The 221944-nt window shown below is 67.5% G+C and carries 219 protein-coding genes and 5 pseudogenes (2 of these 224 only partly in view); 126 read left to right on the top strand and 98 right to left on the bottom strand.

The annotated features are described in order from the left end of the window. Together tcuB and ACM6JT_RS24205 are read left to right on the top strand one after the other, a co-directional pair. Positions 1-150 carry the 3' portion of a tricarballylate utilization 4Fe-4S protein TcuB gene (tcuB, locus tag ACM6JT_RS24210; protein WP_034180605.1) on the top strand. 1065 nt of this gene lie to the left of the window's left edge, so the window shows 150 of its 1215 coding nt (coding positions 1066-1215); its start codon lies off the left edge, out of view; the stop codon is at positions 148-150. 56 nt (positions 151-206) lie between these two features. Further along, a pseudogene (locus ACM6JT_RS24205) lies at positions 207-1525 on the top strand (MFS transporter). Between the two features lie 63 nt (positions 1526-1588). Here the strand turns inward: ACM6JT_RS24205 and ACM6JT_RS24200 are convergent. Beyond that, positions 1589-1681 (bottom strand): annotated as a pseudogene (locus ACM6JT_RS24200) (class II aldolase/adducin family protein); the annotation flags it as partial. Positions 1682-2003: 322 nt separating this feature from the next. After that, positions 2004-2918, bottom strand: coding sequence for a glutaminase (locus tag ACM6JT_RS24195; RefSeq protein ID WP_034180602.1), 915 nt, complete (start codon positions 2916-2918; stop codon positions 2004-2006). Positions 2919-3138: 220 nt separating this feature from the next. On the opposite strand from ACM6JT_RS24195, the gene ACM6JT_RS24190 reads away from it, so the two are divergent. Both ACM6JT_RS24190 and ACM6JT_RS24185 read left to right on the top strand, forming a co-directional pair. Next, positions 3139-3849 carry a response regulator gene (locus ACM6JT_RS24190; RefSeq protein ID WP_034180997.1) on the top strand — a complete coding sequence of 237 codons (711 nt, stop codon included), beginning with the start codon at positions 3139-3141 and terminating at the stop codon, positions 3847-3849. Between the two features lie 64 nt (positions 3850-3913). Next, entirely contained in the window at positions 3914-5077 is a 1164-nt protein-coding gene (locus ACM6JT_RS24185) for an ATP-binding protein (RefSeq protein WP_051983677.1), read from the top strand. Positions 5078-5116: 39 nt separating this feature from the next. On the opposite strand, the gene ACM6JT_RS24180 is transcribed toward ACM6JT_RS24185, so the two are convergent. After that, the gene (locus ACM6JT_RS24180; RefSeq protein WP_414857456.1) at positions 5117-7519 is read right to left on the bottom strand and encodes a patatin-like phospholipase family protein; all 2403 of its coding nucleotides are present in this window, start codon (positions 7517-7519) and stop codon (positions 5117-5119) included. A gap of 268 nt (positions 7520-7787) precedes the next feature. On the opposite strand from ACM6JT_RS24180, the gene ACM6JT_RS24175 reads away from it, so the two are divergent. The 3 genes from ACM6JT_RS24175 to ACM6JT_RS24165 all read left to right on the top strand — a co-directional run bounded on the left by ACM6JT_RS24175 (position 7788) and on the right by ACM6JT_RS24165 (position 10138). Further along, positions 7788-8822, top strand: a complete 1035-nt coding sequence (locus tag ACM6JT_RS24175; RefSeq protein WP_034180600.1) for a rod shape-determining protein — start codon at positions 7788-7790, stop codon at positions 8820-8822. 240 nt (positions 8823-9062) lie between these two features. Further along, complete coding sequence (locus ACM6JT_RS24170; protein ID WP_407972078.1) at positions 9063-9722, top strand: YdcF family protein; 660 nt, start codon at positions 9063-9065, stop codon at positions 9720-9722. Between the two features lie 197 nt (positions 9723-9919). Beyond that, complete coding sequence (locus ACM6JT_RS24165; protein ID WP_414857455.1) at positions 9920-10138, top strand: hypothetical protein; 219 nt, start codon at positions 9920-9922, stop codon at positions 10136-10138. 195 nt (positions 10139-10333) lie between these two features. On the opposite strand, the gene ACM6JT_RS24160 is transcribed toward ACM6JT_RS24165, so the two are convergent. Next, a complete protein-coding gene (locus ACM6JT_RS24160) occupies positions 10334-10567 on the bottom strand; it encodes a hypothetical protein (protein ID WP_235212471.1) in 234 nt (77 codons plus the stop codon). Between the two features lie 13 nt (positions 10568-10580). On the opposite strand from ACM6JT_RS24160, the gene ACM6JT_RS24155 reads away from it, so the two are divergent. The 3 genes from ACM6JT_RS24155 (at position 10581) to ACM6JT_RS24145 (ending at position 18800) form a co-directional block, all read left to right on the top strand. Further along, positions 10581-16049 (top strand): autotransporter domain-containing protein, encoded by a 5469-nt coding sequence (locus ACM6JT_RS24155; RefSeq protein WP_414857454.1) that lies wholly within the window; start codon positions 10581-10583, stop codon positions 16047-16049. Between the two features lie 180 nt (positions 16050-16229). Then, a complete protein-coding gene (locus tag ACM6JT_RS24150; RefSeq protein ID WP_407972080.1) occupies positions 16230-18452 on the top strand; it encodes a glycogen debranching N-terminal domain-containing protein in 2223 nt (740 codons plus the stop codon). A 96-nt stretch (positions 18453-18548) separates the two neighbouring features. After that, on the top strand, positions 18549-18800 hold the full coding sequence (locus tag ACM6JT_RS24145; protein ID WP_034180596.1) for a hypothetical protein: 252 nt from the start codon (positions 18549-18551) through the stop codon (positions 18798-18800). Positions 18801-19296: 496 nt separating this feature from the next. Here ACM6JT_RS24145 and penR read toward each other — a convergent pair whose 3' ends face one another. After that, positions 19297-20187 (bottom strand): beta-lactamase transcriptional regulator PenR, encoded by an 891-nt coding sequence (gene penR, locus ACM6JT_RS24140; RefSeq protein WP_034180595.1) that lies wholly within the window; start codon positions 20185-20187, stop codon positions 19297-19299. 128 nt (positions 20188-20315) lie between these two features. On the opposite strand from penR, the gene blaPEN-bcc reads away from it, so the two are divergent. Further along, positions 20316-21236 carry a PEN family class A beta-lactamase, Bcc-type gene (blaPEN-bcc, locus tag ACM6JT_RS24135; RefSeq protein WP_034180594.1) on the top strand — a complete coding sequence of 307 codons (921 nt, stop codon included), beginning with the start codon at positions 20316-20318 and terminating at the stop codon, positions 21234-21236. 480 nt (positions 21237-21716) lie between these two features. Here the strand turns inward: blaPEN-bcc and ACM6JT_RS24130 are convergent, their stop codons facing one another. The 5 genes from ACM6JT_RS24130 to ACM6JT_RS24110 form a co-directional block, all read right to left on the bottom strand. Beyond that, entirely contained in the window at positions 21717-21917 is a 201-nt protein-coding gene (locus tag ACM6JT_RS24130; RefSeq protein ID WP_034180593.1) for a membrane protein, read from the bottom strand. A gap of 572 nt (positions 21918-22489) precedes the next feature. Next, positions 22490-22858 carry an antibiotic biosynthesis monooxygenase family protein gene (locus tag ACM6JT_RS24125; RefSeq protein ID WP_034180591.1) on the bottom strand — a complete coding sequence of 123 codons (369 nt, stop codon included), beginning with the start codon at positions 22856-22858 and terminating at the stop codon, positions 22490-22492. Positions 22859-22892: 34 nt separating this feature from the next. Beyond that, positions 22893-23339, bottom strand: a complete 447-nt coding sequence (locus ACM6JT_RS24120; RefSeq protein WP_034180590.1) for a MarR family winged helix-turn-helix transcriptional regulator — start codon at positions 23337-23339, stop codon at positions 22893-22895. A 201-nt stretch (positions 23340-23540) separates the two neighbouring features. Continuing rightward, complete coding sequence (locus ACM6JT_RS24115) at positions 23541-24917, bottom strand: ATP-binding protein (protein WP_034180589.1); 1377 nt, start codon at positions 24915-24917, stop codon at positions 23541-23543. Further along, the gene (locus ACM6JT_RS24110; protein WP_105392178.1) at positions 24914-25576 is read right to left on the bottom strand and encodes a response regulator; all 663 of its coding nucleotides are present in this window, start codon (positions 25574-25576) and stop codon (positions 24914-24916) included. Before ACM6JT_RS24110 ends, ACM6JT_RS24115 begins: the two co-directional genes overlap by 4 nt. 232 nt (positions 25577-25808) lie before the next feature. Here ACM6JT_RS24110 and ACM6JT_RS24105 point away from each other — a divergent pair, with 232 nt between their 5' ends. The 6 genes from ACM6JT_RS24105 (at position 25809) to ACM6JT_RS24080 (ending at position 30482) form a co-directional block, all read left to right on the top strand. Then, complete coding sequence (locus ACM6JT_RS24105; RefSeq protein ID WP_034180587.1) at positions 25809-26162, top strand: NirD/YgiW/YdeI family stress tolerance protein; 354 nt, start codon at positions 25809-25811, stop codon at positions 26160-26162. A 55-nt stretch (positions 26163-26217) separates the two neighbouring features. Then, complete coding sequence (locus ACM6JT_RS24100) at positions 26218-27078, top strand: MurR/RpiR family transcriptional regulator (protein WP_217587915.1); 861 nt, start codon at positions 26218-26220, stop codon at positions 27076-27078. A 66-nt stretch (positions 27079-27144) separates the two neighbouring features. Beyond that, on the top strand, positions 27145-27570 hold the full coding sequence (locus tag ACM6JT_RS24095) for a GNAT family N-acetyltransferase (protein ID WP_105392177.1): 426 nt from the start codon (positions 27145-27147) through the stop codon (positions 27568-27570). 149 nt (positions 27571-27719) lie between these two features. Continuing rightward, entirely contained in the window at positions 27720-28580 is an 861-nt protein-coding gene (locus ACM6JT_RS24090; protein ID WP_414857453.1) for an isocitrate lyase/PEP mutase family protein, read from the top strand. A gap of 345 nt (positions 28581-28925) precedes the next feature. Next, a complete protein-coding gene (locus ACM6JT_RS24085) occupies positions 28926-29192 on the top strand; it encodes a YodC family protein (RefSeq protein ID WP_105391210.1) in 267 nt (88 codons plus the stop codon). A gap of 114 nt (positions 29193-29306) precedes the next feature. Next, positions 29307-30482 (top strand): cytochrome P450, encoded by a 1176-nt coding sequence (locus ACM6JT_RS24080; protein WP_414857452.1) that lies wholly within the window; start codon positions 29307-29309, stop codon positions 30480-30482. Positions 30483-30497: 15 nt separating this feature from the next. Here the strand turns inward: ACM6JT_RS24080 and ACM6JT_RS24075 are convergent, their stop codons facing one another. Beyond that, entirely contained in the window at positions 30498-30824 is a 327-nt protein-coding gene (locus ACM6JT_RS24075; protein WP_034180582.1) for a superinfection immunity protein, read from the bottom strand. Between the two features lie 90 nt (positions 30825-30914). Then, on the bottom strand, positions 30915-31334 hold the full coding sequence (locus tag ACM6JT_RS24070; protein WP_034180581.1) for a rhodanese-like domain-containing protein: 420 nt from the start codon (positions 31332-31334) through the stop codon (positions 30915-30917). A gap of 114 nt (positions 31335-31448) precedes the next feature. Between ACM6JT_RS24070 and ftrA the strand changes: the two genes are divergently transcribed. Next, the gene (gene ftrA, locus ACM6JT_RS24065) at positions 31449-32411 is read left to right on the top strand and encodes a transcriptional regulator FtrA (protein ID WP_414857451.1); all 963 of its coding nucleotides are present in this window, start codon (positions 31449-31451) and stop codon (positions 32409-32411) included. Positions 32412-32435: 24 nt separating this feature from the next. Here ftrA and ACM6JT_RS24060 read toward each other — a convergent pair whose 3' ends face one another. After that, complete coding sequence (locus ACM6JT_RS24060; RefSeq protein WP_414857450.1) at positions 32436-33176, bottom strand: DUF1460 domain-containing protein; 741 nt, start codon at positions 33174-33176, stop codon at positions 32436-32438. A gap of 365 nt (positions 33177-33541) precedes the next feature. On the opposite strand from ACM6JT_RS24060, the gene ACM6JT_RS24055 reads away from it, so the two are divergent. From ACM6JT_RS24055 to ACM6JT_RS24035, 5 genes are all read left to right on the top strand, one after another. Further along, positions 33542-34660 (top strand): NAD(P)H-dependent flavin oxidoreductase, encoded by a 1119-nt coding sequence (locus tag ACM6JT_RS24055; protein ID WP_414857449.1) that lies wholly within the window; start codon positions 33542-33544, stop codon positions 34658-34660. Between the two features lie 79 nt (positions 34661-34739). Continuing rightward, on the top strand, positions 34740-36194 hold the full coding sequence (locus tag ACM6JT_RS24050; RefSeq protein WP_034180578.1) for a M20 family metallopeptidase: 1455 nt from the start codon (positions 34740-34742) through the stop codon (positions 36192-36194). Positions 36195-36255: 61 nt separating this feature from the next. Beyond that, the gene (locus ACM6JT_RS24045) at positions 36256-37365 is read left to right on the top strand and encodes a malate/lactate/ureidoglycolate dehydrogenase (RefSeq protein WP_034180577.1); all 1110 of its coding nucleotides are present in this window, start codon (positions 36256-36258) and stop codon (positions 37363-37365) included. A gap of 16 nt (positions 37366-37381) precedes the next feature. Beyond that, positions 37382-37921: a TfoX/Sxy family protein gene (locus tag ACM6JT_RS24040; RefSeq protein WP_414857448.1), complete on the top strand. Its 540-nt coding sequence runs from the start codon at positions 37382-37384 to the stop codon at positions 37919-37921. Positions 37922-38314: 393 nt separating this feature from the next. Further along, positions 38315-38893, top strand: a complete 579-nt coding sequence (locus ACM6JT_RS24035) for an NnrU family protein (protein WP_414857447.1) — start codon at positions 38315-38317, stop codon at positions 38891-38893. Positions 38894-39026: 133 nt separating this feature from the next. Here the strand turns inward: ACM6JT_RS24035 and ACM6JT_RS24030 are convergent, their stop codons facing one another. Further along, complete coding sequence (locus ACM6JT_RS24030; RefSeq protein WP_105391201.1) at positions 39027-39764, bottom strand: sulfite exporter TauE/SafE family protein; 738 nt, start codon at positions 39762-39764, stop codon at positions 39027-39029. 294 nt (positions 39765-40058) lie between these two features. Here ACM6JT_RS24030 and ACM6JT_RS24025 point away from each other — a divergent pair, with 294 nt between their 5' ends. Further along, the gene (locus ACM6JT_RS24025; RefSeq protein WP_034180573.1) at positions 40059-40496 is read left to right on the top strand and encodes a hypothetical protein; all 438 of its coding nucleotides are present in this window, start codon (positions 40059-40061) and stop codon (positions 40494-40496) included. Between the two features lie 216 nt (positions 40497-40712). On the opposite strand, the gene ACM6JT_RS24020 is transcribed toward ACM6JT_RS24025, so the two are convergent. The 3 genes from ACM6JT_RS24020 to codB are packed head-to-tail and all read right to left on the bottom strand — an operon-like array spanning position 40713 to position 44028. After that, positions 40713-41387: a TetR/AcrR family transcriptional regulator gene (locus tag ACM6JT_RS24020; protein WP_105391199.1), complete on the bottom strand. Its 675-nt coding sequence runs from the start codon at positions 41385-41387 to the stop codon at positions 40713-40715. 46 nt (positions 41388-41433) lie between these two features. Then, positions 41434-42687, bottom strand: coding sequence for a cytosine deaminase (codA, locus tag ACM6JT_RS24015; protein ID WP_217587895.1), 1254 nt, complete (start codon positions 42685-42687; stop codon positions 41434-41436). Between the two features lie 45 nt (positions 42688-42732). Beyond that, positions 42733-44028, bottom strand: coding sequence for a cytosine permease (gene codB, locus ACM6JT_RS24010; protein ID WP_414857446.1), 1296 nt, complete (start codon positions 44026-44028; stop codon positions 42733-42735). 782 nt (positions 44029-44810) lie between these two features. Here codB and ACM6JT_RS24005 point away from each other — a divergent pair. After that, positions 44811-45725 carry a LysR family transcriptional regulator gene (locus ACM6JT_RS24005; RefSeq protein ID WP_105391196.1) on the top strand — a complete coding sequence of 305 codons (915 nt, stop codon included), beginning with the start codon at positions 44811-44813 and terminating at the stop codon, positions 45723-45725. 322 nt (positions 45726-46047) lie between these two features. Beyond that, positions 46048-46254, top strand: a pseudogene (locus ACM6JT_RS24000) (LuxR C-terminal-related transcriptional regulator); the annotation flags it as partial. Positions 46255-46295: 41 nt separating this feature from the next. On the opposite strand, the gene ACM6JT_RS23995 reads toward ACM6JT_RS24000, so the two are convergent. Then, positions 46296-46736 carry an acyl-CoA thioesterase gene (locus ACM6JT_RS23995; RefSeq protein WP_034180568.1) on the bottom strand — a complete coding sequence of 147 codons (441 nt, stop codon included), beginning with the start codon at positions 46734-46736 and terminating at the stop codon, positions 46296-46298. Between the two features lie 207 nt (positions 46737-46943). Between ACM6JT_RS23995 and ACM6JT_RS23990 the strand changes: the two genes are divergently transcribed. From ACM6JT_RS23990 to ACM6JT_RS23970, 5 genes are read left to right on the top strand one after another with little or no spacing between them, the layout of a single operon-like run. After that, complete coding sequence (locus ACM6JT_RS23990) at positions 46944-48050, top strand: 3-deoxy-7-phosphoheptulonate synthase (protein ID WP_414857445.1); 1107 nt, start codon at positions 46944-46946, stop codon at positions 48048-48050. Positions 48051-48061: 11 nt separating this feature from the next. Then, the gene (locus ACM6JT_RS23985; RefSeq protein ID WP_034180567.1) at positions 48062-49321 is read left to right on the top strand and encodes an aromatic ring-hydroxylating oxygenase subunit alpha; all 1260 of its coding nucleotides are present in this window, start codon (positions 48062-48064) and stop codon (positions 49319-49321) included. Continuing rightward, on the top strand, positions 49322-49849 hold the full coding sequence (locus ACM6JT_RS23980) for an aromatic-ring-hydroxylating dioxygenase subunit beta (protein WP_131948459.1): 528 nt from the start codon (positions 49322-49324) through the stop codon (positions 49847-49849). It begins immediately after the preceding gene. Positions 49850-49863: 14 nt separating this feature from the next. Continuing rightward, positions 49864-50214 carry a non-heme iron oxygenase ferredoxin subunit gene (locus ACM6JT_RS23975; protein ID WP_131948458.1) on the top strand — a complete coding sequence of 117 codons (351 nt, stop codon included), beginning with the start codon at positions 49864-49866 and terminating at the stop codon, positions 50212-50214. After that, positions 50211-50522 (top strand): DUF1330 domain-containing protein, encoded by a 312-nt coding sequence (locus ACM6JT_RS23970; RefSeq protein ID WP_034180566.1) that lies wholly within the window; start codon positions 50211-50213, stop codon positions 50520-50522. Before ACM6JT_RS23975 ends, ACM6JT_RS23970 begins: the two co-directional genes overlap by 4 nt. A gap of 280 nt (positions 50523-50802) precedes the next feature. Here the strand turns inward: ACM6JT_RS23970 and ACM6JT_RS23965 are convergent, their stop codons facing one another. From ACM6JT_RS23965 to ACM6JT_RS23925, 9 genes are all read right to left on the bottom strand, one after another. Further along, positions 50803-52341, bottom strand: coding sequence for a DHA2 family efflux MFS transporter permease subunit (locus ACM6JT_RS23965; RefSeq protein WP_034180565.1), 1539 nt, complete (start codon positions 52339-52341; stop codon positions 50803-50805). 2 nt (positions 52342-52343) lie between these two features. Next, entirely contained in the window at positions 52344-53543 is a 1200-nt protein-coding gene (locus ACM6JT_RS23960; RefSeq protein ID WP_414857444.1) for an efflux RND transporter periplasmic adaptor subunit, read from the bottom strand. Then, positions 53540-54985, bottom strand: coding sequence for an efflux transporter outer membrane subunit (locus tag ACM6JT_RS23955; protein WP_414857443.1), 1446 nt, complete (start codon positions 54983-54985; stop codon positions 53540-53542). The genes ACM6JT_RS23960 and ACM6JT_RS23955 overlap by 4 nt, the downstream gene beginning before the upstream one ends. Positions 54986-55137: 152 nt before the next feature. Then, positions 55138-55662: a shikimate kinase gene (locus ACM6JT_RS23950; protein WP_175747286.1), complete on the bottom strand. Its 525-nt coding sequence runs from the start codon at positions 55660-55662 to the stop codon at positions 55138-55140. Further along, positions 55659-56333 (bottom strand): hypothetical protein, encoded by a 675-nt coding sequence (locus ACM6JT_RS23945; protein WP_034180563.1) that lies wholly within the window; start codon positions 56331-56333, stop codon positions 55659-55661. The genes ACM6JT_RS23950 and ACM6JT_RS23945 overlap by 4 nt, the downstream gene beginning before the upstream one ends. Next, positions 56330-57469: a prephenate dehydratase gene (gene pheA / locus ACM6JT_RS23940; protein ID WP_414857442.1), complete on the bottom strand. Its 1140-nt coding sequence runs from the start codon at positions 57467-57469 to the stop codon at positions 56330-56332. The genes ACM6JT_RS23945 and pheA overlap by 4 nt, the downstream gene beginning before the upstream one ends. Continuing rightward, positions 57466-58485, bottom strand: coding sequence for an NAD(P)H-dependent flavin oxidoreductase (locus tag ACM6JT_RS23935; RefSeq protein WP_131948454.1), 1020 nt, complete (start codon positions 58483-58485; stop codon positions 57466-57468). Before ACM6JT_RS23935 ends, pheA begins: the two co-directional genes overlap by 4 nt. A gap of 17 nt (positions 58486-58502) precedes the next feature. Beyond that, positions 58503-58907: a thioesterase family protein gene (locus tag ACM6JT_RS23930; RefSeq protein WP_034180561.1), complete on the bottom strand. Its 405-nt coding sequence runs from the start codon at positions 58905-58907 to the stop codon at positions 58503-58505. A 36-nt stretch (positions 58908-58943) separates the two neighbouring features. Then, complete coding sequence (locus ACM6JT_RS23925; RefSeq protein WP_131948453.1) at positions 58944-60092, bottom strand: acyl-CoA dehydrogenase family protein; 1149 nt, start codon at positions 60090-60092, stop codon at positions 58944-58946. Positions 60093-60694: 602 nt separating this feature from the next. On the opposite strand from ACM6JT_RS23925, the gene ACM6JT_RS23920 reads away from it, so the two are divergent. From ACM6JT_RS23920 to ACM6JT_RS23910, 3 genes are all read left to right on the top strand, one after another. Beyond that, positions 60695-61984 carry an NAD(P)/FAD-dependent oxidoreductase gene (locus ACM6JT_RS23920; protein WP_414857441.1) on the top strand — a complete coding sequence of 430 codons (1290 nt, stop codon included), beginning with the start codon at positions 60695-60697 and terminating at the stop codon, positions 61982-61984. A gap of 17 nt (positions 61985-62001) precedes the next feature. Further along, positions 62002-62559, top strand: a complete 558-nt coding sequence (locus ACM6JT_RS23915; RefSeq protein ID WP_034180557.1) for a helix-turn-helix domain-containing protein — start codon at positions 62002-62004, stop codon at positions 62557-62559. 151 nt (positions 62560-62710) lie between these two features. Beyond that, positions 62711-64057, top strand: a complete 1347-nt coding sequence (locus tag ACM6JT_RS23910) for a glutamine synthetase family protein (protein ID WP_414857440.1) — start codon at positions 62711-62713, stop codon at positions 64055-64057. A 25-nt stretch (positions 64058-64082) separates the two neighbouring features. Here the strand turns inward: ACM6JT_RS23910 and ACM6JT_RS23905 are convergent, their stop codons facing one another. From ACM6JT_RS23905 to ACM6JT_RS23885, 5 genes are all read right to left on the bottom strand, one after another. Beyond that, positions 64083-64610: a GNAT family N-acetyltransferase gene (locus ACM6JT_RS23905; RefSeq protein ID WP_131948450.1), complete on the bottom strand. Its 528-nt coding sequence runs from the start codon at positions 64608-64610 to the stop codon at positions 64083-64085. 85 nt (positions 64611-64695) lie between these two features. After that, positions 64696-65085, bottom strand: a complete 390-nt coding sequence (locus tag ACM6JT_RS23900; RefSeq protein WP_034180554.1) for a lysozyme inhibitor LprI family protein — start codon at positions 65083-65085, stop codon at positions 64696-64698. Positions 65086-65135: 50 nt separating this feature from the next. After that, positions 65136-65891: an N-acetylmuramoyl-L-alanine amidase family protein gene (locus ACM6JT_RS23895; protein WP_414857439.1), complete on the bottom strand. Its 756-nt coding sequence runs from the start codon at positions 65889-65891 to the stop codon at positions 65136-65138. Between the two features lie 124 nt (positions 65892-66015). Further along, complete coding sequence (locus tag ACM6JT_RS23890) at positions 66016-67635, bottom strand: NAD(P)-binding protein (protein WP_414857438.1); 1620 nt, start codon at positions 67633-67635, stop codon at positions 66016-66018. Further along, positions 67635-69149 (bottom strand): polyamine aminopropyltransferase, encoded by a 1515-nt coding sequence (locus ACM6JT_RS23885; RefSeq protein ID WP_414857437.1) that lies wholly within the window; start codon positions 69147-69149, stop codon positions 67635-67637. The genes ACM6JT_RS23890 and ACM6JT_RS23885 overlap by 1 nt, the downstream gene beginning before the upstream one ends. A 121-nt stretch (positions 69150-69270) precedes the next feature. On the opposite strand from ACM6JT_RS23885, the gene ACM6JT_RS23880 reads away from it, so the two are divergent. From ACM6JT_RS23880 to speD, 5 genes are read left to right on the top strand one after another with little or no spacing between them, the layout of a single operon-like run. Then, positions 69271-69657: a DUF350 domain-containing protein gene (locus ACM6JT_RS23880; RefSeq protein WP_034180550.1), complete on the top strand. Its 387-nt coding sequence runs from the start codon at positions 69271-69273 to the stop codon at positions 69655-69657. A gap of 26 nt (positions 69658-69683) precedes the next feature. Further along, positions 69684-70736, top strand: coding sequence for an SPFH domain-containing protein (locus ACM6JT_RS23875; RefSeq protein WP_034180549.1), 1053 nt, complete (start codon positions 69684-69686; stop codon positions 70734-70736). Positions 70737-70745: 9 nt separating this feature from the next. Next, positions 70746-72257, top strand: a complete 1512-nt coding sequence (locus ACM6JT_RS23870; protein WP_407972098.1) for a DUF4178 domain-containing protein — start codon at positions 70746-70748, stop codon at positions 72255-72257. Beyond that, positions 72254-72403, top strand: a complete 150-nt coding sequence (locus tag ACM6JT_RS23865; protein ID WP_153489189.1) for a hypothetical protein — start codon at positions 72254-72256, stop codon at positions 72401-72403. Before ACM6JT_RS23870 ends, ACM6JT_RS23865 begins: the two co-directional genes overlap by 4 nt. Beyond that, a complete protein-coding gene (speD, locus tag ACM6JT_RS23860) occupies positions 72400-72783 on the top strand; it encodes an adenosylmethionine decarboxylase (RefSeq protein WP_414857436.1) in 384 nt (127 codons plus the stop codon). The genes ACM6JT_RS23865 and speD overlap by 4 nt, the downstream gene beginning before the upstream one ends. Before the next feature lie 127 nt (positions 72784-72910). Here the strand turns inward: speD and ACM6JT_RS23855 are convergent, their stop codons facing one another. Together ACM6JT_RS23855 and ACM6JT_RS23850 are read right to left on the bottom strand one after the other, a co-directional pair. Beyond that, positions 72911-73798: a DUF4261 domain-containing protein gene (locus tag ACM6JT_RS23855; RefSeq protein ID WP_414857435.1), complete on the bottom strand. Its 888-nt coding sequence runs from the start codon at positions 73796-73798 to the stop codon at positions 72911-72913. A 198-nt stretch (positions 73799-73996) separates the two neighbouring features. Then, positions 73997-74449, bottom strand: coding sequence for a type II toxin-antitoxin system RatA family toxin (locus ACM6JT_RS23850; protein WP_414857434.1), 453 nt, complete (start codon positions 74447-74449; stop codon positions 73997-73999). 181 nt (positions 74450-74630) lie between these two features. Here ACM6JT_RS23850 and ACM6JT_RS23845 point away from each other — a divergent pair, with 181 nt between their 5' ends. Next, positions 74631-75671 (top strand): bifunctional nicotinamide-nucleotide adenylyltransferase/Nudix hydroxylase, encoded by a 1041-nt coding sequence (locus ACM6JT_RS23845; protein ID WP_034180544.1) that lies wholly within the window; start codon positions 74631-74633, stop codon positions 75669-75671. A gap of 74 nt (positions 75672-75745) precedes the next feature. Further along, positions 75746-77179, top strand: coding sequence for a nicotinate phosphoribosyltransferase (locus ACM6JT_RS23840; RefSeq protein ID WP_414857433.1), 1434 nt, complete (start codon positions 75746-75748; stop codon positions 77177-77179). Positions 77180-77256: 77 nt separating this feature from the next. Here ACM6JT_RS23840 and ACM6JT_RS23835 read toward each other — a convergent pair whose 3' ends face one another. The 3 genes from ACM6JT_RS23835 to ACM6JT_RS23825 form a co-directional block, all read right to left on the bottom strand. Beyond that, positions 77257-77742 carry a hypothetical protein gene (locus ACM6JT_RS23835; RefSeq protein ID WP_131948443.1) on the bottom strand — a complete coding sequence of 162 codons (486 nt, stop codon included), beginning with the start codon at positions 77740-77742 and terminating at the stop codon, positions 77257-77259. Then, a complete protein-coding gene (locus ACM6JT_RS23830; RefSeq protein ID WP_414857432.1) occupies positions 77736-78437 on the bottom strand; it encodes a M35 family metallo-endopeptidase in 702 nt (233 codons plus the stop codon). The genes ACM6JT_RS23835 and ACM6JT_RS23830 overlap by 7 nt, the downstream gene beginning before the upstream one ends. A 175-nt stretch (positions 78438-78612) precedes the next feature. Further along, the gene (locus tag ACM6JT_RS23825; RefSeq protein WP_414857431.1) at positions 78613-80091 is read right to left on the bottom strand and encodes a PLP-dependent aminotransferase family protein; all 1479 of its coding nucleotides are present in this window, start codon (positions 80089-80091) and stop codon (positions 78613-78615) included. Positions 80092-80218: 127 nt separating this feature from the next. On the opposite strand from ACM6JT_RS23825, the gene ACM6JT_RS23820 reads away from it, so the two are divergent. After that, positions 80219-81106 carry a DMT family transporter gene (locus ACM6JT_RS23820; RefSeq protein WP_217587859.1) on the top strand — a complete coding sequence of 296 codons (888 nt, stop codon included), beginning with the start codon at positions 80219-80221 and terminating at the stop codon, positions 81104-81106. 47 nt (positions 81107-81153) lie between these two features. Here the strand turns inward: ACM6JT_RS23820 and ACM6JT_RS23815 are convergent, their stop codons facing one another. The 6 genes from ACM6JT_RS23815 to lysA all read right to left on the bottom strand — a co-directional run bounded on the left by ACM6JT_RS23815 (position 81154) and on the right by lysA (position 86994). After that, the gene (locus tag ACM6JT_RS23815) at positions 81154-81498 is read right to left on the bottom strand and encodes a DUF3088 domain-containing protein (protein ID WP_105391143.1); all 345 of its coding nucleotides are present in this window, start codon (positions 81496-81498) and stop codon (positions 81154-81156) included. Positions 81499-81559: 61 nt separating this feature from the next. Beyond that, complete coding sequence (gene metC / locus ACM6JT_RS23810) at positions 81560-82756, bottom strand: cystathionine beta-lyase (RefSeq protein ID WP_414857430.1); 1197 nt, start codon at positions 82754-82756, stop codon at positions 81560-81562. 64 nt (positions 82757-82820) lie between these two features. Continuing rightward, positions 82821-83546 carry an amino acid ABC transporter ATP-binding protein gene (locus ACM6JT_RS23805; RefSeq protein WP_034180538.1) on the bottom strand — a complete coding sequence of 242 codons (726 nt, stop codon included), beginning with the start codon at positions 83544-83546 and terminating at the stop codon, positions 82821-82823. A gap of 44 nt (positions 83547-83590) precedes the next feature. Then, the gene (locus tag ACM6JT_RS23800; RefSeq protein ID WP_034180537.1) at positions 83591-84250 is read right to left on the bottom strand and encodes an amino acid ABC transporter permease; all 660 of its coding nucleotides are present in this window, start codon (positions 84248-84250) and stop codon (positions 83591-83593) included. 67 nt (positions 84251-84317) lie between these two features. Beyond that, the gene (locus ACM6JT_RS23795) at positions 84318-85118 is read right to left on the bottom strand and encodes a transporter substrate-binding domain-containing protein (protein ID WP_414857429.1); all 801 of its coding nucleotides are present in this window, start codon (positions 85116-85118) and stop codon (positions 84318-84320) included. A gap of 637 nt (positions 85119-85755) precedes the next feature. Beyond that, positions 85756-86994 carry a diaminopimelate decarboxylase gene (gene lysA, locus ACM6JT_RS23790; RefSeq protein WP_175747350.1) on the bottom strand — a complete coding sequence of 413 codons (1239 nt, stop codon included), beginning with the start codon at positions 86992-86994 and terminating at the stop codon, positions 85756-85758. Between the two features lie 107 nt (positions 86995-87101). Between lysA and ACM6JT_RS23785 the strand changes: the two genes are divergently transcribed. Continuing rightward, positions 87102-88016 (top strand): LysR family transcriptional regulator, encoded by a 915-nt coding sequence (locus ACM6JT_RS23785; protein ID WP_034180534.1) that lies wholly within the window; start codon positions 87102-87104, stop codon positions 88014-88016. A gap of 56 nt (positions 88017-88072) precedes the next feature. Further along, positions 88073-88672 (top strand): GNAT family N-acetyltransferase, encoded by a 600-nt coding sequence (locus ACM6JT_RS23780; RefSeq protein WP_414857428.1) that lies wholly within the window; start codon positions 88073-88075, stop codon positions 88670-88672. A gap of 134 nt (positions 88673-88806) precedes the next feature. On the opposite strand, the gene ACM6JT_RS23775 is transcribed toward ACM6JT_RS23780, so the two are convergent. From ACM6JT_RS23775 to ACM6JT_RS23760, 4 genes are all read right to left on the bottom strand, one after another. Beyond that, on the bottom strand, positions 88807-89385 hold the full coding sequence (locus ACM6JT_RS23775) for a DUF4142 domain-containing protein (protein WP_131948434.1): 579 nt from the start codon (positions 89383-89385) through the stop codon (positions 88807-88809). 391 nt (positions 89386-89776) lie between these two features. Beyond that, on the bottom strand, positions 89777-90400 hold the full coding sequence (locus ACM6JT_RS23770; RefSeq protein ID WP_105391137.1) for an HAD hydrolase-like protein: 624 nt from the start codon (positions 90398-90400) through the stop codon (positions 89777-89779). Between the two features lie 303 nt (positions 90401-90703). Next, entirely contained in the window at positions 90704-90970 is a 267-nt protein-coding gene (locus ACM6JT_RS23765) for a Txe/YoeB family addiction module toxin (protein ID WP_131948433.1), read from the bottom strand. Continuing rightward, positions 90967-91227, bottom strand: a complete 261-nt coding sequence (locus ACM6JT_RS23760; RefSeq protein WP_069748763.1) for a type II toxin-antitoxin system Phd/YefM family antitoxin — start codon at positions 91225-91227, stop codon at positions 90967-90969. The genes ACM6JT_RS23765 and ACM6JT_RS23760 overlap by 4 nt, the downstream gene beginning before the upstream one ends. Positions 91228-91451: 224 nt before the next feature. On the opposite strand from ACM6JT_RS23760, the gene ACM6JT_RS23755 reads away from it, so the two are divergent. Next, positions 91452-91895, top strand: coding sequence for a GNAT family N-acetyltransferase (locus ACM6JT_RS23755; RefSeq protein ID WP_034180528.1), 444 nt, complete (start codon positions 91452-91454; stop codon positions 91893-91895). A gap of 57 nt (positions 91896-91952) precedes the next feature. Then, positions 91953-92171 (top strand): DUF1653 domain-containing protein, encoded by a 219-nt coding sequence (locus tag ACM6JT_RS23750; RefSeq protein WP_006480837.1) that lies wholly within the window; start codon positions 91953-91955, stop codon positions 92169-92171. A gap of 23 nt (positions 92172-92194) precedes the next feature. On the opposite strand, the gene atpC is transcribed toward ACM6JT_RS23750, so the two are convergent. Next, positions 92195-92653 carry an ATP synthase F1 subunit epsilon gene (gene atpC / locus ACM6JT_RS23745; RefSeq protein ID WP_034180527.1) on the bottom strand — a complete coding sequence of 153 codons (459 nt, stop codon included), beginning with the start codon at positions 92651-92653 and terminating at the stop codon, positions 92195-92197. Positions 92654-92664: 11 nt separating this feature from the next. Continuing rightward, positions 92665-93534, bottom strand: a complete 870-nt coding sequence (atpG, locus tag ACM6JT_RS23740; protein WP_034180526.1) for an ATP synthase F1 subunit gamma — start codon at positions 93532-93534, stop codon at positions 92665-92667. 145 nt (positions 93535-93679) lie between these two features. Between atpG and ACM6JT_RS23735 the strand changes: the two genes are divergently transcribed. From ACM6JT_RS23735 to fabI, 4 genes are read left to right on the top strand one after another with little or no spacing between them, the layout of a single operon-like run. Continuing rightward, positions 93680-94651 (top strand): phosphate acetyltransferase, encoded by a 972-nt coding sequence (locus ACM6JT_RS23735; RefSeq protein ID WP_131948431.1) that lies wholly within the window; start codon positions 93680-93682, stop codon positions 94649-94651. A gap of 10 nt (positions 94652-94661) precedes the next feature. Continuing rightward, entirely contained in the window at positions 94662-95870 is a 1209-nt protein-coding gene (locus ACM6JT_RS23730) for an acetate/propionate family kinase (RefSeq protein WP_414857427.1), read from the top strand. Positions 95871-95878: 8 nt separating this feature from the next. Beyond that, positions 95879-97000, top strand: coding sequence for an alpha/beta fold hydrolase (locus ACM6JT_RS23725; RefSeq protein ID WP_407972106.1), 1122 nt, complete (start codon positions 95879-95881; stop codon positions 96998-97000). Positions 97001-97028: 28 nt separating this feature from the next. Further along, positions 97029-97790, top strand: coding sequence for an enoyl-ACP reductase FabI (gene fabI, locus ACM6JT_RS23720; protein WP_034180522.1), 762 nt, complete (start codon positions 97029-97031; stop codon positions 97788-97790). A 20-nt stretch (positions 97791-97810) separates the two neighbouring features. Here the strand turns inward: fabI and ACM6JT_RS23715 are convergent, their stop codons facing one another. Both ACM6JT_RS23715 and ACM6JT_RS23710 read right to left on the bottom strand, forming a co-directional pair. Continuing rightward, a complete protein-coding gene (locus ACM6JT_RS23715) occupies positions 97811-99022 on the bottom strand; it encodes a winged helix-turn-helix domain-containing protein (RefSeq protein WP_105391134.1) in 1212 nt (403 codons plus the stop codon). Between the two features lie 431 nt (positions 99023-99453). After that, positions 99454-100842 (bottom strand): MFS transporter, encoded by a 1389-nt coding sequence (locus ACM6JT_RS23710; RefSeq protein WP_051983669.1) that lies wholly within the window; start codon positions 100840-100842, stop codon positions 99454-99456. Here ACM6JT_RS23710 and ACM6JT_RS23705 point away from each other — a divergent pair. Both ACM6JT_RS23705 and treA read left to right on the top strand, forming a co-directional pair. Then, complete coding sequence (locus ACM6JT_RS23705) at positions 100793-101086, top strand: hypothetical protein (RefSeq protein ID WP_414857498.1); 294 nt, start codon at positions 100793-100795, stop codon at positions 101084-101086. The two genes, ACM6JT_RS23710 and ACM6JT_RS23705, sit on opposite strands and share 50 nt — an antisense overlap. Before the next feature lie 89 nt (positions 101087-101175). Continuing rightward, a complete protein-coding gene (gene treA, locus ACM6JT_RS23700) occupies positions 101176-102900 on the top strand; it encodes an alpha,alpha-trehalase TreA (protein ID WP_414857426.1) in 1725 nt (574 codons plus the stop codon). Positions 102901-103013: 113 nt separating this feature from the next. Here the strand turns inward: treA and ACM6JT_RS23695 are convergent, their stop codons facing one another. Beyond that, positions 103014-104501 carry a carbohydrate porin gene (locus ACM6JT_RS23695; protein WP_414857425.1) on the bottom strand — a complete coding sequence of 496 codons (1488 nt, stop codon included), beginning with the start codon at positions 104499-104501 and terminating at the stop codon, positions 103014-103016. Between the two features lie 118 nt (positions 104502-104619). Further along, positions 104620-104889: a hypothetical protein gene (locus ACM6JT_RS23690; protein WP_243566708.1), complete on the bottom strand. Its 270-nt coding sequence runs from the start codon at positions 104887-104889 to the stop codon at positions 104620-104622. Positions 104890-105948: 1059 nt separating this feature from the next. On the opposite strand from ACM6JT_RS23690, the gene ACM6JT_RS23685 reads away from it, so the two are divergent. Further along, complete coding sequence (locus tag ACM6JT_RS23685) at positions 105949-106089, top strand: hypothetical protein (RefSeq protein WP_165948028.1); 141 nt, start codon at positions 105949-105951, stop codon at positions 106087-106089. Positions 106090-106204: 115 nt separating this feature from the next. Continuing rightward, positions 106205-107851 (top strand): Nramp family divalent metal transporter, encoded by a 1647-nt coding sequence (locus tag ACM6JT_RS23680; RefSeq protein WP_131945986.1) that lies wholly within the window; start codon positions 106205-106207, stop codon positions 107849-107851. A gap of 103 nt (positions 107852-107954) precedes the next feature. On the opposite strand, the gene ACM6JT_RS23675 is transcribed toward ACM6JT_RS23680, so the two are convergent. After that, positions 107955-108860: a helix-turn-helix transcriptional regulator gene (locus tag ACM6JT_RS23675; protein WP_131945985.1), complete on the bottom strand. Its 906-nt coding sequence runs from the start codon at positions 108858-108860 to the stop codon at positions 107955-107957. A 285-nt stretch (positions 108861-109145) separates the two neighbouring features. Between ACM6JT_RS23675 and ACM6JT_RS23670 the strand changes: the two genes are divergently transcribed. The 15 genes from ACM6JT_RS23670 (at position 109146) to asnB (ending at position 125538) form a co-directional block, all read left to right on the top strand. After that, positions 109146-109979, top strand: a complete 834-nt coding sequence (locus ACM6JT_RS23670) for a helix-turn-helix transcriptional regulator (RefSeq protein WP_034180515.1) — start codon at positions 109146-109148, stop codon at positions 109977-109979. Positions 109980-110221: 242 nt separating this feature from the next. After that, on the top strand, positions 110222-112429 hold the full coding sequence (sctV, locus tag ACM6JT_RS23665) for a type III secretion system export apparatus subunit SctV (protein WP_034180514.1): 2208 nt from the start codon (positions 110222-110224) through the stop codon (positions 112427-112429). Further along, a complete protein-coding gene (gene sctS / locus ACM6JT_RS23660; protein ID WP_006480854.1) occupies positions 112426-112704 on the top strand; it encodes a type III secretion system export apparatus subunit SctS in 279 nt (92 codons plus the stop codon). Before sctV ends, sctS begins: the two co-directional genes overlap by 4 nt. Next, on the top strand, positions 112704-114758 hold the full coding sequence (sctC, locus tag ACM6JT_RS23655; protein WP_407972110.1) for a type III secretion system outer membrane ring subunit SctC: 2055 nt from the start codon (positions 112704-112706) through the stop codon (positions 114756-114758). Before sctS ends, sctC begins: the two co-directional genes overlap by 1 nt. Continuing rightward, a complete protein-coding gene (gene sctD / locus ACM6JT_RS23650; protein WP_414857424.1) occupies positions 114739-116097 on the top strand; it encodes a type III secretion system inner membrane ring subunit SctD in 1359 nt (452 codons plus the stop codon). Before sctC ends, sctD begins: the two co-directional genes overlap by 20 nt. 141 nt (positions 116098-116238) lie before the next feature. Further along, the gene (locus tag ACM6JT_RS23645) at positions 116239-116451 is read left to right on the top strand and encodes a hypothetical protein (protein ID WP_034180511.1); all 213 of its coding nucleotides are present in this window, start codon (positions 116239-116241) and stop codon (positions 116449-116451) included. Between the two features lie 148 nt (positions 116452-116599). After that, complete coding sequence (locus ACM6JT_RS23640) at positions 116600-117073, top strand: hypothetical protein (protein WP_034180983.1); 474 nt, start codon at positions 116600-116602, stop codon at positions 117071-117073. A 52-nt stretch (positions 117074-117125) separates the two neighbouring features. Then, positions 117126-118022 (top strand): type III secretion system inner membrane ring lipoprotein SctJ, encoded by an 897-nt coding sequence (gene sctJ, locus ACM6JT_RS23635; RefSeq protein ID WP_034180510.1) that lies wholly within the window; start codon positions 117126-117128, stop codon positions 118020-118022. Next, entirely contained in the window at positions 118019-118765 is a 747-nt protein-coding gene (locus tag ACM6JT_RS23630) for a SctK family type III secretion system sorting platform protein (protein ID WP_131945978.1), read from the top strand. Before sctJ ends, ACM6JT_RS23630 begins: the two co-directional genes overlap by 4 nt. After that, the gene (gene sctL, locus ACM6JT_RS23625) at positions 118747-119376 is read left to right on the top strand and encodes a type III secretion system stator protein SctL (RefSeq protein WP_034180508.1); all 630 of its coding nucleotides are present in this window, start codon (positions 118747-118749) and stop codon (positions 119374-119376) included. Before ACM6JT_RS23630 ends, sctL begins: the two co-directional genes overlap by 19 nt. Next, positions 119373-120755, top strand: coding sequence for a type III secretion system ATPase SctN (gene sctN, locus ACM6JT_RS23620; RefSeq protein WP_105391125.1), 1383 nt, complete (start codon positions 119373-119375; stop codon positions 120753-120755). The genes sctL and sctN overlap by 4 nt, the downstream gene beginning before the upstream one ends. Further along, a complete protein-coding gene (locus ACM6JT_RS23615) occupies positions 120748-121449 on the top strand; it encodes a hypothetical protein (protein WP_414857423.1) in 702 nt (233 codons plus the stop codon). Before sctN ends, ACM6JT_RS23615 begins: the two co-directional genes overlap by 8 nt. After that, positions 121443-122252 (top strand): type III secretion system export apparatus subunit SctT, encoded by an 810-nt coding sequence (gene sctT, locus ACM6JT_RS23610; RefSeq protein ID WP_034180505.1) that lies wholly within the window; start codon positions 121443-121445, stop codon positions 122250-122252. Before ACM6JT_RS23615 ends, sctT begins: the two co-directional genes overlap by 7 nt. 18 nt (positions 122253-122270) lie before the next feature. Beyond that, the gene (locus ACM6JT_RS23605) at positions 122271-123302 is read left to right on the top strand and encodes an EscU/YscU/HrcU family type III secretion system export apparatus switch protein (RefSeq protein WP_131946948.1); all 1032 of its coding nucleotides are present in this window, start codon (positions 122271-122273) and stop codon (positions 123300-123302) included. Between the two features lie 268 nt (positions 123303-123570). Further along, positions 123571-125538: an asparagine synthase (glutamine-hydrolyzing) gene (gene asnB, locus ACM6JT_RS23600; protein ID WP_034180503.1), complete on the top strand. Its 1968-nt coding sequence runs from the start codon at positions 123571-123573 to the stop codon at positions 125536-125538. Between the two features lie 54 nt (positions 125539-125592). On the opposite strand, the gene ACM6JT_RS23595 is transcribed toward asnB, so the two are convergent. The 4 genes from ACM6JT_RS23595 to ACM6JT_RS23580 form a co-directional block, all read right to left on the bottom strand. Beyond that, complete coding sequence (locus ACM6JT_RS23595; RefSeq protein WP_414857422.1) at positions 125593-126387, bottom strand: lytic transglycosylase domain-containing protein; 795 nt, start codon at positions 126385-126387, stop codon at positions 125593-125595. Then, the gene (sctR, locus tag ACM6JT_RS23590) at positions 126384-127058 is read right to left on the bottom strand and encodes a type III secretion system export apparatus subunit SctR (RefSeq protein WP_034180501.1); all 675 of its coding nucleotides are present in this window, start codon (positions 127056-127058) and stop codon (positions 126384-126386) included. Before sctR ends, ACM6JT_RS23595 begins: the two co-directional genes overlap by 4 nt. 3 nt (positions 127059-127061) lie before the next feature. Beyond that, complete coding sequence (gene sctQ / locus ACM6JT_RS23585) at positions 127062-128216, bottom strand: type III secretion system cytoplasmic ring protein SctQ (RefSeq protein ID WP_034180500.1); 1155 nt, start codon at positions 128214-128216, stop codon at positions 127062-127064. A gap of 392 nt (positions 128217-128608) precedes the next feature. After that, positions 128609-129007 (bottom strand): winged helix-turn-helix domain-containing protein, encoded by a 399-nt coding sequence (locus tag ACM6JT_RS23580; RefSeq protein ID WP_105391120.1) that lies wholly within the window; start codon positions 129005-129007, stop codon positions 128609-128611. Positions 129008-129491: 484 nt separating this feature from the next. On the opposite strand from ACM6JT_RS23580, the gene ACM6JT_RS23575 reads away from it, so the two are divergent. Then, positions 129492-130694: a Fic family protein gene (locus ACM6JT_RS23575; RefSeq protein WP_414857421.1), complete on the top strand. Its 1203-nt coding sequence runs from the start codon at positions 129492-129494 to the stop codon at positions 130692-130694. A 123-nt stretch (positions 130695-130817) separates the two neighbouring features. Here the strand turns inward: ACM6JT_RS23575 and ACM6JT_RS23570 are convergent, their stop codons facing one another. Together ACM6JT_RS23570 and ACM6JT_RS23565 are read right to left on the bottom strand one after the other, a co-directional pair. After that, positions 130818-133028, bottom strand: coding sequence for a xanthine dehydrogenase family protein molybdopterin-binding subunit (locus ACM6JT_RS23570; RefSeq protein ID WP_175747378.1), 2211 nt, complete (start codon positions 133026-133028; stop codon positions 130818-130820). Positions 133029-133030: 2 nt separating this feature from the next. Continuing rightward, positions 133031-133492 (bottom strand): (2Fe-2S)-binding protein, encoded by a 462-nt coding sequence (locus tag ACM6JT_RS23565; RefSeq protein WP_034180497.1) that lies wholly within the window; start codon positions 133490-133492, stop codon positions 133031-133033. A 181-nt stretch (positions 133493-133673) separates the two neighbouring features. Between ACM6JT_RS23565 and ACM6JT_RS23560 the strand changes: the two genes are divergently transcribed. The 6 genes from ACM6JT_RS23560 (at position 133674) to ACM6JT_RS23535 (ending at position 138013) form a co-directional block, all read left to right on the top strand. Then, positions 133674-134597, top strand: a complete 924-nt coding sequence (locus ACM6JT_RS23560; protein WP_414857420.1) for an AraC family transcriptional regulator N-terminal domain-containing protein — start codon at positions 133674-133676, stop codon at positions 134595-134597. A gap of 309 nt (positions 134598-134906) precedes the next feature. After that, a complete protein-coding gene (locus tag ACM6JT_RS23555; protein ID WP_152603905.1) occupies positions 134907-135104 on the top strand; it encodes a hypothetical protein in 198 nt (65 codons plus the stop codon). Between the two features lie 1094 nt (positions 135105-136198). Then, on the top strand, positions 136199-136393 hold the full coding sequence (locus tag ACM6JT_RS23550; RefSeq protein ID WP_414857419.1) for a hypothetical protein: 195 nt from the start codon (positions 136199-136201) through the stop codon (positions 136391-136393). 238 nt (positions 136394-136631) lie between these two features. Further along, positions 136632-136955 carry a hypothetical protein gene (locus ACM6JT_RS23545; RefSeq protein ID WP_034180982.1) on the top strand — a complete coding sequence of 108 codons (324 nt, stop codon included), beginning with the start codon at positions 136632-136634 and terminating at the stop codon, positions 136953-136955. A 111-nt stretch (positions 136956-137066) separates the two neighbouring features. Beyond that, positions 137067-137657, top strand: coding sequence for a hypothetical protein (locus tag ACM6JT_RS23540; protein ID WP_034180495.1), 591 nt, complete (start codon positions 137067-137069; stop codon positions 137655-137657). A gap of 74 nt (positions 137658-137731) precedes the next feature. After that, positions 137732-138013, top strand: coding sequence for a hypothetical protein (locus ACM6JT_RS23535; RefSeq protein ID WP_034180494.1), 282 nt, complete (start codon positions 137732-137734; stop codon positions 138011-138013). Here ACM6JT_RS23535 and ACM6JT_RS23530 read toward each other — a convergent pair. Beyond that, positions 138010-138312, bottom strand: a complete 303-nt coding sequence (locus ACM6JT_RS23530; protein WP_233344627.1) for a hypothetical protein — start codon at positions 138310-138312, stop codon at positions 138010-138012. The two genes, ACM6JT_RS23535 and ACM6JT_RS23530, sit on opposite strands and share 4 nt — an antisense overlap. On the opposite strand from ACM6JT_RS23530, the gene ACM6JT_RS23525 reads away from it, so the two are divergent. From ACM6JT_RS23525 to ACM6JT_RS23510, 4 genes are all read left to right on the top strand, one after another. Beyond that, positions 138299-139741, top strand: coding sequence for a chemotaxis protein CheA (locus ACM6JT_RS23525; protein ID WP_414857496.1), 1443 nt, complete (start codon positions 138299-138301; stop codon positions 139739-139741). The two genes, ACM6JT_RS23530 and ACM6JT_RS23525, sit on opposite strands and share 14 nt — an antisense overlap. Positions 139742-139897: 156 nt before the next feature. Next, positions 139898-140482, top strand: a complete 585-nt coding sequence (locus ACM6JT_RS23520; RefSeq protein WP_034180492.1) for a hypothetical protein — start codon at positions 139898-139900, stop codon at positions 140480-140482. Between the two features lie 112 nt (positions 140483-140594). Further along, on the top strand, positions 140595-142016 hold the full coding sequence (locus ACM6JT_RS23515) for a sigma 54-interacting transcriptional regulator (protein WP_414857418.1): 1422 nt from the start codon (positions 140595-140597) through the stop codon (positions 142014-142016). 132 nt (positions 142017-142148) lie between these two features. Continuing rightward, positions 142149-142655, top strand: a complete 507-nt coding sequence (locus ACM6JT_RS23510) for a hypothetical protein (protein WP_105393903.1) — start codon at positions 142149-142151, stop codon at positions 142653-142655. 18 nt (positions 142656-142673) lie between these two features. On the opposite strand, the gene ACM6JT_RS23505 is transcribed toward ACM6JT_RS23510, so the two are convergent. Beyond that, entirely contained in the window at positions 142674-143165 is a 492-nt protein-coding gene (locus tag ACM6JT_RS23505; protein WP_105393902.1) for a hypothetical protein, read from the bottom strand. Between the two features lie 369 nt (positions 143166-143534). Here ACM6JT_RS23505 and ACM6JT_RS23500 point away from each other — a divergent pair, with 369 nt between their 5' ends. From ACM6JT_RS23500 to ACM6JT_RS23480, 5 genes are all read left to right on the top strand, one after another. Continuing rightward, the gene (locus tag ACM6JT_RS23500) at positions 143535-144212 is read left to right on the top strand and encodes a response regulator transcription factor (RefSeq protein WP_034180981.1); all 678 of its coding nucleotides are present in this window, start codon (positions 143535-143537) and stop codon (positions 144210-144212) included. A 407-nt stretch (positions 144213-144619) separates the two neighbouring features. Then, positions 144620-144763: a hypothetical protein gene (locus ACM6JT_RS23495; protein ID WP_181152350.1), complete on the top strand. Its 144-nt coding sequence runs from the start codon at positions 144620-144622 to the stop codon at positions 144761-144763. Beyond that, positions 144720-145307 (top strand): PAAR domain-containing protein, encoded by a 588-nt coding sequence (locus ACM6JT_RS23490; protein WP_306795563.1) that lies wholly within the window; start codon positions 144720-144722, stop codon positions 145305-145307. The genes ACM6JT_RS23495 and ACM6JT_RS23490 overlap by 44 nt, the downstream gene beginning before the upstream one ends. Positions 145308-145311: 4 nt before the next feature. Further along, positions 145312-145980, top strand: coding sequence for a M35 family metallo-endopeptidase (locus tag ACM6JT_RS23485; RefSeq protein ID WP_414857417.1), 669 nt, complete (start codon positions 145312-145314; stop codon positions 145978-145980). Next, the gene (locus ACM6JT_RS23480; RefSeq protein WP_105392613.1) at positions 145973-146383 is read left to right on the top strand and encodes a hypothetical protein; all 411 of its coding nucleotides are present in this window, start codon (positions 145973-145975) and stop codon (positions 146381-146383) included. Before ACM6JT_RS23485 ends, ACM6JT_RS23480 begins: the two co-directional genes overlap by 8 nt. Before the next feature lie 203 nt (positions 146384-146586). Here the strand turns inward: ACM6JT_RS23480 and ACM6JT_RS23475 are convergent, their stop codons facing one another. Further along, on the bottom strand, positions 146587-148140 hold the full coding sequence (locus ACM6JT_RS23475; RefSeq protein WP_034180488.1) for a methyl-accepting chemotaxis protein: 1554 nt from the start codon (positions 148138-148140) through the stop codon (positions 146587-146589). Between the two features lie 275 nt (positions 148141-148415). On the opposite strand from ACM6JT_RS23475, the gene panE reads away from it, so the two are divergent. The 8 genes from panE (at position 148416) to ACM6JT_RS23435 (ending at position 157710) form a co-directional block, all read left to right on the top strand. Further along, positions 148416-149363 (top strand): 2-dehydropantoate 2-reductase, encoded by a 948-nt coding sequence (gene panE, locus ACM6JT_RS23470; protein WP_034180487.1) that lies wholly within the window; start codon positions 148416-148418, stop codon positions 149361-149363. A 274-nt stretch (positions 149364-149637) separates the two neighbouring features. Further along, the gene (locus ACM6JT_RS23465; protein WP_034180486.1) at positions 149638-150597 is read left to right on the top strand and encodes an AraC family transcriptional regulator; all 960 of its coding nucleotides are present in this window, start codon (positions 149638-149640) and stop codon (positions 150595-150597) included. Between the two features lie 118 nt (positions 150598-150715). Further along, positions 150716-151654, top strand: coding sequence for a substrate-binding domain-containing protein (locus tag ACM6JT_RS23460; RefSeq protein ID WP_034180485.1), 939 nt, complete (start codon positions 150716-150718; stop codon positions 151652-151654). Positions 151655-151716: 62 nt separating this feature from the next. Beyond that, complete coding sequence (locus ACM6JT_RS23455; RefSeq protein WP_414857416.1) at positions 151717-153237, top strand: sugar ABC transporter ATP-binding protein; 1521 nt, start codon at positions 151717-151719, stop codon at positions 153235-153237. Continuing rightward, positions 153224-154237, top strand: coding sequence for an ABC transporter permease (locus ACM6JT_RS23450; protein ID WP_027789502.1), 1014 nt, complete (start codon positions 153224-153226; stop codon positions 154235-154237). Before ACM6JT_RS23455 ends, ACM6JT_RS23450 begins: the two co-directional genes overlap by 14 nt. 46 nt (positions 154238-154283) lie before the next feature. Next, positions 154284-155372, top strand: coding sequence for an alcohol dehydrogenase catalytic domain-containing protein (locus ACM6JT_RS23445; RefSeq protein ID WP_414857415.1), 1089 nt, complete (start codon positions 154284-154286; stop codon positions 155370-155372). A 29-nt stretch (positions 155373-155401) separates the two neighbouring features. After that, positions 155402-156949 (top strand): FGGY-family carbohydrate kinase, encoded by a 1548-nt coding sequence (locus tag ACM6JT_RS23440; RefSeq protein ID WP_105392617.1) that lies wholly within the window; start codon positions 155402-155404, stop codon positions 156947-156949. Beyond that, the gene (locus tag ACM6JT_RS23435; protein ID WP_243566693.1) at positions 156946-157710 is read left to right on the top strand and encodes an SDR family oxidoreductase; all 765 of its coding nucleotides are present in this window, start codon (positions 156946-156948) and stop codon (positions 157708-157710) included. Before ACM6JT_RS23440 ends, ACM6JT_RS23435 begins: the two co-directional genes overlap by 4 nt. An 81-nt stretch (positions 157711-157791) precedes the next feature. Here ACM6JT_RS23435 and ACM6JT_RS23430 read toward each other — a convergent pair whose 3' ends face one another. From ACM6JT_RS23430 to ACM6JT_RS23410, 5 genes are all read right to left on the bottom strand, one after another. Continuing rightward, positions 157792-157935: a hypothetical protein gene (locus ACM6JT_RS23430; protein WP_165948077.1), complete on the bottom strand. Its 144-nt coding sequence runs from the start codon at positions 157933-157935 to the stop codon at positions 157792-157794. Between the two features lie 195 nt (positions 157936-158130). Next, positions 158131-158715: an NTP transferase domain-containing protein gene (locus tag ACM6JT_RS23425; RefSeq protein ID WP_034180482.1), complete on the bottom strand. Its 585-nt coding sequence runs from the start codon at positions 158713-158715 to the stop codon at positions 158131-158133. Positions 158716-158817: 102 nt separating this feature from the next. Then, positions 158818-159006 (bottom strand): M15 family metallopeptidase, encoded by a 189-nt coding sequence (locus ACM6JT_RS23420; protein ID WP_105392661.1) that lies wholly within the window; start codon positions 159004-159006, stop codon positions 158818-158820. A 107-nt stretch (positions 159007-159113) separates the two neighbouring features. Next, the gene (locus tag ACM6JT_RS23415; protein ID WP_217587950.1) at positions 159114-159509 is read right to left on the bottom strand and encodes a type II toxin-antitoxin system VapC family toxin; all 396 of its coding nucleotides are present in this window, start codon (positions 159507-159509) and stop codon (positions 159114-159116) included. Continuing rightward, positions 159506-159745 (bottom strand): type II toxin-antitoxin system Phd/YefM family antitoxin, encoded by a 240-nt coding sequence (locus tag ACM6JT_RS23410; RefSeq protein WP_034180481.1) that lies wholly within the window; start codon positions 159743-159745, stop codon positions 159506-159508. Before ACM6JT_RS23410 ends, ACM6JT_RS23415 begins: the two co-directional genes overlap by 4 nt. A 204-nt stretch (positions 159746-159949) precedes the next feature. On the opposite strand from ACM6JT_RS23410, the gene ACM6JT_RS23405 reads away from it, so the two are divergent. After that, on the top strand, positions 159950-160372 hold the full coding sequence (locus tag ACM6JT_RS23405) for an amino acid-binding protein (RefSeq protein ID WP_034180480.1): 423 nt from the start codon (positions 159950-159952) through the stop codon (positions 160370-160372). Positions 160373-160453: 81 nt separating this feature from the next. On the opposite strand, the gene ACM6JT_RS23400 is transcribed toward ACM6JT_RS23405, so the two are convergent. Genes ACM6JT_RS23400 through ACM6JT_RS23390 form a run of 3 tightly spaced genes read right to left on the bottom strand, consistent with a single transcriptional unit; the run spans position 160454 to position 164133 of the window. After that, the gene (locus tag ACM6JT_RS23400; RefSeq protein WP_131946933.1) at positions 160454-161137 is read right to left on the bottom strand and encodes a Fe2+-dependent dioxygenase; all 684 of its coding nucleotides are present in this window, start codon (positions 161135-161137) and stop codon (positions 160454-160456) included. Next, the gene (locus ACM6JT_RS23395; RefSeq protein ID WP_414857414.1) at positions 161134-161889 is read right to left on the bottom strand and encodes a tetratricopeptide repeat protein; all 756 of its coding nucleotides are present in this window, start codon (positions 161887-161889) and stop codon (positions 161134-161136) included. The genes ACM6JT_RS23400 and ACM6JT_RS23395 overlap by 4 nt, the downstream gene beginning before the upstream one ends. A 3-nt stretch (positions 161890-161892) precedes the next feature. After that, a complete protein-coding gene (locus ACM6JT_RS23390; protein WP_414857413.1) occupies positions 161893-164133 on the bottom strand; it encodes a TonB-dependent receptor in 2241 nt (746 codons plus the stop codon). A gap of 310 nt (positions 164134-164443) precedes the next feature. On the opposite strand from ACM6JT_RS23390, the gene ACM6JT_RS23385 reads away from it, so the two are divergent. Together ACM6JT_RS23385 and ACM6JT_RS23380 are read left to right on the top strand one after the other, a co-directional pair. Next, positions 164444-164683 carry a FitA-like ribbon-helix-helix domain-containing protein gene (locus ACM6JT_RS23385; protein ID WP_034180974.1) on the top strand — a complete coding sequence of 80 codons (240 nt, stop codon included), beginning with the start codon at positions 164444-164446 and terminating at the stop codon, positions 164681-164683. After that, positions 164680-165099 (top strand): type II toxin-antitoxin system VapC family toxin, encoded by a 420-nt coding sequence (locus ACM6JT_RS23380; RefSeq protein ID WP_175747399.1) that lies wholly within the window; start codon positions 164680-164682, stop codon positions 165097-165099. The genes ACM6JT_RS23385 and ACM6JT_RS23380 overlap by 4 nt, the downstream gene beginning before the upstream one ends. A 131-nt stretch (positions 165100-165230) precedes the next feature. On the opposite strand, the gene ACM6JT_RS23375 is transcribed toward ACM6JT_RS23380, so the two are convergent. Beyond that, positions 165231-166526 carry an aspartate carbamoyltransferase gene (locus tag ACM6JT_RS23375; RefSeq protein ID WP_414857412.1) on the bottom strand — a complete coding sequence of 432 codons (1296 nt, stop codon included), beginning with the start codon at positions 166524-166526 and terminating at the stop codon, positions 165231-165233. Positions 166527-166759: 233 nt separating this feature from the next. Between ACM6JT_RS23375 and ACM6JT_RS23370 the strand changes: the two genes are divergently transcribed. Next, positions 166760-166894, top strand: coding sequence for an entericidin A/B family lipoprotein (locus ACM6JT_RS23370; protein ID WP_021158165.1), 135 nt, complete (start codon positions 166760-166762; stop codon positions 166892-166894). Between the two features lie 101 nt (positions 166895-166995). On the opposite strand, the gene ACM6JT_RS23365 is transcribed toward ACM6JT_RS23370, so the two are convergent. The 4 genes from ACM6JT_RS23365 to ACM6JT_RS23350 form a co-directional block, all read right to left on the bottom strand. Further along, a complete protein-coding gene (locus ACM6JT_RS23365) occupies positions 166996-167568 on the bottom strand; it encodes a permease (RefSeq protein WP_105392625.1) in 573 nt (190 codons plus the stop codon). Between the two features lie 197 nt (positions 167569-167765). Next, entirely contained in the window at positions 167766-168740 is a 975-nt protein-coding gene (locus ACM6JT_RS23360) for a DMT family transporter (RefSeq protein WP_414857411.1), read from the bottom strand. 108 nt (positions 168741-168848) lie between these two features. Next, positions 168849-169046 carry a hypothetical protein gene (locus ACM6JT_RS23355; RefSeq protein WP_414857410.1) on the bottom strand — a complete coding sequence of 66 codons (198 nt, stop codon included), beginning with the start codon at positions 169044-169046 and terminating at the stop codon, positions 168849-168851. Beyond that, entirely contained in the window at positions 169043-169837 is a 795-nt protein-coding gene (locus ACM6JT_RS23350; RefSeq protein ID WP_414857409.1) for an AraC family transcriptional regulator, read from the bottom strand. The genes ACM6JT_RS23355 and ACM6JT_RS23350 overlap by 4 nt, the downstream gene beginning before the upstream one ends. Before the next feature lie 119 nt (positions 169838-169956). On the opposite strand from ACM6JT_RS23350, the gene ACM6JT_RS23345 reads away from it, so the two are divergent. After that, complete coding sequence (locus ACM6JT_RS23345; RefSeq protein WP_414857408.1) at positions 169957-170841, top strand: MoaF C-terminal domain-containing protein; 885 nt, start codon at positions 169957-169959, stop codon at positions 170839-170841. Further along, positions 170838-171647: an SDR family oxidoreductase gene (locus tag ACM6JT_RS23340; protein WP_414857407.1), complete on the top strand. Its 810-nt coding sequence runs from the start codon at positions 170838-170840 to the stop codon at positions 171645-171647. Before ACM6JT_RS23345 ends, ACM6JT_RS23340 begins: the two co-directional genes overlap by 4 nt. A gap of 98 nt (positions 171648-171745) precedes the next feature. Here ACM6JT_RS23340 and ACM6JT_RS23335 read toward each other — a convergent pair whose 3' ends face one another. Beyond that, a complete protein-coding gene (locus ACM6JT_RS23335; protein ID WP_414857406.1) occupies positions 171746-172438 on the bottom strand; it encodes a dihydrodipicolinate reductase in 693 nt (230 codons plus the stop codon). A gap of 392 nt (positions 172439-172830) precedes the next feature. Here ACM6JT_RS23335 and ACM6JT_RS23330 point away from each other — a divergent pair, with 392 nt between their 5' ends. The 4 genes from ACM6JT_RS23330 to creD all read left to right on the top strand — a co-directional run bounded on the left by ACM6JT_RS23330 (position 172831) and on the right by creD (position 177310). After that, positions 172831-173544: an SDR family NAD(P)-dependent oxidoreductase gene (locus ACM6JT_RS23330; RefSeq protein ID WP_034180467.1), complete on the top strand. Its 714-nt coding sequence runs from the start codon at positions 172831-172833 to the stop codon at positions 173542-173544. 94 nt (positions 173545-173638) lie between these two features. Next, on the top strand, positions 173639-174349 hold the full coding sequence (creB, locus tag ACM6JT_RS23325; protein ID WP_217587796.1) for a two-component system response regulator CreB: 711 nt from the start codon (positions 173639-173641) through the stop codon (positions 174347-174349). Positions 174350-174363: 14 nt separating this feature from the next. After that, a complete protein-coding gene (creC, locus tag ACM6JT_RS23320) occupies positions 174364-175815 on the top strand; it encodes a two-component system sensor histidine kinase CreC (RefSeq protein ID WP_414857405.1) in 1452 nt (483 codons plus the stop codon). Between the two features lie 103 nt (positions 175816-175918). Continuing rightward, positions 175919-177310, top strand: a complete 1392-nt coding sequence (gene creD / locus ACM6JT_RS23315) for a cell envelope integrity protein CreD (protein WP_414857404.1) — start codon at positions 175919-175921, stop codon at positions 177308-177310. A gap of 72 nt (positions 177311-177382) precedes the next feature. On the opposite strand, the pseudogene ACM6JT_RS23310 reads toward creD, so the two are convergent. After that, positions 177383-177603 (bottom strand): annotated as a pseudogene (locus ACM6JT_RS23310) (Rid family hydrolase); the annotation flags it as partial. Between the two features lie 76 nt (positions 177604-177679). On the opposite strand from ACM6JT_RS23310, the gene ACM6JT_RS23305 reads away from it, so the two are divergent. Continuing rightward, entirely contained in the window at positions 177680-177886 is a 207-nt protein-coding gene (locus ACM6JT_RS23305; protein WP_034180463.1) for an oxidoreductase-like domain-containing protein, read from the top strand. A 75-nt stretch (positions 177887-177961) separates the two neighbouring features. Here the strand turns inward: ACM6JT_RS23305 and ACM6JT_RS23300 are convergent, their stop codons facing one another. Further along, entirely contained in the window at positions 177962-179422 is a 1461-nt protein-coding gene (locus ACM6JT_RS23300) for an MFS transporter (RefSeq protein WP_414857403.1), read from the bottom strand. Between the two features lie 147 nt (positions 179423-179569). Between ACM6JT_RS23300 and ACM6JT_RS23295 the strand changes: the two genes are divergently transcribed. Together ACM6JT_RS23295 and ACM6JT_RS23290 are read left to right on the top strand one after the other, a co-directional pair. Continuing rightward, positions 179570-180442 carry a LysR family transcriptional regulator gene (locus ACM6JT_RS23295; RefSeq protein WP_414857402.1) on the top strand — a complete coding sequence of 291 codons (873 nt, stop codon included), beginning with the start codon at positions 179570-179572 and terminating at the stop codon, positions 180440-180442. A gap of 65 nt (positions 180443-180507) precedes the next feature. Continuing rightward, positions 180508-180828: a hypothetical protein gene (locus ACM6JT_RS23290; RefSeq protein ID WP_414857495.1), complete on the top strand. Its 321-nt coding sequence runs from the start codon at positions 180508-180510 to the stop codon at positions 180826-180828. Positions 180829-180852: 24 nt separating this feature from the next. Here ACM6JT_RS23290 and ACM6JT_RS23285 read toward each other — a convergent pair whose 3' ends face one another. Continuing rightward, a complete protein-coding gene (locus tag ACM6JT_RS23285; RefSeq protein WP_414857401.1) occupies positions 180853-181755 on the bottom strand; it encodes a LysR family transcriptional regulator in 903 nt (300 codons plus the stop codon). Positions 181756-181853: 98 nt separating this feature from the next. Between ACM6JT_RS23285 and ACM6JT_RS23280 the strand changes: the two genes are divergently transcribed. Beyond that, complete coding sequence (locus ACM6JT_RS23280; RefSeq protein WP_414857400.1) at positions 181854-182834, top strand: NAD-dependent epimerase/dehydratase family protein; 981 nt, start codon at positions 181854-181856, stop codon at positions 182832-182834. Between the two features lie 180 nt (positions 182835-183014). Here ACM6JT_RS23280 and ACM6JT_RS23275 read toward each other — a convergent pair whose 3' ends face one another. The 5 genes from ACM6JT_RS23275 to ACM6JT_RS23255 all read right to left on the bottom strand — a co-directional run bounded on the left by ACM6JT_RS23275 (position 183015) and on the right by ACM6JT_RS23255 (position 187985). Then, positions 183015-183716, bottom strand: a complete 702-nt coding sequence (locus ACM6JT_RS23275; RefSeq protein WP_414857399.1) for a DUF2848 domain-containing protein — start codon at positions 183714-183716, stop codon at positions 183015-183017. Positions 183717-183765: 49 nt separating this feature from the next. Further along, on the bottom strand, positions 183766-185073 hold the full coding sequence (locus tag ACM6JT_RS23270; RefSeq protein ID WP_414857398.1) for an MFS transporter: 1308 nt from the start codon (positions 185071-185073) through the stop codon (positions 183766-183768). A gap of 95 nt (positions 185074-185168) precedes the next feature. Next, on the bottom strand, positions 185169-185861 hold the full coding sequence (locus ACM6JT_RS23265; protein ID WP_414857397.1) for a hypothetical protein: 693 nt from the start codon (positions 185859-185861) through the stop codon (positions 185169-185171). 100 nt (positions 185862-185961) lie between these two features. Then, on the bottom strand, positions 185962-187008 hold the full coding sequence (locus tag ACM6JT_RS23260; protein ID WP_175747420.1) for a LysR family transcriptional regulator: 1047 nt from the start codon (positions 187006-187008) through the stop codon (positions 185962-185964). Positions 187009-187193: 185 nt separating this feature from the next. Beyond that, complete coding sequence (locus ACM6JT_RS23255) at positions 187194-187985, bottom strand: SDR family NAD(P)-dependent oxidoreductase (RefSeq protein ID WP_414857396.1); 792 nt, start codon at positions 187983-187985, stop codon at positions 187194-187196. Between the two features lie 432 nt (positions 187986-188417). On the opposite strand from ACM6JT_RS23255, the gene ACM6JT_RS23250 reads away from it, so the two are divergent. The 15 genes and pseudogenes from ACM6JT_RS23250 (at position 188418) to ACM6JT_RS23180 (ending at position 208945) form a co-directional block, all read left to right on the top strand. After that, positions 188418-190562: a hydantoinase/oxoprolinase family protein gene (locus ACM6JT_RS23250; protein WP_200882397.1), complete on the top strand. Its 2145-nt coding sequence runs from the start codon at positions 188418-188420 to the stop codon at positions 190560-190562. 11 nt (positions 190563-190573) lie between these two features. Beyond that, the gene (locus tag ACM6JT_RS23245) at positions 190574-192898 is read left to right on the top strand and encodes a hydantoinase B/oxoprolinase family protein (RefSeq protein WP_414857395.1); all 2325 of its coding nucleotides are present in this window, start codon (positions 190574-190576) and stop codon (positions 192896-192898) included. Between the two features lie 40 nt (positions 192899-192938). Next, positions 192939-193445 carry an acetone carboxylase subunit gamma gene (locus tag ACM6JT_RS23240; protein ID WP_414857394.1) on the top strand — a complete coding sequence of 169 codons (507 nt, stop codon included), beginning with the start codon at positions 192939-192941 and terminating at the stop codon, positions 193443-193445. 347 nt (positions 193446-193792) lie between these two features. Continuing rightward, complete coding sequence (locus ACM6JT_RS23235) at positions 193793-195820, top strand: sigma-54-dependent Fis family transcriptional regulator (RefSeq protein ID WP_414857393.1); 2028 nt, start codon at positions 193793-193795, stop codon at positions 195818-195820. Positions 195821-196173: 353 nt separating this feature from the next. Further along, the gene (locus ACM6JT_RS23230; protein ID WP_034180453.1) at positions 196174-197055 is read left to right on the top strand and encodes a neutral zinc metallopeptidase; all 882 of its coding nucleotides are present in this window, start codon (positions 196174-196176) and stop codon (positions 197053-197055) included. A 166-nt stretch (positions 197056-197221) separates the two neighbouring features. Next, the gene (locus tag ACM6JT_RS23225) at positions 197222-197962 is read left to right on the top strand and encodes a response regulator transcription factor (protein ID WP_414857392.1); all 741 of its coding nucleotides are present in this window, start codon (positions 197222-197224) and stop codon (positions 197960-197962) included. Positions 197963-198126: 164 nt separating this feature from the next. Next, on the top strand, positions 198127-199629 hold the full coding sequence (locus ACM6JT_RS23220) for an aldehyde dehydrogenase family protein (RefSeq protein ID WP_414857391.1): 1503 nt from the start codon (positions 198127-198129) through the stop codon (positions 199627-199629). Between the two features lie 69 nt (positions 199630-199698). After that, positions 199699-201039: an aspartate aminotransferase family protein gene (locus ACM6JT_RS23215; RefSeq protein WP_217587776.1), complete on the top strand. Its 1341-nt coding sequence runs from the start codon at positions 199699-199701 to the stop codon at positions 201037-201039. A gap of 252 nt (positions 201040-201291) precedes the next feature. Beyond that, on the top strand, positions 201292-202794 hold the full coding sequence (locus ACM6JT_RS23210; protein WP_414857390.1) for an APC family permease: 1503 nt from the start codon (positions 201292-201294) through the stop codon (positions 202792-202794). After that, on the top strand, positions 202791-203378 hold the full coding sequence (locus ACM6JT_RS23205; RefSeq protein WP_414857389.1) for a DUF3156 family protein: 588 nt from the start codon (positions 202791-202793) through the stop codon (positions 203376-203378). Before ACM6JT_RS23210 ends, ACM6JT_RS23205 begins: the two co-directional genes overlap by 4 nt. A 68-nt stretch (positions 203379-203446) precedes the next feature. Then, the gene (locus ACM6JT_RS23200; protein ID WP_414857388.1) at positions 203447-204385 is read left to right on the top strand and encodes a helix-turn-helix domain-containing protein; all 939 of its coding nucleotides are present in this window, start codon (positions 203447-203449) and stop codon (positions 204383-204385) included. A gap of 156 nt (positions 204386-204541) precedes the next feature. Next, positions 204542-205750 carry a porin gene (locus ACM6JT_RS23195; RefSeq protein WP_414857387.1) on the top strand — a complete coding sequence of 403 codons (1209 nt, stop codon included), beginning with the start codon at positions 204542-204544 and terminating at the stop codon, positions 205748-205750. A gap of 195 nt (positions 205751-205945) precedes the next feature. Then, on the top strand, positions 205946-207184 hold the full coding sequence (locus ACM6JT_RS23190; RefSeq protein WP_414857386.1) for an ABC transporter substrate-binding protein: 1239 nt from the start codon (positions 205946-205948) through the stop codon (positions 207182-207184). Positions 207185-207218: 34 nt separating this feature from the next. Continuing rightward, positions 207219-208085: pseudogene (locus tag ACM6JT_RS23185) on the top strand (carbohydrate ABC transporter permease); the annotation flags it as partial. Further along, positions 208085-208945 carry a carbohydrate ABC transporter permease gene (locus ACM6JT_RS23180; RefSeq protein WP_414857385.1) on the top strand — a complete coding sequence of 287 codons (861 nt, stop codon included), beginning with the start codon at positions 208085-208087 and terminating at the stop codon, positions 208943-208945. The pseudogene ACM6JT_RS23185 and the gene ACM6JT_RS23180, both read left to right, overlap by 1 nt. A gap of 32 nt (positions 208946-208977) precedes the next feature. Here the strand turns inward: ACM6JT_RS23180 and ACM6JT_RS23175 are convergent, their stop codons facing one another. Continuing rightward, the gene (locus ACM6JT_RS23175; RefSeq protein ID WP_414857384.1) at positions 208978-210000 is read right to left on the bottom strand and encodes a LacI family DNA-binding transcriptional regulator; all 1023 of its coding nucleotides are present in this window, start codon (positions 209998-210000) and stop codon (positions 208978-208980) included. Positions 210001-210006: 6 nt separating this feature from the next. On the opposite strand from ACM6JT_RS23175, the gene ACM6JT_RS23170 reads away from it, so the two are divergent. Then, a complete protein-coding gene (locus ACM6JT_RS23170; RefSeq protein WP_414857383.1) occupies positions 210007-211005 on the top strand; it encodes a phosphatidylinositol-specific phospholipase C in 999 nt (332 codons plus the stop codon). Here ACM6JT_RS23170 and ACM6JT_RS23165 read toward each other — a convergent pair. Beyond that, entirely contained in the window at positions 210983-211321 is a 339-nt protein-coding gene (locus ACM6JT_RS23165; protein ID WP_414857382.1) for a hypothetical protein, read from the bottom strand. The two genes, ACM6JT_RS23170 and ACM6JT_RS23165, sit on opposite strands and share 23 nt — an antisense overlap. Before the next feature lie 39 nt (positions 211322-211360). Next, the gene (locus ACM6JT_RS23160; protein ID WP_414857381.1) at positions 211361-211972 is read right to left on the bottom strand and encodes a LysE family translocator; all 612 of its coding nucleotides are present in this window, start codon (positions 211970-211972) and stop codon (positions 211361-211363) included. A gap of 87 nt (positions 211973-212059) precedes the next feature. On the opposite strand from ACM6JT_RS23160, the gene ACM6JT_RS23155 reads away from it, so the two are divergent. Beyond that, positions 212060-212587: a GNAT family N-acetyltransferase gene (locus ACM6JT_RS23155; protein ID WP_414857380.1), complete on the top strand. Its 528-nt coding sequence runs from the start codon at positions 212060-212062 to the stop codon at positions 212585-212587. Positions 212588-212604: 17 nt separating this feature from the next. On the opposite strand, the gene ACM6JT_RS23150 is transcribed toward ACM6JT_RS23155, so the two are convergent. The 6 genes from ACM6JT_RS23150 to ACM6JT_RS23125 all read right to left on the bottom strand — a co-directional run bounded on the left by ACM6JT_RS23150 (position 212605) and on the right by ACM6JT_RS23125 (position 217694). Further along, a complete protein-coding gene (locus ACM6JT_RS23150) occupies positions 212605-213666 on the bottom strand; it encodes an alkene reductase (protein ID WP_034180437.1) in 1062 nt (353 codons plus the stop codon). Positions 213667-213748: 82 nt separating this feature from the next. Then, a complete protein-coding gene (locus ACM6JT_RS23145; RefSeq protein WP_034180436.1) occupies positions 213749-214057 on the bottom strand; it encodes an ArsR/SmtB family transcription factor in 309 nt (102 codons plus the stop codon). Between the two features lie 301 nt (positions 214058-214358). Beyond that, complete coding sequence (locus ACM6JT_RS23140; protein WP_414857379.1) at positions 214359-214817, bottom strand: MEKHLA domain-containing protein; 459 nt, start codon at positions 214815-214817, stop codon at positions 214359-214361. A 130-nt stretch (positions 214818-214947) separates the two neighbouring features. After that, the gene (locus ACM6JT_RS23135) at positions 214948-216483 is read right to left on the bottom strand and encodes a phytoene desaturase family protein (RefSeq protein WP_414857494.1); all 1536 of its coding nucleotides are present in this window, start codon (positions 216481-216483) and stop codon (positions 214948-214950) included. 131 nt (positions 216484-216614) lie between these two features. Then, positions 216615-217124: a pyridoxamine 5'-phosphate oxidase family protein gene (locus tag ACM6JT_RS23130; RefSeq protein WP_414857378.1), complete on the bottom strand. Its 510-nt coding sequence runs from the start codon at positions 217122-217124 to the stop codon at positions 216615-216617. A 120-nt stretch (positions 217125-217244) separates the two neighbouring features. After that, positions 217245-217694, bottom strand: coding sequence for a hypothetical protein (locus ACM6JT_RS23125; RefSeq protein WP_414857377.1), 450 nt, complete (start codon positions 217692-217694; stop codon positions 217245-217247). Positions 217695-217766: 72 nt separating this feature from the next. Between ACM6JT_RS23125 and ACM6JT_RS23120 the strand changes: the two genes are divergently transcribed. Both ACM6JT_RS23120 and ACM6JT_RS23115 read left to right on the top strand, forming a co-directional pair. Continuing rightward, on the top strand, positions 217767-218429 hold the full coding sequence (locus tag ACM6JT_RS23120) for an HAD family hydrolase (protein ID WP_414857376.1): 663 nt from the start codon (positions 217767-217769) through the stop codon (positions 218427-218429). 133 nt (positions 218430-218562) lie between these two features. Next, positions 218563-219717, top strand: a complete 1155-nt coding sequence (locus ACM6JT_RS23115) for an alpha/beta fold hydrolase (protein ID WP_414857375.1) — start codon at positions 218563-218565, stop codon at positions 219715-219717. Positions 219718-219756: 39 nt separating this feature from the next. On the opposite strand, the gene ACM6JT_RS23110 is transcribed toward ACM6JT_RS23115, so the two are convergent. The 4 genes from ACM6JT_RS23110 to ACM6JT_RS23095 form a co-directional block, all read right to left on the bottom strand. Further along, positions 219757-220896 carry a patatin-like phospholipase family protein gene (locus ACM6JT_RS23110; RefSeq protein ID WP_414857374.1) on the bottom strand — a complete coding sequence of 380 codons (1140 nt, stop codon included), beginning with the start codon at positions 220894-220896 and terminating at the stop codon, positions 219757-219759. Between the two features lie 120 nt (positions 220897-221016). Then, positions 221017-221478, bottom strand: coding sequence for a cupin domain-containing protein (locus ACM6JT_RS23105; RefSeq protein WP_414857373.1), 462 nt, complete (start codon positions 221476-221478; stop codon positions 221017-221019). Positions 221479-221572: 94 nt separating this feature from the next. Then, positions 221573-221911: a cupredoxin family copper-binding protein gene (locus tag ACM6JT_RS23100; protein ID WP_414857372.1), complete on the bottom strand. Its 339-nt coding sequence runs from the start codon at positions 221909-221911 to the stop codon at positions 221573-221575. A 19-nt stretch (positions 221912-221930) separates the two neighbouring features. Next, on the bottom strand, positions 221931-221944 hold the end of the coding sequence (locus tag ACM6JT_RS23095) for a metallophosphoesterase family protein (RefSeq protein ID WP_034180429.1). The gene runs 931 nt beyond the window's last position; the window shows 14 of its 945 coding nt (coding positions 932-945); its start codon lies beyond the right edge, outside the window; it ends in the stop codon at positions 221931-221933.

The following is a 221944-nucleotide window of genomic DNA, read 5'->3' as shown; positions in this document are numbered from 1 at the left end:
CTGCTCGCGATTCATCTCGGCATCGTGATGGCGCTGTTCGCCACGCTGCCTTACGGCAAGTTCGCGCATGGCATCTTTCGCTCGGCGGCGTTGCTCAAATCGTCGATAGAAAAGCGGCAACGCAACACACTGAGCCTCAGTTCGGATTAGCAGTCACTAGGGCGCCTTGGGGCGCCCATCACTATAGACAAGAACCAGGAGACGAAATGAACCGCACAGAATCGATCGCCGCTACGCCCGGCGTTTCGCCCATGACGAGGGCCGCCGCCGTGTTGCGCGTGACCAGCGGCAATTTCATCGAACAGTTCGATTTCTTTCTGTTCGGCTTCTACGCGACATCGATCTCGAAGATCTTTTTCCCGTCCACCAGCGAGTTCGCCTCGCTGATGCTCACCTTCGCCGTGTTCGGCGCGGGCTTTCTGATGCGTCCGCTCGGCGCAGTCTTTCTCGGCGCGTATATCGACAAGGTCGGACGGCGCACCGGGCTGATCGTTACGCTGTCGATCATGGCGAGCGGCACTATTCTGATTGCCTGCGTGCCGGGGTACGCGACCATCGGCCTGCTCGCGCCAGCGCTCGTGCTGCTCGGGCGTCTGTTGCAGGGCTTCTCGGCGGGCGCGGAACTTGGCGGCGTGTCTGTCTATCTCGCGGAAATGGCGACGCCCGATAACAAGGGCTTTTACACGAGTTGGCAGTCGGCGAGCCAGCAGGTCGCTATCGTCGTAGCGGCGGCCATCGGTTACGCGCTGAATCAGTGGCTGTCCGCGCAGCAGATCAATGCATGGGGCTGGCGCGTGCCGTTTTCATCGGCTGCGCGATCGTGCCGTTCCTGTTCATGCTGCGCCGTTCGCTGCAGGAGACCGCAGCGTTCGAAGCGCGGCGGCATCATCCGCAGGCGCGCGAGATTTTTGCGATGTTGCTCGGCAACTGGCGCACCGTCATCGGCGGCATGCTGCTGACGGCGATGACCACCACCACCTTCTATCTCATCACCGTCTATACGCCGACCTTCGGGAAGTCGGTGCTGAAGCTGTCCACCTCCGACAGCCTGATGGTGACGCTGCTCGTGGCTGCATCGAATTTCGTCTGGCTGCCGATCGGCGGCACGATCTCCGACCGCATCGGCCGCAAGCCGCTGCTGCTCGCCATTTCCGTGCTGGCGATCTTTACGGCTTATCCGGCGCTGTCCTGGCTCGCCGATGCACCGAGCTTCGCGCGCATGCTGATCGTTCTGCTGTGGTTCTCGTTCTTCTTCGGCATGTATAACGGCGCGATGGTCGCCGCACTCACCGAAGTGATGCCGGTCGAAGTGCGCGTCGCGGGCTTCTCGCTGGCGTTCAGTCTCGCGACGGCGCTGTTCGGCGGCTTTACGCCTGCGGTATCGACGTATCTGATTCAGGTCCTGCATGACAAGGCCGCACCAGGCTACTGGCTGAGCTTCGCTGCGCTCTGCGGCTTGTGCGCGACGCTCAGGCTGTACCGTCGCCGCGCGGGCAGCAACGCGTCGTCGGCATCGTCGGCCTGATAGCGATTGCTTCGGCGCGTTTACGTAACCCCGGCTTCGCACAGGGCTTTCGCATTTCCAGCGGCGACAAGAAGGGTCGATGCGGTCCAGCTTGCGCAGCAACGCAGGCCACTCCATCTTGCCGTAAGAGCGGCGCGTCTGCGGCTGATAGCTCATGTGCCCGGCGCGCAGATTATGGGTTGAAGGCCTATTCGACTGACCGACGAGTGGGCTTGCCGGGAATTTTTCATCTGCATGTCGGCAAACGATCATCGGAACGTGCGGCTGGCATTGGCCGCATTTATCGATCACCTGTTGACGGGCTGATTTTACCGGCTCACATGCCAATGGCTGAGCGCTTTCATCAATTCGTTGCATCGACGGGTTGAATCCGCAGTCGATTGCTGCCGATGGCCGAATTCCCCATTGAGCGCGCCGGCGCGCGCCGATATTCACCAGCCGCCGTTGCGCCAGATGAGTCGCGCTTAACTTCGCCCCTTCAAAAAATCGACCTCCCCGTATAAGTCGTCAACCACTCCAGCGCCAACGTCCCCGCCAGCGAATTCCCATTAGCATCGAGCCCCGGCGCCCACACGCACACGGCCATCTCCCCAGGCAGCACCGCCACGATCCCGCCGCCGACGCCGCTTTTCGCGGGCAGCCCGACGCGATACACGAAATCGCCGGCCGCATCGTAGGTGCCGCAGGTCAGCATCAGCGCCGACAGCCGCTTCGCGGAACTCGAATCGACGATCCGCTCGCCGGTCACCGGCGCGACGCCGCCGTTCGCGAGGAACAGCGCGGCGCGCGCCAGCTCGACGCAGTTCATCGTGATCGCGCACTGGCGGCAATACGCGTCGATCACCGTGTCGGGCGGCATCTGCATGTTGCCGAAGCTCGCCATGAAGTGCGCCATCGCGCGGTTGCGCTCCGCGTGCTGCAGCTCGGACAGCGCGACGCGCGAATCGTAGTCGATATCGGTCGCGCCGATCAGCCGCCGCACGAATTCGACGAGCGCCGTCTCGGCCTTCACGAAGCGGCGGCACAGCACGTCGGTGACGACCAGCGCGCCGGCATTGATGAACGGATTGCGCGGCTTGCCGCGCTCGCTTTCGAGCTGCACCAGCGAATTGAACGCGGTGCCGGACGGCTCGCGGCCGACCCGCTCCCACAGCGCATCGCCCAGCAACTGGAACGCGAGCGTGCAGGCGAACAGCTTCGAGATACTTTGGATCGAGAAGCGCTCGTGCGCGTCGCCGACCGTGTAAACGTTTCCGTCGAGCGTCACGACGGCCATCCCGAACTTGTCGGCAGGGATTTTCGCGAGTTCGGGAATATAGTCGGCAACCCGCCCCTGGCCGATCCAGGGGGCGAGTTCGGTGTGGATGCGATCGAGGATGGTCTGGTAATTCATCACGTCAGGCAGGGTAGATGCGTGGCCCGGATTCCGGCGAGCCCGTATGGAACCGTCCCGGCGCCGATTCGTCAAGCGTGGCCGGCATCGCGCCCTTATTTTCAAGACCGGCAAACGGGCAAGCGGCGGGCGCAGTATCATGCGGTACGTTTCGGCCGATGGCCGGCGTCCGGCATCGGCCGGCGCCGCCGCGGCTACCCCGATGACCCGACCGCTGCCCATGTCTTTTCGCATCCTGCTCGTCGAAGACGACACCCGCCTGTCCACGCTGATCGCCGGCTACCTGCGCAAGAACGACTATGAAGTCGACACTGTGCTGCATGGTGACGCCGCGGTGCCGGCGATCCTGTCCGTTCGCCCCGATCTCGTGATTCTCGACGTGAACCTGCCGGGCAAGGACGGCTTCGAGATCTGCCGCGAGGCGCGCAAGCAGTACGACGGCGTGATCATCATGGTGACGGCGCGCGACGAGCCGTTCGACGAGCTGCTCGGCCTGGAATTCGGCGCGGACGACTACGTGCACAAGCCGGTCGAGCCGCGCATCCTGCTCGCGCGGATCAAGGCGCAGCTTCGCCGCGCGCCCGCGCGTACGGTCGAGAGCGCCGCGTCGCAGCCCGAACGCTATGCATTCGGCAAGTTCTCGATCGACCGCACCGACCGCAGTGTCGTGCTGCCCGACGGCAGCACGCCCGATCTGACGTCGGCCGAATTCGACCTGCTGTGGGCGCTCGTGTGCCATGCGGGCGAGGTCGTCAGCCGCGACGACCTGATGCTGCAGTTGCGCGGCGTCGAATTCGACGGCCTTGATCGTACGATCGACGGGCGCATCTCGAAGCTGCGCCGCAAGCTGCGCGACGACGCGAGCAACCCGCAGCGGATCAAGACGATTCGCAGCAAGGGTTACCAATTCAGCAAGCACGCGTGGGAATGACGCCGCCGTCAGGCGACGCCGTCACGTTCCGCGCCAGCAATCCGCCCGCCAGCCGGGAGCCGCGATGATCCGACGAACCCGTTCGCACCCCGATGCACTGCCGTTGTCGACGCTGCGCTATGTCAAATGGCGCTGGCTGCATTTCCGTCGCGCGTGGACCGATACGCGCGCCGACCGCATTCCGAGCTGGTCGCGCCTTTACGTGCGCACCTACCTGCATCTGCTCGGCCTCGTGCTGCTGACCGCGCTCGTGCCGGCGCTCGCGCTGTGCGTCGAATTGTCGCCGCAGGTGGTGTGGCATGCGTTCGACGCGCTGCCGGGCGATATCTGGATCGTGCTCGCGTTCGTGTTCGCGGCGCCCGCGCTCGCCGCGTACCGGTGGATGCGGCCGGTCTGGTCGGATCTCGTGATGGTGCGCGAACGCGCGATCGACTTCACCGGCGGGCGCTTCAACACGCGTGCGCGCGAATCGCACAGCGTGATCATCGGCCCGCTCGCGCGGACGCTGAACGCGCTCGCGATGCGGATGGAGCGGCTGATCGCCGCGCAGCGCGATCTCACGAACGGCATCTCGCACGAGCTGCGCACGCCGCTCGCACGCGTGCGCTTCGCGCTGGAGATGCTGCGCGAGCCCGCTTCTGCCGCGGAATACCAGGGCGCGCTCGAGAGCATCGCGCAGGACGTGACCGAGCTCGAGGAATTGATCGACATGAGCCTCACGTTCGCGCGGCTCGAATACAGCTCGCTGCAGTCGAACCTCGAGATGACCGCGCCCGTCGCATGGTTCGAGCACCAGGTCAACGACGCGCAGCTGCTGTATCCGGAGTGCACGATCGAGTCGCGCGTCGCGCTCGAGTCGAATCTGCGCGTGAAGATGGACCGGCGGCTGATGTCGTACGCGATGCGTAACCTGCTGCGCAACGCGAGCAAGTATGCGCAGTCGCGGATCGTCGTCGGCATCGCGATGGAGCACGGCAACATCGGGATCTTCGTCGAGGACGACGGCCCCGGCGTGCCGGAGCAGGAGCGCGAACGGATCTTCGACGCGTTCGTGCGCCTCGACCGCCGCACGGGCGGCTACGGGCTCGGCCTGTCGATCACGCGGCAGGTGCTCCATGCGCACAACGGCCGGATCGCGGTCGTCGATCCGGTGGAGCTCGGCGGCGCGCGCTTCGAGATCAGCTGGCCGATCGGCACGGCGCGCGCCGCGGCCGGCCCGTCGTCCTGACGGCAGGCGCGACAGGCCGTTTCGCGCGGCGCCGGCGCATCAGTAAGTGCGGCCGAGCTGCAGATAGAAGTTGCGGCGGCCGCCGGGCGCGAGCGCAACGCCGATGTAGACGGGCCCGAACGCGGTCGACAGGCTCGTGAAGAACGTATAGCTCTGCTTGAGCGCGCCGCCGCCGATCTGCTGGCCGCTCGACCAGACGTTGCCGACTTCCGCGCTGGCGCCCACCGACAGCGCCTTGACCGGCGACGCGTTGAACGTCATCAACTGATTCATGTAGGTGATCTGGCCGTACGCGAGCTCGTTGCCGTTCAACTGGTCGGCCGCATAGGCGGACAAATGCTGGAAGCCGCCGAGCGTGAAGTTGAAGGCATTGATCAGGTTGGTGCCGCCGATGCTCTTGCCGCCTTCGATCGTCGCGCTGACGCTGTGCCGGCCGAACTGCTGCGCAATCATCGCCTTGCCGTAGATCTCGGTGTAAGGCGCGTCATTGATCCCGTCGTCGAACTCCTGTGCCGATCCTCCGTTGCGCGATACCAGCGAGCGTTCGACGCGCAGTTCGGTGAAATAGCCCTTGCGCGGGAACATCGGATCGTCGAGCTGGTCGATGACGAGCCGCGCACGCGCGGTCAGCGCCCGCGACGTGAAGCTCGGCCACAGCAGCGCCTGGCTGTTGCCGTCGTCGAACGGCAGGTTGTAGGTCGGCGAGCCGTGCCCGGTCACGTAACCGAGACCGATCCGGAAATCGCCGAGCCGCGCGATCGGCAGGCCGAGATCGAGCCCGGCGCGCGCGGTCTGCATCAGGTACTGCGTGACCTTCACGTCGCCGGTGTTGTCGTACAGGTTCGCGTAGCGGCGCTGGTATTCGGCGTAGGGCGCGACATAGACGCCGTACGCCATCGGCAGCGGCTGGCGCAATTCGACGCGCGCCGACTGCAGGTCGCTGCCGATCGTCGTATCCGCGCGGAACTCGAGGCCCGATTCGGTGAGCCAGGGCCGCCGGTAGCCGACATGCAGGCGGAAGCCGCCCTCGTCGGTCGAGCTGCTCGACATGCCCAGGCCGAACAGCAGGAAATTCGGCCCCCAGTATTTCTCGCGCGCATTGATCTCGAGCACGTTGTCGTTGCCGTGGCTCACGACCTGCTGGGTGACGCTCTCGAAATTGCCGCCCGTCGTCAGCCCGAGCAGATCCTGGCTGACGGACTGCGGATCGTAGAGGTCGCCGGGCTTCACGTGCAGCGCGTCGCTGACGACGCGCTTCGGCACGCCGCCGCTCGTCTTGATCTCGATGCGCGTGATCCGGACCGGCGGCGGCAGCGGCTGCGCATGCGCGGAGCGGTAGGCGGCGTATTCGTCGGGGGGCAGCGCGTAGCGCTTCAGACGCGGCAGCGCGGCGGTGGCCGCCGCTTCGCCGGCGGAGATGGCCTGGCGCGCGTTCTGGAAATCGGTGAAGCCGAGCGAGCCGAGCTCGGGCGTGAGCAGCACGTCGTTCGCGGTGATCTGCCGGCGCTGGGCCGACACGTTCTGGCGAATCAGGATACCGACCATCTGCTGCATCACGTCGGCGGGCGACGCGAGCGCGTCGAGCGGGCGCAGCTGCGAGCCGATGTCGACGGCGATCACGACGTTCGCGCCCATCTGCCGTGCGGTGTCGACCGGCAGGTTGCTGACGAGGCCGCCGTCCACCAGTGCGCGGCCGTTGATCTCGGCCGGCGCGAACAGGCCGGGCATCGCCATGCTCGCGCGGATCGCGAGCGGCAGCGAGCCGTGGTCGAGCACGACCATCTGGCCCGTCTGCAGGTCGGTCGCGACCGCGCGGTACGGAATCGGCAGCCGGTCGAACGGCTGGTTGGTCGGCACGGAGGCGGTCCAGTCGGCGAGCAGCGCCTGCAGCCGGTTGCCCTGCACGAGGCCGACCGGCGCCTTCACGCCGCTCTTGCCGAAGCCGAGCGTCAGGCCGTTGATGTACAGGCGTTCGTCTTCCCGGCTGGTTTGCGGCAGGTCCGCGCGGTCCGTCACGTCGAACGCGATATCCGCGAGGTTGACCTCCGACAGGCGCTTCTGCATGTCGTCGGCGGCCATCCCGCTCGCGTACAGGCCGCCGACCACCGCGCCCATGCTGGTGCCCGCGATGCAGTCGACCGGGATGCGGTTTTCCTCGAGCACCTTCAGCACGCCGAGGTGCGCGTAGCCGCGCGCGCCGCCGCCGGACAGCACGAGGCCGATCGACGGGCGGCCGGCCGGGCCGCCGTCGGCCGTGCAGTCGTGCGTGGCAGCGGGCGTCGCGGCGGAGGCAGCGGCCACCGGCGTGCCGGCCGCAGCGGGGGCGGGCGCGGTGGCGGTGGCCGGCAGCGGCTGCGCGGCCACCGTGCAGCACCAGAAGGCGACGAGCGTCGTGCAGAGCGGGCGCACCCGCGCCCAGCGGGAGGAAACGTTCGCTGTCATTGAGGAAATACCTGGCGTGATCGGGCGTCTGAAGCCTGCCGGGAGCAGGCAAGACCGAGAGATTACCGTGTTTTACAGGCGCAACGCGAGAGACCGTTTCGGAGTCCGACACCCTCGAAGTACTGGTTTCGGCAATTTCGTCGCGAAATAATCATCGGAATTGGCTAAAGTATCGGCACGATTTGCCGCTAACTTCATGATGGGGCGGCAGGCGCGCCGCGGGGATGCGGCGGGGCCGTCCCGGCCCGATCGTTCAAAAAGGCTTGATATGTCGACACCGCTGTTCGGAAAGTTGTTTGCGCAACCCGTTGCGATCGACCCTGGGACGGCGAGTACGCAGATCTATACGCACGAGCGCGGCGTGGTGCTGAACCAGCCGTCGGTCATCTGTTTCCGCAAGGCCGGTGCGAACGACGCGCGGCCGACGCTCGAGGCCGTCGGCGAGCGTGCGAAGGCGCTGCTTGGCCGCGAACCGGGGCATCTCGAAGCCGTGCGGCCGATGCGGCACGGCGTGATCGCCGACGCGCACGCGGCCGAACAGATGATCCGCAGCTTCATCGACATGTCGCGCACGCGTTCGCGCTTCGGCCGCCGCGTCGAGGTCACGCTGTGCGTGCCGTCCGATGCGACGGCCGTCGAGCGCCGCGCGATCCGCGAGGCCGCATTCGCGGCCGGCGTATCGGAGGTCGAACTGATCGAGGAATCGCTGGCTGCCGGGCTCGGCGCGGGCCTGCCGGTGACCGAGCCGGTCGGCTCGATGGTCATCGACATCGGCGGCGGGACGACCGAAGTCGCGGTGATCGCGCTCGGCGGCATCGTCTACCGCGAAGCGATCCGCGTCGGCGGCAGCCAGTTCGACGCGGCGATCGTGAACCATGTCCGCAACCTGTACGGCGTGCTGCTCGGCGAGCAGACGGCCGAGCACGTGAAGAAGACGATCGGCTCGGCCACCAGCGCGGTGCCGCGCACGACGACGCGCGCGGTCGGGCGCAGCATCAGCGACGGCCTGCCGCGCTCGGTCGAGCTGTCCAACCACGACGTCGCGGACGCGCTGGCCGCGCCGCTCAAGCAGGTGATCGGCGCGGTGAAGTCGGTGCTGGAAAACGCGCCGGCCGAGCTCGTGACCGACATCGCGAATCGCGGCGTGGTGCTGACGGGCGGCGGCGCGCTGCTCGCGGATCTCGAACGCCTGCTGTACGACGAGACGGGGGTGATCGCACGGATCGCCGATGAGCCGGCCACCTGCGCGGTGCGTGGCGCAGGCGAGGCGATGGGGCGGCTGGCGATGTGTCCGGCCGATTGACGCGGTTCGATTCGGGCCGGGCCGGGCATCGCTGCGCAACGCAGCCATTCACATTCTTTCGATCTCCGTAGCGCCGGCCCGCCCGCCAGCGCAAAGCGGGTCGGTCTTCTTTCCAGCAGGTCGGTAACGGCCCGGCATCGGCCGGCCGCGTGGACACGCGCGAGCGCGCCGTGCTAGCGTTACGCGCCCATGCCGGGCCGGGCCAGCCGATACGCCCGACGACCTGAGAGACCGAAAACCTTGAATTACCAAACCAAACGGGGCTTTGCGGCCCGGGCGGGCCGCCTGCTGGCCGTCGTCGCATGCATCTGGGTTGCCGCGGCCGTCGCGCTCGTCGCGTACGGGATGCGGATGCCGAGCGAGCCGGCCGACGTCGCCGTGATCTTCGGCAACGCGCTCGACGACACGGGCGCGCCGAAGCCCGTGCTCGCGGCCCGGCTCGACGTCGGCGTGCGCTGCTACCGCACGGGGCAGTGCCCGGCGTTTCTGGTCAGCGGCGCGATCGACGGCCCCGGGCTGAACGAGGCGACGGCCATGCGCGACTATCTCGTGGCGCGCGGCGTGCCGGCCGACCGGATCGCCGTCGACGACCAGGGCGACAACACGCTCGCGACCGCGCAGCACACGCTTGCGTACCTGCAGGCGCACCGCCTGTCGCGCGTGCTGATCGTCAGTCAGTATTACCACCTTGCGCGGGCGCGCCTTGCGTTCGAGCGCGTCGGCATCGCGCGGGCGAACATCTCCGCCGCGTATCCGCGCCGCTTCCAGTTGCGCGACGTCTATTCGAGCTGGCGCGAGGTGCCGGCCTACGCGGTATATGCAGTGCGTCTGTCGGCGAATCCCGACGCGCGGCCGGTCTCGTTCCGGCCGATGCTTTACCTGATGAGCCTGTTTTCATAAGACGGCGCACGGGGGCAAACGCGTCCGGCGCCTGATTTTCTCCTTCCTTCGGGCTTCCTGCCGTTTCACGCCGGATGCGGCGTTGTTTCCATTGGTTTCTCGCCGGCCGCACGGATGTCATCGGTGCCGGACAGGCGATAACGATTCGCGTTTCAGCTTTGATGCAAGACGGAAATCGAAACGATTTGGCCGATTGCATGCAAGTCCGTTTTTTATCTGTTGTTAAACGGATGCTGATTATCGGTATCGGCGATTCGCCGGCATGGAAATACTGCGCCGCAAAATTCGTACGCGTTGAATTGAAGCCGCGTATTAGCGTTTTTACGGATGCCGCGATTCCGGTGTTTTTGCGAAAAATCAAAATAAACAGGCGAAAAACATGCGGAGAACCGCAGAAAGCATGTGGCGGCGGGTAAAAAATACATCCATCTTGGCCCTGATCCGATGGGTAAACATCGACTGGAAAATGGCGTGAGTTTGATATAGCCTTGTCTGACAAAAAGCAGGGAAGTAATCAAATCAACCAAAAATTCGCTGCAGAGAAACAGGGGCCACCATCATGTCATTCGACTAGTTTCGCGTCCGCAACCCGGGGCTGATTAAAAACTTATTCATGAATATGCCGACGTCGCATTGCGACCGCCGGTGTGCACGCCTTTATTCGCGATTTTCTGCTGCGTGCCGTCAGGTGCAGGCGCAATACCAAAACCAATATTGAGGGAAAGCATGAATCTTGCGCGTTCGAAAAAAGCCGGCGAGCCGTTTCCGAGACTGCTGTTGCCGACGGGTGTTTTCCTGGCGCTGTCCGGCGCCGGCGTCGTTCCCGCCCATGCGACCTGCAGCACGGCAGGCACCACGGTGACCTGTTCCGGCGTTGCGAACCCGCTGGCTCCCAGTTACGCGAACAGCGCGAACAACCTGAACGCGACGGTCAACCCCGGCGCGAGCGTCGGCGTGCTGCTCGGCGTCGGCGGCACGGCGATGTCGCTGACCGGCAACAACAACACGCTGACCAACAACGGCACGATCGATCCTTCCGTGCTCGGCTCGGGGCTCGGCGTGCTGTCGAGCGGCGCGGTGGTCGGCAATGCATCGGCGAGCGCGAACACCACCGTCGTCAACAACGGCACGATGAACGGCTCGACGGGGGTGGCGATCAGCGGCGTGACGGGCATGGCGCTGTCGGTCCAGAACGGCACCGGCGGCACGTCGAACATCACGAATACCGGCACGATCGGGTCCAACCCGCTGGTCGGCGCGACCCTCGTCGGCGCGGACGCGCCCGTGGTTGCCGCATATGGCGGCGGCACGGTCAACATGAGCAATAGCGGAACGATCAACGGCCGCGTGTCGTTCGGCACGAACGGCACGCCCGGGCAGGGCAATACGTTCACCAACTCCGGCACGATCAACGGCGGCGTGTCGATGGGCGCGAACAGCACCAACACGTTCAATGCCGTGACCGGCTCGTCGGTCAACACGGCGGGCGGCACCGGCGGCGCGTTCAACATCACGGTCGGTCCGAACACGCTCAACGTGGCGGCGACCGGTATCGTCGACGGCGGCGCGGGCGGCAACAACACGCTCAATCTGCAGCAGGGCGCCACCCCGAACGGTACGATCGCGGTCAACAACTACATCAACTTCAACCACCTCGACGTCAACAGCGGCAACTGGGCGATCAACGGTGCATCCACCGCGCAGGATGCGACGCTGAACGGCGGTGTCGCGATCATCGGCGACAACGCGTCGCTCGGCACCGGCACCATCACGGCCAATGGCGGCGCGCTGCAGGCGGGCACGGCAGGGCTCAACGTCGCCAACGGCGTGACGCTCAATGCCGGCGGGCTGACGGTGCAGGGCGCGACCGGGCTCACGCTGTCGGGTACGGTGACGGGCACCGGCGCGCTGACGAAGAACGACGGCGGCACGCTGACGCTGTCCGGTGCGAGCACGTACTCGGGCGGCACGAACCTGAACGGCGGCGGTTTGGTCGTCGGCAACAATACGTCGCTGGGCACGGGCGCGCTGAACGTCAACACGAACGCGTCGCTCGACACGAGCGCAAACGTGACGCTCGACAACGTGGTCAATCTCGCCACCGGCACGACGCTGACGATCGGCGGCAGCAACGATCTCGGGCTGGCCGGCACGATCGGCGGAGCCGGCGGCCTCGTGAAGAACGGCGCGGCGATCACCACGCTGACCGGCGCGAATACGTATACCGGCGGCACGACGATCAACAGCGGAACGCTCGCGCTGGGCGCGGGCGGTAGCCTGGCGGCGACGGGCACGGTCAACCTGGCCGGCGCGGGCGCGACGTTCGACGTGAGCAGCGCATCGGGCGCGCAGACGATCGGCTCGCTGGCCGGCGCGGCCGGCACGAACGTGAACCTCGGCGGCAATTCGCTGACGCTCAACGGCAGCGCCAATGCGACCTATGCCGGCACGATCGGCGGGGCGGGCAGCGTGACGCTGTCAGGCGCCGGCACGCAAACGCTGACGGGCACGAACACGTATACGGGCGGCACGAACCTGAATGGCGGCAACCTCGCCGTCGGCAGCAATACGTCGCTCGGCATCGGCGCGGTGAACGTGAACGGTTCGTCGACGCTCGATGCGGCCACCAACGTGTCGCTCGCGAACGACGTCAATATCGCGACGGGCACGACGCTGACGCTCGTCGGCAACACCGGTCTCGGCCTGAGCGGCGTGATCGCCGGCGGCGGCGGTCTCGTGAAGAACGGTGCGGCGGCGGTCACGCTGTCCGGCGCGAACACCTATACGGGGGGCACGACGCTGAACGCCGGCGGCCTGGTGCTCGGCAACGGCTCGGCGCTCGGCACCGGCGCGCTGACCGTCGGCGGCGCGGCGACGCTCGATACGACCACGAGCCTGACGGTCGGCAACGCAATCGATCTCGGAACGGCCACTACGCTGACGCTGGGCGGCAGCAACGCCCTCGGGTTGAGCGGTGCGATTTCCGGTGCGGGCAGCCTCGTGAAGGACGGCGCGGCGACCACCACGCTGACGGGCGCGAACACGTATACAGGCGGCACGACGATCAACGCGGGCACGCTGGCGCTCGGCGCGGGCGGCAGTCTCGCGGCAACGGGCACGGTGAATCTCGCCAACGCCGGTGCGGCGCTCGACATCAGCACGGGCGGCGCGCAGGCGATCGGTGCGCTGTCGGGCGTGGCGGGCACGAACGTGAGCCTCGGCGGCAACGTGCTGACGCTCGGCGGCACGGCCAGCGGCACCTTCAGCGGCGCGATCTCCGGCACCGGCGGCCTGACGCTGGCCGGCACCGGCACGCAGACGCTGAACGGCGCGAGCACCTATACGGGCGGCACGAACCTGAACAGCGGCGGCCTCGTGCTCGGCAACGCAGCGGCGCTCGGCACCGGCGCGCTGAACGTCGGCGGCGCGGCGACGCTCGATACGACCACGAACCTGACGCTCGCCAACGCCGTCAATCTCGCCGGCACCGGCTCGACGCTGACACTCGGCGGCAGCAACGCTCTCGGGCTGGCCGGCTCGATCGGCGGCGCCGGCAGCCTCGTGAAGAACGGCACGACGACGACGACGCTGACCGGCGCAAACACGTACTCGGGCATCACGACGATCAACAGCGGCACGCTCGCGCTCGGCGCGGGCGGCAGCTTCGCGTCGACCGGCGCGGTGAACCTGGCCGGCGCGGGCGCCGCGCTCGACCTGAGCGGTGCAACGGGTGCGCAGTCGCTCGGCGCGTTGTCGGGCGTCGCGGGAACGAACATCAGCCTTGGCGGCAACGCACTGACGCTCGGCGGGACCGCCAGCGGCACGTTCAGCGGGACGATCGGCGGCGCGGGCAGCGTGACGCTGGCCGGCACCGGCACGCAGACGCTGAACAGTGCGAATACCTATACCGGCGGCACGAACCTGAACAGCGGCAGCGTCGTGCTCGGCAACGCCGCGGCACTCGGCACCGGCGCGCTGAACGTCGGCGGCGCGGCGACGCTCGATACGAACGCGAGCCTGACGGTGAGCAACGGGGTCAATCTCGGCACGGGTGCGGCGCTCACGCTGGGCGGCAGCAACGCGCTCGGGCTGAGCGGTGCGATTTCCGGCGCGGGCGCACTTGCGAAGAACGGCGCGGCGACCACGACGCTGACCGCTGCGAACACCTACACCGGCGGCACGACGATCAACGCGGGCACGCTGGCGCTCGGCGCGGGCGGCAGCCTCGCGTCGACGGGCGCGGTGAACCTCGCCGGCGCGGGCGCGACGTTCGACGTGAGCGGTGCGGCGGGCGCGCAGACGATCGGCGCGCTGGCCGGCGCGGCCGGCACGAACGTGAATCTCGGCGCGAATGCGCTGACGCTGAACGGTGCCGGCACCGCATTCGGCGGCACGATCGGCGGCACGGGCGGCGTCACGGTGGCGAGCGGCACGCAGGTGCTGACCGGCAGCAACACGTACACGGGCGGCACCACGATCGCGGCCGGCGGCACGCTGCAACTCGGCAACGGCGGCACGTCGGGCAGCATCGCCGGCAACGTCGTCGACAACGGCGCGCTGGTGTTCAATCAGTCCGGCAGCGTGACGGTTGCAAGCGTGCTGTCCGGCACCGGTTCGCTGACGCAGGCCGGTAGCGGGCAACTGACGCTGACGGGCACGAATACGCTGAGCGGCCCGACCACCGTCAGCGCCGGCACGCTCGCCGTCAACGGTTCGCTCGCCCAATCGGCCGTGACCGTGCAGAACGGCGCGACGCTGACGGGCACCGGCACGATCGGCGGCCTCGTGGTGCAGGGCGGCGCGACGGCCGCCGCGTCGCAGCCGGGCGCGGCACTGAACGTGGCCGGCAACGTCACGTTCCAGCCGGGTTCGACGTTCCAGGTCGCGGCCACGCCGCAGCAAAGCGGCAGCGTCGCCGCGACGGGCACGGCGACGCTGAACGGCGGCACCGTGCAGGTGCTCGCGAACCAGACCGGCTATCAGCCGGGCACCACCTACACGATCCTCACCGCCTCGTCGGGCGTGCAGGGCGCATTCAGCCAGGTGACTGCGAACTACGCGTTCCTGATGCCGACGCTCAGCTACGATCCGGATCACGTGTACCTGCAACTGGTCGGGAACGGCACCGCGCTGCCCGACGTCGCGACGACGCCGAACCAGCGCGCGGTCGCGACCGCGCTCGGCGGGCTCGGCGCCGGCAACCCGCTGTACGACGCGGTCCTGACGACCGACGCGGGCACCGCGCGCCGTGCATACGGGCTGCTCGACGGCGAACTGCACGCGAGCCTGAAGAGCATGCTGCTGCTCGACAGCCGTTATGTGCGCGATGCCGTGACCGATCGCGTCCGCCAGGGTCTCGCGCCCGGATCGGGCCCGCTCGCGGCGCTGTCGTCGGGCGGTGCCGCGCTGTGCGGCGACAACACGGCCGGCGCGGTCGACCCGACGCTGCCGCCGGAACGCCGGATCGGTTCGCGCGACGGCTGCTACGGCGGTACGCCATACCAGCCGGTCGTCTGGGGGCAGGCGTTCGGCGGCCGCAGCCGGCTTGCCGGCGACGGCAACGCATCGACGATCAAGCGCAGCATGACGGGCTTCATCGCCGGTGCCGACATGGCGTTCAACGACAAGTGGCGCGCGGGCCTGGCCGCGGGCGTCACGCACGGTTCGCTCGACAACGACTTGAGTTCGTCGGCGTCGGTGAACAGCTACTACCTGTCGCTGTACGGCGGTGCGCAGTACGGTGCGCTCGGCGTGCGCGGCGGCGCGTCGTACACGTGGTACCGGATCAACAGCGACCGTAATCCGGGCTTCGCGGGCTTCTCCGATCACGACTCGGCCGGCTACAACGCGAATTCGGCACAGGTGTTCGGCGAAGTCGGCTACGCGCTGCCGGTCGGGCCCGTCGCGATCGAACCGTTCGCGGGCATCGCGTACGTGAACCTGCATACCGACGGCTATACGGAAAGCGGCGGCGCGGCAGCGCTGCGCGCCGGCGGCGAGACGACCCACGTCGGCTTCTCGACGCTCGGCCTGCGCGCGGCGTCGCAGCTCGGCTCGATCGCGAGCGGCACGTTCACCGCGCGCGGGACGGTCGGCTGGCGCCACGCGTTCGGCAACGTGCGGCCGTCGTCGACGTTCGCGTTCGCGAACGGCGGCACGTCGTTCCAGGTGTCGGGCGTGCCGATTGCTCGCGACAGCGCAGTGCTCGAGGCCGGCATCGACGCGAACATCACGAAGCGCCTGACGCTCGGCCTCACGTACAGCGGCCAGTACGGCAGCGGCGTGCGCGACAACGCGGTGCTCGGCAACATCCTGTGGAAGTTCTGACCGGCGCGTAATACGCCCACGTCGGCGCCGGCCTCGGCGCTAGCCCGCGACGCCATGCGGCGACGGAAACGTCGCATGGCGTCGCGGCCGTTTCGTCGCTGCGCGCGTCCCCCGTTCTGGCCTATCCTGTGCGAAACACGCGACGCGCGCCGCGCGTTGCGCCTCGACACAGGAGCATCGATGCCGAATCACGCCGAAGCCACGACGACGCAGGCGCCGCAAGTCGCGCCTGTTGCCCCGACCCCAGCGTCAGGCCCTGCATTCATCGCACCCGAAGCCGATCCGCAGGCGCTCGCGCGCGGCAACCAGTACGTGCTGAAATCCGGCGACGCATTCGTGGTCGGCGATGCGCTCGGCGACATCGGCGGCCACGACGACGGCCTGTTCGTCGACGACATGCGCGTGCTGTCGAAATGGCGCCTGACGTTCGGCGGCCGCGCGCCGTCGCTGCTGTCGGGCGCGACGAGCGCCGACAACGCATCGTTTACCGCACACCTGACCAACCGCCCGCTGCCGCCGCTCGGCGGCAAGGAGACGCCGGAGGGCGTGATCCATATCGAACGGATGCGCGTGCTCGCGGGCGACATACTGTACGAAGCGCTGACGCTGACGAACTACGGCGCGAGCGAAGCCGAGGTGCCGCTGTCGCTGTCGTTCGCGGCCGATTTCAAGGACATGTTCGAGGTGCGCGGCACGCAGCGCCCGAAGCGCGGCACGGTGGCTGCGCCGCGCGTCGACGCGGGCGCGGTGCGGCTGCGCTACGACGGCCTCGACGGCGTCGAGCGCAACGTGACCGTGCATTTCTCGCCGGCGCCCGACGCACTGTCGGTCGATCGCGCCGACTACACGCTGACGATCGCCGCGCAGGCGTGCGTGTCGATCTACCTGACCGTCGACGCGACGCTCGGCCCGGCGCACATCGAAGGGCCCGGGTGCGGCCGCGTCGCGCTGCGCACCGCGCTGGTCGGCGTGCACCGCGAGATGCGCGCGCGGCGCGAGTCGATGGCACGCGTGAACACCGGCAATCCGCTGTTCGACGCATGGCTCGACCGTTCGCTCGCGGATCTCGGGCTGCTCACGACGCAGCTCGACACGGGGCCGTACCCGTATGCGGGCATTCCGTGGTTCTCGACGCCGTTCGGCCGCGATGCGGTGATCACGTCGCTGCAGATGCTGTGGCTGCAGCCGTCGCTCGCACGCGGCGTGCTGCGTTTCCTGGCCGAGCATCAGGCGCGCGAAACGTCCGCGTTCCGCGACGCGGAGCCCGGCAAGATCATGCACGAGTTCCGCCGCAGCGAGATGGCCGCGACGGGCGAGGTGCCGTTCGCGCTGTACTACGGCGGCGTCGACACGACTCCGCTGTTCATCGTGCTGGCCGGCGCGTATGTCGAACGCACCGGCGACGATGCGCTGATCGACGAGCTGTGGCCCGCGCTCGAGCGCGCCGCGCAATGGGTGATCGACAAGTGCGACCGCAATCCCTACGGACTGCTCGATTATCAGCGCACGTCGGAGCGCGGCCTCGCGAACCAGGGCTGGAAGGACAGTCACGATTCGGTGTTTCATGAGGACGGCCGCTTCCCGGACGGGCCGATCGCGCTCGTCGAAGTGCAGGCCTATGCGTGCGCGGCGCTCGATGCGATGTCGGCATGCTCGCACCGGCGCGGCCACGCGGCCGACGCCACGCGCTACGCGCTGCGCGCGAAGGCGCTGCGCGAGCAGGTCGACGCGCTGTTCTGGATGCCGGAAGGCGATTTCTACGGGATCGCGCTCGACGGTCATGGCGACCTGTGCCGCGTGTTCGCATCGAACGCGGGCCACCTGCTCGCGTTCGGCCTGCCCGACGCCCAGCGCGGGGCGGCGGTCGCCGGCGTGCTCGGCTCGACGCTGTTCCAGACGGGCTGGGGCATCCGCACGCTGGCGGCCGGCCAGCCGCGCTTCAACCCGATGGCGTATCACAACGGCTCGGTGTGGCCGCACGACAATGCGCTGATCGCACGCGGCCTCGCGCGCTACGGCGACAAGACGGCTGCGGTGAACCTGCTGCGCGCGCTGTTCGAGGCGGCGGTGAGCTTCGAGATGCGGCTGCCCGAGCTGTTCTGCGGGTTCCCGCGCCGGCGCGGCGAACCGCCGACCGCGTATCCGGTTGCGTGCCTGCCGCAGGCGTGGGCGGCCGGTGCGCCGTTCATGATGCTGCAGGCGTGCCTCGGCGTGAGCATCGATGCATCGCGCCACGAGGTGCGCGTCGAGCGCCCGACGCTGCCGGAAGGTGTCGACTGGCTGCGGATCGATGCGCTGCGCGTCGGCGACGAAACCGTGTCGCTGACGTTCCGCCGCGTCGACGGCCATGTTGTCGCGTCGGCCGAGCAGCCGGGCCGCGTGAAGGTGGTCGCGGTGCTGTAGTGCGGCGACGTGCAAACGTTGCGCGATGTCGCGCCACGTTTGCACGCAGCGGCATAGAATCGTGACATGACCCTTGAACGATGGCGGAGGTAAACGATGACGACCGACAACCGGCCCGACGACGGTGAACAGAAGCTCGAGAATCTGGAGGCGGCGGTCGACCACCTGCACAAGTCGATCGAATCGCAGAGCATCGCGGTCGGCGCGGCGAAGGGCATCCTGTTCAGCCTGATCGAAACGCTCGGCGCACTGATCGGCGATCCCGACCTGCCCGAGCATGCGCGTTCGGGTTACGAGGCGCTGCGCGACAAGGCGAGCGAATTGCGCGGCGGGCTCGACCGGCATTGACGCGCGGATTGCGCCGGCGCCCGCCGCACGGGCGGCGCCGGCGCTGCCCGATTCTGCAGACGAAGCACAAATTCCCTTGCGCTCAATGAGTTAGGCGGCCGATGCGCAGGATATCCACAAGCTTGCCAACACAATCTGTGGAGAACCGGCCGAGGGCACGGCACGCGCCCGGCGTGCGGTTCGAATGACCTTGCGCTGCCGCATCATTGACCCGTCAAGGTCCGTAAATCGAATCCCCTTGTGTATCAATGTGTTACGCGTCCGGTCTGGCGGATATCCACAGGCTTGCCAACAAAATCTGTGGACAACTCGCAATCGATTGCGTCGCAATGGTTGAGGATCCGGCCTGAACGCGATCGGCTTGCCAGGCCCGTGCGCACGGGCTGCCCGATGTCTGCGTCGCGGCGGTAATTCGTGCGCGATCAAGGGCTTAGGTCCCGGGTACCCAGGATATCCACATCCTTGCCAACACTTTCTGTGGACAAGCGCAGCCGCGTTACGCGGCCGGTGCCGTGTCGGCCGCTTCGGCCGCGATCCAGTCGCGAAAGAGCGTCATCGCGGGCGTGAGCGGTTTCGACTTCAGCGACGTGAGCCAGTAGCCGCCCGCGCGCACGTCGATGTCGAGCGGCCGCGCGAGCAGGCCGAGCTGCAGTTCGCGCGCGAACATGCAGGCCGGCGCGAGCGCGACGCCCGCGCCCTGCATCGCGGCCTCGACCATCAGCCGCGACGAATCGAACACCGGCCCGTTGACCGCCCACGGTTCGAGCTGCGCGGCGTCGAACCAGCCGAGCCATTCGTCGGTGCGGTACGAGCGCAGCAGCGTTTCATTCGCGAGATCGGCCGGCTGCGCGAGGCGCCGCGCGATTTCCGGCGCGCACAGCGCGGTGAGCGGCGCATCGAGCAGGCGCTCGTTGCGCGTCGCCGGCCAGTTGCCTTCACCGAAACGGATCGCGAAGTCGAGACCCTCGGCGGCGAGGTCGACGACGTTGTTGTTGGTCCGCAGCCGCAGCTCGACGAACGGGTGCGTATCGCCGAACTGCTTCAGCCGTGGCATTAGCCAGCCTATGGCAAAGGTGCCGACGACACCGAGCGTCAGCACCTCGTGGAAACGCCCGCCGTCGAACTGCTTGAGCACCGTCTCGATGCGGCTGAACGCATCGCTCAGCACGGGCAGTAGAGCGCGCCCCTCGTCGGTGAGCCCGAGGCCGCGCGGCAGCCGCGTGAACAGCGTGCAGCCGAGCCGTTCCTCGAGCGAACGCACCTGCTGGCTGACCGCGGCCTGGGTCACGCTCAGCTCGAGGCCGGCGCGCGTGAAGTTCAGGTGGCGCGCGGACGATTCGAACGCGCGCAGCGCATTGAGCGGAAGATGAGGGCGGAGCTTAGTCATAAGATTTTCTTTTGTCAGCGCTCAATTATCGTTGCTTGTCAGGCAACCGTAAAGTCCCGATAGTGCTGTCTCGGCGGCCGGCCGTTTTCAACACCATTTCGCGTCCATTCCATCACGAGACAACCGACATGACCTACTCATCGAAACGTCGAACCCTGTTGCTGGCCGCCGCGACGGCGCCGCTCGCCCTGACCGTCGCGGCGTGCGCGTCGTCGCAGGCCGCTGCGCCGAACGAGGCTGCGACGCCGGACGTCGCAGCCGCTGCCGCCGCGGCGGCGCTTGCCCATCTCGAACGCGACGCGGGCGGCCGTCTCGGCGTGTGCGCGATCGACACCGCGAGCGGCCGGCGCGTGGCGCATCGCGCCGCCGAACGCTTCCCGTTCTGCAGCACGTTCAAGGCGATGCTGAGTGCGGCGGTGCTTGCGCAGAGCGTTGCGCGTCCGGGATTGCTGCAACAACGCGTGACGTACGGAAAGGCCGATCTCGTCAACTATTCGCCGGTGACGGAGAAGCATGTCGGCGCGGGTATGACGGTTGCCGAACTGTGCGAGGCCACGATCCAGTACAGCGACAACTCGGCCGCGAACCTGCTGATGAAGCTGATCGGCGGCCCGTCGGCGGTGACCGCATATGCGCGCTCGATCGGCGACGACACGTTCCGGCTCGATCGATGGGAGACCGAACTGAATACTGCGCTGCCGGGCGACCTGCGCGACACGACGACGCCGGCCGCGATGGCCGCGAGCATGCGCGTGCTGACGCTCGGCGATGCGCTGCCGGCCGCGCAGCGTGCGCAGCTCGTTACGTGGCTGCGCGGCAACAAGGTCGGCGACAAGCGGATCCGCGCGGGCGTGCCGGCCGGGTGGACGGTCGGCGACAAGACGGGCACCGGCGACTACGGGACGACGAATGATGCGGGCGTCGTGTGGGCGCCGTCGCGTGCGCCGATCGTGCTGGCCGTGTACTACACGCAGGCGCGTGCCGATGCGCGGGCGAAGGACGATGTGATCGCCGACGTCGCGCGCGTCGTGGTTGCGGCATTCGGTTGAGCAGGGCGGTGCGGCGTGCGCGACGGGATGCGCATGCACGCCGTGCCGCAGTCGTGATCCGTGCGACCAAACGTTGCGCGATCAACGACTTAGGTCGCGCATGCTCAGGATATCCACATGCTTGCCAACAAAAATTGTGGACAAGCTCGCGGGCGGTCGCGTTCGTCGTGACGCGCGCCGTCGTGCCGCGTTTGAAGCGGCGCGGACAAAGTCTTACGGATCAAGCGGTTGGCCTCGGTATGCGCAGGCTATCCACACGCTTGCCAACAAAATCTGTGGACAAGCGGGTACGCCGGCGCGGCAGGCTGCCCGTCACGCGTCGAGGCGATGCGCGAGCGGCGATTTGCCGGCCGCGTGCCGTATTCGAAGCGGCGCGGACAAAGTCTTACGGATCAAGCGCTTGGTCGCGGTATGCGCAGGCTATCCACATGCTTGCCAACAAAATCTGTGGACAAGCCCGAGCGTCCGCCGTCGCGGTGTTCAGCCTTGCCGATCGTCGACGGCGGGCCAGCGCGCGAACGCGAACACCCACAACATGATGAAGTTCAGGACCGGGACGAACATCGCCAGGATCCACCAGCCCGAATGCCCGGTGCGCCGGACGATGCGGACATACGGATAGACGACGACAGCGACGAGCACGAGCGAGACGAGCAACTGCCACGCGGTGAAGTGTTCCATGGCCTTCCTCGGAGTGATGTGTCGTGGTGTGCGCCGGCGGAACGGCCGGCACGTTGCGCCGACGCGCGAAGCCGGCGATGCGCGGCCGCGTGCGGCTCGCGTGATAGTGACGCGCGGCGGGCGCGAGCGTCAAGGCGCGGGTGGTGCGCTGGTGTCGCGCCGGATCATTCCGTATTCGGGCATGCTCGCGCCGCATGTTGCCGAAACGCTGACGCGGCGCATGAACCTGAGGCGGATCAACGGGTTAGCGCGCGCGTGCGCAAGATATCCACAAGCTTGCCAACAAAATCTGTGGGTAAGTGGCGCGGCGCATGGCCGGCACGCGTGTGGCGATCGCGACGTGCATCGCCGTGGCGTCGTGATGCGAAGTATGGCGATGCGATGCGCGCGAAGGTCATTGCACGCGCCTCGTCTGCATCACGCGTGCCAAAGTCCATCGGATCAAGGGTTTAGCGCTGCGGTGCGCAGGATATCCACAAGCTTGCCAACATTTTCTGTGGAGAACTGCGCGTTCGCGATCGGCGGGCACGACACCAACCTGTGCCACGTGTTGCCTCGATTCGCGCGGGAACTCACGCAGTGCAAATACCGGCCACGCCGACTTTCTGGAACAGGTGCGGGCTGGCGACGGCGGACGACGGATAGGCCGAGAGCTTGGCGACGAACTCGGGATGCGTGAAGGCCGCACGAAACGCGTGCGTCGATTCCCAGATCGCGTAGTTCAGGTAAGTCGGACTGTCGCCGAGCGCGCGATGAAGCTGGGTCGAGATGAATCCCGGCTGCCGCTTCATGAATTCGGCGTCGTCCTTCCACACGGCCAGAAAGTCCGCTTCGTCTGCGGGATCCAGCGTGAACACGTTGACGAGGACGACGGGCTCCGCGTCGATGGCGATCTGTTGCTGGATCGGAAAGGCCGGATCCATCGGCTTGAACTGAGGCATGGGAACTCCTGAGGGGCGTGCGGCAATCGTGCGGTTACGCTTGGCCATCCTGGTCATGCGCGACGGACATCGCCGACAGCACGCGAATCGCCGCATCCAGGTCAGTTGAACTGAAGTCGCCGGCAATGTCGCGAACGTGCTGTTGCCATTGCCCGACCACGGCCTGATAGGCCGCGTCGCCGCGAGGGGTCAGCGCATACAGCGGCGAGCGCTTGTGCGCCGGGTTCGGCAGCGACCGGACCAGCCCTTCGTCGACCAGCACGTTGATCTGTTTCAGCACGGCCTGCCGGGTGATACCCATCGCGTCGGCGATCTGCGGGATGTTCGGGGCTTCCGGCGCCATCGAGATCGCGCCGAGCACTTGCCAGCGCGCACTGGTCAAGCCGTGCGGCCCGGCAAAGGCGTTGCCCCATTCGATCAGCAGACCGTTCAAGCGGAATACGGACAGCGCGACGGCGGTCAACTTTTCGGATTTCGTCATATTCGATCCGCGTGATGAATTGACAACTACTTTACGTAAACGACAACTGGTTGTCAAATGTGCGTGTATTTGCAACCGCATGGCGCATTTGCCGCGCACGCGTGACAAACCCTTTCCGATCAATGGCTTGGTGCCGTTAATGGAAGGTTGTCCACAAGCTTGCCAACATAATCTGTGGAAAAGCCGCCTGTCACGCACGCATCAGACTGGTGCAGGGAAGCGCACCGTAACAGTCAGCCCGCGCCCGCCGCGCGTGGTACCGAGCGCGACCGTCGCGCGATGCTGTTCGGCGATCCGCTTGACGATCGACAGCCCGAGCCCGCTGCCCGACGACGTGACGGCCTGCGCACCCTCGCCGCGATAGAAACGTTCCCACACGTCGGTGCGCTCGGCTTCCGGGATCCCGGGGCCGTCGTCGGCGACTTCGAGCACGGGCGTCGTGCCGTCGATGCGCGCGGAAACGTCGACGCGCGCGCCGTCGCCCGCATAGCGGATCGCATTGTCGACGAGGTTGTTCAGCAGCACGCGCAGCGTGTCGATATTGCCCGCGGCCATCACGGGCGTTGCGACGATCGCGCCGAGATCGATCCGGTGCGCGTCGGCGACGCGCGCGCGGTCCGCGACCACCGACCGGCACAACGCGGCGAGATCGACGGGCGCTGACGCGGACGTGGCCGCTTGCGCATCGGGTTCGAGGCGCGCGAGCGTCAGCAGCTGTTCGGCGAGGTGGCCGAGGCGCGTCGTGCCCGCATGGATCTGCGCGAGAATGCGCTCGCGCTCGTCGTCGGTCGCCGCGCGCCGCAGCAATTGCGACTGAATCGACAGCCCCATGATCGGCGTGCGCAACTCGTGCGCGGCATCGGCGATGAAGTGCCGCTGCAGCGTGAACGAGCGGTCGAGCCGCGCGAGCAGGTCGTTGATCGCTTCGGCGAGCGGCCGGACCTCGTTCGGCATCGATGCGACATCGACGGGTTCGAGATTGTTCGCATTCCTGCGTTTAAGGCCGGATGCGATCGTGCGCAGCGGCCGCAGCCCCGCGCCGATGCCGAACCACAGGCCGATCGCCAGCACCGGCAGCATCGAGAACACCGGCCACAGCAGGTGCACGGCGATGCCTGCGATCGCTTCCCACCGCGCATGACGCGCCTGCGCGAGCCGGATCGTCGTGCCGCCGCGCTCGGTCACATAGGTGCGCCACGGCTGGCCGCCGACGTCGATGCTCGCGATGCCCGTCTGCGCGGGCGGCGGCAGCTTCGAATCGCGGTCGGTCGAATACATGAGCGTGCCGTTGCGCCAGACCTGCAGCAGCACGGCATCGGGATCGCTGGCCTCGAAGCCGTGCTTGCCGTTGGCGCGGTTGCTGAACGACAGCTCGCCGTTCGGGCCGACGACGATCTGCTTCGACATGCTGCGCATCTGGTCGTCGAGCAGGTCGTCGAGTTCGCGCAGCGCGCCCCAGTAGGTGCCCGCGCTCGCGACCAGGCCGATCACGCACGCGGCCGGCAGCAGCCACATCAGCAGGCGCCGCCGCAGCGACGCGCTGCGCCAGCGCTCGATCGCGCGTTGCACGCGCATCATGCGCCGTCACCGATCCGGTAGCCGACGCCGCGCACCGTGCGGATCATGTCGTGGCCGAGCTTCTTGCGCAGGTTGTGGATGTGCACCTGCACCGCGTTGCTTTCGATTTCCTCGCCCCAGCTGTACAGCCGCTCCTCGAACTGCTCGCGCGAAATCACCGCGCCCGGCTCGCGCATCAGCTCGTGCAGCAGCACGAACTCCTTCGGCGACAGCGACACTTCTTCGTCGTCGAGCCAGACGAGGTGCTTGACGGGATCGAGCCGCAGCGGGCCGATTGCGAGCGTCGTCTGCGCACGGCCCGCATGGCGGCGGTTGACCGCGCGGATGCGGGCGAGCAGTTCGTCGAGCGCGAACGGCTTGACGAGATAGTCGTCCGCGCCGCTGTCGAGGCCGGCGATGCGGTCCGGCACGCCGTCGCGTGCGGTGATGATGATCGCGGGCAGGGTTTCGTCGCGGCGGCGCAGCGCGGCGAGCACCGACAGGCCGTCGCGGTTCGGCAGCCCGAGATCGAGCAGCAGCAGGCCGTAGCCGGTCGAGCGCAGCGCGAGCGACGCGGCGTCGCCGTCCTTCACCCAGTCGACCGCGAAGCCTTCCTGTTTGAGGCCCTGTTCGAGCCCGCTGCCGATCAGCGGATCGTCCTCGACGAGCAGTACGCGCATGAATTCGTGTCTCTTCAGCAGGGCGCCGCGGCGCCCGGGGTTCCCATGATAAGCGCACGCATCTTAGGCCGAGCTTAAATGCGGGCGGCGTGCGTCGGGCTTTCGACCCCGCCCGATGCGGCACCGTGTCGCCTCGGCGCGACCTTCAGGTTTGCTTAATCTTACGGTCCGTAATCTGGTGCCGTCGCGTTCAACGGGGCGCGGCATCACATCGAAGAAGAGGACCGACATCATGAAACAACTGGCCAGAATCCTGACGGTCGCGCTCGCCACGCTGCCTGCCGCCGTCTACGCGCAATACACGGGACCGTCCGCGCTGACCACGACGACCGTGAAGGAACTGCTTGCGAACGGCAAGGACGATCAGCACGTGCAATTGCAGGGCCGTATCGTCAAGCATGCCGGCGGCGAGGATTACGAGTTCGCCGACGCGACCGGCACGATCCGCGTCGAGATCGACAACAAGCTGTGGGCGGCCGGGCAGCCCGTCAGCGACAAGAGCGAAGTGAAGCTGACCGGCGAATTCGAGCGCAAGTGGTCGGGCAAGGTGAAGGTCGACGCCGACCACGTCGAAGTGCTGCGCTGACCGGTGCGCGCGGGGCCGGTGATACCATGAACGACCGGTTCCCGTTCCCACCAAGATGGCCGCCAATTTCGACGAACTCGCGTCCCGGATCCGGGCGCAATTTTCCGAGCTGAGCCCGCAATTCCAGGCGGGCGCCGCATTCCTGCTCGATCATCCCGACGAGGTCGCCACCGCGTCGATGCGCAAGGTCGCGCAGCGTGCGCAGGTGCAGCCTGCGTCGCTCGTGCGGCTCGCGCAGCAATTCGGTTTCCCCGGCTGGAACGAGTTGCGCGACCTGTGCGTCGCGCGCGTGCGCACGCGCCCCGAGCCGCTCACGCAGCGTGCGCGCTCGCTCGTGCGGCCCGACGCGAAGGCATCGCTCGCGCACGACCTGCTCGCCGCGCAGCAGCACAACCTGTCGGCCACCGCCGCGCAGAACGAGCACGCGCTCGCGGATGCGGCCAAACTGATCCGCAAGGCGTCGCACGTGCATGTCGCGGGGTTCCGCTCGTGTTATCCGGTCGCGTTCGGGTTCGTGTACGGCTACCGGCTGTTTCGTCCGACCGTGTCGCTGCTCAACGGCGTCGCCGGTTCGCTCGAAATGGAGCTGCGGACGATCGCGAAGCAGAGCGTGACCGTGGTCGTCAGCTTCGCGCCGTATTCGGCGGAAGCGACGCGCGTCGCGCAGGCCGCGAAGGCGCAGGGCAGCCGGATCGTCGCGATCACCGACAGCGCGGTGTCGCCGATCGCGCTGCATGCGGACGCGCAACTGATCTTCACGCACGACAGCCCGTCGTTCTTCCCGTCGCTGGTGGCCGCGCATGCGATGGCCGAGGCGCTGGTCGCGCAGTTGCTCGCGCTCGAAGGCAGCGATGCGATCGCCGCGCTCGAGCGCACCGAAGCGGAGTTGCATGCGAAGGGCGCTTACGTCGTCTGACGCGGCACGTGCGGCTTCGGCCGTCCGTCATTCACGATTCAACCCGACTTCAACCCGACGCAACCGATGACGTTCACATACGAGGTGACCGACGCGGGCGATGCGAACGCGCGCAAGCAGATCGTCGCGCCGCTCGTCCGATTCAACGAAAGCCAGGCCGGCCCGGCCGACTTCCGTCCGCTGGCCGTGCTCGTGACCGATGTGCAAGGCGCGGTGGTCGGCGGCCTGTGGGGTGGCACGGCGTTCGGCTGGCTGCACGTCGACCTGCTCGTGGTGCCCGAGGAAGCGCGCGGCCAGGGCGCCGGCACGCGCATCATGGACCTGGCCGAAGCGGAGGCCGTCGCGCGCGGATGTCACAGTGCATGGCTCGATACGTTCGACTTCCAGGCGCGGCCTTTCTACGAGAAGCGCGGCTATGTCCGCTTCGGCGAACTGCCGGATTATCCGGTCGGGCACACGCGCGTTTTCCTGACGAAGAAGCTCGCGGGCTGAACGGTGGTACCTGCCCGTTTGCTGCCAGTTGCCGGATACCGGCACGCCCCCGACTTTTCCCTGTCGCACGGCGACATTTCGGCCATCGCTGAAACGTCGCGCGCACGGCCGGCGTAAGCTCACCCGTCAACACCTTCCGGGAGTCCGCGATGACCCGTTCCGACCTGCAAGCCCGCCAAGCCGAAATTTTCCGCGCGCTGCATACGCGCCCCGGCGCCTTCATCATCCCGAACCCGTGGGACGCCGGCACCGCCCGCCTGCTCGCGATGGCCGGTTTCGAGGCGCTCGCCACCACGAGTGCCGGCTACGCGTTTTCGAAAGGGCAGCCCGACAACGCGATCGACCGCGACGCGATGCTCGATCACATCGCCGATCTCGTCGCCGCGGGCGGTCTGCCGGTGAGCGCCGATCTCGAGAACGGTTTTGGCGACGCGCCCGACACGGTGGCCGAAACGATCCGGCTGGCGGCCGAGGCCGGCGCGGTCGGCGGCTCGATCGAGGATGCGACGGGCCGCGCCGATGCGCCGATCTACGCGCACGACGCGGCAGTCGAGCGCATCGCGGCGGCCGTCGACGCGGCGCGCGCGCTGCCGTTCCCGTTCACGCTGACCGCGCGTTGCGAAAACTACCTGCACGGCCGTCGCGACCTCGCCGACACGATCGCGCGGCTCGTCGCCTATCGCGACGCGGGCGCCGACGTGCTGTATGCGCCGGGCATCACCGACGCCGCCGAGATCGCGGCGGTGACGCAGGCGGTCGGCGCGCCCGTCAACGTCGTGATGGGGCTGCAGGGCGGGTTGCTGAGCCTCAATGAGCTGGCGGCGCTCGGCGTGAAGCGCGTCAGCGTCGGCGGCGCGCTGGCGCGGGCCGCGCTCGGCGCGTTCCTGCGCGCCGCGACGGAAATGGCGCGCGACGGCACGTTCACGTTCACCCAGGCGGCCGTGCCGGGGCGCGATATCAATCGCTGGTTTGCGGCGCCCGATAATTCGCCGGTTTCATTCGGGGAATGATCGCCAATAAAACGTGGGATCGTTTCCAGTCGAAGCATTGATTGACAATAATCAACCGATTTCGCGTCGGGTTTAAACGCCGATGACGACGCGAAAACCATCGTTTATTCTCCGCATTCCGCCGGTTCGACCGGATTCGGCGCGCAAGCCGCGCCGAATCTGGCGGTCAGCCTTCCGCCGCGCGCGCCGATGCCGCGCATTGTTGCATTTTTCCGATCAGCGAATTTTCGTACGCGGGAGTTGCCGGTTATTTTTTTGATTGTTAATCTGCGGCATATTCAAATGACCGGTTGTGCGGGCCGCCGGGAATATCAATATATTCAATATATAAAAATCGAGAGAGCGATGACGATCCGAGAAAATCAGCGCGTCAGGTTTCGCGTCGGCGATGTCGTGACGCTGAAAACGGGCGGGCCGCGCATGACCGTCACTTATGCCGGGCCGGTCGTGTTCGACGACGCCGACTGGGTCATCTGCCAGTGGTTCGACGAACACGGCGAGTTCCGGCAGGAAATGTTCCATCACGACACGGTGGTGCTGGAGCCGCGCGCGATTTCGGCCGGGCGCGTCCGGATGCGCATGCAGTCGCAACGCTACCGGTCGGCTGCCTGACTGGAGCCGGCCTGTCGTTGCGATGCTGCAATGCATGCGATACGCAGCGCCGGCGCGACGACATTTCACGCGAACCCGAAACATGCGGCAGCGCGCTGCGCCGATACTGCTCGCATGAACCCGAACCCGACCGATCCCATTGCCGCGGTGACGCACCGCGATCCCTATCCCTACTATGCGGTGCTCGTCGACGGGCCGCCGCTCGCGTTCGACGCCGCGCTCGGCCTGTGGGTCGCGAGCCGCGCGGCGGCCGTGACGGCCGTGCTCGGCCATCCGGCCTGCCGCGTGCGTCCGCTGGACGCGCCCGTACCGCCTGCGTTGCGCGGCACGACGGCCGGCGCGCTGTTCGGCGAGCTGGTGCGCATGAACGACGGCGCGTTGCGGCACGACGTGCCGAAGCAGGCGCTGCGCACGGCGTTCGCGCCGATCGACACCGGCGCGCTGCGCGCCCGCGCCGCGCAGCTTGCCGCGCGGCGGCTGCCGGCGCCGGGCGATGCCGACGCGCTGAATGCGTGGTGCATGACGGTGCCCGTCTGCGCGGTTGCCGATCTGCTCGGCTTCGACGAGACGCAGCTCGACGACATCGCGGCGCGGGTCGTCGACTTCGTCGCGGCGCTGTCGCCGCTGTCGGACGCGGCCGCGCTGGCCCGTGCGAGCGACGGCGCGCGGCAACTGCTCGAGCGGATGACCGAGCGCGTCGCGCAGACGCACGCGCACGACGGCACGCTCGTCGCTGCGGTGCAGCAGGCGGCCCGCGCGTCGGGCTGGCAGGCGAGCGGCGCGCTGGTCGCGAATCTGGTCGGGTTGCTGTCGCAGACCTGCGAGGCGACGGCCGCGTGGCTCGGCAACACGCTGGCGGCATGGAACGGGGAAGCGGAAACCGCGCGCGACGCGCCGGACGACGCCGCGCTCGACGCTTTCGTTGCAGAAGTCGGGCGCTTCGATGCGCCGGTGCAGAACACGCGCCGCTTCGTCGCGTCGCGCACGACGATCGAAGGCGTGACCGTCGAAGCCGGCGACGCGATCCTCGTCGTGCTCGCCGCGGCGAACCGCGACCCGGCCGCGCATCGCGACCCGCACCGGCTGATGCCGGGCCGCGCCGCCGGGCCGAATTTCGGCTTCGGCACGGGGCCGCATGGGTGTCCGGGCGAGCGGATCGCACGGGCGGTGACGGCGGGGGCGTTCGCGGCGTGGTTGCGCGCGGGCGGCTGGCCGCCGCGCGACGGGCTGACGTGGAATTACCGCGCGTCGACCAACGTCAGAATGCCGATGTTCGACGCGGCACGGTGAAGGGGAAAGAGGGACTTAACGGCAGCCTTGCTTCTCCGCCCATTGCTCCTGGGCGGCGACGCGGCGCTGCACGCGTTCGACGAGGCCGGTCGAGAAGGTCCGCATGCTGATGCCGCGGCGCTTCGCGAGGATCGTTTGCGCGACATCGGTGCGCGGGTTCGGCTGGCACGCCCAGTACAGCGTCATCAGCCAGCCGATGCCGGTCCACCCGAACAGCGCGTTGAACATCGCGATCGTCAGCTTGTCGTGCCGGCCGCGCCGGTCGGCAATGACGGCCGGCAGGAAATAGAGCGCGATCGCAACGACCGAACCGGCCACTTGAATCAGGACTGCATCATTCATTGTGCTGCTCCGTCCGAACTGCAATGGCGCCGATTGTCGCGCTTTTTCCGTTTGTGTGCCGGCAATTGATTGTTGCGTTTTTAATAACGGTCAGCGGGCTTCGGCGTCCGCCGGCTGCAGTTCGTTGCTCAACGCGAAACCTTCGTCGAGCCAGCCCGTCACGCCGCCGATCATCAGCTTGACGGGGCGGCCGAGGCGCGCGAGTTCGATCGCCGCGCGCGCGGCGCCGTTGCAGTGCGGGCCCGCGCAGTAGACGACGAACAGCGTGTCGGCCGGATAGCCGGCGAGCTTGCCCGCGACGATCTTGCGACGCGGCAGGTTGCGCGCGCCGGGCACGTGGCCGGCGGCGAACTGGTCGGGGCCGCGCACGTCGAGCAGCACGAAATCGGGCGCGCCGGACGCGAGCGCGTCGTGCACGTCCCAGCAATCGGTCTCGAATCGCAGCGATGCCTCGAAATGCGCGAGGGCGGCGGGGCTGTCGGCGGCGGGCACGTCGGTGACGAAGGACATGGGCAGGCTCTCCTGGATGAACGGGCGCGGAATGCGCCGGGATGGAGGGCAGTATCGCGGTTCGGCGCGGTTCGCGGCAGTGGCGCGATCGACAAGTTCCGGTAACATCGCGCCATGCACAATCATCTCGTCGTCGCGCTCGCCTACGATCGCCTCTGCACGTTCGAATTCGGCTGCGTGGTCGAACTGTTCGCGCTCGAACGCCCCGAACTCGGGGTCGACTGGTATCGCTTCGCGGTGTGCGCGAGCGAGCCGGGGCCGGTGCGCGCGGCGGGCGGCATCACGGTCGCCGCGCCGTACCGGCTCGCGACACTCGATCGCGCGGATACCATCGTGATTCCCGGCTGGCGCGATTCCGAAGAACTGCCGCCGGAGCCGCTGCTGAAGAAGCTGCGGGCCGCGCATCGGCGCGGCGCGCGGCTCTGTTCGATCTGTTCGGGCGTGTTCGTGCTGGCGGCGGCCGGCGTGCTCGACGGGCTCACCGTGACGACGCACTGGCGTTACGCGCCGCGCCTGCAGGCGCGTTACCCGGCGCTGCGCGTGAATCCCGATGCGCTGTACGTCGACGAAGGGCAGATCGTCACGTCGGCTGGGTCGGCGGCCGGGCTCGACATGCTGCTGCATCTGGTGCGCCGCGATCACGGCGGCGCCATCGCGAACCGTGTCGCGCAACGCCTCGTGCTGCCGCCGCATCGCGACGGCGGGCAGGCGCAGTTCGTGCCGCGTCCGGTCGCGCCGGGCGGCAGCGACCGGCTCGCGAAGCTGATCGACTGGATGCGCGCGCACGCGGCCGAGCCGCATACGCTCGCGTCGCTTGCCGCGCAGGCTGCGATGAGCACGCGCACGCTGCAGCGTCAGTTCGCGGACGCGACGGGGATGTCGCCGCTCGCGTGGCTGATCCGCGAACGCGTGAACGTCGCGAAGGACATGCTCGAAGCGCAACCCGCGCTGCCGCTCGCGCAGGTCGCGGCGCGCGCGGGGTTCGGCTCCGAGGAATCGTTGCGCCGGCATTTCCGGCGCGTCGCGGCGACGAGCCCGGCCGCGTACCGGCGCGGGATGGATCGCGGCGGAAGATAGCAGGCGCCGGGTCGATGCCGTCGCTCACGCGCGCGGCCTGAGCACGACGATGCCGGGCGTGTTCTTCACATACTCGACAAAAGGCGAATCGACGACTTTCATGTTGGCCTTTTTCGACGACGCATTGCGCAGCATCGGCCCGTCGGGCGTGTCGATGAAGAAGCCGACGTGCGTGACGTCGAGGCCATCGGCCTTCGCGTAGATGCCGATGTAGTCGCCGGTCCGGAGCCGGCTGACGACATAGTCGTCGACGAATTCGCTCGGGATATGGACGATGTCCCGGCTGACGACCGGCAACCCCGGCAGGTATGCGCCGCCGTCGGCTTTCCTGTTGAGCTGCTTCGTGACCGTGACGGCATGCACGCTGATCGTGGCGGTCACGTCGTCGGCCAGCACCTGCGGCCGGTAGGCCCAGTCGGTGAAGAAATGGCGGCGATGCGTGAAGCTGATGTCGCCGTTCACGTAGCGCGTCGGCACGAGGCGGCTCGCGTAGTCGGCTTTCGTCGTCGCCTTTCTCGCGGCTTCGACGTAGTCGAGGTAGGTATAGCAATCGAGCCCGCTGAAGTCGATCACCAGTTGTTCCGGCATCGTCGACGAGCCCTTCAGCATGTCGCCTCGATAAGGCATGCCAAGAAATTCGCGCGACAAGGCTTCGATGAGCGGGCCGGTGCCGCTGTCCGGCTGCGCGGCGCGTATCGCCAGCAACGCGTCGAGCTTGCCGGAGGTCTCCGGATTCAGGTTCGCCAGCGCGGCTTGTTGCTGCACCGTCGTTGCATCCGGCGGCGGTGACGACGAGACGGACCCACCGCCGTCGCAGCCGGCCAATGCAAGTGCGACGACGAGCGGCAAGCATTTTCTGAAGTTCGTTTCAATCGACATAAGCGGGTTCGGGTTGGAAGTTTCAATCCATCGTCAAAGGTGGGTGAAGATCGATCCGGCCGGCTCGTCAGGCATTCGATGACGGACAGACATCGCGGGACGTGGCTTGCGGTGGACGATATTGAATAGACGAGCGAACCTCAAGAAATCTCAACGAAATCTGAATCAACGAGATGGCGATGGCGGCGCATCGCGTTCATGGTCGTTCGCGTATCATCGTTGCTTCCGTTACTCCCGTTCCGGTTCCCGCCATGACTTCTGCCGCCGCCGTTGCCGGCCACGACACACGCGTCGCATCGGGTGCGCCGCTGCCTTCCCGCCTGCCGTTAATTCAGGCGCCGATGGTCGGGTCCTTCAGCCCGCTCGCGATCGCGGTGTGCGAAGCCGGCGGGCTCGGTTCGCTGGCATGCGCGGCGCTCGGCCCGCAGCAGTTGCGCGAGGAGATCGCGGCGATCCGGGCGCGCACGCCCGCGCCGTTCAACGTGAACTTCTTCTGCCATACGCCGCCGGCGCCCGACGCGGAGGTCGACGCGCGCTGGCGCGCATCGCTCGCCGGCTACTACGCGGAAGCCGGGCTCGATCCGGCCGACGTGAAGGGCGGCCCCGGCCGCGCGCCGTTCGACGATGCGATGTGCGCGGTCGTCGAGGAGTTGCGGCCGGCCGTCGTGAGCTTCCATTTCGGGCTGCCGGACGACATGCTGCTCGACCGCGTGCGGCGCACCGGCGCGCGGGTCGTTTCGTCCGCAACGACCGTCGAGGAAGCGCGCTGGCTCGATGCGCGCGGCGTCGACGCGATCGTCGCGCAGGGTGCGGAGGCCGGCGGCCATCGCGGGATGTTCCTGACCGACGACATCCACGCGCAACCGGGCCTGTTCGCGTTGCTGCCGCAGATCGTCGACGCGGTGCGCGCGCCGGTGATCGCGGCCGGCGCGATCGCCGACGGGCGCGGCATCGCGGCCGCGTTCGCGCTCGGCGCGCGTGCGGTGCAGATCGGCACCGGCTACCTGCTGACACCGCAGGCCGGCCGCTCGGCGCAGCATCGCGCGGCGGTGCGTGCGGCGCGCGACGACGGCACGCGCGTGACCAACCTGTATACGGGCCGTCCGGCGCGCGGGCTGCTGACGCGCTTCATGCGCGAGCAGGGGCCGATGAGCGCGGTCGCACCCGCGTTCCCGCTCGCGACGGCCGCGGTCGATCCGCTGCGCGGTGCGTTCGAGCGGCAGGGCCGCGACGATTTCTCGCTGCTGTGGTCGGGCGAGGCCGCGGCGCTCGCGCGCGAAGAGGATGCCGGCGAACTGACGCGGCGCCTGTGGGATGACGCGCTGGCCTGCGCGGCGGGGCTGCGCGACGCGTTCCCGCAGGCGGTCTGAACGCACGCGGAAGGGGCGCGGACGGCGGATCAACGGCGTATGATCTGGATTTTCGTCAGCCCGATCCAGGCCCCCCACCATGACCTCCGTCGACACTACCCCCGTCCTCGACCATGACAAGCTCGTTACCTTCATCGAGCGCAAGTGGAACGATGAAATCCTCCACGCACTGACCGACTACATCGCGATCCCCGCGAAGAGCCCCGCGTTCGATCCCGACTGGGAGAAGCGCGGTTATCTCGAGCGCGTCGTCACCGATGCCGCGCAGTGGGCCGAACGCCAGCCCGTGAAGGGCCTGAAGCTCGAAATCGTGCGCCTGCCCGGCCGCACGCCGGTGATCTTCTTCGAATCGCCGGCCACGCGCCCGGGCAGCACCGACACGATCCTGCTGTACGGCCATCTCGACAAGCAGCCCGAATTCGACGGCTGGCGCGCGGACCTCGGCCCGTGGACGCCGAAGTTCGAGAACGGCAAGCTGTACGGCCGCGGCGGCGCGGACGACGGTTATGCGATCTACGCGAGCCTCGCGGCGCTCGGCGCGCTCGACGAGCAGGGCATCGAACGGCCGCGCTGCGTCGGCCTGATCGAGACCTGCGAGGAATCGGGCAGCTACGACCTGCTGCCGTACGTCGACGCGCTGCGCGACCGGCTCGGCCAGGTGTCGCTCGTGGTGTGTCTCGATTCGGGCGCCGGCAACTACGACCAGATGTGGCTCACCACGTCGCTGCGCGGGCTCGTGTCCGGCGACCTGCAGGTCGAGGTGCTGGAAGAAGGCATCCATTCGGGCGTCTACGGCGGCATCGCGCCGTCGAGCTTCCGCGTGATGCGCCAGTTGTTCGAGCGTCTCGAGGACGCGAAGAACGGCAACCTGCTGCCGGGCGTGTTCCATTGCGAGATCCCGTCGAGCCGCGTGCGCGAAGCCGACGCGGCCGCCGCGATCCTCGGCGATGCAGTATGGAAGGGACTGCCGTGGGCGTGCGGCGCGGACGGCAAGCCGGTGCTGCCCACCACGACCGATCCGCGCGAGGCGCTGCTGAATTCGACGTGGCGTCCGTCGCTGTCGGTGACGGGCGCGGCCGGCATGCCGGCGCTTGCCGATGCGGGCAACGTGCTGCGTCCGCGCACCGCGTTCAAGCTGTCGCTGCGCCTGCCGCCGCTCGTCGATGCCGCGCAGGCCGTGCAGCAGCTGAAGGAACTGCTCGAACTCGATCCGCCGTACAACGCGAAGGTCACGTTCAAGCCGGACGCGGGCGCCGCGACGGGCTGGAGCGCGCCGGATCTCGCGCCGTGGCTCGCGTCGTCGCTCGACGCCGCGTCGCGCCGCCATTTCGGCGCGGACTGCGCGTACATGGGCCTCGGCGGCACGATCCCGCTGATGAACGTGCTGCAGGAAGGCTTCCCGTCCGCGCAGTTCATGGTGTGCGGCGTGCTCGGGCCGAAGTCGAACGCGCACGGGCCGAACGAGTTCCTGCACGTGCCGTACGCGAAGAAGCTGACCGCGGCGGTTGCCGACGTGATCGCGACCGCGCGCTGATCGTCGCGACCGTTCGACGTCCCGATTGCCCAACCCGATCCGACCTGACGGAGCCTTGCCGATGACCGCACTGCCGACGCCCGACACCGAACCGCTGCGCATGCGCGCCGAACCGCTGCACGCATTCGTCGCGGCACTCTGGGAACGGGCCGGCAGCAGCGAGCGCGAAGCGCGGCTCGTCGCCGATCACCTGATCGGCGCGAATCTCGCGGGCCACGATTCGCACGGGATCGGGATGATCCCGAACTACGTCGCGTCGTGGCGGGAAGGGCAGTTGCAGTTGAACGGGCACGCGTCGATCGTCCGCGACGGCGGCGCGGTGCTGACGATCGACGGTGGGCGCGGGTTCGGCCAGGTGATCGCGTTCGAGGCGATGGTCGAGGGGATCGAGCGCGCGCGGCGCATGGGCATCTGCGCGATCGGGCTGCGCGACGTGCATCACCTCGGCCGCATCGGGCACTGGGCCGAGCAGTGCGCGCGCTCGGGGCTCGTGTCGTTTCATTTCGTCAACGTGCCGGGCGACCTGCTGGTCGCGCCGCTGCACGGCACCGATCCGCGCTTCGGCACGAACCCGTTCTGCGCCGCGTATCCGCGTGCGGGCCGGCCGCCGCTGCTGCTCGATTTCGCGACGAGCGCGATCGCGTACGGCAAGACGCGCGTCGCGCACAACCAGGGCAAGCGCGTGCCGGCCGGGTCGCTGATCGACCATCGCGGCCAGCCGACCGACGATCCGGCCGTGATGCACGAGCAGCCGTTCGGCGCGCTGCTGCCGTTCGGGCTGCACAAGGGCTATGCGCTCGCGGCGATGTGCGAGATCTTCGGCGGCGCGCTCGTCGGCGGGCATACGACGTACGGCGACACGCTGCAGAAGACGAGCGCGATCGTGAACGGGATGCTGTCGGTGCTGATCGATCCGAAAGCGTTCGACGCAGCCGATGCCGAGCGCGAAGCCGATGCGTTCGTCGCATGGGCGAAGGCGTCGCCGCAGACGGGCGATGTGCCGGTGCAGGTGCCCGGCGAGCCGGAGGAAGCGAGCCGCGCCGCGCGCGGCGCCGGCGGCATTCCGGTCGATCGGGCGACGTGGCGGCAGATTCGCAGCAGTGCGGCGGCCGTCGGTTTCGACGACGCGGCGCTCGACGCATGGACGCAGCGCTGTATCGGCGCTGCTTGACCGACAAGGGCGGCCGATGAGCTGGCAGGCGGACAAGGCGCACGGCGAGGAGATCGCGTACCAGATCGCGAGCCTCGGCCATATCGACGTCACGCGGTTTTTCAGCGGTGCCGCGCTGCGGCTCGACGGCGTGATGTTCGGCTTCCTGGCGCGCGGGTCGCTGTTCCTGCGTGTGGACGACGTGAACCGTCCGGCGTTCGTCGCGGCGGGAATGGGGCCGTTCTCGTATTCGGGACGCACGCGCACCATCGCGCTCGAGGGCTACTACGAAACGCCGGCCGACGTGCTCGAGGATGCGGGCGCGCTGTTCGACTGGTGTCGCGGCGCGTATCGCGCGGCGCTGCTGGCGGGGCCGCCGAAGCGCAAGGCGAGGGCGGCGCAGAAGACAGCGCCGAAACCGGCATCGAAGGCGGCGCCGAAAGCGTCGCCGAAACCCGCGCCAAAATCGACGACGGGGCAGAAATCGAAGCCGGCATCGAAACGGACTGCAAAGCCGTCTCTCGAAACGGCGCCCAAATTGGCTTCGAAATCGTCATCGACACGTAAGAAATCCTAGTGCCGACCACGCGAAGCAACGGCTTCGTGATTTCTGTTCTCCTTTCTTTCTCACCACTCGGTCGCCGGGCGATTCGCGCGTCGCGCAGCGGCTGCCGTACGCTCGCCTGCATCGTCGCCTCCGCGCCAATGCGTCGAATATCGACGCAGCAGGGGGCACCGACGGCAAACGTGAGGGTACCGGGGCGACCGCGGATCGAACGCACAAAAGCGTAAGGCTTGCCGCACCGCACATTCTGCATGCTTCACAACGGCGGCCCCGGCGTTTATGATCGGCGCGGATCGCGCTCATGCCCGGCGCGACCCGCGCCGGCCTCGCCGCCGGCTCCGCGAACGGCGCATCGTACGCCGCGCGGCACGCTCCCCCACTCATCATTCCAGACGGAGACAGCCGATGCTCGTCCTGATTCTCGGTTTAGCGATCTTCCTCGGTGTGCACTCGATCCGGATCGTCGCCGCCGGCTGGCGCTCCGCGATGATCGCGCGAATCGGCGAGAAAGGCTGGAAGGCCGGCTATGCGGTCGCGTCGATCGTCGGCTTCGTGCTGATCGTCCGCGGTTACGGAATCGCGCGCGAGGGCGCGGCGCTGCTGTGGGTGTCGCCCGTCGGCGTGCGCCACCTCACCGGCATGCTGACCGCAGTCGCGTTCGTGCTGATCGCTGCGTCGTATGTGCCTGCGAACCGCATCAAGACGCTCGTCGGGCATCCGATGCTGGCCGGCGTGATGGTCTGGGCGGTTGCGCACCTGCTCATGAACGGCACGGTGCACGCGGTCGTGCTGTTCGGCGCGTTCTTCGTGTGGGCGCTCGTCGATTTCGTCGTGTCGCGTACGCGCGATCGCCGCGACGGCGTTCGTTATCCGGCCGGCAAGCTGTCGGGCGACGCGGTGGCGATCGTGGCCGGGCTCGTCGTGTGGGCCGTGTTCGCGCTGTTCCTGCATGGCCCGCTGATCGGCGTGCGGCCGTTCGGCTGAACGCTCGCGCCGGCCCGGACCGGCAGCCACGGCAGGAAATCATGGAGGATCGCGCCGAGCAGCATCGCTTGGTGCCGGGCCGCCGGCGTTGAACCGGAATGACTGCCGCAGCGGCGGCAACGGTGTGCGTGTATCAGATCGGCTTGACGAACAACCCGACGGTGAGCAACGCGCCGATGCAGACGATCCCGATCCGCAGCACGCGTTCGTTCACGCGATGCAGCGCCCACGTGCCGAGCAGCCCGCCGACGATCGCGCCGCCGCCGAGCGCGAGTGCCGCGCCCCAGTGCAGCTGCGGCGACGTCACGAACAGCACGACGGCCGATGCGTTCATCACACCCGCGAGCGCGTTTTTCGTCGACATCGCGTGACGCGGCGACAGGCCGGCCATCGTCAGCGTGGCCATCATCAGGAAGCCGAGGCCGCCGCCGAAGTAGCCGCCGTAGATCGCGATCATGAACTGCGAGATCGCGGCGGGGACGGTGCCGAGGTGTGCGGTGCCTTCGCTCGGCTTGCGGAAAAAGCTGCCCCACGCGAACACGATCGTCGCGAACAGCACGAGCCACGGCACGAGGCGCGAGAAGATCGACGAAGGCGTCTTCAGCAACAGCAGCCCACCGAGCGCGCCGCCGACCACGCTGATCGCGAACAGCGCGCGAAACGACAGCTTGCCGGCGCCGCGCACCATGTTTCGGCTCGCCCAGCCCGTCGTGACCTGCGCGGGAAACAGCGCGACCGTCGACGTGATGTTTGCCGCGAGCGGCGACATGCCCGATACGATCAGCGCGGGCAGCGTGATGAACGAGCCGCCGCCCGCGAGGGTGTTCTGCAGGCCGGCCCAGAGGCCGGCGAGGATGACGAGGGCGAGCATCGGTGCAGGAACGGGGAGGTGGCTGGGCTCGCTTGCCGGAAGCAGGCAGGCGCGACGGACGCACGATGGTAATGCAGGATCGCGGGCGCGGGAAGGAAGAGCGCGCCGGGATAATCCGGGGAGCCGATGCGGAACGTCCGTCGCGTCGTGGCGCGGGCGAACGTGCCGGCCGGATTCGGCTCGGCGGCGGTTCCTGCCAGGCGAACGCCCGATTTAACGCTTTATCACGATGGGCCTACCTGAAAGATGCTAAATTCGCCCACCGATATCTCAGAAATTGGAAAGGGCAGACAGATGCTGAAGAAATTGGCCGGGATGGCAGTGGTGGTCGGTGTGACGGCGGTGGCGTCGCTGCCTGCCGTGGCAGGCGACACGAACAATGCACTGGGCGGCGCGCTGGGTGGCGTCGCGGGCGCGGCGGTCGGCAACGCGGTCGGCGGGAGCACGGGTGCCATCATCGGCGGCGCCGTGGGCGGCGGCGCAGGCGGTGCGGTGACGTCGAACAAACGCGAACGCACGGGCGCCGTCGTCGGCGGCGCGCTGGGTGGCGGCGCAGGTGCCGCCGCGGGCAACGCGATGGGCGGCACGGCCGGCAGCCTCGTCGGCGCCGCGGTGGGCGGCGGCGCGGGTGCGGCGCTGGGCGGCCACGTGTCGCGCAACAACTCGCGTTCCAACGACTACTACCGCGGCAACAAGCACAAGAACAAGAAGCGCTACAAGCACGACGACTGATCGGCGGGTCTCCGTCGAGCAGCAGTGGGGCGAGCGCACGACGGCGAAGCGCACATCGTCGCGACGTCGTCCCGCGCTTCCCCGGCAAGCGCACGACGGCGAAGCGCATATCGTCGCGATGTCGTCCCGCACCTCCCCGGCGAATGCTGATCCTGCCGGGTAGCCGGGCACGCCTCCGTGATCGCCGCGCATGTGGCGACGGAGGCGGTCAAGCGGTCATTCCTTCGTTCCGTCTTCGGTTATCAGCGCGTTGAGCACCAGGCCCGAGATGGTGCGATAAGCCGCGTCGAAATCGTCGCTTCCCAGCGTGCGCTTGCCGAGCACCAGCAGCATCTGGGGAGCGAAATCCGCATACGCCTGCGTGGCGGCCCAGATCAGGAAGAACAGGTGCTCCGTTTCGACCTGCCTGACCTTGCCTGCGTCGATCCAGCGTTCGAGCACCCGGATGTCGTCGCGCAACACCGGAATCAGTTGCTTGCGGATTTCCTTTCCGTAGGTCTTTGCGCCGCCGATGATCTCCAGCGCAAAAACCCGCGATCCATGCGGGCGATTTCTGGAGAATTCCAGTTTGGCCCGGATATAGGCCGACATCGCTTCCGCGGGCTCGCGATCGGGCGCCGCAAACTCCCGCATCCTGCCCAGCCAGTCGCGCAATACGTCGTCCAGCACGCGTTTGTAGAGCGCCAGTTTGGTGGGGAAGTAGTACATCAGGTTCTGCTTCGACAAGCCGGCGGCCGCCGCGATCGTCGCAACGGAACTCCCGTCGAAGCCGTACGTGGAAAACGATTCCTCGGCAGCGGCGAGAATGGCCGCCTCGAGCGTGTCGCGCAGCGCTTCCCGCCGGCCGTGGGGCCGGACGGGCGTTCCTGCAGTCGGCCCGGACGGGTTCATCGCTTTTCTTCGACCAGCTTGTCGGACCGGCGTCGTCGTTGCCCGCTCAACGCGTGCCCGCTTCAGGATAGGTGATGCGTTCAGGCGCGCGCTGCATGATGACCTTCCCGGCGCGGAGCGACATTCGCACCTTTGCCTGTTTGCGTATCACTTCATAGTCGCAATCCGCGTCGAGGATCAGCAGATTGGCCGGCCGCCCGACGGCGATGCCATAACGATCGCCCAGCGACATCGCATGTGCGCTGTGCTCGGTGACGAAGTCGAGGCATCGCTGCAGGTCGTCATAACCGAGCATGTGACACACGTGCAGGCCGACGTCGAGGATGCGCAGGATGTTGCCGTTGCCGACGGGATACCACGGATCCTTGATCGAATCCTGTCCGAAGCACACGTTGATGCCGGCGCGATCGAGTTCCGCCACCCGCGTAATGCCGCGTCGTTTCGGGTAGGTGTCGAAACGCCCCTGCAGGTGGATGCTTTCGGTCGGACACGAAACAAAATGGATCCCCGACCGCTTCAGCAAGCGGAACAGCTTCGAGCAATAAGCGTTGTCGTAGGAACCCATCGCGGTCGTGTGGCTGGCGGTGACGCGCGCGCCCATCCCGCGAACCCGCGCTTCCTCGGCGAGCACCTCCAGGAAGCGCGAATGCGGATCGTCGGTCTCGTCGCAATGGACATCGACCAGGCAGCCCTTGCGTTCCGCGAGATCCATCAGGAACTTGATGGAACTCACGCCCTGATCGCGGGTGTTCTCGAAATGCGGAATGCCGCCGACGACGTCGGCGCCCATTTCGATCGCGCGCTCCATCAGCGCACGTCCGTTCTCGAACGATTCGATGCCTTCCTGGGGGAACGCGACGATCTGCAGGTCGATCAGATCGCGCGCCTCGTCCCTGACCTCGAGCATTGCCTTCAATGCGGCAAGCGTGTGATCGGTGACGTCCACATGCGTGCGCACGTGCTGGATGCCGTTGTCGCGCAGCATTCCGATCGTGGTGTGGGCGCGGGCTTTCGTATCGTCATGCGTAATGGTGGCCTTGCGCTGGCCCCACCGCTCGATGCCTTCGAACAGCGTGCCGCTCATGTTCCACTCGGGCTCGCCGGCGGTCAGCGTCGCATCCAGATGGATATGCGGCTCGACCAGCGGCGGGATGACGAGATTGCTGCCTGCATCGATGACGTCGTCTCCTTGCGGCGTCAGCGGCGACGGCTGGAGGTCGATGCCGCGAACCGTGCCTGCATCGATGTCTATCGTGAAGAGGCCGCTATGGCCGCGCAATCTGGCGTTGACGATTTTCATGAGGATTCCTTTTGTTCGTGGGGGCCGGGCGGGCGTGAAGCGAAATCATTCACCCTGGACGGACGGTTCGCGGGAGAACGCACGGGAAATCTGCAGCAGCGCGATGTAGGCGGCGGCGGACGCCGCGATGCCGACGATCGGCGCGATCCACGGCGACGTATAGGCGAGTATGGCGCCGATCGCATACGCGGCCAGACCGACCAGATTGAAGCGCGGCAGGCGGGCGGCGGCAAGCGACGGGTATTGCCCGCGATGGCGGTACCAGTAGTCCGCCATGATCACGCCGCCGACGGGAGGAATGATCGAGCCGAGCAGCACCAGGAACGGAATCAGCAACTCGTACATCCCGCCGACCGCGAGCACGATGCCGATCGCCGCGCCCACCAGTACGAGCGTGCGGCGCCGTTCGGTGCGCAGCAGATGGCATCCGGCGGCCGCCACGTTGTACATCGTCGGCCCCTGGATGGTCCAGAGATTGAGGCACAGCATCACGACCGCTGCGACCGACAGGCCTTGCAGCATCATCACCTCGACGATGTCGGCTTGCTGATAGACGATGGCACAGTATGCGCCCGCGACGATCATCAGGCCGTTGCCCGCGAAGAACCCGATCATGCTTGCCCACACGGCGCTGCGCGCGCTGCGTGCGAGGCGCGTCCAGTTGGTTGCCTGGGTGGCGCCGCTGGCAAAGGTGCCGATGACCATCGTCACGGCAGCCGAGAACTGCATCGGATGAGACGGCACGACGTGCGTGAGGCCGGCCCAGCCGCCGATATCGCGGGTGGCGATCCACATCGACGTCATCAGAAGCACGAACATCAACGGCACGGAGACGCGCGACAGCACGTCCATGCCGCGATATCCGATGATGGCCGTGATGGAAAATCCGAATCCGAAGAGGATCATCAACGGCGTGGTAACGAAGGCCGGCCACCCGAGCAGCTTGACCAATACGATGGCCACCGTTGCGGTTCCCCATGCGTACCAGCCGAGTTCCGCGAAACCCAGCAGAAAATCGGACAGCTTGCTGCCCACCTCCCCGAAGCAGAATCGCCCCATCAGCACGGCATTCAGGCCGCTGCGGGCGGCAATCAGCGCGAGCGACGCCGCATAGGCGGCGAGCAACAGGTTTCCGATCACGGCGATCTGGATCATGCCGACGGCGTCGAAGGCGACGCCGATCTTGCCGCCGGCAAACATCGTTCCGGTGAAGAACGTGAAACTCAACAACACCATCGTGATGGACAGGAATCCGGTGCGTTTCTCGGGCGGGACTTCGCTTAGCGAGAATTCTCCGTGATCCGATTCGTCCGTCGGGCGTGAATCCTGGTTCGTGGGCATCTGGGCTCCCGTCAGCGATTGGGTTGGGTCCGAAAGGGTTTGCGAGGGCGATGTGTGGACAGGCGACGCTCTGTTTCAGCGCGTCATTCTCTCCGGCCAAAATTTTTACGAGCGTAAAAATTTGGGACGGGCGGATGGGGCGAAACATCACCGGACTGAGTGAAATGCCGATCGAGTCGCGAAAGGGGCATGCCGGACAATCAAGCGGGTTTTCTCGGATCGCGGGAAGACCTGCACGAATCGCCCGATCGCGATTTGTTTTGTGAAACGTATGCGCGCCAAAACGGAATGTCGGTGTGAAAGTCAATAGAAGAGTCTAAAAGTTCTGTAATTCGATCCCGATGCGCGGAAGCCGTGCCGGCGGGCCCGGCCGCGCAGCGCCCGGTGAGGCTCTCGCGGGCTTTGCTGCGGCGGGCTTTGCTTCACCGGCCGGCTTGCGTGCGCGATGCGCGGGTCGACGCAATCGAATCGGTTTGTTTTATTGTTCATTCGCGTGCATCGTTTCATTTAAACCGGATGTGCCGTGCATCCAGTTGCGATTTATTGCAGCGCGGTGCACAATCGTTCACAAGTGCAATAAATCCGCAGCGGATTTTCTCAGCGGCACGAATACTCCCCGCCATTCACTGCACGCCATTTCGGCGGGCGCACGATCGTGCGTCAGGCTCGGCGGCGCGACTGCCGATTTCCGGTACATCGCGAATCACGGAGCACATACGCCCGAGGCACGATGCCGTTGGCCCATCGGCCGGCCGGTCCCGACAGTACAGCATGGGCGCAACATGGCGACTTCCATCGACCTCAATCTTCTCGTCGTTCTGGACGCGTTGCTGTCCGAGAACAGCGTCGTGGGCGCGGCCAACGCGCTCGGCCTGAGTCCGTCCGCACTCAGCCGCTCGCTTGCGCGGCTGCGGGTGATGACGGGCGACCCGTTGCTGGTGCGGGCAGGGCGCGATCTCGTCCCGACCCCGCGCGCGCTCGAGTTGCGCGACAGGGTGCATGCGCTCGTCATGGAGGCGCATTCGGTCATGTGCCCGTGCGAACGGGTCGACATGAGTACGCTCAAGCGCACGTTCTCGATTCGCGCGAACGAGGCGTTCGTCGAGACGTTCGCGCCGGCGCTGCTCGAACACGCGTCGCGCACCGCGCCCGACGTGCGGCTGCGCTTCGCGCCCAAACCCAACAAGCATGTCGATGCGCTGCGCAACGGCGACATCGATCTCGAAGTCGGCGTGATCGGCCAGGCCGGCCCGGAGCTGCGCGTGCAGGCGCTGTTTCGCGACCGCTTCATCGGCGTGGTCCGCGCGGATCATCCGCTGGCGACCGGCGAAATCACGCCGCAACGCTTCGCGTCGTTTCCTCAAGTGGGCGTGTCGCGCCGCGGGCAGTTCAACGGCCCGATCGATACGCTGCTCGATTCCCTCGGCATCGCACGCTCGGTGACCACCGTCGTGTCGAGCTTCCCGACCGCGCTGTCGCTCGCGCGCAGCTCGGACTTCGTCGCCAGCGTGCCGGAGCGGCAGACCGAGCGGTCCCGCGTCGGCATGTACAGCTTTACGCTGCCGCTGCCGATCGCGGACCTGACCGTCTCGCAGATCTGGCACCCGCGTTTCGATCGCGACCCCGCGCATCGCTGGCTGCGCGATTGCGTGCGCAGTATCTGCGCGCCGCGTGTTGCCGATGCGATCGCCCGCTAGCCGCGCGGTCGCTTCGATATGACGCGCCATGCAACCCTGGTGGCGTGCGTCAACGTCATTGATATATTGCGTTTCGTGCATCTTCCGAAGCGTAAATCGATTCGGTATGCTCGATTCCGTTCGGACAACACTGGAGATAATGGGCAGGGCAATTTTCGCTTTTGAATTCGCCGAACATTCGTGACGCCTTTAAATAATAAATATCCAATCCGAGGGGTATGTGAATTGAGGTGAACATTGGAAATCGTGAATCTGACATATTGGCGTCTTATTCTGGATGGGGATACGAATGGTTCAGTTTGCAGCGAATATAGCGACTCCCGCGGATGTCACGTTGAGTATGCGCGAATGCGAGGTATTGCGATGGGCGGCGGAAGGGAAGACCGCGTATGAGATCGGCGTCATTCTCGGCTTGACCGAGCGCACGATCAATTTCCATATTTCGAGATCGATTGTGAAGCTCAACGCGTCCAACAAGACCAATGCGGTCGTGAAAGCCGTGTTGATGGGCCTGATCGTGTTTGCATGAACGGCACCGGGGCGTCCGTCCGTGGACCCCCGGTTGCGGCATCAGATCGCGCCCTGGAACGACAGCACGCGCGTCCTGAACTCTTCCGGCACCGGCACCGTGGTCTTGCTGCCGTAGTCGAACATCACGTGCGTGGACAAGGCCCGCGCAACCACCGCATGATCGTCGGCCGAATCCCCGGCGTCCGCCTGCCCGTCGCGCACCATCAGGTATTCCAGTTCGAAGCTCTTCGAGCCGAAGCGCGTGACGCTGCTGCGGACCGTGATCGTATCGCCGTACTGCGCGGGCTTCAGATATTCGCACGAGGTCTTGACCATGATGTGCGGCAGCTTTTCCGAATAGGGCAGCTCGAGCAGATCGTGCATGTAGGTCAGGTACGCGTGCTGCAGATAATCGTAATAGACGGGGCTGCTCACATGGCCCATCGCGTCCGTTTCCCGATACTTCACGTCGATTCGGGTTTCAAAATATTTTCTTGTCATTACCAGGCTCCTTGGCAGAACGGCGGGTGAGAACGGGTTTGTGCAGGAGTTAAGTTAGACGCGATCCGCATATCGGAATACTGTCGGAAATCACAGATATCCACTATGTGAAATGCTTCTGAGATAAATGACAGTATCACCGGGGATTTGACCGCGCTCTAATTGCCTCCGTAAATCGGCATCCGATCAGCGAGAGTGGAGCGTTAAATGGAAAAATCCGTTGGGGCAGCGTTGACGCAAGGCGTGGCGGTGATCAGTGCGCAGCGGTTGCGCGCCGAATTGCCGTGCGATCCCGGCCTGGCACGGTCGATCGGCGATGCGCGGCGCGCATTGGCGCGCATCATCGCGGGCGAGGACGACCGGCTTGCGCTGATCGTCGGCCCGTGTTCGATCCATGACGCGGAGGCCGCGCTGGCGTTCGCGCGCCGGCTCGCGCCGCTGCGCGAGCGGTACGCCGATGTGCTCGAGATCGTGATGCGCGTCTATTTCGAAAAGCCGCGCACCACGGTCGGCTGGAAAGGGCTCCTGAACGACCCGTATCTCGACGGCAGTTTCCGGATCGAGGACGGCCTGCGCGTCGCGCGCAAGGTGCTGCTCGGCGTCAATGCGCTGGGCCTGCCGGCCGCGACCGAATTTCTCGATCCGATGACCGCGCCGTATCTCGACGACCTCGTGTCCTGGGGCGCGATCGGCGCGCGGACGACCGAATCGCAGATCCATCGCCAGGCGGCATCGGGGCTCGACCTGCCGGTCGGCTTCAAGAACGGCACCGACGGCAACGTGAAGGTCGCGATCGACGCGATCCGCGCGTCGCGCGTGTCGCATAGTTACCTGAGGTCGTCCGTCTCCGGCAGCGTGGAAATCGCGACCACGCGCGGCAATCCCGACACGCATATCGTGCTGCGCGGCGGCAAGACCCCGAACTACGACGCCGCCAGCGTCGCGGCCGCCTGCGCCGCGCTGCGCGATGCGCATCTTCCCCCGTATGTCGTGATCGACGCGAGCCATGGCAACAGCGGCAAGCAGACGCGCGCGCAGATCGACGTGTGCGGCAACCTCGCCGCGCAACTGCATCGCGGGGAGCGCGCGATCGTGGGCGTGATGATCGAGTCGTTCCTCGTCGAGGGGCGGCAGGACCTGGTGCCGGGCACGCCGCCGGTGTTCGGCCAAAGCATTACCGACGCATGTCTCGGCTGGGATCACACGGCCGAGCTCGTCGAGCAGTTGGCTGCCGCGGCGGTTGCGCGGCGGCGTTCGCCAGCCGGCTTCATCGCGCACGGCGCCGCCGTCGCGATGCAGGCCGCTTCTTACTGAAAGGAGCTCTCTTGAACTCACCCATCGACATCGCCCGCGCGCTCGACTGGAAAGGCGACGGCGCCAGCCGCACGCCATACGAGGCGTACACGAGTGAAGCGCTGTACCAGCGCGAACTCGAGCGCCTGTTCTACGCGAATCACTGGTGCTACATCGGCCTCGAAGCCGAAGTGCCGTCTCCCGGCGATTTCCAGCGCACGGAAGTCGGCGAGCGATCCGTCGTGATGACGCGCACGGAGGACGGCGAAATCGTCGTCTTCGAAAACGCGTGCGCGCACCGCGGCATGCAGTTCTGCCGCGAGCGCTCGGGGACAGCGAAGGATTTCCACTGCCCGTATCACCAGTGGAACTACGACCTGAAGGGCAACCTGATCGGTGTGCCGTTCCGGCGCGGCGTGCGTCAGGGCGGCACGATCAACGGCGGCATGCCGGCGGATTTCGATCCGGGCAAGCACGCGCTGCGGCGCCTGCGCGTGTCGACGCGCGGCGGTGCCGTGTTCGCGTCGTTCGACGAGAACGTCGAATCGTTCGAGGATTTCCTCGGCCCGCGCATCCTGCCTTACTACGATCGCCTGTTCCACGGCCCGAAGCTGACCGTGCTCGGCTACACGCGGCAGCGCGTGCCGAGCAACTGGAAGCTGATGGTCGAGAACATCAAGGATCCGTATCACGCGGGGCTGCTGCATACCTGGTTCGTCAACTTCGGCCTGTGGCGCGCGGACAATCCCGCCAGGCTCGTGACCGATGCGCATCACCGGCACGGCGCGATGGTGTCGATCCGCAGCGGCGGCGGCGGCGGCGAGGTGACCCACAACGTGACGAGCTTCAAGGAGCGCATGACGCTGCACGACGACCGCTTCCTCGATGTCGTGCACGAACCGTGGTGGGGCGATCCGACCGTCGTGATGCTGACGCTGATGCCGAGCGTCATCATCCAGCAGCAGGTCAATGCGCTGTCGACGCGTCGCATCCGGCCGATCGGCCCGGGCGTGTTCGACTACGTGTGGACGCATTTCGGTTTCGAGACCGACACCGAGGAGATGACGCGGCGGCGTCTGCGCCAGGCCAATCTGTTCGGACCGGCCGGTTTCGTGTCGGCGGACGACGGCGAGGTCATCGAATGCGTGCAGCAGAGCTTCGAGCAGATCCAGCACGGCAACGTCTACAACGAACTCGGCGGCCGGCAGATCGACGAGCAAACCGACCATATGGTCAGCGAAACGCTGGTGCGCGGCATGTACCAGTACTGGCGCCAAGTGATGGAGGCCTGAATGAGCACGATCACGACACGAACGGACCGGCTGGCCGCCGTGCCCCACGCGAGCGGCGCGAGCTTCGAGGATTTCTACGCGCTCGTCCAGCTCAACGCGCGGTATGCGGCCGTGCTCGACGGCGGCGACTGGGATGCGTGGCCGGAATTCTTCATCGAGCAATGCAGGTACACGGTGGTGCCGCGCGAGAACCACGAGCGCAGCCTGCCGCTCGCGGTGATGGATTTCGAGAGCAAGGGCATGCTGAAGGACCGCGTCTACGGGATCAAGGAGACGCTGTTTTTCGACCCGTACTACCAGCGCCACGTGATCGGGCTGCCGCTCGTCACGTATCTCGACGACACGGCGATCGAGGCGGAGACGAACTATGCGGTGCTGCGCACGAAGACCGAGCAGATGAGCGACGTATACAACACGGGGCGCTATCTGGACCGGATCGTGCGCACGCCGCAGGGGCTGCGTTTCGAGTCGCGCATCTGCGTCTACGACAGCGAGATGATTCCGAACTCGCTGATTTATCCGATCTGAACGAGGTGCCGAAAGTGACTACGGAATGGATCGACGCGGTCGCGCCGGAAGCGGTGCGCACCGACGGAATACTCGGCGTCCGGGTGGGCGGCCGCGACATCGCGCTGTATGCGGTCGGCGACGAGATCTTCGCGACCGAGAACCAGTGCACGCACGGCGACGCACGCCTGAGCGACGGTTTCCTGCTCGACGACGAGATCGAGTGCCCGCTGCATCAGGGGCGCTTCAGCGTGCGGACCGGCATCGCGCTGTGCGCGCCGCTGACGACGTGCGTGCGCACCTATCCGGTGAAGATCGAGAACGGCCGCGTGTTCGTGCAGCTCGCGCCGGCCGATGCGGCGGCACAGGCGGAGGTGCGGTCATGAGCGCGTACGTGGTGTTCGATATCGACGTGCACGACGTCGACGCATACCAGGCGTACCGCCGGCTCGGCGCGCCGACGGTGGCCGCGTACGGCGGGCGCTTCCTGGTGCGCGGCGCCGAAGTCGAGACGCTGGAAGGAGACTGGGCGCCGAAGCGCGTCGTCGTGCTCGAATTCGAGTCGGCGGAGCGTGCCCGCGAGTGGTATCGGTCGGAGGGCTATCAGGCCGCGAAGCGGTTGCGCGAGCCGGCCGCGCGGACGCTCGGCATCCTCGCCGACGGATACGTGCCGGCCGCCGGCGATCCACGTTAAGCGGTGCAGGCGAAGGGGCTCCGCGCCGTTTCGATCGGCGCGGAGCCCCTTTTTCATTTGGGGTGCCGTCGAGCGCGACCGGCACAATCGATTCATCGGCGATGGCGATGCGATCCGGCAGATGTTTTCGCCGCCTTTCGGCGGCCCGGTTACCCGGTCGGTCGCGCCCGTCGGGCGAGGCGGGTTCCGGATATTTCCCCTCGCACGTTTTCACACATGCCGTTGCCCGGCGCACGCAGCGGCTGTGCATGCGCGGGCGTGCTTTGCCGTCAGGAACGCATCACGCATGGCGGTAGCGGATCGACCAGACCGTCAGCAGCGTCGCGCCGAACAGCAGCAGGCAGCCGAACGAGAAGTCGTTCAGCGCGAGCATGTGCGCTTCGACGTCGATCGCATGCGAGACAGACGCGAGCGCGCCGGACGGCGACAGCCCCGCGTGATCGAGCCGCGCGAACCAGTCGCCGGACGCGAAATCGTACGGCGTGATGTGGTCGACGAGATAGGTGTTGTGTACGCGGGAGCGGCGCTCGAAGTAGGTCGGCGCAACCGATGTCGCGACGCTGGTGCCGATCCGCCGCAGCGCGTTCTGCAGCCCGGATGCCGCGGGCAGCCGCTCGCGGGGCAGCCCGGCGAGCGACAGCGACACGAGCGGCGTGATGAAGAACGCGGTGGCGGCGCCCATCAGCAGCGAATTGGCGGCGATGTCGCCGACCGTCACGTCGCTGTTGAAGTGCATGCGCCAGAACGAGGCGGCGCCCCAGCCGACGAGCGCGACGGTCGCGAGCAGGCGCGGGTCGGTGCGGCCCTGGAAGCGGCCGAGCAGCGGCGCGATCACGATCCCCGCGAGACCGAGCGGCGCGGTGGCGATGCCGGCCCAGGTGGCCGTGTATCCCTGCTGCGTCTGCAGCCACAGCGGCACGAGCACCAGCGCGCCGAAGTAGAGCCCGAAGCCGACCGTGATCGCGAGCGTGCTCGTCGTGAAGTTGCGGTCCGCGAACAGCCGCAGGTCGACGATCGGATGGCTGTCGGTCAGCTCCCAGAGGATCAGCGCGACGAACGACACGACGCCGACGACCGCCAGCATGCGGATTTCGTCGGAGGCGAACCAGTCGAGGTTCTGGCCGCGATCGAGCAGCAGCTGGAACGAACCGAACGCGGCGGTGAGCAGCAGCAGCCCGACGACGTCGACCGGCAGCCGTCGCGTCGCGTTGTCGCGTCCCGCCAGCAGCCGCGCGAGCACGCCCAGCACGAGCACGCCCGGCGGCACGTTCACGTAGAAGATGTACGGCCAGCTCAGGTTGTCGGTGATCCAGCCGCCGGCGATCGGCCCGAGCACCGGCGCGACGAACGTCGTGGTCTGCCACACGGCCAGTGCAACGTGGCGGCGCGTCGACGGGAACACCGCGAGCAGCAGCGCCTGGGACAGCGCGGTGATCGGGCCCGACGCGGCGCCCTGAAGCGCGCGAAACAGCAGCAGCGACTCGAAGTTCGGCGCCATCCCGCACAGGATCGACGTGAGCACGAACAGCAGCACCGACACGCGGAACAGCCGCACCTGGCCGAAGCGCTGCGTGAGCCAGCCGGTGAGCGGCAGCGTGATCGCGAGCGGCGTCGCGAACGAGGTCAGCATCCACGTGCCCATGTCCGGTGCGACGCCGAGATCGCCCGCGATGGTCGGGACGGCGACGTTCGCGATCGTCAGGTCGAGCGTCTGCATGAAATTCGCGACGCTGACCGCGATCGCGACGAGCGCCAGCGGCATGCCGGCGAGCGGCTCCAGCGGCAGTTTCGGCGCCGCGTTCCGGGCGAAGAAGCGCATCGTCAGGCTCCCGGTGCGAGCGGGCGCGCGCCGCTGTTCGCGCGAATCGTCTCGGCGACGAGCGCATCGCCCGCTGCGTCGTCGTCGCGATAGATCGACGTGGCGTCGATCGACCGGCGCGCTTCGGGCGCACGGGCGGGCGGCGACGCCGATGCGGTGCCGGGGCCGTGATCGACCGGCACCGATGCCGTCATCGACAGGCCGATGCGCAGCGGGTGCGCGCGCAGCTCGGCGGGATCGAGCGCGATCCGGACCGGCACGCGCTGGACCACCTTGATCCAGTTGCCGGTCGCGTTCTGCGCGGGCACGGCCGCGAAGGCGGCGCCGGTGCCGGCTTCGAGCCCGACGACGCGCCCGTGGAACACCACGTCGCTGCCGTACAGGTCCGAGAACAGGTCGACCGGCTGCCCGGCGCGCATGCCGCGCAGTTGCGATTCCTTGAAGTTGGCTTCGACCCACACGTGATCGAGCGGCACGAGCGCCAGCGACGGCGTGCCGGGCGAGACGTGCTGGCCGACCTGCACGACCCGGCGCGTGACGAGCCCGCCGAGCGGCGCGCGTATTTCGGTGCGGCGCAGCGCGAGCGCCGCGCTGCGGACCCGGGACGCCGCCGCGCGCACGAGCGGATTCGTGTCGATCGACGTGCCGTCGGTGCGCGCGAGCGTCGCGTCGTACGCGGCCTGCTGCGCGTTCAGCGCGGCTGCCGCGCCGTCCATCGCATCCCGCGCATGGCGAAGATCCTCGCGCGACACGCCGCCGTCTTGCGCGAGGCTCAGCCGGCGCTGCAGGTCGTCGTTCGCCTTGGACCATTCGGTGCGCCGCACCCGGATCTGCGCTTCTTCGCGCACCGCGTCCGCATGCGCGGTGCGGTATTGGCGCACCGCGTGCGCGAGTTGCGCGACCGCTTCGTCCAGCGCGAGCCGGGCATCGGTCTTGTCGACGCTGAACAGCAGGTCGCCCGGACGGACCCAGTCGGCGTTCTGCACGCGCACCGCGTCGACGGTGCCGCCGATCTGCGGCGAGATCTGCACGACGTCGCCGGACACGTACGCATCGTCGGTCGTCTCGGTGCCGCGCGTGGTGGCCCACGCGACGGCGGCGAGGCCGGCCGCGCCGGCGAGCGCGATGAAGAACCAGCGGAAGTAGCGCCGTCGCGCGCGTTGCAGCGACGGCTCGGCGACGGGGGATTCAGGACGGTTCATTTCGTGACTCCAGTGGAAGTGGTGCCGCCGAGCGCGGCGATCAGGCGGGCATGCTCGATCGCGAACGACGCGTCCGCACGCGCGACCGACGCGCGATCGTCGAGCAGCCGGCCTTGCGCGAGCAGGACGTCGAGGTAGCCGGAAATGCCTTTCCGGTAGCGCTGCGTCTCGATGTCGTAGGTCTGTTGCGCACGCGCCAGCGCTTCGCGCTGAAGCGCGCGCTGCCGGCCGAGCGTATCGATCTGGACGAGGGTGTCGCTGACCTGCGCGAGCGCGTTGACGACCGTGTCGTCGTACACCGCGACGGCGGCGTTGTAGGCGGCGGTTTGCGCGCGCAGGCCGGCGCGCAGGCGGCCGCCCTCGAAAATCGGCAGCGTGATCGCGGGGCCCGCGCCGAACGTGCCGCTGTTGCCGTGGAACAGCGCGCGGAAGCCGAAGCTCTGCACGCCGGCGAAGGCCAGCAGGTTGACGTCCGGATAGAACGCGGCGCGCGCCGCGTCGATGTTCGCCGCTTCGGCCTCGACCCGGTAGCGCGCGGCCAGCACGTCCGGCCGGCGGCCGATCAGCGCCGCGGGCAGGACGGCCGGCATCGGCAGCCCGGCCGCCGGCGGCGCGACAGGCTTCAACGCATCGGCGTAACCGGGCCCCCGGCCGACGAGCGCGGCGAGCCGGTGGCGCAGTCGGGCCGACTCGGCCGCATGCGTGTTGATGTCGGCCTGCGCGTGCGGGATGGGTTCGCTCGCCCTGAGCACGGCGACCTGCATGTCGAGACCGGCATCGGCGCGTTGCGACGTGAGGCGGAGCAGATAGCTGTGCTGCTGCAGCGTATCGCGCGTGATCGCGAGCAGTTGCTGTTCGAGCGCGAGCTGCAGATAGGTTTCGACGATCGCCGCCTGCAGCGACACGGTGGCCGCGTGCTCGAGCGCGCGCTGCTGGTCCGCGCGCAGCGCGGCGGCGCGCGCCAGCGCGTGCTGCCGGCCGGCGATGTCGAGATCCCACGACGCGCCGAGGAGCGCCTGCGCGTCGACCTGCCAGTGCCCGGCCGCGGGCGGTGGCGTCCGGTAGCTGCCCGGCAGGCGGGTCGGCACTGCGCTGGCCGTCGCGCCCAGCTGCGGCAGCAGCGCGGCGCTTTCGACGTCGGTGTCGGCCAGCGCCTGCGCGACGCGTTCGCGCTGTGCCTGCAGCGTCGGTGCGCCGGCCAGCGCATCGTCGACGAGACGATCCAGCTGGGCATCGCCGAACGCGCTCCACCAACGTTCGGCGATCGTCGGCGCGCCGGCGCCGGCGGAGCGGATCGCGGCACCCGCATCGAGCTGCTCGACGGGGGTGATCCGGGCCGCCGGGCGTTGCGGGCCGAACGGGGCGCAGCCGGCGAGCGCGAGCGCGGCGAGCGCGGGAACCAGGCGGCGGGCGCCGCGCGCTCGGTCGATGAGGAAGGGCATGGTCGGTTTCCTGTGACGCGATGGCGAACGATTTATATCTAAAAATATATCTTTAGATATTATTTGACGATCGGCAACTGTCAGAAATGGCAGTCGGCCGAATCGGCCGGCACCGTTGAAACCGCTGAAGGGGACGGATAAGGTCGCGCGGGTTACGCCATCGCGAGCGCGTCGAGCGCTGCCGCGAGCGTTTGGGCGACGGACTGGCCCGACGTGTCGATGCGGCAGTGCGCGCAGGCGTGGTACAGCGATTCGCGCGCGTCGTGCAGCGCGGCGAGCGCCGCGCGCGGGTCGGCGACGTTCAGCAGCGGGCGGGACGCGTCGTCGCGCGTGCGGTGCCACAGGGTGTCGAGATCGCTCGCGAGATGGATCACGAAACAGCGCTGGCCGAGCCGGTCGCGCGTATCGGCTCGCAGCACGGCGCCGCCGCCGGTCGCGAGCACGAGCGCCGGCCCGCGCGTCAGCGCGTCGATGACGTCGGCTTCGCGCGCGCGGAAGTCGCCTGCATGGAATTGCGCTGCGACGGTCGCGCCGAAGCGGCGTTCGAGTTCGCGGTCGGCGTCGACGAACGGTAGCGCGAGCGCGCGGGCCAGTGCGCTGCCGAGGGTCGTTTTGCCGGCGCCGGGCATGCCGACGAGCGCGATGCGCGTCGGGCCAGCCTGCGGGCGCGGGCTCACAGGCGGCTCCGCAGCGACGGGGCACGGCGCGTCACGGCGGCGATGCGCTGCATCCGGACGTAATTGGCGAGCGGGTCCAGCGCATCGGTGACGAAGGTGTGAGGCGCGCCTGGGGCCGTGTCCAGCGCGATGCCGGCGACCACGAGCGAGCCGTCGCACAGTGCGTCGGTGAATGCGCCGATCCGGGCGCCAAGCGCCGGCGACGCAGCGCCGAGATCGGCAACGACGCGGCGCGAGCGCGGCCAGTCGACCGGCTCGGCCGCGCGTGCCGGCCAGCGCGCCAGCAGGCCGCCGGGCAGCGGCGTCGCGGCCCGTGCAGCGGACGTTTCGAGTACCCGCCAGGTCAGCGGCGCGACGGGCAGGCACGCGCGCCAGCGGCTATAGGCGGACGCCGCGGTGTCGCCGATCGCCACCGCCGGAAGCTGGAGCCGCGCGCAGCGCCGCAGCAGGCACGCGGTGTCGGCGGCATCCGGCGTGCCGCGCACGAACGGCAGCAACTCCAGTTCGTCGTCGTATTCGGCGCGCAGCGCGCGCAGCCATCGCCCGGCGGCGAGTGGCAGGCAGCCCGCCGCGGCGATGCCGCACAGCACGAGCAGGCGATCGTCGCGACCGTCGCGAATCGCGCGCAGCCGGGCGGCGACGCGGGACGAAGCCGGCGCCGTCGTCATCATGCGGCCGGGTCGTCGGCGTGCCCGTCCGTCTCGCCCGCGGCACGCGGATAGGCGCCGAGGACGCGCAGTTCGGAAGCGGCGAGCGCGATTTCGTCGAGCGCCGCGCGCACGTTCGGATCGAGCGGGTGTCCGCCGAAGTCGATGCAGTACCGGTACGCATGGCCGGCCGCCCGTGCCGGGCGCACATCGACCCACAGCAGCGGTGCGCGGTGGTGGGCGAGCGCATCGAATATGCGCGCGAGCGCGTCGGGTGCATCGGTCGGCCGCAGCACGATGCTCGTGCGGTCCTGGCCGGTCGGGGCGGGCGTCTGGCCGCCGACGATCACGAAGCGCGTGCGGTTGTCCGGGTGATCCTGGATCGCGCGGGATACGATTCGCAGTCCGTAAAGAGCGGCTGCCGGTTCGCCGGCGATCGCCGCGCAGTCATACAGGTGCGCGGCCTCGCGCGCGGCCACCGCGTTGCTGGATACCGGGATGCGGCGCAGGCCGGGCGCATGCGCGTCGAGCCACGCGCGGCATTGCGCGAGCGCCTGCGGATGGCCGACCACGCTGTCGACGCCGGCGAGCGATCCGCTGGCGCTCAGCAGGCAGTGCGAGACCGGCAGTTCGATCTCGCCCGTGACGGGCGCCGCTTGCGCGATCAGCAGGTCGAGCGTGCGGGTCACGCTGCCTTCGGAGGAATTCTCGACCGGCACGACCGCACATTCCGCGTCGCCGCGCGCGAGCGCTTCGAATACCGCGTCGATCGTTTCGTGCGCCTGCCCGCGGGCGAATTCGCCGAAGTGGCGCAGCATTGCGGCTTCGGTGTAGGTGCCCGACGGGCCGAGGAACGCGACCGACGGCAGCGACTGCGCATCGCGGCTCGCGCGGAACAGCGTTTGCCAGATGGCTCTCAGGTCGCGGTCGCGCAGCCCCCACGGCGCGCGCGTGCACAGCTCGGCGACGATCGACGCTTCGCGGGCCGGCTGCCGCACCGCGAGCCCCGCATGCCGCTTGAGATGGCCGATTTCGGTCGCGTGAACGATGCGCTGGCCGATCAGCGCGAGAAGTTCGTCGTCGATCACGTCGATCTGCGCGCGGCGGCGCGCGATCGCATCGTCGACGGACGGCGGGGCGGCAAGCTCGGAAGGCGTCATGGCGTTTCGATCCGTGAAGTCGAGGAAACGGACGGGCGGCGTGCGGCGACGTGCGCGGCAGCGCCCGGCTGCACACGCGCGACGGCGCGGTCGTATTCGGCTTCGAGCCGCTCGACGATCTCGGCGACGCTGAGCACCGCGTCCATCGCGCCGACGCCCTGGCCGGCCCCCCAGATGTCGCGCCACTGCTTCGCGCCGCCATCCGGCGAGAAATCGAGCTGCGCGCCGTCGACCCGCGCGAGACGGCGCACGTCGAGCCCGGCCGCTTCGATGCTCTGGCGCAGGTAGTTGCCATGGACGCCGGTGAACGCATCGGTGTAGATGATGTCGGCCGCGTTGGCTTCGACGATCGTGTCCTTGTATCGCTGCACCACGTTCGCTTCGTGCGACGCCAGGAAGCGCGTACCGATATACGCGAAGTCGGCGCCGAGCGCGCGCGCGGCGGCTATCGCGTCGCCCGTCGCGATCGCGCCGGACAGCGCGAGGAAGCCGTCGTAGAAGCGCCGCACTTCGGCGACCAGTGCGAACGGCGACAGCGTGCCGGCATGGCCGCCCGCACCCGCCGCGACGAGAACGAGGCCGTCGACGCCGGCCTCCAGCGCCTTCTGCGCGTGCCGCACCGTCGTGACGTCGTGCAGTACGATCCCGCCGTACGCGTGGATCGCATCGACGACGTCGCGCGACGGCGCGCGCAGGCTCGTGATCATCAGCGGCACGCGCCGGTCGATGCAGATGCGCAGATCCTGTTCGACGCGCGGATTCGACGGATGGCAGATGTGATTGACCGCATACGGGCCGACCGGCGCGTCGGGATGGGCGTCCCGGTACGCGCGCAGCGTGCCGTCGATGGTGTCGATCCAGTCGCCGAGCTGCGCGCTGGGCCGCGCGTTGAGCGCCGGAAATGCGCCGACGATCCCGCTCTTGCACTGGGCGAGCACCATCTCGGGATAGCTCGCGATCAGCATCGGAGACGCAATCACCGGCAGCCGGAGACCCTGCAGAGGAAGCGGAATCATGGTCGGGCTCCGGCTCGTCAGCGCGCGAGCGCCGCGCTGTCGCGCCGCTCGTCGAGGCGGCGGTGGAAGCCGTCGCGGCTGACGGCGCAGCGCGTATGCACGCCTTCGCCGACGACGCCCACCGCGTCGCGCACCTCGACCCGGTACGTCATCATGCGGCCGTCGACCTCGATCAGTTCGGCGTCGATCGTCACGTCCCATTCGGGCGGCGTCGGCGCGAGATGCTTGATCTCGAAGTTGTAGCCCACCGTCATCTGCCCGGCCGGCAGCAGATGGTCGGTCGCCTGCATGCAGGTCTGTTCGATGAAGATGATCATGATCGGGCTCGCGAGCGCGTGCGCTTCGCCTCCCCATTGATCGGCGAGCGAAATCGTGTCGACGCGGTGGGTGGCGCGGGCACGCAGGCCAGTCTGGATAGTCAAGGGCAGCTCCTGAAGGGGTGATGGAGGGGTGAGCGGTTACGCCGTGCGCGCCGTGGCGGCCGCGCGTCGTTGCATCTGGCTGAAGATGTTCCGGTAATGCATTTCCTCGGTGCCGCCGGCCGAGCCCATCGCGAGCGCGTCGGCGACGAAGGTGGCGAGCGGGCCGCGCCGGTAGCCGTCGCTGCCGTGAATCGCAAGCAGGTGCAGCGCGGCCTGCGCGAGATCGCGCGCGCCTGCGAGCTTCGCGATCGAGCAGTTCGCGAGCGCCTCGGGACGTTGCCCGACGAGTTGATCGAGCGCTGCGCGCGCCGTCCAGCGCGTGCGTTCGATGCCGACCTGGACGTCGACCAGCCGGCGCTGCACGTGCTGGTGGGTGTCCAGCGCGACACCGAGCGTCTTGCGGGCGCCGGCGCGCGCGAGCGCGTCGGCGAGGAACGGCTGGGTGACGTTCGCGCACAGCAGGCCGAACAGCGCGCGATTCATCGACGCGATGTCCATCAGCAGGCGCAGCCCATCGCCGGGCGCGCCGAGCAGTTCGTCGGCATCGACGCGCACGCCGGACAGCGCGAGATCGCCGATCGGAAGATCCGCGACGCCGAGCGTCGCCTGCGGGGCGCTGCGCCGCACGCCCGCGCGTTCGGGATCGATCAGCACCAGCGCGGTGGCCGGCTTGCCGTCGCCGGTCAGGGTCGCGACGATCATCATCAGGCGCGCTTCGGGTGCGTGGCTGATGTTGTACTTGTGGCCGTCGAGCCGGTAGTGGTCGCCGTCGCGCACGAGGCTGGTTTCGAGCGCGCGCACTTCGGTGCCGGTGCCTTTCTCCGAGATCGCCGTGGCGCCGATCGCGCCGGACAGCAGCGGCGGCAGATGCCGCGCGCGCTGCGCGTCGGAACCGTACGCGACGATTGCGCGAATCAGCGTCGCCTGATTGGCGAGCGCCATCGCGAAGCCGACGGAGCGCTGCGCTGCGGCGACTGCTTCGAATGCGTCGACGAAGTCGTGCCACGTGCGCCCTGCGCCGCCGAGTTCGCGCGGTACGGGCAGGCGCCACAGTCCCGCGTCGGACAATGCATCCCATGCATCGCGATGGAACGCACCGGAAGGGGCGGACCGCGCATGGCGTTCGGCGATGTCCCGGTACGTGGCTGTCGTCGTGGGCTGTGCTTCGCTGGCAGTGAGAGTCATGTCGGTGAGCGAGACCTTGCATGGATCGTGTCGCCAATCTAATGAAAAGCCCCCGGACGAGAAACTGTCAGTTATTGCACTTCGAGACGGCGCGCAGCGGCGGATGATTCGAGCGTAATCGGCGATGCGACGGGCGGCGGGGGCGCGATTGCCGAACGTGATCGTGACGCCCGTCGCGCACGGCGGCGCGAGCGATTGCTGTCGGACGACAACCGGACGACAACCGGACGATGGCGGTCACGCCGTGCCGTCGGCGGTGGCGTCATGGCGCTTCGATGACGGGAGATGATCGCGCGCCGGTCGGTGAAAGATCTGCCGCGCGTCGATCGTGATGACGACACGATGTCGGGTTGCCGACGCTTCGTCGTTCAGGTCGAGTCGATTGATTTCGCATTGCAGATCATTCGGATGACGTGCGATGAGATCGCATCGAATTTCCGGTGCTCGTCGGTGGAGCGTGCGACAAATGATTGGTCATACGATTCGGAAGGCCCGATCCCGTCGCTCCGACGATCGGCGAAATCATGTTCCGCCTTGCTCCCATGAAATTGTCGTGCTAGTTTTTCATGAAATTTATCGGCGAAAATTTCACGGGAGTCCGCATGTTCGTGCAGTCCGACCGTCACGTCGCAAGCTACTACGCCGGCACCTACCCGGCGCCGATTCCGCGTCGTCCGGAACTGGACGAGCGTATCGACGCCGACGTGCTCGTCGTCGGCGCGGGCTTCAGCGGGCTGCATACGGCGTTGCGCCTTGCGCTCGCCGGCAAGCGCGTCGTCGTGCTCGAAGCGAGCCGTGTCGCGTGGGCCGCGTCGGGCCGCAACGGCGGGCAGGCGCTGCTCGGCTGGTCGTGCGACATGCAGCCGCTCGAGGATTCGCTCGGCCGCGACGGCGCGCGCCTGCTGTGGGACAGCATGCGCTGGGCCGCGGCCGAGGTGCGCGAACTGCCGGAGCGGCACGGTTTCGACATCGACTACCGGCCCGGCAGCCTGTGGGCCGCGGTGCGGCCGCGTCGCGTCGCGATGCTCGCGCAGGCCCGCGACGAAGCGGCCGAGCGCTGGGGCTATGACCGGCTGCGCGTGATCGGGCGTGACGAGATGCCCGAATGGATCGGCGGCACGCGTTATCTCGCCGCGCTCCACGATCCGGAGGCTGGCCACCTGAATCCGCTGAAATTCGCGCTCGGCCTCGCGCAGACGATCGAGCGCGCGGGCGGCCGCATCTTCGAGCAGAGCCGCGTGCTCGACTGCCGCGAGACGGCCGGCGGCCACATCGCCCGCACGGTGCGCGGCGAAGTGCGCGCGGACGTGCTCGTGCTTGCCTGTAATGCATACGTCGACCGGCTCGATCGCGATCTGGCGCGCCGGCTGCTGCCGGTCGGCACGTACCAGGTCGCGACCGCGCCGCTCGCGGCCGACGTCGCGCGTTCGCTGCTGCCGCAGAACAGTTGCGTGATCGACAACCAGTTCGTGCCCGACTACTTCCGGCTGAGCCCCGACAACCGGCTGCTGTTCGGCGGCGGCTGCACGTATCTCGGCGGCATCCCGGCCGATATCGCGGCGGCGACGCGTCCGCACCTCGAACGCGTGTTTCCGCAACTGGCCGGCGTGCCGCTCGATTACGCGTGGGGCGGCCACATCGACATCAGCATGCGCCGCACGCCGGACATCGGCCGCGACGGGCAGCGTTTCTGGCTGCAGGGCTTCTCGGGGCACGGAGTGCTGCCGACGCTCGCGGGTGCGCGCGCGGTCGCCGACGCCGTGCTCGGCGACGAGCGCCTGCTCGCGCAATACCAGCGCATTCGCAACCCGCGCTTCCCCGGCGGCGACCGGCTCGCCGCGCCGCTGGAGGCGCTCGGCAAGGCCTGGTACCGTTTGCGCGACACCGTCTGACCGTTTCGGAACTCATCATGAACGAACAGGAAGAGATAGAAAGTCTGGCGATCCTGATCCGCGACCTGCGCAAGCATCGCAAGGTCACGCTGAACGACCTCGCCGAGCGGATCGGCCGCTCGGTCGGCTTTCTGTCGCAGGTCGAGCGCGGGCTGTCGCGTCCGACGGTCGCGGATCTGACCGCGATCGGCGAGGCGCTCGGCGTGCCGACCACGTATTTCTACAGCCTGAGCAAGCCGCGCAGCGTGCCGTGGGTCACGCGGCCCGACGAGCGGCGTACCGTGTATTACGCGGCCGGCATTACCGACATCCTGGTGTCGCCGAACATGCGCTCGCGCTTTTCGGTTCTCGAAAGCCATCTCGCGCCGGGCGCGAGCAGCGGCGAGCGGCCCGTCGACGACAGTGACGAGCAGGGTGGCTTCGTGCTCGAAGGAGAACTGACGATCTGGATCGACGGCGACGACACGCCCGTCACGCTCGGCCCGAACGATGCGTTCCAGCTGCCCGCGCACAAGCGGTTCCGTTATGCCAACCTGACCGACGCGCCGACGCGCGTGATCTGGGTGTTCACCTGAGTTGTCGGCGGGGCGGGCGGTGTCGCAGGCCGCCGCGCCTCGCAGCATGTTTGCAGTACTGATTTAAAGCGGCATGCGTTGTCCCGTGTGTCGCATGAATCCGGTTCGCCGCGCCGCGGCACCGCCATACAAGACATGGAAAGGATGAGACATGGATGACGTCGTTCCCGCGCTGGTCGGTGAAGTCCGCGCATTCCGGCAGGCGCACCCCGAGATTCGTTATGTCGACCTGATCTGCCTCGACCTGCCCGGGCACTTCTATGGCAAGCGCTACCCGATCGATGCGCTCGAGAAGGTCGCGTCGGGCTCGCTGCTGAAGCTGCCGCAGAACTGCGTGCTGCTCGGCACGCAAGGCGGCCTCTACAAGATCGGCGACTACTGCTTCAACGACGGCGACCCCGACGCGCCGCGCCGCCTGATCCCCGGCACGCTGAAGCCCGTGCGCTGGGAGCGGCAGCCGCTCGCGCAGATGCTGATCAGCTCCGACGGCACCGATGCGCCGATCGAGTTCGAGCCGCGCGAGGTGCTCGCGCGCGTGCTGCGGCGCTTCGCGGCGCGCGGCATCCGGCCGGTCGTCGCGTTCGAGCTCGAGTTCTACCTGTTCGCCGCGCAGCTCGCGGAAGGGATGCCGCAGTACCCGCGCGATCGCCTGAGCGACGACCGCGACGATCAGCCGAACATGCATATCGAGCGGCTGTCGCGCTTCTCCGACGTGCTGCACGAGATGGTCGAGGCCGCGTGCGAACAGGGCGTCGATGCGACGGTGATCACCGCCGAGCTCGGGCCGGGCCAGTTCGAGATCAATTTCGGTCATACCGACGACGGGCTGCGCGCGGCCGACTGGTCGGCGCTGTTCTGCCGCAGCACGCGCGGCGTCGCGTTGCAGCACGGCTATCGCGCGAGCTTCATGGGCAAGCCCTACCTGCATGCGCCGGGCAGCGGGATGCACGTTCACGTGAGCCTGTACGACGACGCGGGGCGCAACCTGCTCGCGGCGGACGGGCAGCGGCCGCTGCGGCATGCGGTGGCCGGATGCCTCGCGCTGTTGCCGCATTGCATGCCCGTGTTCGCGCCGAATCACAACGCGTTCCGGCGCTACGGATCGATGGTGAACGCGGCGAGCCGCGCAAGCTGGGGTTTCGAGGATCGCGATGCGTGCATCCGGATTCCCGAGTCGGATGCGCGCAACCTGCGGATCGAACACCGGCTCGCGAGCGCGGATGCGAACCCGTATCTGGTGCTCGCGGCGATCCTCGCCGGGATGGAGCACGGGCTCGATGCACGAATCGAACCGATCACGCCGCTCAACGAGGATCGCGGCAGCGGGATCGATTTTCCGAAGGAGATGCTGTCGGCCGTCGCGGCGATGCAGGATCATCCGGCCGTGCGCGAACGGCTCGGCGGCGAGTTCGTGATGGTGTACTGCGAGAACAAGCGGCAGGAGGAGCTGGATTTTCGTAACGAGATCGGCGCGCGGGAGTATCGGTGGTTTTTGTGATTGCCGCGCGCGTTGACGAAGCAAACTACGGAAGTGCGCGCCAGTAGCGCACTTCCTCGATCGGCATACCGTCGATCTCGAAGGTCTTGATGTCGTGTTCGGCGACGAAGCCCTCGCGTTCATAGAACGCTCTTGCACGACGGTTTTCGACGAGTACCCAGAGCGACACCCATGCATGGCCCGCGTCATGCAGCGATCGGCATGCATGCTCGACCAGCGCCGCGCCGATGCCTTGCCCGCAATGCGACGGGTGCAGATAGATCGCTTCGATTTCTCCCCACGCGCGATCCTTGTCGGTGTCGCGCGTCGGACCATAGGCGATCCAGCCTGCCGCGTCATTGCCCGTGAATGCGAGCGCGACGCGTGGGCGGCCGGCGTCGAGCGCACAGCGCCAGAAGGTCGTGCGTTTTTCGACCGAGAGGCCGGCGAGGAACGGGGCCGGCATGATGTCCGTGTAGGTCGCCTGCCAAGACGCGACGTGGATGTCGGCAATGGTTGCGGCATCGGCGGACGTGGCAGCGCGGATGTCGATCGTTGTCGTATTCGGTGTCATGCGTGCTCCGCCTGATCGAACGATTCTCGATGCGCAGCGCATGCCGTGCCGCGAACCGCTTCGCGACACGGCACTTGCGAAGCGCTTACTCGCCGAGCTTCGACGCCACGCACCCCGTGCTCGTGCATTCACGCTCGCGCTCGCGCAGGAACGACAGTCGCGACTGCGTCATGTCGTTCGCGCACTGGATATCCACGAGGTAGCTGTTGTTGCGCGTCTCGCTGCACTGGGCATCGCGTTGCTTGAGCCACGCGAGCTGGCCGGCCTTCAGCGTGGCCTGCTGGTCGCCGCTCAGTTGCTTGCGCAGACGGCCGTACTCGTCATTCAGATCGCGATCGGACTGCGAGAACTGCGTGCTGGTGCAGTACACCTGGTCGAACGCGCTGCGCGGCTTCCCGCAGCCGGCCGCGTGCGCGGCGAACGGAACGGCGAGCGCGAGCAGCGCGCAGGATGCGAACAGATTCTTCTTTTTCATTGTGATGCTCCTGACTGGGTGAAAACCGTTGAGCCCGATGGGCGATATCGTCACTTCGGCGCCGTGCACGCGTCGATCCCGCCCGCGATCGCGGCGGACAGGCGCTGGATCGTCCCGCGTTGCGCGAGCCGCGCTTCCTCGTCGGGATTGACGATCACGCCGGCCTCGACGAGCACCGCCGGAATCGGCGCGGTGCGCAGCACGACGAGATCGTCGAAGCGGTGGATGCCGAGTTGCGGGTCGATCAGCGGGCGATTCTCGCCGCGGATCGGCTGAGCGTGATACAGCGACGGCCGTTCGCCTGCCGCGACCAGCCGTTCGCCGATCGCCTTCGCGCAGCGCAGGCTTTCCGCGTAGTGCGGATTGCGCTCCGACACGAACACCGAGAAGCCGCGGAATTCGCGCTGCCGGCCGGCGTCGATGAATTGCTGCTGCATCGAGTCGTGATGGATCGACACGAACAGGTTCGCGTCGGGCGCCTGCGTCGAACGCTGGTCGAGCGCGATCTCGCGGCCGTCGGCCGACGTGCGCCGCACGCGGTCGCCGAGCGCGGCGAGCTTTTCCGCAACTGCGGCGGACAGATCGAGGTTGTACAGGTATTCGACTCGGCCGCTCGCGCCGGTGGAACCCGGGTGAGCCGGCGTATGGCCGGTGTCGACGACGATGTAGCGCGAGGATGCGGGTTCGGTGCCTGCGGTGTCGGCCGCATGCAGCGCCGGCGGCGCGCCGAGCAGCGGGGTGCACGCGAGTACGCGCGCGGCGGCACGCACGAACCGGCGAAGGCGTCGAATGGTTCGGTTCGTCATTGTTGTTGTCGAGGAGGGCATGCGGCGCGTCGCACGGCGCGGCACCGTCGGCCTGCTCAATGCAGTCGGAATGTCGCGCGATTATAGCGGGTGATGGCGGCGCCGCAATGACGAATGGCGACCGTCAGGCAAGCACGCGCCGGGCCGCGAGCACGCCCCAGTACGACGCTTCCTCGAACAGCGATAGCCCGGACAGGTCAGCGTGCGCGAACACGACGGGGCCGTCGGCGTCGCGCAGCGCGAGCAGCCCCGGCCGGCTCAGGAAGCCGACGTCGGGTGTCGCCATCGCATGGCCGCGCACGGTGATCTCGAGCGCCGTCGCGTGTTTCCACAGCTCGCGCCCGTAGACGGCCTGCAGGTCGATCGCCGCCTGTTCGCGCAACGCGTCGGGCTTCGCCTGCGCGAGCCAGCGGCGCGTATCGTCCGGCGCTTGCGTGCTCAACGCCTGATATGCGGAGAACACCGAGCGCGTCGGCGGCGACATCCGGATCAACTGGTGCGTCGACACGACATAACCGAGCCCCGTGCCGTCGTAGACGACGTTGTCCCACGCGAGCGGCACGCCCGCTTCCTCGGCCGGCATGCCGTCGAGCAGGAAGTTGGACACGAGCCACGGCGCGCGCGGCGGCAGGTCGCGCGCGGGTTCGAAACCGTACGCGGAAAGCTGCGGAAACACGCGCGCGGCGACGAACAGCGGCATCGCGCATACGACGCGCCGCGCCTTCAGCGTGAACGTCGACAGCGCGCCGTCGTCGCCGATGCGCGCGCACAGCACGTCGACGCCGCCCGCGCGTTCGGTCGCGCGCACCGCGAAGCCGTCCCGCGACCACGCATTCGAGGCGGTGCGCGCGGTGATCGAGTCGGTCAGCTTCGTCACCATCGTGTGCAGCCCGTCGGGCCAGGTCAGCACCGCGCCGTCGCTCGCATCGCCTGCGTGGCCGCCGCGCGACGAGAAGTAGTGCAGCCCCGCCCATGCGGACACGTGCTCGTATCCCGCGCCGTAGTCGTCGCGGCAGCAATAGTTCAGGTACCAGTGCAGCGCCTTCGCGGTGTAGCCCTCGTCGAGCAGCCATTGGCGGAACGAGCGCCGATCGAGCGCGCGCCAGCGCGGGTCGCGCGACGATTCCGCGATCGGGATGCAGAACACCTTGCGGCCGTCGGCACCGCGCGCACTGCGCAGCCCGTCCGTGTACGCGAAGAAGCGCGCCTGCTGCGCGAGTTCGTCGGCGCCGAGGCCGGCCGTCGGCACGATGCCGTCCTGCCACTGCCCGGCGATGAAGAGCCGTTCGTCGGGCGCGTGCACGAGCGCACGCTCGTCGTACACGGGGCGCGCGGACAGCGGTGCGGATTCGATCACGCCGAGATCGGCGAGCATGTCGCGCAGATGCGCGGATTCGAGCGACGGCAGCGGCAGGTAGTGCGCGCCTTTCGGATAACCGAGATCGCCGAAGCGGCCGCCGGCCGCATTGCCGCCGAATTCGGGGCCCGCGAGCACCGCGAAGCGCTTGTGGCCCGCGCGTGCGAGCTGCCATGCGCACGACAGCCCGGCCGCGCCGGCGCCGAGGATCGCGACGTCGGTTTCGAGCGTGCCGGATGGTGGCGGCAGGGTTGCATGGTCGCGCAGCGCATGGCCTTCGCGCATGCCGGGATAGCCGACGCGCGGCGTCGTCTCGATCCAGCCGGTGCGGCCGCATGCGGCGAGCGACGCGGCCGCCGACGCGACCAGGAACGTGCGGCGGTCCATCAGCGCAGCACGTGCTTCCAGTCGTCGTCGAAGCGGCGCACGAGCGGCTGGTCGTTGAGTTCGTTCGGCGACATCGGCAGCGCCGGCATGTCGGCCGGGAAGTGGAACATCTCGGCGGCCGTCTGCGCGTCGAGCCAGCGCGTCGGCACCGAGTAGTGCGTCGGCACCGTGAAATCGCGGCGCTTGCCGGCGATCACGAAACCCCAGTCGCCGAACGACGGCACGTAGCAGTGGTACGGCCACGTGTTGAGCCCGGCTTCGTGCAGCGTCGCGATGATGGTCCAGTACGCGTGCGGCGCGAAATACGGCGACGTCGACTGGATCACCGCGTAGCCGTTCTCCGACAGGTGGCGCGCGAGCAGCCGGAACACCGGCACCGAATACAGGCGGCCGAGCCCGAAGTTGGTCGGATCGGGAAAGTCGACGACGATCGCGTCGTACACGTCGGCGTTCGATTCGAGCCAGCGCACTGCGTCGTCGTTGATCACCTGCACGCGCGGATCCTTCAGCGAGCCCTGGTTCAGCTTGACGAGCGGCGCGGACGTCGAGAACAGCTTCGTCATCGCGGGATCGAGATCGACGAGCGTGATTCGTTCGAGGTTGCGGTGCTTGAGCAGTTCGCGCACCGCGAGGCCGTCGCCGCCGCCGAGCACGAGCACGCGCTTCGCCCATGGCAGCGCTTCGATCGTCGGGTGGATCAGCGCCTCGTGATAGCGGTGCTCGTCGCGCGACGAGAACTGCAGGTTGCCGTTCAGGTACAGCCGCATGTCGTCGTGCCATTGCGTGAGCACGATGCGCTGGTAGGGCGTCGTTTCCGAATAGATCGTCTCGTCGCCGTACACGCCGTGTTCGGCCCAGTGCGTGATGCGGTCAGACAGCGCGAAGCCGGCGACGAGCAGCCCGATCACGAGCGCCGCGCGCATCAGCTTGCCGCGCACGTTGCGGATCTCGTCGCGGAACAGATGCGTCGTCCACAGTGCGACGAATGCGTTCAGGATCCCGAACAGGAAGCTCGTGCGCAGCAGGCCGAGACGCGGCGCGAGCACGAGCGGGAAGATCAGCGACACGGCGAGCGAGCCGAGATAGTCGAAGGTCAGCACTTCGCTGACGGTATGGCGGAACGCCTGGCGCCGCTGCTGGAATGCGCGCATCACGAGCGGGATCTCCATCCCGATCAGCAGGCCGAGCGCGAGCACCAGCGCATAGAGCGCCGCGCGGAACGGCGCGGCGAGCCACGCGAACACCGCGAACAGCAGCGCGGCCGACACGCCGCCGAGCAGGCCGACGAGCAGCTCGATGTCGACGAAGCGGTCGAGCACGTCGTCGTCCTCGACGAACTTCGCGAGCCACGAGCCGATCCCCATCGCGAACAGGTAGCAGCCGATCACCGACGAGAACTGCAGGATCGAATCGCCGAGCAGGTAGCTCGACAGCGCGCTGCTGATCAGTTCGTAGCCGAGCCCGCACGACGCGAGCACCAGGATCGACAGGACGAGCGCACGCTTATGCAGCATGGTGCATCCGTTGTGCAGCGGTCGGCAATGTGGATATACTGGCGCGGATTTTCGTGGGTCGGCCATTGACGGGCCGGCCGGCGACGGGGCGGCGAACCGAGCACAAAATCCGAGGGAAAGAATGAATAGTGCCTATCTTTATGCGGTTCATTTACTGTCGGCGTTCGTGCTGCTTCTCGTGTTCGCGGCAGTGTACCTGAAGGTCACCCCGTTCGACGAACTGGCGCTGATCCGCGACGGCAACGCCGCCGCGACGCTGTCGTTCGGCGGCGCGCTGATCGGTTTCTGCCTGACGCTCGCGTCCAGCATCGCGCACAACTCGACGCTCGGCGCAGTCGTGATCTGGGCCGTCGGCGCGATGATCGTGCAACTGATCACCTATGCGGCGCTGACGCGCCTGATACCCGGCATGAATCATGCGATCGAGGATCGCAACGTCGCGATGGGCGGCCTGATGGGCACCGCGTCGCTCGTCGTCGGCATCATCAATGCCGCCTGCCTGACCTGACGCGCCACGCGTCCGAGGAGACCGACATGAGTCTGGGTTCATTCATCCGCAAGCAGTTCATCGACGTCCTGCAATGGACGGAAGACACCGACGGCGTGCTGGCCTGGCGCTATCCGATGGAAGACCAGGAAATCCAGTACGGCGGCAAGCTGACCGTGCGCGAAACGCAGGTCGCGATCTTCGTGAACGAAGGCAAGATCGCCGACGTGTTCCAGCCGGGGCTGTACACGCTGGAAACGAACACGCTGCCGGTGCTCACGTACCTGAAGAACTGGGACAAATTCTTTCAGTCGCCTTTCAAGTCGGACGTCTATTTCTTCAGCACGCGCTTGCAGCTCGGCCGGCGCTGGGGCACCGCGCAGCCGGTGACGATCCGCGACCGCGAATTCGGCTTCGTGCAGGTGCGCGCGTTCGGCATCTACTCGTACCGGATCGTCGACGCAGCCGCGTTCCACCGCGAGGTCAGCGGCACGCGCGCGCAGTACACGGTCGACGATCTCGAACAGCAACTGCGCAACCTGGTCGTGACCGCGATGAGCACGACGTTCGGCTCGGCCGACGTGCCGTTCGTCGACATGGCCGCGAACCAGTCGCTGCTGTCGCAGCGCATCGCCGACGCGCTGGTGCCGGTGTTTACGCGCTACGGCCTGGCGCTCGATGCGTTCGCGGTCGAGAGCGTGTCGCTGCCGGCCGAGCTGCAGAAGGCGCTCGACCTGCGGATCGGCGCGGGGATGGCCGGCGATCTCGCGCGCGCCACGCAATACCAGACCGCGCAGGCGATTCCGCTGGCCGCGCAGAATCCGGGCGGCATCGCCGGTATCGGCGCGGGGCTCGCCGCGGGCGCGGCGATCGGGCAGGCGATGGCCGGCCAGATCGCGGGCGCAGCGCAACCGGCGCCGGCCGCACCGCCTGCTCCCGTCGCAGCGCCGGTGGCTGCCGCTCAGCCGGCCGCGCCGGCCGACGGCACCGATTACGTGCAGCGGCTCGAACAGTTGAAGGCGCTGTTCGACAAGGGCCTCGTGACCGAAGACGAATATTCGCGCGCGAAGGCCGAGATCCTCGCGAAGCTCACGCGGTAAGCGTCGCGCATGTTCAGTACTTCGTGCCCCCAGTGCGGCGCGCCGGTCGAGTTTCGCTCGGCGGCGGCGGTGATGGCCGTCTGCGCGTTCTGCCGCAGCACGCTGCTCAAGCGCGGCACCGACGTCGAGCGCATCGGCGAGCTTGCCACGGTGCTCGACGATGCGTCGCCGATCCAGATCGGCACGGCCGGCCGCTACGGCAAGCGCATGTTCACGGTGCTCGGGCGCATCCAGATGACCTACGACGCCGGTGCGTGGAGCGAATGGTATGTCGTGTTCGACGACGGCGCATTCGGCTGGTTGTCGGATGCGTCGGGCCAGTACGCGGTCACGGTGCGCGAGCCCGACGATGCGTCCGGCGGCGCGTGGCCCGCATTCGGCACGCTCGAACCGGGCATGCGGATCGACCACGGCGGCCGCGCGTATCTCGTGTCCGACGTGCGCACCGCGCGCTGCACGGGCGGCGACGGCGAGCTGCCGTTCCGCGTCGATGCCGGCTGGGAGGCGCGCGTCGTCGATCTGCGGACCGGCAACGCGTTCGCGACCTACGATTATTCGGATGCCGATTCGAACGGCGGGAGCCCGGCCGTCTATTCGGGCGAGGCGCTGGAATTCGATGCGCTCGCGTTCACGGGGCTGCGCGATACGGAAGCCGATACGCGCGAGAAGCGCGGCGCGGAGATGGTGCCGTTCGCGTGCCCGAGCTGCGGCGCACCGCTGTCGTATGCGCCGAACGTGGCCGATTACGTGGTGTGCGGCAGTTGTCACGCGGGCGTGCAGTGCACGGCCGAGCAGCAGACCGTGTTCGCGGCGCAGCGCAAGCTCGAATCGGTGAAGGGCGCACTGGAGCTCGGCGCGATCGGCACGTTCGACGGCGTGAAGTACACGGTGATCGGCATGATGCGCTGCCGCGTGCCGGGCGACGACGAGACGTGGGACGAATACCTGCTGCTGAACCCGAAGCGCGGTTTCCTGTGGCTCGTGCAGAGCGAAGGGCGCTGGGAGCGCGTGCAGGTGCTCGATCATTGGCCGACGATCGGCAGCGAGTCCGACGTGACCGACGGCGGCAAGACCTACCGCCTGCGCGAGGAATATGAATCGGAGGTCGTCTACGTGGTCGGTGCGTTCAACTGGCGCGTGCAGGTAGGCGATCGCACGTCGATCATCGACTACGGCTGGCAGAAGGACAAGCTGACGCGCGAGCGCAGCGCTGCGGAGATCGTGTGGTCGCGTGCGCGGCCGCTGTCGGGCAGCGCGCTCGCCGAACGCTTCGGCACGCCGGCGCTCGCGACGGCCGCGGCCGCAACGGGCGCCGCCGCGTCGACGGGCCTGTTCGGCGGCAAAGGCCCGCACAGTTTCGCGCCGCTGCCGTGGGTGTTCAGCGCGCTGCTCGTGATCTTCAACATGGGCTCGCTGTTCTCGTTCAGCAGCCGCTCCGTCTACGTGCTGGTCGGCCTGATGGTGCTGTGGCTGCCTGAATGGCTGTGGAAGGGCTTTGCATCGGACGGGGGCAACTCGTGATCCGGTACATCCTCTACGGCGTCTATGGCCTGATCGTCGTCACGCTGTTCAGTTGCGCGTCGATCGGCGGCAGCGGTTCGGGCGGTGGCGGCTGGGGCAGTTCGTCGGCGCGCAGCGGCTACTCGTCGTACGGGTCGCACAAATGACCGCACGCGACGCGATTGCACCGCCGAGCGCGACGCTCGGCTCGCATGTGCTGGCCGACCTGGCCGGTATCGATGCGGCGCTGCTGCGCGACGCCGCACGGCTCGAAGCGATCCTCACCGAAGCGGCGCAACAGGCAGGCGCGCGCGTGATCGGCGCGCACTTCCATCATTTCGGCGGCGAGCATGGCGTGACGGGCGTCGTGCTGCTCGCCGAATCGCACATCACGATCCATACGTGGCCCGAGCATCGCTTCGCGGCCGTCGATGCGTTCATGTGCGGCGCGGCGCGTGCGGCCGATGCGGTCGATGCGATCGCCGCCGCGCTCGGCGCGCAGGCGCAGGCCCGGCAGCAGGTGGCGCGCGGCGCTGCATCGACCTGAGCGGGCATTTAACGAGGACGCGTCCTCATCGGGTTGGAGCAGTGGCTGCTATGCAGCCGTCACGTAGTGCCGCGGCGCGCGCGGTTCGAGAAGCTTCGAGCCCGCGCGCCGCACGATCGCGTCGCAATCAGCGATTGATCTGGTCCGCCGAGATCAGTTCGGCCACCAGCACTTGCGCCGGCCCCTGCAGGTAATACTCGTGTTCGAGCGGTTCCCGCAGCTTCATGAACGTTTCCGAACCGACCTGCATCGTTTCGCCCGCATGCATGCGCGCACCGCTTTCCAGCAGGTAGTGCATCACGTTGTTGAAGATGCCCGAATAGCGTTCGCCTTCGTGATGGCCTTCCGTGAGCGCCGCAAAATCGGGCAGGCCGAACACGTCGGCGCCATAGGTGCGCATCCACACGCCTTCGACGCCTTCGACCTCGTATTTCACGAAGCCGCAGAAGAACAGGTTCAACGGGATCTCGCGCAGCACTTCGAGGCTTTCGGCACCGAGCTCCTTCGCATCGAAGACACCGGCCGGCAGCGACGTGCGCGCGTGTTCGTTCAGCACCGCGAGGCCGTTCTGTTCGGCCAGCGCGCCGGCGACGGCCGCCAGCGCGACATACTGGTCGAGCGGATCGGGTTCATGTCCGGCGTAGTAGAGGATCACGTGGCTGCGGCTCGCGCGCACCTGCTGCTTCAGGTCCTGCCCGTAGTGGGCGGGCGCGACGCATGCTTCCAGCGCGTCGGACGGATAGGGCGCATCGAAGCCGACCAGCCGGACGACGTGGTTGCCCCAGCCGGCGAGCCCGAATACCTGCTCCAGCGTGGGCTCGGTTTCGACACGCGCGTGCTTCATGCTCGGATGGTACGCACGCAGCGCGGCCGTCAGCGAAGCGATATCGACCTGCAGCGGCCCGTCGAAGACGACCGTCACGCTCAGCGGATGCTCGACGTCGGACGCAGCGACCAGTGCGGCGGGGTTTTCGGGTTCTTCCTTGCGGCCAAAGAATCGGGATATCAGGCTCATGGGATTGTGTTTGTATCGACGCCGTTTCAGGGAGGAGTGCCCTGTTCTCTCGGTCAGGGCTCGCCGTCAGGGTGACGGCCGCCCGTAGTTTCCCCGGGTTCGGCGGATCTGGCAAATGCCCGATGAAGCGGCCATGGCGGGTTCGAACGTATCCGGAGGGAGACGGCGCAGACACGCCGGACCGCACGGCAGTGCGTATCAGCGCGGCAGCGCTTCCGCTTCGGCCCAGCGCTTGAACGAATCGAGACGCCGGCGCGTCTGCACGAGATAGAACGCGCCGATCAGCGGTTCGAGCAGCCAGCGCAGCCAGGACGGCTGAGCGCGGAAGTTGTACGTGAACTTCACTTCGGTCGAACCCGGTGTGTGTTCGGTGAAGTTCCAGCTGCCGCTGAAGCGTTCGAGCACCTTCGGCCCGTCGACCATTTCGACGGCAGCGACCTGCGGCGGGCGGTACGAGATGTAGCGCGACACCATCGTCGCGCCCGACTGGCTGCGGCAGAACGCGTCGACGCCGACGTCGGCCGTCGTTTCGTCGAGCAGATAGGCGTCGACGAGGAAGCTGTCCCACACGAGCCGCCGCGCGTAATCCTGCGACCACGTGAAGAGGCGTTTGCGATCGACGCCGACGGTCCGGCTGACTGAGATCCTCATGATGGCGGGCGCAATGGTGCGGATTGGGATGAAATCGAGTGTACCCCGCCAATACCGCGCATTTCGTCAGACTTGGTCAAGTCGAGCGTGTGCTCGATTGACGCACTCCGGGATTTCACCTAGGATTCATTCCAACCCTTCGGGAAAGACCCGAAGCGTTTCAATCTCTTGAGGGAGCCTCATGAGTACGCAACAGAACCGGCGCTTCGACGCGCTCGTTTTCATTGGTCGTTTCCAGCCTCCGCATCGTGGTCACCTGAACGTGCTGAAGTCGGCACTGAGCCGGGCCGAGCGCGTGTGCGTGCTGATCGGGTCGACCGACAAGCCCCGCACCATCAAGGATCCGTTCTCGTTCGACGAGCGCCGCCAGATGCTGGCTTCGCTGTTCGACGCGTCCGAGCGCGACCGCGTGACGATCGCGCCGTTGCAGGATTCGACGTACAACGACGGCGACTGGGTGCGCTGGGTGCAGGACGCCGTCGCGTCCGCGCTCGGCGAAGTCGCGCAGCGCAAGGTCGGGCTGATCGGCCATGAGAAGGACGCCACGTCGTATTACCTGCGGATGTTCCCGCAATGGGAGCTCGTCGACGTCGATGCGACCGAAGACATTTCCGCCACCGAGATCCGCGACCAGTATTTCGCAGAACGCACCAACAGCTTCGTGCAGTGGGCCGTGCCGGAACCCGTGTTCGGCTGGCTCGAGCGTTTTCGAACGCAGCCGGAATTCGCGCAACTGAAGTCGGAAGCCGAATTCATCGCCGCGTATCGCAAGGCATGGGCAGCCGCGCCTTATCCCGTCACGTTCGTGACGGTCGACGCGGTGGTCGTGCACTCGGGTCATATCCTGCTCGTGCGCCGCCGCAGCGAACCGGGCCGCGGCCTGTGGGCACTGCCGGGCGGGTTCGTGAACCAGGACGAGCGGCTCGATGCGGCTTGCATCCGCGAGCTGCGCGAGGAGACCGGCCTGAAGCTGCCGGAGCCCGTGCTGCGCGGCTCGATCAAGGATCGGCAGGTGTTCGATCACCCGACCCGCTCGCTGCGCGGCCGCACGATCACGCACGCGTGCCTGTTCAATTTCCCGACCGGCGAGCTGCCGCGCGTGAAGGGCAGCGACGACGCCGACAAGGCACGCTGGGTGCCGCTCAACGAATTCGCGCAGATGCGCAACGTGATGTTCGAGGATCACTTCGACATCGCGTATCACTTCCTGGGGAAGCTGTGATCCGCTGATTCCCCGCATTCCGGTCCGCCGCGACAGACGCGGCGGCACTTCAACGGCCTAGAGGAGCTCTAGCCATGCAAAACGATCCCGGCGGCTTTGCCGCGGTTCTCGCCAATCCGATCCTCAACACGGATTCGTACAAGGCTTCCCACTTCCTGCAATATCCGCCCGACGCGTCGGCGATGTTCTCGTACGTCGAATCGCGCGGCGGCCGCTACGACCGCACGCTGTTCTTCGGCCTGCAGATGCTGCTGAAGGAATATCTGTGCAAGCCGGTCACGCACGCGATGATCGACGATGCGCGCGATTTCTTCACGGTGCACGGCGTGCCGTTCAACGAAGCAGGGTGGCGCTACATCGTCGAACGCTACGACGGCTATCTGCCCGTGAAGATCCGCGCGGTGCCGGAGGGTTCGGTCGTGCCGGTGCACAACGTGCTGATGACCGTCGAATGCGACGATCCGCAGGTGTTCTGGCTCGCGTCGTATCTCGAGACGATGCTGTTGCGCGTCTGGTATCCGGTGACGGTCGCGACGCGAAGCTGGCACCTGCGGCAGACGATCCGCCGTTTCCTCGAAAGGACCGACGACGATCTCGCGCAACTGCCGTTCAAGCTGCACGACTTCGGCGCGCGCGGCGTGTCGAGCGCAGAGTCGGCCGCGATCGGCGGCGCGGCGCACCTCGTGAATTTCATGGGCTCGGATACGGTGCTCGGCGTGCTGGCCGCGAACCGCTTCTATCGCGAGCCGATGGCGGCGTACTCGGTGCCGGCGGCCGAGCACAGCACGATCACGTCGTGGGGGAGGGAAGGCGAGGCCGATGCGTACCGGAACATGATCCGCCGCTTCGGGCTGCCCGGCGCGATCGTGTCGGTCGTGTCGGACTCCTACGATCTGTTCGCCGCGCTCGATCTGTGGGGCGGCGAACTGCGGCAGGCCGTGATCGATTCTGGCGCGACGCTCGTCGTGCGTCCCGATTCGGGCGACCCGGTGAAGATCGTGATGCAGACCGTGCGCGCGCTCGACGCGTCGTTCGGCTCGACCTTGAACGGCAAGGGGCGGCGCGTGCTGAACCGCGTGCGCGTGATCCAGGGCGATGGTGTCGACGAGTTGTCGATCGACGCGATTCTTTCCGCACTCGACGACGCGGGTTATGCGGCCGGCAATGTCGTGTTCGGCATGGGCGGCGCATTGCTGCAGCAGGTGAACCGCGATACGCAGCGCTTTGCGATGAAGTGCTCGGCGATCCGGCGCGGTGGCGTGTGGCACGACGTCCGCAAGGATCCCGTCACCGATCAGGGCAAGCGCTCGAAGAAGGGGCGGCTCACGCTGCTGCGCAATCGCCGCACCGGAGAGTATCGGACGACGACACTGCCCGTTGCGTGGGACGATCGGGCGCTGGAAGGCGAATGGGACGAGGCGCTCGAAACGGTGTTCGATACGGGGCGGCTGCTGGTCGATACGACGTTTGCCGAGGTGCGGGCGAGGGCGCACGCGGGGGAGGTTTGAGGTAGAGAGCGGGGTGGCGCGAGGCGTTCGTGTCACCCTGACGCTGGCGAGATCGGTGGCGGCTTCGTCGAAGGCGGTCAGGGTCGACGGATTGCCCGGGATGTCGGTGTGATGCGAGGATCGTCGCAAAGATGCCGGCATCCGTCTTTACACAGCGGAACCAGTGTCAGTCCGATCTGAAGATAACCCTCGTAGCCGGCGCTGTCTTTCGGATACGGTTTCGAGATCATGTGTGTGTCCGACCATATGTTCTCGTCCTTGATGCCGAGCTGGACGAGATATTCCCTCAGATTGGCCGCTCGATGCAGCGCAAGCGCTTGTGGGTCCCTTTCACCGACATACGCGCCGGCTGAGATGATGCCGCGGATGTCGGCATCGGGCCACTGACGGGCGCGGATAACCATGTCCGCAATCTTGACTCGATCCTCATTTGGAATGTCGGAAGAGTTGAGCGGGACACTGTCCAGCATGTCTTCGGAAACGGTACATGCCGCGAGCGGCGGCGAAAATGCCAGGCATAACCCGAGCGCGATGCTCGTCAGATGCGCGAGAGATCTCACCACAGGACCCTGTCGTCAAAGAATGAAATATAGCAAGCGAGGCTGTCGGCGTTATTGATCGCCAGATCCCGATGATCTCGTGCCCAGTATTTAAGGCCGGTCCCGAATCCGTAGATTTCGTCGTTCGAGTCGAAGGTGTCGACGTAGTGCGTACACTCGTGAATCAGGACCTTCAACTTGCAATTGGAAGAGAGTCGAGCGTCGGGAAGCGTGCAGAAGTGTGGATAGATTGCGATGATTCGCTTGTCCGAATCGGGTTTGCATACGGCGGCATCGGCGATTCCGTTGTCGGGAAACACGGTACACGTGATGTTTCGCTGTTTCTGCTCGTCCCACCGGATGACATTTTCCGGTTTCAATTCCTGCATGACGCGCAGAAGCTTCGGTAGCCCGGTCCGTAGGTGGTGTCGAATTGCCTCATCGGATCGCCCGAACCAGGTCTGGACGCGTTCCTGTTCTCCTTGATCCCAATGTGCAATCCCGTGAATCCGATCCTGAATCAATGAAATCGCCGCGTCACGCAACCGCACGATCAGTTTCCGGAATGCCTTGTTCGACATGTTCTCGCAGATCGGTGTCAGGTCGAGGTCGATAACATGAACGGATCCTGGCGTCGTGTTCGTGTAGGTGGTTCCAACGAAAACCCATTCGTCGTCTTCGTCTTCGGCAGCGTCGTGTGAATTCAGAATCCCGCTCATTGGCTCGATAGATCCCGGCAAAAAAGTTGGGAAACTATCGGTTGTCGGGAGCGTGCTCGTCTATGGGACGAGTACGATTTTTCGTCCCGTCGACCAAGAGCCAGAGTGACGTTACGGATGCCGAAAGAGGCCGATCACCGCACCGCTCAATTACCGTCTGCGCATCCGCCCGCCATCACGGCTCTCCGGGCAGCAAGCGTCCGCCCGCATCCGCCTGCACGCGCGCGTGCTCCGCCGCCCGAGCCGCCTCCATCGCCCGCGCAAGCGCATCGAACACCGCCGGCCCCTTGCAGCGCGACACGTTGAAGCGCAGGTACGACGTCGCGCTGCGCGACACGCTGAACACGTTGCCCGGCGCCAGCACGACGTCGTGGTCAAGCGCGTGGCGCGCGACGCGCGCGGCGTCGAGCCCGTCGGGCAGTTGCGCCCACACGAACAGGCCGCCGCGCGGCTCCGTCCAGATTCCGAGCCCCGCGCGCGCGAGGCGCCGGATCGTCTCGCCCATCGCGTCAGCAAGACGCGCGCGCAGGCTGTCGAGGTGACGCCGGTACGTGCCGTCGATCAGCAGCCGGTGCACGATGTTCGCGCCGATCTGCGCGTTGCCGAACGACGTCGCGAGCTTCAGGTCGACGAGCGCCTCGATCCATTCCGGGCGCGCGGCGACGTAGCCGCAGCGGATCGCGGCCGACAGCGTCTTCGAGAAGCTGCCGATCGACACGACGCGCGACAGCCCGTCGAATGCCGCAAGGCGCGGCGCGGGCGCGCTCTCGAAATCCGCGAAGATGTCGTCCTCGACGATCAGCAAGTCGTGCTCGGCCGCGAGCGTCAGCAGCCGGTGCGCAACGGGCGGTGCGAGCGTCGCACCGGTCGGGTTGTGCAGCGCAGCATTGGTGATGTACAGGCGCGGTCGGTGCTCGGCGAGCACCTGTTCGAAGCGCACGAGATCGGGACCGTTCGGCGTGTACGGGACGCTGACGATCCGCGCGCGATGCGCGCGCAGCAGCGCCTGGAAGTTGAAGTAGCACGGATCGTCGAGCACGACCGTGTCGCCCGGCTCCAGCAGCAGGCGACATACGAGGTCGAGCGCATGCGTGCCGCCGTCGGTCAGCATGATCTGCGCGGGTTCCGCGTGAACGCCGTGCTGCGCGAGCCGCCACGCGAGCTGCTGGCGCAGCGCGGGCAGGCCGAGCGGCGTCGCGTAGTCGGTCAGCGCGTCGGATTCGTCGCGCGACACGGCGCGCAGCGCGCGGCGCAGGCTCTCGTCGGGCAGCCACGACGACGGCAGCCAGCCGCAGCCGGGTTTCACCGTCGTCGGCGCCGCCTCCAGCGACTGGCGCGACAGCCACAGCGGATCGAGTTCGCGGTCGAGGCGCGGGCCGAGATCGGCGAGCGCGAGCGGCGGTGCGTGGCCCGACACGTAGAAGCCCGAGCCGCGCCGCGCGACGAGCACGCCTTCGCTCGCGAGCCGCTCGTATGCATCGACGACCGTCGATTTCGACACGCCGAGCGCGTCGGCCATCATCCGGATCGACGGCACGCGCGCGCCGGGCATCAGCGCGCGGCTCGCGATCCGCGCGCGCAACGTATCCATCACGGTTTCGACGCGCGTGCGCGACGGCGCGGGCGGAACGGGAATCGGGGCGGAATGGTTCATGGCGAAGAGTGAACTGTACGGCCGGTTGTCCAGTACAGTTTGTCCGGATTGTATTGGGGTGTAGCTTACGCGTTTTTCGCGGGCGGCGGATCATCGTTCATCCACCTTTCCCCGTTCAGGATTTCCCGTGCAAAAGACAACCGACGGATGGCTCAGCGGCCTGCTGGGCGTGATCATCTTCAGTGGCTCGCTGCCTGCGACGCGTGTCGCGGTGCAGGGGCTCGACCCGCTGTTCCTCACGTTCGCGCGCGCGACGATCGCCGGCGCGCTCGGCCTGCTGCTGCTCGTCGTGCTGAAGCAGAAGCGGCCGTCGCGGGCCGAGGCCGTGTCGCTGGCGATCGTCGCACTCGGGGTCGTGGTCGGTTTCCCGTTGCTGACGGCGCTTGCGCTGAAGCACGTGACGTCGGCGCACGCGATCGTGTTCGTCGGGCTGCTGCCGCTCGCGACCGCGCTGTTCGGCGTGTGGCGCGGCGGCGAACGGCCGCGGCTGCCGTTCTGGATCTTCTCGATCGTCGGCAGCGGCGCGGTGGCCGCGTTTGCGCTGCGCAACGGCGGCCAGGCGTCGGTGGTCGGCGATGCGCTGATGCTGGCCGCGATCGTCGCGTGCGGGCTCGGCTACGCGGAAGGCGCGCGCCTGTCGCGCGATCTCGGCGGCTGGCAGGTGATCTCGTGGGCGCTCGTGCTGTCGCTGCCGCTGATGCTGCCGCTCACGTGGCTTACGTGGCCCGCGTCGTTCGACGGTGTCGATGCCGCCGCGCTGTGGGGGCTCGCGTATGTGTCGCTGTTCAGCATGCTGATCGGCTTCGTGTTCTGGTATCGCGGGCTCGCGCTCGGCGGGATCGCGGGCGTCGGCCAGTTGCAGCTGCTGCAGCCGTTCTTCGGTTTCCTGCTGGCCGCCGGGCTGCTGCACGAGACGGTGCCGCCGGCGATGGTCGTCGTGACGGTCGTCGTGGTCGGCTGCGTGGCCGGCGCGAAGTACTTCTCGAAAATAGCGCCGGTGCAGCGCGCGGGGTGACGCGCATGCCGTTCCATGCCGTCGCTCGACGGCACGGAGCGGCATGCTTACGCGACGTGCGCTACGCCATACTGCGAAGACAGATACCGACGGATATCGGCCGGCGAATCGATGAAGCGCCGGCCGCTGTGCTCGCGAATCGCGAGTGCGCCGTCCTTCGGCGCTTGCCCGTCGCCGAGCACGAGCACGGGGGCCGACTGGTTGTCTGCGCCGATCAGCGCGACGATAGGCTGGCGCGGCCGCGGCGCGTCGATGTATTCGACATCGACGGCGTCGCGAAGCTGCGGGTAGAAGCTCAGCAACCCTTCGACGGAAACGGAATCGCCGCAGTAGAACGGACCTTCGGAGTCCTTGAAAAAACCGGGGCGAAGAATGAACAGCGTGTCTTTCATGATTGTCTCGCTATGAGAGAGGGACGAACGTTGAAGAAAACGTAAATCTGAGTGGCGTGTACTACGTCGCGGAATTGCACGCTTCCGTGAGCGCGGCGGCGCGCATCCTCGCGAAACCGGCAGCGAGGTCGGCGATCATGTCGTCGGGATGCTCGAGCCCCGCGTGAATCCGCAGCAGCGGGCCGGCCGCCGCCCATTGCGTGGCGGTGCGATGGCGCGACGGATTGGACGGGACGATCAGGCTTTCGAAGCCGCCCCAGCTATACCCCATGCCGAAGCACGTCATTCCGTCGAGCAGCGCGCGCACCGCATCGTCGGGCTGCGGATGCAGCACGATGCCGAACAGCCCGCACGCGCCGGTGAAGTCGCGCTGCCACAGCGCATGGCCGGGGTCGCCGGGCCGCGCCGGATACAGGATTTGCGCGACCTCCGGCTGTTTCGCGAGCCATTCGGTGAGCGCGTGCGCGTTGCGCTGGTGCCGCTCGAGCCGGACCGACAGCGTGCGCAAGCCGCGCAGCGCGAGATACGCGTCGTCGCCGCTGACGGTCATCCCGAGTTGCCGGTAGAAGCGCGTCACTTTCGGCGCGAGCGCCTCGGTCGTCAGGATCGCACCCATCAGCACGTCGGAGTGTCCGGCAATGTATTTCGTGGCGGCATGAATCGACACGTCGACGCCATGCGAAAACGACCGGAAATTCAGCGGCGTGCCCCAGGTGTTGTCGAGCAGCACGACCGCGCCGTGCCGGTGCGCGACGCGGCTGATGGCCGGGATGTCCTGCACTTCGAAGGTCAGCGAACCCGGCGATTCGGCAAATACCGCGCGCGTGTTCGGCCGCATCAGCGATGCGATGCCGGCGCCGATCGCCGGATCGTAGTACGTCGTCTCGATGCCGAGGCGCGCGAGCGTCTCGTCGCAGAACGAGCGGGTCGGGTCGTACACGGAATCGGCCATCAGCAGATGGTCGCCGGGGTTCAGCACGGCGAGCAGCGCGGTCGTGATCGCGCTGAGGCCGCTCGGCGTCAGCAGCGCGGCGTGCGCGCCTTCGAGGCGCGCGAGCGCTTTCTCGAGCGCGCGCGTGGTCGGGCTGCCGTGACGCCCATACGCGAGCGGCGTGCCGCGCACCGCGTCGAGCGCGTCGGTGTCGTGAAAGAGCAGCGTCGACTGGCGGTACACGGGCGGGTTCACGGGCGAACCGGGCTGGCCGTGCGAGCGGCCTTCGTGGGCGAGTACGGTTTCGGTCGAATGCAGGTGGTTCAAGGTGTCGTCCTTTGAGGGGCAATCAATCAGTCAATCGAAGCGGTGCGAGGCAGTCGCCGCGCGGTCAATGCAGGATCTTGTCGAGGAAGTCGCGTGCGCGTTCGGAGCGCGGCGCGGCGAAGAACCTGTCGCTGGCCGCATCCTCGACCACCGCGCCCTGGTCCATGAAGATCACGCGATGCGCGACCTTCCGCGCGAAGCCCATTTCATGTGTGACGCATACCATCGTCATGCCGTCGCGCGCGAGCTCGACCATCACGTCGAGCACTTCGTTGATCATCTCGGGGTCGAGCGCCGAGGTCGGTTCGTCGAACAGCATCGCGACCGGGTTCATCGACAGTGCGCGCGCGATCGCGACGCGCTGCTGCTGCCCGCCTGACAACTGCCCCGGATACTTGTGCGCATGCGCCTTAAGGCCGACGCGATCAAGCAGCTTCATGCCGTTCTCGACGGCCTCGTCCTTGCGGCGGCCGAGCACCTTGATCTGCGCGAGCGTCAGGTTCTCGGTGATCGACAGGTGCGGAAACAGCTCGAAGTGCTGGAACACCATGCCGACGCGGGCGCGCAATTGCGCGAGTTTCGCGCCGGGATCGCCGAGCCGCGTGCCGTCGACGGTGATGCTGCCTTTCTGGAACGGCTCGAGACCGTTGATCGTCTTGATCAGTGTCGACTTGCCGGAGCCCGACGGCCCGCACACGACGACCACTTCGCCTTTCGAGACCGCCGCGCTGCATGCCGAGAGGACCTGATGCTTGCCATACCATTTCGATACGTTGTCGAGCGTAATCATGTTCTGTCCGTCGTTGAGGTTCGGGATGAAGGTCCGGCACGCGCTCAATGCGCGGACGGCAGCGCGAGGCGCGTCTCGACGCGGCCCTGAAGCCGCGTGAGCAGCGTGCTCAGCACCCAGTAGATCGCGGCGGCGGCGAGATAGAGCGGCAGCGGCTGGAACGTCGCGGCGATCACTTCCTGCGTCGAGCGCAGCAATTCGGTGACGGTGATCACCGAGACCAGCGACGTGTCCTTGATCAGGCTGATCAGCGTGTTGCCGAGGCTCGGAACCGCGAGGCGCAGCGCTTGCGGGCAGACGATGTAGCGCAGCGTCTGCACGTGCGTGAGGCCGAGGCTGTGCGCGGCCGCCCATTGCCCGCGGCCGATGCCGAGGATCGCGCCGCGCATGCTCTCCGACAGATAGGCGCCCGCGTTGAGCGTCAGCGTGAAGATGCCGGCCGTCGTCGGATCGAGCGTGATGCCGAGATCGGGCAGCCCGTAGTAGACGACGAACATCTGCACGAGCAGCGGCGTGCCGCGCATCAGGCTGACGTAGCCCTGCGCAAGCCCCGCTGCGAGCCGGTTGCTGCCGATGCGCATGATCGCGATCACGAGCCCGACGACGAGGCCGAGCGCCATTGACGCCACCGCGAACTTCAGCGTGAGCACGGCGCCCTTGACCATCACGGGCAGCGTATGAACGACCAGATCGAGTGCTTCCATCACGTGTCTCCTGATTGTGTGCCGGACGGCCCGCGCGTTCGTGCGCGCGGGCTCGGGGCGGGCTGCGTTATTGCGTCACCGGCTTGGTCGTGTCCGTGCCGAACCACTGCATCGAGATCTTCTTCAGCGTGCCGTCCTGTTGCAGCGACGCGACCGCATCGTCGATCGCCTTCGCGAATTTCGGATTGCCCTTGCGGAACGGGATGCCCATCCGGTCCTCGCCGCCCGCGAGCACGGAGCCGGGGCGCAGCGGCAGGTGCGAGTTCTTGATCAGGTAGCCGAGCATCAGGCGATCGTTGACCGCCGCGTCGATTCGACCGGCCGCGAGGTCGCGCAGGTTTTCCGGCGTGCCCGGATACACCTGCAGGTCGATCGCGGGCACGGTCTTGACGAGATCGACGTAGTTGCTGCCCATCGTCACGCCGACCTTCTTGCCCTTCAGTTCGTCGAGCGACTTGAACGCGCGCGTGTCGTTCTGCCGTTGCAGCAGTTGCGCGGACGAATACACGTACGGTGCGCTGAAGTCGAGCGCCTGCTGGCGCGACGGCGTGATCGCGACCTGGTTGACGATCACGTCGAACTTGCCGGCCTGCAGGCCGGCGAGAATCCCGCTCCATTCGGTCGTGACGAATTGCGGCTTCACGCCGAGGCGTGCGGCGACGGCCTTCGCGACGTCGACGTCGAAGCCTTCGAGCTGGCCGTCGGCATTGCGGTAGTCGAACGGCGGGTAGGTGCCTTCCAGCGCGATCTTCAGGACTCCGGCCTGCTTGACGGTGTCGAGCAGGTCCGCCGCGTGCGACGTCGCGGTCGCGATGCAGAGGAGGGCGGCGGCGATGCCTTGCTTGAGCGTCGGGGTGAAGTGCTTCATGGTTGTCTCCGTGGTTGTTGTCGAAAATTCAGGGTGTGCGAAGCCGCGGCGACGGGCGGTGTCGCCGGGGGCGGGAAATCGGTGGAGCGCGCGGCGGCGTGTGTCGTTAGCCGCCGTGCGTGATGCCGTGCGTTACGGCATGCGTTCGCGCGCGCTGGTGGATCGGCGCGAATGCGGATGAAGGCGCGAGAAGCGCGAGCGGTCGCAGCGTGACGCGTGAGCGGGCCGCGCGGCACACATGTCGAACGTGTTCCGGTGTGCGGCGAAGAGTTCAAGCATGCGGATCATGATTGCCCGTGCAGCGTTGCGAGAGTGGTAGGCCGGTGCATCGTCGATGCGTATCCGGCGACAAGAATGCTGAGCGACTGAGGGCAATCTTAGGTTTGTCAAAAAGGAAAGTGTTTCCAAAGATGCCCGCACTTTCTACGCGCCGTGGAATGTTTTTCTCCGCATGCGAAAGGTGGCGCAAGCGATCTGCTGCGGTTGCGCGTGATGCGAGGCATCAGGTGCTACGGTGCGGTCGTGCGGTTGCTCCGGGCCGCGACCGGGCGAACCTGCAGCACGCCGAAAAGCAAAACGGCCAGGCTTGCCGGTAGCGGCAAGCCTGGCCGTTGGCCTTCGTCACGCCGAAAGCGCGTTACTCGAACGTCTCGAGCGCGAGCAGTTCGCCGATCGTCTGCCGGCGGCGGATCAGCCGCGGCGCGCCGCGATCGACGAGCACTTCCGGCGCGAGCGGCCGGCTGTTGTAGTTCGAGGACATCGACGCGCCGTACGCGCCTGCGTCGTGCAGGAACAGCAGGTCGCCGATCTGCGGCTGCGCCAGCTTGCGGTGCGTGACCACGCCGCCCGCGTCCTGCGTGAACACGTCGCCCGATTCGCACAGCGGCCCCGCGATCGCGAGGTCGACGAGCGGCCGGCCGGCCGGCAGCGCGCCGTCGTGCGTGTGCACGGATACCGCGTGGTAGCTGCCGTACATCGACGGGCGCATCAGGTCGTTGAAGCCCGCGTCGATCAGCACGAAATCGTGCTTCGGCCGGCGGTTGACGGCCTGCACTTCGGTGACGAGCGTGCCGGCTTCGGCGACGAGGAAGCGGCCCGGTTCGATCTCGATGCGCACCGCGTGGCCGAGATGCCGTTCGATCCGCTTGCGCGCGGCGTCCCACTGGCTGAAGTAGTGACCGACGTCGACACGCGGCTCGCCGTCGCGATACGGAATCGACAGGCCGCCGCCGGCCGAGATCGCGTCGATGTCATGGCCGAGCGACGTGACGAGATCGACCATCGCATCGCACACCTGCGACAGGTGGCCGTAGTCGACGCCCGAGCCGATGTGCATGTGGATGCCGACGAGCTTGAGCCCGTACTGGCGCACGATCTCGATCGCGCGCGGCACGTCGTCGATCCAGATGCCGTGCTTGCTTTGCGGGCCGCCGGTGTTGGTCTTGTTGCTGTGGCCGTGGCCGAAACCGGGGTTGACGCGCAGCCACACGCGGTGGCCCGGCGCGTGCTCGCCGATGCGCGCGAGCATGTCGAGCGAACCCGCGTTCACGGTCACGCCGTGCTTCAGTACGGCCGCGAGCGTCGGGCGGTCGATCAGGTCGGCCGTGAACACGACGCCTTCCGGCTCTCCGGCCGGACTGAACCCGGCCGCAAGGCTGCGCTCGATCTCGCCGAGCGACACGGCATCGACGCACGCGCCTTCCTCGCGCATCAGCTTCAGGATATGGACGTTCGAATTCGCCTTCTGTGCGTAGCGGATCACGTCGAACTGGCGCAGTTGGGCGATGCGGTTGCGGATGACGTCGGCGTCGTACACCCACAGCGGGGTGCCGTATTGCTGCGCGAGCGTCGCGAGCTGGCGGGAATCGAGGGACATGGCGGATGAATCGTGTCGAATGAACGGATAGCGTGGATGATGCGCCTGTTCGGCTATACAGTAAAATGCCTGTTTATCGATATTCGATTCATTCCTGATATAGAACCATGCTCACGCACCGTCATATCGAGGTCTTTCGCGCGCTGATGGTCACCGGCAGCACGACGCGCGCGGCCGAGATGCTCTATACGTCGCAACCGACGATCAGCCGCGAGCTCGCGCGGATGGAGCAGGTCGTCGGCTTCGCGCTGTTCGAGCGCGCGCACGGCCGGCTGCGGCCGACGATGGCCGCGCTCACGCTGTTCGACGACGTGCGGCTTGCGTATGTGGGGCTCGAGCGCGTCGCGGCGACGGCCGCGCGCCTGCGCGAGTTTCGCGACGGCCAGCTTTCGGTGATCGCGCTGCCGGCGTTCTCGCACGCGATCCTGCCCGGCGCATGCCGGCGCTTTCACGCGGATCATGCGGGCGTCAGCGTGTCGGTCGCGACGCAGGAGTCGCCGGTGCTCGAGGAGTGGCTGACCGCGCAGCGGTACGACCTCGGGCTGACCGAGCACGACGTCGCGCCGGCCGGCACGCTGCTTACGCCGCTGCTCGAAGTCGACGAAGTGTGCGTGCTGCCCGACGGCCATCCGCTGCTCGCGCAGGACGCGATCGATCTGCTGGATCTCGCCGATCGCCCGTTCGTGAGCCTGTCGCTGAACGATCCTTATCGCATCCTGATCGACGAGGCGTTTGCGCAGTTGGGCGTCGCGCCGCGCTCGGTGGTCGACACGCCGTCGGCCGTGTCGGTGTGCGCGTTCGTGCGGCAGGGGCTCGGCGCCGCGATCGTCAATCCGCTGACTGCGCTCGATTTCGTCGGGCGCGACCTGCACGTGCGGCCGCTCACGCGGTCGTTTCCGTATCGGGTCAGCATGATCGTGCCCGAGCACCGGCCGAAGAACCTGCTCGTCGATGCGTTTGCCGACGCGTTGCGCGGCGAGGCGAAGGCGATCCGTCGCCGGCTTGCCGCGCTTCTCGGCTAGCGGCGCCGTATGATGGCCGTTTCGCCGCCATCGTCCTCACTTTCCGGAACCTTGTCATGACCGACGCTTCGCTTTCCATCGAACCACCGACCCTCACTGGCGAGCGCGTCGAACTGCGGCCGCTCGAAGCATCCGACCGGCAGGTGCTGCTCGATGCCGCCGCGGACGGCCGGTTGTGGAACCTGAAGGTCACGGTCGTGCCGGGCGCGGAGACGATCGACGCGTATATCGACACGGCATTGCAGGGGCGCGCGGCCGGCACCGTGATGCCGTTTGCGATCGTCGATCGCGCATCGGGCCGCGTGATCGGCAGCACGCGCTTCTGGAAGATCGATCGCAAGAATCGCAAGCTCGAGATCGGCCATACGTGGCTGAGCGAATCGGCGCAGCGCACGCGCGCGAATACCGAAGCGAAGTGGCTGTTGCTGACCTACGCGTTCGACACGCTGCACTGCGTGCGCGTGCAGTTCACGACCGACGAGCTGAACGAAAAATCGCGCGCGGCGATTCTGCGGCTCGGCGCGAAGCAGGAAGGGATCGTGCGTCACGAACGAATCATGCCGGACGGCCGCAAGCGCAATTCGGTGCGCTTCAGCATCATCGACGAAGAATGGCCGGACGTGCGCGCGCGGTTGATGGCGAAGCTCGCGACGTAACGCATAACGCGTGACGTGCAGCGCGCGCGTTCGCGGATCGTCTGGTCAGACGTGCATCGCGCAGCCGGCAGGGGAGGCGGCTGCGCGATGACAGGGGAAGCGGTGCGCCGCGCACGACGCGCGGCGCTGCATCGTTACTGCGCCGATGCGAGGTGGTGACGCTCCGCGAGTTTCTGCGCGTCCGCGTAGTGCTTCTGCAGAATCGGCAGCGACTGGCGTGCGACTTCCTTCAGCTTCGTGTCGCGGCCCGACGCGATTTCGGCCTGGAAGGCCGAGATCGTCTTCTGCTGGCCGGCGAGCGCGACCTGCTCGATATACGCCTTGTCGAACTCGGCGCCGCGCAGGGTCTTGATGCTGTTCAGCACGGTCGTGTCGGGGTCGTTGGCCGGCACGTCGACGCCGCGCGGGCTTGCCGCGCGCATCGCCTGGATGATCTTTTCATCGTCGGCCGACACGCGTTGCGCGAAAGCCTTGACCTGGCTGTCCGACGTGCGCGCATCGGCGATGCGTGCCGCGTCGTGCTGCGTCGACACGGTTTTCGTGCCATCCGTGATGAAGGCCTGGTCGGCTTCGTGGATGCGCGTCGCGGCAGCGGCCGGCGCGGCGGGCGCTGCGGGTGCCGGTTGCGCGGTTTGCGCGGTCGCCGTCACGGCGACGAGAAGCAGGCCAGCGGCAGACAAGGCAAGGCGCGAGATGTGGGGAAAGCGGTTCATGGGACCTCCTTTCGATCGGGGCTCTGGTTAAAAATACGGATGACGTGATCCGTAGCTGTGCGAGAGACCGGGCGCGCCCGGGCCGGATTCGACCGCCGCTCTGCCGCGGCGCCGGTCGAAGTGTTTCCCGGCCCGACTGATTCTAGGAGAGCGGTCGGGTAGCAGGTGCAACCGCGCTGTGGTTTGTGTAACGGTTGGTAAGACCCATCGATTGGCAGGTGCGCGTACCGGTATTGCGTACCTGGTGCACGCGTGGCGGCGGCAATTTTTGCGCGTGTGCGGCGTGCGGGATGCACGTGCGTGTCATCTGCATTTCATCGTCGTGCTGCTGTTGCCTTGTCGTGTGCATCGAGCGACGTGACGACTTGCGCGTGCGATGCGCTTGAACGTGTCACACGCGATCGAGCAGTGCATCGAGGCGCGGCAGCAACGGCGTCGCGCAATGCGCCTGCAATGCGTCGGGTGCGGTGTAGCCCCACGCGACACCCTGGAATGCGATGTGCGCGCGTCGTGCGGCGTCGGCATCGCGGATTTCGTCGCCGACATACAGCACTTCGTCGGCGCGCACGCCGGCCTCGCGAACGAGCGCGCGCAGACGCCGCGCCTTGCCGAACAGCGGAATGCCGCACGCGAAGGTGTCGACGCGGCTGCTGGCACGCGGGCCGAGCCGGTCACGCACGATTTCCTCGGTATTCGACGTGGCGATCGCGATGCGGATGCCGCGCGCGGCGAGCGCGTCGAACGTGTCGTCGACGCCGGGAAACAGCATCACTTGCGCGACGCGCGGCTTCATCAGGCGGCGCATGTCGATCGTCACGCGCGGCACTTTCCACATCGGCACGTCGAGCGCACGGATGATGTCGCGCGCCGACATGCCGCGCAGCGCCGGGCGCAGCTCGGGCGTGGCGTCGCGAAAGCCGTGCAGGCGCGACGCTTCCGACAGCGCCGCGAGAAAGCTGTCGAGCGAATCGGCGAGCGTGCCGTCGAAGTCGAATGCGATGAGGCGGTAGGACATGACGCGATGTGACGGGTTTATTGAGCAGGCGACATTGTCACCGAATCGAGGCCCGTCGCCTGCACGGTCGCGCATCTGGTGTCGCCTTCCGGTCGGTCGTCGGGAGCATGCGCGGTTGTAGAAGGCCGGCACGGGCTACATCATCCACCGAAATGCGTGTGCGGGTAAGCGGGCGAGTGCCGCAAGCGTTGCCGGCCGGCGCGCGCGCCGCACGAAAACCCGGCCGCTTCCGCTGAAGCGTTGCAAGGCCTGCCGGGCGCTGCCGGCGCCGTGAGGCGGAGAGGGTAGTGCTCCGGAGGGGAGCTACTCGTAGTGATAGCGACAGGACACGATGCTGATCTGAAGGTCGTCAGCCTCGTAGACCAGGCGGTTCGTGTCGTCGATACGGCGCGACCAGAAGCCGGAGAGATTGGCCTTCAAAGGCTCGGGTTTGCCGATGCCTTCGAACGGCGTTCGCTGGGCTTCGCGAATGAGCTGGTTGATGCGCTTGAGCGTCTTGCGATCCTGGCCCTGCCAATAGACATAGTCGTCCCACGCGTCGGAAGTAAAGAGCACGCGGCGTATGCTCATTCATCATCCTCGGCGAGCTTGCGTTCTTTCGCCTTGCCCTTGCGCAGTTGCGCGATCGAACGTTCGAGATGGGCGACGTTGGCCGGCGAGCGCAGCAAGTGAACCGTCTCCATCAGGCTGTCGTAGTAGTCCTGCGACATGATGACGGCGTTCGGTGCATCGCGGCGCGTGATGAGCGTCACGTCCGCATCGTCGACAACCTGGTCGATGACGGTCTTCAGGTTGCCGCGGGCATCCGAAAAATGAATCGTGCGCATGATTTGCCTCACTTGTACACATAACCGTACAAGTATAGCACGATTGATAAATATGTACGGGTTGCTGTACAAGTTTCCCGGTGAGTGTATGTGGTTGCGCGCCACAGTCCGGCAAGAGGATTCTCACCTGTCGTGCCGCAGCGGTGTGGTGGTGCCGCTTGTAGCCCGCCGCACAGCGCGGTATCGTCGATGCTCCGCCTCCCGCCCCCCACCGGAGAACAGACGTGCCCGCAGCCACCCCCGCCACGCTGAGATTTTCCACCGACAAGCGCGAACTCGACATAGACGCGATCTTCGACTTCCTGCATCGCGACGCGTACTGGTCGCAGGGCATTCCGCGCGACGTGGTCGAGCGTGCGATCGAGGGTTCGCTGTGTTTCGGTGCGTATGTCGGCGACCGGCTTGTCGGGTTCGCGCGGCTCGTCACCGATCACGCGACGTTCGCGTATCTGTGCGACGTGTTCGTGCTGCCGGCCGAACGCGGCAACGGCTACGGCCGCGCGCTGATCGATCACGTATTCGCGCAGGAGATGGTGCAGCGCCTGCGTCGCATCATGCTCGTGACGACCGACGCGCACGAACTGTACCGGCCGGTCGGCTTCGGGCCGTCCGCGAATCCCGAGCGGCTGATGGAGATCCGCCGTCCCGACATCTATACGAAACGCTGACGCGCGGCGCAGCGCATACAATACGCGCTTTCCGTTTTTGCCGAAGAGAAGCCCATCATGACCGAACAGGAAGCCGAACAACTCGCGACGCATCGCCACTACAAGGGTGGTTTGTACCGTTATATCGGCGTCGCCCGCCATTCCGAAACCGAGGAATCGGTGGTCGTGTACGAGCATCTGTGGCCGCATGCGCGCGGCCTGTGGGTGCGGCCGGAAGCGATGTTCAACGGCAATCTCGAAGACGGCACGCCGCGTTTTCGCAAGCTGCGCGACTGAGCGGGCAACACCGGCGCCGGCACCTAGCCTGCGCCGCCCGGGTTGTCGTGCGACGCCTGTTGCCGCAGCGCCATCGTGAAGAAGCGCCGGATTTCATCCATCAGTTCCGCGCGGGCCGACGCGAAATCGAACGCGCGCCGGTTTTCGTGCGCGTAGCGCCGGCGCCAGTCGTCGGCCGCATGCCGCGCCTCGCGTGCGCGCAGATCGTCGAGTTCGGGCGTGCGCAGCGCGTGATCGGCGATCAGCGTCACGCCGTCGCGGCCGACCTCCAGCACGCCGCCCGCGACGAGCAGGCGACGATGCTCGCCGGTCGGCGCGTCGACGAGCGTCACGACGCCGGGCCGGATCCGCGTGAGCAGCGGCGCGTGGTGCGGATAGATCCCCAGTTCCCCGCTTTCGCCCGGGACGACGACGAAATGTGCGTCGCCGGCATACAGCACCGCTTCCACGCTCAGGATGTCGAGCCTCATCGACGTCGTCATGCGCGCCCCCTTCAGACCGCCGCCGCGCCGGCGACGATTTCGCACAGCTCGGTGGTGATCTGCGCCTGCCGCGTCTTCTGGTACAGGTGCCGCAGTTCGCGCAGCACGCGGTCGGCGTTGTCCGTCGCGGTCTGCATGCTGAACATCCGCGCGCATTGTTCGCACGCATAGTTCTCGACGACCGCCTGATAGAGCGTTGCCTCGACGTAGCGCAGCAGCAAGGTATCCACGACCGGTTTGGGCGCGGGCTCGTAAAGATAGTCGGATGCCGCCGCGCCGTCGGCCGGCGCGCCGGTGTCGATCTTCGCGATCGGCAGCATCGCATCGATACGCGGCTCGTACGCGAGCGGGCTCGTCAGCCGGTTGTAGGCGACGTGCACTTCGTCGAGCTCGCCGTTGACGAACGCGGTCAGCGGCACGAGCAGCGCGCCGAGCAACTGGTCGAAGTGCGGCTCGGCGGCCAGGCCGCTCGCGCGCGCCGTGATGGTCGCGCCGTGGCGCATCAGCGGCGCGATGCCGCGCGCACCGATCACGCTCAGTTCGCACGCGACGCCGGCCCGGTCCCAGCGTTCGAGCGCATCCACGCATGCGACGAGCAACCGCGCATTGAGCGGGCCGCACAGCCCGCGATCGGTGCTGACGACGATCAGGCCGACGCGGCGTACGGGATCGCGCCGCGCCATCAGCGCCGACACGTGGTCGGGCCGGTCGCGCAGCACGCGTTCGGCCATCGCCCCGATGCGCGCCGCATACGGGCGGAACTCGCGGGCGCGTCGCTGCGCGTTCGCCATCTTGGTGCGCGCCATCATTTCCATCGCCTTGGTGATCGTGCGCGTGGACGACGTACTGGCGATCTTCGAGCGGATTTCGCGTATGTGCATGTCAGGGGGGCGCCGCGGCCATCCGGATGTCATCGTGTGGTTTCATGCTATCGGGACTTCACCTGAAACGATTGACAAGGGTCAAACGATTTCGCCCGGTCTCGCACCAGAATTCTTTTACGTAATCCTCGCGAAGGGGTATTCGATGACCGATTTCCGCCAGCACCAGAAGTACGACGCGCTGATTGCGCGTTGCCGCTCGCTACGCCCGGTGACGGTCGCGGTTGCGCATCCTTGCGACGAGGTATCGCTGCGCGCGGCCGTCGCCGCCGCTCGGGCCGGTATCGTCGTGCCCATCCTGGTCGGACCGGCGGCGCGCATCACGGCGCTTGCCGCGACGCTCGGCGTCGACCTGTCCGGCTACCGGCTCGTCGATGCGCCGCACAGCCACGCGTCGGCCGCGCGCGCCGTCGAGCTGGTGCGCTCGGGCGACGCGCAGGCGCTGATGAAGGGCAGCCTGCACACCGACGAGTTGCTGGAGGAGGTGGTGCGCGCCGATACGGGGCTGCGCACCGGGCGGCGCCTGAGCCACGTGTTCATCATGGACGTGCCGACTTACCACAAGCCGTTGTTCATCACCGACGCGGCGGTCAACATCCGTCCGACGCTCGAGCAGAAGGCCGACATCGTGCAAAACGCGATCGATCTCGCGCACGCGCTCGGCATCGGTCAGCCGAAGGTCGCGATCCTGTCGGCGATCGAGACGGTCAGCTCGAAGCTGCCGTCGACGCTCGACGCGGCCGCGCTGTGCAAGATGGCCGAGCGCGGCCAGATCACCGGCGCGCTGCTCGACGGGCCGCTCGCGCTCGACAATGCGATCAGCCCCGAAGCCGCGCGGCTCAAGCATCTCGGTTCGGCGGTCGCGGGCGACGCGGACATCCTTCTCGCGCCCGACCTCGAGGCGGGCAACATGCTCGCGAAGGAGCTGACGTTCCTGGCGAACGCCGATGCAGCCGGCATCGTGCTCGGCGCGCGCGTGCCGGTGATCCTGACGAGTCGCGCGGACAGCGAACGCACGCGCCTGGCGAGCTGCGCGGTCGCGGCGCTCGTCGCGGAGGCGGCGCGCACCACGGCGGCGCTCGCTGCCGCGCCGGCCGTTGCGGCCGACGCACACTGACGGGGCCGCGATGCGACATCCCGTTCTGGTACTCAATGCCGGCTCGTCGAGCCTCAAGTTCTCGGTCTACGACACGCGCGAGGATCGCTCGCTCGATGCGGGCCTGCACGGGCAGGTCGAGAACCTGCATGGCACCCCGCATCTGTTCGTGTCCGACGCGCACGGCGCGACGCTCGCCGACAGCCCCGTCGCGCGACCGGGGCACCAAGGTGCGATCGAAGCGCTGCACGCGTGGTTCGCAGCTCACGTCGGGCGGGAGGCCGCGTTCGACGGCGTCGGGCACCGGGTCGTGCACGGCGGCCCGTATTTCACCGCGCCGGTGCGGATCGACACGCGCGTGCTCGATGCAATAGCGTCGCTTTCGCCGCTCGCGCCGCTGCACCAGCCGCATCACGTCGACGCGATCCGCGCGGTCGCCGCGGTCGCGCCGAACCTGCCGCAGGTCGCGTGCTTCGACACGGCGTTCCATTCGACGATGCCGGCGCTCGAACGGGAGTTCGCGTTGCCGCGCGCGCTGACCGAACAGGGGATCGTGCGCTACGGTTTCCACGGGCTGTCGTACGAATACATCACGACGGCACTCCCGGCGCTCGATCCGTCTTGGGCGCAGCGCCGGACCGTCGTCGCGCACCTCGGCAACGGCGCGAGCCTGTGCGCGCTCGCGAACGGCCGCAGCGTGGCGACGACGATGGGGTTCACGGCCGTGGACGGGCTGCCGATGGGCACGCGCACAGGCGCGCTGGACCCGGGCGTGATCCTTTACCTGCAGCGTCACGAGGGCCGGTCGCTCGACGAGGTCGAGCATCTGATCTATACGGAATCGGGTTTGCTCGGCGTGTCCGGCGTATCGAGCGACATGCGCACGCTGCTCGCGAGCGACGCGCCGTCGGCCGCGCACGCGGTCGAGCTGTTCGCGTACCGCGCGGCTCGCGAACTCGCCGCGCTGGCCGGCGTGCTCGGCGGTCTCGACATGCTCGTGTTCACGGCGGGCATCGGCGAGCACGCGCCGCGCGTGCGTGAACGGATCTGCAGCCGCGCGGCGTGGCTCGGCATCGCGCTCGACGACGCGGCGAACGGCGCCGGCCTGCCGGTGATTTCGAGCGACGCGTCGCGCGTGACGGTGCGCGTGATCCCGACCGACGAGAACCTGATGATCGCGCGGCACACGCGCCGCGTGCTGGACGACGCGATCCCTTCCACGCCGTATCCGACTCGGTGAAACCTTCCATGACAGCACGCGACACGTCTTCCCCTGCCGTCAGCGCCCCCGCGCTGCCGATGTTCTGGCCGATGGCCGCCGCCACGGCGATGTTCGCGGCCGGTTCCGAGATCGCCGCGCGCAATCTCCGCTTCCTCGCGGAAGAGGAGAAGCTGCATTTCGAAGTGCATCCTGCGCTGGCATCGACGAACCGGCCGTTGCTGGAGCTGCGGACGATGACGTTTCGCGATTATTCGGCCGCGCCGGCGCACGGGCTGCCGACGATCGTCGATGCGCCGTACGCGGGGCACAGCGCGATGATCGCCGACTACCAGCCGGGGCAGAGCCTGATGCAGACGCTGCGCGAGCACGGCGTGACGCGCCTGTACCTGACCGATTGGCGCTCGGCCACCGAGGACATGAAGGACCTCGAGATCGACCAGTATCTGGCCGAGCTGAACGTGTGCGTCGACGAGCTCGGCGGCCGCGTGAATCTCGTCGGGCTGTGCCAGGGCGGCTGGATGTCCGCGATGTACGCGGCGCGTTTCCCGCACAAGGTCGCGAGCCTCGTGCTGGCTGGCTCGCCGATCGACACCGACGCGGGCGACGGCCCGATCAAGCGGATGGTGCATACGTATCCGACGTCGTTCTACGAGGAACTCGTTGCGATGGGCGGCGGGCTGATGCGCGGGCGCTTCATGCTGCGCGGCTGGAAGAACATGCATCCCGACCAGCACTATCTCGCCGAGCACGTCGACCTGTACGAGCATCTCGACGATCCCGAATACCTGCGCAAGCGCGAGGTGTTCGCGAACTGGTACGAAAGCCCGATCGACCTGCCGGGACGCTGGTACCTGCAGGCGATCGTGCAGATCTTCAAGGAGAACCGGCTCGCGAAGGGCACGTTCGTCGCGCTCGGGCGCACGCTCGACCTGAAGGACGTCGCGTGCCCGGTCTATCTGCTCGCCGGCGAGGCCGACGACATTACGACGCCGGAGCAGGTGTTCGGGGCACGCGAGCGTCTCGGGACGCCCGCTTCGCGGATCGAGAGCCGGCTCGTGCCGGGCGGTCATATCGGCCTGTTCATGGGGTCGCGCACGCTGAAGACGGTGTGGCCGGAGATCGCACGATGGATTGCGGCGCAGCGCTAGGCCGGCGCGGATCGACACGGGGGGCGGCATGACGCTGCGACACAAGCGGGGGCTCGTCGTCGGCATCGCGAACGAGCAGAGCATCGCGTGGGGATGCGCGCGTGCGTTCTGCCGGGCGGGCGCCACGCTCGCGGTGACCTGGCAGTCGGAGAAGACCTTGCCGCACGTCGAGCCGCTGTTCGCGCAACTCGACGCGCCGATCCGGATGCCGCTCGACGTCGGGCGGCCCGACCAGATGGCGGCGGTGTTCGACGCGATCGCGATGCAATGGGGCGCGATCGACTTCGTGCTGCATTCGGTTGCGTATGCACCGAAGGCCGATCTCCAAGGCCGCGTCGTCGACAGCTCGCCGGAAGGCTTCTCGTTGGCGATGGATACCTCGTGCCATTCGTTCATCCGGATGGCGAGGCTTGCCGAGCCGCTGATGACGCAGGGCGGGAGCCTGATGGCGATGAGCTATCTCGGTGCGGAGCAGGTCGTCGCGAACTACGGGGTGATGGGGCCGGTCAAGGCCGCGCTCGAATCGAGCGTGCGGTACCTGGCGGCCGAACTCGGCGGCACGGGCATTCGCGTCAACGCGATTTCGCCGGGCGCGCTGCCGACGCGCGCGGCATCGGGCCTGCCGGACTTCGACCGCCTGCTCGACGACACCGCGCGCCGGGCGCCGCTGCATCACGCGCTGGACATCGACGACGTCGGCGCATTCTGCGCGTTCCTTGCGAGCGACGGCGCACGGGCGATCACGGGCGGCACGCACTATATCGACGCCGGCATGCACATGCTCGGCTAGCGTGCCGGCGGCATGCGGCGTCAGGTGCGCGCGAATGCCTGCACGAGGGCGGGGGGCGCGTGTGCGACCGCGACCTCCGGCGTGCCGTGCCACGCCGCGAGCTTCTTCACGGCCTTCGCGACGTCGGCCGCGAGCCCCGTACCGAACCGCACGCCCGGCTCGACATGCACGGCCTTCAGTTCGAACGTGCCGAGCGAGCGATGCGCTTTCGCGTCGACGCGGCCGACCAGCCGGCCGCGATGCAGCACGGGCAGGCAGAAATAGCCGTAGCGCCGCTTGTGCCCGGGCGTATAGCACTCGATCGTGTAGTCGAAACCGAACAGCGTCGACGCGCGCCGCCGGTCCCATACGACGGGATCGAACGGCGACAGCAGCGTCGTGACCGTCGAGCGCAGCGTGTCGGCCGCGGCGGCCGGCAGCAATGCGTCGAGCGAGCGATGCACGTAGGCTGGCTCCTTCCAGTCGTCGATCTGCACCGGAATCAGGTCGCCCGCATCCGCGAGCCGTTCCAGCTCGTCGCGATACGAACGGCGCGGCAGCCGATAGTAGTCGGCCACCCAGTCCGCGCGCACGACGCCGAGCGCGCGGCACGTGTAGTCGAGCAGCGCGGGCAGCACGGCTTCGCGCGGCGGCAGGTCGCGCGTGTCGTCCCAGCCGGGCAGCACGCGCTCGCGCACGTCGTACACGCGCTGGAAATTGCGGCGTTCCGACACCATCAGGTCGCCCGTCGTGAACAGCACTTCCAGGTGACGCTTCTCGGGCTTGCGATCCCACCAGCCGTTGCCCTTCACGCCATCTTCGCGGACGAAATCGGCTGATCGCACCGGGCCGTCGTCACGGATCCGCGCGAGCAGCCGCTCGATCTCGTCGCGATTCTGCGCGTGCCACTCGGCCGCGTATTTCCAGCCCATCCCCGACGGATCGAGCATCTTGTAGCGCATCAGGCCGAACTGCTCGATCGGCAGGAAACACGCTTCGTGCGACCAGTATTCGAACAGGCGCGCCTCGGCGAGATGTTCGTCGAGCCACTGCGGCGAGAAATCGCCGAGACGGCTGAACAGCACGAGATACGGGCTGCGCGCGACGACGTGAATGGTGTCGATCTGCAACTGCGCCATCCGGCGGATCGTGTCGAGCACGTCGGCCTTGGTCGCCTTGCGGCGGGGCGGCGTCAGCAGACCTTGTGCGGCGAGATGCAGCGCGCGGGCGGCGGCGGGCGAGAGCGTAAGCATCGGAATGGCGGCTGAGGGTGGCGGTCGGCGATCACTTTAGCGCGAAAGCGGCGCGCGTGTGCGACGCGCCGATGCAACGCGTCTGACAATGCTTGACAGATGCGTTTCGCAAGTTTCCCTATAGTGCAGAGCATGGCGCGACGACAAGTGCGCGCAACGATTCCGCTTCCGACGCACATATGTCCATGGCACGCAGGAAGCGAATCCGGGATTCTCAACCCCCATCGGGAGACCCGGAGCCCTGAGCGGACATCCATGCGGCTGTGCACCGGCCCCGTGTGGATGTCCGCTGATTTTTTTGTTTTTCCGGTTTTTCGCAGGCTGCCGCGCGACGTGTGATGCCGCGGCGCGCGTTTCCCCAGGCCGTAGCGTGCGGAACAGGCCGTCGTGTCTTGCCGCGCCGCAACGCGGCGAACCGAAGTGCTTCCCGCTTATTGCCGCTTGCCGCGCGCGACTTCGTCGCCGGCGCCGGGCGGCAGCCGCCGCGTGATCGGAATCGACGCGAACGAGCACAGCCCGACCACGACGAACGCGGGCCAGAAATCCGACCAGACCATCGTCTGGTGGCCCTGCAGCCAGTGCGACACGTGCAGCACGATGCCGGCCACCGTCACGCCGAGCCCGAGCGACATCTGCTGCACGACGCTGCCGAGGCTCGTGGCACGGCCCGCGTCGCGCGGTGAGATGTCCGCGTAGATCATCGAGTTCAGGCTCGTGAACTGCAGCGCGGGGAAGATGCCGCCGACGAGCACGATCAGCCAGATCGCCCAGGTCGCCATGCCGGGATGGAACACGCCGTACGCGGCGATCGCGAGCCCCGCGAATGCCGCGTTGTAGATCAGCACCGTGCGAAAGCCGAAGCGGCGCAGCGTATGCGTGGCCGTCGAGCGGCTCATTGCGCCGCCGAGCGCGGACGCGCACGTGATGAGCCCCGAATGGAACGCGCTCATGCCGAGCCCTTCCTGCAGCGCGAGCGGCAGCAGGAACGGCACCGCGCCGAGGCCGATGCGGAACAGCGACCCGCCGACGACGCTCGCGTGGTAGGTCGGGATCTTCAGGAAACTGAGGTCGAGCACCGGGCGCTCCTTGCGGCGCGCGTACGGCACGTAGAGCGCGAGCAGCACGGTGCCGGCCACGCACATCACGATCGCGTTCGAGCGCGAGGTGAGCGAGCCGTCGAGCAGCGTGAGGCCCATCAGCAGCAATGCGGCGCCGCTTGCCGACAGCAGGAAGCCGAACCAGTCGAGCGGACCCGGATCGGGCTCGTGCGTGTTCGCGATGTGCTTGCTCGCGAGATAGATCCCGTAGATGCCGATCGGCACGTTGATGAAGAAGATCATCCGCCAGTGCAGGTAGGTCGTGATGAAGCCGCCGACGAGCGGCCCGACCGTGGGCCCGAACAGCGCGGGAATCGCGAGGTAGTTCATCGCGCGCACGAGATCCGAGCGCGGCACCGCGCGGAAGATGATGATGCGGCCGACGGGCACCATCATCGCGCCGCCGACGCCTTGGATGAAGCGTGCGAACGTGAGCACGCCGAGGGAACTGGAGGCCGCGCACATCAGCGAGCCGACGACGAAGATGCCGATTGCCGTACGGAAGACGGAACGTGCGCTGAAGCGGTCGGCGAGCCAGCCGCAGATCGGGATGAACACGCCGAGCCCGACCACGTAGGCCGTGATCGCAACGTTCAGCGTGACGGGGTTGTGCCCGAAGTCCCTCGCCATCGCGGGCAGCGCGGTGACGATGATGTTCGCGTCGACGCTTTCCATGAACAACGCACAGGCAACGATGAGCGGTGCTAGAAAGACGGGCGACATGGGCTGGGCGCGCGGTAAAGACGCCATTATGCCCATAATGTTGCCGATGCGTCACGCGCGACAACACTTGTTCCGCATGTTGCAACAGTCGTTCCTGCTGCCGCGCGCGAAAGAAGAGACGACCGCCGCGCCGGCTGCGGCGCATGACACGACACATGACATTACCCCGCCGCAGCGACTGCGAAACTTGCGTGCGGCGCACGTTTCATGCGACAGTCGGACCCACTCGCAACACAACATATGACGCGCATCGATCGAGGGCCATCGAGACGAGCGCGCGCGCGAACGAGACCTCGTGCCGAGCCACTCACCATCGAAAGGAGGGGACACGCCATGACGTCACGTCGTGCCGCATCGATTGCATCTCGCTTCTCACGTCATCACGCACTGCCCGCACCGCCCGCGCCGCGTCTGCGCTGGGCCGCCGCACTGGCCGTCGCGTATCTCGCCGTCGCCGGCTGCGCCGCGCAGGCCGACAATGCGAACCAGGCCGCCGTTCAGGCGGCCAGCCAGTCGGCCGTGCCGACCGCGGCCGCGATTGCCGGCCCCGCGTCGGGCACGCTGCTGCCGCCGCCGAGCCAGCTCTACGGCGACCTGTTCGTCGCGGTGCAGACCGCACAGATCTATCCCGACCAGAAGACCTTCGTCGACGCGACGCCCGATACCGATCCCGCGACGATCGTGCAGTTGTATCAGCAACAGAAATCGCAGTCGGGCTTCTCGCTGAAGACGTTCGTCGGCCAGCACTTCACGCCGCCCCCGGAAGGCGGCGTGACGCCGCCGCCGAACCAGACGCTGCGCCAGCACATCGACTGGCTGTGGCCGCAGCTCACGCGCACCAGCGCAACGGTGCCGCAGTACAGTTCGCTGATTCCGATGCCGAAGCCATACGTCGTGCCCGGCGGCCGCTTCCGCGAAGGCTACTACTGGGATACCTATTTCACGATGCTCGGGCTGCAGGTGTCGGGGCGCGAGGATCTCGTCGACGACATGCTCGACAACTTCGCGCACCTGATCGACACGATCGGGCACATCCCGAACGGCAACCGCACGTACTACGCGAGCCGCTCGCAGCCGCCGTTCTTCGCGTATATGGTCACGCTCGCCGCGCAGGCCGAAGGCGACAAGGTCTACCAGAAATACCTGCCCCAACTGCGCAAGGAACATGCGTACTGGATGCAGGGCGAAACCACGACGCCGCGCGGGCAGGCCGCGCGCCACGTGGTCGCGATGCCCGACGGCGCGGTGCTGAACCGCTACTGGGATGCGAGCGACACGCCGCGCGACGAGTCGTATCTGGAGGACGTGACGACCGCGAAGTCGGCGCCCGGCCGTCCGGCGAACGACGTGTACCGCGACCTGCGCGCGGGCGCCGAAAGCGGCTGGGACTACAGCTCGCGCTGGTTCGGCGACGGCAAGACGCTCGCGACGATCCGCACGACGTCGATCGTGCCGGTCGACCTGAACAGTCTGATGTTCCATCTCGAGACGACGATCGTGAAGGGCTGCGCGGTCACGCGCGACGTCGCATGCGTGACCGATTTCGCGGGGCGCGCGGCGCGGCGTGCGGCCGCGATCAACCACTATTTGTGGAACCGCCGCGGCTACTACGGCGACTACGACTGGCAGTTGCGCAAGCCGCGCGACGCCGTGACGGCGGCCGCGCTGTATCCGCTGTTCGCGGGCGTCGCATGGCCCGAACGTGCGAAGGCGACCGCGCGCGAGGTGCGCAAGACGCTGCTGAAACCGGGCGGCCTCGCGACGACGACCGAGAATACCGGCCAGCAGTGGGACGCGCCGAACGGCTGGGCGCCGCTGCAGTGGATCGCGATCGACGGGCTGCGTCGTTATGGCGAACCGGCGCTCGCGAAGGACATCGGCACGCGTTTCCTGTCCGACGTGAAGCATGTGTATGCAACCGAAGGCAAGCTCGTCGAGAAGTACGTGGTCGAAGGCGCGGGCACGGGCGGCGGCGGTGGCGGCGAATATCCGCTGCAGGACGGCTTCGGCTGGACCAACGGCGTCACGCTGAAACTGCTCGGGCTGTACGGGGAGTGATGCGCGGAGAGTGATGCACCGCGACGCACCGCGCGCGGCAAACGCACGGGCCGGACTGTCGCGCAAGCGGCCGTCCGGCCCGTTTTCGTTTCCGCTTCCGTATGCGGCTTGCGTCAGAACGTGATCGTCGTGCGCACGCCGACCACGGTTTCGTCGCCGATGCGCGCACCCGCCGCGTTCGGGTTCGGGATGCCGCCGCCCGGACGGAAGAAGTGCTGCAGGTCGGCCTGCAATTGCCACCACGGTGCGACCTGGTACTGGTAGGTCGCCTCGACGACCGTCTCCGCCCGGCGCACCGGATAACCGGGCGTCGTGTAGGTGCCGGTGTCGCCGTCCAGGCCGCGCGCATGCGAGCCGATCTTCGCGTAGCCGACCGCGATGCCCGCGACGTCGTTGTCGCGCCCCTTGAACGGCGCCTTCAGCGTCACGCCTGCATTGGCGGCGAAATCGACGATATTGCGATCGCCCGGCGCGCCCATCACGCGCGCGAACACGCCGACCGAGCGCGGGCTGTCGTCCGACGGCCGCCAGACCATCTGGTCCGCGACCGCATAGAACCCGTAGTTGCCGCGATGCGTGGCGGGAATGCCGTTGCTCGCCGGATTCGCGAGCGACAGGCCGTCGGTGCCGTAGCGCGGATCGTTCGCATGCTGCGACTGATACCAGAAGCCGAGCTTGTAGGTGCCCGGCAGGCCGGCCGGTTGCGGCGCCTTCGGGTCGTCCGGCGGCGCGTTCAGCGCGTACTGCACTTCGCCGATCACGAACGCGCCGCTGCGCAGGTTGAAGTTGGTGCCGTGCGCGTTCAGCACCTGCGCGTCGCCGTCGGTGCGGCCGGCCGGGTTGCCGTCGAATACGCCGACCATCGCGGTCCATGCATCGGCCGGCTTCACGCGCAGCCGCACGCCGAGCGACGACAGCGGATACGCGGGGCCGCCGGACGGCAGATCGGTGGAAGGCAGCACGGGCCAGCCGAACGTGGCGTTCATGAACGTCGCCGCGTTCTGGCTCACCATGAACTCCTGGTCGACGCTCTGCTGGCCGACCTTCACGTCGACCTTGCCGTCGAGCAACGACTGCTGGTACCAGAGCTCCCACAGGCGCGTGGTCGAATTCGCTTCGATGCCGGTCGCGGTCTGCAGCGTCTGCAGGTAGCGCTGCGTGGCGTTGGTGCCGTGGATCTGTAGCGCCGACACGTTGAAGGTGCCGCCCGGCAGGCCGATCGCCTTGCCGGTGTCGACGTTGAAGCCGAATTGCGTGAGCCCCTGGTAGGCGCCGCCGCGCTTCGTGCCGCCGGACGTGTTGTACAGGTACTCGCTGGTTTCCTGCAGGCTCAGCGTGACGCCGTGGTCGCCGAGCAGGTCGCGCAGGCCGCCCATGTTGCCGAACAGGTTCGAACGCTCCCACAGGCCGGTGGGGGCGGGCGCGGCAGCATCGGCGGCCTGTCGTGCGGGCGCGGCGGCGTCGCTCGCGCCGGCCGCCGGTTCGGCCGCGGCCGGCAGCGCCGATTGCGCGAGCGCGGGCGCGGCGGCGAGCGACAGCAGCAGTGCGGCGAGCGCATTGACGCGCGGCTTGCGCGGAACGGGTTCGAGATGGTTCTTCATGCGGATTCCGTTGGCGATTCGATTAGTTAGACTGAAGAAAAGAATACGTGATGCGGGAAGCGTGGCGAGGCGGTCGCGCGGCGGCACATGGCGCGTGGCGCCCCCGCGCGTCGAGGGCTTACGGCAGCCAGCCGCCGACGCGCCACACTTGCGCGAAGCCGAGGCGCGACGCAGCCGAGCATAGCAGCGCGGCGAGCGCGACCGCGGCCGCCATCGCGGCGACCAGCATGCAGTCGAGCGGGCGCGGTGCCGCCGGCACGTGGGCGAGTGCCGCGCCGCGCCAGTTGCCGAACGCATGGGCGAGCGGCGAGAGGCCGGCAACGAACGAGCGGTCGCACGCGACGTGCACGATGCGCTTGAGTTTCACCGCGAACGATTGAATGAACATGACGCTGCCTCCGTCTGGTCCGGCGGATGCCGGACGACGTGATCGAGCGCGGGCGCATGACATGGCCTGCGATCGGAGGTTGGAACATAACGGAGCGTGCGACTGACGAACCGGCGATGGCCGGCCCGGGAGGAAGCGCGCTAACCCGACGAATGCGAGCTAGCGGCGAAAGACATGCGTCTGGCTGCTATCTCGCGATGGCTTGGCCGGCCTGGACCGGCATCGAACTGCAACTAGAGCATGTGTCCACGGAGGGACTCCCTTGATGAATTGGGGCGGATTGTAGTCGCGACTTTTGCTGCGGTGCAAGTGAAAAACGCAGAAAAGACGACGTGTGTGGCGTGCGAGTCGCGGCGGCACACGATCGGCAAGCAGAGGGCGCTGCCGGGCGCCTGCCGTTGTTCGCACGCATCGACGCGTGACCGCATCGTGACGTGCTGAAAGGTTTCGGCACGTCATTTCAAGGGCAAATCTTTCAGCGTCGCAAGGCGGGAAGTTTATTTCGGGAAATGGGGTTTGGAGGGGTTGACTTCACTTTCGGGCGGTTCATAGAATTCGGCATCTTCACTCTTGGGGCCGCCGCCTTGGACGCCTGCAGTAGTCGATCTTCGAACGAAATTTCCGCCTGAGCGACCGACGTCCGCGCCTCATCGAAGCCGCCGTTTGTCCCCCGGGCAAACGGTGCGCGCAGCAGTATTCCGCAGTATCTCCCTACGTGCACCCTGATTCGCGCCGGTTAGCGTGATGCGTTTTCGCATGCGTTGTCCGGCTTCATCGCCGCCTGGCAGGCGGCCGCGTTCGCGCATGCCTCGTTCAGGCATCGCGAATGCCGGCCCGCAAGCCGGACGGCGGTCAACCGTGTTCCCCGGAACACCGCACAGGAGCCGCCGTGAACGACAGTGACAGTTGTCCCATATGCCCGTTGCACGCACCGACCCTTTTGAACCCGGGTCGCAGGGACACTCCGGCCGACTAGCCTGACACGTCGTTCAGGCCCCGGACTGGCCCCGCGCCCACCACGCGGCCGGCACGCCTGCCGTCGCCGCACGGAGCCTGACCATGAACTTCGGCCTTCTGCTGTCGAACCTGCCGCACGTCGCGGAATCGCGCAACCAATACGATGCGATGCTGACGCTCGATGCCCGTCCGCGGGTGTTCTCCCGCCTGCTGAACCAGCTGAAATCGTTGATCCGCCACTGAAGAAGCGCCGAGCGCGCCTCGGCATGCGCACGCGCGGCTGCCTGCGGGCAGGCCCCGCGTACGCATCCCAAGGTCACACGCTCATCGGATAACCATTAGCCGTACGGAACAAATCATGTCCACGCCATCCAACGTCTCTCCACCGATCGCCGCGGAACGCAGCGCCGTGCTCGACGAAGCCCATGTCGGCGACATCCGCGGCGCGCTCGGCACGATCGCGCATCACGACACCGCCGCGCGCGGCACATGGTGGGCGCGGCTGCGCACGCTGCTCGCGATCATCGGCCCGGGCCTCATCGTGATGGTCGGCGACAACGATGCCGGCGCATTCGGCACCTACACGCAGGCCGGCCAGAACTACGGCACGACGCTGCTGTGGACGCTGCTGCTGCTCGTGCCCGTGCTGTACGTGAACCAGGAAATGGTGCTGCGCCTCGGCGCGGTCACGGGCGTCGGCCATGCACGCCTGATCTTCGAGCGCTTCGGCAAGTTCTGGGGCGCGTTCAGCGTGATCGACCTGTTCCTGCTCAATGCGCTGACGATCGTCACCGAGTTCATCGGCATCACGTTCGTGCTGGATTTCTTCGGATTGCCGAAGGTGGCCGGCGTGTGCGTGGCCGCCGCGCTGACGATGGCCGCGGTGAGTACCGGCGATTTCAGGCGCTTCGAGCGGTTTGCGATCGGGCTGTGCGTACTGAGCCTGCTGCTGGTGCCGGTGCTCGTGTCGATCCATCCGCCCGTCGCGCAGATGACGCGCGATTTCCTCGTGCCGAACTGGCCCGTGCACGCGAAGCTGTCGGACGTGATGCTGCTCGTGATCGGCATCGTCGGCACGACCGTCGCGCCGTGGCAGCTGTTCTTCCAGCAGAGCTACGTGATCGACAAGCGCATCACGCCGCGCTTCATGAAGTATGAAAAGGTCGACCTGTGGATCGGCATCGCATTCGTGCTGATCGGCGCGGTCGCGATGATCGGTTTCAGCGCCGCGCTGTTCGGCGGGCATCCGGAAGCCGGCAACTTCACCGATGCGGGCGGCATCATCGCGGGCCTCGAGAAGTATGCGGGCCGCACGGGCGCGACGCTGTTCGCGGTGGCGCTGCTCGACGCGTGCATCATCGGCGCGGCGGCCGTGTCGCTGTCGACCGCGTATGCGATCGGCGACGTGTTCAAGATCCGCCATTCGCTGCACCGCGGCGTGTCCGACGCGAAGGGCTTCTATCTCGTGTACTTCGGCATCGTCGCGGCCGCGGCCACGCTCGTGCTGATCCCGGGCAGCCCGCTCGGCCTGCTGACCGAAGCCGTGCAGACGCTCGCGGGCGTGCTGCTGCCGAGCGCGACGGTGTTCCTGCTCGTGCTGTGCAACGACCGCCAGGTGCTGGGGCCCTGGGTCAACTCGACGAAGCTCAACGTGTTCACGGGCGCGGTGATCTGGGTGCTCGTGCTGCTGTCGATCATCCTGACCGCATCGGTGATGTATCCGGACATCAGCGGCGAAGCGATCGTCGACGTGCTGGTGGGCGGCACCGTGCTCGCGATTGCCGGCTATCTCGCGACGGTGCTGATTCGCCGCCACAAGCGCGTCGTCGAACCGGCGCTCGATCGCTCGCTGCGCGACACGTGGCGCATGCCGCCGCTCGACACGCTCGAGCCGCAGAACATGACGCTCGCGACGCGGATCTGGATGGCCGTGCTGCGCGGCTACCTGGTGATCGCGGTCGGTCTCGTGATCGTCAAGGTCGTGCAGATGACGCTGCTGAAGTAACGCGGATCGTCTGCCAGGAAGCGGCGCCGGACCCGGCACCGCGCCGCAACCCGTGCAAGCCGGCCCGTCGAGGCCGGCTTGTGCGTTTACGCGCGCGCCGCCGTCAGATCAGCTCGAGCTTCGACGTCAGGTACGTGAGCTGGATCCGGTTCGCGACGCCGAAGCGCTTGCGCAGTTTGCGCAGGTGATAGTCGACGTTGTGCGCGCTGGTGTCGAGGCGCCGGCCGATCTCCTTGTCGGATGCGCCTTCGGCGATGCCGAGCAGCAGTTCCTGCTCGAACGGCGTGAGCCCGTTTACCGTACGCTCGCGCGACGTCGCGATCAGTTGCGGCGACGCGAACTTGTGCACCGACAGCCCGATCGACAGCGCCTGCTCGATCGTCGCCGGCGTGATCCATTCGCGCGTGCGGCGCGGCGCGGTGAAGCTCATGAACGCATGCAGCCGCGTGCCGGGCACGGCCATCGAATACATGATGCCGCTGCACATCCCGTCGTCCTGCATCGTCTGCAGGAAACCGTCGAGCGCGGCCGGCGTCACGCACGGGCCGGCGTCGCGCTCGCGGTGTTCGCGGCGCAGCTGCTGCAGGTCCCACACGATCGGCATGTTGCACACGCGCGCGCCGAGCGTGCGCGGATCGACGTCGTGATGGTTGTGCCGCACGTAGTCGCCGCGATAGGTGGCCGGCGTGAACGCTTCGTGCAGGTAGAGACTTTCGACACGCTCGCGCGCGAATTCGAGCGCGAAGTACGCGAACGTCGAGAAGCCTGTCAGGTGCAGCAGGCTCGTGACGATCCGGTTGCGCTCGGCGGTGCTCTGCGCATGCGCGAGCGTATCGGCGACGCCGAGCGTCGGCGCGTGCGGCTGCGCGACTTCGCTGCGCTTGACGTCGTCGCACCAGACGACCTGCACGGTACGCTCCCGCAGCGCGTCCGCGCATGCGCTCGACCCGCGCGACGGGCGGGAAAAGGTCGGGGCGACCGCTTCTTCATGCAATGCAATATCGGACATGAGCCATCCCTCGGAATCGACGCGCATCGCCTGGCGGCGGCCGTATCGTGTACGGCATTCGCGGCGGTGCGATCGAGCATCGTTTTTGATCTGCGCCGATCGTCATCCCTGACGAAACGCGGGGGCATTGTACAAAAAATGCCTGTGTGCGCGTAATATGCCGTAATACTAATTGCGGCGAAAGGTTCATATTCGCACGCATATAACGACGACCAGAAAATCATAAAGAAAAGACCAGATCGTGACGGGGCGCAGTTTCACATATTGGGAAAGGGCGGGCTCCTCATGACATATGCTGACGGCGCACCACGCGTCGAATGGTTTTCACAGGCCGATATAGCGGCCGCTGCCGCTTATTCGAACGAATATCAGGCAATCGACCGCGACGTTTTTACCGGCATTCAAATTGCACTCGGTAAAACCGACCTTGCTTCGGCCGATTTCGCGCAATGCCATGCGCGATTGCGGCAAATCGGTTTCAGTACCCTCGGTTACGGCGCCTATGAAATGATCGGGCGGCGCATCCTGTGCGCGCATCTGCTGCGCGACCTCGCGCCGGCGACGTTCATGCAGCCGTTTATCGAAGGGATGCTGTACGAGAGCGACCCGCGGTTCGCGCAGGTGCGGCAGAGCGGCTTTCCGGTCGCGTGGCGGCTCGACGAGATCGAGGCGGCCGCGCAGGGCAGCGGCGACCGCAAGGTGCTGGCGCTCGCCGGCCATCTGCGCGCGCACGCGATGAACAGCGGCGTGATCTTCAGCCTGTCGGCGCCGCGCCTCGACCTGCGCGTCGCGGTGAACGTGACGTCCGAGACGCACGGCACCGAATGGATCGACGATCGCGTGATCGGCGGCGCGCTGGCCGTGAGCCTCGCCGTGCATCGTGTCGCGCTGCCGTTCCTCGAGGCGCGCATCGCGCGGATGCGCGGCTTCGCGCTCGGCGACGAGCAGCAGCAGGTGCTCGACCGTCTCGTGCACGGGCTGTCCGACCAGGAGATCGCGAGCGCGCTGCGCACGTCGCTGCACAAGGTCGGCCACCATATCCGTTCGCTCGAAAAACTCTTCAACGTGCAGAATCGCGCACAGCTCGCGTACCTCGCCGCGCGGCGCCTTCAGCCCTGACCTGACGCACGCGCCGGCGGCCCGCCGCGCGATGGAAGCGGTTCCGGCGGCGTGTGCCCGAGCGCGCCGCCGGGTTTCGTAGTCCGATCCGATCGCCGCCGGGAAACGCGCTTTCGCGCTACGAGGTGCATCCCTTTTTCCATCGGTTCGCGTCGCTACACTCGTCCCATTCAACGGTCCGTGCGGCACGGGGCAGGGTTGCCCGTGCCGGCCGGCGATAACGACGACAGGACACCGGCACGATGGCAGAACCGAAGGCGCTCCCCCGCGACTGGCAGCGGTTGTTTTCCGCTGGCCGCGGCGTGTCCGGACGGCGTCTCCGGGGCGCATCGCCGCGCGCCGACCTGTTCATCGCCGCGTTCATCGTCGCGGTCGTCGCGCTGTTCATCCTGCCGCTGCCGCAGGCCGCGCTCGACGGGATGATCTCGCTGAATCTCGCCGTGAGCGTGGTGCTGCTGACGGTATCGACCTACGTGCCGTCGGCGGTCAGCTTCTCGTCGTTTCCCGCGCTGCTGCTGTTCACGACGCTGTTCCGGCTCGCGCTGAACATCGCGTCGTGCAAGCTGATCCTGCTGCACGCGAACGCCGGCCACGTGATCGACGCGTTCGGGCGGCTCGTCGTCGGCAACAACGTCGTGGTGGGCGGCGTGGTGTTCCTCGTGATCGCCGTCGTGCAGTTCATCGTGATCGCGAAAGGGTCGGAGCGGGTGGCCGAAGTCGGCGCGCGCTTCTCGCTCGACGCGATGCCGGGCAAGCAGATGAGCATCGACGCGGACCTGCGCGCGGGCATCATCAGCGCCGACGAAGCGCGCGAGCGCCGCGAGAAGCTCGAGCAGGAATCGCAGATGCACGGCGCGATGGACGGCGCGATGAAGTTCGTGAAGGGCGACGCGATCGCGGGCCTCGTGATCGCGTTCATCAACATCGTCGCGGGGATCGCGGTCGGCACGCTGATGCACGGGATGGATATCGGCGCGGCGCTGCAACGCTACGCGATCCTGACGGTCGGCGACGGCATGGCGTCGCAGATTCCGTCGCTGCTCGTGTCGATCGCGGCCGGCATCGTGACGACGCGCGTCGCGACCCGCGATGCACGGCAGCGCCAGCTCGGCGAACAGCTCGGCGAGCAACTGGGCGCGCATCCGCGTGCGCTGCTGATCGCGGCGCTGGTGCTGGCCGGTTTTCTCGTCGTGCCCGGCTTTCCGAAATGGTCGTTCGCGCTGATCGCGCTCGGCCTCGGTGCGGTCGGGTTCTCGCAGATCAAGCACAAGACGACCGCGCCGAGCTTCAACCTGATTCAGATCGCGGGGCGCGTCGGCACGGCCGACGACGGCCAGCCCGCGAAGGTGTCGCACGCAGCGGGCGTCACGTCGCTGATCGCGGTATCGCTGTCCGACGACCTGCGCACGAGCCTGAACCTCGCGCAACTGCAGGCCGCGCTGTCGAGCGCGAAGGCGCGTGTCGACGCGGATATCGGCACGGTGTTCCCGCGCATCACGCTGAACGACGACGAAGGTGCGGCGGCCGGCACGTACCGGATCTACCTGCAGGACGTGCTCGCCGCGCACGGCGCGCTGAAGCCGGGCTGGCTGCTGTGGGACGGTGTCGCGCCGCTGCCCGAACGCGCGGAGCGCCAGCCGGCCGAGGCGTTCGGCCCGTTCGCGACCGCGTTGTGGATCAAGCACGACGGCGCCGCGCCGGACGGCAAGTGGCTGTCGAGCGAAAGCGCGCTCGCCGCGCACGTCGAGCAGATCGTGCGCCAGCATGCGGACGAACTGCTGGGTATCCAGGAGACGCAGGCGCTCGTGCATCTCGTGCGCCGCGAACACCCCGAACTCGTGGGCGAGCTGACGCGGCTCGTGCCGCTGCAGCGCGTGACCGAAGTGCTGCGCCGGCTGCTCGCCGAACAGGTACCGATCCGCAACCTGCGCGTGATTTTCGAGAGCCTGATCACGTGGGCGCCGAACGAACCCGACGACGTGATCGCGCTGGTCGAGCTCGTGCGCGTCGACCTGCGCCGGATGATCACCGACCGCCATGCGGGCACGACGCGCCAGCTGCGGGTCGTGCTGTTCGAGCAGAACCTGCAGGAGCGGATCGAGAGCGCGGTGATGCGCACGAAGCAGGGCAATTTCCTCGCGCTGTCGAGCGCGATCAAGCAGGACATCGGCGAACAGGTGCGCGCGATCGTGCAGGCCGCGCAGGCGGCCGGCCCCGGCGGCCACGGCAACGCGCAGGGCGCGGCGCGGCTCGCGGTGATGGTCGCGCTCGGCGCGCGCCGCTATGTGAAGACGATCCTGCAGCCGGTGCTGCCCGAACTGGCGGTGCTGTCGTACCAGGAGGTCGAGGAGGACGTGCAGCTGCACACGATCGGCTGGGTGAAGAACCCGCCGGACGACGGCTCGGTCGGCGCGGGCGCCGACGTGCGCGTGCCGGGAGCCGTGCAATGACGAGCTCGACGATCCTCGACCTGACGCGCCAGGCGCTGATGCTCGTGCTGCTGCTGTCGCTGCCGATCGTGCTGATCGCCACCGTCACGGGCCTCGTCGTCGCGATCCTGCAGGCCGTCACGCAGGTGCAGGACGCCAACATCGGCATCGCGGTGCGATTGATCGCCGTGATGGTCGCACTCGTGCTGCTGTCGGGCTGGCTCGGCGGCGAAGTGCTGCGCTTCGCGCAGCAGGCGCTGGAACGCATGTTCGTTTCTTCCACAGGAGTCCTTTGATGCGTCGACGCGTCGCCCCGATCCGGTTTCAACCGCGCAGCCTGCAACGGGCCGCGCTTGCCATGTGCGCGACCGCGCTGCTGACGGCGTCGCTGTGCATGGCGCCCGCGCAGCCGGCTCGCGCCGCGGACCTGCGCTGGCGCAACAAGCCGTTCACGATCGTCGCGAACGGCAAGAAGATCGGCGACTTCATTCGCGAACTCGCATCGTCGCAGGGCGTGACGGCGGTGGTCGACCCGAAGGTCGACGGCGTGATCAGCGGCCGTTTCTCGGGCACGCCGCAGCAGACCCTCGACACGATCTGCTCGACCTACGGGCTCACGTGGTACTACGACGGCTCGTTCCTGTACGTCGATCCGGCCGACCAGTCGCAGACGCAGATGATCCCGATCCCGCCGAATGCATCCGGCGAAATCGGCCGCGCGCTGCAGGCGATGCAGATTCCCGACAAGCGCTACACGCTCGTGATCAACGATCGCGCGAACAGCGTGTACGTGGCCGGCCCGCGCCGCTACGTCGAGCTCGTGCGGCAGGCGGTCGGCTCGGTCGGCGATCCGGCGGCGAACGGCGCGCATGCGGACATCCGCGCGTTCCGGCTGAAGTACGGCTGGGCGTCGGATTTCACGATCAACCGCTCGGGCAAGGAAGTGACGGTGCCGGGTGTCGCGACGATCCTGAGCCGGCTGTTCGGCAAGGGCGGCGGCACGAACGCGCTGCCGTCGAGCACGTCGCTCGGGCAGGCCGCGCGCCAGGTGAAGCTCGGCTCGGGGCTGACGATCGCGGTGCCGCGCCTCGATTTCCCCGATATCTCCGGCGGCCCGCGTTCGGGCGGCTATGCCGGCGACGGCAGCGCGACCGGCGGGTTCTCGCCGTTCTCGAACGGCGGCGGCGGCGACGCGCTGCCGCAGATCGTCGCCGATCCGGCGATCAACGCGGTGATCGTGCGCGACCTGCCGGAGAACATGTATCGCTACCAGTCGCTGATCAACCAGCTCGACGAGCGGCCGCGCATCGTCGAGATCAACGTGACGATCATCGACATCAACGAGGATTCGCTCGACAGCCTCGGGATCGACTGGCGCCTGCACACGACGCACGGCGACGTGCAGATCGGCAACGGCGCGAATCCGCTGAACGGCAACACGCAGTACAACGGCTCCGGCAATCCGCCGCTGACGTTCGGCGTCGGCACGTCGGAAACCGGGCAGACGGGCACCTTCCTGCCGACGGGTATCGCGCTGACCGCATCGATCGGCGGCTCGCTGCGCAACTACCTGCTCACGCGCGTGAACGCGCTCGCGCAGAAGGGGCAGGCGCAGTTGCGTTCGAAACCGAAGGTGCTCGCGCTCGACAACACCGAGGCGATCCTCGAGAACCTCACGCAGTTCTACGTGCAGGTGCAGGGCTACCAGGATTCGTCGCTGTACAGCGTGACGACCGGCACGAGCATCAAGGTGACGCCGATGATCGTCGACGAGGCGATCCGCAACGCGGCCGCCGTATCCGCGGTAGCCGTTCGCAATCCGCAGAGCGTGATGATGTCGATCGACATCCAGGACGGCAACGTCGTGCAGGGGCAGGCCGTGTCGAACATCCCGGTGATCCAGCAGCGCAATATCGTCACCAAGTCGATGATCGACGAAGGCAAGAGCCTGCTGATCGCCGGTTTCAACGACGACGAGGTGAAGCTGAACAAGAGCGGCGTGCCCTGGCTGTCCGACATCCCGCTGATCGGCAACCTGTTCAAGTACACCGACAAGTCGGGCAACCACATGGAGCGGTTCTACCTGCTGACGCCGCGCGTGGTGACGACCGCGTCGATGTACGCGCCGGACGGTTCGCCCGTGAACCCGGGCGCCGACGGGCCGGCGAACCAGGAAGGCATGTCGATGTATCGGCCGCCGGACAACGACGTCGCGGTGCCGCTGACGCCGAAGCCGCTGCCCGGCACGAAGTTCGGCCCGCCGGCGCTGCCGCCGCCGCCGAAGGATGCGGCGTCGCAGCCGGCGGCGACGACCGCAGGAGCCACCACCCATGTCGACGACCATCATTGACCCGCACGGCGACGGCGCATTGCCCGGCGGCGCGGGAGGCGCGGGGGCGGGCGCTGCCGCGCTCGCGTCGCCGTGGAACCTGTGCTTCCTGAGCGGGCCGATGTACGGCCGCACGATGTCGCTTGCGCGCGGCGCGAACTGGGTCGGCACGGCGGCGGATTGCGAAGTGATCCTGCCCGATCGCGAGATCGGCGCGAAACAGGTGTGCCTGCAGGTCGGCGCGCTCGCGGTGACCGTGCAGAACCACGGTGGCGACGCCGGCGCGCCGGTGCTGTTCAACGACGAACCGCTCGGCAGCGGCCGCCGCTCGATGACGCCGCACGACGTCGTGACGGTCGGCTCGATCCGGCTCGGCATCGCGCGGCACGCGCAGGCGAGCGTCGCGGTGCCCGACGAAACCGACGCGCCGGATGCCGCGCGCGAGGCCGCGTGGCTCGGCTGGCTCACCGGCGGGCTGCGCCGGCTCGGCAGCCGTCGGCTCGTGATCGCACTGGTCGCGCTGTGGATCGGCGTGCTGCTCGGCGCGCTCGGCTACGGCTTCGTCGCGTGGTCGGGGCGCCTGCCGTGGCAGCACGAATCGGTGCTCGCGCGCACGCACCGGCTGCAGCAGCTGCTGCACGCGTATCCGGAGCTGGCCGTCGCGCCGCGCGACGACGGCGTGATCGTGTCCGGCTACGTGAGCGACCCGGCCGCGCGAGAACGCGTCGCGCAGATCGTCGCGGGCGTCGACAACGCGGCGCTCGGCAACATCTACGTGGTCAGCGATCTGGTGGCGACCGCGCAGACCTATTTCAGCGATACGGCGCTGACGGTCGCGTATCTCGGCCGCGGCCGGATCGAGCTGACGGGCGCGGCCGCGCGCGCGCAGATCGAGCCGCGCATCCGCAACTACATGAAGGACGCGCGCCCGGCGCTCGAAGTGGTCGATCACGTGCGCGATGCCGATCCGGCCGCGCCGCGCACGACGACGACACTCGGCGGGACGGCCGGCATTCCGGAGATCACGACCGTGTTCGCCGGCGACGGCGACCAGCGCTATATCGAGACGGTCGACGGCAGCCGCTATTTCGAGGGCGCGCGGCTGAAGGACGGGCCGACCGTCGTGTCGATCGGCGCGGACGAAGTCGTGTTCGAACGCAACGGCCAGCGCATCACGATGCCGCTCGGCGGCGCATCGGCGAACGCGCCCGAGCAGGCGCCGGCGCCGCCCGTGGCACCGCTCGCGAGCGGTGCGGCGGCCGGGGTCGCGCAGCCGGTGCCGGGGCCGACGCTGTTGCCGGGCGCACCGCAAGCGGGTGCCAAGGCGGCCAGTGCATCGACGAAGGAGGCGGCGCACTAGCGCCGCGACAGGTCATGCGCATCGCTCGACAGGCGGTGCGCGCATTACGCGGGGCGTCGCATCGATGCGGCGGCTCACGTCGCCGGCGGGGCATGGGGCCATCGCCGGAAGGTGGATGAAGTTCACGTTAAGGAGCGAAACATGGGTACCCAGGCCGCAGGTGGTGCAACCAACACGAACCAGGTCCAGCAGCAGGCCGACGACCTGACCAAGACGCAGCTCGAACTGACGAAGATCAACTTCCAGGTCCAGCAGTCGACCGCGACGTTCGAAACCAGCAACGCAGTGACCGCGCAGGAGGGGACGGCGAACGCCCAGGTTGCGCAACACCTGAGCTCGGCCGGCCGCGCATGACGCCGGTCGCCGGCCGCGCTGCGTGCCGATGCGCGCCGGGTTTGCCCGCGAAGGGCGCCCGGCCGCGGATGCGCGTGTGCCGGCCGGCCTGTTCCGGGCGGGCCCGACCGATCCGGTCCGGCGCCTGCCAGCCAAGGAGGGCATGAATATGTCAGTGACAGGCGTAGGCGCGGCGCCGCCGGGCGCGGCCGCGCTCGCGGGTGCCGTGCAGCAGACGGGCTCGGCGTCCGATCCGGCGCAGGTGCGCCAGTTCGATGCGTTGATGCAGCCGGGCGCATCGCCGGCGGCGTCGTCTTCATCGGGCGTCGCGATGTCGCGCGCGCCGGCGGACGCGGCGCCGGCCGTGCAGATGACGCCCGCGCAGGCGAACCAGTCGTCGCTCGTCGAGCGGTTGCGCACCTACGGCAACGATCTCGACACGCGGTACGCGAACATCGACAAGCATCGCAGCGAAATGCTGACGTCGATGGCGGACAGCCGCAGCGATCCGATGATGACGATGGTGAAGGCGATGGATTTCCAGTGGACGGCGACCACCACGATTTCGGAATACCAGTTGAGCCTGTCGGTCGCGCAGGCGGCGAACGGCTTCACGCACACGGTGCTGAAGACGCAGGAGTGAAAGCGTGCGTGCAGGCTGAATTCGGCCTCACGCACCCTGAAGCGGACAAACGATGACGACGATCGATTCGACGCCGCGCGCGCATGCGTGGCGCAGCCGGGCGGCGCGCGCGCTGCTCGCGGGGCTGCTCGTGCTGTTGGCCGGGTGCCAGAAGGAGCTGTACTCGGGCCTGTCGGAGCGCGATGCGAACCAGATGGTCGCGGTGCTCGGCGACGCGGGCATCAGCGCGTCGAAGGACAACGACGCGCGCGACACGTCGGACCGCAACGCATGGCTCGTGAGCGTAGCGGACGGCGACATGCAGTCGGCGCTCACGGTATTGCAGGCGAACGGGCTGCCGAAGCCGAGTTATGCGAGCCTCGGCGAGCTGTTCCAGAAGCAGGGCCTCGTGTCGACGCCGGCCGAGGAGCGTGTGCGCTATCTGTACGGCGTATCGCAGGACCTGTCGCGCACGCTGCAGGACATCGAGGGCGTGGTCGTCGCGCGCGTGCAGGTCGTGATTCCGGAGAACGATCCGCTCGCGGACAAGATCAAGCCGTCGTCGGCGGCCGTGTACATCCGCTATCGGTCGGGCGTCGACCTGCGCGCGATGGCGCCGATGGTCAAGGATCTCGTCGCGCACAGCATCGAAGGGCTGCAGTACGACAACGTGTCGCTGTTCCTGCAGCCGGCCGCCGCGCAAGCAGCGCGCGTGGACGGGATCGGCAGCGCGGTGACCGATATCGTGCGGCTGCGCTCGCCGCTCGGCTGGCTCGTGTTTGCGCTGATCCTGCTGACCTGCGCGGTGATCGCGCTGTCGGCGGCGCGGCGCGGAATGTTCGGCGCGCGGCTCGCGGGCCTGCTCGGCGCGCCGCGCGGCGCCAATGGCGGCGCGTCCGCGCAGCCGGCATCCGGGCAGCCGGCCGGCGGCGGTCTGCGCACGCCGGACGGCGCGCGCGATGGCGCATGAGCGATCCGCATGCACCACCGGCTGACGCGGCCGCCCCGTCCGATACGGCGCCGCTGCCGTGGCTGCAGCCGCTCGCGCCGCCGCCAGCCGCGCGCCGTGCCGCGTTTCATGCGCTCGTCTGCGACTTCAACCTGCGGCCCGACCGTTATTTGCACGTGACGCGCGTGCCGGCCGACTGGCCCGCGCGCTACCGCTCGCCGGACGCGTTCGGCGCGGCCGGCCGCAAGCTGCTCGCGCGGCACCTGCTCGACGTGCATGGCGTGGCCGACCGGCACGACTTCGACGTCGCGAACCCGTGCGCGCGGCTCGCGCTGCTGCCGGGCGCGGCGCTCGAGCAACTGGCGTCGTATGCGGGGCTGCTGCTGCATCGCAACTGGCTGCGCGATGCGCTGACCGTGCGGCGCATCCGCGCGGAAGTCGCGGCCCGGCTCGGCGGCGACGCGCTGGAACTCGCGCTCGAACGCGCGCCGGAATTCGGCGCGCTCGCGGATACGCTCGAACCGTGGCGCGCGGATCCCGCCGCGCTGCCCGTCGTGATCCGCGCACGCGGCGGACGGCTGCTCGCGGATTTCATCGGCGTGGCAGGCGACGCGGTCGCGCGGCGCACGTGCCTGAAGTTCAACCGCGCGATCGACGACGAAGCGCCGTACTGGCTGAACCGCGCGCAGCGCGACCAGTTCGGCGAACTGATGTTTCTGTTTCTGATTCCCGAGAGGCTTGCGTCATGGGACTGGCTTTTCTGATCACGAGCGACAACCTGCAGCTGCTGTCGGAGCGCAAGGTGCTCAAGGAGCGCGAATATGCGGCGCTGCTCGACGCGTCCGCGGTGATCGCAACCGCACACGACGAGGCCGCGCGCATCGTCGCCGACGCGCAGCGCGAATTCGACAAGCGGCAGGCGGCCGGCTATGACGAAGGGATGCGCCGCGCGCAGCGCGAGCAGGCCGCGCAGGCGTACACGCAGGCGCTCGCCGCCGCACGCACGATGGAGACGATGAAGGACGCGATGGCCGATATCGTCGTGAAGGCCGTGCGCGCGATCGTCGGCGAGATGAGCACGCAGAAGCTGTACGAGGCCGCGCTGGCGCGGATCGCGCCGCTCGTGCGCGACGAGGCGTTTCTGGTCGTGCATGTCGCGCCGGGCCGCAAGGACGAGATGCGCGACGCGCTCGACGGCGCATTCGCGGGGCAATCGAACCGGCAGAAGATCCGCATCGTCGAGGATGCGCAGCTCGAACGCCATGCGTGCACGGTCGAGACGCCGTCCGGGCGCATCGACGCGAGCCTCGACCTGCAGATCGACGCGCTGCGTCAGGCGATCCGCCGCGACGCGCTGAAGGGCGCCGCGCGATGAACGCGCCGCTCGACGAAACGCAGCCGTTCGGCAGCGGCGACGACGACGGCGCGCCGTTCGATCGCGGCCGCCTCGTCGGCGAACTCGACGCGGGGCTCGCGTTTTTCTCGCCGGTATCGGTGCAGGGCCGCGTCAATCACGCGGTCGGGCAGATCTTGAATGCGACGGGCATCCGCGCGCGGCTCGGCGAGATCTGCGAACTTCGCACGCCGAACCAGCCGACGCTGCTCGCCGAAGTGGTCGGCTTTTCGCGGCAGACGACGCTGCTCACGCCGCTCGGCGACGTGGCCGGACTGTCGCCGGAAACGACCGTCGTGCCGTCCGGGCGCGAGCATGTGTTTCCGGTGGGAGAAGGGTTGTTCGGCCGCGTGCTCGACGGGCTCGGCCGGCCGCTCGACGATCGCGGGCCGGTGACGGGCGCCGCGTGGGTGTCGACGCAGCAGGACCCGCCGAACCCGCTCGCGCGCCAGATGATCGACACGCCGTTTCCGACCGGCGTGCGCGTGATCGACGGGCTGATGACGCTCGGCGTCGGGCAGCGCGTCGGCATCTTCGCGCCGTCGGGCGTCGGCAAGAGCACGCTGCTCGGGATGATCGCGCGCGGCGCGCAGGCCGACGTGAACGTGATCGCGCTGGTCGGCGAACGCGGCCGCGAGGTGCGCGAATTCATCGAGCACAGTTTGTCGCCCGAGGTGCGCGCGCGCTCGATCGTCGTCGTGTCGACGTCCGATCGCCCCGCGATGGAGCGCGTGAAATCCGCGCTCGTCGCCACCGCGATTGCCGAGCATTTCCGCGATGCGGGCAAGCGCGTGCTGCTGCTGGTCGATTCGCTGACGCGTTTCGCGCGCGCGCAGCGCGAGGTCGGCCTCGCGAGCGGCGAGCCGCCGACGCGGCGCAGCTTCCCGCCGTCGACGTTCGCGGTGCTGCCGCGCCTGCTCGAACGCGCGGGGCAGGGCGCGAACGGGTCGATCACCGCGCTCTACACGGTGCTCGTCGAAGGCGACGAGGAATCGGACCCGATCGCCGAGGAAGTGCGCTCGATCCTCGACGGCCACATCGTGCTGTCGCGCAAGATCGCGCTCGCGAACCGCTATCCGGCGATCGACGTGCTCGCGAGCCTGTCGCGCGTGATGCCGCTCGTCGCGAGCCGCGCGCACCAGCAGGCGGCCGCGCGCGTACGCGAGCTGATCGCGAAGTACCAGGAGATCGAACTGCTCGTGCAGATCGGCGAGTATCGCGAAGGCAGCGACCGGCTCGGCGATCTCGCGCTGCGTGCGCGCGACGCGATCGGCGCGTTCTGCGCGCAGGCGTCGCACGAGGACGTGCGCTTCGACGCGCTGCTCGCGAAGCTGACGAAGCTGGCGAACGATCATGTCTGAAGCCGACGACCGCCTCGTGCTCGCCACGCTCGCGCGCCTGAAGCGCGTGCGCGAGATGCGCAGCCAGATCGCGCGCGTCGCGGCCGCGCGCCAGCAGGGCATCGCCGCGCAGAGCCGCCGCGCGCTCGACGCCGCGCAGGCGCAGCTCGCGCAGCAGGTGGCCGCGAAGGCCGCGATCCAGACGCGTCTTGCCGACGACGTGCGCGAGGCGCGCGTGCTGCAGAACGCGGCGGCCGATACGCGCACGTTCGACCGGCACATCGGCACCGCGAACGCGTCGGTGAGCGAGGCCGCGCACGTGCATCGCGGCCACGAGGCGACGCTGGCCGACCTGCAGCGCGCCGCGCGCAAGGCGAAGGCCGCCGAGGACAAGCTCGACAAGGCCGGCGAGAAGGCGCTGCACGCGCGTGCCGCGCGGGTCGAGCGCGATGCCGACGAAGTTGCAGACGGGTACGCGGTGCGGCGCTTCGCGACGGCCGGGGTATGGTCAGGCGCGGCGGGCGACGTGGCCGGCCACGCGGCCGCGCAGCCGGAAGCGGCCGCCGCGTTCGACGCGGAGATGGCCGCCCGGCCGGCCGATGCGGAAGCCGGCTCGGTCGACGTGACCGACATGGGCGACACAGCCGCTTCAACCGCCTCAACCGCCCCGGCCGACGACCCCGAGCCGCCCGCCGCCGCGGAGCGCCGATGCTAGACCAGGCCGCGGGTTTCAACGACGTCGCGGGTACGCTGCGGCCGCTGCTCTACGTGATGCCGCGCCTGTTGCCGATCATGTTCGTCGTGCCGGTGTTCAACGAGCAGATCATCACGGGGCTCGTGCGCAACGGGATCGCCGTCGTGATCGCCGCGTTCGTCGCGCCGGCGATCGACTCCGCGCAGGTGGCCGCGCTGCCGTTCCTGATGTGGTGCCTGCTCGTCGCGAAGGAGGCGGTGGTCGGCATGCTGCTCGCGGGCGCGTTCAGCGCGGTGCTGTTCGCGATCCAGGGCGTCGGCTACCTGATCGACTTCCAGACGGGCAGCGGCAGCGCCGCGTTCTTCGATCCGATGGGCGGCCACGAGGGCGGACCGACCTCGGGCTTCCTCAATTTCGTCGCGATCGCGCTGTTCGTCACGGCCGGCGGCCTGCAGGTGCTCGTGCAACTGTTCGCGCAGTCGTATGCGTGGTGGCCGATCGGCTCGCTCGGCCCCGATTTCTCGTCGATGCTGCAGACCTTCATCGTGCGGCAGACCGATACGATCTTCGAATGGATGGTGAAGCTCGCCGCGCCGGTGACGATCGTGCTGGTGCTCGTCGAGCTCGGCATCGGCCTCGTCGGGCGCGCGGTGCCGCAGCTCAACATCTTCGTGTTCTCGCAGCCGCTGAAGAGCGCGCTCGCGCTGCTGATGATGGTGCTGTTCCTGCCGGTGGTGTACGCGGCGCTGCATTCGCTGCTGAGCCCCGACAGCGGGCTGATGGCGCTGCTGCGCGCGCTGTTCGCCGCGCACGGCGGCGCCTGAGCGCGCGACGGAGCCGACATGGCCGAAAAGGACCAGAAGCCGACCGCGAAGCGCCTGCGCGAGGCGCGCGAGAAAGGCGACGTGCCGAAGAGTGCGGAAACGATTTCGTCGGCGTTCTTCGTCGGCGTATGCGTCGCGCTCGCGGTCGGAATCGGCGCGCTGTTCGCGCGGCTGCAGTCGCTGTTCCGGCTCGTGTTCGACGCGGTCGGCGCGGCCGACCCGTCCGCACGGATCGCGGTGCTGATCGACGGCGCCGCGCGCGACTGGGCGACGCTGTCCGCGCAGATCGTCGCGGCCGGGCTGCTGGCCGGCCTGCTCGCGGGCTTCGTGCAGGTCGGCGGCGTGATGGCGTGGAGCCGTCTCATGCCGCAACTGTCGCGCCTCAATCCGGCCGCGGGGCTGAAGAACCTGTGGTCGATGCGCAACCTCGTCAATCTCGCGAAGATGCTGCTGAAGACGGTGCTGCTCGCCGCGACGCTCGGCTGGCTGATCGTCGAGTCGCTCGACCCGTCGGTGCAGTCGGGTTTCACGCGGCCGATCTCGATCCTCGCGCTGATCGTGAAGCTGCTGATGCTGCTGTTCGGCTGGGCCGCGCTGATCTACATCGTGATGGCGCTGATCGACATCGTGCATCAGCGCCACGAGTTCAACCAGAAGATGAAGATGTCGATCGACGAAGTACGACGCGAGCACAAGGAGGACGAGGGCGACCCGCACATCGAGGCGAAGCGCCGGCAGCTCGCGCGCGAAGCGCAGTTCGCGTCGCTGCCGGACCGGATCGGTTTCGCGTCGGTGGTCGTCTATTCTCCGCGCGTCGCGGTCGCGCTCTATTACGGCGGGATCGGCACGCTGCCGTGGGTGCTCGCGCGCGGCGAAGGCGAGGCGGCCGAGCGGATCGTGCGGCTCGCGCGCGACGCGCTGCGCCCGACGCTTGCGAACGTCGGGCTCGCGCAGGCGCTGTACGAGACGACACCCGAGAACGGCACGATCCAGCAGCAGCATTTCCGCGAGGTCGCGCAGTTGCTGAAATGGGCGACCGGCGCTGTCTGACGCACACCGCGGCGGGCATATCCTCATGCCGTCCCCTTTATTCAGGACAGCGGGCCTGCACGGCCATCCGTTCCAATTCAATATGGCCCTTTGCGCGGTCATGCGCGCGCGGCGCTTGACGTCATTTTTTTCCGGTCGTCGCCGGAATTCACCGGTGAATTATTGCTGAATTATTTCTTCGTAATATGGCTCGACCGTCACGCCTGACGGCGGGCCGCGAGGTTGCGCCATGCGTGACGGAACAGGTCAACAGGGGCAGACAAATCAAATGTGCGGAATCGACGGCTTTCTGAATAGCGTCGCCTGCGATGAGGAGACAGCGCGCGGCACGCTCGCGCGAATGACGGCGAGCCTCGCGCATCGCGGGCCGGACGGGCAGGGCATCTGGGTCGATCCGGAAGCCGGCATCGCCCTCGGCCACCGGCGGCTTGCGATCGTCGACCTGTCGGTGCATGGCCGACAGCCGATGGCATCCGCGTGCGGCCGCTACGTCATGGTCTTCAACGGCGAAATCTACAACCATCGCGAACTGCGTGCCGAGCTCGAGCGCGCGGGTCGCGCACCGGCGTGGCGCGGCCACTCCGACAGCGAGGTGCTGATCGCGGCGATCGTCGCGTGGGGCGTCGAGGCGACGCTGCGGCGCGCGACCGGCATGTTCGCGTTCGCGCTGTGGAATCGCGAGTCGCGGGTGCTGACGCTCGCGCGCGACCGGATCGGCGAGAAGCCGCTCTACTACGGCCGGATCGGCGACGCGCTCGTGTTCGCGTCGGAGCTGAAGGCGCTGCGCGGCTATCCGGGCTTCGACGGCACGGTCGACCGCGATGCGCTGTGCCTGTATCTGCGCCAGTCGAGCGTGCCCGCGCCGTACACGATCTATCGCGGCATCCGCAAGCTGCCGCCCGGCACGTACATCCAGTTCGAGCATGCGCGCGACACGCCGCGCGTGCGCGCGTACTGGACGCTCGAACAGGCGATCGAGAACGGCCGCGAGCAGCCGTTCGAGGGCAGTGCCGACGAGGCCGTCGGCCAGCTCGACGCGATCCTGCGCCAGGCCGTCGCGCGGCAGATGGAAGCCGACGTGCCGCTCGGCGCGTTCCTGTCGGGCGGCGTCGATTCGTCGGCGATCGTCGCGCTGATGCAGGCGCAATCGGCGACGCCGGTCGACACGTTTACGATCGGCTTCCATGAAGCCGGCTACGACGAAGCCGGCTATGCGAAGGCCGTTGCGCGCCATCTCGGCACGCGGCATACCGAACTTTACGTAACCGCCGACCATGCGCTCGGCGTCGTGCCGAAGCTGCCGTCGATCTACGACGAGCCGTTCGCCGATGCCTCGCAGATCCCGACTTTTCTCGTGTCGGAGCTGACGCGCCGGCATGTGAAGGTGAGCCTGTCCGGCGACGGCGGCGACGAGCTGTTCGGCGGCTATACGCGCTACTTCCTGACGCCGCGCCTGTGGCGCAAGCTGCATCGCGTGCCGGCCGCCGTGCGCGCGCGGATCGCCGCCGCGCTGCATGCGCTGCGGCCCGATCACGCGGACCAGCTCGCGGCCGTCGCACAGGGTGCATGGGGCGGCGTGGAGGCGCGCGAATCGGCGTCGCGCATCGGCGACCGCCTGCACAAGCTCGGCCATGTGATGACGGCCGAGAGCCGCATCGGCCTGTACCGGCTGCTGATGTCGTCGGTGCATCATCCCGAGCGCATCGCGCTGTCGGGACAGGAGCCGCCGACGCCGCTCGACACGGTGTCCGCGTGGCCCGCGCACCTGAGCTTCGCCGAGCAGGCGATGGCGATCGATACGCTCACGTATTTGCCGACCGACATTCTCGCGAAGGTCGACCGCGCGGCGATGGCCGTGAGCCTCGAGACGCGCATGCCGTTTCTCGATCATCACGTCGTCGAATTCGCGTGGCGCGTGCCGGCGTCGGTGCGCTTGCCGGAAGGGCAGTCGAAGGCGCTGCTGCGCCGGCTGCTCGACCAGTACGTGCCGTCGGCGCTGATCGACCGGCCGAAGCAGGGCTTCTGCGCGCCCGTCGATCACTGGCTGCGCGGCTCGCTGCGCGACTGGGCCGAGGCGCTGCTGCGGCCGTCGCGGTTGCGCGAAGAGGGTTTCTTCGATGCGGCCGCGGTCGAGCGTCTGTGGCGCCAGCACCAGACGGGGCGGATGAACTGGCAGCATCAGTTGTGGACGGTGCTGATGTTCCAGGCGTGGCTGGAGGCGCAGCGGGCGGGGTGACGCGGCGTTCGACTTGCTGACGACGGCCCGCGCACACGCCCGCGCCGCACCCGTTCACTGATCGAGACACCGCACGCACAGCCGCTTCGCCTGGTTCGCCGGCAGTCCGCGGCACATCATCACCACCGGGCGCGCGTGACACGAAGGCGCATCGGCGGACGCGGCGGGAGACGCCAGCCTCCGCGCGTGTTCGGGCGGCGTGACGGCGGCGGCTTCCGTGCGCCGGCGGCGCTCGGGCGGCGGCGCGTCGCTTACGACCGGAATCGGTTCGACGCCGCCTTCGCGCGCGTTGCGCTGCGCGCTCGCGACGACGCGGCTCACGTAGCCGCTCGAGAAGCCGGTCGTGAAGTTGCCGCTGTAGTAGCACGACAGCGCCGCGCGCAATGCGGCCTGCGCGGCGCGGCCGGTGCCCGACGAGCGCGCGAAGCATTCGGTCAGGATCGCGCCGCCGGCCCGCAGGTTGCGGCACGGCTCGAACATCGTCGCTTCGTCGAGCCCGTATTTCGAGAAATTTCGTTCGTTCACCTGCGCGAGGCCGACGCTGTAGCTGAAGCCGCGCGACGCAAGCTCGCGCGCGGTCGCGCGTGCCTCGTCGAGCGACGCGGGTTGGCGCGCCAGGTGGCCGCCGACCACGCCGATCGCGTACGGATTGAAGCCCGATTCGGTGCGCACGAGCGCGGCGAGCGTGTCGGGATCGACGTTCGGCGCACACGCGCGAGCGAGTTGCGCGAAGCCCGCGCCGCTGGCCGCATGCGCGATGCGCGGCTGCATGCCGGCGAATGCGAGCACGAGCAGCCCGACCAGCGCGCACAGGTGCACGGCGGCGGTTCGCAGGCCGCGCGCATTCATCCCGCGCCCGCGACGCGGTACGACAGCACGAGCCCGTGCACGAGCAGCGACCAGCCGTCGAGCGCGACGAACAGCAGCAGCTTGAACGGCACCGAGATCGTCGTCGGCGAGATCATCTGCATCCCGAGCGCGAGCAGGATGTTCGCGACCAGCAGGTCGACGACGATGAACACGATATAGATCACGAAACCGATCTGGAACGCCTTCGTCAGTTCGGCGAGCGTGAAGCTCGGCACCAGCACGAGCAGGTCGTCGTCCTTGATGCCGTCCGCGCGGTTCTTCGGCCAGACCGACGTCGCGGTGCGCACGAAGAATTCGCGGTCGCGCTGCCGCGTATGCGATACGAGGAAATCCTTGATCGGCGGCAGCGCGGCATCGGCGAGCGCGCCGACGTCGGCGGTCGACAGCTGCCCCGATGCGTCGAAGTGGCGCGCCTGCAGCGCGTCGCGGATCGACATCCCGACGGGCGCCATGATGAACAGCGACAGGATCAGCGCGATGCCGTTCAGCACGAGGTTCGGCGGCACCTGCTGGATCCCGAGCGCGGAGCGCAGGAGGCCGAGAACGACCACGAGCTTCGTGTAGCTCGTCACCATCAGCGCGGCGAACGGCGCGATGCCGAGCGCGGCGATCACCGCGATCAGCGCGACCGGATTCGGCAGGTTGCCCATCGCTCAGCGCTCGCGCGGCGCGGGTTGCGTCAGCGTGACGACCCGCACGCCGAGTTTCTGGCCGACTGCAATCAGATGGCCGGTGCCGATCAGCATCCCGTTCGCAACCAGATGGATCACGCTCTGGTTGATGCCTTGCTGCAGTTCGATCACGGCGCCCGGCTGCAGCGCGCTCAACTCGCCGAGCGGCATCGACGTGGGCGGCAGTTCGAAGCGCAGGTCGACCGCGAGGCCGTCGAGCGTGCGCGGCGCATCGGCGGGCGGCGCGTCGTGCGCCGTCGCGGGCGCGGTGTCGGTGCGGGTCGGTTCCAAAGGCATCTCCCTGATTCGTTCGACGGTCAGCCGGTTGCCCGACGGCCGTCCGGTGATCTCCCACGCCGGCGCGGCAGGCAGCCGCGCGACGCACAGCAGGTTCTGCTCGTGCGCCTGCCAGCGCTCGATCGCGATGATGTCGCCGCCGACGACGTCGGCCAGTTCGGCCATCGTCAGCTCGGTGCGGCCGATCTCGAACACGAGCGGCACGGGCAGGTTCGCGTAGGCCGCGCGCGTGTCGGCGAGCGCGGCCGGCGCGGCCGCGAAGAACACGGCCAGCGCATCGGGCGCGTCGAACAGCAGTGCGCCGTGGCAGCGCCATGCGCCGTCGGCGCGCCGCAGTTCGAAGCGCAGCGCGGCCGGCGATGCACGCCAGGCGGGCGCGCTCGCGGGCGGCGGCAGCAGTTCCACGCGCTGCCGCGTCGCGGCCTGCAGCACGGCCGTGAGCGGCGCGCAGAGGTCGGCGAGCAGCGCCGCGCGGATCACGGCCGGCACGGCCGGGTCGGCCGCGTCGCCGAGCCATTCCGTTTCCGCGACCGGATCGATCCATAGCGTGCCGGTGGCCGGGCCGACGACGAAGCGATATGCGTGCGCATCGGCGGCCGGCTCGGCCTCGATGCGCCAGCGCAGCTCGTACGCATGCTCGCCGAGCGTGACCGGAACGGCGCCGGTCGCGCAGTACGCGTGCGACAGCCCGCGCGCGGCGGCGGCGGACAGGCGCGGCAGGTAGGGCGACGCGTCGAGCGCGACCGCTGCCGGAGCAGCGGCGGGCGGCACGGAAGCGGCGGGCATGGCCCGGTTCGCGGCGTCGCCGGCGTCGGCATTCGTCAGGAACTGCGCAGGCACGGCGGGATCGGGGCGGATTCGGCGTCGGTTCGACGGGTTGTTATGGGGCCGGTGGCGCGGACGGGCACGCGGCTGCTGCGTCGATTGTAGGGACGGCCATGGCCGCGTGCCGCGCCGGAATCCGTAGTCGCGTGCATCGCGCGGCGACGGCGAGCGCGGGGCGCTACGAAGCGTGACGCCGCGTGATGGAATGCCGCGCAGCGCGATGCGCGGCGGCGGGCGGCCAAAAGCAACCGCCGCCCGGAGGCGGCGGTCGGGTCGCGACCGGCTGGCGGGCCGGGCGGCGTGTGGCCGCATCCGGCTGGCGGGACGCGAAGCGCTGCGAACCTGCACAGCGCGGTGGGGGGGAGTGCTGCTGGCGCGCCGCGGGCGGGCGGCGCGCGGGTGAATCGTCAGGCGTAGTCGGCGGCCATCACGGCCGGCGGCGCGGCACGCAGGATCGGCGCCGCTTCGTGGCGCTCGACGTGCGTCATGGCCGCACCGAACAGCACGAGGCGATAGCCGACCGCATAGATCGGGATGATCCGCAGGTTCTTGTCGTGCTCGAGCTGCAGTTTCGAGCGGATCCGCGAGATATGGGTATCGAGCGTGCGCGACGACACGGCGAGTTCCCGGCCCCATACGGCTTCCTGGATTGCCTGCCGCGGCACGACCTTGTTCATGTTGTCGAGCAGGAATTCGACGACGTCGAATTCGCGCGGCGTAACGTCAACGACCTTGTTGTCGATTTCGATCGTGCGGCGCACGAAGTTGATTTTTATGTTGTCGATGTACAGGTATTTGCAATCCATGGTGGCCCTCGCATGTCCATAAAGGAGTGTTTGCGGGTCATGTACTGCAACTTCCGGGCCAGGGGATGGACGGTCAGGTGTCGACGGCGGAGCACGCCGGGGGCAGGCGGCGTGGAGCCTTGAATTCAAAAGAATTTTTAACGCGGCGCGCGGGGCGGGTGCGGAAGGGGGCGGAGCAATTTTGAAGAATTGTTACGTAGCATCGAGGGGCGACGTTACGGGCGTTACGTCTGGCGTAACGTGTGGGGGAGGCGGGAAATGGCTGGTAACGCGCTCACCGTCTGGATAAGGGGCGGGCAAGACAAACTCTACATGGAACCCTACATGGAACCCTACATGGAACCCTACATGGAACCCTACATGGAACCCTACATGGAACCCTACATGGAACCCTACACTGATCAAGTGAAAGTCTATATAAATCAGTATGATAAGTGGCTATAATTGCCGACATCAAACCCTACATGGAACCCGACAGCGAAGTATGACGACCGTCGCTACCTTCGAACCGTTGTTTCCCGAGGATCGCGTACTCGATCCGCTGCTTGAGCAGGCCGCCGAGCTCATCGACTCTTCGCAGCGGTTGCTGGCCGTACGCGATACTCCGCTGGCCAGCGCGCTCGTGCCGCAGTTGCGCGCCATGAATTCGTACTACACGAACAAGATCGAAGGCCAGCATACGACGCCCGCAAAGATCGAGGCTGCGCTGCATCGGGATTATTCAACCGATATCGTCGAGCGCAAGAAGCAACGCTTCGCGGTCGCGCATATCGCAACGGAAGCGGCGCTTGAGAAAGAGTGGCATGCGCTTCCGGTTGCCGCGCTATTCGACCCGGCACGAATTTCGGCCATTCACGATCGCTTCTTTTCCGGCTTGCCCGACGATGAGCGACTCACCGGTGAGGGGGATGTCATCGTCCCAGGCGAATTTCGTCGGTTGGATGTAACGGTTGGGCGTCATCTGGCACCGGAGCCGGAGATGATCGACCCGTTGCTTCAGGCCTGGGCCGCACGTTATGCCCGCATTCGCGCCAAGGAATATCAACTGATCGGTATCGCCTGTTCGCATCATCGTCTGACCTGGGTGCACCCGTTCATGGACGGTAACGGCCGGGTGGCACGTCTGCATTCGCATCTCGGATTACGCGCTGCCGATCTGACCCACGGTCTCTGGTCGCCGCTTCGAGGGCTGGCGCGAGAGCATGAGCAGTATTACGCCCGGCTGAGCGAGGCCGACCAGACACGGCGTAACGATCTGGACGGTCGGGGCAATCTATCCCAGGAAGGGCTGGTCAAGTTCGCGCGGTTCTTTCTCGACTGCTGCCAGGACCAGGTCGGTTTCATGGTGCATATGACGGAGTTCGACGGGGTGACGGGGCGTTTGCTGGATTTGCTGCGATACCTGGAAGCCAATCCGTGGACCATCCGTTCGGAAAAATCGGTCATCAAACCGGAAGCCGCGGCACTGGCCATGGAGTTTGTGGCACTGCGCCGAACGGTAACGCGGGCGGAATTTGCCCAGATGCTGGGCGTGAGCGACGTACTGGCGCGCCGAATCGTTCGGTCGCTGCTGGATTGCGGGCTGCTGACTTCGCCTTCGCATCGAGGCGAGCTTTCCTTTGGATTGCCGCTGAGTGGCCTCCGGTTTCTCTTTCCGAGGCTTTGGCCAGAGGTCGAGCAGGAGTGAGCGCGGCTGGCGGGGCGTGCCATGAGGCCTCTGCTCGAATGAGCATAAGGTCTTCGGCGACGCGTTGAAAAGCGCTGGCCGCAGGGCAACTTTCGCCCCGCGGCCAGCGTCGTCACCCCCCCATCAAGCCTTCGCGCTATCCGCCGAATCGAACGGCAGCACGTAATGCCGCTTGCCCGTCGCCGCGAAGATCGCGTTCGCGACCGCCGGCCCGATCGGCGCGACGCCCGGCTCGCCGACCCCGGTCGGCGCTTCGGCCGACGGCACGATATACACCTCGACCTTCGGCATCTCGGCCATCCGCAGCACGTTGTAGCCGTCGAAGTTGCGCTGTTCGACCTGGCCGTCCTTCAGCGTGATCGCGCTGTGCAGCGCCGCACCGAGCCCGAAGCCGATGCCGCCTTCCATCTGCGCGGCGACGATGTCGGGATTGATCGCGATCCCGCAATCCACCGCGCACACCACGCGCTCGACCTTCACCTTGCCGTCCGCGTCGACCGACACCTCGGCCACCTGCGCGACATAGCTCTTGAACGCCTCGGCGACCGCGATCCCGCGCCCGCGGCCTTTCGGCAGCGGCTTGGCCGGATCCCAGCCGGCCTTCTGCGCGGCCAGCTCCAGCACCGCGCGCATGCGCGGCTCCTTCGCGAGCAGGTCGCGGCGGAACGCGTACGGATCCTTGCCGGCCGTGTGCGCGGCTTCGTCGATGAACGCCTCGACCGCGTAGGCCGTGTGCGAGCTGCCGACCACGCGCCACCACAGCACGGGCACGCCCGTCTTCGCGGTGGTGAGCTCGACCGACACGTTCGGCACTGCGTACGGCAGGTTCGCCGCGCCCTCGACCGACGTCGCGTCGATGCCGTTCTTGACCATGAACGCCTCGAACGGCGTGCCGGCGAGGATCGACTGGCCGACGATCCGGTGGCGCCAGCCGACCAGCTTGCCGTCCGCGGTCAGGCCCGCGTCGAGCTTGTGGAAGTACATCGGCCGATAGAGGCCGCCCTGGATGTCGTCCTCGCGCGTCCACTGCAGCTTGACGGGCTTGCCGTCCGCGCCGAGCGCCTTCGCGATCGACACGGCCTCGACCACATAGTCCGACCACGCGTTCGCGCGCCGGCCGAAGCTGCCGCCCGCGTACAGCGTGTGGATCTTCACCTGCTCGGGCTTCAGGCCCGCGACCTTGGCGGCGTTCGCCTGGTCGATCGTCTGGAACTGGTCGCCGGCCCAAATTTCGCAGCCGTTGCGCGTCAGCTTGACGACCGCGTCGAGCGGCTCCATCGGCGCGTGCGCGAGATACGGGAATTCGTATGTCGCGCTGAGCTTGCGCGCGGCGCCGGCGATCGCCGCGTCGGCGTCGCCGTCCTTGCGCGCCGACGTGCCCGGCTTCTCCGCGAGCTGCCGGTATTCGCGCATGATCTCGGCCGAGCCGCGCTTTTCGGCGTTGCTTTCGTCCCATTCGACCTTCAGCGCGTCGCGGCCCTGCTTCGCGGCCCAGAAGCCCGTCGCGACGACCGCGACGCCGCGCGGCACCTGCACGACCGACACGACACCCGGCACCGCCTTCGCGGCCGTCGCGTCGAACGACTTGACCGTCGCGCCGAAGCGCGGCGGGCGCTGCAGCAGCGCGACGCGCATGCCGGGGAAGGTCGTGTCGAGCGTGAAATGCGCGGTGCCGTTCGATTTCGCCGATGCATCGACGCGCGGAATCCGCTGGCCGATCAGCTTGAAATCGGCCGGCTGCTTCAGCACGACCTTGTCCGGCACGGGCAGCTTCGATGCGTCGGCGACGAGCGTGCCGTAGGCGGCCGTCTTGCCGCTCTTCGCATGCGTGACGACGCCATTGGCCGTCGTCAGCTCGCCGGCCGGCACCTTCCAGCGGGCCGCGGCGGCCGACACGAGCATCGCGCGGGCCTTGCCGCCCGCTTCGCGCAGCTGCTGCCACGAGTTCGCCATCGCCGAGCTGCCGCCCGTGCCCTGCATCGTGCCGAACGCGAGGTTCGCATAACGCTTCGCGTCGGCCGGTGCGCTTTCGACGCGCACGCTCGACCAGTCGGCGTCGAGTTCCTCGGCGACGATCGTCGCGATGCCCGTATACGCGCCCTGGCCCATTTCGACGTGCTTCGCGATGACCGTGACGGTGCCGTCGGGCGTGATGCGCAGGAACGCGTTCGGCGCGAAATCGGCGGCCGGTGCGGTCGCGGCGAGCGCGCGGCGGCCGAGGCCGGCCCATTCGAAGCCGATGGTCAGGCTGACCGCGGCTGCGGAGCCCGCTGCCTTCAGGAACGTGCGGCGCGACGGACGCACCGAATCGCGGTTGTCGAGTTCGATCGTCATGGTCAGGCTCCCAGCGTCGCGGCCGCGTCGTGGATCGCGGCCCGGATGCGGGCGTAGGTCGCACAGCGGCACAGGTTGCCGTTCATCGCGGCGTCGATGTCCGCGTCGGTCGGTTTCGGGTTCTGTTCGAGCAGTGCGGTGGCCGACATGATCTGGCCGGACTGGCAATAGCCGCATTGCGGAACCTGCTGCTTGACCCACGCGGCCTGGACGGCCTGCGCGGGCTTGCTCTGCAGGCCCTCGATCGTCGTGACGTGCTTGCCGGCGATACCGGCGAGCGGCAGCACGCACGAGCGGACGGCCTGGCCTTCGAGATGCACCGTGCACGCGCCGCACTGCGCCATGCCGCAGCCGAACTTCGTGCCGGTCAGTCCTGCGTGTTCGCGAATCGCCCAGAGGACGGGCATCGACGGATCGGCGTCGAGCGTAACGTTCTTGCCGTTGAGGACAAACGAGGTAGGCATTTTGGTTGTCTCCGTGGGGAAAACCCGGCATGCGCCCGGTTAGCGGGCAGTGTGCGCGAGCAGCCGGTTTTTGCGTCTACCCAATCCTGCAAATTTATTGAACAATCCTGCAAATCCCGGGCACGCCGTGGGCCGTTTCGCTATGCTCCCGCGACATGGGGAAATCAATCGAGGATTCGTCATGGACATGACCGATATCGCGGCGTTGCGCGAATCCGGGCGGCGCGAGCTGGCGTCGCTGATCGGCCGCTTCGCGCCGGCGGACGGCTCGCATTCGACCGCTGTGCCGGGCCTGATGCTGCATCGGCACACGCGTCCGGTCGATCTCGGCTGCGGCGTGTCGCGTGCCGCGCTCGTGATCGCTGCGCAGGGCGCGAAGCGCGTGATCGTGGCCGGCCAGGCCTACGAATACGACACGCAGAATTGCCTGATCACGTCGATCGACTTGCCGATCCTGTCGCGCGTGACGCGCGCGTCGCCGGATGCGCCGTACCTGTGCCTGTCGCTGACGCTCGATCCGCAGCGCATCGTCGAGCTCGCGGCCGAGATGCGGCTGCCCGAGCCCGACGCGGGCCCCGAAGGCGAAGGCATCGCACTCGCCGAACTGACGCCGCCGCTGCTCGACGCCGCGCTGCGGCTGTTGCGATTGCTCGATACGCCGGCCGACATTCCGGTCGTCGCGCCGCTGATCGAAAAGGAACTGCTGTACCGGCTGATGACGAGCGGGCAGGGCACGCGACTGCGGCATATGGCGATCGCGGGCAGCCAGACGCACCGGATCGCGCGCGCGATCGAATGGATCCGCGATCATTACGCGGAGCCGATGCGCGTCGAGACGCTCGCGCAGGCGGTCAACATGAGCGTGTCGTCGCTGCACCACCATTTCAAGCACGTGACGACGCTGAGCCCGCTGCAGTACCAGAAGCAGCTGCGGCTGCACGAGGCGCGGCGGCTGTTGCTGCGGCAGGGCGGCGACGTCGGGTCGGTGGCTGCCGTGGTCGGCTACGAGAGCGCGTCGCAGTTCAGCCGCGAATACAGCCGGCTGTTCGGCGCGCCGCCGATGCGCGACGTCGTGCACCTGCGGAAGAAGGAACTGCTCGGCTGACGCGGCGGCGGCGCGGTGCGCCGCTTGGCCGTGGCTGCGGGCCGTCGCTCGGCGGCCATCGGCTATTTCGCGACGACCGTCGCCTGCAGGACGTCGCTGCCGAAGCGCAGCGTGCCGCGTTCGACGTTGCGCGTGACGCGAGCGCCGCTCGATCGGTGGTGATCTTCATCGCCTTTTCCCCCGACACGTCGTTAGACGAGCGGCCGCCATCCGCAATCCGTGTGCCGTGGCGTGCCGCTCGGTGAGAGCCGGAAATCAGGCAGTCGGCACGCCGTGAACGACGCAAACCCGCGGTGCGCTGGCGAGGGCATGAAATTGCCGCGCGATATGCGCGCTTTTGTTTCACGAGTGAATGATGGGGACAGGAAAATACCTCGGGCGATGGCCGGATCGGTGTGGTTCGATACGAATAAAATTTCGGTAAATCAGGCGTTTGTGGGATTTTTTGACGCGAAATCGCGCGTTGAATCGGTGTGTTTCAACGATGAGAAAAGCGGGGATGGCTGATTTAAAAATGTTTCTTCGATGTATTGCCCGTCGGGTGGTTCGAGGTGTGAAGGGGAACGAATGAAAGTGAAAAACTGTTGCGCCGGCCTCGGCTGGATTGCGCGTTTTCATTTGTTTTAGTTATTACGCCGGGAATGGTCTGGATGACAAAATCATGTCGCATGATCGTGTCGGTATTTGCAAAGTTGAATCAAAATCATTTCGCCGGTCGGGACGAATGCGTGTCGCAGGCACATCGGAGGCGGCCGCGCGGGCTTGCAGAACGGGGCTCCGCACGTTTCGATTCCCGTTCGTCCGGGCATTGGAGGCCGGTCGAACGTGTCGCGATGCACGGTTCGCAAGCGAAAAAAACGGATGCAGCGGGCGATGCGTGACAGCGCGCTTCTCAAGTTTGAAACACTCGTTCACCTGGCCGTCCGGCGAGGGCCGGCGTGCCGGATTCGTCCGTCAAATCGTGGTATTGCTTCGCGATGCGCAACGATCGGCGCGTGTGCCCGACCGTTGTCGCGATACATTCCTGAAACAAAAAGTTACGTTCCCGGCGATTCGAGCCGGCGCGGCGGCCGTTCGGCGCGCGCAATGAGCGGTGGAATAACGCGTGGCACGCTGCTTGCGCTACTACACGCACCGGCGAGCGGTCGACACGATGCAACAACGATGTGGGGGCGGCCAACTCGTCAATAAGCCAGTCGGGGAAACGGCGATGAAGACTATAAGCAGTGGCTTGATCGGCGCGTTCTTTGCGCACCAAAGGGGTAGTCGGAAAGTTCGGGGTATCGCTTGCGACGCAGTGCCAGCGTCGCGGGTCGCGCCTTGCCGATTTCCCGCCCTCCGCACGCTCCGCGTGCTGGAGCGGTTGTCGCTCCGTGCGGCAACCAGGCGACAGCGGTGCTCGCCATCATTCAGTTCACCCGGATGGGTCAGCCTGTTCGTGCCGGACAGCGTGACGCCGATTCGTCTTCAACCGTGCAAGGCAGTTTCGATCGCGCCGGGTCAATACCGGTGCCGGCCGGATTAGATCGAACGCCTGTCGGCCGGATTATCCGGAAACCTTTCGTCGCTCCCTCAGGGAGCAGACATGGCGTCTGGCTGCAATGCAGGCCATTTTTCGCTCGACTAAAGAGCGCATTTTGAGCGGCGCTGCATTTTGTGGTGGTAAATGTATTCGCGCATTTTCGATTCCGGAACGGGTGCCGGTGCCGGCATTTGTTTCCGACGGGGTGTCGAAAATCGCGGGCCGGCAATGTGTATTCGTCATTCCGGTTAATCGAATTGGCGTGTTTTCGTGAAATATTCAATATTCGTAAAAATAATGGAAAGCACGCGATCATAAGTTTTGGATAACTTAAAAAAAACACAAAACTAAACTTCACCTGGACAAAAAATCCAAAAGACCTGGATTTCAAAGAAAACAGGAATCTCGTAATTTGATAGTGATCCTTATTTTTTGAGGATTGCTCAAGTCAGGAAGATTGATGGCGTGCAATCGTCCCGGCTCATTTCGTCCACGCCGTTATGGAGTCGACCATGAAGAAGCTTCTCATTGCAGCAGCAGTTCTGGCCGTTTCGGGTGCAGCGTTCGCAGCCAGCGGCACGGTGTCGAGCAGCAACTCGACGAGCGGCGGTTCGACGATGGCCGGTGTTGCCGGGTTCGGTCATTTCACCGCGACCGATTCCGGCGCGGCACTCGGCGCAGCCGCTGCGGTTGCCGGCGGCCCGGGCAGCGGTTCGATCTCGTACACCAACCACACGCAATCGTCGTCGGTCAGCGGCTTCGGCTTCGGCGGCGCACAGGCTGGTGGCACGAGCGGCGCGAATGCCGGCTCGATCGGCTGGACGATTCACCACTAAGCCGCGGCGCGTAGCGTTCGTCATTGGCTGGCGGTACGGATGCCGGGTTTCGCTGTATGCGGGCAGGCCCGGCTCCGCCACCGCCGAACTTCCTCACAGCAAGGGATTGCTATGAAAGCCAACGTCATATTAGCGACAGCGCTCACCGTCATCTCGTCGGCTGCATTGGCCGCCGGTTCGTTCACCACCAACCAGACGCAATCCGTTGCAGCGGGTGTTTCCGGTTCGGTGCTGGTCGGGTCCGGCAGCTATACCAGCAATTCGACTTCGACGGCGGGCGCGAATGCAGGAAGTACCGTGACACCCGCTGGTTCCGCCGGCACGGCATCCGCCTTCCACAACTCGACCTCGACGGCCAGCGGTTCGGGCACGAACGGGGGCGCGTTCGCGGCAGGCGGCGGTATCGGTGCCGCAGGCTCGTTCGGTGGAAACGGCAGCACGAACGAGAACGCGAATGCGCTGTCGGGAGGGGTGACCGCCACGATCGTACTCGGCGCGAACCACTACACGGCTACGGGTGCGAACGACCAGGGCATTGCCAACGCGGGTGCTGCCGGGCTGACGGGCAGTGGCGGGTCAGGCGCGATCGCGGGTTCGAATCACTACAACTCGTCGACCGTATGGAGTACCGGTCCGGCCGGCTCGCCGTCCGCATCGGGCGGAAGCCAGGGCAGTTCGAGCGCGACCGGAAGCAGTCATTAGTCAGGTGTGGGGGGGACCAGTTTCCCAGCGACGCTGGTCTCTTTTCCCGCATTGTTGTCACGTAAGGAGTTGGCATGAAGCAGAAACTGATTGCCGCCGCTCTGATGCTCGCGTCTCTGACGGCGTATGGCGCTGACCGTGCTGCCGATGGTGTGCAATCGAATATGCAGACGTCAAACAACCCTGACCAGACAATCAAACCGTCAGAACGACAAACGCTTTCGTCGGGCAGTGCCATCGGCGGACCGGGCGCCCAGCAGTGGCAGGGCATGTCGGCCGGCTCGTGGTCCCAGCTGGGCAGTGGCTGGAAGCAGTTCGGGGAAGCAGCAAAGACTGAAGTCATTCAGGGGAATTAGTACGGTTGCCTGGGTGGGAGGTCAAAACCTCGTCCGGAGAGTGAAATGAACAGCAACAGGATCAAGGTGGCATGTGCGGCGATGTTCGCGATGACCACGATCGGTGCCCAGGCACAAACCGCGGATTCGACTTCGAGCGCGCAGTCCTCGACGTCGTCGACGGCGATCAGCCAGGGCGGCGGCTCGAGCATGAACACCAACACCACGAGCTCGCGCGGCGGCAATGCCGCCAGCAGCAGCGGGGTTCGCGGCAGCGGCAATTCGAGCGTGAATGTGAACGTGACGATGCCGTCCAGCACGAGCGGCGGCTCGAACGTGACGCCGCAGAGCGTGAGCTCGCTCCAGGCGCCCGGCTCGCCCGGCACCAACCCGTACAACACCCAGATATCGGAAAACGTCAACTACTCGGGTACGCAGACGATCAAGACGAACCCGTCCATCCAGGCGCCCGGCCTCACGACCACGTTGTCCGACACCTGCATGGGGTCGGTGAGCGTCGGCGTGTCGTTCCCGGGGTTCGGTGCGACGGGCGGCACGACGCTGGTCGACCAGGCCTGCGTCCGTCGTCTCGATGCGCGCGAATTCCGCGCGATGGGCCTGACCGACGTGGCGCTCGCGCTGCTCTGCCAGAGCGACGCGAACCGGCGTGCGGTGGAAGCGACCGGGCACCTGTGCCCGGGCACGACCGCGCCGCTCGCACGTTCGAATGTCGCGCCCAGCGTCGAAGCGACCGTCGCCGACGACGTGAAGTATCACGATCCGATCGTGCGCAACCGCATGGGCCTGCCGCCGCTCGACGCTGCCGCGCCTGCGCCGGCGCAGGCGCGCCCGGTGGCGACGACCGCGGTGCAGGCGGCGCCGATTCCGGTTCCGGTGCCCGTGCCGGCGATCGCCGCGCCGACCGTCGCCAGCAAGGTGCCGGATGCCGCGCAGGCGGCTGCCGCGAAGGCGTCGCAAGCGGCGGCCGTCGTGCCCGCTGCTGTCGCACCGGTTGCCGCGGCAGTACCGGCGGTTGCCGCCGCGCCGGCTGTCGCTGCAGCTGTCGCACCGGCCGCTGCTGCGCCGGCCGCGATGAGTGCGGTGCCCGCCGCGGCCATCGTCGCTGTGCCGGCTGTCGCCGACAAGGTCGCCGAGCCTGCGCCGGCTGTCGCAGACAAGGCTCCCGAGCCTGCGCCGGCTGTAGCCGACAAGGTTCCCGAGCCTGCGCCGGCTGTCGCGGACAAGGCTCCCGAGCCTGCGCCGGCCGTTGCCGACAAGGCCCCCGAGCCCGCGCCGGCTGTCGCTGACAAAGCTCCCGAGCCCGCGCCGGCCGTCGCTGACAAGGCTCCTGAGCCTGCGCCGGCCGTCGCCGACAAGGCTCCTGAGCCGATGCCGGTCGCGACCGACAACGCAGCGCAAGCCGCTGCCGCGCCGGTTGCTGCCGTCGTCGCGGCGCCCGCAGTCGATGCGAAGGTGGCGGACAGCGCGCAAGCCGCACCGGCCGCGGCCGAAGCCGCGCCGCAGGCGGCGGATGCTGCGATGGCCGCGCCGGCAGCCGACATGCCGGCCGCCGACGCGAAGGTGCCGGACGCGGTCGAATCCGCGGCCGCACCGGCGCAGCCTGCCGACATGTCGGCGTTGACCGATCCGGCGAAGGCGTTGCCGCCGGCCACGGTCGACCAGCGGGCCGCACCGGCTGCACCGGCCGCGCCGGCGCCGGCGGTCATCTCGACGAGCACGTCGTCGTGAGTACGCGGGTCGGGCAGCCGTGCGACCGGAACGCCGGACGCACGGCTGCCGTTCGGACCCGATGCGCGACGGCCGTTCCCGGTTTGACGGGTGTTGGTCCGATCCCCGAGGTCAACACCTCTTTTTGCGTGACGAGGATGCAAGGAGGCCTCAATCATGAGGATCTTTTTGGTCGCTTTGCTGCTGGTCAGCGTGCAAGCCGCTGCGCAGTCGGTTTTCCAGAATCCGGCGGTCTTCGTCATCCTGAGCGAGCAGACCCTTGCGAACGCCGCGAGCGTCCAGCAGGCACTGACGACGCTAGGCCGACCCGACAACACGGCATGCGTGCCGATGATGATGGTCGGCGACCCGCAGATGATTTACATGATGCCCGAGGAAGGTCACGCGCCGTCGTGGCGATCGCCGGTGTACGGCCGCGGCGCGCCGTTCGAAGCGCAAAACGGGCCGACGCCGACGGGCAAGACGGTCGGCGCGATGCAGCACGCCGAGGACATGCAGACGCAGCCGTGGAGCGACGGCAGCGCGATCACGCAGAAGATCGCCGGCGAGTCGAGCATGTCGGCGGCTGGCAGGGTGAGCGAGTGGCAGCGCAACGGGCTCGACAGGATCGAGACGGCCCGCGCGACGGACGTGACGGTAAACGGCAAGACCTACCGCGCCTATCGCGACGATCTGAACCGGGCGGCGAAGCCGGTCGTCGAGCCGCAGATCTACATGCAGCGTGTCGTTTTCTGCCGGTAACGAAACATCAATCCGAGGACAGGCCGGCGCCGCGCCGCGGGACTACGAGACCCCGTCACACGCGAACCGGCAACGGCCGTCCCGACATACAACCCAAAGCGGCGAGGCCATCGTGAACCATAGCTGCCAGATCAGGGTGTCAGGCCCGCAGGATGTCGAACGCGAGGCCGGCACGATGCCGTTCCTCGCGATCCGGTGCAACCATGTCGTGCCGTCGCGGCCGCTCGTCTACCTGTCGCAGCGGCACGATGCAGCGCTCGCCGACTGTCTCGCGTTGCGCGGCTGGGACGTGTGGCGCGCGAAAACCGTTGCGGACGCACTGAATCTCGTCAAGGCGAACCGCCCGCACGCGGGCATCGTCGATTTCGCCAGCTTCGCGTCGCCCGACGTCGCGTCGTTCGAGGCGCTGCTGCGCGACCCGCGCGTCGGCTGGGTTGCGCTCGCCGACAGCGAGCGGCTGCGCGACATTTCCATCGCACGCCTGATCCGCCATTGCTGTTTCGACTACGTGCGCAACACGACGGCCTATACGACGATCGGCTATCTCGCCGGCCATGCATACGGGATGCTGAAGCTTGCGGACGGCGACCCGGCCGCGGAGGCGCCGCCGCCCGACGGCACGATGATCGGTTCGTGCGATGCGATGCGCCGGCTGTTCGCGACGATCCGCAAGGTCGCGAACACGGATACCACCGTGTTCATCGCCGGCGAATCGGGCACCGGCAAGGAACTGACGGCTGCGGCGATCCACCGGCAGTCGGCGCGCGCCGCGGCGCCGTTCGTCGCCGTGAACTGCGCGGCCATTCCGTCGACGCTGCTGCAGGCCGAACTGTTCGGTCACGAGCGCGGCGCGTTCACGGGTGCACACCAGCGCAAGGTCGGCCGCATCGAGGCCGCGCATGGCGGCACGCTGTTTCTCGACGAAATCGGCGACATGCCGTTCGAGAGCCAGGCGAGCCTGCTGCGGTTCCTGCAGGAAGGCAGGATCGAGCGGCTCGGCGGGCACGCGTCGATCCCGGTGGACGTGCGGATCGTGTCGGCGACCCACGTCGATCTCGAGGCCGCGATGCAGGCGGGGCGGTTCCGCGCCGACCTGTACTACCGCCTGTGCGTGCTGCGCATCGACGAGCCGCCGCTGCGCGTGCGCGGCCGCGACATCATGCTGCTCGCCGATGACATGCTGCGACGCTATCGCGGCGACAGTGCGTACCGGATTCGCGGCTTCATGCCGTGCGCGGTCGAGGCGATCCACAACTATCCGTGGCCCGGCAACGTGCGCGAGCTGATCAACCGGATCCGGTTCGCGGTCGTGATGACGAACGGCCCGATGATCTCGGCCGCCGATCTCGAACTGCACCAGTACACGTCGCGGCAGCTGCCGACGCTCGCCGAAGTGCGCCGGCAGGCCGAGCGGCGCGCGATCGAGGAAACGCTGCTGCGCCACCGCCACCAGCATGCGGACGTCGCGGCGGAACTGGGCATTTCGCGCGCGACGCTGTACCGCCTGATGACCGCGCACGGGCTGCACGGCTGACGCGCGGTGGCGTGCGTGAGCTCAAGACCGTGCGGCGGCGGCCGTTAAAGCATGAAATGGCCCGTCCGGACCGCCGGCGCATCGATGCGCCGGCGGCCGGCACGCGGCGTATCACGCTTATCCGGGGTTATCGTGGCAGAGTGCAGTCACTGCGGCAGGACGTTCCTGGTCGGCGGGCAGTCGATCGACGGCCGCCGCTATTGCAGTCCGGCGTGCGCGCACGCGCATCCGATCGTCGTCGAGGCCGAGCGGGTGCCCGACGCGAAGGTCCGGCAGTACGTCGACGACTGGCGGTACGGGCCGTGCCCGATTTGCCTGCGCGAAGGGCATCCGGTCGACGTCCACGCGTCGCATCGCGTCGTATCGCTGGTGTTCGTCACGCGCTGGGCGACGCGGCGCCACGTGTGCTGCCGCCGCTGCGGCCGCAAGAAGCAGGCGGTCGCGCTGCTTGCATCGGTCACGCTCGGCTGGTGGGGGCTGCCGTGGGGCATCGTGCTGACGCCGATCCAGCTCGCGCGCAACGCGCTCGGGCTGGCCGCGCGCGATCCGGAGGTCGCGACGCAGCAGTTCGAGCAGCTCGTGCGGCGCAAGCTGGCGGAGCGCCGGCTGCAGCGCGCGCGGCAGGGCGCCGGCGCCTGACCGCGCGCCGCCGCCCGGTCAGGCCGGCCGTTCGAAGCCCGACGCGACCCAGCGCTCGGCGCTGGCCTTGCTGAGCTTGAACCCGGCCGATACCTTCGCGTCGGCCAGCAGCTCGCCGTACGGATCGAACGCCTTGAGTTGCGCGTACGGCTCGAACTCGTCCGGCACGATGTCGAGCGTCACCGATACATCCTGCCCGGCTTCGTCCTGGACCGACACTTCCTTGTGCAGCATCGCGCGCCGTTGCTGCTCGTGCCGCATCAGCACCTCGGTCGCGGTCTTCACGAGCGTGCGGAACGCGTTCGCGTCCATCGGCTTCGGGTTCTTCTTGTCGCGGCCCATGGTCCATGGCCCGACGAGCGCGGGTTCGGACTCGCCGTCCTTGATCATCTCGACGGCCCAGCCGTCGTCGTCTTCGTTCTTGATGATGCGGGCGGTCCAGCCGTTGTCGCGCCAGAGGCCGTCTTCGTGGATGGAGGTGTCGTCGGATTGCAGGTCGGATTCGGTCATGGGGAAAGCTGGGAGTACGGGCAGCCGGAGTACGGGCAGCGGGCAAAAGGGCCGTGGCGCGCGGCCGTCATCGGCGCGTCGCTCGCCGCCGGGTGCCCGGAGTGGCATGCAAACGCCGCAATTTTACCTGCTGGCCGGCCGCAAGGGCTCAATGCCGGCCGTCTGGCCGATGCCGGGCACCTGAATCGACGCAAATATCAAACTCGTATTACGTCTCCGGCGGCCAATCCCGATGCCGTCCGATATCCCGCCCGCGCGCAGCTTCATAGAATCGATCTTCGGGATAAAAATATCCCGGACATCCTTTCAACGCCAAACCGGCCGCGCGCGTTCCGCGCCGCGCGGCCGGTGAACCACCTGGAACTGCGCATGAGGAAATTCAATGTTCGCATCGTTTTCGCGTACGACTGGCCGTTGACGCTGGCCGGCATCGAGCAGATCGCCGGCAGCGCCTGCGCCATCGAGCTCGTCGCGGTCTACCGGAGTGCGGCCGAGCTGGTCGCGTCGCTCGGCGGCGTCGACTGCGACCTCGTGCTGGTCGATTATTCGATCCGCGGCGACGAGCAGATGGACGGCCTCGCGCTGTTCGACTGGCTGCGGCGCACGCGCCCGAACGCCGGGATCGTCGCGCTGGTCGGCAACGAGAACCCGCTGATTTTCCGGTCGATCCTCGCGATCGGCGGCGTGAGCATCGTCAGCAAGTTCGACGAAATCGGCCATATCGTCACGGCGATCCATTCGAGCTACAGCGGCGGGCGCTACCTGTCGCCGTGCGTCAGGCGCGCGGTCGATGCGATCGGCGAGCGCGGCGAGGCGCCAGTGAAGCTGTCGGCGCGTGAGATCGAGGTGATTCGCCTGTATCTGTCGGGCGTGTCGATCAAGACGATCGCGCAGCGCCTGAGCAAGGGCAAGCAGACGGTCAGCGCGCAGAAGATCAGCGCGATGAAGAAGCTCGGCGCGAACAACGACGTCGAGCTGATCCAGCGGGCGGCGGGGCTGGGGCTCGGCATCGGTGCGGCGGTGCCGCGGGCCGGCGACGCGGCGTGAGCAGGTGCGTGCGGGGCGGGTGTGCCTGGCACACCGCGCCGGTCAGGCCATTCGGTCTGAGTGAAGCGCGCGCGTAGATCGCATATAGCTCGATGCCGTGGAGGCGGTTTTCGGCCGCGTCCATGACGAGCGTACGTTGACCCGTGAATCTCAACACGAGATAGCTCGTCGAAGTTCATCGAATTGGATCGAGGTGGATGCATTTGCGGACGGGCACCGATGACAACGCGTGGTCAGTGCCGAGATTGCGGCGCACCTTCGCGCGTAGTTCGTGAACGTCTGCACTCGATTGATCGCCCATCCTTCACCCAATTTTGCTGGGAGTAATAGCATCTAAATTTAAGTTGGAATCCGAAGCAAAATAATACTCGTCCTATAGACAATGCAATTCTTGTCGGCGACCGTACATGATGAATACGTGGGCAGTCGAGCAGATAGCCGATGCAGAGGCCGAAGCATTGGCGGGCAAGCCGCTGACCGTCGCAGTTATCGACCAATATGCGATCTATGACCCTGAGTCGACCGGTTGGGTCTTCGCAAATTTCGATTGAGGACATGGCAGTGAGCCGACGAGCAGTCAGGAACGGCGACCCGACGACGACAGGCGGTATCGTCATCGCTGGTACGTCAAACATGTTCAGCAACAACAAACACGTTGCCTTAGACGGTGACAAGGCGACGTGCGGAAATTGCGATGGGGTGTTTCCGATAGCTGGCAGCGCGGTACGCATGATCTGTCACGGACGATGCATTGCTTTGGAGGGCGACGCGGTACTTTGTCCATGCGGGAAAAACCAGCTAATCGCGGGCAGCGACAGCACGATTTTTTATGAGGGCGAGGGCGGCCGCAATGTGGCAAATCCTTTCGCAGCCAGTTCTGAGTTTGCTCCCGCGAGACACGCGCCCGCGCCGGGCATCTATGACGAGCAATTCGTCTTGGCCGATGACTCCGGCCGCCCACTCGCAAATATCCACTACCGAGTCGTTACCGACGCGGGACAGATTCTTTCCGGCACCACCGACGGTTCTGGACGAACGCGCCGCTTCGCCACTGACACAGCAGCGTCCTTGAAAATCTATATGAAGGGGTTTTGAGGCAATGACCGATTTTGATGTGAATGATGGTGGGGAGTGGTTCCTTGTACATTCAGGCGCAGTTACCAATACCAACCCTGGATCGATGGTTGAAGTAAAGATCAATACCGAGAGAATTTGTCAAAACATGACGAACAGTGAATTTCGGGGAATGATTTTACGTCAGCGCGATCGTGCCGTTTCTCTGATCGAGCAGCGAATCGCGGAATTGCAGCGTTGGTCTAACGCTGACAAGGTGCGTGTGCTACAGTGGTTCGGCAAGGCGGACGAAGCGACCTGCGTAACGTTACTTGCAGGTCTGACGGCAATCGCACGGGTATTAAAGGAGCTTTCGGCATTCAATTTTACCCGATGGGACAGCGACCGATTCAGGTACATCGGATGCGTTCCGAATCCAAATGAATCCGGCGTCGCTGCATCTGTTTGCGCACCGGACACGGCAACGCATACAATCGCCATACACCCTGATTTTTGCTCTATGCGTCATTTTTCGTGGGATAGGGATTCCGTGGTTTCTACACTGATTCATGAGGTCAGTCATTTTGATGACACGATGGCTACCAAGGATCATCGCTACTTTATCGCGGAATGCCTGACCTTCGGATCGGAGAATCCGGATCAAGCCATCAATAACGCTGACAGTATTGCAGGATACGTAATTTATAATGCATAAATTTATACTTGGTATATTGTTTGCTGCTTCCAATTCGGCATTTGCATGCATCGCAAGCGAGAATTTCGATATATATTTCAATAGGAATGATACTGTCATATCGAACTCGGAAATCGTGCGCGTCGCAAATTGGGTGGCCGACCAAAAGATTACTTACACCAACCACACAACCAAAGAGACAACTTTAATTAGCGGTCACGCTGAAGAAGATGAACACGGGGCACAGGCACTTGCACAATCACGACTGCAAGTCGGGCGTGCTCTGCTGGAGCAATTGGGCTTTCTACGCGGGACCATTCGGGCAAGCGCACGTGTCTATTCGCGTGGCGATGTGGACAACGGGCGGCGTGTGGAAATTTCCTTCCTGCCCGATTGCCCTAACAAGTGCTGCACCGGTAAGTAACATGACGCCGGACCCACTGCGCAAGCATCGTTCAAAACAGCGCCCCATTCGTCGCTGAATGCTGGCCGGCACCGCGCGGGAGCGGGGGGATGCGCCCGGCGCGCTACCGGCGGGCACTGGCATGAGGGCATCCGATGAAGCCGAGTGCGCGCGGGCCTGGCAGCAGCCGGCAGCGGCAAGCCGCGCCCGCACGCTGCCCAAGATCAAGCCGGCAACGCAAACCGCGTGACGGCATCGCGCAGCGCTTCGGCCTGATCGCGCAGCGAATGCGCGGCCGCCGCCGCCTGTTCGACGAGCGCCGCATTCTGCTGCGTGACCTGGTCCATTTCGCCCACCGCGCGATTGACCTGCTCGATCCCGGCGCTTTGCTCGCGCGACGCATGGCTGATTTCGTCGAGGATCTCGTTCACGCGCCGCACCGACTGCACGAGCTCGGCCATCGTCTCGCCCGCGTGCGTGACGAGCGTCGCGCCGTGCTCGACGGTCTCGTTCGACGACACGATCAGCGACTTGATCTCCTTGGCGGCCGTCGCCGAGCGTTGCGCGAGCGAGCGCACTTCGGCCGCGACCACCGCGAAGCCGCGGCCCTGTTCGCCCGCGCGCGCGGCTTCGACGGCCGCGTTCAGCGCGAGGATGTTGGTCTGGAACGCGATCCCGTCGATCACGCCGATGATGTCGCCGATCTTGTGCGAGCGGCCGGTGATCTCGTTCATCGTGCGCACGACGTCGTCGACCACCGCGCTGCCGCGCGTCGCGACCTGCGCGGCCTGGCCGGCGAGCGATGCGGCCTGCGCGGCGCTGTCCGCGTTCTGCTTCACGTTCGCGGTCATCTGGTCCATGCTCGATGCGGTCTGCACGAGCGCGGCCGCCTGTTCCTCGGTGCGCTGCGACAGGTCGGTGTTGCCGGACGCGATCTCGCTTGCGCCGACGTTGATGTTCTCGGTGCCCATCCGCACGCGCGACACCATGTCGATCAGCCCGCCCTGCATCGTGTGCAGCGCATGCAGCAGGCTGCCGCGATCGTCCTGCTTCACGGCGACGCGCGCGGTCAGGTCGCCCTGCGCGATGCGCTGCGCGGCGTCGAGCGCGACTTCGAGTTCGCCGCCGAGGCTCGCGCGCACGCTTTTCAGCACCAGCACCATCACGGCGGTCGCGATCGCGCCGAGCACGGCCGTCATCGCGAGCCAGCGGCCGACGCTTGCGAGCACGGCCGAGTGCACGTCGTTCATGTACATGCCCGTCACCAGATACCAGTCCCACGGCGCGAAGCGCTGCACGGCGCTGGTTTTCTCCTGCGGCTTGTCGGCGCCCGGCTTCGGCCACAGATACTCGACGAAGCCCTTGCCGCCTTCCATGTTGCCGGCCTTCACGATCTCGACGAACAGGTGCTTGCCGTTCGGATCGGTGAAGTTCGACATGTCCTTGCCGTTGAGCTCGGCCTTGATCGGATGCATCACGATCGCGGGCTTCGAGTCGTTGATTGAAATATAGCCGTCGGCGCCGTAGCGCATCGCGGCGATCGCCTCGAGCGCCTTCTGCTTCGCGTCGGCCTCCGGCATCGCGTTCTGCTGCGACAGCTTGTAGTAGTGGTCGGTCACGCTCGCGGCCTGCGCGACCAGCGACGCGAGCTGGTCGCGGCGGTCCGCGATCATCGATGCGCGCGTCTGCCACGCGCCGAGCCCGGCGATCACGAGCAGGCCGAGCCACAGGATGACGATCATCGAGGCGAGTTTCTGATTCAGGGAAAGGTTGCGCATGGTATCGGGTCGGTCAGTCGAGGATGCTCGCCGGAAAGGCGTGACGGGATAAGTGTCTTGACGGCAGGCGACGCGCGTCGCCGTAGGCGGGAAATCCCTTAGAAAGGGTGCGACCGCTCATGCCTTCGACGTCGGCACGGGCATCTATGCATATGCATAACGGGCATCGCTATACTGTCGGAGCGATTGCGCGCGCCGGGCGCCCGCACGCCCGGGCGGGCGGGCGGGCGGGCGGGCGGCGGCGCGGCGCGGAATGAAACCGAAAGGAGGCAGCAATGCGAATTCTGGTGGTAGGGGCCGGCGCGGTCGGCGGATACTTCGGCGGCCGGCTGGCCGCGGCGGGGCGCGACGTAACGTTCCTGGTGCGCGACGGCCGCGCGGCCGCGCTGGCGCGCGACGGGCTGCTGATCCGCAGCCCGCGCGGCGACCTGACGCTCGCGAACGTGCAGACCGTGCGCGCGGGCGATGCCGGCGCCGGGGTTGCGCCGTTCGACCTCGTGCTGCTGAGCTGCAAGGCGTACAGCCTCGACGACGCGATCGCGTCGTTCGCGCCGTTCGTCGGCCCGCAAACGCTGATCCTGCCGATGCTCAACGGGATGCGTCACCTCGACGTGCTGCGCGACCGGTTCGGCGCCGCGCAGGTACTCGGCGGGCTGTGCGTGATCGCGGCCACGCTCGATCGCGAGCAGCGCATCGTGCACCTGAACGACACGCATGGCGTGTCGTTCGGCGAACTCGCCGGCGGCGAATCGCCGCGCGTGCGCGCGGTGGCCGACGTGCTCGGCGGCGCGGGCTTCGACGCGACGCTCAGCGACGACATCGCCGCGCGGATGTGGGAGAAGTGGGTATTCCTCGCGACGCTCGCCGCGAGCACGTCGCTGTTCCGCGGCTCGATCGGCGACATCCTCGCCGCGCCGGACGGCCGCCGCCTGCTCGAGACGATGCTCGGCGAATGCCGCGCGATCGCCGAATACAACGGCCAACGGCCCGACCCGGCGGCGATCGAGCGGATGGAGCGGATGGTGCTGACGCCGTCGCCGCTGACCGCGTCGATGCTGCGCGACGTCGAGAACCATGCGCGTGTCGAAGCCGATCACGTGATCGGCGACCTGCTCGCGCGCCGCGACCCGCAGGCGGCCGATGCGCTGTCGCTGCTGCGGATCGCATACAACCACCTGAAGGCGTACGAGGTGCGCACGGCGCGCGAGCACGCAGCCGCGTAAACCATCGGCGCGCGCGCTTCGCACCGGCCCGGCGGCTGGCTGCCCGGTGCCGTTGCGCGCTGCACAAATTTGCCGTCCGGCGCCGTTTTCGGCCGGAAAGCGCAAAAAAGTATCGGAAATCAGGCGTAAAGTTGGTGGAGCCGCGCGCGCGATCGACCTACATTGCTTCCCATGCGACCGGTCGGTGTCGCCGCACGAAACACGAGCAACACGCGGCGCACGAGCGAACAGCCGAACAGGCCGGCCAGCGATACATGGGAATGGAGACGCCAACATGATGCATCCCGATCTCGAAGTGGTCGAAGTGCGACGCGACGAGTCGTTCAAGGTCTGGTCGCACGGTTATCCGTATCGCACGATCCGCTGGCATTTCCATCCTGAATTCGAACTGCACCTGATCGTCGCCACGCGCGGCAAGTATTTCGTCGGCGATCACATCGGCTCGTTCGGCCCCGGCCATCTCGTGCTGCTCGGCCCGAACCTGCCGCACAACTGGGTCAGCGACATGGCCGAAGGCGAAACCGTCGAGCGCCGCAACCTCGTGATCCAGTTCGACCCGGCGTTCGTGCGCCGCTGCATGGATGCGTTTCCCGAATGCCGCGATGCGCAGGCGCTGCTCGACGACGCGCGGCGCGGCGTCGGCTTCGACGATGCGACCAGCGCCGCGATCGCACCGCTGTTCGACGAACTGCTGGCCGCGCGCGGCATGCGCCGCATCGCGCTGTTCATGATGATCGTCGAACGGCTTTGCGGCGCCGACGAACGCACGCTGCTCGCGAGCCCCGCATACGACCAGGCGGACGTCACGCCGACGCGGCTCAGCCACGCGCTGTCGTATATCGGCAAGAACCTCGCATCCGAGCTGCGCGAGTCCGAACTCGCGCAGCTGACCGGGCAGAGCGTCAGCGCATTCTCGCGTGCGTTCCACCGCCACACGGGCATGCCGTTCGTCCAGTACGTGAACCGGATGCGGATCGAATCCGCGTGCCAGATGCTGCTTGCCGACGACGCGAACATCACCGACATCTGCTTCCAGGCCGGCTTCAACAACGTATCGAACTTCAACCGCCAGTTCCGTTCGGTGAAGGGGATGGCGCCGTCCGAATTCCGTGCGCTGCAGCGCCTGAACGCGCGCAGCCGCGAGCTTGCGCTGCACGCGGCGCCCACCGGCAACCCGATGCCGCCGCGCGTGCTGACGCCCGGCGCGCCCGAACTCGCGCCGCAGCCCGGATGATCGCCGGGCCGCCGCCCGCCTGAACTTTCCACACCGTTTCACCCGGCCGATCGCGTCGCTCACGTCGCGAGGGGCTCGTTCAACCTCGAAAAAGCCGCACATAAATGGAGACACCGTCATGACGCACGCATCGCCCGCTTCATCATTCAGCCGCGCCGCCCGGATGGCGACCCTCGCCGCGTTCGCGGCCTTGCTGCCCGCAGCCGTCGCGCATGCCGCGCCGCTGCGGATCGGCATGACGTTCCAGGAACTGAACAACCCGTATTTCGTGACGATGCAGAAGGCGCTGAACGATGCGGCCACGTCGATCGGCGCGCAGGTCGTCGTGACCGACGCGCATCACGACGTCAGCAAGCAGGTGAGCGACGTCGAGGACATGCTGCAGAAGAAGATCGACATCCTGCTCGTGAACCCGACCGATTCGACCGGCATCCAGTCGGCGATCACGCAGGCGAAGAAGGCCGGCGCGGTGGTCGTCGCCGTCGATGCGAACGCGAACGGCCCGGTCGATTCGTTCGTCGGCTCGAAGAACTACGACGCGGGCGTGATGTCGTGCGAATACCTCGCGAAGGCGATCGGCGGCAGCGGCGAGGTCGCGATCCTCGACGGCATTCCGGTCGTGCCGATCCTCGAACGCGTGCGCGGCTGCAAGGCCGGGCTCGCGAAATTCCCGAACGTGAAGCTCGTCGACACGCAGAACGGCAAGCAGGAGCGCGCGACCGCGCTGTCGGTCACCGAGAACATGATCTCCGCGCGTCCGAACCTGAAGGGCATCTTCAGCGTGAACGACGGCGGCTCGATGGGCGCGCTCGCGGCGATCGAGGGGGCCGGCAAGGACATCAAGCTGACGAGCGTCGACGGCGCGCCCGAGGCGATCGCCGCGATCCAGAAGCCGAACTCGAAGTTCATCGAGACGACCGCGCAGTTCCCGGCCGACCAGGTGCGCATCGCGCTCGGCATCGCGATCGCGCGCAAGTGGGGCGCGACGGTGCCGAAGGCGATTCCGGTCGACGTGAAGGTCGTCGATCGCAGCAATGCGAAGGGCTTCAGCTGGTGAACGACGTGCGATGCGACGCGAAGGGCGGCGGCATGGCCGGCGCTCTTCGCACGGAGAAGTCGATGGAAACGATACTCAGGCTCAGCCACATCACGAAAAGCTTTCCGGGCGTGAAGGCGCTGTCGGACATTCATCTCGAGATTGCGCGCGGCGAGATCCACGCGCTGCTCGGCGAGAACGGCGCGGGCAAGTCGACGCTGATGAAGATCCTGTGCGGCATCCATCAACCGGATACCGGCACGATCGAAATCGACGGCACCGCGCGCCATTTCTCGAACTATCACGACGCGGTCGCGGCGGGCGTCGGCATCGTGTTCCAGGAATTCAGCCTGATCCCGCACCTGGACGCCGTCGACAACCTGTTCCTCGGTCGCGAGCTGCGCACGCGCTGGGGCGCGCGCGACCGCACGCGGATGCGCCGCGCGGCGGCCGGCATCTTCGCGCGGCTCGGCGTGTCGATCGATCTCGATGCGCCGATCCGTGCGCTGTCGGTCGCGCAGCAGCAGTTCGTCGAGATCGGCAAGGCGCTGTCGCTCGACGCGCGCATCCTGATCCTCGACGAACCGACCGCCACGCTCACGCCGGCCGAAGCCGAACACCTGTTCGCGATCATGCGCGAGCTGAAGCGGCAGGGCGTCGCGATGATCTTCATCTCGCATCACCTCGACGAGATCTTCGCGGTATGCGACCGCATCACGGTGCTGCGCGACGGCCAGTACGTCGCGACGACCGACGTCGCGCGCACGGACGTCGAACAGCTCGTGCGGATGATGGTCGGCCGCCGGATCGAGAGCAGCTTTCCGCCCAAGCCCGCGCTGCCGGCCGACGCGCCGGCCGTGCTCGAAGTCGATGCGCTGCAGATCGAGCGCGACGGCCCGGTGAACCGTTTCGCGCTGCGGGCCGGCGAGATCCTCGGTTTCGCCGGGCTCGTCGGCTCGGGCCGCACGGAAACGGCGCTCGCGGTAATCGGCGCGACGCGTGCGCACCGCAAGGACGTGCGCGTGCGCGGCGCGGCGGCGAAGCTCGGCGATCCAGCCGACGCGCTGCGCGCGGGCATCGGCATCCTGCCGGAAAGCCGCAAGACGGAAGGGCTCGTCACGTCGTTCTCGATCCGCGACAACATCTCGCTGAACAACCTCGGCAAGTACCGGTCGATGCGCTGGCTGATCGACCGCCGTAGCGAGGCGCGCGCGACGCACGACGTGATGCGGCGCGTCGGCGTGAAGGCGCCGTCGATCCATACCGAGGTCGCGACGCTGTCCGGCGGCAACCAGCAGAAGGTCGTGATCGCGCGCTGGCTGAACCATCACACGTCGGTGCTGATCTTCGACGAGCCGACGCGCGGCATCGACGTCGGCGCGAAAGCGGAAATCTACGGGCTGATGCGCGAACTCACCGCGCGCGGCTACGCCATCATCATGATCTCGTCCGAGCTGCCGGAAATCGTCGGCATGTGCGATCGCGTCGCCGTGTTCCGGCAGGGCCGCATCGAGGCGACGCTCGAAGGCGACGAGATCGATCCCGACACGGTCATGACCCATGCCACGGCCGGCACGCGAGGAGCGACCCATGAACCTGCCTGATTCTTCTTCCACGCCTTCCACGACGCTCGCGGCCAACGCCGGAAACGGCGATGCGCCGCCGCCCCGCGCGATGTGGGCGCAGTTGCGGCGCTCGACGCTGTTCTATCCGCTCGTCGGCCTCGTCGTCGTATGCATCGCGATGATGATCGCGAGCCCGAGCTTCCTGTCCGCCGCGAACCTGGAAAACGTGCTGCGCCAGGTGTCGATCAACGCGATCATCGCGGTGGGCATGACCTGCGTGATCCTGACGGGCGGGATCGACCTGTCGGTCGGCTCGGTGATGGCGCTGTCGGGCACGCTCGCGGCCGGGCTGATGGTCGCGGGCGTCAACGCGGTCGCCGCGCTCGCGATCGGTATTGCGGTCGGCTTCGGGTTCGGCTTCCTGAACGGCGTGTTCGTCGCGTTCGCGGGGATGCCGCCGATCATCGTCACGCTCGCGACGATGGGCATCGCGCGCGGCCTCGCGCTGATCTACACGGGCGGTTATCCGATCGACGGGCTGCCCGACTGGGTCGCGTTCTTCGGCAGCGGCAAGGTGCTCGGCATCCAGGCGCCCGTGCTGATCATGCTGGTGGTCTACGCGATCGCGTGGCTGCTGCTCGATCGCATGCCGTTCGGCCGCTACGTGTATGCGATCGGCGGCAACGAGCAGGCGACGCGGCTCACCGGCGTGCGCGTCGCGCGCGTGAAGCTGATCGTCTACACGCTGGCCGGGCTCACGTCGGCGCTCGCCGCGATCGTGCTGACGGGCCGGCTGATGAGCGGGCAGCCGAACGCGGGCGTGGGCTTCGAACTCGACGCGATCGCGGCCGTCGTGATGGGCGGCACGTCGATCTCCGGCGGGCGCGGCGCGATTCTCGGCACGCTGGTCGGCGCGTTGCTGCTCGGCGTGCTCAACAACGGGCTGAACATGATCGGCGTGAACCCGTATGTGCAGAACGTGATCAAGGGCGGAATCATCCTGCTTGCGATTTATATCAGCCGTGAACGGTCGCGGTAACGCGTGATCGATCAGGCATCCGAATCATCAACGAAAGAGACAACTCATGACGACACCCGAAGCCCAGCCGCGGATGACCGCGGTCGTCTGCCACGGCCCCGAGGACTATCGCGTCGAACAGGTCGCGAAACCGCATCCCGGCGCGAACGAGCTCGTGATCCGCATCGCCGCGTGCGGGATCTGCGCAAGCGACTGCAAGTGCTATACGGGCGCGAAGATGTTCTGGGGCGGCCCGAACCCGTGGGTGAAGGCGCCCGTGATTCCCGGCCATGAATTCTTCGGCCATGTCGAAGCGCTCGGCGACGGCGCGGCCGAGCATTTCGGCGTGGCCTTGGGCGACCGCGTGATCGCCGAGCAGATCGTGCCGTGCGGCAAGTGCCGCTATTGCAAGTCGGGGCAGTACTGGATGTGCGAGGTGCACAACATCTTCGGCTTCCAGCGCGACGTCGCCGACGGCGGGATGGCCGAATACATGCGCATTCCGCCGACCGCGATCGTCCACAAGATCCCGCTCGGCGTATCGCTCGAGGATGCCGCGATCATCGAGCCGCTGTCGTGCGCGATCCATACGGTGAATCGCGGCGACGTCCAGCTCGACGACGTCGTCGTGATCGCGGGCGCGGGCCCGCTCGGGCTGATGATGACGCAGGTCGCGCACCTGAAGACGCCGAAGAAGCTCGTCGTGATCGACCTGATCGACGAACGGCTCGAACTCGCGCGCGAGTACGGCGCCGACGTGACGATCAACCCGCGGCGCGACGATGCGCGAGAGATCGTCCGCGCGCTGACCGACGGCTACGGCTGCGACGTGTACATCGAGACGACCGGTGCGCCGGTCGGCGTGAACCAGGGGCTCGACCTGATCCGCAAGCTCGGCCGCTTCGTCGAGTTCAGCGTGTTCGGCGAGGACGCGACCGTCGACTGGTCGATCATCGGCGATCGCAAGGAGCTCGACGTGCGTGGCGCGCACCTCGGGCCATACTGCTATCCGGTCGCGATCGACCTGCTAGCGCGCGGGCTCGTCACGTCGAAAGGCATCGTCACGCACGGTTTCGCGCTCGAGGACTGGGACGACGCGATCCGCGTCGCGAAATCGCCCGAATCGATCAAGGTGCTGTTGAAGCCGGCCCGTTGACGGTCGGCGTGCGCCTCACCGGAGACATCATGGAATACGTGATAGGCGTCGACATCGGCACGCAGAGCACCAAGGCGCTGCTCGTCGACCGGCACGGCACGATCGTCGCGCGGCGCTCGGCCGGCTACCAGCCCGATACGCCGCGCCCGCTGTGGGCCGAGCAATGGCCGCAGGTGTGGTTCGACGCGGTGCTCGAATGCGTCGCCGGCTGCGTGAGCGATGCGCGCGCGCAGGGCGTGCCGGCCGACGCGATCCGCGCGGTGTGCGTGAGCAGCCTGTACGGCGGCTCGGGCATTCCGGTCGACAGCGACATGCGGCCGCTCCATCCGTGCCTGATCTGGATGGACCGGCGCGCGACCGCGCAAGTCGACTGGGTCGGCGAGCACGTGAACGTCGAGCGGCTGCGCGTGATCACGGGCAACGGCGTCGACAGCTACTACGGCTTCACGAAGATGCTGTGGCTGCGCGACCAGCGGCCGGACGTGTGGGCGAACGTGCGCTATTTCCTGCCGCCGAACGCATACGTGATCTACCTGCTGACCGGCGAAGTCGCGGTCGATCACAGTTCGGCCGGCAATATCGGCGGCGTGTACGACGTCGCGCGCCGCGAGTGGTCCGACGATGCGCTCGACATGCTCGGCATTCCGGCGACGATGATGCCGGAGCGGCTCGTCGATTCGACGGAGATCGTCGGCGGGCTGCTGTCGCAATGGACCGAACAGCTCGGGCTGCCGGCCGGCACGCCCGTGGTCGCGGGCGGCGTCGATGCGGCCGTCGCGACCTTCGCGGCCGGCGCGACGCGTACCGGGCAGCATGTCGCGATGATCGGCACCAGCATGTGCTGGGGCTACGTGAACCGGCACGTCGATGCGCGGCACGGGCTCGTCAGCATGCCGCACGTGTTCGACGGGCAGCGCGACCTGTACGTGTTCGGCGGTGCGATCACGGCCGGGGCATCGGTCGCGTGGTTTCGCGACCAGTTCTGTCATGCGGAAATCGATGCAGCACGCCTGCTGCCGCACGGCGATCCGCACGTGCTGCTCGAGGAGGCGGCCGAAAGTGTGCCGGCCGGTGCCGACGGCGTGCTGTTCCTGCCGTACCTGATGGGCGAGCGCAGCCCGGTGTGGGATGCGAAGGCGAGCGGCGCGTTCGTCGGGCTGAGTCTCGCGCATACGCGGGCGCATCTTTATCGCGCGGTGCTCGAAGGCGTCGCGTTCGCGTTGCGGCACAACATCGAGGCCGGCCGCCGCGGCGCGGTGGCGCTGGACGACCGGCTGATCGTCGTCGGCGGTGCCGCGCATTCGGCGCTGTGGATGCAGATCATCGCGGACGTGACGGGCTTTCCGGTGTGGACGATCGAGCAGGATGTCGAAGCCGCGATGGGGGCGGCATTGCTCGCGGGTGTCGGGGCGGGGCTCGTGTCGCACGACGATGCACAGGGCGGTTGGGTCACGCTCGTCGAGCGCGCGCGACCCGATGCCGAACGTGCGCAAGCGTATGCGGTGCGCTTCGGGCTTTACACGGCGCTGTATCCGGCACTCAAGCCGATCATGCACGAACTGCACACATCATCATGAAGACACGATTCGATTTCAGCGGCTCGCGGATGCTCGTCACGGGCGCATCGAGCGGCATCGGGCGCGCATGCGCGGTTGCGCTGGCGCAGGCGGGCGCGCGGGTCGTCGCGGCAGCGCGCGACATGGCCGCGCTCGATGCGCTCGCCGGCGAGACCGGGTGCGATACGTTGCGCCTCGATGTCGGCGGCGACGAACACGCGATCGATGCCGCGCTCGCCGCGCACGATGTGTTCGACGGCCTCGTCAATTGCGCGGGGATCGCGTCGCTCGAACCGGCGCTCGACGTCAGCGCCGGGCATTTCGACCGCGTGATGGCCGTCAATGCGCGCGGCGCGGCGCTCGTGGCGCGGGCGGTTGCACGGAAGATGATCGTGCGCGACGGGCGGGGCGCCACGCATGCGCATGCGCGGGGCAGCATCGTCAACGTATCGAGCCAGGCCGCGCTCGTCGGCTTGCCCGCGCATCTGAGCTATTGCGCGTCGAAGGCGGCGATGGACGCGATCACGCGCGTGCTGTGCATCGAGCTCGGCCCGCACGGCATTCGTGTGAACAGCGTGAACCCGACCGTCACGCTCACGCCGATGGCGCAGTTCGCGTGGAGCGAACCGGAGAAGCGCGCGCCGATGCTGGCGGCGATTCCGCTCGGGCGATTTGCGGAGCCGGACGAGGTCGTCGAGCCGATCCTGTTTTTGCTGAGCGATGCGGCGTCGATGATCAGCGGCGTGTCGCTGCCGATCGACGGCGGGTATACGGCGCGATAGGCCACGTCATGCGGTGACGAGTTGGCGCCTGCAGAGCATGACGGGAAATAGGGGCGAATGTGCGGAGCGGCCGACGTGCGGCTACACCGGGTCTTTGCTCGGCGGTCCGTCCGGTTGCTGCGGGTTGTCGTGGTGATGACCCGGCGGCGACGACAGCGGGTCGTCTTCCGGATCGCGGTTCGGGTCGGCCGGTGGCTCGGGTGTCGGGGTCGTGTGGTCGGTCATGGAGAGCTCGCGCGATGCGTGATGGCGGCGGCGCGGAGGGCGCGCCTCGTCTTCGTTATAGGCAATCGGGCGAGCGTTTGCTGCGAGATTCTTGCGGCGGCTTGTCGGTCGTCGGTGAAATCCATGAATTCGCGATTATCGACCGTCGGGCGGGATTCCGTATTGCAATGTATTGCGTGGTCCGCGCGATCGCGGTCAGCGCAGATCCTGCGGCGTGTCGACATCGCGCAGGATGCCGGGATCGTCGACGTCCAGCAGTTTCACCGGCGCGCTGGCGAACAGCGCGCGGGCGCCCGTGTCGCCGTCGAGGGCGGCGAGCGCATCGAAGTGGTGCGCGGCGAAGCCGACCGGATGGCCGCGCACGCCGCGATGCGCGGGCGCGACGATCGACGCATCGTCGGCGTCGAGCGCGCGCGTGACGGCTTCGTAGGTCGAAGCCGCGATCCACGGCATGTCGCCGAGCGCGACGAGCCAGCCGTTCGAATCGGGCGTGGCGCGCACGCCGGCCGCGAGGCTTGCGCCCATGCCGCGCGACGCGTCGGGCGCATAGACGACCTGGCAACCGGCTTCGTTCAGCAGGATCGCGAGTTTTTCGGCACCGGGACGCACGACGGCGATCACGTCGGCCGTGGCCGCCGCGAGACGGTGGGCGGCCGCGACCGCGATCGGCGTGCCGTCGGGAAGCCGCGCGAGCAGCTTGCTCTGCAGACCGCTTGGATCGAAGCGTTGACCGAGACCGCCGGCGAGCAGGACGCCGGTGACGAGTGACGCATAGGACATCGGCGCGGGGGGAGTGAGACAGGTGCTGCGATTGTGCGGGAGCGGGCGGGGATCGGCAAGTGAGGATGTTACCGAGTCGCGCCCGTCAGGTCGGAATGACTGTCATCGCGCACCTTCGTCGAGCATGTTTTCCTCGACGGGGCCGTAAATCGCGTGCGATTCACGCTGCATGACGGCCCAATAGCGGTCGCCGAACGACCAGTGCCACCATTCGGACGGGTAATTCGTGAAGCCGGCGCCGGTCAGTGCGGCGATCAGTACGTGGCGGTTTCGTGCGGCCCGGCGGCTGATGAACGCGTTGTACCTGCAAGCTTATGGTCGATCTGGTCAGACGAAACGCCGACATGTCGGAGTTGGCGCGGGCGTGCGGTGTGGATTGGCCTGCGACTGCGAGAGGATTACCACAGCGTCTTCACATGCGCATAAGCGCGGATTTTTTCGTCGCGGGTGACGAGCGGTGCGCCGAGCCGCCGCGCGGTGGCGACGATCATCCGGTCGGCCGGATCCTTGTGGAACGTGCCGGGCAGGGCAGTGGATTTCGCGGCGATGTCGGCATCGACGGGCACGAAGCGCATGCCGTCGATCTGCGCGACGGTGGCGAGCCACGCGTCGACATCCATCGTCAGTGCGAGACGGTCGTTGCGCACCAGCATCGCAATCTCCCACGCGGAGATCGCGGATGCCGCGAGTGAGCCTTCGCCCCGCGCGCGCTCGATCGCACTTCGCGCTTTCTTGCTGAGCGAAGGATCGCCCGCCACCCACCACACCAATGCATGCGTATCCAGCACGATCACCGCGACGCCTCCCAATCATCTTCCGCAATCGGATCGACAGGATTGTCGTAGCGCATGACCGAGCCGCGCAATATGTCCAACGGCTGAGCCTCGCGTGCGTGATACGGCCGGATCTCGAGCGTCGGCTTGCCGTGATCGGTGACGATCAGGCTTTCGCCCGACGACTCGACGAGCCGGAAGTATTCGAGTGCGCGAGCCTTGAATTCGGATTTCGAAACGGGAGCGTGCGGCATCATGATATGAGCATGGTCATTTGACGATGGTCATTTTATGGCGGTGCGGCGGAGGAAGGCAAGTCGCGAAGGCCAGGCGTCACCGATGCATGCAAAGCGCGACAGGGTGCGTCGATGCCGGGGGCCGGAAGACGCTGTGCGCCTTGCTCGCGCGCTTGCTGTGATCTAGATTTTTTCTATCGGGGTTCTCAGGCGGGAGGGACTGCCATGGAACTGAGCGTAGAACGTGTCGATGTCTGGGCGGCGACCATCGAGGACAAGCCGGGCGGCCTCGCGACAGTATTAAGCGCCCTGCGGACTGCCGGCGCAGACTTGCAGTTCATCGTTGCACGCCGCACATCGGAGACGCCGGGCAAGGGCGTCGTGTTTGTCGCGCCACTGCAGGGGGACGCGGTGATTCGCGCGGCCACGCAGGTGGGGTTCAGCGTCACCCCGAGCGTTCACTCCGTCCGCGTAATGGGTTTGGATCAAATGGGCATCATCGGGCAACTGGCCCAGATGCTCGCGGACGGCGCGATCAATCTCCGTGGCGTCTCGGCCGCCGTGCTGGGTTCCCAGTTCATTGCCTATTTCGCGGTCGATTCGGCGGACGATGCAGACAAGGCGATCGACCTCCTGCAGCGGGCATAAGGCGGCTGCGCTGGACGGTGGACTGGCATTGGCCGGAAGGGGGCACGCGTTTCAGGATGTTGCGGGGCGCCGCCAGATGGCTCACGCATCCGCCCACCGTCTCAGCAGGTTGTGATAGATCCCGGTGAGCGCGATCACGCCCCGGTCGTGCGCACCTTTGTCCGCGGAAAGCTGCTGAATCTGTGTATCGAGTTGAAATAGCAGCGTGCGGTCGGCGTCGTCGCGCACCATGCTCTGAATCCAGAAGAACGACGCGACGCGCTCGCCGCGCGTAACGGGCGTCACGTGATGCAGGCTCGACGCCGGATACAGCACGAGATCGCCGGCCGGCAGCTTCGCGCGATGCACGCCGTAGGTATCCTCGACACACAGCTCGCCGCCGTCGTACGCATCGGGTTCCTCGAGAAACAGCGTCGCCGACAGATCGCTGCGCACGCGGAAATCCGTGCCGCGCAGCAGCCGGATCGCGTTGTCGACGTGCGTGCCGAACGTCTCGCCGCCTTCATAGCGGTTGAACAGCGGCGGAAACACCTTGAGCGGCAGCGCCGCCGAAAAGAACAGCGGATGGCGTGCGAGCGCATCCTGGATCGCGTCGCCGACCGCGCGCGCGGCCGGTGAGCCTTCCGGCAGTTGCCGGTTGCGTTTGGCAAGCGCCGACTGCGCGCCGGATGTCACGTTGCCGTCGACCCATTCGGCCGCATCGAGCAGGTCGCGGCATTGCGCGACCTGCGTCTTGGTCAATACGCCGGGGATATGAAGCATCATGTTGCTGATTCCATTGCATGCGGCGGCAATTGCAGCGCCGCAGAGCGAAATGCGTCGAGCGGCGACGACGCGAGATACGCGTGCATTTTCGCGATGAACGCGGGCGTCGCGGTGGCCGGCACGCGCGCGAGCCAGACGAGCGCTTCGTCGATGCGCCCGCGCTCGGCAAGCAGCCGCGCAAAGTTGAACTGGCCGCGGAAGTCGCCGGCAACGGCTGCGCGGCGATAGTGGTCGAACGCGGCATCGGTGTCGACGGATACGACCCAGCCGTCCTCGTAGAAGCCGCCGATCAGGTTGATCGATTTCGCATGGCCGAGCGCGGCCGCGCGGCGGAACCAGTCGAGCGCGTCGGCGCGGTTCTCGTCGACGCCGTTGCCGAGCGCGAGCGCCGTCGCGTAGTTGTACATGCCCCAGTCGAGCCCCGCCTGCGCGGCGAGCCGGTACCAGTACACGGCGACCGGCGCGCACGCGGCCGTACCCCAGCCGAACTCGTAGCAGCGGCCGAGCATGTTCATCGCCATCGCGTGGCCGGCCCGCGCGGCGTGCCGGAACCAGTTGAACGCGGCAGTCGGATCGCGCGCGACGCCATGGCCGTCGAGCAGGTACTGCCCGTAGACGGCCTGTGCATCGACGATGCCGTTGTCGGCCGCCGCCGCGACCCACGCGGCGGCACGCTCGGGCGGCCCGGCCAGGATGTCGGCGAACTCGCGCGGCGATACCGACGCGAGCGCCTTCAGCGACACGGCCTCCATCGATCAGTAGCGCGCGTTCAGCGTGACGAACGCCGAGCGGCCCGGTGCGATCGATGCGTAGTGCGCCGGATACGCCTGATCGAAGTACGTGCGGTTGAACAAGTTGTTCACGTTCAGCTGCAGGTCGAGCTTCTTGTTGATCCGGTACTGCGCCATCGCATCGAAGCGCCAGTACGACGGCACGGCGCGCTGGTTCGCGGGATCGCCGAATACTTCCGACATGTAGAACGCGCCGCCGCCGACCGTGAACTTCGGCGTCACGTCGTAGTTCGACCACATCGTGAGGCTGTGCTTCGGCGTATTCGGGAAGCGGTTGCCGTTGTTCGCCGCATCCTTGCCGTTGTCGCGCAGCGCGCTCTTCATGTACGTATAGCCGCCGAACACCTGCCACTGCTTCGTGATCTGCCCTGCGACGCCGAGCTCGAGACCCTGCACGCGCTTGTTGCCGACCATCGCGTACTGGTTGTTCGGCAGCGTCACGCGCGCGTTCGTCGTGTCGATCTGGAACAGCGCGGCGGTCAGCGCGAGCTTGTCGTTCAGCACGTTCCACTTGGTGCCGAGCTCGATGCTGCGGTTCTTTTCCGGCGCCATCTGGTCGGCGTTCGGGCCGACGCCGCCGCGGCCCGGCGTGAGCGACTGCGTTTCGCTGCCTTCGCCGAGCAGCATGCCGGCCGGTGTCGACGACGTCGCATACGACGCGTAGATGCTGCCGTTCTGCGCGGGCTTGAACACGAGGCCGGCCTGCCAGTTCACGAGCGTGTCGTCGCGCGTATAGGTTTTGCTGCCGTTGGCCTTGGTGTCGGTGAAACGCGTCGAGTAGTCGTCGACCCGCACGCCGGCATTGACCTGCCAGCGCGGCGTGATCTCGATCGTGTCGAAGCCGTAGATCGATTTCGTCGTGGTGCGCGCATGCGCGTAGTCGTTGTTGCGCGTGATCGAGCCGGCCCACGGATCGTTGGGATTAGGCGACCACAGGCTCGTGCAGTTGTAGCCCGACGCCGCGCCGATGCCTTGCTGGCAGATCTTGCCGTTATCCGTCGCGACCTTGTACGTGTCGCGCTTGCCCCATTCGCGCGTCAGCTCGATGCCGGTCGTGAAGCTGTGCTTGAACGGGCCGGTGCGGAATTCGCCGAACAGCTCGGTCAGGTTCGCGATGCTGTTGATCGAGCTGTTGCGGTTGTTGTTGCGCCGCCAGACCTTGCCGTTCACCACGTTGCCCTGGCTGTCGTCCGGCTGCGTCCAGATGTAGTCCTGCGTCGATTCCGTGTAACGCGTGGTGTTGCGGATCGTCAGCGACGACGTGATGGCGTGCTCGATCTTGATCGTGCTGATGTCCGACGTGGTCTTGCGGAAGTCGCGGTCGATCAGCCCGTAGAAGTTGTGGCGATCGACGTTTGCCGGGCCGTCGGTGACGCCCTTCGGGATGTTGAAGCCGTAGACGTACGGAATGCCGCCGTCCGGCATGTCGTCGGTCGACAGGTGGTAGTAGCTCGCGGTCACGCGCGTCGGCGTGCCGAGGCCGAATGCGATCGACGGTGCGACGCCCCAGCGCTCGTTGTTGACGGCGTCGCGGCCGGCGACGTCGTTGTTGTGGCTCATCAGGTTCAGGCGGAATGCGGCGTGATCGGCGAACTGCCAGTTGCCGTCGGCCGTGAAGCGGCGATAGCGGTCGGTGCCGAGGCCGGCGCTCGCGCTGGCCGTCGTGCCGAGGTGCGGGGCCTTCGTGATCAGGTTGATGCTGCCGCCGGCGCCGCCGCGGCCGCCGTACGCGCCGTCGGAACCCTTGGTGATCTCGACGCGTTCGGTGTTGAAGATCTCGCGCGTCGTGGCGCCCGTGTCGCGCATGCCGTCGACGAACATGCTGCCCTGCGTGTCGTAGCCGCGGATGAACGGACGGTCGCCGAGCGGGTTGCCGCCTTCGCCGGCGCCGAACGTGATGCCGGGCACGGTGCGCAGCGCTTCGGTCAGCGTCGACGCGCCGCTGTTCCGGATCAGTTCCTGCGGAATCACGGTGACGGATTTCGGCGTGTCGACGAGCGGCGCGGTGAATTTCGCGGAAGCGGAAAAGTCGGCCTTGTAGCTGTGCTCGGTCTTGCCCTGGATCTCGATCGGCGCGAGATGGCCTTCGGTGCTGGACGGCGGCGGCGAAGGCGGCGTGCCGTCGGCGAATGCAGGGCTCGCGGCGAGCACGCTGCACAGGGTGGTGAATTTGCCGAGCTTCAACTCGTCGGAACGGGACTTCATGATGCGCTTGGACCTCGCGATGTGGCCCCGGGGAGGTGCGCTACGGAAATGTGCATGCCGCCGGGAATTATTACGATTTGTTTTCAGCCGGCATTCTATGTAATTTTTTGTTGAATGAGAAGCGTTCTTGTTATCAATAAAAAAGCAAGTGTTGACGAATGTTACGGGGTGGATGGACGGTGGATGATGGCCGATTGGCCAGATGTGACGGGCTAGTCGGGCCGGTTAGAGTGGCAGTGTCGTGATTCACTCGGTATGACAGCAAGATGCTAATATGACTGCATTGAAAGCAATCTTAGCGAGGCGCATCATGCCGGTGATCACCGTTCGAAATTTGCCTGATGAAGTGCATCGCGCACTTCGGATTCGCGCGGCCCAGCACGGACGCAGCACCGAAGCCGAGGTACGTGACATTCTCGAGCAGGCCGTCCTGCCAGGCGGGCGGCTCAAGCTGGGAACGTTGCTGGCGGAAATCGGGCGGGAGGCTGGTGGAGTCGATTTCGACGTCCAGCGCGACAAGACGTCAACCGATCCGATGAGCTTCGAATGATCCTTGTTGATACGAACGTCATTTTCGAACCGCTGCGACGCGAGCCGAGCGCGGCCGTGATCGAGTGGCTCGATGCCCAGAACGTCGAGACGCTGTTTCTTGCTGCAATCAGTCTCGCGGAGATGCGATTCGGCGTGGCTGTATTGCCGGAAGGGCGCAGGCGCGAGTGGCTGCATCAAAGCATCGAACGACGTGTCGTGCCGCTGTTTCGAGGCCGGATCCTGCCGTTCGATGATGCAGCGAGCAAAGCGTATGCGAGCCTTCGGGCGCGGGCCCGTGTCGCAGGTAGCGCGATCGCGCCTGTCGATTGTTTTATCGCCGCCACGGCCGAGGCGAACGGCCTGATCGTGGCCACGCGCGATGTCGCGCCGTTCGAGGCGGTGGGGCTTCGCGTGATCGATCCGTGGGCGCGGTAGCTCCTGACTGCGAAGCTCCATCACCTGTGCCGAAATTGAAAACGCGCCGTGCAATGCGGCGCGTTCTGCGTCAGGCAAGCGCGCCCGGCCCATGAAGCAATGGTAGGCGGGCGCGAGACCTCCGGTGCGGCTCAATCGACTCCGTGAAACACCGCGTCCTCCGGCCCGAGGTATGCCGGCGGGCGCCACGTCGCGTCGCGCATCGAATGCTGCACGAGGTTTTCGACGCCGAGCAGCACCGCGAAGATCGCCATTCGCACCGGAATGCCGTTGTCGGTCTGCCGGAAGATCGCGAGGCGCGGGTCGCGGTTCAGGTCGACCGACAGGTCGTTCGCGCCGGGCCGGCTGTCGCGCGGCAGCGGGTGCATGATCAGCGTGTCGGGCTTGCAGACCGAGTCGACGAGCGCCTGGTTGATCTGGAAATCCGGCGTATAGCCTTCGAACGACTCGTCGGTGAAGCGCTCTTTCTGGATCCGCGTCGCGTAGACGACGTCCGCGCCGCGCAGCCCGGCCGCGAGGTCGGTCGTCTGTTCGACCACATGGCCGTTCGTCGAGATCTGGTCGACGATGTAGGCCGGCATTTCGAGCATCGGCGGCGACACGAGCGTGAACTTGAGCCCGCGGTACAGCGCGAGCAGCTTGACGAGCGAGTGCACGGTGCGGCCGTACTTGAGATCGCCGACCAGCGCGATGTGCGCGCCGTCGACGATCTTGCCGAGCCGCGAGAACTCGCGCTGGATCGTATAGAGATCGAGCAGCGCCTGGCTCGGGTGCTCGCCGGGGCCGTCGCCGCCGTTGATCACGGGCAGGTTGGTCGCGCGCGCGAACTCGGCCACCGAGCCTTTCTCCGGGTGGCGGATCACGAGCGCATCGACGTAGCCGGCCATCACGCGGCTCGTGTCGTAGATCGATTCGCCCTTGGCCATCGACGAGAACGTGAAGCCCGTCGTGTCGCACACCGAGCCGCCGAGCCGGCAGAACGCCGCGCCGAACGACACGCGCGTGCGCGTGCTCGCCTCGAAGAACAGGTTGCCGAGCACGGCGCCTTCCAGCACGCGCGAAATCTTGTGGCGCCGCGCGATCGGCTGCATCACGTCGGCCACGCGAAACAGCGCCTCGACCGATTCCCGCGAGAACTGGTCGACCGACAGCAGTTGCGGCTTGCCTTCGAACAGGAACTGCTTCGCGAGCCCCTGATTGTCTACGCTTTGCGTATAGACTCCGCCTTCTGGTACCGAACGCTCGACGATTTCCGACACGAAGCGCTCGACGATTTCGGGCATCCCGCGCGATTCCTGCGAATCGTCGGGCAGCAGCCAGGTATCCAGTGCGCGCCGGCTGACGCCGATGCGATTGGCGAACGCTTCGCGAGTCATGTTGAGGCGGCGCATCGCGTCGCGGAGGAAGGCTTGCTGGGGAACGGTCATCGGCGGCTCCTGGCGGAAAATATACGCGGTGCGTATATTAGTTCCTGGCGCACTGAAGTCAAGGAAAATTTGCGCGATCGGGCTGTGCGGTGCGTGTGACACTCGGCGGGCTCGCACTGGCGCGCGGCGTCCGCCTCCGTATAATCAGGTCAGGCCCCGTGCCCTGCATCGGCAGGGCGCCATGCCGAAAACGATTCGCCCGGTCGGGCTTGTTGATTCGAAGGAGAATGAGAATGACGCGTACGATTGCTGCAATGTTGCTGGTTGTGACCGCCGCGCTCGCCGGCTGCAATACGGTCGCCGGCGTGGGCCAGGACATTTCGAAGGGCGGCCAGGCGATCAGCGATACGGCCGAAAAGGCCAAGTAAGCCGACCGGTTCCGGAATGCAGAAAGCGCCGGGCCGTCCCGCGATTGCGGGACGGCCCGGCGCTTTTTTTGGGGGGCGGTGTGGCGTTGACGCCGGCGGCGTCACGCGCGTTCGACGAACGCGTAGCGGCCTTCGACCTTGCGCGGCGTAAACCAGCCGTAATCGGGGAACATCCGGTTGCGCACGAACCAGACGTAGCCCACCAGCACCAGCGTGACCGCGAGGCCCGGCAGCGCGGTCGACGGATCGCGCCCGAGCTCGGCGACGGCCTTCGGCAACTGCAGCAGCGACAGCAGGATGAACGCGTGATACGCGCCGACGCGATGGGTCGCGAAGCCCCAGATGAACAGCAGCGACAGCGGCACGGTCAGCGCGAGGAACACGACGACGAGGCCATTGCCGAGTGCGCCCGACACGCCAAGGTCGCCGGCAGCGGCGGAGAAGTAATACGCGAGCATCAGGCTGATCGCCAGCTGGAGGGTGCCGAGCGCGACCAGGATCCAGGTGTGCACCTTGTTCTTGCGACAGCGTTCCGGATCGGGCCGCGACGCGATCAGGCTTGCGATCACGCGATCCTTGAGCCCCTGTCCGGACAGTTCGGCCAGCACGTCGGCCTTCCTCGTTCCCGCGGACAGCAGCACCGCGATTCTTGTTTTGGCGTCCTTCCTGTTCATTGCTTGGCGGCTTGTTGTTAGATGGTTGTCAAAGGTTCCGGCCACGCGAATATTGCATCTTGTGCGGTGGTGCGCAACGGTTTTGCGGCGCGCGGACACATTCCTACAGTCGCCGACGGCTTTGCGAGAGTAGGGGGATCGACCGGCCATGTGACGGAAATGCGCGGCCGTCGTTTTTGCATGAGCGCGGGTTCGTGTCAGTCGGTGGCGGTTTGCGTCGACGGCGCGGGGCTGGCAGGCTGTATCGAGTTCACCGGCTTCGCATCGCGCGTGGTGGTGTGCGTGGGCGGTTCGCGCCGCCGCGTCGCGCCGACGAGCATGCCCGCGACGACGAGCGCGATGCCGGCGACACGCGTGCCGGTCAGCGTCTCGCCGAACAGCGCGACCGCGAACAGAACGGCCGAGACCGGCGCGACCGCCGTGAACAGCGCGGCCTCGGTGCCGCTCGTGCGCGCGGAGCCCGCATACCAGCACAGGTAGCCGAGCACGGTCGGCACCAGTGCGTAGTAGGCGATCGCCGACACGGCGCCGACGGTCCAGCCGGTTGCCGCCGCGCGCCATTCGAACGCGGCCGGCACGACGGCGAGCACGAAGCCGAGGCCCGACATCGCGGTGGACAGTGCGAGCGGCGGCAACGGTGCGGCAAGCCGTCGGTTCAGCAGGATGAAGACGGCTTCGCACGCGACGGCGGCCAGCACCAGCGCATCGCCGGCAAGCGTCTGGAGCGACGGCATCGTCTGGCCGGGCGCGAACGTGACGAACAGCACGCCGGCCGTGGCGAGCGCGGCGGCCAGCCAGTCGCGCGGCGTCTGCCGCTCGCGCAGCACGACGGCCGCGATCAGCGTCGACATCGCCGGCAGCGTGCCGAGCATCACGCCCGCATCGAGCGGCGACGACAGCTTCGTGCCGCTGATCAGCAGCACCGTATAACCGACGCCGCCGGCCGCGGCCTGGATGACGAGCAGCACGGCGTCGCGCGGGGAAATGCGCGGCCAGCGCATTCGCTGCGCGCGCATCAGCGCGAACAGCAGCGGCGTCGCGATCAGGAAGCGCAGCGCCGTGGCCGCGAACGGCGGCAGGCCGCCGGCCGCGAGACGGCTCGCGATGACGGTGCTGCCGACGCCCGCCATCGCGGCGGCGAGATAGAGATAGCCAATCAGTCGTGTTTTCATGCGCGCATCGTCGCGTACGGCGACGGTGCGCGTCTTGAATGAAATTGCAGCGGGCGCGTTGGGATGTCGAGGGCGGTGCGTGGGCCGCCTTGCGAGCGTGCGTCAGTGTTAGCATCTGCCGAAGCCGAAGCCGAAGCCGAAGCCGAAGCCGAAGCCGAAGCCGAAGCCGAAGCCGAAGCCGAAGCCGAAGCCGAAGCCGAAGCCGAAGCCGAAGCCGAAGCCGAAGCCGAAGCCGAAGCCGAAGCCACCATCGTCGACGCGGGACCCGCCTTCGATCGCCTTGCGCGCGGCCACGACCGGCGTCAACCGGCCTGCGTAAACCGCCCCGGCGTGATGCCGAACTGGCGCGCGAATGCGCGCGTCAGGTGGCTCTGATCGGCGAAACCGGCTTCGGCCGCGGCATCCGCGATCGGCAGGCCGCTGGCGAGCAGCGTGCGCGCCAGCCGCGCGCGCGCCTGGATCAGGTACGCGTGCGGCGTGATACCGAGCTCGCGTGCAAACCCGCGCAGCAACTGGAAGCGGCTCACGCCGCTCAGGTCGGCCAGTTCGGCGAGCGAAACGGGCGCGGCCGGCGCCGCGTCCAGCCGTTCTCGGGCGACACGAATCGCCGGCGCGACGCCGGCCGCCGGCAGCGTGCGGTTCGCGTGCCGGGCGAGCAACCCTGCGACGAGCATCACGAGCGCCTCGTCGCGGGCGAGCGGTTGAGTTTCCCCGGCGACGATGCGCGCATGCAATCGGCCGACGGCGGCCGTGAGCCGCGCGTCGCGCACCGCCGGATGCGCAAGCTCGACGCCGCCGAGGCCTTCTTCCGCCGCGACGCCCGCGACCAGCGCGGGCGCGAGGTACAGCATCCGCCAGCGCCGGCCCGTGCCGGCATCGATCGGCGAGCCGTCGTGCATTTCGCCCGGGTTGACCATGATCGCGTCGCCGGCCAGCGCGTCGACCTGCCCGCGGCCGCTCCACGACCGGTGCGCACCGCTGACGATCACGCCGACCCCGAATTCGTCGTGCGCGTGGCGCGGAAACGCGCGGTCGGATTCGAGGCTGATTGCCTCGATGCCTTCGCCGGTCCGTCGGTAGTGGGTGACACGGTGCATGTGCGCTCCTCGCGCCGGCTGCGGCGCGGATCACGTGCACTTTAGCGCGTTCCGCCGCCGCGCGCCCTTCATCCTTTTGGCCGATACCGCGCGGCGCGCGCAGCCCGCACCATGTACACATGAGCAGCGTATACGGCCCGCCGGGCCTGAAGCTGCGCGGGAGGCGGCAGGTGGAACGACAGGATCCGGTATTCATTCAGGTTGGCGCGCTCGCGGACGGCTTCGCGCCGGAAGCGAACATCCTCGCGCCCGTCGACGCGCTCGCGGGGCGCACGCTGGCGCTCGGCGATGCATCGGGCGCGTGGCGCGTCTATACGTTCGAGCAAGGCGCGCTGCAGTGGCACGACGCGGCGACCGACACGGGCGGCCGCGAGCCGTGCCGCGTGACGCGGCTGCGCGACGCGCTGTACTTCGTCGACTACATCGACACGCCCGCCCGCGCGACGTCGGTCAGTCTCGTGATCGATCTCGACAGCGGCGTATGGACGTCGGTCGTCGGCGTGCTGCCGACCGAAGCCGACACGCGCATCGACGTGTTCACGCGCGTCGCGCGCGGGCTGCCGCTGACGGCCGTCGACGCGGCGTTCCGGCACGGCACGCTCGGCGGTCATGCACAGCCGGGGCCGCTGCACGGGCCGACGCGCGAACTGATCGGCAAGCGGACGATGTACCGCTACAGCCCGACCGAATGCTACGAGCACATCTACCTGAACGAGAACTTCTACGCGTGGCAGTGCCTGCAGGGCGTCGAAGGCGGGCTGGCCGACGTCGACCGCTGCCATTACTTCAGGATCGACGACGAGCTGTATCTGTTCGTGTGGCGCGAAAAGGTGGTGCCGACGCTCGGCGTCGTGCTGATCGACCTCGCGCAGTGCAAGACCGACGGCAAGATCTTCGGCTACCAGGGTGGTGATTTCGGCACGCTGTCGAACTTCCAGATCGGCGCCCATGCGCAGGTGCTGAACGAAACCGTGCATCCGCTCGGCGGCGAGGCGCAGCGATGAATGCCGTGCCGGGCAGCGGCCGACTGCGTGCGGATTTCAGCGGGCGCGTCGTGCTCGTCACGGGCGCCGCGCAAGGGATCGGCGCGGCGATCGCGCGTCGTTTCGCGGAATCCGGCGCGTTCGTCGCGCTCGCCGACCTGAACGGTGGGGCCGCCGCCGCGCAGGCCGATGCACTCGCCGGCGCGGGCGGCACTGCACGCGCGTATCGGGTGGACGCCGCCAGCCGCGACGAACTGCGCGCGCTGGTCGCGGCGGTCGAGCGCGACGGCGGCCGGCTCGATGTCGTCGTCCACAATGCCGCGTATTTTCCGCTGACGCCGTTCGCGCAGATCGACGAGCCGACGCTCGAGCGAACGCTGTCGGTCAACCTGTCGGCGCTGTTCTGGCTCGCGCAGGCTGCGTTGCCGGCATTCGAGCGCGCGGGGGCCGGGCGGCTGCTCGTCACGTCGTCGGTGACGGGGCCGCGCGTCGCCTATCCGGGGCTCGCGCACTACGCGGCGTCGAAGGCCGGCGTGAACGGCTTCATTCGCGCGGCGGCGCTGGAGCTCGCGCGCCGCAACGTGACGGTCAACGGTGTCGAGCCGGGGATGATCCGCACGCCGGCGGCCGGCAATCTCGGCGACGCGTCGGTCGCGGCGCAGATCGCGCGCGACATTCCGCTCGCGCGGATGGGCGAGCCGGAGGACATCGCGAACGCGATGCTGTTTCTCGCCTCGGCCGATGCTGCGTACATCACGGGGCAGACGATCGTCGTCGACGGCGGCGCGACCTTGCCGGAGAGCGGTGCGGTGCTGGGAGACGCGTGACGGCGGTGTCGAACCGGCACCCGATGTGGCCGCGGCGGGACCGCGGCCGGCAGGTTCCTGTGGCGGCGCCGTCGCAGGCCCGCCGCACATCGCCGCGACTACAGCCAGCCGTTGCGGATGAACTCGACGATCGAATAGCGGCGGTTCTCGAGATCGTGCTGGCGGACGGCCTCGATGATGCGCGACACGCCATCCGCATAGGGCGTCGCGCCGTACACGCGCGATTCGAACTGCAGGCTGCACGCGCCGTCGTCGATGCGTATCCGGTGAACCGCGTGGCGGCCGAGCTGATCGTCGGGGATCGCGAATTCGCTGCGCTGCACGTCCGGGTCGCGCACCGAGCGGATGTCTTCCGGCCGCACGCCGAGCGACTGGCCGATGCCGACGGCCGTGCCGGGGACGGACGTCTTGCCTGCCTGATGCGACTCCGTCAGGCTGATCTCGCAGTCGCGAAACAGGTGGCCGCTGGTTTCCAGCATGCTCATGAACTTGAGCATCAGGATATTCGTGTTCGGACACAGCACGACCGGGAAGCCGTGCGTTCCGGTTTCGACGTCGGAGCCGGTAGACAGTTCGACGAGCGGCGACGCGGTGGCCTCGCAAAACGCGATCACGGCGGGGAGTTCGCGGCCGGAACCGGCATGCACGACGATCGATCGGGCGTCGCTACGTCGCTCATCGGTTCGCGCACTGTCCGACCAGCGCATCACGCGACAGGTTGCCGGGTCGAGCTTGTGCGAGCCGAGCAGCTCATTGGCCAGCTTGCCGGTTCCAACGACGAGTACTTGCATGGGATTGACGGGTTGAGGTTCAGTATTTGATACGGGATCGGCGTAGGCGTCGGGTAGCCCGGCACGGTTCTGTCGCGGCTCGCGCCACGCCGAACGGGCCTCGTGCATTATGCCCGGCTGTCCGCATGCGTGCCCGCCGGGCCTCGCGTGCGGAGTCGCGATGGCCCGCGACGTGTGGACCGCGTTCCGCTGCGCGATACCGCCGCCGGACTGGCGCCCTTGCAACCAGCGCGAAACGACGGAGGAACCGCGCCGCAGCTTCGTCGCCGCGCGCACGCAGGCGTGAACGGCGCTACGCTGTCGAAACGCCGGCCGCGCACGTCCGTGCCGCGGCCGGCATGACTCATGCACCACGCATCAACCACCCATTTTCGATCCAGGAGAGCACATCGATGGAACACGACCTGAAAGGCAAGGCAGTCGCGATCACCGGCGGATTCGGTCATCTGGGCGTCGCGACGGCCGCATGGCTGGGCCAGCGCGGCGCACGCGTCGCACTGATCGGCCGCGGCGCCGCGCCGGCTGCGCAGACGCTGCCCGGCGTGCCGGCCGACGCGCTGCGCATCGGCGGCATCGACCTCGTCGACCCGCAGGCCGCCGCACGGGCGCTCGAATCGGTAAACCGCGAATTCGGCCGGGTCGACGCGCTGCTGAACATCGCCGGTGCGTTCGTATGGCAGACGATCGCCGACGGCGACGCCGCCACGTGGGACCGCATGTACGAGCTGAACGTGAAGACCGCGCTGAACGCGTCGAAGGCCGCGCTGCCGTACCTGGTCGCGAGCCCGGCCGGCCGTATCGTCAACATCGGCGCGGGCGCGGCGTTCAAGGCCGGCGCGGGCATGGGCGCTTATGCGGCCGCGAAGGCCGGCGTCGCGCGTCTCACCGAGGCGCTGGCGGCCGAACTGCTCGACCGCGGCGTGACGGTGAACGCGATCCTGCCGAGCATCATCGATACGCCGCCGAACCGCGCGGACATGCCTGACGCGGATTTCACGCGCTGGGTCCGGCCGGAACAGATCGCGGCGACGATCGGGTTCCTGCTGTCGGCCGACGCACAGGCGATCACCGGCGCGTCGATTCCGGTGAACGGCCGCGTGGCGTAGCGCGCGCGGGCGGGGCTCGCCGCATTGCGGCTCGCGCCGCGGCCGGCCGTGCGTACAATGTCGCACCGGAAACGCGCGAGCCCAGACTGAGACCATGAATCAGCCCAAGATCCTGATCGTCGAAGATGAAACGGCGATCGCGGACACGATCGTCTATGCCCTCGGCACCGACGGCATGCAGACCGTCCACTGCACGCTCGGGCAGGCGGCGCTCGATCATCTGCGCGAGTCGCGCTTCGACCTGGTCGTGCTCGACGTCGGCCTGCCGGACCTCAGCGGCTTTGAAGTCTGCCGGCGGCTGCGCACGTTCACCGACGTGCCGGTGATCTTCCTGACCGCGCGGCACGACGAGATCGACCGGATCGTCGGGCTCGAAATCGGCGCCGACGATTATGTGGTCAAGCCGTTTTCGCCGCGCGAGCTGGCCGCGCGGGTGCGCGTGATCCTGCGGCGCTTCCACCGGGCGGCCGCGCCGCAAACGGCGCCCGCGCCGGCAGAGGCGCAGGCCGCGACAACCGCGCCGGGCTTCGTGCTCGACACCGACGGCGCGCGCGTGTCGTGGCTCGGCCACGCGCTGGACCTCACGCGCTACGAATTCGGCCTGCTGGCGCTGCTCGTCCGGCATCCGGGGCGCATCTATTCGCGCGAGCAGTTGATGGACCTCGTGTGGCACGAGGCGCTCGATTCGGCCGACCGCACGGTCGACACGCACATCAAGACGCTGCGCGCGAAACTGCGCGCGATCGATCCCGAGCGCGACCCGATCCGCACGCATCGCGGGATGGGTTATTCGCTGCAACCGTAACGACCGGCACCGCCATGCATATCGGCCTGCGCATCTTCTTCGGTTTTTTCCTGATCGTCGGTCTTGCCGCGCTGATCACGCTGCGCGTGTTCGTGCAGGAGGTGAAGCCGGGGGTGCGCGAGGCGATGGAGGACACGCTCGTCGACGTCGCGCAGGTGCTGGCGACGCTGGCCGCCGCCGACATGGCGAACGGGCATATCGCCGACGGCGCCTTCGCGCGGCAGCTCGAAAAACTTCACGAGAACCCGGTCAGCGCGAACGTGTGGGGCATGCACAAGAACACGATCAGCTACCGCATCTACATCACCGATGCGCACGGCATCGTGCGTTACGACTCGACCGGCAGCGCAGTGGGGCAGGACTATTCGCGCTGGAACGACGTGTACCGGACGCTGCGCGGCGAATACGGCGCACGCAGCACGCGTGCCGATCCGAACGACGACAGCAGCACCGTGATGCACGTCGCGGCGCCGATCCGGCGCGGGAACGAGATCATCGGCGTGCTGACGATCGCGAAACCGAACCAGACGGTCGAGCCGTTCATCGTGCGCAGCCAGCGCAAGATCATGCTGTATGGCGCGTTGCTGATGGGCGGCGCGATCCTGATCGGCACCGCTTGCACATGGTGGCTGGTGCTCGGGCTGCGGCGGCTGCAACGCTATGCGCGCGCAATCGCGGCCGGCGAGCGCGCGGCGATGCCGCTGCAGGGCGCGAACGAGCTGGCCGAGCTCGGGCGCGCGGTGGAGAGCATGCACCAGCGTCTGGAGGACCGGCAGTACGTCGAAACCTACATCCACACGCTCACGCACGAGATGAAAAGCCCGCTGGCCGCGATCAGCGGCGCGGCGGAGCTGCTGCAGGAAGAGATGCCGGTCGCGAACCGGCGGCGCTTCACCGAAAACATCCGCCGCCAGGCCGGCCGACTCGAACAGATGATCCGCAAGCTGCTCGCGCTGGCCGAAGTCGAGCAGAAGCAGCGCCTGTCGGTACACGAGCCGGTCGCGCTGCTGCCGGTGCTCGAACAGCTCGTCGAGGATATCGAGCCGCGCGCGCGGCAGCGCGGCGTGAGCCTGCGGATCGACGCGAACGACGCTTCCGATCCGGCAGTCGTCGAAGGCGATCCGTTCCTGCTGCGCCAGGCGCTCGGCAACCTGCTCGACAACGCGCTGGATTTCGCGCCGCAACGCAGCACGATCCGGATCGCGCTCGAACGGCAGCCGGCGGGCAGGGCGCACGTCGCGGTCGTGCGCGTGAGCGACGACGGCCCCGGCGTTCCCGACTACGCGTTGTCGCGCGTGTTCGAACGCTTCTATTCGCTGCCGCGCCCCGACGGGCAGGATCGCAGCACGGGCCTCGGGCTGTGTTTCGTCCGCGAAGTCGCGATGCTGCATCGCGGCCAGGTCGCGCTCGCGAACCGCGACGAAGGCGGCGCGTGCGCGACGCTCACGCTGCCGTCGCCGGGCTGAACACGCTTCACGCTCGCCACACATTCGCTTCACTCCGGCTTCAATCGCCGTTCACCGGGCCCGCTCATGCTGACCGCATCTTCCACTCCGGTATCCGTCAGCAATGAATCGAGTCCTGTTGTTCAAGTCCGTGATCACCGCGTTTCTCGCGCTGTCGATCCTGATCCCGCTGCACATGGTTCAAAGCATCGTGCGGGAACGTGCGGAGTATCGCGAGAGCGCATTGCAGAGCATCTGGGCCAGCTATGCGGGGCCGCAGACGGTGACGGGCCCGGTGCTCGTCGTGCATTACACGGAAGTCACGCGCGTTCGCGACGACACGCCGGCCGGCGGCGCAGCGAAAACGAGCCTCAAGAGCGAGACGAAGCGCCTGCTCGTGTTTCCGAAGACGTTGAACGTCGACGGCACGCTCAAGGTCGAGGTGCGTTACCGCGGCATCCACAAGGCGCTCGTGTACGGGCTGGATAGCCGTTTGACGGGCACGCTGGCGCTGCCGGACCTGAAGAAGCTGCCGCAGGCCGACGGCCACGTGAGCTTCGCGGTCGACAGCGCGTATGTCGCAATCGGCATCGGCGATATTCGCGGACTGAAGGCGCAGCCCGACCTGCGCCTCGGCGGCAAGCGGTTCGACGTGGAGCAGGGCACGCGGCTGGACAGCCTGCGCCAGGGCGTGCACGCGAATATCGATCTCGCGGCGCTGGCGGACGCAAACGCAGGGGCCGTCGTGCCGTTCAGCATCGGCCTGCCGCTGGCGGGCGCGGAATCCGTCGCGTTCGCGCCGGTGGCCGACCAGAACGATTTCTCGCTGAAATCGACGTGGCCGCATCCGAGCTTCGGCGGCGCGTTCCTGCCGGGCGAGCGCACGATCGATGCGCAGGGTTTCACCAGCAACTGGCACGTGACGTCGTTCAACACGAAGGCGCGCGAGCAGGTCGCGACCGGCAACGGGGAGGGTGCGATCGAGATGGCGTCGGTATCGGTGATCGAACCTGTGAACGTCTATCTGCAGGCCGAACGCGCGACGAAGTACGGTGCGCTGTTCGTGATGCTCACGTTCGCGAGCTTCTTCATGTACGAACTCGCGAAGCGGCTGCGCATTCACCCGATCCAGTACCTGCTGGTCGGCCTGTCGCTCGCGCTGTTCTTCCTGCTGCTGCTGAGCCTGTCCGAGCACATCGCGTTCGGTCATGCGTATCTCGCGGCGAGCGGCGCGTGCATCGGGCTGCTCGGCTTCTACCTGTCGTTCGTGCTGCACAGTGTGAAGCGCGGCGCGACGTTCGCGGCGCTGCTCGCGATGCTGTACGCGGCGCTCTACGGGCTGCTGCTGTCGGAGGACAATGCGCTGATGCTCGGTTCGCTGCTGCTGTTCGCGATCCTCGCCGGCATCATGACGCTCACGCGCCGCATCGACTGGTATGCGCTCGGCGCCGCGTGGCAGCCGCTGGGCGACAAGTCGGGCGCGGATGCCGTGAAGCCGGGCGCGCCGGCGAAGTAAGCGCGGGTTTCACGTGCGCGCCGGCCGGGTACGCCCTGGCCGGCGCGCAACGCAGCGTGGGACGGCCGCGATTCACGCGTGAGGCGACGGCCCGCGAAACCGCACCAGCGGAATTTCGGCGACGGCCGCGATCTCGATCAGCAGATCCGGATGGCAGAGACGCTCGATCTGGACAACCGTCGTCACCGGACCGGACAAGGCTCGGCGAAGCAGGTGTTGCGGATATCGCCGGCCTGCATGAACGCATCGATGTCGGTCGCGTGATGGACGAGCGAGATCACATCGCGCATCTGCGGACGGATGTGACGCTGCCGGCAGGCCGGGCGGCATCCCCTTATACTGGACGTACTTCGTCATTCGATCTTCGCCGTGCCCACGCCTGCCCCCACCGATCCATCCGATCCGTCCGCCGACGATCCCCGCCCGATTCCGCCCGAACAGCCTGAACTGGAAGACTGCTGCAACAGCGGCTGCTCGCCGTGCGTCTTCGACCTGTACGACGAAGCGCTGGCGCGCTATCGCGTCGAGCTGGCCGAGTGGGAAGCGCGGCAGGCGCAACGCAAAAAACACCGATGAGCCGGATACCGGCGAGCGGCTGCGCATTCACCTTTCCGCCGCAGATCCCGTCGGCGGTGCGATCCACGCCCCGCGTCACGCACCTGCATGCAGCCTCCGATGCAGCGGCCCGAGCGCCGTCGACAGTGCGATGCACGCAAGCAATACGACCGTCAGCGTGAACATCGACGTCCGGAACCCCTGCACGTAATCCACCGCGGCCGGATGCACGCCGAGCCGCGCGAAGAACACGCCGCCGATCGTCGCGGCGCCGACGGCCGCGCCGATCTGCAGCATCGCGCTGACCATTCCTGACGCGACGCCCGCGCGGGCCGCATCGACTTCCGCGAGCACGATCCGCACGACCGACGGCAGCACGAGGCCTTGCCCGATGCCGATCGCCGCGATGCCCGCGTAGAAGCCGGGCCCCGGCGCGCCTTTGCGGGCGAGCGCGGCGGCGGTCGCGACGCCTGCGGCGAGCATGACGAAGCCGAGCGTCAGCACGCGATAACCGCCGAACCGGCCGACGAGGCGCGGCATCAGTAGCGGGCTCGCGAGGAAGCCGAGCCCGAGCGGCAGGATCGCGAACCCGGACGCGAGCGGCGACCAGTTCAGGCAGCCCTGCAGATAGATCCCGTAGCTCAGGAAGAATGCGCTCAGCGTGTAGAACAGGAACGCGAGCATCAGACCGAGCGCGACGACCGGGTTGCGGAACAGGCGCACGTCGAGCAGCGGATCGCGGCCGCGCGCGAGCCGGCCCGCTTCGACCGCCAGCAGCGCACCGAGCATCGGCAGCGCGCCGACGACGCACGCGATCATCCACAGCGGCCAGCCTGCCTCGCGGCCCTGCGTGAGCGGATACACGAGCATCAGCAGGAACAGCGACATCAGCACCGTGCCCGGTACGTCGATGCGCTGGCCGCGCGGCGGCCGGTTTTCCGGGATGAAGCGCCAGCTGCCGATCAGCGCAAGGATGCCGATCGGCAGATTGACGAGGAAGATCGCGCGCCAGCCGAGTCCGAACGGATGCAGGCTGATCAGCGCGCCGCCGCCGAGCTGGCCGATCACGGCCGCGAGGCCGAACGCGAAACCGTAGAAGCCCATCACGCGCACCTGTTCCTGCGGGCTGAACACGCTGCGGATCGTCGCGAGCACCTGCGGTGCGAGGATCGCGGCGAACAGGCCCTGCAGCACGCGGCCGCCGACGAGCACCGCGCCGCTGCCGGCGAGCCCGCACAGCGTCGACGCGAGCACGAAGCCGGCCATGCCCAGCATGAACATGCGCTTGCGGCCGTACAGGTCGCCGAGGCGGCCACCCGTGATCTGCACGACCGCGCTCGCGCACGCATAGGCCGACACGACGAGCTGGAGCTCGGCCGGGCGCGCGCCGATGCCGTCGCGGATGGCCGGCAGCGCGAGATTCACGATGAAGTAGTCGAGCGGCGGCAGAATGGCGCCGACCAGCAGGACCACGAGCGCCCAGCCGTGATGGCTGCGCGGCGTCGCCGCGGCAGCCGCGCCGGCCGGCGCGCAGGGGGCAAGGGTGGGGTTCGTCATGAACGAAGGGTCCGAAAAGTATGAGGGCCGTATGCGCGAACGGCGCGGGCCGGCCATTGACCCCGTATTCTGGATGCGGTCGACGAATCAGAAAAGCGGGAAAGAGTGGTAGCATCCATCGGGTTAATCGATGGATGGGGGACGGCGATGCGCGGTTTCGATCTGGACCAGTTGCGCACTTTCGCGGCGGTCGCGGACGCCGGCAGCCTGACGGCCGCCGCGCCGCTGCTGCATTTGTCGCAGTCGACGGTCAGCGAGCAGGTGCGCAAGCTCGAATTGCGCGCCGGCATGCCGCTGTTCGTGCGCAGCAAGCGCGGCGTCGAGCCGACGCCGGCCGGCACGCGGCTGCTGCAGCACGCCCGGCGCATCGTCGCGCTGAACGAGGCCGCGTTCGACGAGCTGCGCGGGCAGGTGATCAAGGGCGAGCTGCGCGTCGCGATCACCGACTACTACCGGACGAATGAAGTCGCGGGCCTGCTGGCGCGGCTGCGGGAGTGCTACCCGCAACTGAGCCTGCACGTGAGCGCGATGAAGAGCGCGGATATCGAGGCGGCGCACGCGAGAGGGCAGATCGATCTCGGCGTCGTGATGAACCTGTCGAGCGGGCCGTTCCGGCCGGCGTCGGCCGACACGCGCTGGGTGCTGCGGCGCGAGCCGCTGTCATGGGTCGCGTCGCCGGCGCTCGCGGAGCAATTGCCCGAGCCGCTGCCGCTCGTGCTGCTGCCGGACGACTGCATGATGCATCAGATCGCGGTGCGCTCGCTCGACGAGCAGCACACGCCGTACGTGCTCGTGCACAGCGCGTCGGGTGTCGCGGGGCTGCAGTCGATGCTCGCGGCGGGGCTCGGTGTCGGCTGCCTGTGCGCGTCGGCGATCGGCGACGGCATGATGCGGCTCGGCGCGAAATACCGTCTGCCGCCGCTGCCCGACGCGGTGTTTTCGCTGACGCCGCCGATGCCGGGCGAACGCGAAACCGTCACGCAGGCGCGCGAGGTGCTGTCGCGGCAATTGCTGATGTAGAAACGCGCCGCGCGACAGGCAGCGGCGCGTATTCGAGAGACGCGGGAGAGGGCCTACGCATGAGCATGAACGACGAACTGAAGCAGCAGATGGCCGACAGGCTGCAGGACGCGCTGGAGCGTGTGGTCGACGAGCGCTCGCTGATCCATTTCCTGCGCGTGCTCGGCCACGACTGGAACACGGAGCGGCAGCTCGAAGCCGACCTGCCGCCGTCGCCATACGCGCGTGCCGCGCTCGGCTGGGAAAACCGCACGATCGGCGAGTACCTGGAGGCGATGGTCGACTGGGCCGAAGCGTCGGAAGAAGGGCTGCGCTTCTACGACGTGCCCGACAATCCGTGGCGGCGCATGGCGGACATCCTGTTCGCCGGGAAAATCTACGAGTAGTACCGTCCGGGCGATTCGCGCCTTCTACTCGGCGGCTTCTCCGTCGGCGTAGGCGCGCAGCCCGTCCGCCAGCGCATCGAACACGGCCCGGCAGCGCGGGCTCGTCCGCAGGTCTTCGTGCATCACGACCCAGGTTTCCAGCTTCATCGCGGGCCCGTCCGGCAGCACGCGCACGAGCCTCGCGTCGCGCTTCGCTAGCCCCGTCTGGCAGAAACCGACGCCGTAGCCGGCGCGGATCATCGCGAGTTGCGCAAGGTTGCTGTCGGTGCGCAGCGCGAACGCATCGCGCTTCCACAGCGGCATCCCGCGCCCAGCCGAGCGGATGAACGGCGTGACGGTATCGAAGCCGATCAGCGCGTGATGCGCGAGTTCGTCGATCTCCGCGGGCGCGCCGTTGCGCGCCACGTAGTCGTCGCGCGCATACAGCCCGACCTCGATCGCGCCGACGCGCCGTGCGACGAGCGCGTCCTGCGCGGGCGGCGCCATCCGCACCGCGATGTCGGCTTCGCGGTTCAGCACGTCCTGGATGCGGTCGGTCGGCACCAGCTCGATGACGAGCCCCGGATGATCGCGCCGCAATTGCGCGAGCATGGGCGGCAGCACCTCGACGGCGATCACGTCGCTGGCCGAGATCCGCACGGTGCCGCGCACGCCGGCGCCGTGGCTCGCGGCCGCGCGCTCGAACGCGGCCGCCGCGCTGCGCAGCGCCTCTGCATGGCCGCGCAGTGCGAGCGCCGCCTCGGTCGGCAGCAGGCCGGACGGCGAGCGCGTGAACAGCGTCTGGCCGAAAGCGGCCTCGAGCGCCGCGACGTGGCGGCCGGCCGTCGGCTGCGTGATGCCGAGCGCGCGCGCCGCGCCGGACAGCGAGCCTTCCGTCAGCACCGCGAGAAAGGTCCGGTAGCGTTCCCAGTTCAGATCGGTGGTCATGCATAAATGTATAGATGATATCCGATGTTAGGCAATTCCTTGCTAGCCATCGGCGCGCCAGAATGCATCTCACGACGGTTCATTCAAGGAGAACGGCAATGACGACGAACGCAGGCGCGGCGCAACGGCAGGTACTCGTGCTCGGCGCGAGCGGCGGGATCGGCGGGGAAGTCGCGCGGCAGTTGCGCGATGCCGGCTGGCAGGTGCGTGCGCTCAAGCGCGGGCTCGACGCCGAAGTCGTGGAGCGTGACGGGATGACGTGGATGCGTGGCGACGCGATGGATCGCGAGGCGGTCGTGCGGGCCGCGCGCGGCTGCAGCGTGATCGTGCACGCGGTGAACCCGCCCGGCTACCGGAACTGGCCGACGCAGGTGCTGCCGATGATCGACAACACGATCGCGGCGGCGACGGTGGCGCAGGCGACCGTCGTGCTGCCCGGCACGGTCTACAACTACGGCGCCGACGCGTTTCCGGTGCTGCGCGAAGACGCGCCGCAGCATCCGGCGACCCGCAAGGGCGCGATCCGCGTCGAACTGGAGCGGCGGCTGCAGGAAGCGACCGCGCAGGGCGTCCGCACGATCATCGTGCGCGCGGGCGATTTCTTCGGGGTGCGTGCCGGCAACAACTGGTTTGCGCAGGGGCTGATCAAGCCGGGGCGGCCCGTCTCGACGATTCGCGTGCCGGGGCGGCCGGGCGTCGGCCATCAGTGGGCGTATCTGCCGGACGTCGCGCGCACGATGGTCGAACTGATCGAGCGGCGCGACACGCTGGAGCCGTTTGCCCGCTTCCATTTCGGCGGGCATTGGGACGCGGACGGCACGCAGATGGCCGAGGCCATCAGTCGCGTGGCGCAGCGGCACGGAATGCGGCCTGCGGTGCGGCGCTTTCCGTGGTGGCTCGTGTGGGCCGCGGCGCCGTTCGTCACGACGCTGCGCGAGATGCTGGAGATGCGCTATCTGTGGCGCGAGCCGCTCAGGATGGACAACGCGCGGGTGACGGCGGTGCTCGGCCGCGAGCCGTTGACGCCGCTCGATACGGCGGTGGAGGCGACGCTGGCGGGGTTGGGTTGCTTGCGGTGAACGGCGGCGCGAGAGGCGGAGGTGAACGGAACGTGCGGTGAGCGGCGACGCGAAAGGTGGAGGCGAGCGAAACGTGCGTTTAACGGCGACGCGAGAGGCGGAGGCCAACGAAACGTGTCGGCACGAAAGCATGTGTGCAGAGCCTTTCACTTCGGCATCCGTCAGGCCCGCCGTCCCCCGTCACGCCACGACCGGCAACACCTCGACCGCATACCGGTGCCGAAGGCTGCGCCCGAGCACCGGATCATGCAGTTCCATCTCGAACGCGTCGCCGTCGCCCATCGCGGCGATCGAGCCATGCACGGCGACGGTGCCGCCATACATCGCGCAGCGCGCGGGCATCGTGCAGCGGTCGTCGAAGCGTTGCCACAGTGCGTCCGGCGCGAGCAGGCCGCTGACCGCGCCGTGCTGATATGCAATGCGTTCGCCGTCACGCGCGATCAACCACGAACGCATCTCGATTGCATCCCAGTGATCGGCGATATCCGCGTAAAGCCACGCGTCGCACCCGAGCGGCTTCGCACACACCTGCTTCGACACCGCGACGCCGTACGCCTCGACTTCTCGATCCGTATGATCGGAGCCGACCGTGACCAGCGTGCCGGCCGGGCTGTCGACCAGCACGCATTCGATCTCGCCGCCCGAGCGTGCGCCGAGTACGCCGATCGACGGCGCCTGCGTCAGCAGCGCGGACGACACGCGATAGAAGCACGGCGTGGTCGAAGGCGGCGCGACGCCGAGCGCCGCGAGTTCGTCGATGTGCGCGCGGATCGCCGCCGGATCGCGGCCGGCCCAGCCGGCAATCACGACGCGCTCGATCTCGACGTCGACGGCGGCCGGCGCGCGTTGCAGGGAAATCACGTTGAACGACAGGGCTTGCATGCGGATATCCGTTTGAAGTGCGAAGGAATGAATCGGCTTGCGGCGATGCTCATTCCGCGAGCGGCCGGTGCGCGGTCTCGCGTGCGGCGAGGAGTGCGATCGAGGTGACGACGAGCGCTGCGGTCACGTACAGCGACGCGGCCGTCGTCGTACCCGTCTGCCGGAACAGCGTGGCGATCACGAGCGGCGCGAAGCCGCCGCCGACGATGCCGGCGAGCGTGTACGCGAGCGACGAACCCGCATAGCGCACGCGCGTCGGGAACTGTTCGGTCACGAATGCGCCCTGCGGGCCATACATCACCGCATGGATCACGAGGCCGATCGCGACGGCCGCGACGATCGCACCGGGGCGCGCCGAATCGAGCATCACGAAGAACACGAACGCCCACACGACACCGGCGATCGCGCCGGCGAGATAGACGGGCCGGCGGCCGAAGCGGTCCGACAGCGCGCCGAAGAACGGCACCGCGAGCGCGTTGCAGGCCGTGCCGACCATCACGGCCGTCAGCGCGACGGGGCGCGACAGGTGCAGCACGGTCGTCACGTAGGTCAGCGTGAACACGACGATCAGCGCATACAGCACGTCCGAGCCGATCCGCGCGCCGCCCGCGATCAGCAGGCGCCGCCAGTGGTACTTCAGCACGTCGGCGACGGGCACCTCGGCGGTCGCGTGCGATTCGGCGAGTTGCTCGAACTGCGGCGTTTCGTCGACGCCGCGCCGCAGCCAGAAGCCGAACACGACGAGCAGCGCGCTGGCCGCGAACGGCACGCGCCAGCCCCACGACAGGAAGTTCGCGGACGTGGTCGACAGCGTCACGAGCGCGATGCAGCCGGTGCCGAGCAGCGTGCCGAACGACGGGCCCATCTGCGTCCACGACGCGGACAGCCCGCGCCGGTTCTGGTCGCCATGCTCGACCGACAGCAGCACCGCGCCGGCCCATTCGCCGCCGAGCGCGACGCCCTGCACGAAGCGCAGCGCGACGAGCAGGATCGGGCTCAGGATGCCGGCCTGCGCATAGGTCGGCAGCGCGCCCATCAGCGCGGTCGTCACGCCCATCAGCACCAGCGTGAGCATCAGCACCGCGCGGCGGCCGATACGGTCGCCGAGATTGCCGAACACGAAGCCGCCGAGCGGGCGCGACACATAGCCGACCGCATAGGTCGAGAACGCGAGGATCGTGCCGGCCAGCGGATCGACCGACGGGAAGAACAGGTGGTTGAAGACGAGCGCGGCGAGCGTGTTGTAGATCGTGAAGTCGTACCACTCGAGCGACGTGCCGATCATGCTCGCGGTCGCGAGTCGGCTGGTGCGGACGCGGCGGGGCACGTGGGCGGCGGGCTGGGCGAGAGTGCTCATGGGTTCGGGCCTGTCGTGACGGAGAACGGGATCAAGCGCGGGGCCGACGCGTCGGCCGCGTGCGGGTGCTGGTGCGGCGCGGCCGGCGTCGGCGTTCAGGCAGGCAGCGCGGCGGCGGCCGGCTCTGCTTCTGCTTCGGCGTCGCGGCGCGCAACCTGCAGCGGCGCGGCGGCGCGCCACAGCAGGTCGAAGGTGCGTACGTCGTCGTGCCCGGCGAGTGCGGCGGCCACGCGGCGCGGCGCGGCCGCGTCGCTGCCTTCGATCAGCACGAGCGCGTCGGCGGCCGGGCGGGCGGCCGCATCGGCGCCGATCGGCGCGGACAGGTCGGGCGCGGTGCAGAAGAGTCGCGCCGCGTGAATGCCCGGTTCCTGCATGGCGGCGTCGAAGCGCTCGCGCAGTTGCGGCACGTCGATGCGTTCCGGCGGCAGCACGAACAGCGCGAGTTGCGCGCCTTCGCCGTCGCCGGCCTCGATCGTCAGTTCGCCGACGCGCCGCTGCGTGCCCGTCATGCGTTCGAAGTTCGCGAGCGACCACGCGGTCTGCTGCGTGAACGCGCGCCGGTAGGCGTCGCTGCGGAACACGTCGAGCGTGTCCGTCACGTACAGCGCGAGGTACTGGCGCGGGCCGCCGTCGGTCGCGCGAAAGCGCCGCGCATGCGTGAAGCCGGGAATCGCGACACGTTCCTGCATGTGTTCGCGGTCGTACCACGCGTTGAAGTCGGCTTCGTGCGCGGGGTCGATATCCGTCCAGACGCAAAGCTGGCCGTGCGGAAGGGGAAGACGGGTCATCGCGGGGTTCCTCGTGACGGGGGATGTCAGGAACCGCAGTGTCCCGAAGACGGGCCGCGCCCGTCCAACAAGAAAACAAATTCGCGGTGAACAGGTTTTCTTATGAGCGGCGCGGGCGGCGTTTGGCCGGGGCGGCGGCGGGCGGCGCGGATTTCGCCGTGCGCTTCGCAGTTGCCTTGGCATTTTTCTTTGTTTTGGCCGTCGTACGGGCGGGCGATGCGTCGACGGGTTCGGGGCTGGCCGCTGCAGCCGGTTTCGCGATGCTCGCGGCGGCCGGCATCGCGCGCGCGATCTCGCTCGCCAGTTCCGCGATGCGTGCGGCGACCGGCAGGCCCTGGCTGCGGTATGTTGCGACGAGCGGCAGCGCGGGGAATTCGGGTTCGACGTCGAGCAGTTCGAGCGTGCCTTCGTGCAGCTCGCGACCGATGATCGCGGGCGGCAGCGCGGCCACGCCGAGGCCGTCGGCGACGAGGCGGATCATCGCGGCGACCGACGTGATGCAGTTGATGCTGGCCGGCCGCTCGACGGCCGCGAACAGCCGCTCGATCGTCGCGTGCGGCCCCGAGTGGCGCGAGAAGCTGATGATCGGAAATTCCGCGAGGCGCGCGACGTCGAGCGGCTGGCCGCCGAGCCCGAGGCGCGGGCTTGCCGCCCAGCGCACCGGGAATTCGCACAGCGGCAGGTTCGTGAAATCGGGGCCCGGCACCGGGTCGGTCTGCAGGATCAGGTCGACGCCGTCGGTGCTGAGCAGGCGAGTCAGGTGCAGCGTGGTGTCGCTCGTGATCTCGACGTCGAGCCGCGGATAGCGCTCGCGCAGTTGCGCCATCAGCGCCGGAAACCAGCTGTGCACGATCGATTCGATCACGCCGATCCGGATCAGGCCGGCATCGCTCGCTGCGTCGATGTCGCGCCGCATTTCGCCGTCGAGCCGCACGATCCGCTCGGCATAGGCCAGCATGCGGCGGCCCGCGGGCGTGAGCGTGGCCGAACGCGTGTTGCGGTCGAACAGGCGCACGTCGAATGCTTCTTCGAGCGACGCGATGCGGCTCGACACGGCGGCTTGCGTCGTGTGCAGTTTTTCGGCGGTCAGCCGGAAGTTTTCCAGCTTCGCGAGCCAGACGAAGGTTTCAAGAAACCGGATGTTCATCGAGGTCGGAACGGTGAGGAGGCGCCGGGCGGGGCGGCAGGATCGGTCGATGGTAGCGGATTTTTGGAGCGGGAAACGAGCGGACGGTGCGATGAGCGTGCCGCAGCGGGCGTCGGAGTGCCGGAGGACGTTGCACGGAACGCCGCCCGCAGCGACGCATCACGCGGGCGGCATGCCCCCGCGCCTCAAAGCTTGTCGAACGCGAGTGTCGGCACGTCGACGACCATCGCACCGCCGTCCGCGACGAGCGTCGCACCGGTCACGAACGACGCGTCGGGCGACGCGAGGAACGCGCAGACGGCTGCGATTTCGTCCGGGTCGGCCGCGCGCCGCAATGGCACGTCGGCGCTGACGCGTGCGTAAGCACCGTCGAGCGAGTCGCCGTGCGCGGCCATCAGCGGCTCCATTTCCGCGTCGGCCATCGGCGTGCGGACCCAGCCCGGACACACGGCGTTCGCGCGCACGCCGTGCGGACCGTAGTCGCGCGCGAGCGACCGTGCGAGCCCGAGCAGCGCGTGCTTGCCGACCGTATAGCCGCATACGCCGGGCCCGGCCGCGAGCGCCGCGATCGACGCGACCAGCACGATGCTGCCGCGCTGCGCGATCAGGTCGGGCAGGCATGCACGCGCGCTGACGAACGCAGTGTCGAGGTTCGCGTGCATTGCGTCGCGCCACTGCGCGTCGCCGGTTTCATCCGCGCGGCCGACGCCGTGGCCGCCCGCGCACGCGACGAGCGCGTCGACGCGGCCGAAGCGTTCGGCGATTCGCGGCAGGAAGCCGGCCCAGTCGGCGCTGCTCGCGGCGTCGCCGGCGAGCGCGAGGCCGCCCGTCTCGGCGGCCAGCGCGTCGAGCGGCGCCTGACGCCGCCCGATCAGCACGACGCGGTCGCCGCGGCTGGCGAAGCGGCGCGCGCACGCGGCGCCGATGCCGGTGCCCGCACCGGTGATCGCGATCGTGCGGGGCTGTGGATGCGTCATGTCGTTCTCCGGAAGGGTGTCGTTTCCGGTCACTTTAGGCGGAGCGGGCGAGCGCCGGTATCAGCCGAAAGGATGAATGCGAATGAGGAATGACGGCCGGCGACGACGCGACGCCGCACGGCGAGGCGCTCGCGTTGCCGCCGTTCCGGATCCGGGGCGAGTGTGCAGCCGCCCGCCCGGTGGCGCCGACTGATATTCGGACGCCAGTCCAGTCCGGAATCCGGACGTCGGCCGGTGCGCTACCTGCCCGAAGCAACCCGCTCCATCCGATGAGCGCCCCGCCTGGCTTGGCCCGGGCGCGCCGACCGGCCGGATCCGCCGAATGGCACGGTTGTTGCCTCCTTGCAGATGAGCCGACGCCCGGGATCGAACGATGACCTCGCTCGAACCGGAACGAGGCTCATCACGACTTCAATCATTGGAGACATCACCATGGAAGGACTTTCGCAAGTCCAGGTCTTGGGCATCGACGCGGGCGGCACGATGACCGACACCTTCTTCGTGCGCGAGGACGGACGGTTTGTCGTCGGCAAGGCGCAAAGCAATCCGGAGGACGAGTCACTCGCGATCTTCAACTCGTCGCAGGACGCGCTCGCGCATTGGCAACGCGACGTCGACGACGTCTATCCGGAACTCGTCACCTGCGTGTATTCCGGCACGGCGATGCTCAACCGCGTCGTGCAGCGCAAGGGGCTCGACGTCGGGTTGCTCGTCAACAAGGGCTTCGAGCACGTGCACCTGATGGGGCGGGCGATCCAGAGCTACCTCGGGTACGCGCTCGAAGAGCGCATCCACCTGAATACGCACCGCTACGACGAGCCGCTGGTGCCGTTGTCGCGAACGCGCGGTGTCACCGAGCGTACCGATGTCCAGGGCGAGATCGTCATTCCGCTGCGGGAAAACGAGGTGCGGCAGGCCACGCGGGAGCTCGTCGCCGCCGGCGCGAAAGCGATCGTCATCTGTTTTCTCCAGTCGCACAAGAACGCGGCGAGCGAGCGCCAGGCGCGGGACATCGTGCGCGACGAGCTGGCTGCGCGCGGCGTCGATCTGCCGGTGTTCGCATCGGTCGACTACTACCCGCAGCGCAAGGAAAGCCACCGGATGAACACGACGGTGCTCGAGGCGTATGCGGCCGAGCCGTCGCGGCAGACGCTCAGGAAAGTCAGCGACCGCTTCCGCAAGCACGGCGCGAAGTTCGACCTGCGCGTGATGGCGACGCACGGCGGCACGATCAGCTGGAAAGCGAAGGAACTGGCACGCACCATCGTGTCGGGGCCGATCGGCGGCGTGATCGGCTCGAAGCTCCTCGGCGAGGCACTCGGCTACGACAACATCGCATGCTCGGACATCGGCGGCACGTCGTTCGACATGGCGCTCATCACGAAGGGCAAATTCGCGATCGCGTCCGACCCGGACATGGCGCGCCTCGTGCTGTCGCTGCCGCTCGTCACGATGGATTCGGTCGGCGCGGGCGCCGGCAGCTTCGTGCGGCTCGATCCGTACAGCGGGGCCATCAAGCTCGGACCGGACAGCGCCGGCTATCGCGTCGGCACGTGCTGGCCCGACAGCGGCCTGACGACGGTGTCCGTGTCCGATTGCCACGTCGTGCTCGGCTACCTGAACCCGGACAACTTCCTCGGCGGCCAGATCAAGCTCGACGTGAATCGCGCCCGCGAGCACATTCGCGTGCAGATCGCCGAGCCGCTCGGACTCTCCGTGGAGGATGCGGCAGCCGGCGTGATCGAGCTGCTCGACCTGCAGTTGCGCGAATACCTGCGCTCGAACGTCAGCGCGAAAGGCTACAACCCGACCGAATTCGTGTGCTTCTCGTACGGCGGCGCGGGGCCGGTTCATACATATGGCTACACCGAAGGCCTCGGCTTCAAGGATGTTGTCGTGCCGGCGTGGGCGGCGGGCTTCTCGGCATTCGGCTGCGCGTGCGCGGATTTCGAGTATCGCTACGACAAGAGCGTCGATCTCGCGCTGCCGCAGCTCGCGTCCGACGCCGAGAAGGCGCGGGCCGCGCAGACGATCCAGAAGGCATGGGCCGAACTGACCGCCAAGGTGATCGACGAGTTTCGCATCAACGGCTTCAGCGAGCGCGACGTGATCCTGCGGCCGGGCTTCCGGATGCAGTACATGGGCCAGCTCAACGACCTCGAAATCGAATCGCCGATCGCGGGCGCGTCCGGTGCGGACGACTGGGACAAGATCGTGACGGCCTTCGAAGACACCTACGGCCGCGTGTACGCGAGCTCCGCGCGCTCGCCGGAGCTGGGCTTCTCGGTCACGGGCGCGATCATGCGCGGCATGGTCGTCACGCAGAAGCCCGTCTTGCCGGAAGACCCCGTCGCCGGCCCCACGCCGCCGGCGGACGCGCGTATCGGCACGCGGCGGCTGTATCGGCACAAGCAGTGGCATGACGCGGTGATCTGGCGAATGGAGTCGCTCAAGCCGGGCAACGAGATCGCGGGGCCCGCGATCATCGAATCCGACGCGACGACGTTCGTCGTCCCGAAGGGCTTCGCCACCACGCTCGACAAGCACCGCCTCTTCCATCTCAGCGAAGTCAAGTAAGGAGACATGCGATGAACATGATGTCCAGCCAGGAAGTCGGCTTCGCCGATCTGCTGAAGAACGGCCAGACGCTCAAGCAGTTTCGCGACGGCATTCTCGAGCGCACCGCGCAAACCGGCCATTACAACGGGCTCGAACGGCTCGCGCTGCGCGAGCGCGATCCGATCCGCTACGAGAAGATGTTCTCGAAGCTGCGCGGCGGCCTGGTGCATGCGCGCGAAACGGCCAAGAAGATTGCCGCGAGCCCGATCGTCGAGCAGGAAGGGGAGCTGTGCTTCACGCTCTACAACGCCGCGGGCGACTGCGTGCTCACGTCGACCGGGATCATCATCCACGTCGGCACGATGGGCGCGGCGATCAAGTACATGATCGAGAACAACTGGGAAGCCAATCCGGGCATTCAGCCCGGCGACATGTTCACCAACAATGACTGCTCGATCGGCAACGTCCACCCGTGCGACATCGCGACGATCGTGCCGATTTTCGCGCACGGCAAGCTGGTCGGCTGGGTCGGCGGCGTCACGCACGTGATCGATACCGGCGCGGTGACGCCGGGCTCGATGTCGACGGGCCAGGTGCAGCGTTTCGGCGACGGTTACATGATCACGTGCCGCAAGACAGGGGTGAACGACACGCCGCTGCGCGACTGGCTGCACGAGAGCCAGCGATCGGTTCGCACGCCGAAGTACTGGATTCTCGACGAGCGCACGCGTATCGCCGGCTGCCACATGATTCGCGACCTGATCGAGGAAGTGATCGGCGAGGAAGGCCTCGACGCATACGAGGAATTCAGCTACGAGGTAATCGAGGAAGGACGGCGCGGCCTGCAGACGCGCATCAAGGCGATGACGCTGCCGGGCAAGTATCGCAAGGTCGCGTTCGTCGACGTGCCGTACAACCATCCGGACGTGCAGACGTCGTCGGCGTTTGCGAAGCTCGACTCGATCATGCATTCGCCGGTCGAGATGGAGATCCGCAAGGACGGCTCGTGGCGTCTCGATTTCGAAGGCGCGAGCCGCTGGGGCTGGCACTCGTACAACGCGCATCAGGTCGCGTTCACGAGCGGCATCTGGGTGATGATGACGCAGACGCTGGTGCCGACGCAGCGCATCAACGACGGCGCGTATTTCGGCACCGAATTCCACCTGCCCAAGGGCGCGTGGATGAACCCGGACGACCGCCGCACCGGACACGCTTACGCGTGGCACTTCCTGGTGTCGGGCTGGAGCGCGATGTGGCGCGCACTGTCGCAGGCGTACTTCAGCCGCGGCTATCTCGAGGAAGTCAATGCGGGGAACGCCAACACGTCGAACTGGCTGCAGGGCGGCGGGATCAACCAGGACGGCGACATCCATGCGGTGAACAGCTTCGAGGCATCGTCGTGCGGCACCGGCGCGTGCGCGATCAAGGACGGTTTGAATCACGCGGCCGCGATCTGGAACCCCGAAGGCGACATGGGCGACATCGAGATCTGGGAGATGGCCGAGCCGCTGCTGTATCTCGGCCGCAACGTGAAGTCGAATTCGGGCGGCTACGGCAAGTACCGCGGCGGGTGCGGATTCGAGACGCTGCGCATGGTCTGGAAGGCGCAGGACTGGACGATGTTCTTCATGGGCAACGGCTACATGAACAGCGACTGGGGCCTGATGGGCGGCTACCCGCCCGCCACCGGCTATCGCTTCGAGGCGCATCGCACGGGCATCAAGGAACGCATCGCGCTCGGCGAGAGCCTGCCGCTCGGCGGCGATACGAATCCGGACCTGCCGGATTACGAAAACCACCTGAACGCCGGCGCGGTCGTCAAGCGCGACCAGCAATGCATGACGACGGAGGACTGCTACAGCAACTACGATCTCTACCTGAACTACCTGCGCGGCGGCCCCGGCTTCGGCGATCCGCTCGACCGCGAGATCGACGCGATCGAGCGCGATCTCAACAACGCGGTGCTGCTGCCCGAATACGCACAGAAGGTCTATGGGGCGGTCGCGACGCGGGATGCCAACGGCATCTGGACGGTCGATTCGCAAGCGACCGCGCTTCAGCGCATCGAGATCCGCAACGCGCGTCTCGCACGCTCGCAACCGACCCGCGAATGGATGAAGGGCGAGCGCGAGCGGATCCTGCTCAAGCACGCATCGACGCAGGTGCAGCACATGTTCGCGACGAGCTTCGGCCTGTCGACGAAATTCGAGCAGCAGTTCCGCGCGTTCTGGGAGCTGCCGGATACGTGGACGCTCACCGAGGACGAGCTCGACGTGCCGACCTACGGCTCGAAATTCCGCATGGACCTGTCGAAGATGCCCGACGTCAATACGGTGGTGCTGGTCGAGGAGTAAGCCGGACCCTGCGCACTATCACCCACATGGAGGAATGGAGATGTCTAGCTACACCAAGGAACAGATCAGGAACATGGTCGACGGCAAGCTCGACTGGGAGACGACGTTGCGCATGCTGTCGATGCCGAAGGACGGCGAGCGCTTCAGGATGTATGTCGATGCGCTGCAGCAGAAGCTCGGCTGGAAGGACCGCATCGTGCTGCCGCTCGGCCCGCACCTGTATATCGTGCAGCAATGGGCGACGAAGCACTGGGTCACGCAGTGCGACTGCGGCCACGTGTTCTGCGATTACCGCGACAACTGGAAGCTGCACGCGAACATCTTCGTGCGCGAATCCGAAGAGGCGATGGACGAGGTCTATCCACGCCTGATGGCGCCCGACACGCAATGGCAGGTCTACCGCGAATACTATTGCCCGACCTGCGGCGCGATGCACGACGTCGAGGCGCCTACGCCGTGGTATCCGGTCATTCACGACTTCGAACCCGACATCGATGCGTTCTACGCGGAATGGGTGAAGCTGCCGGTTCCGGAGCGCGTGCAATGATCTGACATTTGAGGCTGCCTGCGGGCTCGGCGTTCGCCGGCCTGGTTTCGGCTTCGCTCGCGGGAAGCGTTCGATTTCCGGCCGTTCGATTTTCGAACGGCCGGTTTCTTTTCGGCCATCGGTTCCCGGCGGCGTGCCGGGCCGCGCGACGACTTGAGGGCGACCGCTTGCTGGCGCGCGCATTGCTTCCAGTGGTTTGTGTCCGGACGGCCGTCGAGGCGCCGGGACGGAGTACGATAGTCGCTACGCTCGCCGCCGGCTGCGGTCGGGCGCCCCACAAAGTCGACAAAATGGCCGCTGCGACGGCTGTGCGGTTCGTGCCGTCACGAAACCGCCAGGAGACAGACATGCAACAGAGAGGCACGCCGATGGACTGGTTTCCCAGTCCACACCATGACGCGAGCATCATGGTCGCATGGGAGCATCTGGTGACAGGCAGCGAGTGGCGTTCGCCCGACGTACGCGGCGTGGTCGACGATTCGTGGCAGCGCTGTCTCGTCAGCCGCGTCGATCCCGGCGTCGACCGCGCGCCGCCGCCGCTCGATGAAGACGGGCTTGTGCAGTGGCGCACGTCGAACCGTCGCCTCGTCGATGCCAGCCTGCCGCTGATGCAGCAGACCCGGGATTTTCTTTCGCAGACGGGCACGGTGATGCTGCTGGCCGATCCGAGCGGGATGATCCTCCAGCAGGAGGGCGACATGCGGATCGTCGAGCCTGCGCGCGAGGTCGGCCTCATTCCGGGCTGCGAGTGGACCGAGCTGAATTGCGGCACCAATGCGATCGGCACCGCGCTCGCGCTCAGGCAGCCGATCCAGATCCATGGCGCGGAGCACTTCTGCGCGGGGATCAAGCGCTGGACCTGTTCGGCGACCGTCATCCAGGATCCGCGTGACGGGCACGTCCTGGGCGTGATCGACATTTCGGGGCTCGCGCAGACCTACAACCCCTACAGCCTTGCGCTCGCGGTGTCGCTTGCGGGGCGTATCGAAAGCCGGCTCGCGAAGGATGGCATGGCGCGCCGCCTGAGCCTGCTCGACCGCTGCGCGTCACGCTTCGGTGCGTCTTCCGCCGATGCGGTGATCGTCGTCGACGAGCGCGGCCGACTCGTCAAGGCCAACGCGCAGGTCGTTCCGGTATTGCGCCGGCTCGGATTCGATATCCGGTGCGACGCGTCGTTTGCGCTGCCCGAACTCGAGCACTACGCGAGCGACGGCCGCCTGCCGGCGAGCGCGCCGGCATGGCTGCTGCGCAGCCACATCGAAACCGTGCGTGACGGCGCGGACGTGCTCGGCTACATGATCGTGACGCCGGGCATCGCGAATCCCCGCGGCGCCGTCCCGATCGCGCGCGGACGGGAACGGCACGGCGGCGAGCCGCGAGGATTCGAGCGCATCGTCGGCGACAGCGCTGCATTGCGGGAAGCCGTGAATCGTGCGCGCCAGCTCGCGCCGTCCAGGGTGCCGGTGCTGCTGCTCGGCGACACCGGCGTAGGCAAGGAGCTGTTCGCGCAGGGTATCCACCAGGCGAGCGATCGTGCCGACGGTCCGTTCGTTGCGCTCAACTGCGGCGGGTTGTCGAGAGACCTTCTTGCCAGCGAGTTGTTCGGCTACGCGGAAGGCGCATTTACCGGCGCACGCAAGTCCGGTGTGGCGGGCAAGATCGAAGCGGCCGATGGCGGCACGCTGTTTCTCGACGAGATCGGGGAAATGCCGCTCGACATCCAGCCGCACCTGCTGCGCGTGCTGGAGGAGAGCGAAATCTATCGCCTTGGCGAGAATACGCCGCGCAGGGTGAATTTCCGGCTGGTCGCGGCGACGCACCGGGATCTGAAGGACGCCGTCGCGAAAGGCCAGTTCCGGATGGATCTGTACTACCGGATCGCGGTCACGACCGTGTCGATTCCGAGCTTGCGCGAGCGTGGCGAGGACCTGCCGGCGCTGATTGCGCATTGGCTCGGGCATCTGTGCGAGTCGTATGGCCTTTCCCCGAGGTCGTTCGACGACGATGCGTATGCACGCCTGTTGCGTTATCCGTGGCCCGGCAATGTGCGCGAACTGCGGAACGCGATCGAGGGGGCACTGCTGCTGTCGGACAGCCCGGTGATCCAGGCCGACAAGCTGCCTGCCGAGATCGGCGCGGGGGCGTCGCTCGATGCGTGCGCCGCGCGGCCCGTCGACGCGCTCGCGCCGGATGCGGGCGACTCGTTGAAGATGGCCGAGGCGGAATCGATCCGCCGCGCGCTTGCGCGTCATGCCGGCAACCTGACGAAGGCGGCGAGTCAGCTCGGCATCGCGAAGAGCACGCTCTATGAAAAGATCCGCAAGTACCGCTTGCTCGACGCAGTGAGCGACGTTCGCCGGGGTCACGCGAAGTAAGTCGCGGCAGGCCTGGCCGTACGGCGGGCGTGCAAGCCCGGTGTTCCCCTGGTCATCTCGTCCTCCCGGGCCGCACGAGGCGTCATTTTGCAAAAAATGACGATGTCGCCGGCCCGGCCGCTCTATGCTCCATATTTTTGCGATAAGACGCCAAGGTCGGCAAAATGGCGCGTGCGCCAGTCTGTCATCCGGGCGCCGCGTGCGTCGTGTATCGACAGGTCTGCACAATGCTGCACGACTGACCGGGCGGTGCCACCGTGCGATAGCGCACCGGACGCTGCCCGTCGCAATGGCAATCGATCGCCTGCCGGGGCTGTCCGGTCGGCACAACGACAAGGAAGGGAGAGCCGGCAATGAGGCTGGACGACGAAAGAGAAAGCATGAACGTCGAGGACCGCCGCGGCGCCGGCGGTTTCGGCGGCGGGCGCGGCGCGACGATCGGCATCGGCACGATCGTGGTTGCGCTGGCCGCGTCGTATTTCTTCGGGATCGACCCGCGCGTGGTGCTCGAAGGCGCATCGGCGCTGCAGGGCCGCCAGCAGCAGGCGCAGCCCGCGCCGGCACAGCGCCAGGGCGCGCCGGCGAACGATCCGGGCTCGGTGTTTACGCGCAAGGTGCTCGGCAATATCGAGCGCACGTGGACGGGCGTGTTCAACACCCAGCTGCATGGGCAATACGAGCCGCCGAAACTCGTGATGTTCACGAACTCGACGCCGACCGCATGCGGCACGGGCCAGACGGCGATGGGGCCGTTCTACTGTCCGGCCGACCGCAAGGTGTATATCGATCTCGGTTTCTACGACGAACTGCGCAAGCGTTTCGGCGCGGGCGGCGATTTTGCGCAGGCTTACGTGATCGCGCACGAAGTCGGCCATCACGTGCAGAACCTGCTCGGCATTTCCGACAAGGTCGACGCGGCGCGCAGGCGTTCGAGCCAGGCGCGCGCGAACGCGCTGTCGGTGCGGATGGAACTGCAGGCCGATTGCTTCGCCGGTGTGTGGGCGAACAACGCGCAGCGTGCGAACCAGCGGCTGATGGAGCCCGGCGATTTCGAGCAGGGGCTGAAGGCGGCCGCCGCGATCGGCGACGATCGGCTGCAGCAGCAAGGGCAGGGTTATGTCGTGCCGGAAAGCTTCACGCACGGCAGCAGCGACCAGCGCGTGTACTGGCTGCGGCGCGGAATGGAAGCGGGCGAGGTGAGCGCCTGCGACACGTTCGCCGCGAACGCGCGCTGACAGAGGGCGCGCGCGCCGTCGCGCGCCCGCATCGTCCCGGCCACACCGGCCATACCGGCCGAATCCGCCAGACCGGGACGATTTGCCGATTCGTGCTCACCGGCGCTTTTCGGCGCCGGTAGGCTGGCCCGAACCTAGATGCGTTCGCCCGCCTGCCGATTCCTCCATGCCGACCCTATCCGTTCCCGCCGACCAGGACGCCGCCGACTGGCAACGCGCGCTGCGCGCGTGCGTGGACGCGTTCGACGCGTTCGCGAGCCCGTCCGCGATCGTGTTCTACCGGCTCGACCAGAGCGGCGAACCGGCCGATTTCGAGCTGTTCGGGATGCCGGAGTCGATGCATCGTACCTATGTCGCGCGCTACCGGATGCTCGATCCGTTGCATCCGTCGCGTTGCGCGGCGGGCGAGCGGGCGGTCGTCACGCTCGCTTCCCAATTGCCTGACGAAAGACGCGAGGCGTCCGCGTACTGGACCCGTTTCCTGCGCCGGCACGACGTGACCGACGTCGTCGAGATCTGGCTGCGCGACGCGGGCCGCACGGTCGGCGCGTTCTCGTTGCTGCGCTTCGAGATGGGTGAGGCGGGCGGCGGCGCGACCGGAAATAGCACGGCGGGCCGGTTCGCGCCGGGCGAGATCGATGCGCTCGCGCGGCTGCAGCCTGTCGCCGAAGCCGCGCTGAGCCCGCTGCTGCGCGCGCGGCGCGGGATTCACCGGATCGGCTGCGAGGAACGGTTGACCTACCGCGAGGAACAGATCGCGCGCCTCGTGCGCGACGGCCGCTCGAACAAGGAGATCGCGCGCGATCTCGCGCTCGGCCAACCGACCGTCAAGACGCACCTGATGCGCATGTATCGCAAGCTCGGCGTGTCGAATCGCACCGAGTTGGTCGGGGCGCTGTTCCTGTAACGCCTTCCGTTCCCGATTACGCGGTCCGTTGTTTGCGACTGCACGCGCCTCGCCAACGCGCTGCCAATTTGCGCTCACCGAGCGCGATCCGTCGTCGATACAGTGGTCCGACGCCCGCGTGCCCACGCGCACGCGGCCCAGCCATGACAATCCTCGAGACACCCATGAGCACCACGAACTTCGTCACCGTCAGCGACACCGTGCGCACCTTCGTTGCGCGCGATTTCGGCCTCTTCATCGACGGTGAAATGCAGCCCGCGCACGCGGCAGCGCGGCTCGACGTGTACGACCCCGCGACGGGCGAGCGGCTCGCAACGGTCGCGGATGCGGACGAGCACGACGTCGATCGCGCGGTCGCCAGCGCGAAGCATGCGTTCGACACGCGCGTGTGGAGCGGCCTGCGTCCGGCCGACCGCGAACGCATCCTGCTGAAACTCGCCGACCTGATCGAACGCGACGCCGAAACGCTCGCGCAGCTCGAAACGCTGAACCAGGGCAAGTCGATCCACGTGTCGCGCGCGATCGAGGTCGGCGCGAGCGTCGAATACGTGCGCTACATGGCCGGCTGGGCGACCAAGATCACCGGCCAGACGCTCGACGTGTCGATCCCGTTCCCGCCCGGCACGCGCTATACGGCCTATACGCGCAAGGAGCCCGTCGGCGTGGTCGCCGCGATCGTGCCGTGGAATTTCCCGCTGATGATCGCGGTGTGGAAGCTGATTCCCGCGCTCGCGGCCGGCTGCACGATCGTGCTGAAGCCGTCGCCGGAAACGCCGCTCACCGCGCTGCGTCTCGCCGAGCTCGCGCGCGAAGCCGGCGTGCCGCCCGGCGCGTTCAACGTCGTCACGGGCGGCCGCACCTGTGGCGCCGCGCTCGCGAGCCACCCGTCGATCGCAAAGATCTCGTTCACGGGCTCGACCGCGACCGGCAAGCTGGTCGGCGCGGCGGCCGTGCAGAACATGACGCGCTTCTCGCTCGAACTCGGCGGCAAGAACCCGATCGTGATCCTCGACGACATCGACGTCGCGCAGGCGCTCGACGGCGTCGCCGCCGGCGCGTTCTTCAACCAGGGGCAGGTGTGCGCGGCCGCGTCGCGCATCTACGTGCATCGCAGCAAGTTCGCGCAGCTCGCGGACGGCCTCGCGGGCGTCGCGCAGTCGATGAAGCTCGGCGCGGGCCTCGACACGACCGCGCAGATCAACCCGCTCGTCTCCGCGCACCATCGCGACAAGGTCGTCCAGCACATCGAAGGCGCGCGCCGCGCCGGTCTCACGTTCCTCGCGGGCGGCACGCCGGCCGACGACCTGCCCGGCTATTTCGTGAAGCCGGCCGTGATCGCCGATCCGCATCCGGACAGCGCGATCGTGCGCGACGAGGTGTTCGGCCCGGTTATCGTCGTCGTGCCGTTCGACGACGCGGCCGACGCCGTGCGCCTCGCGAACGCGTCGCCGTACGGCCTTGCCGCGAGCATCTGGAGCAACGACCTGAAGCGCGTGATGAACCTCGTGCCGCAGATCGAAGCCGGCACCGTGTGGGTGAACTGCCATATCCCGCTCGACCCGTCGATGCCGTTCGGCGGCTACAAGCAATCGGGCATCGGCCGCGAGTTCGGCCAGTACGCGATCGAAGGCTTCACCGAAACCAAATCCGTCTGCATCGCGCACTGACGCGCGGCGCGAACCACGACCCTTGACCCCGAACGACCAGGTTCAAACGATCCGACAGTGGAGACTGCAATGAGCTACAACGAAGCAAAATTCTGGCATCCGATGGTGCACCCGAACGAAATGAAGCAGCGCAAGCCGATCCGCATCGTGCGCGGCGACGGCTGCTACGTGTTCGACGAACAGGGCCGCAAGCTCGTCGACGGCGTCGCGGGCCTGTGGAACGTGAACGTCGGCCACAACCGCCAGGAAGTGAAGGACGCGATCGTGCGCCAGCTCGACGAGCTCGAATACTTCCAGCTGTTCGACGGGATCTCGCATCCGCGCGCGGAAGAGCTGTCGAAGAAGGTGATCGACATGCTCGAACCGGAAGGGATGCGCCGCGTGCTGTACAGCTCGGGCGGCTCCGACGCGATCGAGACCGCGCTGAAGATCGCGCGCCAGTACTGGAAGGTGCGAGGCCAGGCCGATCGCACGAAGTTCATCTCGCTGAAGCAGGGTTATCACGGCACGCACTTCGGCGGCGCGTCGGTGAACGGCAACACGGTGTTCCGCCGCAACTACGAGCCGAACCTGCCCGGCTGCTTCCACGTCGAGACACCGTGGCTGTACCGCAACCCGTTCACGCAGGACCCGGAGGAACTCGGCCGGATCTGCGCGGAAATGCTTGAGCGCGAGATCCAGTTCCAGAGCCCCGACACGGTCGCTGCGTTCATCGCGGAGCCGATCCAGGGCGCGGGCGGCGTGATCGTGCCGCCGGCCAACTACTGGCCGCTCGTGCGCGAGGTGTGCGATCGCTACGGCGTGCTGCTGATCGCCGATGAGGTCGTGACGGGCTTCGGCCGCAGCGGCAGCATGTTCGGCAGCCGCGGCTGGGGCGTGCGCCCGGACATCATGTGTCTCGCGAAGGGGATCTCGTCGGGCTACGTGCCGCTCGGCGCGACGGTCGTGAACGCGCGGATCGAGGACGCGTTCGCCGCGAATGCGGACTTCGGCGGCGCGATCATGCACGGCTACACGTATGCGGGCCATCCGGTCGCGTGCGCGGCCGCGATCGCGAGCCTCGACATCGTCGTCAAGGAAGACCTGCCGGCAAATGCGGCGAAGCAGGGTGCGTATCTGCTCGAGGCGCTGCGGCCGTTCGCGGAACGCTTCGCGGCGGTCGGCGAGGTGCGCGGCAAGGGGCTGATGCTCGCGCTCGACCTCGTCGCGAACAAAGAGACGCGCGAGCCGATCGACCCGCTGTCCGGTTATGCGAACGCGGTCGCGGAAGTCGCGCGAGAGAACGGCGTGCTGGTGCGGCCGGTCGGCACGAAGATCATCCTGTCGCCGCCGCTCGTGATCCAGCGCGAACAGCTCGACCGGATCGTCGACGCGCTTGCGGCGGGCTTCGAGGCCGTGCCGTTCGCGTGACGGAATGACGGCATGAGCGCGTGACAGTGTGACCGCAAACCGGCGGTGGGCAGCCTGGCCGCCGCCGGTTTGCCGATTTGCGCTATGACCGGTTTATTTTGCCTGCGTATTTTTTCGACATCGGATCAAGTGTGATCGACAGGAGACCCGGGTGCCGAAGCGCTGAAGCTCCGCCCCCGGGCCGATCGTGAAGCATTCGACTGGAGCAGGGGCCGAAGCGCCGGCACCGGTCGACAAAGGAAGGAGACAACGATGTCGGGATGGTCAGGAGTTACCGGCGCCGCGAGCGATACGTCCGCCGGCACGCCGGCCGAAGCGGGCGGCGGCACGGCGCTGAAGGCGGGCGCGGTCGGCTTTCCGACCGCGCTGGCGAGCGCCGTCGGCCTCATCATGGCAAGCCCGGTGATCCTCACCGCGACGTCGGGCTTCGGGATGGGCGGCTGGGCGTTCGCGGTCGCGATGATCATCGCGTTCGTGATGATGCAGGCGCAGGCGACCACGTTCTCGGAAGCCGCCGCGATGCTGCCGACGGCCGGCTCGGTTTACGATTACCTGTCGTGCGGGCTGGGCCGCTTCTGGGCGATCACCGGCACGATTTCCGCGTATTTCCTCGTGCACGTGTTCGCCGGTACGGCCGAGACGATCCTGAGCGGCATCATGGCGCTCGTCAATTTCGAATCGCTGAACGCCGCGTTCGAGAAGCACAACAGCTCCTGGCTCGTCGGCGTCGGCCTCGTGATCACGTTCGCGATCACCAACATCGTCGGCATCAAGGTGTTCAGCAAGCTCGAGATCGTGCTGACGGCCGGCATGTGGCTGTCGCTGATGATCTTCGGGATTCTCGGGCTCGCGGCCGCGCCGGCCGTGCATCTCGACGGCTGGTTCGGCGGCTCGGAAGTCGGCACGTCGGTGCCGGCCGTGCTGTCGCTGGTCGGGATGGCGATGTTCATGTTCGTCGGCTGCGAGTTCGTCACGCCGCTCGCGCCGGAAATGAAGGCGCCGGGCCGCACGATCCCGCGCGCGATGACGATCGGCCTCGTCGGCGTCGCGATCTGCATGTTCCTGTACGGCGCGGCGATCCGCCGCCAGGTCGCGAACGTGCCCGTGAGCCCCGACGGCCTCACGCACCTGCTCGACACGCCGGGCGCGATTCCCGCGTTCGCGCTGCAGGTGCTGGGGCCGTTCGGCCGCATCTGGTTCGGCATCGCGTTCCTGTTCGCGGGCGCCGCGACGATCAACACGCTGATGGCCGGACTGCCGCGCATCCTGTACGGGATGGCGATCGACGGCGCGCTGCCGCGCTGCTTCGCGTACCTGCATCCGCGCTTCAAGACGCCGGTGGTCGGCATCGTCGCGGCGGCCGTCGTGCCGATCTTCCATGCATGGCTGATCAACGGCAATCTCGACAGCATCCTGCACCTCGTGCTCGCCGCGACCTGCGCGTGGGGCACCGCGTACCTGCTCGTCACCGCGTCGGTCGTGATGCTGCGCATCCGCCGCCCGGACCTGCCGCGCCCGTATCGTTCGCCGCTGTTCCCGCTGCCGCAGATCGTGTCGAGCGTCGGCATCGTGCTCGCGATCTGGTACATCACGCCGCCCGGCATGAACGCGCGCGACATCTACGTGCCGTTCGGCGCGATGCTCGGGCTTACCGCGCTGTACGCGCTGTTCTGGACGCTGGTCGTGCAGCGCCGGCATCCGTTCAAGCCGGTGCCGGTCGAGGAAGTGCTGCGCAACGAGCACGTCGCGTCGTGAGGGCCGCGCTCGCTCGATGGCGCGCGGCGCCTGATGCGCCGCCGCACGGCCACCGGCCCGGCGCGATCGCCGCGCGCGTGCTCGCTGACCTGCATGCCGTGCGCGATACCGACGGTGTGGGCAGTCCGACGGTAAGGCTGCCGAACGGCGTGTGCGTAAACGTCGAAGAGCGCGTCGAGCGCCAGTTCCTGATGCATACGGTCAGCGTGAAGGTGGCGGTGACCGTATGCGGCCCGGCCGCGCAGGGCCGCGCCCGTGTGCGGCAGACCGGCTGGCTGCGCCGCACGGGTATCGACGCGGCGCCCGCGCCGGGATGCGACCCCGGATTCGTCGACACGGTGGCTGCGCTGGTCGCCGAGCCGTCGCTGGCCGACGCGCTGCGGCCGCTGCACCTGACCGACTGCGCGATCGACGCGCGCGACGGCCGCTGGACGCTCGCGATCGTGCCGTTCGGCGGCAGCGAGGTCGTGAACCGGATGCCGTCGTTTCGCCGCTACGTCCGGCTGACCGGCGAGCAGGCGGCCGCGTTGTCGGCGGCCTGTCTTGCATTCGAAACGGCACTGCGCAGGTTTTTGCGCGGGTAAGCTGTGGCGTTGCGGCGGGGCGAACGCCTCGGTCGCATCCAGGAATCAGGGTTTTACCGGAGGCGCCGATGTTGTTCCAGTCACGCTCGCACGAAGACGTACACGACCACGGGCTCGCGATCGCGGGCTGGCATCAGGTCTACCGCCAGATGACGCCGGGCCGCTTCAGGGGCACGGTCACGCAGGTGCTGTACGACGATTTCCACTTCTTCCGCGAAACGACCAACCGGCGCGTCGCGCAAACCGGGCTCGCGCCGGCCGGACGCACGTCGCTCGCGGTGCCGCTGTCCGTGCCGCTCGCGGGCACGTTCCAGGGCCAGCCGGTCGACGGTTATGCGCTGCTCGCGCTGCGCGCCGGCGAGGATTTCGAATTCCATACGCCGGAAGGGATGGGGCTCGTCGGGATCAGCGCGGCGTCCGACATGGTCGACGAGCTGTGCGAAGCCGAATTCGGCGCGGCCGGCGCGCGCAAGCTGCGGCACGTGACGCGGCTGTCCGATGAGCAGGGCGTCGCGCTCGGCGTGCGGCTGTCGTCGCTGATCGACGATGCGCAGCGCAACCCGGGCCACCTCGAATACGCGGCCACCCGCAAGATGTTCCGCGACACGATGCTCGGCATGTTCCTCGATGCGCTCGAACAGGGTATCGGCGTCGAGCGTCGCGACATCACGCATGCCACCTACAGCGATATCGTGAGCCGCTGCGAGAAGCATCTGCGCGACCGGCCCGAAGAGCCCGTCACCGTGCTCGAACTGTGCCGCGCGCTGCGCTGCAGCCGCCGTACGCTGCAAACCAGCTTCCAGCGCGTTGCCGACGTCACGCCGGTCGGTTATCTGCGCACGATCCGGCTGAACGCGGTGCGGCGCATGCTGCGCACGACGCCGGTACAGCAGCTCGGCGTCGGCGAGGCCGCCGCGAGCTGGGGTTTTACGCATCTCGGCTATTTCGCGCGCGAGTATCGCGACCTGTTCGGCGAGCTGCCCTCCCAGACGACGCGTCCCGACTGACGCACGCGCACCGCGACGATACCGTCGCGGGCAGCGCGATCCACCGTTTGCCGATTTGCGATAGAGGTCCTGAATTTTCGCTGGATAGAGTCCCGTCACCCATATCGACAACATCATCGGTTTGCACTGCGAATCGATAACACCAGAGGACGGGACATGAAGATCGGACGACGACTGGCCGCGGCCGCGGCTACGCTGGGTTGCATGCACGCGCATGCGCAGGCCTCCGGCAGCGTGACGCTGTACGGCACCGTGGACACCGGCATCATCTACTCGACGAACCAGCAGTTCACGCGCGCCGACGGCAGCACGGGCGGCGGCCATGCGTGGCAGATGGGCGGCGGCAACCTGGTGCCGTCCCGCTTCGGGTTCCAGGGCGCCGAGCCGCTCGGCGGCGGGCTCGACGCGGTGTTTACGCTCGAGCAGCAGTTCCTGTCCGCGAACGGTCAGGCGCTGCAGGGCGGCACCGCATTCAGCCGGCAGGCGTGGGTCGGGCTGCGCCAGGACGGGATCGGCACGCTCGGCCTCGGCCGGCAATACGACTCGTACACGGACATGCTGGGCGCGTATGTGTCGAGCAACAACTGGGCGACGCCGTACGGCTCGCATCTCGGCGACGTCGACAACCTGAACGCCGCGTTCAACTTCAACAACGCGGTGAAGTTCACCAGCGCCGATTTCAACGGCCTCACGTTCGGCGGTACGTTCAGCTTCGGCGGGCAGGCCGGTGATTTTTCCGCGAAGCGCGGTTATGCGGTGGCCGCGACGTACGCGCGCGCGCCGGTGGCGTTCTCGGTCGGCTACCTCGACCTGCACCAGCCTCTCGATGCGGCGCTCGGCGGCGCGAGCGGCTATATCGGCGATTTCGCGTGCAGCAATCCGGGCGCGATGTACTGCCTGCTGCAGGACGCCGGCTCGATGCGCGCGTTCGGCGCGGGCGGCTCGGTGACGTTCGGCGCGGCGACGGTTGCGCTTACCTATACGCATACGCGCCTCGGCGACAGCCGCTATTTCTCGACCGCCGCGCAGCCGCGCACGCAGGCGTTCACGTTCGACATCGGCGAGCTGAACGTCACGTACATGTTCACGCCCGCGCTGCAGGGCGGCGTCGCGTACATCTTCAACGCCGCGCATACCGACGGGCGCGGCACGACGCGTTTCCACCAGCTGAACGTCGGCACGAACTACAGCCTGTCGAAGCGCACGGCGCTGTATGCGGTCGCGATCGGCCAGATCGCGAGCGGCACGGGGCTCGGCACCGATACGAACGGCAACGCGGCGAACTACGCGCAGATTCCGGTGCTCGCGAACAGCAACTCGAGCCGGCAACTGGCGGTGATGGCCGGGATCCGCGTGAACTTCTGACGGGGCCGGGGCGGTCAGGCGGTCAGGCGGGCGGGGCGGCAGGACACGGCGGCTGTCTCTTCCGCCGTGTGCCATAAATTCTTAACGATCGGCGTGAACAATGGCGTTCGCTTCAGGCAGCCGGAAGCGTCGCCCGCGTTGCACACGTGTGCAACGCCCGGTTGTCCCGCCACCACGCCGAACGAGAGAGACCTCATGACCTTGCTGAGCCGCCTGCGCGCGCTGTCCACCGCCCTTGCGCTGTCCTTCGCCGCCACGCACGCCGTTGCCGCGGATCTCGTCATCGCAGGCCGCGACGACATCTACGGCAAGGGGCTGGCCGACGCCGTCGCCGGCTTCAACAAACTGCACCCGGGCACCGAGATCGAGCTGCTCAAGCTGCCGAACGCGAACCTGTACCAGAAGCTCAAGCTGTCGATGCGCGAAGGCACCGGCGCGTACGACCTCGTGATGATGGACGACACGTGGGCGCCCGAATTCATCGGCAACGGCTGGCTGAAGCCGCTGCCGGCGTCGCTCGCGGACGCCGATCTCGTGCCGTCCGCCGTCGCGCTCGGCCGCAACGCAGCCGGCGCGCTGTATGCGCTGCCGATCGTCGGCAACGTCGAGATGTTCGCGTACCGCAAGGACCTGCTCGCGAAATACAAGCTGCAGCCGCCGCGCAACTGGGACGACGTGCTGAAGATCGCGCAGACCGTCGGCGGCGCGGACAAGAGCGTGTCGGGCGTCGTGTTTCGCGGCACGAAGGGCAACCCGGTCGTGACGGGCTTCCTGCCGATCCTGTGGGCGTACGGCGGCGACGTGTTCGACCATGCCGGCAACGTGACGATCGATTCGCGCGAGGCGCAGGCCGCGCTGAAGACGTTCCTCGCGCTGAAGGCGTCCGCGCCGAAGGACGTCGACGTGTACGGCGCGGCGGAAGTGCGCGATGCGCTGCAGCGCGGCACGGCCGCGCAGTCGATCGAGGTGTGGCCCGCTTGGGTGCCGGCGCTCGACGATCCGAAGCAGTCGCGTGTGGTCGGGCAGATCGCGCTGCAGCCGCCGCCCGGGCAGACCGCCGGCCCGGCGCCGATGCTCGGCATCTGGCAGATGGGCATTCCGAAGGACGCGCCGCATGCGAAGCTCGCGCAGGACTTCCTGGCTTACCTGAGCTCGCGCGACACGCAGACGCGCCTCGCCGGCATCGGCATTCCGCCGACCCGCCGCAGCGTGTTCGCCGATCCGGCGCTGGTGCGCCAGTACCGCTGGTATCCCGATCAACTGAAGGCGCTCGAGGCCGGCCGTGCGCGACCGCGCGTGAAGGACTGGCAGCAGGTGGAAAGCATTCTCGGCGACCAGCTCCAGCTCGCGCTGACCGGGCAGGCTGCGCCCGACGCCGCGCTGCGCCAGGCGCAGCAGAAGATCGCACAGGCGATGGCCGCGGCCGGCAAGTGACGGCCCGCTTCAACACATCGCCCGGAACCCGCGCATGAAAGCCTTCGGTCGCAGCCTGCCGTTCGTCGCGCTGCTCGGTCCCGCACTGCTGGTGCTAGCCGCGCTCGCGCTGTATCCGGTCGCGCAGGTGCTGATCGACTCGTTCTGCCGGGTCGACTACGCGGCCGGTCGCCGCGCGTTCGCGGGGCTTGCGAACTATCGCGCGGTGCTCGGCGACGACGCGTTCACGGCCGGTTTCGGCAATACGCTGCGCTTCACGATCGTCGCGTCGCTTGCCGAGGTCGCGCTCGGCTTCGGCCTCGCGCTGCTGTTCGTGCGTGCGTTTCCGGGGCGGCGCATCGCGCTGCCGCTCGCGATCCTGCCGATGATGCTGTCCACGCTCGTGTGTTCGGCGATCTGGCGCAACTGGCTCAACTTCGACGGATTCCTGAACAAGTTGCTCGCGGCGTTCGGCATCGAAGGCGTGCGCTGGCTGTCGGATCCGCATCTCGCGCTGTGGTCGCTCGCGCTCGTCGATGTGTGGCAGTGGACGCCGATGGCGTTCCTGATCGTGCTGGCCGGGCTGCAGTCGATTCCGACCGAACTGTACGAAGCCGCGCGCACCGACGGCGCGAGCGAGTGGCAGTGCCTGCGCGACATCACGCTGCCGCTCGCAGCGCCGCAGATCGGCCTCGCGCTGCTGCTGCGCTCGATCGACACGTTCAAGCTGTTCGACAAGGTCTATGCGCTGACGGGCGGCGGCCCCGGCAACGCGACGCAGACACTGTCGACCTATATCTACGACACGGGCTTTCGCTTCTTCAACGTCGGTCCGGCGAGTGCCGCGTCGGTGCTGATGCTCGCGGCGTCCACGCTGCTGGTCTCGGGGTATGTATGGCAGACGGTTCGCAAGCGGCGCGCATGGCGGCGCAACCCGCTGGCATCTCACGCGCGCGAGCGGGCGCCGCATTCGGTCGCGCGGTGCCGTGGGCGCTGCGTGTTGCCGCGCTCGCGCTGTTGCTGTTGCCTTGCCTGTGGATGGCCGGCGCGGCCTTCATGCCGACGCTCGAACGGCTCGATCATCCGTTGCGGATCTGGCCGGCCGCGCCGACCTTCGAGCATTTCGCGTCGGTGTGGTCCAACGGCATCGGCGCGCCGCTCTTCAATTCGCTGCTGGTCGGATTCGGCACGACGCTGCTCGCGCTGGCGCTCGCGTTTCCGGCTGCGTATGCGCTCGTGCGACTGAGGTTTCCGGCGCGGCTCGACCTGCTTTTTCTGGTGCTCGTGCTGGCGTTGAAGCTGATGCCGCCGATCACGATCGCGGTGCCGCTGTTCGCGCTCGCGAAGCGGCTGCATCTGCTCGATTCGACGCTCGGCCTGATGCTTGCGTATCAGATTTACGCGTTGCCGATGGCAATCTGGATGCTGCTCGCGTTCGTGCGCGACGTGCCGGTCGAATACGAGGAAGCGGCATGCATCGACGGCGCGGGGCTGGCCCGACGGCTCGTGCAGATCGTGCTGCCGCTGTGCGCGCCTGGGCTGATCGCGACCGCGATCTTCGTGTTCATTGCCGCATGGAACGAGTTCCTGATCGCGCTGCTGTTCGTGTCGACGCCGAGCCGCTTCACGCTGCCGCTCGCGATCGCCGGTTATGTGACGGAGAACGGCATCGACTGGGGCGACCTGATGAGCGCGGGGCTGATGGCGTCGCTGCCCACGCTGGCCGTGGCCGGTTATGTGCAGCGCTACCTGTTGCGCGGATTCGCGGGCGGGTTGAAGTGACGCGCGGCAACGCCGCGCCCGATTTCACCGTGTCATGCGCAGCTATGCCGCACCACCTGCGTGACCGGCACGACACGCGTGCGCGACGGGCCGTCGAACGTCTGCATCCGGTCGGCAAGCAGGTCGACCGCCGCATGCGCGAGGCCGCGCGTGTCCTGCCGGAGCGTCGTCAGCCGATAGGCGTCGTATTCGGCGGCCGGGATGTCGTCGAAGCCGATCACGCGCAGGTCGTCCGGTACGCGCAACCCGAATTCGCTGCGCGCGGCGTCGATCACGCCGAGTGCGAGCAGGTCGGACGAACAGAACACGCCGTCGGGCCGCTCGCCGGACGCGAACAGTTGCCGTGCGGCGTCGATCCCGCATGCATGCGTGTCGGACGGCGTGTCGAGCACGCGCGTGAGCGTCGCGTCGAATGCGTCACCGCGCCCGATCGCATGCTCGAACGCCGCGGCGCGCGACTGCGCGCTGTAGCTCGCGCCGCGCGGCCCGACGAACGCGAGCCGGCGCGCGCCGGCCCGCACGAGCCGCTGCGCCGCATGAGCGGCGCCCGCCGCGTTGTCGCTGACGACGACATCCGCGCCCGGCAGGTTCGCGTCGCGGTTGATCATCACGACGGGGATCCGGTGTTCGAGATACTGCTGCGCCACCGACAGCGGCGGCGACGCGGACGTCATCACGAGGCCCGCGATCCGGTAGCTGAGCAGTTGCTCGAGCGATTGCCGCACCTGGCGCGGATCTTCCGCGTTGGTCACGAGCGGCGTGAGTGCGCGCTGCCCGAGCGCGGCCATCAGGGCCGTCAGCAGCCGCGCGCGAAACGGATTCTCGAAGCCGGCCGTCACGACGCCGATCATACTGCTGCGCTGCGTGATCATGTCGCGCGCGATCAGGTTGACCTGGTAGCCGAGCGCACGCGCGGCGACCATCACGCGTTCGCGCGTTTGCGGCGCGATGCTCGCCGTCGGCGAGAACGCGCGCGACACCGCGGAGCGCGACACACCGGCGCGCGCCGCGACATCCGACGCCGTTACCCACGGTTTTCTTTCCTTGTCATTCATTGAGTCATGATCCGTTCGAGCCACGATACGTGCGCGCCGCCCGCCGACTGGATGTCGGCGCTCGACGATGCGCGGCTGCTGCATACGATGACCCTACCGGGCAGCCATGACACCTGTGCGTATACCGTCGACGATCGGCTCGTGCGCACGCAGCGCGCGCCGCTCGACGCGCAGCTCGCGCACGGCGTGCGGCTGCTCGATATCCGCTGCCGGCACGTGCGCGACGTGTTCGACATCCATCACGGCGGCGTCGCGCTCGGCATGACGTTCGACGACGTGCTGGCAACCTGTACGCGCTTTCTCGATGCGCATCCGCGCGAATGCATCGTGATGTCGGTGAAGGAAGAATGGCCGGCGCACGCGTGCACGCGCGGCTTCGATGCGACGTTCGACGCGCATCGCGCGCGCCACCCGCGGCTGCGCTGGCATGCCGGCGGCACGCTGCCCGCGCTCGGCGACGTGCGCGGCGCGGTCGTGCTGCTGCGGCGCTTTCGCAGCGGCAGGCCGCTCGGTATCGACCTGACCGCGTGGCCCGACAACGCGACGTTCACGATCGATCATCCCGACGGTGCGTTCGTGATCCAGGACGAATACCGCGTGCCGGTGGCCGCGTCGATCGGCTGGAAGTGGCGCGCGATCGACACGTTGCTCACGCATCTGCCGACGCCGGAAAGCGGCCGATGGGCGATCAACTTCTGCAGCGGGACGGGGATGGGCGCGAATCCGTCGACGGTCGCGCACGGCGACGGCCGGGTGCAGGGCATTCATGCACGGCTGGCCGAACGATTGCGCGAGCAGCGCGGTTCGTGCGGTGCGATGCTGCTTGATTTCTGCGATGACGACGACTGGGCGCTGGTGCGCGCGCTGATCGGGTGCAACGACCATGCGCCAGGTTTTCATGGTGAATCCCTACGGGGGCAACGATCGGATTGCTGTTGCGGATCGCCGGCCGGGTGCCGGTGCGATTGCACGGTTACGACGCTCAGCGCGCGTTGCCGATCGTGATGCAGAAATGGAGCCGGTCGGTCGTTTCGGGGGACTCGTCGCGCCACGCCTGTGCGTCGGACACCATCGTGCTGCGGCAGAACGCGGCGGCATCTTCAAGCGGCAAGTCTTCAAGACTCACGGTGCCCTGCGGCGCGCTGCCATGTCCGACTCGTCCGTCGGCAGTCAGAACCCAGCCTTCCCACCCGTAGATCGGAATGCGATGACGCTCGCAATAATCGATGCACTCGAGCGCGGCGTCGAGCGGAAGCACGATCTCGCGACGGGAAATCGATTGCGCGGCGAGTGCGGCAGGAATCTTCCCGAGTTGCGACATGGCGGGCGGCAGGGGGCGGTGTGGCGCGGGATCGGCGGGCTACCGCGTCGCGATCGCCACCGCCGCACCGGCCATTGCGGTCGCGCTCGTGCGGTTCGCGATCCGTTTCGCGCGCGCCGAAGTGAGAAAAGCCCGCGCGCGCACCGCGAGCAGCGACCAGAAGCAGTCGGCGAGGATCAGCACCGCGAGCATCGTGCCGACGAGTTCGGCCCACGCGAGAACGCCCACGTGCGTCAGATCGACGATGGTCGGCAGCAGCGCGAGATAGAACAGCATGATCTTCGGATTGCCGAGCGTGACCAGCATGCCCGCGACGAACATGCGCCACGGCGACTGGCCGCGCGGCAGGTCGTCCGAGCCCGTCCCGGTCGGCGCGGTCCACATCTTCCACGCAAGGAACAGCAGGTACGCGACGCCGAGCAGCTTCAGCACGATCAGGCCCGTCTCGAACGTGCGTGCGAACGCGGACAGCCCGGCGACCGCGAGCGTGAGCCACAGCGCTTCGCCGAGCCACATCGCCGCGAGGAACGGCAGCACGTCTCGCACGCCGTTCGTCAGCACGCGCGCGACGAGCGCGGCGACGCTCGGGCCGGGCGTGCCGGCGGTGACGAGCAGGGCGAAGGCGAAGACGGCAAGCGCGGACAACGTCATGACGGACCTCGTGGGTGGGGCGTTCGAAACGTATGAAGTTTCGATTATAGTGACGGCCGTTCCAGACTGCCTGCCTGAATTGCCGTCATGACTGCATCGATCCTGATCCGTCCCGCCACGCGGGAAGACGCGGCCGCGATGGCCGCCGTGGAGGTCGCCGCCGCGCAGCGGTTTCGCGAGATCGGCATGACCGACATCGCCGATGGCGAGCCGACCGATGCGGCCGACGTGCTTGCGCGTATCGACGACAGCCGCGCGCTTGTCGCGGTCGATGCGCAGGGCGCGTGCGTCGGGTTTGCGTTCTACCGGCTGCTCGATGCGCAGCGGCTGTATCTGGAGGAACTGGATGTCGCGCCGTCGCATGCCGGACAGCGGATCGGCGCGCGCCTGATCGAAGCGATCAACGCGCGCGCGGCGGCGGGCGGGATCGCGCAGGTCGTGCTGTCGACGTTCCGCGACGCACCGTGGAACGCGCCGTACTACGCGCGCCTCGGTTTCCGGATCATCGACGACGCGTCGCTCGACGACACGCTGCGCGCGGTCCGCGCGCATCACGTCGCGCGCGGGCTCGACGAGACACAGCGCGTGTTCATGCGCGCGGACGTGCGCGCCTGAACACGTGCTGCCGGCCGTCAGGCCGCGTCGCTCAGCGCCGGGTAGTCGGTGTAGCCTGTTTCGCCTTCCGCGTAGAACGTTTCCGGCACCGGCTGGTTCAGCGGCGCGCCGAGTTCGAGGCGGCGCGGCAGGTCGGGGTTCGCGATGAACAGCTTGCCCCATGCGATCGCGTCGGCGCTGCCGCTTGCGAGTGCGGCCTGCGCGGTGTCGAGCGTGAACTGCTCGTTCGCGATCAGCGGGCCGCCGAACGCTTCCTTCAGGTGCGGGCTCAAGTGGTCGCCCGAATACGATTCGCGCGTGAAGATGAACGCGATCTTGCGGCGGCCCAGCTCGCGCGCGACATAGCCGAACGTTGCCGCCGGATCGGAATCGCCCATCGTGTGCGCGTCGCCGCGCGGCGCGAGGTGCACGCCGACACGGCCGGCGCCCCACACGTCGATCGCCGCGTCGACCACTTCGAGCAGCAGGCGCGCGCGGTTCTCGATCGGGCCGCCGTAGGCATCGGTGCGGCGATTGGTGCTGTCCTGCAGGAACTGGTCGAGCAGGTAGCCGTTCGCGCCGTGGATCTCGACGCCGTCGAAGCCGGCCGCCTTAGCGTTTTCGGCACCCTTGCGGTATGCGGCGACGATGCCCGGAATTTCGTCGAGTTCGAGCGCGCGCGGCGTCACGTACGGACGCTGCGGACGCACGAGGCTCACGTGGCCGCCCGCGGCGATCGCGCTCGGCGCGACCGGCAGGTCGCCGTTCAGGAATACAGGATCGGAGATCCGGCCGACGTGCCAGAGTTGCAGCACGATGCGCCCGCCGGCCGCGTGCACGGCCTGCGTCACTTGCTTCCAGCCTTCGACCTGCTCGTCGGACCAGATGCCGGGCGTGTCCGCGTAACCGACGCCCTGCGGCGTGACCGAGGTCGCCTCGGTAATGATCAGGCCGGCCGATGCGCGCTCGGCGTAATAGCGGGCCATCAATGCGTTCGGCACGCGCGTCGCGCCCGCCCGGGAGCGGGTGAGCGGCGCCATCACGATGCGGTTCGGCAGGGTCAGTTCGCCGAGGGTAACGGGATCGAACAGCGTGGGCATGGCAGATAACCTCTTCACGAAAGGCGGGCGCGCCGTCGCGTCATGCGCAACGCGGGCCCGCGTGGCCGATACGGCCGGTTGGCTAGAGATCGCGGCGCAAAGCGTCGTGAAATGCGTCGATGACGGCCTCGTTGCGCCGGAAGAACGCCCACTGGCCGATCCGCGTCGACGTCACGAGCCCCGCGCGCTGCAGCGTCGCGAGGTGCGCGGAAACGGTCGACTGCGACAGCCCGCAGCGCGCGTCGATCTGCCCCGCGCAGACGCCGTGGTCGTACGGCAGCGTCTGCGCCGGAAAATGCTCGCCCGGCGTTTTCAGCCAGTTGAGGATTTCGCGGCGCACGGGGTTGGACAGCGCTTTCAGGATCGCGTCGATGTCGATTTCGGTCGGCATGGATGGAGCGGTTGTTTCGGTCGGGTAGACGGGTATCGTCGATGGGCGAATCATATATCGGAATTTGACGATATGTTTGAAAGCCCTGCTGGCTATGGGGGTGATAGCTGTCGATCGAGGCGATTCGCTATCGTCGCGCGAGGTTGACCGGCACATGCCATGGGGCCAGAGCCAACCATCGATCACGATGCGCCGGGTGGTCGGGCGCTGCACGCACGATCGCCGCACGTGCTCCTTCTCCGGTTGGGGGCGCAATCAATTCCGGCTTTGCGTTGTGTCGCGCGGACCGCGGGTAATGCAATCAGATGTCACGTGTACGGGGAATGACGACTGCCTGGCCGTGCAATCCGCCATCCGTATCGAGAAGTTGCCACAGGGTTGCTTCCTCGATCATGAAGCGCTGGCCGGATTTCGTGATGCGAACCCCTTTGTATCCGGTCTCGTAACCGAGCCGCTGTACACGTGCGAGGAATTGCTGCCGTTCCTCGCGATTCGGCGCTTCGGCGGAGAGCCGGGACGGAAGCCGGGTGATTTCATCCCAGCCATATCCGAATCGGCGCTGCGCGGCCTTGTTGGCATAGATAAAAAGCGGATCGAGGTCGGTGTTGTGTGCAAGCACTGCGAACGGGGCGCTCTCATAGAGCCACTCGGTTGCGTCATTCTCGGGAACGGTGGCCGGCACGAGCGGGCGACCGAGCAGTCGAGCATGGCTGTCGGCAAGCAACTGATAGAAGGCTGGATTGCGAAAGAGCGGAGTCATCTGACACATCACACCCGGAAATATCGGAAGCCGTTACGATACAGCAGCTTCGTTCGACGCTGGGGTGGTCACCGATTCTCCCGGATAGTTCGAAAACGCCCGGATGAAGATCCTGCTCAAGTTTTCCGCTTCACTGGATCGACCTGCCCGAAGTCATGCAAGGCGCAACCCGCACATGCCCCCGCATGTCCTGCACGACCGCTTCCGCAGCCTGGACGCCGGAGAAAATTGCCGTGGGTACGCCATACCCCGGGAACGTCGTTTGTCCTCCGAGATAGAGGCCGCGCAGCCCGGTCCGATGCGGAAAGAACTTGTCGGGCGTGGTGCCCGGCGCAATGCCGTAGAGCGCTCCTTCGTATAGGTGTCGTCCGCGCGCGAAATCCTGCGGATCCGATACGCGGACGTCTTCCAGGCAAAGGCCGGGGAGATGGGCCTGTATCGCGTCGAGATAGTCGCCGACCACGGCCTGCGTCATCGCGCTCGTCCAATTCGATGCAGAGTCGACTCCCGTTGCCGGCGCATACAGTTCCAATACTGCCTTGCCGTTTGGCGCAAGCCCTGGCAGCACCTGTGACGGACACGTGTAGGCGAGCCAGCGAGGAACCCCGGGCGTCGATACATGCATGGCCGCCTGTTGTGGCATCGGGGGAACATGATTGGTAATGAAGGCGCGTGGCAGCACGGCTCCGGAGCAACCGATCTGGATTGAAATCGCGCGATGCGATAGCGGTGCCGCTCGAGCCTTGTGCGCTAGCCGCCGAGGGAGGGCGTGCGCGGGCAACAGGTGGCGGACCACTTCGAAACCTGAACACGTCGCCACGACGCAATCGGTCGAGATGCGCTCGCCGTCTGCAAGAACGATGCCCCGAGCGGCCCCGTTCTCCACGAGGACTTCGCGTACATGGGCACCGAACCTGATCGGCACCGACCGTCTGGACAGTTCGCACGCCATCACGGAGCTGATGGCGCCCATGCCTGCGCGAGGCAAATGGAATCCCTCCTCCAGCATGGCCAGCAAGCCGATGATCTGCGTTGCCGGAAGGCGATCGGGCGGTTGCCCGGTGTAGAGCAGTGTCGATGCAACCGCCGCCTGCAGGTCCGCATCGGCGAAGTGCGACGTGATCAGGTGGCTGACATGCCCGTTCATGCGGGGCAGGTAACGCCATAGTTTGCTTAACGTCCGTAGAAGCGAAGGCTCCTGCGGCAGAACTTCGTCAACCAGCGTGCGGTAGACAGGGCCCCATTGCTGTTGGAGCCTGCCAAGGCCGTCACGCAGTTGCCGTGTCCGCGTATCCTCCCTGTCGCCTTCCACATACGACGTGCCGGTACTGGATAGATGAACGGCCGTTCCATTCTCCAGATGCGTAACGTGAGGCCGTTCAATGGCCACCATCGGAACCTCGCGATCGAAGTCGAGACCAAGGCGCCGGAACGACGCACGAATGAGCGAGGGCACCGCGACATACATCGCGCCGTTATTGAATGTGAACCCATTGGCCGTCGTGGTGGAACAGCAGCCGCCGGCCTCGTTCGAGGCCTCCAGTACGACGACGGGTCTGTCATTGCGTGCCAGCGTCAGCGCGGCAGCCAGGCCGGCCAGGCCTGCGCCGATCACGACGACGGGTTCCTTGCAATTGCTCGTCATACGATCCTTCATGATTTGCACGATGAGCAATATTGCGTATCGTGCATAAATGGTGAAGTTGCGGCAAGTCTCGACCGCATCGAACGCCAGCGAAAACGACTTGCCGCCACAGGGCAGCGATCGACGCGTAGCTCGCCGCGTCGAGAGGGCGGTCAGGGATGCAACGGTTCGCCTTCGGTCGGGAACGTATGCCGGGCGTGCCAACCGCCATCGTTCCGAGTCAGCCGGACCGAGTTGAGGCCCAGCGGATCAGGCGCAACCCCCCGCATGTGCGACCACAGTTCAACCCAGGCGGGCTCACAGGTAACGGTCACTACATAAGGATCGTCCGGCCCGTTGGGGAACCAGGTGCGCAGTGATTCTTTCCAGATGCGTTGCTTCAGCGCAGTCTCCGCGGAGACTGTCGGGACGGTCCCGATCGTGACGTATCCTCGGTCAGCCATGCTGAGGAAGGACAGACTGATCGTATTCCCCTGGCGAATCTCCAGCGCTTTGCGCGTTCTCGAGTCGGTCATGAAACGAATCGTGAGGTCCTTCCCGATCTCCAGAACCTCGACGACTCTGGAGTTGATCTGACCGGACGCGTCGTTCGAAGAGACAAAACAGAAGGCGCAATGACTGGCGATTTCAGTTGCTTGTTGAAAGAGTTCGCTTGCATTCATGATGATGTGCGGCAGCGTTTCAGGAAGCCCCGGAAACCGGGGAAACCCGGTGGAAAAAGGTCAGGTGGCGCATGTTCGTGCACCTCGATCTCGATACGTCGTCAGTTCTCGAAGTCGCTTTCACGACAGCGATCTACCGGACGACAGTATTCCGATGCCCGCCTCCATGGAGATAAGGTACGTAGCGACGTGCAGGCCTGCGCCAAGAGCGAACACTGAAACCAAGCCGAGCGACACCCCATAGGCGAAGAAATGCACTACATGCAAATGTATACGACGTGCATTATTGTGGCAACATGCATTCGAGGTGCCGGCCTGATTTTCCGTGCGCGCTGCAATCCGGGAGCCAATCACATCGCCTTCTTGATTCACCGAGCTGCGCACGTAGCTTGTCGAGCGTTTTCGGGTCGTCGCTTGACATGCCGCCAGTTCCGACGGCTGCCGCCCGGTAATGGCTGCGCCGGCATCGGTGTGGTGATCGACGGTGTGCGTTCGCAGTGGCGGCCGCATACTTGAAAAACACACGTGCTTCAGTACGGACGTCTGCACCTCGATATGCGAACCGTTCACTGACCTCTTTGCCTATGCTGTGAAACGGTCTGCGCGTCGCGCGCGGGCCTTTCTTGTTTGAGGAGATCTTTCATGCCTGTTCGGGCCGTCATATTCGACTTCGATCTGACGTTGGCGGATTCGTCCGCCGCGATCATCGAATGCACGGAGTACGCGTTGCACCAGCTTGGCGCCGCCGGCGCGACGCCTGCGCAGATCGGCTTCGTGATCGGGCTGCCGCTGCGCGAAATGTTCCGTTCGTTGACAGGCGAAACCGACCCCGCGCGGGCCGACGCGTTCGAGCGGCACTTCGTGGCGCGCGCCGACGAGATCATGGTGCACGGCACGCGCATCTATCCCGAAGTCCCGCCGCTGCTCGCGCGTCTGCGCGAGCAGGGTCTCGCGGTCGCGATCGTTTCGTCGAAGTTTCGTTACCGGATCGACGCAATCCTCGCGTTGAACGGATTGCAGTCGCTGGTCGACGTGCTGATCGGCGGAGAAGACGTGCAGTGTCACAAGCCGGATCCGGAAGGGCTCGAGCTGGCGCTGGCGCGGCTTGGCTTGCCGGCCGCTGCGGCGATCTACGTGGGCGACCATGCGGTGGACGCGCAGGCGGCCGAGCGCGCCGGCGTGCCGTTTGTCGGCACGGTGAGCGGGATGACGTCGTTCGACGCATGGGCGCGCGCGGGCAAGCAGGCGGTGACCGCGCATATCGGCGAACTGGCCGCGATCGTGCGGCGGATGCAGCGTGCTTAGGGTGAAGCGCGAGTCGACGCCGAACATGGTGCAAAACCGGCCGACTGAGCCGTTTTCCGCAACGGATCGGCAGCGCGCGACGGATTCTGCGACCATCGCCGTTAAAGTCATATTCGCATCCAGGTCCGTCGCCATGTCACTCATTTCCGTCGCCTTTGCAAGAATCCGGCTCTCGCGCGTGCTGCCGGCCGTCCGAAACCTGTCATACGCGATTACGCTCGCGGCAGCCGGTGCCGCAATCGGCGTGCTGGGCGGCGCGCGTCCGGCCGATGCCGCCACGCAGCGCGAACGTCTCGAAGCCCCGGTCAAGGCCGTCGCCGACCAGCGCGTGGCCGTCGCTACGCCGCAGGGCAGCGCAGTGTTGCCCGTCTACGCCGATCATCCGCTCGACACGGTCGCGCCCGATGTCACGCGCGTGTTCATCGTGATTCACGGCACGCTGCGAAATGCCGATGCGTACTATGCGTCGGGGCTCAAGGTCGTCGAGAAGGCCGGCGCGGCCGGGCAGGGCACGATGGTCGTCGCCCCGCAGTTCCTGACGCGCGCCGATACGCGCGCGTTCTCGCTGCCCGCGCAGACGCTGGCCTGGACCCAGGAAGGATGGAAGGGCGGCGAACCGGCGCGCCAGCCGGGCCCGGTCAGTTCGTTCGCCGCGCTCGATGCATTGCTCGCGCATTTCGCCGATCGCAGCCTGTATCCCGCGCTGTCGACCGTGGTCGTGATCGGTCATTCGGCCGGCGCGCAATTGTTGCAGCGCTACGCGGTGGCCGGGCACGAAGGCGATGCGCTGGTGCAGGCCGGCATCGCCGTGCGCTATGTGGTCGCGAACCCGTCGAGCTACCTGTATTTCGACGACGAACGGCCGGACGCGCAAGCAATCGCGGGCGGTGCCTGCCCGCGTGCGACGGAATGGAAATACGGGCTGAAGTCGGCGCCGCCTTACGTCGCGTCGCAGGACGTGCGCGATCTCGAAACGCGCTACGTCGCGCGCCATGTCGTGTACCTGCTCGGGCAGGCCGACACGAACCCGTACACGCATTTCATCGACCGTTCGTGCGCGGCGATGGCGCAAGGGCCGTACCGGCTCGCGCGCGGGCTCGCGTATTTCGACTACCTGAAGAAGCGGCATCCGGACGATCTCGCGCAGCAGGTCGTCGAAGTGCCGGGCGTCGGGCACGACAATCTCGGCATGTTCACGTCCGCCTGCGGGCTGGCCGTGCTGTTCGGCCGGGCGTTGCCGCAATCGTGTCCGGTCGTCGCCGGAACCGCGCCGGCCGCGCCCACCTGATCGCGCCGATGCGATCGGCGCGCGATGCGACGCCGCACGTCATGCCGTTTTTTCAGCAACCGGCGGCGCGTCCGGATCGAATACCGTCAATCCTTCCGTCGGGTCCATCGGCAGGTTCCACGGGTGTGCTGCGATGGCCCGTTTCGCGGCGTCGTAGCCGGCCTGCCGGCGGGCCGCGATGCCGGCCGGCGTGAAATCGATGTCCTTCAGCTGATTGTCGCCGTCGAGCCGCGGTGCCGCGAGCTTGATCAGGTGCATCGTGGTTTCGCATCCCCATGCGGCCAGCCGGTGCACGGCCGGCGACGCGCGTTCGGCTTCCGGCACGTGCCGGACCAGCTCGCGGATCACGTGGCGCAGCCGGTGGATCTGCTGCTGGCGCGCGATGTGGCTGTCGGTGCGGCTCGCGTACTGGATGTCCTTCTGCCGTTCCGACACCTGCCAGATGCTCTCGGGCTCGGGGCCGGCCGGATTCCACATCTGTACCGAGAAGATGATCGAACTCCGGCGCGGATTGTCGTCGAGCACGACCTCGACCGGCGTATTCGAATACACGCCGCCATCCCAGTACGGCTCGCCGTCGATCCGTATCGCCGGGAACGCGGGCGGCAGCGCGCCCGAGCTCATGATGTGGTCGACGCCCAGGTGCGTGTCGCGCGAATCGAAATAGCGCATCGTGCCCGTGCACGCATTGACCGCGCTGACGGTCAGGCGCGGGTGGCCCGCGTTCAGCAGGCCGGGATCGATCAGCGACGCGAGCGTGTCGCGCAGCGGCGCGATCCGGTAGTACGACGCGCGATCGACGCCGAGGCGGACCATCGGCCCGAGCCACGATGCCGGATTGGGCTGGAAGAAGCCCGTGATGCCGCCGCCGATGATCATCAGCTCGGCCAGCATCTTGTCCCAGCCGGGCAGCAGCGCGGGCACGTCGAAGCGGGTCCGTTCGGTCACGCGCTGCCAGAACGCCAGCATCTTCTCGTAGCGCCGCTCCGGCGGATTCCCGGCGATCAGCGCCGCGTTGATCGCGCCGATCGACGTGCCGACCACCCAGTCGGGCCGGATGCCGGCTTCGTCCATCGCCTGGAACACGCCGAGCTGGTACGCACCCAGTGCGCCGCCGCCCTGGAGCACGAGCACGACTTGCCCGGGGAGATCCATTCGTGTCGGCTGGCTCGCGGTCATGACTTGCCTCGCTGCGTGTGACGGTGGGTCGGATCCGAACAGTTCGATTCAGTGTAGGCGATCGGCGGCGGGGGATCGACCGATGCGCATCGGCAGGCATGCGCCGCGGTGCGGCGGGCGTCACGCGTCCGGGTACGGCGTGCCGTCCTTGTGCAGGAACCGGCCGTCGCGGCTCGGGCTCATCATGTCGATGTCGGGGCAGGTGATCACGTCGTCCGGCGAGCGCGAGCCGACCTCGAGATAGACGGCGACCGCGTCCGACCGGTTGACGAGGTGATGGCCGTTGCCGGAGCCTTTCGGAAACGCCGCGCAGTCGCCCGCGTGCAGCACGGTCTCGCCGCCGTCCTCGATCATCACGAGTTCGCCTTCGAGCACGTACACGAATTCGTCTTCGTCGGAATGCCAGTGGCGCTGGCTCGACCAGCCGCCCGGCGGCACGCGCATCAGGTTGACGCCGAAATCGTGCAGCCCGCCGGCGTCGCCGAGGCGCTGGCGGATGCGCTGCGCGCACGGCGCGTCGAACGGCCGCGGATAGCCGCTGCCGCGGCGTTCGGGCACGGCGTTGAGGTCGATCCTGGGCATGGGCGGCTCCGTTTGCCACGCGGGCGAATGGGACGGTTGCCATTGTAGGCGGCTGCCGCCCGCCGTTCGTCCGCGCGTTTCGTGGCGGGCCGCTTCATTCGACGGTGATCGTCCCCTTCATGTACGGATGAATCCCGCAGAACACCTTGTAGACGCCCGGCTTGTCGAAGCGGAACGAGTACGTCTCGTCCTGGTCGAGCGCCTTCGAATGAAAGATGCCGGCGTCGTTGACGACGGTGTGCGGCTCCGCGTCGAGGTTCTTCCACGTGAGCGTCGTGCCGGCCTTGATCGTGGTCGACATCGGCGAAAACATGAAGTTTCGGATCGTGACCAGCGGGCCGTCCGGGCCCTGCGCGAACGCGGCGGGCGGCGTGCCGGCGGCCGCACACAGGATCAGCGCTGCGATGATTTTTGGTTGCTTGAAGCGGGTCATGTCGGTCTCCTTAGGTCTATCAGGCCAGCGTCG

Origin of the sequence: Burkholderia sp. IT-111MI5 (assembly GCF_949752865.1) — a bacterium.
Lineage (GTDB): Bacteria > Pseudomonadota > Gammaproteobacteria > Burkholderiales > Burkholderiaceae > Burkholderia > Burkholderia pyrrocinia_C.
The sequence above is the reverse complement of the archived record's forward strand: the minus strand, read 5'-3'. Positions and strand labels throughout refer to the sequence as shown.

Excerpts from the sequence above, each read along its gene's own strand:
- ACM6JT_RS24195 (WP_034180602.1), bottom strand. The coding sequence starts at position 2,918 with ATGAATTACCAGACCATCCTCGATCGCATCCACACCGAACTCGCCCCC.
- ACM6JT_RS24190 (WP_034180997.1), top strand. The coding sequence starts at position 3,139 with ATGTCTTTTCGCATCCTGCTCGTCGAAGACGACACCCGCCTGTCCACG.
- ACM6JT_RS24185 (WP_051983677.1), top strand. The coding sequence starts at position 3,914 with ATGATCCGACGAACCCGTTCGCACCCCGATGCACTGCCGTTGTCGACG.
- ACM6JT_RS24180 (WP_414857456.1), bottom strand. The coding sequence starts at position 7,519 with ATGACAGCGAACGTTTCCTCCCGCTGGGCGCGGGTGCGCCCGCTCTGC.
- ACM6JT_RS24175 (WP_034180600.1), top strand. The coding sequence starts at position 7,788 with ATGTCGACACCGCTGTTCGGAAAGTTGTTTGCGCAACCCGTTGCGATC.
- ACM6JT_RS24165 (WP_414857455.1), top strand. The coding sequence starts at position 9,920 with ATGCAAGTCCGTTTTTTATCTGTTGTTAAACGGATGCTGATTATCGGT.
- ACM6JT_RS24150 (WP_407972080.1), top strand. The coding sequence starts at position 16,230 with ATGCCGAATCACGCCGAAGCCACGACGACGCAGGCGCCGCAAGTCGCG.
- ACM6JT_RS24145 (WP_034180596.1), top strand. The coding sequence starts at position 18,549 with ATGACGACCGACAACCGGCCCGACGACGGTGAACAGAAGCTCGAGAAT.
- penR (WP_034180595.1), bottom strand. The coding sequence starts at position 20,187 with ATGACTAAGCTCCGCCCTCATCTTCCGCTCAATGCGCTGCGCGCGTTC.
- blaPEN-bcc (WP_034180594.1), top strand. The coding sequence starts at position 20,316 with ATGACCTACTCATCGAAACGTCGAACCCTGTTGCTGGCCGCCGCGACG.
- ACM6JT_RS24130 (WP_034180593.1), bottom strand. The coding sequence starts at position 21,917 with ATGGAACACTTCACCGCGTGGCAGTTGCTCGTCTCGCTCGTGCTCGTC.
- ACM6JT_RS24125 (WP_034180591.1), bottom strand. The coding sequence starts at position 22,858 with ATGCCTCAGTTCAAGCCGATGGATCCGGCCTTTCCGATCCAGCAACAG.
- ACM6JT_RS24120 (WP_034180590.1), bottom strand. The coding sequence starts at position 23,339 with ATGACGAAATCCGAAAAGTTGACCGCCGTCGCGCTGTCCGTATTCCGC.
- ACM6JT_RS24115 (WP_034180589.1), bottom strand. The coding sequence starts at position 24,917 with ATGATGCGCGTGCAACGCGCGATCGAGCGCTGGCGCAGCGCGTCGCTG.
- ACM6JT_RS24110 (WP_105392178.1), bottom strand. The coding sequence starts at position 25,576 with ATGCGCGTACTGCTCGTCGAGGACGATCCGCTGATCGGCAGCGGGCTC.
- ACM6JT_RS24105 (WP_034180587.1), top strand. The coding sequence starts at position 25,809 with ATGAAACAACTGGCCAGAATCCTGACGGTCGCGCTCGCCACGCTGCCT.
- ACM6JT_RS24100 (WP_217587915.1), top strand. The coding sequence starts at position 26,218 with ATGGCCGCCAATTTCGACGAACTCGCGTCCCGGATCCGGGCGCAATTT.
- ACM6JT_RS24095 (WP_105392177.1), top strand. The coding sequence starts at position 27,145 with ATGACGTTCACATACGAGGTGACCGACGCGGGCGATGCGAACGCGCGC.
- ACM6JT_RS24090 (WP_414857453.1), top strand. The coding sequence starts at position 27,720 with ATGACCCGTTCCGACCTGCAAGCCCGCCAAGCCGAAATTTTCCGCGCG.
- ACM6JT_RS24085 (WP_105391210.1), top strand. The coding sequence starts at position 28,926 with ATGACGATCCGAGAAAATCAGCGCGTCAGGTTTCGCGTCGGCGATGTC.
- ACM6JT_RS24080 (WP_414857452.1), top strand. The coding sequence starts at position 29,307 with ATGAACCCGAACCCGACCGATCCCATTGCCGCGGTGACGCACCGCGAT.
- ACM6JT_RS24075 (WP_034180582.1), bottom strand. The coding sequence starts at position 30,824 with ATGAATGATGCAGTCCTGATTCAAGTGGCCGGTTCGGTCGTTGCGATC.
- ACM6JT_RS24070 (WP_034180581.1), bottom strand. The coding sequence starts at position 31,334 with ATGTCCTTCGTCACCGACGTGCCCGCCGCCGACAGCCCCGCCGCCCTC.
- ftrA (WP_414857451.1), top strand. The coding sequence starts at position 31,449 with ATGCACAATCATCTCGTCGTCGCGCTCGCCTACGATCGCCTCTGCACG.
- ACM6JT_RS24055 (WP_414857449.1), top strand. The coding sequence starts at position 33,542 with ATGACTTCTGCCGCCGCCGTTGCCGGCCACGACACACGCGTCGCATCG.
- ACM6JT_RS24050 (WP_034180578.1), top strand. The coding sequence starts at position 34,740 with ATGACCTCCGTCGACACTACCCCCGTCCTCGACCATGACAAGCTCGTT.
- ACM6JT_RS24045 (WP_034180577.1), top strand. The coding sequence starts at position 36,256 with ATGACCGCACTGCCGACGCCCGACACCGAACCGCTGCGCATGCGCGCC.
- ACM6JT_RS24040 (WP_414857448.1), top strand. The coding sequence starts at position 37,382 with ATGAGCTGGCAGGCGGACAAGGCGCACGGCGAGGAGATCGCGTACCAG.
- ACM6JT_RS24035 (WP_414857447.1), top strand. The coding sequence starts at position 38,315 with ATGCTCGTCCTGATTCTCGGTTTAGCGATCTTCCTCGGTGTGCACTCG.
- ACM6JT_RS24030 (WP_105391201.1), bottom strand. The coding sequence starts at position 39,764 with ATGCTCGCCCTCGTCATCCTCGCCGGCCTCTGGGCCGGCCTGCAGAAC.
- ACM6JT_RS24025 (WP_034180573.1), top strand. The coding sequence starts at position 40,059 with ATGCTGAAGAAATTGGCCGGGATGGCAGTGGTGGTCGGTGTGACGGCG.
- ACM6JT_RS24020 (WP_105391199.1), bottom strand. The coding sequence starts at position 41,387 with ATGAACCCGTCCGGGCCGACTGCAGGAACGCCCGTCCGGCCCCACGGC.
- codA (WP_217587895.1), bottom strand. The coding sequence starts at position 42,687 with ATGAAAATCGTCAACGCCAGATTGCGCGGCCATAGCGGCCTCTTCACG.
- codB (WP_414857446.1), bottom strand. The coding sequence starts at position 44,028 with ATGCCCACGAACCAGGATTCACGCCCGACGGACGAATCGGATCACGGA.
- ACM6JT_RS24005 (WP_105391196.1), top strand. The coding sequence starts at position 44,811 with ATGGCGACTTCCATCGACCTCAATCTTCTCGTCGTTCTGGACGCGTTG.
- ACM6JT_RS23995 (WP_034180568.1), bottom strand. The coding sequence starts at position 46,736 with ATGACAAGAAAATATTTTGAAACCCGAATCGACGTGAAGTATCGGGAA.
- ACM6JT_RS23990 (WP_414857445.1), top strand. The coding sequence starts at position 46,944 with ATGGAAAAATCCGTTGGGGCAGCGTTGACGCAAGGCGTGGCGGTGATC.
- ACM6JT_RS23980 (WP_131948459.1), top strand. The coding sequence starts at position 49,322 with ATGAGCACGATCACGACACGAACGGACCGGCTGGCCGCCGTGCCCCAC.
- ACM6JT_RS23970 (WP_034180566.1), top strand. The coding sequence starts at position 50,211 with ATGAGCGCGTACGTGGTGTTCGATATCGACGTGCACGACGTCGACGCA.
- ACM6JT_RS23965 (WP_034180565.1), bottom strand. The coding sequence starts at position 52,341 with ATGCGCTTCTTCGCCCGGAACGCGGCGCCGAAACTGCCGCTGGAGCCG.
- ACM6JT_RS23960 (WP_414857444.1), bottom strand. The coding sequence starts at position 53,543 with ATGAACCGTCCTGAATCCCCCGTCGCCGAGCCGTCGCTGCAACGCGCG.
- ACM6JT_RS23955 (WP_414857443.1), bottom strand. The coding sequence starts at position 54,985 with ATGCCCTTCCTCATCGACCGAGCGCGCGGCGCCCGCCGCCTGGTTCCC.
- ACM6JT_RS23945 (WP_034180563.1), bottom strand. The coding sequence starts at position 56,333 with ATGATGACGACGGCGCCGGCTTCGTCCCGCGTCGCCGCCCGGCTGCGC.
- pheA (WP_414857442.1), bottom strand. The coding sequence starts at position 57,469 with ATGACGCCTTCCGAGCTTGCCGCCCCGCCGTCCGTCGACGATGCGATC.
- ACM6JT_RS23935 (WP_131948454.1), bottom strand. The coding sequence starts at position 58,485 with ATGATTCCGCTTCCTCTGCAGGGTCTCCGGCTGCCGGTGATTGCGTCT.
- ACM6JT_RS23925 (WP_131948453.1), bottom strand. The coding sequence starts at position 60,092 with ATGACTCTCACTGCCAGCGAAGCACAGCCCACGACGACAGCCACGTAC.
- ACM6JT_RS23920 (WP_414857441.1), top strand. The coding sequence starts at position 60,695 with ATGTTCGTGCAGTCCGACCGTCACGTCGCAAGCTACTACGCCGGCACC.
- ACM6JT_RS23915 (WP_034180557.1), top strand. The coding sequence starts at position 62,002 with ATGAACGAACAGGAAGAGATAGAAAGTCTGGCGATCCTGATCCGCGAC.
- ACM6JT_RS23910 (WP_414857440.1), top strand. The coding sequence starts at position 62,711 with ATGGATGACGTCGTTCCCGCGCTGGTCGGTGAAGTCCGCGCATTCCGG.
- ACM6JT_RS23905 (WP_131948450.1), bottom strand. The coding sequence starts at position 64,610 with ATGACACCGAATACGACAACGATCGACATCCGCGCTGCCACGTCCGCC.
- ACM6JT_RS23900 (WP_034180554.1), bottom strand. The coding sequence starts at position 65,085 with ATGAAAAAGAAGAATCTGTTCGCATCCTGCGCGCTGCTCGCGCTCGCC.
- ACM6JT_RS23895 (WP_414857439.1), bottom strand. The coding sequence starts at position 65,891 with ATGACGAACCGAACCATTCGACGCCTTCGCCGGTTCGTGCGTGCCGCC.
- ACM6JT_RS23890 (WP_414857438.1), bottom strand. The coding sequence starts at position 67,635 with ATGGACCGCCGCACGTTCCTGGTCGCGTCGGCGGCCGCGTCGCTCGCC.
- ACM6JT_RS23885 (WP_414857437.1), bottom strand. The coding sequence starts at position 69,149 with ATGCTGCATAAGCGTGCGCTCGTCCTGTCGATCCTGGTGCTCGCGTCG.
- ACM6JT_RS23880 (WP_034180550.1), top strand. The coding sequence starts at position 69,271 with ATGAATAGTGCCTATCTTTATGCGGTTCATTTACTGTCGGCGTTCGTG.
- ACM6JT_RS23875 (WP_034180549.1), top strand. The coding sequence starts at position 69,684 with ATGAGTCTGGGTTCATTCATCCGCAAGCAGTTCATCGACGTCCTGCAA.
- ACM6JT_RS23870 (WP_407972098.1), top strand. The coding sequence starts at position 70,746 with ATGTTCAGTACTTCGTGCCCCCAGTGCGGCGCGCCGGTCGAGTTTCGC.
- speD (WP_414857436.1), top strand. The coding sequence starts at position 72,400 with ATGACCGCACGCGACGCGATTGCACCGCCGAGCGCGACGCTCGGCTCG.
- ACM6JT_RS23855 (WP_414857435.1), bottom strand. The coding sequence starts at position 73,798 with ATGAGCCTGATATCCCGATTCTTTGGCCGCAAGGAAGAACCCGAAAAC.
- ACM6JT_RS23850 (WP_414857434.1), bottom strand. The coding sequence starts at position 74,449 with ATGAGGATCTCAGTCAGCCGGACCGTCGGCGTCGATCGCAAACGCCTC.
- ACM6JT_RS23845 (WP_034180544.1), top strand. The coding sequence starts at position 74,631 with ATGAGTACGCAACAGAACCGGCGCTTCGACGCGCTCGTTTTCATTGGT.
- ACM6JT_RS23840 (WP_414857433.1), top strand. The coding sequence starts at position 75,746 with ATGCAAAACGATCCCGGCGGCTTTGCCGCGGTTCTCGCCAATCCGATC.
- ACM6JT_RS23830 (WP_414857432.1), bottom strand. The coding sequence starts at position 78,437 with ATGAGCGGGATTCTGAATTCACACGACGCTGCCGAAGACGAAGACGAC.
- ACM6JT_RS23825 (WP_414857431.1), bottom strand. The coding sequence starts at position 80,091 with ATGAACCATTCCGCCCCGATTCCCGTTCCGCCCGCGCCGTCGCGCACG.
- ACM6JT_RS23815 (WP_105391143.1), bottom strand. The coding sequence starts at position 81,498 with ATGAAAGACACGCTGTTCATTCTTCGCCCCGGTTTTTTCAAGGACTCC.
- ACM6JT_RS23805 (WP_034180538.1), bottom strand. The coding sequence starts at position 83,546 with ATGATTACGCTCGACAACGTATCGAAATGGTATGGCAAGCATCAGGTC.
- ACM6JT_RS23800 (WP_034180537.1), bottom strand. The coding sequence starts at position 84,250 with ATGGAAGCACTCGATCTGGTCGTTCATACGCTGCCCGTGATGGTCAAG.
- ACM6JT_RS23795 (WP_414857429.1), bottom strand. The coding sequence starts at position 85,118 with ATGAAGCACTTCACCCCGACGCTCAAGCAAGGCATCGCCGCCGCCCTC.
- lysA (WP_175747350.1), bottom strand. The coding sequence starts at position 86,994 with ATGTCCCTCGATTCCCGCCAGCTCGCGACGCTCGCGCAGCAATACGGC.
- ACM6JT_RS23785 (WP_034180534.1), top strand. The coding sequence starts at position 87,102 with ATGCTCACGCACCGTCATATCGAGGTCTTTCGCGCGCTGATGGTCACC.
- ACM6JT_RS23780 (WP_414857428.1), top strand. The coding sequence starts at position 88,073 with ATGACCGACGCTTCGCTTTCCATCGAACCACCGACCCTCACTGGCGAG.
- ACM6JT_RS23775 (WP_131948434.1), bottom strand. The coding sequence starts at position 89,385 with ATGAACCGCTTTCCCCACATCTCGCGCCTTGCCTTGTCTGCCGCTGGC.
- ACM6JT_RS23770 (WP_105391137.1), bottom strand. The coding sequence starts at position 90,400 with ATGTCCTACCGCCTCATCGCATTCGACTTCGACGGCACGCTCGCCGAT.
- ACM6JT_RS23765 (WP_131948433.1), bottom strand. The coding sequence starts at position 90,970 with ATGAGCATACGCCGCGTGCTCTTTACTTCCGACGCGTGGGACGACTAT.
- ACM6JT_RS23760 (WP_069748763.1), bottom strand. The coding sequence starts at position 91,227 with ATGCGCACGATTCATTTTTCGGATGCCCGCGGCAACCTGAAGACCGTC.
- ACM6JT_RS23750 (WP_006480837.1), top strand. The coding sequence starts at position 91,953 with ATGACCGAACAGGAAGCCGAACAACTCGCGACGCATCGCCACTACAAG.
- atpC (WP_034180527.1), bottom strand. The coding sequence starts at position 92,653 with ATGACGACGTCGATGAGGCTCGACATCCTGAGCGTGGAAGCGGTGCTG.
- atpG (WP_034180526.1), bottom strand. The coding sequence starts at position 93,534 with ATGCACATACGCGAAATCCGCTCGAAGATCGCCAGTACGTCGTCCACG.
- ACM6JT_RS23735 (WP_131948431.1), top strand. The coding sequence starts at position 93,680 with ATGACCGATTTCCGCCAGCACCAGAAGTACGACGCGCTGATTGCGCGT.
- ACM6JT_RS23730 (WP_414857427.1), top strand. The coding sequence starts at position 94,662 with ATGCGACATCCCGTTCTGGTACTCAATGCCGGCTCGTCGAGCCTCAAG.
- ACM6JT_RS23725 (WP_407972106.1), top strand. The coding sequence starts at position 95,879 with ATGACAGCACGCGACACGTCTTCCCCTGCCGTCAGCGCCCCCGCGCTG.
- fabI (WP_034180522.1), top strand. The coding sequence starts at position 97,029 with ATGACGCTGCGACACAAGCGGGGGCTCGTCGTCGGCATCGCGAACGAG.
- ACM6JT_RS23715 (WP_105391134.1), bottom strand. The coding sequence starts at position 99,022 with ATGCTTACGCTCTCGCCCGCCGCCGCCCGCGCGCTGCATCTCGCCGCA.
- ACM6JT_RS23705 (WP_414857498.1), top strand. The coding sequence starts at position 100,793 with ATGAACAACGCACAGGCAACGATGAGCGGTGCTAGAAAGACGGGCGAC.
- ACM6JT_RS23710 (WP_051983669.1), bottom strand. The coding sequence starts at position 100,842 with ATGTCGCCCGTCTTTCTAGCACCGCTCATCGTTGCCTGTGCGTTGTTC.
- treA (WP_414857426.1), top strand. The coding sequence starts at position 101,176 with ATGACGTCACGTCGTGCCGCATCGATTGCATCTCGCTTCTCACGTCAT.
- ACM6JT_RS23695 (WP_414857425.1), bottom strand. The coding sequence starts at position 104,501 with ATGAAGAACCATCTCGAACCCGTTCCGCGCAAGCCGCGCGTCAATGCG.
- ACM6JT_RS23690 (WP_243566708.1), bottom strand. The coding sequence starts at position 104,889 with ATGTTCATTCAATCGTTCGCGGTGAAACTCAAGCGCATCGTGCACGTC.
- ACM6JT_RS23685 (WP_165948028.1), top strand. The coding sequence starts at position 105,949 with ATGAACTTCGGCCTTCTGCTGTCGAACCTGCCGCACGTCGCGGAATCG.
- ACM6JT_RS23680 (WP_131945986.1), top strand. The coding sequence starts at position 106,205 with ATGTCCACGCCATCCAACGTCTCTCCACCGATCGCCGCGGAACGCAGC.
- ACM6JT_RS23675 (WP_131945985.1), bottom strand. The coding sequence starts at position 108,860 with ATGTCCGATATTGCATTGCATGAAGAAGCGGTCGCCCCGACCTTTTCC.
- ACM6JT_RS23670 (WP_034180515.1), top strand. The coding sequence starts at position 109,146 with ATGACATATGCTGACGGCGCACCACGCGTCGAATGGTTTTCACAGGCC.
- sctV (WP_034180514.1), top strand. The coding sequence starts at position 110,222 with ATGGCAGAACCGAAGGCGCTCCCCCGCGACTGGCAGCGGTTGTTTTCC.
- sctS (WP_006480854.1), top strand. The coding sequence starts at position 112,426 with ATGACGAGCTCGACGATCCTCGACCTGACGCGCCAGGCGCTGATGCTC.
- sctC (WP_407972110.1), top strand. The coding sequence starts at position 112,704 with ATGCGTCGACGCGTCGCCCCGATCCGGTTTCAACCGCGCAGCCTGCAA.
- sctD (WP_414857424.1), top strand. The coding sequence starts at position 114,739 with ATGTCGACGACCATCATTGACCCGCACGGCGACGGCGCATTGCCCGGC.
- ACM6JT_RS23645 (WP_034180511.1), top strand. The coding sequence starts at position 116,239 with ATGGGTACCCAGGCCGCAGGTGGTGCAACCAACACGAACCAGGTCCAG.
- ACM6JT_RS23640 (WP_034180983.1), top strand. The coding sequence starts at position 116,600 with ATGTCAGTGACAGGCGTAGGCGCGGCGCCGCCGGGCGCGGCCGCGCTC.
- sctJ (WP_034180510.1), top strand. The coding sequence starts at position 117,126 with ATGACGACGATCGATTCGACGCCGCGCGCGCATGCGTGGCGCAGCCGG.
- ACM6JT_RS23630 (WP_131945978.1), top strand. The coding sequence starts at position 118,019 with ATGAGCGATCCGCATGCACCACCGGCTGACGCGGCCGCCCCGTCCGAT.
- sctL (WP_034180508.1), top strand. The coding sequence starts at position 118,747 with ATGGGACTGGCTTTTCTGATCACGAGCGACAACCTGCAGCTGCTGTCG.
- sctN (WP_105391125.1), top strand. The coding sequence starts at position 119,373 with ATGAACGCGCCGCTCGACGAAACGCAGCCGTTCGGCAGCGGCGACGAC.
- ACM6JT_RS23615 (WP_414857423.1), top strand. The coding sequence starts at position 120,748 with ATGTCTGAAGCCGACGACCGCCTCGTGCTCGCCACGCTCGCGCGCCTG.
- sctT (WP_034180505.1), top strand. The coding sequence starts at position 121,443 with ATGCTAGACCAGGCCGCGGGTTTCAACGACGTCGCGGGTACGCTGCGG.
- ACM6JT_RS23605 (WP_131946948.1), top strand. The coding sequence starts at position 122,271 with ATGGCCGAAAAGGACCAGAAGCCGACCGCGAAGCGCCTGCGCGAGGCG.
- asnB (WP_034180503.1), top strand. The coding sequence starts at position 123,571 with ATGTGCGGAATCGACGGCTTTCTGAATAGCGTCGCCTGCGATGAGGAG.
- ACM6JT_RS23595 (WP_414857422.1), bottom strand. The coding sequence starts at position 126,387 with ATGAATGCGCGCGGCCTGCGAACCGCCGCCGTGCACCTGTGCGCGCTG.
- sctR (WP_034180501.1), bottom strand. The coding sequence starts at position 127,058 with ATGGGCAACCTGCCGAATCCGGTCGCGCTGATCGCGGTGATCGCCGCG.
- ACM6JT_RS23580 (WP_105391120.1), bottom strand. The coding sequence starts at position 129,007 with ATGGATTGCAAATACCTGTACATCGACAACATAAAAATCAACTTCGTG.
- ACM6JT_RS23575 (WP_414857421.1), top strand. The coding sequence starts at position 129,492 with ATGACGACCGTCGCTACCTTCGAACCGTTGTTTCCCGAGGATCGCGTA.
- ACM6JT_RS23570 (WP_175747378.1), bottom strand. The coding sequence starts at position 133,028 with ATGACGATCGAACTCGACAACCGCGATTCGGTGCGTCCGTCGCGCCGC.
- ACM6JT_RS23565 (WP_034180497.1), bottom strand. The coding sequence starts at position 133,492 with ATGCCTACCTCGTTTGTCCTCAACGGCAAGAACGTTACGCTCGACGCC.
- ACM6JT_RS23560 (WP_414857420.1), top strand. The coding sequence starts at position 133,674 with ATGGACATGACCGATATCGCGGCGTTGCGCGAATCCGGGCGGCGCGAG.
- ACM6JT_RS23555 (WP_152603905.1), top strand. The coding sequence starts at position 134,907 with ATGAAATTGCCGCGCGATATGCGCGCTTTTGTTTCACGAGTGAATGAT.
- ACM6JT_RS23550 (WP_414857419.1), top strand. The coding sequence starts at position 136,199 with ATGCAGGCCATTTTTCGCTCGACTAAAGAGCGCATTTTGAGCGGCGCT.
- ACM6JT_RS23545 (WP_034180982.1), top strand. The coding sequence starts at position 136,632 with ATGAAGAAGCTTCTCATTGCAGCAGCAGTTCTGGCCGTTTCGGGTGCA.
- ACM6JT_RS23540 (WP_034180495.1), top strand. The coding sequence starts at position 137,067 with ATGAAAGCCAACGTCATATTAGCGACAGCGCTCACCGTCATCTCGTCG.
- ACM6JT_RS23535 (WP_034180494.1), top strand. The coding sequence starts at position 137,732 with ATGAAGCAGAAACTGATTGCCGCCGCTCTGATGCTCGCGTCTCTGACG.
- ACM6JT_RS23525 (WP_414857496.1), top strand. The coding sequence starts at position 138,299 with ATGCCGTCCAGCACGAGCGGCGGCTCGAACGTGACGCCGCAGAGCGTG.
- ACM6JT_RS23520 (WP_034180492.1), top strand. The coding sequence starts at position 139,898 with ATGAGGATCTTTTTGGTCGCTTTGCTGCTGGTCAGCGTGCAAGCCGCT.
- ACM6JT_RS23505 (WP_105393902.1), bottom strand. The coding sequence starts at position 143,165 with ATGACCGAATCCGACCTGCAATCCGACGACACCTCCATCCACGAAGAC.
- ACM6JT_RS23500 (WP_034180981.1), top strand. The coding sequence starts at position 143,535 with ATGAGGAAATTCAATGTTCGCATCGTTTTCGCGTACGACTGGCCGTTG.
- ACM6JT_RS23495 (WP_181152350.1), top strand. The coding sequence starts at position 144,620 with ATGATGAATACGTGGGCAGTCGAGCAGATAGCCGATGCAGAGGCCGAA.
- ACM6JT_RS23490 (WP_306795563.1), top strand. The coding sequence starts at position 144,720 with ATGACCCTGAGTCGACCGGTTGGGTCTTCGCAAATTTCGATTGAGGAC.
- ACM6JT_RS23485 (WP_414857417.1), top strand. The coding sequence starts at position 145,312 with ATGACCGATTTTGATGTGAATGATGGTGGGGAGTGGTTCCTTGTACAT.
- ACM6JT_RS23480 (WP_105392613.1), top strand. The coding sequence starts at position 145,973 with ATGCATAAATTTATACTTGGTATATTGTTTGCTGCTTCCAATTCGGCA.
- ACM6JT_RS23475 (WP_034180488.1), bottom strand. The coding sequence starts at position 148,140 with ATGCGCAACCTTTCCCTGAATCAGAAACTCGCCTCGATGATCGTCATC.
- panE (WP_034180487.1), top strand. The coding sequence starts at position 148,416 with ATGCGAATTCTGGTGGTAGGGGCCGGCGCGGTCGGCGGATACTTCGGC.
- ACM6JT_RS23465 (WP_034180486.1), top strand. The coding sequence starts at position 149,638 with ATGATGCATCCCGATCTCGAAGTGGTCGAAGTGCGACGCGACGAGTCG.
- ACM6JT_RS23460 (WP_034180485.1), top strand. The coding sequence starts at position 150,716 with ATGACGCACGCATCGCCCGCTTCATCATTCAGCCGCGCCGCCCGGATG.
- ACM6JT_RS23455 (WP_414857416.1), top strand. The coding sequence starts at position 151,717 with ATGGAAACGATACTCAGGCTCAGCCACATCACGAAAAGCTTTCCGGGC.
- ACM6JT_RS23450 (WP_027789502.1), top strand. The coding sequence starts at position 153,224 with ATGAACCTGCCTGATTCTTCTTCCACGCCTTCCACGACGCTCGCGGCC.
- ACM6JT_RS23445 (WP_414857415.1), top strand. The coding sequence starts at position 154,284 with ATGACGACACCCGAAGCCCAGCCGCGGATGACCGCGGTCGTCTGCCAC.
- ACM6JT_RS23440 (WP_105392617.1), top strand. The coding sequence starts at position 155,402 with ATGGAATACGTGATAGGCGTCGACATCGGCACGCAGAGCACCAAGGCG.
- ACM6JT_RS23435 (WP_243566693.1), top strand. The coding sequence starts at position 156,946 with ATGAAGACACGATTCGATTTCAGCGGCTCGCGGATGCTCGTCACGGGC.
- ACM6JT_RS23430 (WP_165948077.1), bottom strand. The coding sequence starts at position 157,935 with ATGACCGACCACACGACCCCGACACCCGAGCCACCGGCCGACCCGAAC.
- ACM6JT_RS23425 (WP_034180482.1), bottom strand. The coding sequence starts at position 158,715 with ATGTCCTATGCGTCACTCGTCACCGGCGTCCTGCTCGCCGGCGGTCTC.
- ACM6JT_RS23410 (WP_034180481.1), bottom strand. The coding sequence starts at position 159,745 with ATGATGCCGCACGCTCCCGTTTCGAAATCCGAATTCAAGGCTCGCGCA.
- ACM6JT_RS23405 (WP_034180480.1), top strand. The coding sequence starts at position 159,950 with ATGGAACTGAGCGTAGAACGTGTCGATGTCTGGGCGGCGACCATCGAG.
- ACM6JT_RS23400 (WP_131946933.1), bottom strand. The coding sequence starts at position 161,137 with ATGATGCTTCATATCCCCGGCGTATTGACCAAGACGCAGGTCGCGCAA.
- ACM6JT_RS23395 (WP_414857414.1), bottom strand. The coding sequence starts at position 161,889 with ATGGAGGCCGTGTCGCTGAAGGCGCTCGCGTCGGTATCGCCGCGCGAG.
- ACM6JT_RS23390 (WP_414857413.1), bottom strand. The coding sequence starts at position 164,133 with ATGAAGTCCCGTTCCGACGAGTTGAAGCTCGGCAAATTCACCACCCTG.
- ACM6JT_RS23385 (WP_034180974.1), top strand. The coding sequence starts at position 164,444 with ATGCCGGTGATCACCGTTCGAAATTTGCCTGATGAAGTGCATCGCGCA.
- ACM6JT_RS23380 (WP_175747399.1), top strand. The coding sequence starts at position 164,680 with ATGATCCTTGTTGATACGAACGTCATTTTCGAACCGCTGCGACGCGAG.
- ACM6JT_RS23375 (WP_414857412.1), bottom strand. The coding sequence starts at position 166,526 with ATGACCGTTCCCCAGCAAGCCTTCCTCCGCGACGCGATGCGCCGCCTC.
- ACM6JT_RS23370 (WP_021158165.1), top strand. The coding sequence starts at position 166,760 with ATGACGCGTACGATTGCTGCAATGTTGCTGGTTGTGACCGCCGCGCTC.
- ACM6JT_RS23365 (WP_105392625.1), bottom strand. The coding sequence starts at position 167,568 with ATGAACAGGAAGGACGCCAAAACAAGAATCGCGGTGCTGCTGTCCGCG.
- ACM6JT_RS23360 (WP_414857411.1), bottom strand. The coding sequence starts at position 168,740 with ATGAAAACACGACTGATTGGCTATCTCTATCTCGCCGCCGCGATGGCG.
- ACM6JT_RS23350 (WP_414857409.1), bottom strand. The coding sequence starts at position 169,837 with ATGCACCGTGTCACCCACTACCGACGGACCGGCGAAGGCATCGAGGCA.
- ACM6JT_RS23345 (WP_414857408.1), top strand. The coding sequence starts at position 169,957 with ATGAGCAGCGTATACGGCCCGCCGGGCCTGAAGCTGCGCGGGAGGCGG.
- ACM6JT_RS23340 (WP_414857407.1), top strand. The coding sequence starts at position 170,838 with ATGAATGCCGTGCCGGGCAGCGGCCGACTGCGTGCGGATTTCAGCGGG.
- ACM6JT_RS23335 (WP_414857406.1), bottom strand. The coding sequence starts at position 172,438 with ATGCAAGTACTCGTCGTTGGAACCGGCAAGCTGGCCAATGAGCTGCTC.
- ACM6JT_RS23330 (WP_034180467.1), top strand. The coding sequence starts at position 172,831 with ATGGAACACGACCTGAAAGGCAAGGCAGTCGCGATCACCGGCGGATTC.
- creB (WP_217587796.1), top strand. The coding sequence starts at position 173,639 with ATGAATCAGCCCAAGATCCTGATCGTCGAAGATGAAACGGCGATCGCG.
- creC (WP_414857405.1), top strand. The coding sequence starts at position 174,364 with ATGCATATCGGCCTGCGCATCTTCTTCGGTTTTTTCCTGATCGTCGGT.
- creD (WP_414857404.1), top strand. The coding sequence starts at position 175,919 with ATGAATCGAGTCCTGTTGTTCAAGTCCGTGATCACCGCGTTTCTCGCG.
- ACM6JT_RS23300 (WP_414857403.1), bottom strand. The coding sequence starts at position 179,422 with ATGACGAACCCCACCCTTGCCCCCTGCGCGCCGGCCGGCGCGGCTGCC.
- ACM6JT_RS23295 (WP_414857402.1), top strand. The coding sequence starts at position 179,570 with ATGCGCGGTTTCGATCTGGACCAGTTGCGCACTTTCGCGGCGGTCGCG.
- ACM6JT_RS23290 (WP_414857495.1), top strand. The coding sequence starts at position 180,508 with ATGAACGACGAACTGAAGCAGCAGATGGCCGACAGGCTGCAGGACGCG.
- ACM6JT_RS23285 (WP_414857401.1), bottom strand. The coding sequence starts at position 181,755 with ATGACCACCGATCTGAACTGGGAACGCTACCGGACCTTTCTCGCGGTG.
- ACM6JT_RS23280 (WP_414857400.1), top strand. The coding sequence starts at position 181,854 with ATGACGACGAACGCAGGCGCGGCGCAACGGCAGGTACTCGTGCTCGGC.
- ACM6JT_RS23275 (WP_414857399.1), bottom strand. The coding sequence starts at position 183,716 with ATGCAAGCCCTGTCGTTCAACGTGATTTCCCTGCAACGCGCGCCGGCC.
- ACM6JT_RS23270 (WP_414857398.1), bottom strand. The coding sequence starts at position 185,073 with ATGAGCACTCTCGCCCAGCCCGCCGCCCACGTGCCCCGCCGCGTCCGC.
- ACM6JT_RS23265 (WP_414857397.1), bottom strand. The coding sequence starts at position 185,861 with ATGACCCGTCTTCCCCTTCCGCACGGCCAGCTTTGCGTCTGGACGGAT.
- ACM6JT_RS23260 (WP_175747420.1), bottom strand. The coding sequence starts at position 187,008 with ATGAACATCCGGTTTCTTGAAACCTTCGTCTGGCTCGCGAAGCTGGAA.
- ACM6JT_RS23255 (WP_414857396.1), bottom strand. The coding sequence starts at position 187,985 with ATGACGCATCCACAGCCCCGCACGATCGCGATCACCGGTGCGGGCACC.
- ACM6JT_RS23250 (WP_200882397.1), top strand. The coding sequence starts at position 188,418 with ATGGAAGGACTTTCGCAAGTCCAGGTCTTGGGCATCGACGCGGGCGGC.
- ACM6JT_RS23245 (WP_414857395.1), top strand. The coding sequence starts at position 190,574 with ATGAACATGATGTCCAGCCAGGAAGTCGGCTTCGCCGATCTGCTGAAG.
- ACM6JT_RS23240 (WP_414857394.1), top strand. The coding sequence starts at position 192,939 with ATGTCTAGCTACACCAAGGAACAGATCAGGAACATGGTCGACGGCAAG.
- ACM6JT_RS23235 (WP_414857393.1), top strand. The coding sequence starts at position 193,793 with ATGCAACAGAGAGGCACGCCGATGGACTGGTTTCCCAGTCCACACCAT.
- ACM6JT_RS23230 (WP_034180453.1), top strand. The coding sequence starts at position 196,174 with ATGAGGCTGGACGACGAAAGAGAAAGCATGAACGTCGAGGACCGCCGC.
- ACM6JT_RS23225 (WP_414857392.1), top strand. The coding sequence starts at position 197,222 with ATGCCGACCCTATCCGTTCCCGCCGACCAGGACGCCGCCGACTGGCAA.
- ACM6JT_RS23220 (WP_414857391.1), top strand. The coding sequence starts at position 198,127 with ATGAGCACCACGAACTTCGTCACCGTCAGCGACACCGTGCGCACCTTC.
- ACM6JT_RS23215 (WP_217587776.1), top strand. The coding sequence starts at position 199,699 with ATGAGCTACAACGAAGCAAAATTCTGGCATCCGATGGTGCACCCGAAC.
- ACM6JT_RS23210 (WP_414857390.1), top strand. The coding sequence starts at position 201,292 with ATGTCGGGATGGTCAGGAGTTACCGGCGCCGCGAGCGATACGTCCGCC.
- ACM6JT_RS23200 (WP_414857388.1), top strand. The coding sequence starts at position 203,447 with ATGTTGTTCCAGTCACGCTCGCACGAAGACGTACACGACCACGGGCTC.
- ACM6JT_RS23195 (WP_414857387.1), top strand. The coding sequence starts at position 204,542 with ATGAAGATCGGACGACGACTGGCCGCGGCCGCGGCTACGCTGGGTTGC.
- ACM6JT_RS23190 (WP_414857386.1), top strand. The coding sequence starts at position 205,946 with ATGACCTTGCTGAGCCGCCTGCGCGCGCTGTCCACCGCCCTTGCGCTG.
- ACM6JT_RS23180 (WP_414857385.1), top strand. The coding sequence starts at position 208,085 with ATGGCGGCGCAACCCGCTGGCATCTCACGCGCGCGAGCGGGCGCCGCA.
- ACM6JT_RS23175 (WP_414857384.1), bottom strand. The coding sequence starts at position 210,000 with ATGAATGACAAGGAAAGAAAACCGTGGGTAACGGCGTCGGATGTCGCG.
- ACM6JT_RS23170 (WP_414857383.1), top strand. The coding sequence starts at position 210,007 with ATGATCCGTTCGAGCCACGATACGTGCGCGCCGCCCGCCGACTGGATG.
- ACM6JT_RS23165 (WP_414857382.1), bottom strand. The coding sequence starts at position 211,321 with ATGTCGCAACTCGGGAAGATTCCTGCCGCACTCGCCGCGCAATCGATT.
- ACM6JT_RS23160 (WP_414857381.1), bottom strand. The coding sequence starts at position 211,972 with ATGACGTTGTCCGCGCTTGCCGTCTTCGCCTTCGCCCTGCTCGTCACC.
- ACM6JT_RS23155 (WP_414857380.1), top strand. The coding sequence starts at position 212,060 with ATGACTGCATCGATCCTGATCCGTCCCGCCACGCGGGAAGACGCGGCC.
- ACM6JT_RS23150 (WP_034180437.1), bottom strand. The coding sequence starts at position 213,666 with ATGCCCACGCTGTTCGATCCCGTTACCCTCGGCGAACTGACCCTGCCG.
- ACM6JT_RS23145 (WP_034180436.1), bottom strand. The coding sequence starts at position 214,057 with ATGCCGACCGAAATCGACATCGACGCGATCCTGAAAGCGCTGTCCAAC.
- ACM6JT_RS23140 (WP_414857379.1), bottom strand. The coding sequence starts at position 214,817 with ATGACTCCGCTCTTTCGCAATCCAGCCTTCTATCAGTTGCTTGCCGAC.
- ACM6JT_RS23130 (WP_414857378.1), bottom strand. The coding sequence starts at position 217,124 with ATGAATGCAAGCGAACTCTTTCAACAAGCAACTGAAATCGCCAGTCAT.
- ACM6JT_RS23120 (WP_414857376.1), top strand. The coding sequence starts at position 217,767 with ATGCCTGTTCGGGCCGTCATATTCGACTTCGATCTGACGTTGGCGGAT.
- ACM6JT_RS23115 (WP_414857375.1), top strand. The coding sequence starts at position 218,563 with ATGTCACTCATTTCCGTCGCCTTTGCAAGAATCCGGCTCTCGCGCGTG.
- ACM6JT_RS23110 (WP_414857374.1), bottom strand. The coding sequence starts at position 220,896 with ATGACCGCGAGCCAGCCGACACGAATGGATCTCCCCGGGCAAGTCGTG.
- ACM6JT_RS23105 (WP_414857373.1), bottom strand. The coding sequence starts at position 221,478 with ATGCCCAGGATCGACCTCAACGCCGTGCCCGAACGCCGCGGCAGCGGC.
- ACM6JT_RS23100 (WP_414857372.1), bottom strand. The coding sequence starts at position 221,911 with ATGACCCGCTTCAAGCAACCAAAAATCATCGCAGCGCTGATCCTGTGT.